This is a genomic window from Arenibacter sp. F20364 (genome assembly GCF_023015905.1).
Taxonomy (GTDB): domain Bacteria; phylum Bacteroidota; class Bacteroidia; order Flavobacteriales; family Flavobacteriaceae; genus Arenibacter.
Window position 1 is genome coordinate 115344 of the sequence record NZ_JALKBD010000001.1, and the last position, 230686, is coordinate 346029.

The 230686-nt window shown below is 39.4% G+C and carries 208 protein-coding genes, 2 tRNA genes, 1 other RNA gene and 1 riboswitch (1 of these 212 running past the window's edge); of the genes, 132 read left to right on the forward strand and 79 right to left on the reverse strand.

Annotation, left to right across the window (positions count from 1 at the left end):
• The first annotated feature begins 54 nt into the window (after positions 1-54).
• The 6 genes from folE (at position 55) to MWU84_RS00485 (ending at position 5085) form a co-directional block, all read left to right on the forward strand.
• Positions 55-753: a GTP cyclohydrolase I FolE gene (folE, locus tag MWU84_RS00460; RefSeq protein ID WP_246896400.1), complete on the forward strand. Its 699-nt coding sequence runs from the start codon at positions 55-57 to the stop codon at positions 751-753.
• Positions 754-757: 4 nt separating this feature from the next.
• Complete coding sequence (locus tag MWU84_RS00465; RefSeq protein ID WP_246896402.1) at positions 758-988, forward strand: hypothetical protein; 231 nt, start codon at positions 758-760, stop codon at positions 986-988.
• Between the two features lie 13 nt (positions 989-1001).
• Positions 1002-1685: an SDR family oxidoreductase gene (locus tag MWU84_RS00470; protein WP_246896404.1), complete on the forward strand. Its 684-nt coding sequence runs from the start codon at positions 1002-1004 to the stop codon at positions 1683-1685.
• Between the two features lie 3 nt (positions 1686-1688).
• The gene (locus MWU84_RS00475; RefSeq protein WP_246896406.1) at positions 1689-2231 is read left to right on the forward strand and encodes a glutathione peroxidase; all 543 of its coding nucleotides are present in this window, start codon (positions 1689-1691) and stop codon (positions 2229-2231) included.
• 2 nt (positions 2232-2233) lie between these two features.
• Complete coding sequence (locus MWU84_RS00480) at positions 2234-2404, forward strand: Lacal_2735 family protein (RefSeq protein ID WP_246896408.1); 171 nt, start codon at positions 2234-2236, stop codon at positions 2402-2404.
• A gap of 494 nt (positions 2405-2898) precedes the next feature.
• Positions 2899-5085, forward strand: coding sequence for a DUF5916 domain-containing protein (locus tag MWU84_RS00485; protein ID WP_246896410.1), 2187 nt, complete (start codon positions 2899-2901; stop codon positions 5083-5085).
• A gap of 22 nt (positions 5086-5107) precedes the next feature.
• On the opposite strand, the gene MWU84_RS00490 is transcribed toward MWU84_RS00485, so the two are convergent.
• The 3 genes from MWU84_RS00490 to MWU84_RS00500 all read right to left on the reverse strand — a co-directional run bounded on the left by MWU84_RS00490 (position 5108) and on the right by MWU84_RS00500 (position 7883).
• The gene (locus MWU84_RS00490; protein ID WP_246896414.1) at positions 5108-6127 is read right to left on the reverse strand and encodes an acyl-CoA dehydrogenase; all 1020 of its coding nucleotides are present in this window, start codon (positions 6125-6127) and stop codon (positions 5108-5110) included.
• Positions 6096-6698 (reverse strand): nicotinamide riboside transporter PnuC, encoded by a 603-nt coding sequence (gene pnuC / locus MWU84_RS00495; RefSeq protein WP_246896416.1) that lies wholly within the window; start codon positions 6696-6698, stop codon positions 6096-6098. The genes MWU84_RS00490 and pnuC overlap by 32 nt, the downstream gene beginning before the upstream one ends.
• 60 nt (positions 6699-6758) lie before the next feature.
• Positions 6759-6870, reverse strand: a riboswitch (TPP riboswitch).
• 143 nt (positions 6871-7013) lie between these two features.
• Positions 7014-7883, reverse strand: coding sequence for a DMT family transporter (locus MWU84_RS00500; RefSeq protein WP_281502482.1), 870 nt, complete (start codon positions 7881-7883; stop codon positions 7014-7016).
• Between the two features lie 483 nt (positions 7884-8366).
• Between MWU84_RS00500 and MWU84_RS00505 the strand changes: the two genes are divergently transcribed.
• From MWU84_RS00505 to MWU84_RS00515, 3 genes are all read left to right on the forward strand, one after another.
• Positions 8367-8978 carry a redoxin domain-containing protein gene (locus MWU84_RS00505; RefSeq protein ID WP_246896424.1) on the forward strand — a complete coding sequence of 204 codons (612 nt, stop codon included), beginning with the start codon at positions 8367-8369 and terminating at the stop codon, positions 8976-8978.
• A gap of 2 nt (positions 8979-8980) precedes the next feature.
• Positions 8981-9631 (forward strand): thioredoxin family protein, encoded by a 651-nt coding sequence (locus MWU84_RS00510; RefSeq protein ID WP_246896426.1) that lies wholly within the window; start codon positions 8981-8983, stop codon positions 9629-9631.
• An 83-nt stretch (positions 9632-9714) separates the two neighbouring features.
• Entirely contained in the window at positions 9715-11076 is a 1362-nt protein-coding gene (locus MWU84_RS00515; RefSeq protein ID WP_246896428.1) for a transglutaminase-like domain-containing protein, read from the forward strand.
• A gap of 39 nt (positions 11077-11115) precedes the next feature.
• Here MWU84_RS00515 and MWU84_RS00520 read toward each other — a convergent pair whose 3' ends face one another.
• The 4 genes from MWU84_RS00520 to MWU84_RS00535 form a co-directional block, all read right to left on the reverse strand.
• A complete protein-coding gene (locus tag MWU84_RS00520; protein WP_246896431.1) occupies positions 11116-11373 on the reverse strand; it encodes a hypothetical protein in 258 nt (85 codons plus the stop codon).
• Positions 11374-11666: 293 nt separating this feature from the next.
• Positions 11667-11744, reverse strand: a tRNA-Pro gene (locus tag MWU84_RS00525).
• A gap of 181 nt (positions 11745-11925) precedes the next feature.
• Positions 11926-12009 (reverse strand) — tRNA-Ser (locus MWU84_RS00530).
• Positions 12010-12167: 158 nt separating this feature from the next.
• Positions 12168-14216, reverse strand: coding sequence for an HDIG domain-containing metalloprotein (locus MWU84_RS00535; protein ID WP_246896436.1), 2049 nt, complete (start codon positions 14214-14216; stop codon positions 12168-12170).
• A gap of 238 nt (positions 14217-14454) precedes the next feature.
• Here MWU84_RS00535 and MWU84_RS00540 point away from each other — a divergent pair, with 238 nt between their 5' ends.
• Positions 14455-15630, forward strand: coding sequence for an acetyl-CoA C-acyltransferase (locus MWU84_RS00540; RefSeq protein ID WP_246896442.1), 1176 nt, complete (start codon positions 14455-14457; stop codon positions 15628-15630).
• Positions 15631-15652: 22 nt separating this feature from the next.
• Complete coding sequence (locus tag MWU84_RS00545) at positions 15653-16405, forward strand: NlpC/P60 family protein (RefSeq protein ID WP_246896444.1); 753 nt, start codon at positions 15653-15655, stop codon at positions 16403-16405.
• 56 nt (positions 16406-16461) lie between these two features.
• Here MWU84_RS00545 and MWU84_RS00550 read toward each other — a convergent pair whose 3' ends face one another.
• Positions 16462-17724 carry a tetratricopeptide repeat protein gene (locus tag MWU84_RS00550; protein ID WP_246896452.1) on the reverse strand — a complete coding sequence of 421 codons (1263 nt, stop codon included), beginning with the start codon at positions 17722-17724 and terminating at the stop codon, positions 16462-16464.
• 34 nt (positions 17725-17758) lie between these two features.
• The gene (gene gyrA / locus MWU84_RS00555; protein WP_246896454.1) at positions 17759-20290 is read right to left on the reverse strand and encodes a DNA gyrase subunit A; all 2532 of its coding nucleotides are present in this window, start codon (positions 20288-20290) and stop codon (positions 17759-17761) included.
• A 258-nt stretch (positions 20291-20548) separates the two neighbouring features.
• Between gyrA and MWU84_RS00560 the strand changes: the two genes are divergently transcribed.
• Positions 20549-23101, forward strand: coding sequence for an ATP-dependent Clp protease ATP-binding subunit (locus tag MWU84_RS00560; protein WP_246896456.1), 2553 nt, complete (start codon positions 20549-20551; stop codon positions 23099-23101).
• A 206-nt stretch (positions 23102-23307) separates the two neighbouring features.
• Positions 23308-23718: an STAS/SEC14 domain-containing protein gene (locus MWU84_RS00565; RefSeq protein ID WP_246896459.1), complete on the forward strand. Its 411-nt coding sequence runs from the start codon at positions 23308-23310 to the stop codon at positions 23716-23718.
• A gap of 37 nt (positions 23719-23755) precedes the next feature.
• On the opposite strand, the gene MWU84_RS00570 is transcribed toward MWU84_RS00565, so the two are convergent.
• On the reverse strand, positions 23756-25297 hold the full coding sequence (locus MWU84_RS00570) for an NAD(P)H-hydrate dehydratase (protein ID WP_246896474.1): 1542 nt from the start codon (positions 25295-25297) through the stop codon (positions 23756-23758).
• A 75-nt stretch (positions 25298-25372) separates the two neighbouring features.
• Entirely contained in the window at positions 25373-25516 is a 144-nt protein-coding gene (locus MWU84_RS00575) for a hypothetical protein (protein ID WP_246896477.1), read from the reverse strand.
• 48 nt (positions 25517-25564) lie between these two features.
• On the opposite strand from MWU84_RS00575, the gene thrA reads away from it, so the two are divergent.
• The 3 genes from thrA to thrC all read left to right on the forward strand — a co-directional run bounded on the left by thrA (position 25565) and on the right by thrC (position 30342).
• Complete coding sequence (gene thrA, locus MWU84_RS00580) at positions 25565-28009, forward strand: bifunctional aspartate kinase/homoserine dehydrogenase I (protein WP_246896500.1); 2445 nt, start codon at positions 25565-25567, stop codon at positions 28007-28009.
• 36 nt (positions 28010-28045) lie between these two features.
• Positions 28046-28978 carry a homoserine kinase gene (locus MWU84_RS00585; protein WP_246896504.1) on the forward strand — a complete coding sequence of 311 codons (933 nt, stop codon included), beginning with the start codon at positions 28046-28048 and terminating at the stop codon, positions 28976-28978.
• Between the two features lie 68 nt (positions 28979-29046).
• Positions 29047-30342: a threonine synthase gene (gene thrC, locus MWU84_RS00590; RefSeq protein WP_246896524.1), complete on the forward strand. Its 1296-nt coding sequence runs from the start codon at positions 29047-29049 to the stop codon at positions 30340-30342.
• An 11-nt stretch (positions 30343-30353) separates the two neighbouring features.
• On the opposite strand, the gene glf is transcribed toward thrC, so the two are convergent.
• Positions 30354-31451, reverse strand: coding sequence for a UDP-galactopyranose mutase (gene glf, locus MWU84_RS00595; RefSeq protein WP_246896571.1), 1098 nt, complete (start codon positions 31449-31451; stop codon positions 30354-30356).
• A 140-nt stretch (positions 31452-31591) separates the two neighbouring features.
• Here glf and MWU84_RS00600 point away from each other — a divergent pair, with 140 nt between their 5' ends.
• Complete coding sequence (locus MWU84_RS00600; RefSeq protein ID WP_246896573.1) at positions 31592-32635, forward strand: beta-1,6-galactofuranosyltransferase; 1044 nt, start codon at positions 31592-31594, stop codon at positions 32633-32635.
• Positions 32636-32650: 15 nt separating this feature from the next.
• On the opposite strand, the gene MWU84_RS00605 is transcribed toward MWU84_RS00600, so the two are convergent.
• Positions 32651-34270 carry an aminopeptidase P family protein gene (locus MWU84_RS00605; protein WP_246897419.1) on the reverse strand — a complete coding sequence of 540 codons (1620 nt, stop codon included), beginning with the start codon at positions 34268-34270 and terminating at the stop codon, positions 32651-32653.
• Positions 34271-34534: 264 nt separating this feature from the next.
• Here MWU84_RS00605 and gcvT point away from each other — a divergent pair, with 264 nt between their 5' ends.
• The 4 genes from gcvT to MWU84_RS00625 all read left to right on the forward strand — a co-directional run bounded on the left by gcvT (position 34535) and on the right by MWU84_RS00625 (position 37768).
• Positions 34535-35620 carry a glycine cleavage system aminomethyltransferase GcvT gene (gene gcvT / locus MWU84_RS00610; protein ID WP_246896581.1) on the forward strand — a complete coding sequence of 362 codons (1086 nt, stop codon included), beginning with the start codon at positions 34535-34537 and terminating at the stop codon, positions 35618-35620.
• Between the two features lie 39 nt (positions 35621-35659).
• Positions 35660-36478, forward strand: a complete 819-nt coding sequence (locus tag MWU84_RS00615) for a sugar nucleotide-binding protein (RefSeq protein ID WP_246896583.1) — start codon at positions 35660-35662, stop codon at positions 36476-36478.
• 224 nt (positions 36479-36702) lie between these two features.
• Positions 36703-36987, forward strand: a complete 285-nt coding sequence (locus MWU84_RS00620; RefSeq protein WP_246896585.1) for a 4a-hydroxytetrahydrobiopterin dehydratase — start codon at positions 36703-36705, stop codon at positions 36985-36987.
• A gap of 70 nt (positions 36988-37057) precedes the next feature.
• A complete protein-coding gene (locus MWU84_RS00625) occupies positions 37058-37768 on the forward strand; it encodes a YebC/PmpR family DNA-binding transcriptional regulator (protein WP_246896587.1) in 711 nt (236 codons plus the stop codon).
• Between the two features lie 97 nt (positions 37769-37865).
• On the opposite strand, the gene MWU84_RS00630 is transcribed toward MWU84_RS00625, so the two are convergent.
• The 7 genes from MWU84_RS00630 to MWU84_RS00660 form a co-directional block, all read right to left on the reverse strand.
• Positions 37866-38960 (reverse strand): hypothetical protein, encoded by a 1095-nt coding sequence (locus MWU84_RS00630; protein WP_246896589.1) that lies wholly within the window; start codon positions 38958-38960, stop codon positions 37866-37868.
• Positions 38961-39347: 387 nt separating this feature from the next.
• On the reverse strand, positions 39348-39887 hold the full coding sequence (locus MWU84_RS00635; RefSeq protein WP_246896631.1) for a 1-acyl-sn-glycerol-3-phosphate acyltransferase: 540 nt from the start codon (positions 39885-39887) through the stop codon (positions 39348-39350).
• 137 nt (positions 39888-40024) lie between these two features.
• Complete coding sequence (locus MWU84_RS00640) at positions 40025-41152, reverse strand: iron-containing alcohol dehydrogenase family protein (RefSeq protein ID WP_246896645.1); 1128 nt, start codon at positions 41150-41152, stop codon at positions 40025-40027.
• A 4-nt stretch (positions 41153-41156) separates the two neighbouring features.
• Complete coding sequence (locus MWU84_RS00645; protein WP_031442984.1) at positions 41157-41858, reverse strand: HAD family hydrolase; 702 nt, start codon at positions 41856-41858, stop codon at positions 41157-41159.
• Positions 41849-42577, reverse strand: a complete 729-nt coding sequence (kdsB, locus tag MWU84_RS00650; protein ID WP_246896655.1) for a 3-deoxy-manno-octulosonate cytidylyltransferase — start codon at positions 42575-42577, stop codon at positions 41849-41851. Before kdsB ends, MWU84_RS00645 begins: the two co-directional genes overlap by 10 nt.
• A 142-nt stretch (positions 42578-42719) precedes the next feature.
• A complete protein-coding gene (locus tag MWU84_RS00655; protein WP_246896663.1) occupies positions 42720-43283 on the reverse strand; it encodes a DUF4126 domain-containing protein in 564 nt (187 codons plus the stop codon).
• A 33-nt stretch (positions 43284-43316) separates the two neighbouring features.
• Positions 43317-44750 (reverse strand): ATP-binding domain-containing protein, encoded by a 1434-nt coding sequence (locus MWU84_RS00660; RefSeq protein ID WP_246896665.1) that lies wholly within the window; start codon positions 44748-44750, stop codon positions 43317-43319.
• A 101-nt stretch (positions 44751-44851) separates the two neighbouring features.
• Between MWU84_RS00660 and MWU84_RS00665 the strand changes: the two genes are divergently transcribed.
• From MWU84_RS00665 to MWU84_RS00675, 3 genes are read left to right on the forward strand one after another with little or no spacing between them, the layout of a single operon-like run.
• Complete coding sequence (locus MWU84_RS00665; protein WP_246896667.1) at positions 44852-45502, forward strand: hypothetical protein; 651 nt, start codon at positions 44852-44854, stop codon at positions 45500-45502.
• Positions 45480-46316, forward strand: coding sequence for a DUF3822 family protein (locus MWU84_RS00670; RefSeq protein WP_246896670.1), 837 nt, complete (start codon positions 45480-45482; stop codon positions 46314-46316). The genes MWU84_RS00665 and MWU84_RS00670 overlap by 23 nt, the downstream gene beginning before the upstream one ends.
• Positions 46316-46864 (forward strand): RsmD family RNA methyltransferase, encoded by a 549-nt coding sequence (locus MWU84_RS00675; RefSeq protein WP_246896672.1) that lies wholly within the window; start codon positions 46316-46318, stop codon positions 46862-46864. Before MWU84_RS00670 ends, MWU84_RS00675 begins: the two co-directional genes overlap by 1 nt.
• A 275-nt stretch (positions 46865-47139) precedes the next feature.
• On the opposite strand, the gene rnpB is transcribed toward MWU84_RS00675, so the two are convergent.
• Positions 47140-47456, reverse strand: an RNA gene (gene rnpB, locus MWU84_RS00680) — RNase P RNA component class A.
• A 133-nt stretch (positions 47457-47589) separates the two neighbouring features.
• Between rnpB and MWU84_RS00685 the strand changes: the two genes are divergently transcribed.
• On the forward strand, positions 47590-49425 hold the full coding sequence (locus MWU84_RS00685) for a DNA polymerase III subunit gamma/tau (RefSeq protein ID WP_246896674.1): 1836 nt from the start codon (positions 47590-47592) through the stop codon (positions 49423-49425).
• Here the strand turns inward: MWU84_RS00685 and MWU84_RS00690 are convergent.
• The 7 genes from MWU84_RS00690 to MWU84_RS00720 form a co-directional block, all read right to left on the reverse strand.
• On the reverse strand, positions 49414-49773 hold the full coding sequence (locus tag MWU84_RS00690) for a transmembrane 220 family protein (protein WP_246896675.1): 360 nt from the start codon (positions 49771-49773) through the stop codon (positions 49414-49416). The two genes, MWU84_RS00685 and MWU84_RS00690, sit on opposite strands and share 12 nt — an antisense overlap.
• A 1-nt stretch (position 49774) precedes the next feature.
• Entirely contained in the window at positions 49775-51151 is a 1377-nt protein-coding gene (locus MWU84_RS00695; protein ID WP_246896684.1) for a nucleotide pyrophosphatase/phosphodiesterase family protein, read from the reverse strand.
• A 3-nt stretch (positions 51152-51154) separates the two neighbouring features.
• The gene (eboE, locus tag MWU84_RS00700; RefSeq protein WP_246896693.1) at positions 51155-52348 is read right to left on the reverse strand and encodes a metabolite traffic protein EboE; all 1194 of its coding nucleotides are present in this window, start codon (positions 52346-52348) and stop codon (positions 51155-51157) included.
• Complete coding sequence (locus MWU84_RS00705; protein WP_246896697.1) at positions 52342-53523, reverse strand: 3-dehydroquinate synthase; 1182 nt, start codon at positions 53521-53523, stop codon at positions 52342-52344. The genes eboE and MWU84_RS00705 overlap by 7 nt, the downstream gene beginning before the upstream one ends.
• A gap of 11 nt (positions 53524-53534) precedes the next feature.
• On the reverse strand, positions 53535-54437 hold the full coding sequence (eboC, locus tag MWU84_RS00710; protein WP_246896707.1) for a UbiA-like protein EboC: 903 nt from the start codon (positions 54435-54437) through the stop codon (positions 53535-53537).
• Positions 54437-55345: a TatD family hydrolase gene (locus MWU84_RS00715; protein WP_246896709.1), complete on the reverse strand. Its 909-nt coding sequence runs from the start codon at positions 55343-55345 to the stop codon at positions 54437-54439. The genes eboC and MWU84_RS00715 overlap by 1 nt, the downstream gene beginning before the upstream one ends.
• A gap of 248 nt (positions 55346-55593) precedes the next feature.
• The gene (locus MWU84_RS00720) at positions 55594-58944 is read right to left on the reverse strand and encodes a ThuA domain-containing protein (RefSeq protein ID WP_246896726.1); all 3351 of its coding nucleotides are present in this window, start codon (positions 58942-58944) and stop codon (positions 55594-55596) included.
• A gap of 424 nt (positions 58945-59368) precedes the next feature.
• On the opposite strand from MWU84_RS00720, the gene MWU84_RS00725 reads away from it, so the two are divergent.
• The gene (locus MWU84_RS00725) at positions 59369-61258 is read left to right on the forward strand and encodes a DUF1080 domain-containing protein (protein ID WP_246896740.1); all 1890 of its coding nucleotides are present in this window, start codon (positions 59369-59371) and stop codon (positions 61256-61258) included.
• A gap of 5 nt (positions 61259-61263) precedes the next feature.
• On the forward strand, positions 61264-63210 hold the full coding sequence (locus MWU84_RS00730; protein WP_246896742.1) for an auracyanin family protein: 1947 nt from the start codon (positions 61264-61266) through the stop codon (positions 63208-63210).
• A 222-nt stretch (positions 63211-63432) separates the two neighbouring features.
• Here the strand turns inward: MWU84_RS00730 and MWU84_RS00735 are convergent, their stop codons facing one another.
• Positions 63433-64290 (reverse strand): EboA domain-containing protein, encoded by an 858-nt coding sequence (locus MWU84_RS00735; protein WP_246896762.1) that lies wholly within the window; start codon positions 64288-64290, stop codon positions 63433-63435.
• 177 nt (positions 64291-64467) lie between these two features.
• Between MWU84_RS00735 and MWU84_RS00740 the strand changes: the two genes are divergently transcribed.
• Positions 64468-65049, forward strand: a complete 582-nt coding sequence (locus MWU84_RS00740) for a tRNA-(ms[2]io[6]A)-hydroxylase (protein ID WP_246896764.1) — start codon at positions 64468-64470, stop codon at positions 65047-65049.
• A 53-nt stretch (positions 65050-65102) separates the two neighbouring features.
• On the opposite strand, the gene MWU84_RS00745 is transcribed toward MWU84_RS00740, so the two are convergent.
• From MWU84_RS00745 to pyrR, 8 genes are all read right to left on the reverse strand, one after another.
• Entirely contained in the window at positions 65103-65990 is an 888-nt protein-coding gene (locus tag MWU84_RS00745) for an exopolyphosphatase (RefSeq protein WP_246896766.1), read from the reverse strand.
• 14 nt (positions 65991-66004) lie between these two features.
• On the reverse strand, positions 66005-68083 hold the full coding sequence (gene ppk1, locus MWU84_RS00750) for a polyphosphate kinase 1 (protein WP_246896775.1): 2079 nt from the start codon (positions 68081-68083) through the stop codon (positions 66005-66007).
• A complete protein-coding gene (locus MWU84_RS00755; protein WP_246896807.1) occupies positions 68080-68568 on the reverse strand; it encodes a histidine phosphatase family protein in 489 nt (162 codons plus the stop codon). The genes ppk1 and MWU84_RS00755 overlap by 4 nt, the downstream gene beginning before the upstream one ends.
• A gap of 63 nt (positions 68569-68631) precedes the next feature.
• Entirely contained in the window at positions 68632-69279 is a 648-nt protein-coding gene (pdxH, locus tag MWU84_RS00760) for a pyridoxamine 5'-phosphate oxidase (protein ID WP_246896816.1), read from the reverse strand.
• 169 nt (positions 69280-69448) lie between these two features.
• A complete protein-coding gene (locus MWU84_RS00765; protein ID WP_246896818.1) occupies positions 69449-70354 on the reverse strand; it encodes a ribonuclease Z in 906 nt (301 codons plus the stop codon).
• Positions 70355-70500: 146 nt separating this feature from the next.
• Entirely contained in the window at positions 70501-70833 is a 333-nt protein-coding gene (locus MWU84_RS00770; protein WP_246896821.1) for a ribonuclease Z, read from the reverse strand.
• A 7-nt stretch (positions 70834-70840) separates the two neighbouring features.
• Positions 70841-71767 (reverse strand): aspartate carbamoyltransferase catalytic subunit, encoded by a 927-nt coding sequence (locus MWU84_RS00775; protein WP_246896823.1) that lies wholly within the window; start codon positions 71765-71767, stop codon positions 70841-70843.
• Between the two features lie 2 nt (positions 71768-71769).
• Positions 71770-72309 carry a bifunctional pyr operon transcriptional regulator/uracil phosphoribosyltransferase PyrR gene (gene pyrR, locus MWU84_RS00780; RefSeq protein ID WP_246896825.1) on the reverse strand — a complete coding sequence of 180 codons (540 nt, stop codon included), beginning with the start codon at positions 72307-72309 and terminating at the stop codon, positions 71770-71772.
• Between the two features lie 546 nt (positions 72310-72855).
• Between pyrR and MWU84_RS00785 the strand changes: the two genes are divergently transcribed.
• Positions 72856-73212, forward strand: a complete 357-nt coding sequence (locus MWU84_RS00785; protein ID WP_246896827.1) for a hypothetical protein — start codon at positions 72856-72858, stop codon at positions 73210-73212.
• Between the two features lie 610 nt (positions 73213-73822).
• Here MWU84_RS00785 and rpsA read toward each other — a convergent pair.
• Positions 73823-75664 (reverse strand): 30S ribosomal protein S1, encoded by a 1842-nt coding sequence (gene rpsA, locus MWU84_RS00790; protein ID WP_246896829.1) that lies wholly within the window; start codon positions 75662-75664, stop codon positions 73823-73825.
• A 265-nt stretch (positions 75665-75929) separates the two neighbouring features.
• Here rpsA and MWU84_RS00795 point away from each other — a divergent pair, with 265 nt between their 5' ends.
• Positions 75930-76307, forward strand: a complete 378-nt coding sequence (locus MWU84_RS00795) for a LysM peptidoglycan-binding domain-containing protein (RefSeq protein WP_110357789.1) — start codon at positions 75930-75932, stop codon at positions 76305-76307.
• A 110-nt stretch (positions 76308-76417) separates the two neighbouring features.
• Here MWU84_RS00795 and cmk read toward each other — a convergent pair whose 3' ends face one another.
• Together cmk and lon are read right to left on the reverse strand one after the other, a co-directional pair.
• Positions 76418-77110: a (d)CMP kinase gene (gene cmk / locus MWU84_RS00800; RefSeq protein WP_246896844.1), complete on the reverse strand. Its 693-nt coding sequence runs from the start codon at positions 77108-77110 to the stop codon at positions 76418-76420.
• Positions 77111-77323: 213 nt separating this feature from the next.
• Complete coding sequence (gene lon / locus MWU84_RS00805; protein WP_246896852.1) at positions 77324-79774, reverse strand: endopeptidase La; 2451 nt, start codon at positions 79772-79774, stop codon at positions 77324-77326.
• Positions 79775-79991: 217 nt separating this feature from the next.
• On the opposite strand from lon, the gene MWU84_RS00810 reads away from it, so the two are divergent.
• From MWU84_RS00810 to MWU84_RS00825, 4 genes are read left to right on the forward strand one after another with little or no spacing between them, the layout of a single operon-like run.
• Positions 79992-80555, forward strand: coding sequence for an RNA polymerase sigma factor (locus tag MWU84_RS00810; RefSeq protein WP_246896854.1), 564 nt, complete (start codon positions 79992-79994; stop codon positions 80553-80555).
• Positions 80545-81105: a hypothetical protein gene (locus MWU84_RS00815; RefSeq protein ID WP_246896856.1), complete on the forward strand. Its 561-nt coding sequence runs from the start codon at positions 80545-80547 to the stop codon at positions 81103-81105. Before MWU84_RS00810 ends, MWU84_RS00815 begins: the two co-directional genes overlap by 11 nt.
• On the forward strand, positions 81086-82177 hold the full coding sequence (locus MWU84_RS00820; RefSeq protein ID WP_246896858.1) for a hypothetical protein: 1092 nt from the start codon (positions 81086-81088) through the stop codon (positions 82175-82177). Before MWU84_RS00815 ends, MWU84_RS00820 begins: the two co-directional genes overlap by 20 nt.
• A 17-nt stretch (positions 82178-82194) precedes the next feature.
• The gene (locus tag MWU84_RS00825; protein ID WP_246896860.1) at positions 82195-82905 is read left to right on the forward strand and encodes a head GIN domain-containing protein; all 711 of its coding nucleotides are present in this window, start codon (positions 82195-82197) and stop codon (positions 82903-82905) included.
• Positions 82906-83020: 115 nt separating this feature from the next.
• Here MWU84_RS00825 and MWU84_RS00830 read toward each other — a convergent pair whose 3' ends face one another.
• From MWU84_RS00830 to glgB, 4 genes are all read right to left on the reverse strand, one after another.
• Positions 83021-84346, reverse strand: a complete 1326-nt coding sequence (locus MWU84_RS00830; RefSeq protein ID WP_246896862.1) for an MFS transporter — start codon at positions 84344-84346, stop codon at positions 83021-83023.
• Positions 84347-84418: 72 nt separating this feature from the next.
• Complete coding sequence (locus tag MWU84_RS00835; RefSeq protein ID WP_246896865.1) at positions 84419-85228, reverse strand: M48 family metallopeptidase; 810 nt, start codon at positions 85226-85228, stop codon at positions 84419-84421.
• Between the two features lie 40 nt (positions 85229-85268).
• Positions 85269-87668: a glycoside hydrolase family 31 protein gene (locus MWU84_RS00840; protein ID WP_246896870.1), complete on the reverse strand. Its 2400-nt coding sequence runs from the start codon at positions 87666-87668 to the stop codon at positions 85269-85271.
• A 98-nt stretch (positions 87669-87766) separates the two neighbouring features.
• On the reverse strand, positions 87767-89662 hold the full coding sequence (gene glgB, locus MWU84_RS00845; protein ID WP_246896873.1) for a 1,4-alpha-glucan branching protein GlgB: 1896 nt from the start codon (positions 89660-89662) through the stop codon (positions 87767-87769).
• Between the two features lie 179 nt (positions 89663-89841).
• Here glgB and MWU84_RS00850 point away from each other — a divergent pair, with 179 nt between their 5' ends.
• From MWU84_RS00850 to MWU84_RS00865, 4 genes are all read left to right on the forward strand, one after another.
• Positions 89842-90417, forward strand: coding sequence for a collagen-like protein (locus MWU84_RS00850; RefSeq protein ID WP_246896876.1), 576 nt, complete (start codon positions 89842-89844; stop codon positions 90415-90417).
• A 152-nt stretch (positions 90418-90569) separates the two neighbouring features.
• Positions 90570-91064, forward strand: a complete 495-nt coding sequence (msrB, locus tag MWU84_RS00855) for a peptide-methionine (R)-S-oxide reductase MsrB (RefSeq protein ID WP_246896878.1) — start codon at positions 90570-90572, stop codon at positions 91062-91064.
• Between the two features lie 163 nt (positions 91065-91227).
• Positions 91228-92619: a dihydrolipoyl dehydrogenase gene (lpdA, locus tag MWU84_RS00860; RefSeq protein ID WP_246896880.1), complete on the forward strand. Its 1392-nt coding sequence runs from the start codon at positions 91228-91230 to the stop codon at positions 92617-92619.
• Positions 92620-92723: 104 nt separating this feature from the next.
• On the forward strand, positions 92724-93008 hold the full coding sequence (locus MWU84_RS00865) for a DUF3817 domain-containing protein (protein ID WP_246896882.1): 285 nt from the start codon (positions 92724-92726) through the stop codon (positions 93006-93008).
• A gap of 231 nt (positions 93009-93239) precedes the next feature.
• Here the strand turns inward: MWU84_RS00865 and aroQ are convergent, their stop codons facing one another.
• Positions 93240-93665, reverse strand: a complete 426-nt coding sequence (aroQ, locus tag MWU84_RS00870) for a type II 3-dehydroquinate dehydratase (RefSeq protein WP_246896890.1) — start codon at positions 93663-93665, stop codon at positions 93240-93242.
• Positions 93666-93877: 212 nt separating this feature from the next.
• Here aroQ and xerD point away from each other — a divergent pair, with 212 nt between their 5' ends.
• Complete coding sequence (gene xerD / locus MWU84_RS00875; RefSeq protein ID WP_246896899.1) at positions 93878-94789, forward strand: site-specific tyrosine recombinase XerD; 912 nt, start codon at positions 93878-93880, stop codon at positions 94787-94789.
• 26 nt (positions 94790-94815) lie between these two features.
• Here the strand turns inward: xerD and MWU84_RS00880 are convergent, their stop codons facing one another.
• The gene (locus MWU84_RS00880) at positions 94816-96108 is read right to left on the reverse strand and encodes an NAD(P)/FAD-dependent oxidoreductase (protein WP_246896901.1); all 1293 of its coding nucleotides are present in this window, start codon (positions 96106-96108) and stop codon (positions 94816-94818) included.
• A gap of 273 nt (positions 96109-96381) precedes the next feature.
• Between MWU84_RS00880 and MWU84_RS00885 the strand changes: the two genes are divergently transcribed.
• On the forward strand, positions 96382-96876 hold the full coding sequence (locus MWU84_RS00885; protein WP_246896911.1) for a sigma-70 family RNA polymerase sigma factor: 495 nt from the start codon (positions 96382-96384) through the stop codon (positions 96874-96876).
• A gap of 4 nt (positions 96877-96880) precedes the next feature.
• Positions 96881-97528: a hypothetical protein gene (locus tag MWU84_RS00890; RefSeq protein ID WP_246896913.1), complete on the forward strand. Its 648-nt coding sequence runs from the start codon at positions 96881-96883 to the stop codon at positions 97526-97528.
• Here the strand turns inward: MWU84_RS00890 and MWU84_RS00895 are convergent.
• Positions 97525-98328: a lysophospholipid acyltransferase family protein gene (locus tag MWU84_RS00895; protein WP_031442935.1), complete on the reverse strand. Its 804-nt coding sequence runs from the start codon at positions 98326-98328 to the stop codon at positions 97525-97527. The genes MWU84_RS00890 and MWU84_RS00895 overlap by 4 nt on opposite strands.
• A gap of 40 nt (positions 98329-98368) precedes the next feature.
• Positions 98369-99010 carry a CoA pyrophosphatase gene (locus MWU84_RS00900; RefSeq protein ID WP_246896915.1) on the reverse strand — a complete coding sequence of 214 codons (642 nt, stop codon included), beginning with the start codon at positions 99008-99010 and terminating at the stop codon, positions 98369-98371.
• A 102-nt stretch (positions 99011-99112) separates the two neighbouring features.
• Here MWU84_RS00900 and MWU84_RS00905 point away from each other — a divergent pair, with 102 nt between their 5' ends.
• Positions 99113-99838 (forward strand): peptidylprolyl isomerase, encoded by a 726-nt coding sequence (locus tag MWU84_RS00905; protein WP_246896917.1) that lies wholly within the window; start codon positions 99113-99115, stop codon positions 99836-99838.
• A gap of 81 nt (positions 99839-99919) precedes the next feature.
• Here the strand turns inward: MWU84_RS00905 and MWU84_RS00910 are convergent, their stop codons facing one another.
• Together MWU84_RS00910 and MWU84_RS00915 are read right to left on the reverse strand one after the other, a co-directional pair.
• Positions 99920-100537 (reverse strand): trimeric intracellular cation channel family protein, encoded by a 618-nt coding sequence (locus tag MWU84_RS00910; protein ID WP_246896924.1) that lies wholly within the window; start codon positions 100535-100537, stop codon positions 99920-99922.
• 3 nt (positions 100538-100540) lie between these two features.
• The gene (locus MWU84_RS00915; RefSeq protein WP_246896926.1) at positions 100541-101266 is read right to left on the reverse strand and encodes an RDD family protein; all 726 of its coding nucleotides are present in this window, start codon (positions 101264-101266) and stop codon (positions 100541-100543) included.
• A gap of 38 nt (positions 101267-101304) precedes the next feature.
• On the opposite strand from MWU84_RS00915, the gene MWU84_RS00920 reads away from it, so the two are divergent.
• From MWU84_RS00920 to MWU84_RS00945, 6 genes are read left to right on the forward strand one after another with little or no spacing between them, the layout of a single operon-like run.
• Positions 101305-102300 (forward strand): stage II sporulation protein M, encoded by a 996-nt coding sequence (locus tag MWU84_RS00920; protein ID WP_246896933.1) that lies wholly within the window; start codon positions 101305-101307, stop codon positions 102298-102300.
• Positions 102254-103204, forward strand: coding sequence for a hypothetical protein (locus tag MWU84_RS00925; protein WP_246896935.1), 951 nt, complete (start codon positions 102254-102256; stop codon positions 103202-103204). Before MWU84_RS00920 ends, MWU84_RS00925 begins: the two co-directional genes overlap by 47 nt.
• A 17-nt stretch (positions 103205-103221) precedes the next feature.
• Entirely contained in the window at positions 103222-103929 is a 708-nt protein-coding gene (locus MWU84_RS00930) for a hypothetical protein (protein WP_246896943.1), read from the forward strand.
• Positions 103922-105133, forward strand: a complete 1212-nt coding sequence (locus MWU84_RS00935) for a DUF4350 domain-containing protein (protein WP_246896946.1) — start codon at positions 103922-103924, stop codon at positions 105131-105133. The genes MWU84_RS00930 and MWU84_RS00935 overlap by 8 nt, the downstream gene beginning before the upstream one ends.
• A 3-nt stretch (positions 105134-105136) precedes the next feature.
• Positions 105137-106141, forward strand: a complete 1005-nt coding sequence (locus tag MWU84_RS00940; RefSeq protein WP_246896955.1) for a MoxR family ATPase — start codon at positions 105137-105139, stop codon at positions 106139-106141.
• A gap of 47 nt (positions 106142-106188) precedes the next feature.
• Complete coding sequence (locus MWU84_RS00945; protein ID WP_246896957.1) at positions 106189-107523, forward strand: DUF58 domain-containing protein; 1335 nt, start codon at positions 106189-106191, stop codon at positions 107521-107523.
• Positions 107524-107537: 14 nt separating this feature from the next.
• On the opposite strand, the gene MWU84_RS00950 is transcribed toward MWU84_RS00945, so the two are convergent.
• Complete coding sequence (locus MWU84_RS00950; protein ID WP_246896961.1) at positions 107538-107942, reverse strand: hypothetical protein; 405 nt, start codon at positions 107940-107942, stop codon at positions 107538-107540.
• A gap of 94 nt (positions 107943-108036) precedes the next feature.
• On the opposite strand from MWU84_RS00950, the gene MWU84_RS00955 reads away from it, so the two are divergent.
• The gene (locus MWU84_RS00955) at positions 108037-108261 is read left to right on the forward strand and encodes a DUF2007 domain-containing protein (RefSeq protein ID WP_246896963.1); all 225 of its coding nucleotides are present in this window, start codon (positions 108037-108039) and stop codon (positions 108259-108261) included.
• A 332-nt stretch (positions 108262-108593) separates the two neighbouring features.
• Positions 108594-110324 carry a hypothetical protein gene (locus MWU84_RS00960; protein WP_246896972.1) on the forward strand — a complete coding sequence of 577 codons (1731 nt, stop codon included), beginning with the start codon at positions 108594-108596 and terminating at the stop codon, positions 110322-110324.
• A 109-nt stretch (positions 110325-110433) separates the two neighbouring features.
• Here MWU84_RS00960 and MWU84_RS00965 read toward each other — a convergent pair whose 3' ends face one another.
• The 6 genes from MWU84_RS00965 to MWU84_RS00990 all read right to left on the reverse strand — a co-directional run bounded on the left by MWU84_RS00965 (position 110434) and on the right by MWU84_RS00990 (position 118640).
• Positions 110434-111375, reverse strand: a complete 942-nt coding sequence (locus tag MWU84_RS00965) for a DUF561 domain-containing protein (protein ID WP_246896974.1) — start codon at positions 111373-111375, stop codon at positions 110434-110436.
• Complete coding sequence (locus tag MWU84_RS00970) at positions 111375-112997, reverse strand: S8 family serine peptidase (protein ID WP_246896976.1); 1623 nt, start codon at positions 112995-112997, stop codon at positions 111375-111377. The genes MWU84_RS00965 and MWU84_RS00970 overlap by 1 nt, the downstream gene beginning before the upstream one ends.
• Before the next feature lies 1 nt (position 112998).
• Entirely contained in the window at positions 112999-114189 is a 1191-nt protein-coding gene (gene mnmA, locus MWU84_RS00975; protein WP_246896984.1) for a tRNA 2-thiouridine(34) synthase MnmA, read from the reverse strand.
• A 548-nt stretch (positions 114190-114737) separates the two neighbouring features.
• Positions 114738-116594: a membrane protein insertase YidC gene (gene yidC, locus MWU84_RS00980; RefSeq protein ID WP_246896990.1), complete on the reverse strand. Its 1857-nt coding sequence runs from the start codon at positions 116592-116594 to the stop codon at positions 114738-114740.
• A gap of 123 nt (positions 116595-116717) precedes the next feature.
• A complete protein-coding gene (locus tag MWU84_RS00985; protein ID WP_246897056.1) occupies positions 116718-118343 on the reverse strand; it encodes a CTP synthase in 1626 nt (541 codons plus the stop codon).
• Positions 118344-118406: 63 nt separating this feature from the next.
• The gene (locus MWU84_RS00990) at positions 118407-118640 is read right to left on the reverse strand and encodes a DUF3820 family protein (protein WP_246897422.1); all 234 of its coding nucleotides are present in this window, start codon (positions 118638-118640) and stop codon (positions 118407-118409) included.
• Positions 118641-118950: 310 nt separating this feature from the next.
• Here MWU84_RS00990 and MWU84_RS00995 point away from each other — a divergent pair, with 310 nt between their 5' ends.
• Positions 118951-119820, forward strand: coding sequence for a TIM barrel protein (locus MWU84_RS00995; protein ID WP_246897071.1), 870 nt, complete (start codon positions 118951-118953; stop codon positions 119818-119820).
• Between the two features lie 233 nt (positions 119821-120053).
• Here the strand turns inward: MWU84_RS00995 and MWU84_RS01000 are convergent, their stop codons facing one another.
• The 4 genes from MWU84_RS01000 to guaA all read right to left on the reverse strand — a co-directional run bounded on the left by MWU84_RS01000 (position 120054) and on the right by guaA (position 124819).
• Positions 120054-120584: a DUF922 domain-containing protein gene (locus tag MWU84_RS01000; RefSeq protein WP_246897074.1), complete on the reverse strand. Its 531-nt coding sequence runs from the start codon at positions 120582-120584 to the stop codon at positions 120054-120056.
• Positions 120572-120976, reverse strand: a complete 405-nt coding sequence (locus tag MWU84_RS01005) for an OsmC family protein (protein WP_246897077.1) — start codon at positions 120974-120976, stop codon at positions 120572-120574. Before MWU84_RS01005 ends, MWU84_RS01000 begins: the two co-directional genes overlap by 13 nt.
• Before the next feature lie 6 nt (positions 120977-120982).
• Entirely contained in the window at positions 120983-123148 is a 2166-nt protein-coding gene (locus tag MWU84_RS01010) for a LysM peptidoglycan-binding domain-containing protein (protein ID WP_246897080.1), read from the reverse strand.
• 138 nt (positions 123149-123286) lie between these two features.
• Complete coding sequence (gene guaA, locus MWU84_RS01015) at positions 123287-124819, reverse strand: glutamine-hydrolyzing GMP synthase (protein WP_246897084.1); 1533 nt, start codon at positions 124817-124819, stop codon at positions 123287-123289.
• 408 nt (positions 124820-125227) lie between these two features.
• On the opposite strand from guaA, the gene MWU84_RS01020 reads away from it, so the two are divergent.
• On the forward strand, positions 125228-125773 hold the full coding sequence (locus MWU84_RS01020; RefSeq protein WP_246897092.1) for a pyridoxamine 5'-phosphate oxidase family protein: 546 nt from the start codon (positions 125228-125230) through the stop codon (positions 125771-125773).
• A gap of 29 nt (positions 125774-125802) precedes the next feature.
• Here MWU84_RS01020 and MWU84_RS01025 read toward each other — a convergent pair whose 3' ends face one another.
• Together MWU84_RS01025 and bshC are read right to left on the reverse strand one after the other, a co-directional pair.
• Positions 125803-127173 carry a pyridoxal-dependent decarboxylase gene (locus tag MWU84_RS01025; RefSeq protein ID WP_246897424.1) on the reverse strand — a complete coding sequence of 457 codons (1371 nt, stop codon included), beginning with the start codon at positions 127171-127173 and terminating at the stop codon, positions 125803-125805.
• Positions 127174-127253: 80 nt separating this feature from the next.
• On the reverse strand, positions 127254-128855 hold the full coding sequence (gene bshC / locus MWU84_RS01030) for a bacillithiol biosynthesis cysteine-adding enzyme BshC (RefSeq protein ID WP_246897109.1): 1602 nt from the start codon (positions 128853-128855) through the stop codon (positions 127254-127256).
• A 200-nt stretch (positions 128856-129055) separates the two neighbouring features.
• On the opposite strand from bshC, the gene MWU84_RS01035 reads away from it, so the two are divergent.
• The 7 genes from MWU84_RS01035 to MWU84_RS01065 all read left to right on the forward strand — a co-directional run bounded on the left by MWU84_RS01035 (position 129056) and on the right by MWU84_RS01065 (position 139895).
• Positions 129056-131512, forward strand: coding sequence for a M14 family zinc carboxypeptidase (locus MWU84_RS01035; RefSeq protein ID WP_246897111.1), 2457 nt, complete (start codon positions 129056-129058; stop codon positions 131510-131512).
• A gap of 107 nt (positions 131513-131619) precedes the next feature.
• Complete coding sequence (locus tag MWU84_RS01040; protein WP_246897117.1) at positions 131620-132072, forward strand: DUF1569 domain-containing protein; 453 nt, start codon at positions 131620-131622, stop codon at positions 132070-132072.
• Between the two features lie 174 nt (positions 132073-132246).
• On the forward strand, positions 132247-134346 hold the full coding sequence (locus tag MWU84_RS01045) for a family 20 glycosylhydrolase (RefSeq protein WP_246897119.1): 2100 nt from the start codon (positions 132247-132249) through the stop codon (positions 134344-134346).
• A gap of 142 nt (positions 134347-134488) precedes the next feature.
• On the forward strand, positions 134489-135223 hold the full coding sequence (gene rluF / locus MWU84_RS01050) for a 23S rRNA pseudouridine(2604) synthase RluF (RefSeq protein ID WP_246897208.1): 735 nt from the start codon (positions 134489-134491) through the stop codon (positions 135221-135223).
• A gap of 43 nt (positions 135224-135266) precedes the next feature.
• The gene (locus MWU84_RS01055; protein WP_246897213.1) at positions 135267-136796 is read left to right on the forward strand and encodes a bifunctional GNAT family N-acetyltransferase/carbon-nitrogen hydrolase family protein; all 1530 of its coding nucleotides are present in this window, start codon (positions 135267-135269) and stop codon (positions 136794-136796) included.
• Positions 136797-137406: 610 nt separating this feature from the next.
• A complete protein-coding gene (locus tag MWU84_RS01060) occupies positions 137407-138744 on the forward strand; it encodes a carboxypeptidase-like regulatory domain-containing protein (protein ID WP_246897216.1) in 1338 nt (445 codons plus the stop codon).
• Positions 138745-138836: 92 nt separating this feature from the next.
• The gene (locus MWU84_RS01065) at positions 138837-139895 is read left to right on the forward strand and encodes an LD-carboxypeptidase (RefSeq protein ID WP_246897218.1); all 1059 of its coding nucleotides are present in this window, start codon (positions 138837-138839) and stop codon (positions 139893-139895) included.
• A gap of 114 nt (positions 139896-140009) precedes the next feature.
• On the opposite strand, the gene recQ is transcribed toward MWU84_RS01065, so the two are convergent.
• Positions 140010-142211: a DNA helicase RecQ gene (gene recQ, locus MWU84_RS01070; RefSeq protein ID WP_246897426.1), complete on the reverse strand. Its 2202-nt coding sequence runs from the start codon at positions 142209-142211 to the stop codon at positions 140010-140012.
• A gap of 210 nt (positions 142212-142421) precedes the next feature.
• On the opposite strand from recQ, the gene MWU84_RS01075 reads away from it, so the two are divergent.
• The 4 genes from MWU84_RS01075 (at position 142422) to lptB (ending at position 145364) form a co-directional block, all read left to right on the forward strand.
• Positions 142422-143387: a KpsF/GutQ family sugar-phosphate isomerase gene (locus tag MWU84_RS01075; protein WP_246897221.1), complete on the forward strand. Its 966-nt coding sequence runs from the start codon at positions 142422-142424 to the stop codon at positions 143385-143387.
• Positions 143387-144226 (forward strand): twin-arginine translocase subunit TatC, encoded by an 840-nt coding sequence (gene tatC, locus MWU84_RS01080; RefSeq protein ID WP_246897224.1) that lies wholly within the window; start codon positions 143387-143389, stop codon positions 144224-144226. Before MWU84_RS01075 ends, tatC begins: the two co-directional genes overlap by 1 nt.
• Positions 144210-144560, forward strand: a complete 351-nt coding sequence (locus MWU84_RS01085) for a carboxymuconolactone decarboxylase family protein (protein WP_246897226.1) — start codon at positions 144210-144212, stop codon at positions 144558-144560. Before tatC ends, MWU84_RS01085 begins: the two co-directional genes overlap by 17 nt.
• 63 nt (positions 144561-144623) lie before the next feature.
• Positions 144624-145364 carry an LPS export ABC transporter ATP-binding protein gene (gene lptB, locus MWU84_RS01090; protein WP_246897228.1) on the forward strand — a complete coding sequence of 247 codons (741 nt, stop codon included), beginning with the start codon at positions 144624-144626 and terminating at the stop codon, positions 145362-145364.
• A 120-nt stretch (positions 145365-145484) separates the two neighbouring features.
• Here lptB and MWU84_RS01095 read toward each other — a convergent pair whose 3' ends face one another.
• Positions 145485-146246, reverse strand: coding sequence for a CDP-alcohol phosphatidyltransferase family protein (locus MWU84_RS01095; protein WP_246897230.1), 762 nt, complete (start codon positions 146244-146246; stop codon positions 145485-145487).
• Positions 146247-146444: 198 nt separating this feature from the next.
• On the opposite strand from MWU84_RS01095, the gene MWU84_RS01100 reads away from it, so the two are divergent.
• From MWU84_RS01100 to MWU84_RS01135, 8 genes are all read left to right on the forward strand, one after another.
• Complete coding sequence (locus MWU84_RS01100; protein WP_246897232.1) at positions 146445-147629, forward strand: DUF4105 domain-containing protein; 1185 nt, start codon at positions 146445-146447, stop codon at positions 147627-147629.
• A gap of 8 nt (positions 147630-147637) precedes the next feature.
• Positions 147638-149518 carry an ABC-F family ATP-binding cassette domain-containing protein gene (locus MWU84_RS01105; RefSeq protein ID WP_246897234.1) on the forward strand — a complete coding sequence of 627 codons (1881 nt, stop codon included), beginning with the start codon at positions 147638-147640 and terminating at the stop codon, positions 149516-149518.
• A gap of 22 nt (positions 149519-149540) precedes the next feature.
• Complete coding sequence (locus tag MWU84_RS01110) at positions 149541-150047, forward strand: hypothetical protein (protein ID WP_246897237.1); 507 nt, start codon at positions 149541-149543, stop codon at positions 150045-150047.
• 45 nt (positions 150048-150092) lie between these two features.
• Complete coding sequence (locus MWU84_RS01115; RefSeq protein WP_157365007.1) at positions 150093-150248, forward strand: hypothetical protein; 156 nt, start codon at positions 150093-150095, stop codon at positions 150246-150248.
• Between the two features lie 105 nt (positions 150249-150353).
• The gene (locus tag MWU84_RS01120; protein WP_246897239.1) at positions 150354-150929 is read left to right on the forward strand and encodes a cob(I)yrinic acid a,c-diamide adenosyltransferase; all 576 of its coding nucleotides are present in this window, start codon (positions 150354-150356) and stop codon (positions 150927-150929) included.
• 137 nt (positions 150930-151066) lie between these two features.
• Positions 151067-151291 carry a DUF2795 domain-containing protein gene (locus MWU84_RS01125; RefSeq protein ID WP_013994285.1) on the forward strand — a complete coding sequence of 75 codons (225 nt, stop codon included), beginning with the start codon at positions 151067-151069 and terminating at the stop codon, positions 151289-151291.
• Positions 151292-151464: 173 nt separating this feature from the next.
• Complete coding sequence (gene secA, locus MWU84_RS01130) at positions 151465-154824, forward strand: preprotein translocase subunit SecA (protein ID WP_246897241.1); 3360 nt, start codon at positions 151465-151467, stop codon at positions 154822-154824.
• A gap of 304 nt (positions 154825-155128) precedes the next feature.
• Positions 155129-156337: a histidine kinase dimerization/phosphoacceptor domain -containing protein gene (locus MWU84_RS01135; RefSeq protein WP_246897244.1), complete on the forward strand. Its 1209-nt coding sequence runs from the start codon at positions 155129-155131 to the stop codon at positions 156335-156337.
• Between the two features lie 286 nt (positions 156338-156623).
• Here MWU84_RS01135 and MWU84_RS01140 read toward each other — a convergent pair whose 3' ends face one another.
• On the reverse strand, positions 156624-156848 hold the full coding sequence (locus MWU84_RS01140) for a hypothetical protein (protein ID WP_246897246.1): 225 nt from the start codon (positions 156846-156848) through the stop codon (positions 156624-156626).
• A 409-nt stretch (positions 156849-157257) separates the two neighbouring features.
• On the opposite strand from MWU84_RS01140, the gene MWU84_RS01145 reads away from it, so the two are divergent.
• The 6 genes from MWU84_RS01145 (at position 157258) to MWU84_RS01170 (ending at position 161583) form a co-directional block, all read left to right on the forward strand.
• Positions 157258-157821, forward strand: a complete 564-nt coding sequence (locus MWU84_RS01145; protein WP_246897248.1) for a TetR/AcrR family transcriptional regulator — start codon at positions 157258-157260, stop codon at positions 157819-157821.
• A gap of 77 nt (positions 157822-157898) precedes the next feature.
• Positions 157899-158633, forward strand: a complete 735-nt coding sequence (locus tag MWU84_RS01150) for an SDR family oxidoreductase (RefSeq protein ID WP_246897250.1) — start codon at positions 157899-157901, stop codon at positions 158631-158633.
• 35 nt (positions 158634-158668) lie between these two features.
• Positions 158669-158977, forward strand: coding sequence for an EthD family reductase (locus MWU84_RS01155; RefSeq protein ID WP_246897252.1), 309 nt, complete (start codon positions 158669-158671; stop codon positions 158975-158977).
• Positions 158978-159064: 87 nt separating this feature from the next.
• Positions 159065-159709 (forward strand): DsbA family oxidoreductase, encoded by a 645-nt coding sequence (locus MWU84_RS01160; RefSeq protein ID WP_246897255.1) that lies wholly within the window; start codon positions 159065-159067, stop codon positions 159707-159709.
• A gap of 49 nt (positions 159710-159758) precedes the next feature.
• Positions 159759-161000 (forward strand): beta-ketoacyl-ACP synthase II, encoded by a 1242-nt coding sequence (gene fabF, locus MWU84_RS01165; RefSeq protein WP_246897258.1) that lies wholly within the window; start codon positions 159759-159761, stop codon positions 160998-161000.
• A 343-nt stretch (positions 161001-161343) separates the two neighbouring features.
• On the forward strand, positions 161344-161583 hold the full coding sequence (locus MWU84_RS01170; RefSeq protein WP_246897261.1) for a DUF1059 domain-containing protein: 240 nt from the start codon (positions 161344-161346) through the stop codon (positions 161581-161583).
• Between the two features lie 205 nt (positions 161584-161788).
• On the opposite strand, the gene MWU84_RS01175 is transcribed toward MWU84_RS01170, so the two are convergent.
• On the reverse strand, positions 161789-162013 hold the full coding sequence (locus MWU84_RS01175) for a hypothetical protein (RefSeq protein ID WP_246897263.1): 225 nt from the start codon (positions 162011-162013) through the stop codon (positions 161789-161791).
• Between the two features lie 488 nt (positions 162014-162501).
• Between MWU84_RS01175 and MWU84_RS01180 the strand changes: the two genes are divergently transcribed.
• The 4 genes from MWU84_RS01180 to MWU84_RS01195 all read left to right on the forward strand — a co-directional run bounded on the left by MWU84_RS01180 (position 162502) and on the right by MWU84_RS01195 (position 164566).
• Positions 162502-162606 carry a hypothetical protein gene (locus tag MWU84_RS01180; protein WP_246897427.1) on the forward strand — a complete coding sequence of 35 codons (105 nt, stop codon included), beginning with the start codon at positions 162502-162504 and terminating at the stop codon, positions 162604-162606.
• A 441-nt stretch (positions 162607-163047) separates the two neighbouring features.
• On the forward strand, positions 163048-163380 hold the full coding sequence (locus MWU84_RS01185) for a metalloregulator ArsR/SmtB family transcription factor (RefSeq protein WP_246897265.1): 333 nt from the start codon (positions 163048-163050) through the stop codon (positions 163378-163380).
• A gap of 48 nt (positions 163381-163428) precedes the next feature.
• Positions 163429-163902 carry a DUF6428 family protein gene (locus tag MWU84_RS01190; protein ID WP_246897267.1) on the forward strand — a complete coding sequence of 158 codons (474 nt, stop codon included), beginning with the start codon at positions 163429-163431 and terminating at the stop codon, positions 163900-163902.
• A 31-nt stretch (positions 163903-163933) separates the two neighbouring features.
• Positions 163934-164566 (forward strand): protein-tyrosine-phosphatase, encoded by a 633-nt coding sequence (locus tag MWU84_RS01195; RefSeq protein ID WP_246897271.1) that lies wholly within the window; start codon positions 163934-163936, stop codon positions 164564-164566.
• A gap of 192 nt (positions 164567-164758) precedes the next feature.
• Here MWU84_RS01195 and MWU84_RS01200 read toward each other — a convergent pair whose 3' ends face one another.
• Positions 164759-164998 (reverse strand): hypothetical protein, encoded by a 240-nt coding sequence (locus MWU84_RS01200; RefSeq protein ID WP_246897273.1) that lies wholly within the window; start codon positions 164996-164998, stop codon positions 164759-164761.
• Positions 164999-165427: 429 nt separating this feature from the next.
• Between MWU84_RS01200 and MWU84_RS01205 the strand changes: the two genes are divergently transcribed.
• Positions 165428-166189 (forward strand): class I SAM-dependent methyltransferase, encoded by a 762-nt coding sequence (locus MWU84_RS01205; RefSeq protein ID WP_246897275.1) that lies wholly within the window; start codon positions 165428-165430, stop codon positions 166187-166189.
• 59 nt (positions 166190-166248) lie between these two features.
• Here the strand turns inward: MWU84_RS01205 and MWU84_RS01210 are convergent, their stop codons facing one another.
• Positions 166249-167457: a multidrug effflux MFS transporter gene (locus MWU84_RS01210; protein ID WP_246897277.1), complete on the reverse strand. Its 1209-nt coding sequence runs from the start codon at positions 167455-167457 to the stop codon at positions 166249-166251.
• A 237-nt stretch (positions 167458-167694) separates the two neighbouring features.
• Here MWU84_RS01210 and MWU84_RS01215 point away from each other — a divergent pair, with 237 nt between their 5' ends.
• Positions 167695-168303 carry a hypothetical protein gene (locus MWU84_RS01215; RefSeq protein ID WP_246897279.1) on the forward strand — a complete coding sequence of 203 codons (609 nt, stop codon included), beginning with the start codon at positions 167695-167697 and terminating at the stop codon, positions 168301-168303.
• 43 nt (positions 168304-168346) lie between these two features.
• Here MWU84_RS01215 and MWU84_RS01220 read toward each other — a convergent pair whose 3' ends face one another.
• Positions 168347-169591: an NAD(P)/FAD-dependent oxidoreductase gene (locus MWU84_RS01220; RefSeq protein ID WP_246897284.1), complete on the reverse strand. Its 1245-nt coding sequence runs from the start codon at positions 169589-169591 to the stop codon at positions 168347-168349.
• A 105-nt stretch (positions 169592-169696) separates the two neighbouring features.
• Here MWU84_RS01220 and MWU84_RS01225 point away from each other — a divergent pair, with 105 nt between their 5' ends.
• From MWU84_RS01225 to MWU84_RS01390, 34 genes are all read left to right on the forward strand, one after another.
• The gene (locus MWU84_RS01225) at positions 169697-171253 is read left to right on the forward strand and encodes an aromatic amino acid ammonia-lyase (protein WP_246897287.1); all 1557 of its coding nucleotides are present in this window, start codon (positions 169697-169699) and stop codon (positions 171251-171253) included.
• A 132-nt stretch (positions 171254-171385) separates the two neighbouring features.
• Positions 171386-172522 carry a WG repeat-containing protein gene (locus MWU84_RS01230; RefSeq protein WP_246897290.1) on the forward strand — a complete coding sequence of 379 codons (1137 nt, stop codon included), beginning with the start codon at positions 171386-171388 and terminating at the stop codon, positions 172520-172522.
• Positions 172523-172540: 18 nt separating this feature from the next.
• Positions 172541-173284, forward strand: a complete 744-nt coding sequence (gene fabG, locus MWU84_RS01235) for a 3-oxoacyl-ACP reductase FabG (protein WP_246897294.1) — start codon at positions 172541-172543, stop codon at positions 173282-173284.
• Between the two features lie 16 nt (positions 173285-173300).
• Positions 173301-174524: a beta-ketoacyl-[acyl-carrier-protein] synthase family protein gene (locus tag MWU84_RS01240; RefSeq protein WP_246897296.1), complete on the forward strand. Its 1224-nt coding sequence runs from the start codon at positions 173301-173303 to the stop codon at positions 174522-174524.
• A 2-nt stretch (positions 174525-174526) separates the two neighbouring features.
• Positions 174527-174769, forward strand: a complete 243-nt coding sequence (locus tag MWU84_RS01245) for a phosphopantetheine-binding protein (RefSeq protein ID WP_246897298.1) — start codon at positions 174527-174529, stop codon at positions 174767-174769.
• Positions 174770-174786: 17 nt separating this feature from the next.
• The gene (locus MWU84_RS01250) at positions 174787-175668 is read left to right on the forward strand and encodes a lipid A biosynthesis acyltransferase (protein ID WP_246897300.1); all 882 of its coding nucleotides are present in this window, start codon (positions 174787-174789) and stop codon (positions 175666-175668) included.
• Positions 175669-175832: 164 nt separating this feature from the next.
• Positions 175833-176759, forward strand: coding sequence for a dialkylrecorsinol condensing enzyme DarA (locus MWU84_RS01255; RefSeq protein WP_246897302.1), 927 nt, complete (start codon positions 175833-175835; stop codon positions 176757-176759).
• Positions 176759-177889, forward strand: coding sequence for a beta-ketoacyl-ACP synthase III (locus MWU84_RS01260; protein ID WP_246897304.1), 1131 nt, complete (start codon positions 176759-176761; stop codon positions 177887-177889). The genes MWU84_RS01255 and MWU84_RS01260 overlap by 1 nt, the downstream gene beginning before the upstream one ends.
• On the forward strand, positions 177890-178327 hold the full coding sequence (locus MWU84_RS01265) for a hypothetical protein (RefSeq protein ID WP_246897306.1): 438 nt from the start codon (positions 177890-177892) through the stop codon (positions 178325-178327). It begins immediately after the preceding gene.
• Positions 178328-178332: 5 nt separating this feature from the next.
• Positions 178333-178788: an ABC transporter permease gene (locus MWU84_RS01270; protein WP_246897308.1), complete on the forward strand. Its 456-nt coding sequence runs from the start codon at positions 178333-178335 to the stop codon at positions 178786-178788.
• Between the two features lie 84 nt (positions 178789-178872).
• On the forward strand, positions 178873-179274 hold the full coding sequence (locus tag MWU84_RS01275) for a hypothetical protein (protein ID WP_246897310.1): 402 nt from the start codon (positions 178873-178875) through the stop codon (positions 179272-179274).
• 3 nt (positions 179275-179277) lie between these two features.
• The gene (locus MWU84_RS01280; RefSeq protein WP_246897313.1) at positions 179278-180279 is read left to right on the forward strand and encodes a BtrH N-terminal domain-containing protein; all 1002 of its coding nucleotides are present in this window, start codon (positions 179278-179280) and stop codon (positions 180277-180279) included.
• Between the two features lie 8 nt (positions 180280-180287).
• A complete protein-coding gene (locus MWU84_RS01285; protein WP_246897316.1) occupies positions 180288-181031 on the forward strand; it encodes an ABC transporter ATP-binding protein in 744 nt (247 codons plus the stop codon).
• On the forward strand, positions 181024-182292 hold the full coding sequence (locus tag MWU84_RS01290; RefSeq protein WP_246897318.1) for an ABC transporter permease: 1269 nt from the start codon (positions 181024-181026) through the stop codon (positions 182290-182292). The genes MWU84_RS01285 and MWU84_RS01290 overlap by 8 nt, the downstream gene beginning before the upstream one ends.
• On the forward strand, positions 182270-182719 hold the full coding sequence (locus MWU84_RS01295; protein ID WP_246897319.1) for a thioesterase family protein: 450 nt from the start codon (positions 182270-182272) through the stop codon (positions 182717-182719). The genes MWU84_RS01290 and MWU84_RS01295 overlap by 23 nt, the downstream gene beginning before the upstream one ends.
• Positions 182712-183860, forward strand: coding sequence for a beta-ketoacyl synthase N-terminal-like domain-containing protein (locus MWU84_RS01300; protein ID WP_246897321.1), 1149 nt, complete (start codon positions 182712-182714; stop codon positions 183858-183860). Before MWU84_RS01295 ends, MWU84_RS01300 begins: the two co-directional genes overlap by 8 nt.
• Complete coding sequence (locus MWU84_RS01305; protein WP_246897324.1) at positions 183857-184480, forward strand: 3-oxoacyl-ACP synthase; 624 nt, start codon at positions 183857-183859, stop codon at positions 184478-184480. The genes MWU84_RS01300 and MWU84_RS01305 overlap by 4 nt, the downstream gene beginning before the upstream one ends.
• Entirely contained in the window at positions 184477-184734 is a 258-nt protein-coding gene (locus MWU84_RS01310; RefSeq protein ID WP_246897327.1) for a phosphopantetheine-binding protein, read from the forward strand. The genes MWU84_RS01305 and MWU84_RS01310 overlap by 4 nt, the downstream gene beginning before the upstream one ends.
• Positions 184735-184831: 97 nt before the next feature.
• A complete protein-coding gene (locus MWU84_RS01315) occupies positions 184832-186028 on the forward strand; it encodes a beta-ketoacyl-[acyl-carrier-protein] synthase family protein (RefSeq protein WP_246897329.1) in 1197 nt (398 codons plus the stop codon).
• 84 nt (positions 186029-186112) lie between these two features.
• On the forward strand, positions 186113-187177 hold the full coding sequence (locus tag MWU84_RS01320) for a beta-ketoacyl synthase N-terminal-like domain-containing protein (protein ID WP_246897332.1): 1065 nt from the start codon (positions 186113-186115) through the stop codon (positions 187175-187177).
• Positions 187171-187947, forward strand: a complete 777-nt coding sequence (locus MWU84_RS01325) for a polysaccharide deacetylase family protein (RefSeq protein WP_246897334.1) — start codon at positions 187171-187173, stop codon at positions 187945-187947. Before MWU84_RS01320 ends, MWU84_RS01325 begins: the two co-directional genes overlap by 7 nt.
• Positions 187940-188569, forward strand: coding sequence for an outer membrane lipoprotein carrier protein LolA (locus tag MWU84_RS01330; protein WP_246897336.1), 630 nt, complete (start codon positions 187940-187942; stop codon positions 188567-188569). The genes MWU84_RS01325 and MWU84_RS01330 overlap by 8 nt, the downstream gene beginning before the upstream one ends.
• Positions 188550-189158, forward strand: coding sequence for a hypothetical protein (locus tag MWU84_RS01335; protein WP_246897337.1), 609 nt, complete (start codon positions 188550-188552; stop codon positions 189156-189158). The genes MWU84_RS01330 and MWU84_RS01335 overlap by 20 nt, the downstream gene beginning before the upstream one ends.
• 1 nt (position 189159) lies before the next feature.
• The gene (locus MWU84_RS01340; protein ID WP_246897339.1) at positions 189160-189753 is read left to right on the forward strand and encodes a porin family protein; all 594 of its coding nucleotides are present in this window, start codon (positions 189160-189162) and stop codon (positions 189751-189753) included.
• Positions 189754-189758: 5 nt separating this feature from the next.
• Complete coding sequence (locus MWU84_RS01345) at positions 189759-190127, forward strand: 3-hydroxyacyl-ACP dehydratase (protein WP_246897341.1); 369 nt, start codon at positions 189759-189761, stop codon at positions 190125-190127.
• On the forward strand, positions 190128-190616 hold the full coding sequence (locus tag MWU84_RS01350; RefSeq protein WP_246897343.1) for a hypothetical protein: 489 nt from the start codon (positions 190128-190130) through the stop codon (positions 190614-190616).
• Between the two features lie 109 nt (positions 190617-190725).
• Positions 190726-191895 (forward strand): DUF2062 domain-containing protein, encoded by a 1170-nt coding sequence (locus tag MWU84_RS01355; RefSeq protein WP_246897346.1) that lies wholly within the window; start codon positions 190726-190728, stop codon positions 191893-191895.
• The gene (locus tag MWU84_RS01360) at positions 191888-195577 is read left to right on the forward strand and encodes an MMPL family transporter (RefSeq protein WP_246897348.1); all 3690 of its coding nucleotides are present in this window, start codon (positions 191888-191890) and stop codon (positions 195575-195577) included. The genes MWU84_RS01355 and MWU84_RS01360 overlap by 8 nt, the downstream gene beginning before the upstream one ends.
• A gap of 136 nt (positions 195578-195713) precedes the next feature.
• Positions 195714-197249, forward strand: a complete 1536-nt coding sequence (locus MWU84_RS01365) for an NAD(P)/FAD-dependent oxidoreductase (protein ID WP_246897350.1) — start codon at positions 195714-195716, stop codon at positions 197247-197249.
• Position 197250: 1 nt separating this feature from the next.
• A complete protein-coding gene (locus tag MWU84_RS01370) occupies positions 197251-198123 on the forward strand; it encodes a cupin-like domain-containing protein (protein WP_246897352.1) in 873 nt (290 codons plus the stop codon).
• 14 nt (positions 198124-198137) lie between these two features.
• Entirely contained in the window at positions 198138-199808 is a 1671-nt protein-coding gene (locus MWU84_RS01375) for a C45 family peptidase (protein WP_246897354.1), read from the forward strand.
• Complete coding sequence (locus MWU84_RS01380) at positions 199808-201097, forward strand: AMP-binding protein (RefSeq protein ID WP_246897356.1); 1290 nt, start codon at positions 199808-199810, stop codon at positions 201095-201097. The genes MWU84_RS01375 and MWU84_RS01380 overlap by 1 nt, the downstream gene beginning before the upstream one ends.
• A 223-nt stretch (positions 201098-201320) precedes the next feature.
• Complete coding sequence (locus MWU84_RS01385) at positions 201321-204227, forward strand: PEP/pyruvate-binding domain-containing protein (protein WP_246897358.1); 2907 nt, start codon at positions 201321-201323, stop codon at positions 204225-204227.
• Between the two features lies 1 nt (position 204228).
• Positions 204229-205488 carry a serine hydrolase gene (locus MWU84_RS01390; protein WP_246897360.1) on the forward strand — a complete coding sequence of 420 codons (1260 nt, stop codon included), beginning with the start codon at positions 204229-204231 and terminating at the stop codon, positions 205486-205488.
• Here MWU84_RS01390 and MWU84_RS01395 read toward each other — a convergent pair.
• Together MWU84_RS01395 and MWU84_RS01400 are read right to left on the reverse strand one after the other, a co-directional pair.
• A complete protein-coding gene (locus MWU84_RS01395; RefSeq protein WP_246897362.1) occupies positions 205485-208334 on the reverse strand; it encodes an Npt1/Npt2 family nucleotide transporter in 2850 nt (949 codons plus the stop codon). The genes MWU84_RS01390 and MWU84_RS01395 overlap by 4 nt on opposite strands.
• Positions 208335-208458: 124 nt before the next feature.
• Positions 208459-209400 (reverse strand): serine hydrolase, encoded by a 942-nt coding sequence (locus MWU84_RS01400; RefSeq protein ID WP_246897364.1) that lies wholly within the window; start codon positions 209398-209400, stop codon positions 208459-208461.
• A 371-nt stretch (positions 209401-209771) separates the two neighbouring features.
• On the opposite strand from MWU84_RS01400, the gene udk reads away from it, so the two are divergent.
• From udk to MWU84_RS01465, 13 genes are all read left to right on the forward strand, one after another.
• Entirely contained in the window at positions 209772-210380 is a 609-nt protein-coding gene (udk, locus tag MWU84_RS01405) for a uridine kinase (RefSeq protein ID WP_246897367.1), read from the forward strand.
• 6 nt (positions 210381-210386) lie between these two features.
• Positions 210387-210719, forward strand: coding sequence for a septum formation initiator family protein (locus MWU84_RS01410; RefSeq protein ID WP_246897369.1), 333 nt, complete (start codon positions 210387-210389; stop codon positions 210717-210719).
• Positions 210709-212094 carry a methylmalonyl-CoA mutase subunit beta gene (locus MWU84_RS01415; protein ID WP_348647824.1) on the forward strand — a complete coding sequence of 462 codons (1386 nt, stop codon included), beginning with the start codon at positions 210709-210711 and terminating at the stop codon, positions 212092-212094. Before MWU84_RS01410 ends, MWU84_RS01415 begins: the two co-directional genes overlap by 11 nt.
• Before the next feature lie 80 nt (positions 212095-212174).
• Positions 212175-214346: a methylmalonyl-CoA mutase gene (gene scpA / locus MWU84_RS01420; protein WP_246897370.1), complete on the forward strand. Its 2172-nt coding sequence runs from the start codon at positions 212175-212177 to the stop codon at positions 214344-214346.
• A 345-nt stretch (positions 214347-214691) separates the two neighbouring features.
• On the forward strand, positions 214692-215465 hold the full coding sequence (locus tag MWU84_RS01425; RefSeq protein ID WP_246897371.1) for an AAA family ATPase: 774 nt from the start codon (positions 214692-214694) through the stop codon (positions 215463-215465).
• Positions 215465-216391, forward strand: a complete 927-nt coding sequence (locus MWU84_RS01430; RefSeq protein WP_246897372.1) for a ParB/RepB/Spo0J family partition protein — start codon at positions 215465-215467, stop codon at positions 216389-216391. The genes MWU84_RS01425 and MWU84_RS01430 overlap by 1 nt, the downstream gene beginning before the upstream one ends.
• The gene (locus tag MWU84_RS01435) at positions 216384-217031 is read left to right on the forward strand and encodes a DUF5683 domain-containing protein (RefSeq protein ID WP_246897375.1); all 648 of its coding nucleotides are present in this window, start codon (positions 216384-216386) and stop codon (positions 217029-217031) included. The genes MWU84_RS01430 and MWU84_RS01435 overlap by 8 nt, the downstream gene beginning before the upstream one ends.
• A gap of 3 nt (positions 217032-217034) precedes the next feature.
• The gene (dapB, locus tag MWU84_RS01440) at positions 217035-217736 is read left to right on the forward strand and encodes a 4-hydroxy-tetrahydrodipicolinate reductase (RefSeq protein WP_246897377.1); all 702 of its coding nucleotides are present in this window, start codon (positions 217035-217037) and stop codon (positions 217734-217736) included.
• A gap of 84 nt (positions 217737-217820) precedes the next feature.
• Complete coding sequence (lepB, locus tag MWU84_RS01445; protein WP_246897379.1) at positions 217821-219554, forward strand: signal peptidase I; 1734 nt, start codon at positions 217821-217823, stop codon at positions 219552-219554.
• A 105-nt stretch (positions 219555-219659) separates the two neighbouring features.
• The gene (locus MWU84_RS01450; RefSeq protein ID WP_246897380.1) at positions 219660-220292 is read left to right on the forward strand and encodes a WbqC family protein; all 633 of its coding nucleotides are present in this window, start codon (positions 219660-219662) and stop codon (positions 220290-220292) included.
• Complete coding sequence (locus tag MWU84_RS01455) at positions 220285-220593, forward strand: DUF6122 family protein (RefSeq protein ID WP_246897383.1); 309 nt, start codon at positions 220285-220287, stop codon at positions 220591-220593. The genes MWU84_RS01450 and MWU84_RS01455 overlap by 8 nt, the downstream gene beginning before the upstream one ends.
• A gap of 255 nt (positions 220594-220848) precedes the next feature.
• Positions 220849-222162, forward strand: coding sequence for a Gfo/Idh/MocA family oxidoreductase (locus tag MWU84_RS01460; protein ID WP_246897385.1), 1314 nt, complete (start codon positions 220849-220851; stop codon positions 222160-222162).
• An 89-nt stretch (positions 222163-222251) separates the two neighbouring features.
• On the forward strand, positions 222252-223001 hold the full coding sequence (locus MWU84_RS01465; protein WP_246897386.1) for a DUF1080 domain-containing protein: 750 nt from the start codon (positions 222252-222254) through the stop codon (positions 222999-223001).
• A gap of 57 nt (positions 223002-223058) precedes the next feature.
• On the opposite strand, the gene MWU84_RS01470 is transcribed toward MWU84_RS01465, so the two are convergent.
• The 7 genes from MWU84_RS01470 to MWU84_RS01500 form a co-directional block, all read right to left on the reverse strand.
• Positions 223059-224093 (reverse strand): endonuclease/exonuclease/phosphatase family protein, encoded by a 1035-nt coding sequence (locus tag MWU84_RS01470; protein WP_246897389.1) that lies wholly within the window; start codon positions 224091-224093, stop codon positions 223059-223061.
• Between the two features lie 3 nt (positions 224094-224096).
• Positions 224097-224969 (reverse strand): rhomboid family intramembrane serine protease, encoded by an 873-nt coding sequence (locus MWU84_RS01475; protein ID WP_246897391.1) that lies wholly within the window; start codon positions 224967-224969, stop codon positions 224097-224099.
• Positions 224969-225715 (reverse strand): rhomboid family intramembrane serine protease, encoded by a 747-nt coding sequence (locus MWU84_RS01480; protein ID WP_246897393.1) that lies wholly within the window; start codon positions 225713-225715, stop codon positions 224969-224971. Before MWU84_RS01480 ends, MWU84_RS01475 begins: the two co-directional genes overlap by 1 nt.
• Positions 225716-227569, reverse strand: coding sequence for a DNA mismatch repair endonuclease MutL (mutL, locus tag MWU84_RS01485; RefSeq protein ID WP_246897395.1), 1854 nt, complete (start codon positions 227567-227569; stop codon positions 225716-225718).
• Positions 227569-227859, reverse strand: coding sequence for a riboflavin synthase subunit beta (locus MWU84_RS01490; RefSeq protein ID WP_246897397.1), 291 nt, complete (start codon positions 227857-227859; stop codon positions 227569-227571). The genes mutL and MWU84_RS01490 overlap by 1 nt, the downstream gene beginning before the upstream one ends.
• Before the next feature lie 135 nt (positions 227860-227994).
• The gene (ribH, locus tag MWU84_RS01495; RefSeq protein ID WP_246897399.1) at positions 227995-228474 is read right to left on the reverse strand and encodes a 6,7-dimethyl-8-ribityllumazine synthase; all 480 of its coding nucleotides are present in this window, start codon (positions 228472-228474) and stop codon (positions 227995-227997) included.
• 1 nt (position 228475) lies between these two features.
• Entirely contained in the window at positions 228476-229240 is a 765-nt protein-coding gene (locus MWU84_RS01500) for a tetratricopeptide repeat protein (RefSeq protein ID WP_246897401.1), read from the reverse strand.
• 125 nt (positions 229241-229365) lie between these two features.
• Here MWU84_RS01500 and MWU84_RS01505 point away from each other — a divergent pair, with 125 nt between their 5' ends.
• A complete protein-coding gene (locus MWU84_RS01505; protein WP_246897403.1) occupies positions 229366-230445 on the forward strand; it encodes a DNA replication/repair protein RecF in 1080 nt (359 codons plus the stop codon).
• A 58-nt stretch (positions 230446-230503) separates the two neighbouring features.
• A protein-coding gene (locus tag MWU84_RS01510) for a lipocalin family protein (protein ID WP_246897406.1) crosses the window boundary here: on the forward strand, positions 230504-230686 show its 5' portion. 180 nt of this gene lie beyond the right edge of the window; 183 of the gene's 363 nt are visible here — the first part of the coding sequence; its start codon is at positions 230504-230506; its stop codon lies beyond the right edge, outside the window.

Sequence of the window (230686 nt, forward strand, 5' to 3'; positions counted from 1 at the left end):
TGTTGCTTTGCCTTATGGAATGAGCACATAAGTACAGCACATAAAAAAGATATTATGAACACAGAGACCTTAGCTTTAAAAAATAAAAATGACCACAAGTTAAATGGTTTTTCCCATACGGATATTGGAGACGACCATTTGTATACGGGATTGGAAACTCCAATGAAACCTGACGCTTTCAAAATTTCAGACACCGAGAAAAAACAACGTATTGCCCTACTTTTTCAAGAAATTATGGATGTCATGGGCTTGGATCTAACCGATGATTCCTTAAAAGGTACTCCGGAACGGGTTGCCAAAATGTATATCGATGAAATTTTCTCTGGATTAAATCCGGCCAACAAACCGAAGATTGCATTATTCGACAACAAATATCGATATAATCAAATGTTGGTGGAGAAGAACATTACCTTCTACTCCAATTGCGAACATCATTTTGTACCGATAATTGGTAAAGCCCATCTAGCATATATCTCTTCGGGCAAAGTTATTGGATTATCCAAGCTGAACAGAATTGTTCAGTACTATGCAAAGCGCCCACAAGTGCAGGAACGCCTTACCAATCAAATCGCCGATGATTTGAAGAGTATTTTGGGGACTGAAAACGTTGCCGTCATCATCGATGCCAAACATTTATGTGTCTCTTCCAGAGGTATTAGAGATGAATCCTCCGCAACGGTAACCTCCTATTATGGAGGAAAATTCAATACTCCATCAAAAATAGCAGAATTACAAAACTATCTTAAAAATTAAAATTATGGACCTCATTAACGAAGCATTAGAATTTGAACAAAGAAAACTAAGATCGCTTTCTACAAGCGATAGAATTGAAATTTCAAGAAAAGCAAAATCCTTGATCTTGGGTTTGAACGAAATTTATAAGCGTAAGAAAGATGATAAAATTATGGACATCATGAAACGCTTGACCGTTATAAAACGAAAAGTAGAAAAAAGATTAAAGGGTAAACACTTGACAACAAACGCATAAGACGGCAAAAAAAATGAAAACAATAGTTGTTATAGGAGGGAGTAAGGGAATAGGGAAGGCTATTGTGAACACTTTTTTGGATACACATAAAGTAATCAATATAAGTAGGTCTTCACCAGAAGAAACCCATACTAATTTAACGCATATGGGTTGTGACATTTTAAAGGATGAACTCCCTGAAATTGCGGCCATAGATTCGTTGGTATACTGTCCTGGAAGTATCAATTTAAAACCCTTTGGACGTTTAAGCCTGGATGACTTTAGGCAAGATTATGAATTAAACGTAATTGGCGCCGTAAAGGCCCTTCAAAAGTATTTGGATGTGCTTAAAAAAGCAGAACGACCTTCGGTCTTACTCTTTAGTACGGTGGCTTCCAAACTAGGTATGCCCTACCATGCCAGTATTGCAGCTGCAAAATGCGGAGTGGAAGGTTTGGTAAAATCCCTTGGTGCAGAATTGGCGCCATCCCTTCGGATTAACGCTATAGCACCCACTGTTACAGATACCCAATTGGCTTCAAAGCTTTTACGAAATGATAAGATGATCGAAAATATTAAAGAGCGTCATCCATTAAAAAAATTCCTAAACCCTAAAGAAGTTGCGGAAATGGCCGAATTTTTATTGTCGGAAAAAGCATCCTCGATCTCAGGGCAAATATTTGAAATGGATTGTGGAATTGTAAGCTTTAAAATTTAATTCATGAACCCCTTAAAAATATTTGCCGCAACCCTATTCTCCAATTCCAAATCCAAAGTCAAGATGGATTTGCAATTGCTCTATGACATTGAAATAAATAGCTTAGGCGGTGTGCCCATAAGTTTGAAAGACTTTGAAGGAAAGCATATTCTATTTGTAAATGTGGCTTCCAAATGTCGCTTTACCCCCCAATACCAAAAGTTACAGGAACTTCATGAAACATATAAGGATAAGCTTGTGGTCATTGGATTGCCATGCAATCAATTTGGGGGGCAAGAACCAGGCAGCGCAGAAGAAATTGAATCTTTTTGTGAAGTGAACTATGGGGTAAAATTCCTAATAACCGAAAAAATCGATATCAAAGGTCAAAATCAGCATCCTTTATACAAATGGCTTACCCACAAAGGCTTTAACGGCCTAAAAAGTTCGTCGGTAAAATGGAATTTTCAAAAATATCTTGTGGACGCCAAGGGAAATTTGGTCGATTACTTCTTTTCCAATACTAGTCCCCTGAGTTCTAAAATAACAAAACACCTAAAAGATTAGTCATGTTCGGAATATTCAAAAAAAAATCCAAAGTAGAAAAGCTTCAAGAAAAATACAATACCCTTATGAAGGAATGGCATACACTTTCCAGCATTAACAGATCGGAAAGCGATAAAAAATATGCTGAGGCGCAGGAAGTCTTGGAGGAGCTGGTGGCCCTGCAAAAGAATTAAGGAAAACCTATATCACCCCTACTTTTTTACCCGATAATCGAGATTTAAATGCTCCGACGCTTGACTGGCTGTTTCTTTCAGGCGGGCGTCGAAATGTTATTAGTAGTTTCCTTCTGATGCCTCAAGGGCTCGCCCTGAGGTAATTGACTTTCTTTTAAATCATGGTTTCCACTACCATTGGATAGATAACAATTCCCCCTCAAACAGACTACTTTTGTTCCTCCCGCCTAGGGCAAAGGGGCATTTACAATTTTTCTATTATTTAACTTCTATCAACCGGAGGTAGATTATGCTATTTCTGGAGCAGTACCGTGAAGACAAATAATGACTTATTCCATAGGATAACGATGGATATAATCGCTATAAAAAGTTTATCTTTAGTTTCATAGACCACAAACCAACCATAAAATCCGGAACAAATGAAGTGTTGCCTACATTTGACCTTGCTTTTTTTATCTTCAATAATTTATGCCCAAAACTTGCCTGGTACAAAATTGAAAATCAAAAAATTCCAAGGTGAAATTGTATTGGATGGGGCGCTGAATGAAAATGCTTGGAAGGAAGCCGACGTAGCCGACGACTGGTACCAAAACTTTCCCGTAGATAGTTTGCCGTCCCCATTTCAAACAGAGGCTCGCATGACTTACAACGACGAGTTTCTTTATGTATCTTTTGTGTGCTATGACGATGACACTCCAGATGTCGTAAGCACCCTTAGAAGAGATTTCAACTACGCTGTCAACGATAATGTTTCCTTTATATTTGGGCCTTACAATGATCGCTTAAACGGCTATTTTTTTAATGTCACCGCCATTGGTGCACAAAGGGAAGGAACAGTATCCAGCGGCGGAAATGGAGAAAATGCCTTTAATATATACTGGGATAATAAGTGGTACTCCAAAGTAGTTAGGTACAAGGACAAGTGGATTGCCGAATTGGCAATCCCGTTTAAAAGTTTTAAGTACAAGAGTGATGTAAAAGAATGGAATGTCACTTTCGATCGGTTGGACAAAAAACGAAATATAAAGTCGGCCTGGGTACGCACGCCCAGACAATTCTATACGGGTACCTTTGCTTATGCAGGGCAGCTGGTATGGGAGGATCCTATTCCGAAGGCCAGTTCCAACATTTCACTTATTCCTTATGTTTCTGGAGGTGCCTTTGAAGATCGGGAGGTAGATCCCAAAGAATCCTCTACAGAACTACAGACCGGATTCGATGCCAAAGTGAGTATAAGCCCTTCCATGAATTTGGATCTCACGGTGAATCCTGATTTCTCCCAAATAGAAGTTGATGAGCAAATCCTTAATCTATCCCGCTTCGAATTTAGGTTCCCGGAACGCCGGCAATTTTTCTTGGAAAACAGCGATCTTTTTGACAATGCCGGTTTTGATTCTGCCCGACCATTTTTCTCCAGACGTATCGGCATTATTCAGGACACGGCCGGGCTTTCCCAAAAAGTACCAATCATGTACGGTGCTAGACTCAGTGGCACCATAAACCAGAAATGGCGCTTAGGGCTTATGAACATGCACACAAAAAAAATGTTGGAATTGGGACTACCCGCCCAAAACTATACCGTGGCCACCGTACAAAGAATGTTTCACGAACAATCCAGTTTTTCCATGACTTTTGTGAACAAAGAAAGTTTGGGGGTTTCGGAAAGTGATTCCTTGAAGTATTACCATCCCAGTATTTTCGGTAGACCTACACTAGATGATCGCCTGAGACCAAACACATACAATAGGGTACTAGATGCTGATTTAGTGCTAAGAAGTAAAGATAACAGATGGTATCATAGCTCCTTCCTGGCCCAATCCTTCGACGATAGAAATATAGCAAAAACTATGTCCGGTTCCGCCTTTTTTCAGTATTCGGACCGTAGTCTTTTAGCCAATTTTGGAACCTTCTTCGTAAATAAAAACTTTAATGCCGAAGTTGGGTATGTCCCGGGGAGCATGGTCTATCCCGGACAAATGGGCTATTATTCGGAAGTGGCCTATAAAATTTACCCCGAGAACAACAGTTTGCTTTATTCCGGGCCCCAAACCAGAATAAACGACACCTATTTACCCAACGGTAATTTGGTTGATCGGGAATTTGCCGTAGGCTACGTCTTCGATTTTAAAAATTCCGCAAACCTGACCTTCGATTTCGCACATATTTTTCAACAATTAACCGTTGATTTTAACCCCGTGAACAATACGGAATCAAGAAAATTTTTAAAGGGTGAGGAATACAGATGGAATACTATTTCCGCTTCCTATCAGAGCAATACTGTTAAGAAAATGAACTTCTTAATTAATTCCACTTATGGCGGCTTTTACAATGGCACTAATCTAAATATATCGGGACAGCTGGATATGCGCTTTCAACCTTATGTAAATATTGCCATGAGCTTTGACTATAACAATCTTAAATTGGATGAAGATTATGGCAGTGCAGAGTTGTTTCTTCTAGGACCAAAGTTGGATGTTACCTTTACGGATAAGTTGTTCTTTACTGGTTATTATCAATACAATAACTTAACCGAAAACATGAATTTGAATGCCAGGTTTCAATGGAGATATAAACCAGCTTCCGATTTCTATATTGTCTATACCGAAAATTATTTCCCTTCCAATTTTACAAGCAAGAATAGGGCTTTGGTATTTAAACTTACCTATTGGATGAATCTTTAAGTTTACTTTTTACCTGGCTCATTTAATCCTTTGTAAAAATATGATGCTGTGTCGCTGTAAAATAATCACAAAAAATTTGGTTCAACTCCTGGCCGTTTGTACTTGCCTTCACGCCCAAATAAGGAAAGATTTCAATAATATTCCTTGATATACTTTTCACGGAATGCATGGCGTCATTGTGTATTTTCCCAATATAATCCGTTTTAAAAACTCCTTTTTCCTCAATCCTTCTCTCAATTTCGATGGCATAAAAGGTAATTTTATCACAGGACTCTATGAGCGTATTTTTCAATTCATCCAATCGCCCAGTAACAATATTGGCTGAAACTTCTTCCAACAAATGTTCAGCCATGCCAATATAATTTACCCATAGCGTTAAATCGGCAAAAAGGGCAAATGGAATTTTAAAAATAGAGTGAGGCAGATGGCACTCATTGTAGACGAAACTGCAATTTTTATGGGCCATAAAACCATTAATTTCAAAAGAATGGGTAGCCGTAGCCTTTAAACCCATGGTATTCCAGTCTTCGATTACCTGTACTGCCTCTTTGGGAATAACAAATGATAGCACTTTGGACGACCCGTCCCCGTTTCGCAATTGGACCCCGTTTTCCAGAATTTCCGCGTTTAAGGTAAAATGTGTGAGGTAGGGAGCTCCGGTGGCATAGCGCCATTTACCCGAAATTCTAAAATGATCATCCACTATTTCGGCCGTTCCCGAAACACCTCCACTTCCTCCCAAACAAGCGGAGGTACCCGTATTCATAAAAATATCCCGAGCCATGCATTGCTGTAGATTGCCAATAAAATAATTGGCTCCGCTACATAGAGTTATTGTCCATCCAAGACTGGCGTCTAGCCTGGCCAACTCCCTAAGCTTGGACAGCCCCTCGCTAAGTGATAATTCAAGACCTCCATAAGTTTTGGGAACCCATATATTCCAAAGGTTCTCTTCTTTGATCCAATCCAGCACTTCCGACGGAAAAACCGTTTCACCAAAACAAAGTTTCCTAAGCTCCTGCTGTTTGTCTACTTGTATCATGCATAACTATTTTTCTCCATTTAAAATATCCCGAGGTACCCACCGTAAACAAGAAAATGGTCAACCCGGCATAAATGTATAATTCTTTGTATATGAGCAGTGGGATGGAAATAATGTTACTAATATTTAAGTAAATCCAATTTTCCATTTTTCTTTTGGCCATAAGCCACATTCCCGCCCAAGCAAAGGCACTAACTGCGGCATCCCATATAGGAACATCCGAATTGGTATGATATCGGAGCCAGTAGACCATAAGTGTAAAACAGGCGATCACAATACCAACTGCCTTTATTTGTTCCGCCTTATTAGCGTAAGTAATAGGAGTTTCTTCTTTTTGTCTACCATACTTCCAATAAAGCCAACCGTAGATACTCATCACCAAATAGTATAGATGGAGTATAATATCCGCATACAGTTTTGTTTGGTATAGTACCCAGACGCCTATAAGAATGGAAGCAATCCCAAATAAATAATTGTGGATGTTATTATTTCTGGCCAATAGTACTTGAACTACTCCAAGGACCGTTCCAATTGCCTGTAAACCTGTAAGATGCGTGAAAAAATTCTCCATCGATTCCCTAACTTAAATTTATGAAATGGGAAGATGAAGTAAGCATCGATCGGCAGTAATGCGAAATCGAACTAAAATCCCTACGCCGGCATTATCCGGATCAGGTTCAGAGTAAAAACTCTTGGGTATCATCTCAGCCTGCAGCCAATGGCAAGCACCCCATTTCAACAACAAAGCTAAAACTAATTTATGATTTGCCGTCTATTTTTAGATACGTAATTCAAAAAAAATAGATATTAGCTAAATAGGCATACTTAAAAGTTAAAGAATAGATTTATATACATGTCCACCGGCAAGGCCATGATACTTGGTCTTTTAATCCTTCTTCACCAAAGTATTTAATACCAAGGCCGAGATGATCATAAAAAGTCCAATAAAACTATAAATAGTGTAAGCCTCATTGAACCATAAAACCCCAATGGAAATTGTAAAGATCACCTCAATGTATTTTAAGGGAGCCACAAGATTTGTTTTTGCTATTTGAAAGGCCTTGGTCATATATAATTGCCCCATAAATCCAAAAACACCTAAAACAAGTAAAAATGCCCACTCGTAACCTATAGGTTGTATCCATACGGTAATTGCCAAAAGTCCACCAATAACAGTACCCACAAACATAAAGTAATTCACAACGACTGCTGGATGGTCTGCCACTCCTATTTTTCTAATAACCACATATACCATTCCACTAAATACGGAAGCAGTCAGGATAAGAGTGAGCCCTGTCGTATTAATATTTCCATCAAATCCTTTTAAAACCAGAACACCGGCAAAGGCAGTTAGGAAGAAAAGCCATTGAATGTTTTTTAATCTTTCCCTCAATACAAAAATGGCAAAAATAGCTGCAAAAATAGGGGCTACATAGCGCAAGGAAACCGCTGTTCCTACATTCAAGTGTTTTAAGGAAAGAAAGAACAAAGTCATGGCCGTTAATCCAAGAACAGCTCTTAGTACCATTAATCTTCGCTTGATACCAAATATAGGAATCCCCTTGACCAAAATATAAGTAGTCGCCAATACAAAGGATCCAAAGCATCTAAAAAATACAATTTGAAATGTGGGAATACGGTCTAAATATTTTACGGAAACATTCATCAAGGCAAATGAAAAAGTGCTGATAATCATAAAAAGCACTGCCTTCTTAAAATCCAATCCGGAATGTTTACTCCATTTAATATTTAACAAAATAGGTCGGTTGTTTCCCCAAAAGAAAAGGGCATTGGCATAAAGTTGCTAAGGTATGAAAACCTGTGCTCTACTAGAGCTCATAGCTCCATGAATTACAGATCTTTAATTATTTCATTGCTAACCAGCACCATAAACTGAATTGCATTATAAGGTAGTAGGTCAAAAACATAATGGTAAAACGGAAAAAACAAGAAACTGGAACATTTCACCTTAACATTCAGCCAGTTGCATACCATATCATCTTATGAATGTAAATACATTATTCTTTTAAACATAAAATATTGATTTGCACAGCAAATATTCATATTCTTAATTGTCGCCGCTATTTAAAATCCCGCAAAGGCATTCTGGACCCTTGTATTTATCCCAGTTAAAAATTTGACGTTCAGGGGGTTTGTTTGGTCGTTAACGTTTTTTTTGCTAAAAATTTCACGGAAATTCACTTACTTGTATAGTGACATAATGATGCCACACATGAACATGCCACATACTAAATCCATTTTCTTACATGTAACACCATTACTTTTGGCCTTTGTTTTCATGACCGCTTGTAAAAACAATGAAAAAAAAGAAAATGCCAAGGAACTACCTGCTTCCTCCGATGGCGCCCCTATAGCAAAAATGGGTTGGCCAAAACCGGATTCCTTAAAAGCTGGAATTCCCATTTACAACACTTTTGATAGACTGGAGCCATTGTTTCATTTTAATAACGACACCACCTATGTCATTAATTTTTGGGCCACCTGGTGTAAACCGTGTATTGCCGAGCTACCTTATTTTGAGGCATTTAACTCGAATCAAAAAAAAGAAAAAGTGAAGGTTGTTTTGGTTAGCCTTGATTTTCCAGACAAAATAGAAAGCAATTTAGTGCCATTCGTCAAAAAATGGCAATTGAAATCAGAAGTGGTAGTTCTGCTGGACGGCAAGTACAATAATTGGATCGACAAAGTTTCCCCAGATTGGTCTGGAGCCATACCAGCAACATATATATACAAAAAAGAACAAAATCAATTAGTAGCCGACCCATTCGAAAATCTTGAAGAATTAACTGAAGTCGTAAAGCCATTTTTATTCATTCCTAAAACACATTAATCATGAAAAGACTAATTTTATTTTCACTTACGTTGGCACTTTTTTCTTTTGTAAAACCAGAGTCGTTGACTCAACTGAAAGATGAATCCAAGGTGCACCTGAAGCTCCAAGGGGTTGGTATAGGCGACAGTGCCCCGTATTTCAATCTTAAGAATATTGATGGAAAACAATATTCATTTGACAACATCATCGATGGAAACGGTAAAAAACCCAAAGGATTTGTTGTGGTCTTTACGTGTAACACCTGCCCCTATGCAAAAGCCAATGAGCAACGCCTAATAGATTTGCACAAGACCTTTGCCCCAAAGGGATATCCCATTGTGGCCATTCAGCCAAACGACCCTTCCTTAAGCCCTGGAGACAGTTTCGATGCAATGAAGGCAAATGCCAAAAAGAAAGGCTTTCCGTTTCTTTATCTCATTGATGACGGCCAAAAAATATTCCCAAAATATGGTGCAACCAAAACGCCAGAAGTTTTTTTGATCGACTCCAAACGAATCGTACGCTACCATGGCGCCATCGATGACAGCCCGCGCGATGGGGAAAGTGTAACCGAAAAGTATGTGGAGATGGCCATTGAGGCTATTGAAGCCGGTAAAGATCCAAACACAAAAACGACCAAGGCGGTCGGATGCGGAATTAAGAGCACCTAAATAGAGTGTACTGCCAATAGAAATTCCCTATTGGGAGATAAAAAGAATTATTGTACATTAAGACAACTCTTAATCCAAAAAAAATGAATGACTTTCGGATTATTTTTGTCTTTATGCTGGCAACAATATTTGCCTGTAATACAAGTTCAAAAAAGAAAGAAAAAGATATAGCGCATACGGACAAGAATATCCCAAAGGTAGTTACTGCGGATATAGAAGCTGGTATTAAAGCCAATATCGCCAAAAAAGTAGAAGAAGGGGGCGGGTATTTTAACATGAGTACAGAGGAAAAAGATCTTCGCCTGCAATTGGTTCGTGTCCATACGGAATACCTTTCCAATTTAGGACCTAGACGGCATTTTGCCTGTGTTGATTTAGCCGATGTTAGCGGTGATGTATACGATGTTGATTTCTTCTTAGAAGGAGATCCTGGCAACATGACCGTTACGGAAACGACGCTTCACAAGCTTAATGGCAAACCTTTTTACACCTGGAAACAAAGGGAGGACAAGACTTGGTATAAGCTACCCCTTGACAATGCTTCCACCGACTTACTAGGCGTCATTGAAGGAGAGGACAGCTTTGAATTCAAGTATGAGGTTACCCTCCCAGAGATAAAAGAACCTGCAAAAATATGGATTCCAGTACCACAGAGCGATCGCTTTCAGACTGTTCAAATACTGGCAATTGAAGCTCCTGAGGAGCACCAAATGCTCAAAGAAGAGAAATATGGCAATACTGTATTGTATATGCAACTTTCACCGGAACATAGCGGAAAAAAAGTGGAACTTATATACGATGTTGAAAGACTTGAGAAAGAACCATATGAAGAAAATTCATCACCTACAATCTACTTGGACCCCAATATACTGATGCCTGTTGGTGATAGATTTCAGATACTTGCCGATTCCATTATTGGATCTAAAGGCAGTGAAAGTACCATTATGAGTGCAAGGGCACTGTATGATTATGTAATTGACAATATGCGCTACATAAAGGCGGGCAAATATGGCACTGGCGATGCGGTCTACGCATGTGACGCACTTACCGGAAATTGTACAGAGTTCCATTCCCTTTTCATTTCCTTAGCTAGATCGGCAGGAATACCTTCCCGCTTTGCTGTAGGGGCCGCAATCCCCTCAGACCGTGATGAAGGTGGTATAGATGGCTATCATTGTTGGGCTGAATTTTATGCCGAGGGAAAATGGTGGCCGGTAGATATTAGCGAGGCCAATAAGTACACGGCTTTGGCTACCTATTACTTTGGACGACATCCAGCAAATCGTATCGAATTCACTCGCGGACGGGACCTTCAACTGGAACCAGGACCACTTTCAGGACCGATCAACTTTTTGGCATACCCCGTTATGGAAATAGGGAATACTCCGGCATTTCCAAAAACGTTTTTTTCTTTTCAAAGGAAATCCGCTAAACAAACCCTATAAAAACGAACAAGGCCACCTTTATAGGGACTCGGTCAAATACTACTCTTCTTCTTTTGTAGGGTGCTCCTCCTCTTTTGCAGGGTGTTCATCCCCGGCTTCCGTTGGGTGTTCATCGCCCGCATTAGTAGGATGCTCTTCCTTGCCCGATTGTTCCCCGCCTTCCGGGTGCTCACCCTGCTGCTCCGTGTTTTCTTTCTTTTTCTGGTCCCTACAAGCGCTTATGGATCCAACAGCAATGAAGGTAAATAAGAGCATTAACAAAGTATAAAATCTAAAAGCCTTTTTACTGCACATCATATAGTTGTTTTATTAGTTAATAATCAATTTGATAAGGGCACTGATATCCGAATCTATTAAAGATAACGAATTTTGCCTCAACCTCATCAACAATGTTACAGTTTCGTACTTGATCCGGATTTCTTACAGGATTACCTCGCTCTGCTCGGTGATCCTGATTGGGGTTCGGTGCTCAAGATAATCCGACACAGGCTGGCGCCTGTCCGTATTTTTTGTTTTCCTCCGCTTAAGTGCCATACTGCACTACGCGTTGGAAAACAAAAAATCCGATCACTTTCGTGATCGGATCTTCTTGGTCGGGGTGGCAGGATTCGAACCTGCGACCTCCGCGTCCCAAACGCGGCGCGATAACCGGGCTACGCTACACCCCGAACTAGTTATCTAATTTCTTTCTTGGGGTGGTCACGCCTCAAGCGTGACGACCTCCGCGTCCCAAACGCGGCTCAATAATAACGCCTTGCGTTACAAACCGGACGAGACCTGCCACGCTATAGGCCTGGTACTCCCCCAAAATGGTTAAAACCATCTCATCAATACTACTCTAAAAAAAAGCGGAGAGACAGGGACTCGAACCCTGGCGACAGTTACCCGTCGACAGATTAGCAATCTGCTCCGTTACCACTCCGGCACCTCTCCAATAATCTTTAAAGATCAAAGCATTTAAAAATGCGGTTGCAAATGTACTTTTTCATTCATAAGAACGCAACAATTTTTTGATATTTTTTCACTTCTTATAACTTATTTAGCATTTATTCATCTTATCTAATTCAACATCAATGGTTTCTTAAAATCAACTACTCTGGATATTCGACCCTTAAATGATAGATATTGATCAATTTTTGCTTCAATATCTTCTTGATTGCTTCTATTTCCTTAAACGTAATATTGGCATTTAAAAATTGATCGGCCTTGATTTGCCCTTCAATAATCCTTTCAACAAAATCATCGATGATCAAGAAAGTTGGATTCTTTAAACTCTTGGATGCAGCTTCCACTGCATCCGACATCATTAAAATGGCGGTTTCCTTTGAAAAAGGAATCGGTCCTGGATATCTAAAATCCTCTTCATTGACCTCTCCTTCCAAAGATTCCTGCTTTTTGTAAAAATAAAACACCAATGAGGTTCCATGATGCGTTCTTATAAAATCTATTACCCGATCCGGAACTTTATTCTTACGTGCAATTTCTATGCCTTCAATAACATGGTTAATAATTATGGCTGCTGCATCCCTTGGTTCCAAATCATCATGAGGGTTAACATTGGTTACCTGGTTTTCCGTAAAATAAGTTGGATTGTTCATTTTACCGATATCATGGTACAATGCCCCTACCCTCACCAGCATGGCATTGGCCCCAATTTCATTCGCAGCGGCTTCGGCTAAATTTGCCACCTGAAGGGAATGATGAAAGGTTCCCGGAGCCTTATTGGATAATTCCTTTAATAACTTTGAATTGGTATCGGACAATTCCAATAAAGAAACATCGGAAACCAAACCAAATATTTTTTCATGAATATAAATTAACGGCTGTACAAACAGGGTAATCATTCCGTTCAAGAAAAAATACCCAAAAGCCATCCATTGTATATCATCCAAGTTACCCTCATGGATCATGTGAAAAGCAAAATAACCAATAATATATATCAAGGTTATTTGACCTACGGATATAAATAAATTAGCCCTTTTATACAGTTCGGATACAGACAAGATGGTAACAATCCCAGCCAAAGTTTGGAGAAATATATATTCAAAACTATTGGGCACAACAAAGCCCAAAATCAATACGGTTAAAACATGTACAAAAAGTCCCAACCTCGCATCAAAAAACGTCTTTAGGACCAAGGGCAGAATGCACAAAGGAACCACAAAAACATACTCTACATTATATTTTACCACCATGGTGGTCATAAACACCATGATGAGAATATTGACTACTATAAAGGTCACCTTTGTATTGTCCCTAAAAATTTCCGGGCGATATTTTTTTAGAAAAAGAAAGAACATCATTAACACCATGGCTACCAATACGGTGTACCCGAACAGTATAAAATATTGATTGTTATCTTCCCATAATTCCGACTCAAACTCACTTTTCAACGAATCCAACACTCTAACGTCTTCCTGCTCCACCACTTCCCCTTTGGCTATAATAAGCTTGCCCTCGTCCACATTCCCCAAAGTATATGAAATCTTTGAGTATTCCGATTCCAGCTCCTTATTGGATAAATCGGCATCAAAACTAACATTAGGCTTTATAAAGTTGAAGAACATTTCCTGAAAGGAGGGCTCATAAGCGGACAACCTATTTTGTGCCAATTTTTTCCTAATAACACCCTCTACCTCCGATAAACTATAAATATCATCAAAATTTAATTTTATAGCCTCATTATTCTTAACCACATAAAGACTGTTCTTATTACTCCTTCGCTCAATTTTGGATAGAATGCCATTGGCATAGAGATCGGCCAAAACATCCTTTGCAACCCCCTTAAACCTATCAAGTTCATTTTCGGTAAAACTCGGGGAATCAAAAAACCTGTTCAACTCCTTCGTAATTGTGCTATCCACTTCGGCCACAATACCGGAATCATAATAATAGTAATCTATATGATTGCTTTCAATTTTCTCCTTTTCCTTAGTAATTTCCTCTTCACCCTTATTCACCGAAAAGTCAAAAGGAGCATAAAAATTATTGTATTGCCAAGGTTTGCCTTTTTGGTATTCATACTTGAACTTTCCACCTCGTGGAAAAAAGAAAACTATAAAGAAAACAGCCGAGAAATATAAAAAATACTTATAAACCAAGGAGTGATTTTTATAAAGGCTGTCCAAAAAAGTGCGCATACGGAAAGTATATATAGTCAAAAATAGAAAAATATAAACTTAAAATGATACTTTACCTAAATATCACCGCTATTGAGGCCCACTTATACAATTTCACAGTGAAGCAGAAGCTCTATTTCTCCTATTCCCATTACTAAATTTACAGTTGTAGATTCACAAAAAAACTTGGAATATTCCACCGTTGCGCATCCCATTGCACATTAATTTATTAAATTCGCAAATAATAAAAATGAACTTGATGAAAGATGTTGTGATCGTTTCCGCTGTTAGAACACCCATAGGAAGTTTTATGGGGGCCTTGTCCACCGTTCCGGCACCTGAACTTGGCGCTATCGCCATTAAAGGTGCACTGGATAAAATAAAATTGGACCCTGCCAAAGTGGAAGAAGTTCTAATGGGCAATGTTGTCCAGGCAGGAACCGGCCAGGCACCAGCCAGACAAGCTGCCATTTATGCGGGCATACCTAATACGGTACCCTGTACCACAATCAACAAAGTATGTGCCTCGGGAATGAAATCGGTTATGATGGCCGCCCAGTCCATAGCATTGGGCGACAACAATATTGTAGTTGCCGGGGGTATGGAAAACATGAGCCTAATACCTCATTATCTTCATCTACGGAATGGCCATAAATTTGGACCCTCTACCATGATCGATGGCATGCAAAAAGATGGCCTGGTCGATGCCTATGATCAGCAAGCCATGGGAACATGTGCAGATGCATGTGCCATTGAATACGAATTTAGTAGGGAAGATCAAGATAATTTTGCCATTCAATCCTACAAAAGATCAACGGACGCCTGGGCAAGTGGAAAGTTCGCCAATGAAATAGTACCTGTGGAAGTCCCACAAAGAAGGGGCGAACCTATATTGGTAAGCGAAGACGAAGAATTTAGAAATGTTATTCTGGACAAAATTCCCAGTTTACGCCCTGCCTTTTCAAAAGAGGGCACGGTAACGGCGGCCAACGCTTCTACCATCAATGATGGTGCGGCAGCCTTGGTATTAATGAGCAGCGAAAAAGCAAAGGAATTGGGCTTAAAGCCCTTGGCAACCATAAAAAGCTATGCGGACGCCGCCCAGGAACCCAAATGGTTCACAACGGCCCCCGCAAAGGCACTTCCAAAAGCCTTGAGCAAAGCGGGTATCAGCATGGCAGATGTAGATTATTTTGAGTTTAACGAGGCCTTTTCTGTGGTTGGCCTAGCCAATATGAAATTACTGGGGCTTACCGATAAAAATGTAAATGTGAATGGCGGAGCCGTTTCTTTAGGTCACCCCTTAGGATGTTCCGGGGCAAGAATCATAATTACATTACTCAACATACTGGATCAAAACAATGCAAAAATAGGAGCAGCGGCCATCTGTAATGGCGGCGGTGGTGCTTCTGCCATAATTATAGAAAAAAATTAATAAGTTCTTGTAAAGCAAGCCCATGCAATACGGTATTTGCCACCTTAGTATTGTTGCAGTACGTTCCATTGCGGACGACACCAGCGAAATGGTCTCCCAACTTTTATATGGAGAACATTTTAAGGTATTGGAGCAAAGAAAAAAATGGAGTAAGATCCGCAATGCTTTCGACAATTTTGAGGGCTGGATCAGCAACCAGCAATTCACCCTTATAGAGGAAGACCTATTTACTAAAATGAACAGTAAGGAACCAACAAAAGTGGCTTCCGAACTTATTTCATTTATAGAAACAGAACACAATGTATTGCTGCCTATTGTCCTAGGTTCGTGCATACCACAAATTTGCCCCTTAAACCATAAGTTCGATGGCTCATTCACAATAGGCAGACAAGATAAAGACCAACTCGTAAACAAAGCCCTTCTCTATTTAAACGCCCCTTATCTTTGGGGAGGAAAGACCACTTTTGGAATTGATGGCCCAGGTTTTACCCAAATGGTCTACAAGACAAATGGCTATCGTTTACTTAGAAGTGCACAACAACAATCCACACAAGGGGAAGCTTTAAGTTTCATTGAAGAAAGTGAGCCGGGAGATCTGGCTTTTTTCGACAATAATGATGGTATTATAGACCACGTAGGGATTATCATGGAGAACAACTATGTTATCCATTCATTTGGCAAGGTACGGATAGACAGAATAGACCATACGGGAATTTTTAACACAGAGACAAATACCTACACCCACAAACTAAGGGTCATCAAAAAAATCATATAAAAAAAGACCATCTAATGCGATGGCCTTTTTATATATATTCTAACTTTTCAATTCAATTACTCCCCGGTAAGCTTTTTAAGACGTAAGAAGTTTTCGTTATCTCCCAAAGCACCATAGATATTCTTTAACTGGGAAAGAATACTTTGATTGTCCGGATTTAATTTTAAGGCATCTTCCAAGATAATGGCCCCGTCACGGAACAAGCTATCCTTTTTTTCTTTTAACTCATCATACCTGGCGATATCTTTTTTGGAGTTTCCAAGTGAATTCATTTCATCTATCAAACCATTACCTTCGTTAACATAAGTGGTAGAAAGGTTCAATTGCGCATTCACATAGCCTGGGTTAATTTCTATTGCCCTTTTATAAGCTTTCCTTGCATCCTCAATTAACCCTTGTTCCATATTGATAACACCTACATTGTAGAACAGATCAGGATTATCTGGAGCCACCTCAGAGGCTTCGGCCATAAGGGATTTAAACTTTTCCTTATCCCCCATTTTATAGTAAAGATTGGCCTCGTTCAGAATTAAGTTCACATCCTTTGGATCTTTAGCCCTTGCTGCCTTGTAAGCATCCAACGCTTTATCATCTTGACCTAATTGGGTATATATTAAAGCAATATTCTTAACTATTTCAGTAGTTTTTGATGGGGTTTTCTCATCTACTGGATCTTTATATGCCCCAGACTTGACCATTAATTCCCTTTGGGTTTTCTCCATTTCCTCAACCTCGCCGGTAGACACGTTTGTAGCCTTGTACACCATGCCACCACCATCATAACCTAAATCCTTTAACTCGTTGTAATACTTAAGAGCTTTCTCATAATGTCCTCCATTTACGGCACTACTGGCCGCGTAATAAAGATAAACCGTATCCTGAGGACTTAACTGGTAACCCATATAAAGTTTACCGGCCGCTTCTTCGTACTTTTTATTATTGTTATCTTCCACTGCTGAATTGATCAGGTCGGCAGTCATACCGGAAAGGCGTTCCTTGGCATCGGATCCGTATTTATTCTTTCCACTTTTCTCTTCCACCTCACTTACCTTTTTAAAGGAAGAAATAGCCTCATCAAAAGCACCTGCAGTACCTTTTTTAGCTAATTCGGCATAAGCACTTCCCCTTAAAAAGTAATATTGGGCCTGCATTTTTTCGTCAGCACTACCGATAATGGAAGCAGCTCCGTCCAATGCTGTTTTAGCAGCCATGGCATCGCCCGACTTCAAAGCTTTATCAGCCCTTTTGATCTCATCTTTTTGAGCTATTCCGACTACCGAAAAAAACATAGTCGCGAGTATTAAAATATTTGTTTTCATTTCAAAATTAAATTTACTTATTAGTGTTTAAATGTTATTCTTTAGTTTCTGCACTATCATTATCAAGAGCCGTGCCATCTTCTTCTTTGGCATCTACCTCCAAGGTTTTAATATCTTCCAATTCATCCTCATCCTTCATCACTTTGGCCACGGCAGCTATGGAATCATTACCTTTAATATTAATGAGTCGAACCCCCTGTGTTGCCCTACCCATTACCCTTAAATCCTCAACACTCATTCTGATTGCGATGCCCGATTTATTGATAATCATTAAATCATCCGAATCCGAAACATTTTTAATGGCTACCAAGCCACCAGTTTTATCGGTTATAGAAATGGTCTTCACACCTTTACCTCCTCTATTGGTAATTCTATAATCCTCAATACTGGAACGCTTTCCGTATCCATTCTCGGATACCACCAATATTTCTTCTTCAAAGTTATGAACTGCTACCATTCCGATTACCTCATCATTGTCATGCGCTAAAGTAATTCCACGAACACCCGAGGCATTTCTACCCATTGGCCTAGTCTTCACCTCCTCGAATCTAATAGCCTTGCCCGACTTTAGTCCAAGGAATATCTGACTGGCTCCCGTGGTAAGTTTAGCTTCCAAGAGTTCATCGTCTTCACGAATACTTATCGCGTTGATACCATTCTGTCGCGGTCTTGAGTATTGCTCCAGAGATGTTTTTTTAACAACACCCTTTTTCGTGGCCATGATTACATAATGACTGTTTACATAATCCTCATCCTTTAAATCCTGAGTACAGATAAAGGCTTTTACCATATCATCGTTCTCAATATTGATCAAGTTTTGGATAGCACGGCCTTTCGAAGTTTTTGTTCCCTCAGGAATTTCATAGACCCGCATCCAGAAACATTTTCCTTTTTGGGTAAAGAACAGCATATATTGATGGTTTGTACCCACAAATAAGTGTTCCAAGAAATCTTCATTACGGGTAGAAGATGCTTTTTGACCAACACCACCCCTGTGTTGTGTCTTGTACTCGGTAAGGGGGGTTCTTTTAATATAACCGGCATGTGAAATAGTAATAACCACTTGCTCGTCCGGGATCATATCCTCCATACTCAGGTCACCACCTGCAAAATTTATTTCCGAACGGCGGTTATCACCATACTTATCTTTGACCTCCAGCAACTCTTCCTTAATAATCTGCATCCTTCGTTCTTTCCTGGCAAGGATATCCTTTAAATTGGCAATGGTCAAGATTATTTCATCGTACTCGGTCCTTAATTTATCCTGCTCCAGCCCTGTCAATTGACGTAAACGCATTTCAACAATGGCCTTGGCTTGAATTTCACTAAGCTTAAAGCGTTCCATTAGCTTTTCCCTTGCCTCATCAGCATTGGAGGAAGCTCTTATGATCGCAATTACCTCGTCTATATTATCCGAGGCTATAATAAGCCCCTCTAAGATATGCGCTCTGTCCTCGGCCTTTTTCAGTTCATATTCCGTACGTCTTACCACTACTTCGTGACGGTGCTCCACAAAATAATGGATCATCTCCTTAACGTTCAATAATTGCGGCCTTCCGTTTACCAAGGCAATATTATTAACGCTAAATGAGGACTGCAACGACGTATACTTATATAAGGTATTAAGAACGATGTTAGGAATAGCGTCCCTTTTAAGAATGTATACGATACGCATACCGTTTCTATCCGATTCGTCCCTGATGGTAGCGATACCTTCTATCTTTTTTTCATTGACCAAATCGGCAGTCTTTTTGATCATGTCCGCCTTGTTGATCTGATAAGGAATTTCCGTCACTACGATACTTTCCCTTCCTTGAACCTCTTCAAAACTAGCCTTCGCCCTCATTACCACACGACCACGTCCGGTATGAAAAGCCTCCTTAACCCCATCATAGCCATAAATAATACCACCTGTCGGAAAATCCGGTGCCTTAATATGGGTAATCAACTCATCGATCTCAATATCGTTATTGTCAATATAGGCCACGGTACCGTCCACCACCTCGGAAAGGTTATGTGGCGGCATATTGGTTGCCATACCTACGGCAATACCGGAAGCACCATTGATCAATAAATTGGGTATTCTGGTAGGAAGTACAGTAGGCTCCTGCAAGGAATCATCAAAATTGAGTTGATGATCCACAGTATCCTTATCTATATCCGCCAACATATCATCTGCAATCTTCCGCATACGGGCCTCCGTATAACGCATTGCCGCAGGACTGTCACCATCAACGGAACCAAAGTTACCCTGACCATCGACCAGCATATACCTTAAACTCCATTCCTGGGCCATACGGACCATGGAATCATATACAGAAGTATCTCCATGAGGATGATACTTACCCAAAACTTCCCCGACAATACGCGCGGACTTCTTATGAGCACTATTAGATCTAACACCTAACTCGTGCATTCCGAACAAAACCCTTCTATGCACTGGCTTTAAACCATCCCTAACATCTGGCAGGGCACGTGACACAATGACCGACATTGAGTAATCAATGTAGGCAGATTTCATTTCATCTTCAATGTTAATCGGAATTAATTTTTCTCCTTCTGCCATTTAAAATCTTCTATTTAATTTTTAGTTAAAAAAGCAGGACAATATACGTAAAATCGATACTATACAAGTACTTAGGACATACTTTTGTGAAGAATTTATCAACACTATAAATATAGGGTTCGGTTAACTATTGGATTGTTAATATTTTTGCAAATAATGGCTTTTTTCGTCAATTCGACCACCTTTAACGAATATTAGGTATAGTATTTGCCATAGATTGGTATAGATTTACTATTTTTAAAGTTGAAAGGATATTTTATGGACGACAATTTTTCCCCTAGAGTAAAAGATGTAATTGCTTACAGTAAAGAAGAGGCCTTAAGATTGGGCCACGACTTTATTGGAACCGAGCATTTGATGCTTGGATTACTGCGGGACGGTAATGGAAAAGCAATTAGCATTTTAGACGCGCTGGACGTGGACTTGGATCACTTGAGAAGAAAAGTGGAGATATTAAGTCCCGCCAATCCGAATGCCGGCACTGCACAAAAGGACAAGAAGAACCTGCATTTGACCAGACAGGCGGAACGTGCGCTGAAAACAACATTTCTTGAAGCTAAATTATTTCAAAGCTCCTCTATCAATACAGCTCATTTATTACTGTGCATTTTGCGCAATGAAAATGACCCTACCACTAAATTATTACATAAATTAAAAGTGGATTACGATGGAGTAAAAGACCAGTTTAAATCAATGATAACAAGTGATGACGACTATATAGACTCTCCTACTTCGGAATCCTTTCCCAGTGATTCCGATGAGCCCAATGAGGAAAAGGAAGGCACATTTGGCTCTTCCGGAACCGGGCAAAAGGGAAGTAAAAAATCGAAGACCCCTGTATTGGACAATTTTGGTCGCGACCTGACCAAAATGGCAGAGGAAAACAAATTGGACCCCGTTGTAGGCCGTGAAAAGGAAATTGAAAGGGTTTCGCAAATTCTTAGCAGAAGAAAAAAGAACAATCCACTGTTAATAGGAGAACCAGGTGTTGGTAAAAGTGCCATTGCCGAAGGACTCGCCTTGAGGATAATCAACAAGAAAGTTTCCAGAATCCTTTACAACAAAAGGGTGGTAACTTTGGATTTGGCTTCTTTGGTTGCCGGCACTAAATACCGCGGTCAGTTTGAAGAGCGAATGAAGGCTGTAATGAACGAACTGGAAAAGAACGACGACGTTATTTTGTTCATAGACGAGATCCATACCATAGTAGGTGCTGGTGGCGCTACCGGTAGTCTGGATGCTTCCAACATGTTTAAACCAGCCCTCGCCAGAGGTGAAATTCAATGTATAGGAGCCACCACTTTGGATGAGTACAGGCAATACATAGAAAAAGACGGTGCCCTGGAAAGGCGCTTTCAAAAAGTAATTGTTGAGCCTACTTCCGTAACCGAGACTATTGAGATCCTAAAAAATATCAAAGGCAAGTACGAGGAACACCACAACGTAATTTATACCGATGAGGCAATAATTGCCTGTGTAAAACTTACGAACAGGTACATGACGGACAGATATTTGCCGGACAAGGCCATTGACGCCCTGGACGAAGCAGGTTCGCGGGTCCATATTGTAAATATGGATGTACCCAAGCAAATCCTGGAACTGGAAAAACAGTTGGAGGACGTTCGCGAACTTAAAAATACTGTAGTTAAAAAGCAGAAATACGAGGAAGCTGCCAAGCTAAGGGACGATGAGAAAAGAATAGAAAAAGACTTGGCCATTGCCCAAGAACGCTGGGAGGAAGACAGCAAACTTCATAAAGAAACCGTTACCGAAGACAATGTTGCGGACGTGGTATCCATGATGAGTGGTATTCCGGTGAACAGGATTGCCCAAACAGAAAGTAATAAGTTGGCCGAATTGCCCAAACTTATCAAGAGCAATGTAATTGGTCAGGATGAAGCTGTTGCCAAGGTAGCCAAAGCAATCCAACGTAATAGGGCCGGTCTAAAAGATCCGAACAAACCTATCGGTTCCTTCATATTTTTAGGGCAAACCGGGGTTGGAAAAACCCAACTTGCCAAGGTGTTGGCCAAGGAGTTATTTGATTCCGAGGACGCCTTGATCAGAGTGGATATGAGTGAGTACATGGAGAAGTTTGCAATATCAAGACTTGTAGGTGCACCTCCAGGATACGTAGGATACGAAGAGGGTGGCCAATTGACTGAAAAAGTACGCCGCAAACCCTATTCGGTTATCCTGTTGGACGAAATTGAAAAAGCACACCCAGATGTATTCAATATGCTTCTGCAAGTGCTGGATGATGGTTATTTGACCGATAGTCTTGGCAGAAAGATCGATTTTAGAAATACCATCATTATAATGACCTCTAACATTGGGGCAAGACAACTTAAAGATTTTGGCCAAGGAGTTGGTTTCGGAACTTCGGCAAAAAAGGCACAAGCAGATACCCATCAAAAAAGTGTTATAGAAAATGCTTTAAAAAAGGCCTTTGCACCGGAATTCTTAAACAGAATAGATGACGTTGTTGTATTCAATGCCTTGGAACGCGAAGATATCCACAGAATAATCGATATTGAGTTGAAGAAATTATACCTTAGGATTAAGGATATTGGGTACGACCTGCAACTTACCGATAAGGCCAAGGATTATATTGCAGAAAAAGGCTTTGATAAACAATACGGCGCCAGGCCGTTGAAGAGAGCCATTCAAAAATATATTGAAGATGCACTGGCAGAGGAAATCGTAAATTCCAAATTGGAGGAAGGTGATACTATTCAAATGGATCTTGATGAAGCCAAAGAAGAGCTTACCATTAAGATCAAAAAAGCAGAAAAATCGTCCAAAACCTAAGTTAGATAGATATAATAAGTACAAAAAAGGAGTAGCTAATTGCTACTCCTTTTTTTTATGTATTCCCAAGGGTTTGTAAGAAATAAAACACAGTAATCCAATTTCCGGTCCACATAAACGATTAAAGTGTCTTTTATCTAATAATTTTTCTAATCGGTACACTTAATTTTACATTCGCTGCAGACACACTATATAAAATACGGAGAATGAAAGTCGGACGACCCAAGAAGACTATTATCGTACGAGAATACCAACTGGATATTGGAAAAGTACAGGTATTTGACGATCACATGGTTTCTATTTTTGATGAAGGAAGCACCATAACCAAGGAACGAGTATTTCAAATTATTGGTATTATGGAAATTCACTTCAGAAATAAAAACTTTGGTTACATAAGTTTAAGGAAGAACTCTTATGCCATTGATCCAATGGTATACAATCAAATCAGGGAAATAGAGAATATTAAAGCATTTGCAGTAGTTTCGATCAAAGAAATAGACATGCACAATTTTAATATCGAAAGACTGTTTTACAAAAAACCTATGAAATTCTTCATAGATCAGGACAATGCCCTAGCTTGGATAAAAAGACGTGTAAGAATTTCCAATACAGATTAAAGGTATGTCATTGCCGTAATTTGGCAATGACATACTATTACTCGCTTTCTCTACTAGCCGTATCGGGTTCCTCCATCCTGAAAAGATCCAAATACGCCTTGCCAATATTATCCAATATACCACTAGCTATCAAGGCCTGGAAACCACATTCCTCTACAGCAATATCAGCGGCTTTTCCATGGATATACACTCCAAAAATAGCAGCATTTAATGGCGAATATCCCTGAGCAACCAAGCCCGTGATCACTCCTGTTAACACATCCCCACTTCCACCGGTGGCCATTCCTGGATTACCAGTGGTGTTAACATAGCCTTTATCCCGATAAATTGTGATGGTGTTCGCCCCTTTAATTACCACAATACAATCGTACTTTTTTGAGAATTCCTTGGTTTTTTTCAACTTATCAAAATCGTCGGTCCATTTCCCTATAAGACGTTCCAGCTCCTTGGGATGAGGGGTCAAAACGGTTTGGGAAGGAATTTTATTGAGCAAGTCAATATTTTTGGACAGGATGTTCAGTCCGTCGGCATCTATGACCAAAGGGTGCTTGTTCCTATGCAAGAATTCGGTAAATGCCTTAACAGTATTCTCAGATTTTCCTATACCAACACCAATTCCGATCACCTTGGGCTCTAACTTGAAATGAATATCGGATACTACCTCTTCATCCTTATCCGTAATTACCATAGCTTCCGGCAGAGCAGATTGCAGAGGCACATACCCACACCTTGGAACGTAGACCGTGACCAATCCACTGCCTGCATATAGACTACCTTTGGAGGCCAAAATAACGGCCCCGATCTTCCCATAACTTCCACCAATGATCAAGGCATGTCCATAACTGCCCTTATGGGAATACTTCTCCCTTGGAATGTACATGGAGAGCACTTCGTTTTTACCTATCAATTCATATTGAGATTCCAATTCGGACAAAAACTTCTGGTCCAACCCTATATCCAAAACCTCCCAATGATCTATATATTTTCCCGTTTCCGGAAGGAAAAAAACAAGTTTGGGCACTTGAAAAGTAAGTACGTAATTTGCCTTAATTACCGCTTCGGCATTGGTGAGACCAGCTTCCATAAATAAGCCGGATGGCATGTCTATAGAGAGAATAAAGGCATTGGATCCATTTAAGTGCCGCATTAGCCTTATCAACCATTCGTCAGGAACTCTGTTGAGGCCTATACCAAAAATGGCATCGACTACAATATCTTCCTTTCCAATGGAAGGCAATTCAGATTCCTCGCTCAAAAAATTTGGCCAGATTTTTATTTCCTTCAATCTGTCAAGGTTAATTAAAAAATCCTTGGACCTATGTTCACTGTAGTTAACAATAAATACCTCTATATTATAACCGTGTTCCTGTAAATGTCTGGCCAGCACCAAACCGTCCCCACCATTATTGCCGATACCACAAAACAAATGAATTTTTGCCTGCGCCCCCTGCATTCTGGAATGAATCCAATTAAAAACCTGAATTGCAGCCCGTTCCATTAGTTGTTCACTGCTAATCTTTTGCTGCTCTATTGTGAATTTGTCAGCTTCGTATATCTGTTTAGCATTAAAAATCTTCATTCGATAAGATTATTTGGCAAAAATTGACGATTTAGTAAAAATTCCTCCAAACATTTGATTGGGTAATCAAAAATACTACATTTGGTTCTTTATTCTCATGATGACATATAACAATACGGACAAAAAACTACTTAATTCACCATTTACAGATGGTTGCATTGCTCTTACCGTTATCAGCACCACTACCCCATTGGGGTAAGCTACTACATATACGTCCATTATACAATTTGTTAAAATTCAATTTTTATTACTTAATACTCTTGAACCATGAAAGTTCTAAAATTCGGTGGTACTTCGGTTGCCAACGCTAAAAATATAAGTTTAGTAAAAAATATTATTGCAGGCCTTGGGCCTAATAAATCCGTTGTTGTGGTTTCAGCACTTGGAGGAATTACAGATCTACTGTTAAAGACTGCAACTTTGGCTTCCAAACAGGATCAAACCTATAAAAACATACTGAAGGAAATAGAGGACAGACATCTTTTGACCATAAAGGAACTAATCCCCATACATTCCCAAAGCAAGGTACTGAGCAAGGTAAAGAGTGAACTTAACACCCTTGAAACTCTTCTGGAAGGAGCTTTTTTAATAGGAGAGATCACTCCAAAACTATCGGACAAGATTGTTAGCTATGGCGAGTTGCTCTCTTCCTATATTATTAGCGAATATTTCATTGTTGAAGGAATAGACACTGTCCATGCGGATAGCAGAGAACTTATAAAAACCAATTCCAATTTTGGAAAGGCGGCCGTTAACTTTGAATTAACAAATCGAAATATTACAGAATACATAGACAATTGCGATAAGAATGTTGTTGTTATGGGTGGCTTTATTGCTTCGGCCGTAAATGGAGATTCCACTACTTTGGGCAGAGGAGGATCCGATTATACTGCTGCCATTGTTGCAAACGCAACAAATGCGGAAGTCCTGGAAATATGGACAGATGTAAGCGGTATGTACACCGCCAACCCAAAAATAGTGAAACAGGCCATGGCCATTCCACATATATCGTATGAAGAAGCTATGGAATTGTCGCACTTTGGAGCAAAGGTCCTTTATCCCCCTACGATCCAACCGGTATTGACCAAAGGAATTTCCATTGTCATCAAAAACACCTTCGACCCAGAGGCTCCTGGTACTCTAATTACCAAGAATAAAAATGGACAAGGCAAAACCGTAAGAGGAATAAGCCATGTGGAAAACATTGCGCTGGTATCCCTTGAGGGCCCAGGTATGGTGGGGATTACAGGGATCTCCAAACGCTTTTTCGAAGTACTTTCAACTGCAGGTATCAGTGTTGTAATGATTACCCAGGCGTCCTCCGAACATTCCATCTGCATAGGTATCGACAATCAGGATGCGGACCATGCTGTTCAAGTTATCAATGATGCTTTTGATATTGAAATTTCCCTTGGCAAAATAAAACCTGTATCTGCAGAAAAAGATCTGGCCATCATTGCCCTGGTTGGCGACAATATGAAAAGTCATCAAGGTCTTAGCGGCAAAATGTTCAGCACCCTAGGTAAGAATAACGTTAATATCCGAGCCATAGCCCAAGGAGCTTCCGAAAGGAACATATCTGCCGTAATCCTAAAAGAAGATGTAAAAAAAGCACTTAACACCCTTCATGAAGAATTTTTTGAGGAAAATATAAAACAGTTGAACCTGTTTGTGATGGGGGTAGGTAATGTAGGCGCCAAGTTCTTGCACCAAATCCAATCGCAAAAGAAGTATTTAAAGGAAAAACTTAAGCTGAATATTAGGGTTATTGGCATGTCCAATTCCAGGACCATGATTTTTGATGAGGACGGCATTGCCCTGAAAAACTGGGAAGAATTGCTAAGCAAGGGAGAAAAGACCAACCGCGAACAATTTTTTGAAAAGGTTAAAAAACTTAATTATCGAAATAGCATTTTTGTGGACAATACTGCTAGTCAAGAGGTATCAGAAACCTATAATTCCTATTTAAGAAATAGTATATCAGTTGTTACCTGTAATAAAATAGCCTGTTCATCGGCATATGAGAATTATCAGGAGTTAAAGGACCTAGCCAGACAATATAATGCGCCATTTCTTTTCGAAACAAATGTTGGCGCCGGTCTACCCATTATTGACACCTTAAAGCACCTTGTAGCTTCGGGCGATAAAATATTAAAAATTCAAGCGGTACTTTCCGGTAGTTTAAATTTTGTCTTTAACAATTTTAACGATACTACCACCTTTCATGATATAGTAAAGCAAGCACAGGTAGAAGGTTATACAGAGCCAGACCCAAAAATAGATTTGAGCGGGGTGGATGTTATGCGAAAAATATTGATTCTGGCCAGGGAAAGTGGAAACGTACTGAACATAGAGGACATCCAAAATAATGCCTTTCTTCCCCAAGAGAGTTTGGAGACAAAGAACAATGAAGATTTTTTCAAGTCATTGACTAAGTATGAAGAATCATTTCAACAGATGTACAAGAAGGCGGTGGAAGAAGACAGCAAGTTGAAATATGTAGCGCAATTCGAAAACGGAAAAGCCAGTGTTGGTCTACAAAGGATACCGAGAGGGCATGATTTTTATAATTTGGAAGGAAGTGATAATATTGTGTTGTTCTATACAGAACGCTACCCCAACCAGCCTATGATTATTAAAGGTGCCGGAGCCGGAGCGGATGTTACGGCCTCTGGAATTTTCGCTGACATCATACGTATCGGCAATTTTTAAGAGAGCTCCTAAAGTGTGAATTTTTATTGATTACAAATGAAAACTAGTGAAATTAAAATTTTCTGTCCGGCTACCATAGCCAATGTTTCCTGTGGCTTTGATGTCTTGGGACTTGCTTTGGATTCTGTAGGCGATGAAATGGTGATAAGGAAAACCAATCAAAAAGGAATAAAGATCACCAAGCTTACAGGACAGGACCTACCCACGGAAACCCTACAAAATGTTGCCGGGGTTGCTGGATTGGCACTGTTGGCGGAAAGTGATCATGTGGGTGGTTTTGAGATCGAGATTTACAAGAAAATTAAAGCAGGTAGCGGTATAGGAAGTAGCGCCGCCAGTTCTACAGGAGCGGTGTGGGCCATGAACCAACTTTTAGATAGTCCCTTCAGCAATTTGGAGTTGGTGAAATTTGCCATGGAGGGAGAACGTTTGGCCAGTGGTGTTGCCCATGCTGACAATGTTGCCCCGGCCCTATTTGGCGGCTTTACCTTGGTGCGCAGTTACCAACCCTTGGACATAGTAAAAATTCCGACTCCACCAGAATTATTTGCAACGGTGATACACCCACAAATAGAAGTAAAGACTTCCGACTCCAGACGAATCCTAAAAACCTCCATTTCCCTAGAAGACGGCATAAAGCAATGGGGGAATGTAGGCGGACTCATAGCCGGGCTATATACCAATGACTACGACCTAATTAGTAGGTCTTTGGTAGACCATATCGTAGAGCCCATTAGATCCATTCTTATTCCCGGATTCGATAAGGTGAAGGAAGACGCTATAGCCGCAGGTGCCCTAGGCTGTGGAATTTCAGGTTCGGGCCCTTCAATCTTTGCCCTAAGCAAGGGCAATGAGAACGCTGTAAGAGTAGCCGAAGCCATGAGAAATGTTTACGAAAAAATTGGGGTCGATTATGACGTACACGTTTCCAAAATAAATACCCAAGGGATTAAAATAATAGAAAATTGATGTATTATTCATCTCTGGGAATTTAAGATTTAACCCAATCATTACAACTCATTCCAATACTGATAAAAATGAACTTTTATAGCCTAAACAAACAAGCTCCAAATGTGTCTTTCAAAGATGCCGTTATAAAAGGAATAGCCCCAGATCGCGGGTTATATTTTCCTGAAACAATCGAGGCGCTACCAAAAGATCTATTTGACAAAATAGAAGATTACTCCAATCATGAAATTGCTTTTTTGGCCATAAAACAATTTGTGGGCGAGGATATCCCCGAAGCCACTTTAAAAGAAATCCTTGCCGATGTTTTGGATTTTGGTTTTCCCCTTGTGGAAATTGGGGACACAGTAGGCGCTTTGGAACTTTTTCATGGTCCTACCCTAGCCTTTAAGGATGTCGGGGCAAGATTCATGGCCAGATGCCTAGGTCATTTTTCGACTGAAAACACTAAGGATGTAACGGTATTGGTAGCCACTTCCGGGGATACGGGAGGTGCAGTGGCGAATGGATTCCTTGGGGTGGACGGGGTTAAGGTTGTAATTCTATATCCTAGCGGAAAGGTTAGCGATATTCAAGAGAAACAGTTGACCACATTGGGCAAAAATATTACTGCATTGGAAGTGGAAGGCACTTTTGATGACTGCCAAAATATGGTAAAAACAGCTTTCCTGGACGAAGAATTGATCCAGAACATGCAATTGACCTCTGCCAATAGTATTAATGTAGCCAGATGGCTCCCCCAAATGTTTTATTTCCTATTCGCCTATAAAGAGATGAAGTCCAAGGGCAAGGAAATTGTATTTTCCGTACCTAGTGGCAATTTTGGGAATATATGTGCAGGGATTATGGCACAAAGACTGGGAATGCCCTGCAATCATTTTATTGCTTCAACAAATGTCAATGACGTAGTCCCCCGTTATATGAAAACCATGGCGTATGAGCCAAAGCCTTCCATTGCTACCATTTCCAATGCCATGGATGTGGGCGACCCAAGTAATTTTATCAGGATAAGGCATTTGTACAAGGATAATTTTGAGGAATTATCCAAAAACCTTTCTTCCTATTCCTTTACGGATAGTGAGACCAAAGAAGCCATGCTGGAATTGTACAACGAATTTACTTATGTGGCAGACCCACATGGTGCTGTTGGTTATTTGGGCTTAAAGAAGTATCAGGAAACCCATCCGGATATCTATGGCATATTCCTGGAAACAGCACACCCTGTAAAGTTTTTGGATGTAGTGGAAGACACTATTCGTGAGAACATCGAATTACCGGATAGCATTGTAAAAGTAATGAACAAAAAGAAAAAGGCGATCAAAATCTCTCAATATGACGAGCTAAAAGGGTATCTATTGGGTAAATAAATAGCTTTAGCTCAGTTGAAGATTTTTTTGCACTTGGCCAATGCCGAGGCTATTACCTGATGCATATCGTAATACTTATATTCGGCCAGCCTTCCTCCAAAAATAATATTGTCCGCCTCGGACAATGCCTTATACTTGGAGTATATTTCATTGTTCCTTAAATCATTGATCGGATAATAAGGCTCTTTATTACCAGACCATTCCGTAGGGTATTCTTTGGTGATGACGGTCTTATTCTGTGTGCCAAATTCAAAATGCTTATGTTCTAATATTCGGGTATACGGAATTTCTGAATCGGTATAATTTACAACTGCGTTGCCCTGATAATTTTCCATATCCAAAGTTTCATGCTGAAAATCCAGACTCCGATATTCCAGTTTACCATAGCGATAATCATAAAATTCATCAATCTTTCCTGTGAACACCACCTGATCTGCCGTTGCCATTAATTCGGATTTCCCCTTAAAGAAATCGACCTCCAAACGAGTTTCAATACCGTCCAATAAGCCATTGACCAACTTATTGTAACCCCCAACAGGAATTCCTTGGTATTTATCATTAAAATAATTATTGTCGAACGTAAATCGCAAAGGCAACCTTTTTATGATAAAAGCCGGTAGTTCGGTGGCCTTCCGGCCCCATTGCTTCTCGGTATATCCTTTGATCAATTTTTCATAGATATCCTTACCAACCAGCGAGAGTGCCTGTTCTTCCAAATTCTTTGGATTTTTGACCCCTACTTCCCTTACTTGTTCTGCAATTACCGACTTGGCTTCCTCTGGCGACTTTACCTTCCACAACTGATGAAAGGTATTCATGTTAAACGGCAAGTTATAAAGCTCGTCCTTGTAGACGGCTACCGGTGAATTGGTGTATCTATTGAATTCTACAAATCCATTGACATAATCCCAAATTGCTTTGTCGTTGGTATGAAAAATATGGGCCCCGTACTTATGTACATTAATGCCTTCCACCTCCTCACAATAAACATTGCCCCCAAGATGTGGACGCTTATCGATTATCAAACACTTTTTCCCCTTCTTTTTGGCTTCATGAGCAAAAACAGCACCAAAAAGTCCGGCTCCCACAATCAGATAATCGTATTTCATTTTAGGTTTATTAGAGCGTGCGCAATTAGTAAAGAAGTAAAACTACTGTATATTCCAACGTTTATGAATTGAAATCAAAAAAAAAAATTCGCTTTGCCATAACATGGTTATATTTGCAGTGCTTAATGAACCGACCCAAAATGGCCAATTTATATTATATCTCCCGAAATTACAAAGCAACCAACAGTGCGGCCTCCAAGCCGAAAACAGATTGTGAGCGGATCTTGTACACCATAGGTTTCCAAAATTTGGGCTTTAAACAAACTACTTTTGCCAGTTCGGCGGTGGGTGCTGTAGTAAGTTTTTTTGGTATTACAAAAGGAGTTATTCGTTTACCAAAAAATTCCACCTTGGCTATACAATACCCTCTTAGCAAATATTACAAATACATTACTACCGTAGCTGGAATAAAAAAATGTAAAATCGTATTGATCATTCATGATGTTAAATACCTCATGGGTAAAAGCAGGGATATTGCAAGGGAAATGAAAAAATTCTCTTGTGCCGATGTAATCATTGTTCATAACGATATCATGAAAAAATGGTTTGAGGAACATGGGGCCACTGCCAAATTGATACCACTGTACATGTTCGATTATTTGGACAACAATAATAACTATACTGCCCCAGAACCATCTAAAAATGGTTTATTCGATGTAGTTTTCGCTGGCGGTTTGGGCATGGAAAAAAGTGCATTTATCTATAAGTTGGACGCCTTAAAGAACAATAGCTTTCATTTAAAACTTTACGGTAGCGGTTTTATTAAAGACGATGTAGATCCCGCCAATTCCATCATAAGTTTTGAAGGCATGTTTTCTCCGGATGAAGTTGCAAAACACATAAGAGGTTCCTTTGGCCTGGTATGGAACGGTAATTCCATTGACGAATGTGGCGGTCATTTTGGACAATACCTCTTATATAACAATCCCCATAAAACATCACTTTATTTGCTCTGCGGTCTCCCTATCATTATATGGGACAGGGCTGCTATTGCCACGGTCATTAAAGAACGCCAGTTGGGTATATGCATCTCTTCCTTGGAGGAGTTGGACGGCAAATTAAAGAACCTGCCCATCGAAGAATACCAAATAATGGTTAAAAATGTAGCGGAAGTCAGGGAACAAATAATTTCAGGTGGATTTTTGAAATCGGCTATGAAAAAGGCACTCCTAGAACTTTCCTAGTTATCCTTATCCCTATTAGTCCAATGATGGCAAATTAAAATTGTCCAGTGGGCTGGATTGCTTCATCACCGCCTCTATGTCTACGGTTGTCCTAGGAGCCATCTCCGATAAATTAACAGGTCCATTTTTGGCGATAAGAATATCGTCTTCGATCCTTACCGCTATCCCCCACCATTTTCTATCGCAATTACTCCCTTCTGGAATATAAATTCCAGGCTCTACAGTAATAACGGTGTTTTCCTTAAAGGCCTCATAAGTACCTTTATCATGAACATCGAGGCCTAAATAATGGGATGTGCCGTGCGGAAAATATTTTCTGGCCTCCATAGGGCTCCCAATGATACCCAGCTTCATCAACCCTTCAGCTACAACCTTACTAGCGGCCTGCCCAGGAGCCTGAAAAGACGCCCCTACCACACTGGCTTTTATTCCCGCCTCTTGGGCATTGTATACAATATCGTAAATCTGTTTTTGTTCCTTTGAAAATTTTCCGGTCGCCGGAATGGTCCGGGTTACATCGGCAGTATAACCATGATATTCAGCTCCTAAATCCATCAAAACCAGATCATTCCCAACCTTAGGTTTATTATTCTCAATATAATGCAGAATACAACCGTTATTGCCTCCACCCACTATTGAAGGATAGCCCTCATATTCGGCACCGTACTTTTTATAAACAAATTCATGTACCCCTTGAATTTCCATTTCGGACATGTTTGGATGCATTGCCTTCATAACCTCTATTTGGCCAACTGCGGAAATCTCCACGGCCTTCTTAAGAAGTACCAATTCTTCCTGGGTCTTAACTTCCCTTAATGTATTCATAATCTCTTCCAGCTTCGCACTGTTAAGGTTATTGGATTTCAATTGAAGGGCTACCTTTTCTTTAATTTCTATTCGGGATCTATCATCTTCGGCTTCCACAAAATCTACCAGTAATTTATCCGATTTTAGTTCCTGATAATAATTTAAATACCTCCCCAGGGTCTGGGCCACGTTGACACTGTTTTCCACTTCGGTTGCCTTGATCATGCTATAAAGCTGTTGTTTAGTGGCATCGTAATCTGACGGATAATTGGACTTCTCCTTAAATGACCTTATCAAATCAAATATATCAGCGGGGTCATTGGTATCCCTAAAATCATTTTTGAAATCGAAAAACAGTACATTTTCAAACTTGGAAAAATCAATATCCGAGCTTAAAAATTCTTCCGCATTAAAGGCTCGTTCAAACCCCAATTGCCCTTTAACACCCTCTACTCCAAACCGTTTTCCGTTCCATTGTTCGGCCTTCTCATCCCTTTTCTGGGCATAGAGCACCTCATCATAATTGTTCCCGGCTTTATCCTTTTGCATTTCAGAAAATATAAGCAAAAGGGCATTGGGCTCTTTATACCCGGTTAAATAATAAAAATCCGGATCTTGATGGTATATATAATCCACGTCGTTTGCCCTATTCCTTACAGCTGCAGCAAAAAATACCGCAACACTATTTGGAGGCATTGCCTTACGCACTTCCTGACGCCTTCCCTTATGAAAATCCGCACTTAAAAAATCGTTGGGAACTTCTTGGGCCTGAAACCAAGACGTTAAAAAAAGAAATAAAGAAATCACAATTAAATTCCTCATGGTCATCATAAATTAATGCTCAAAAATAAGCAATAATAATACCACATCAATTGACCATCTAAGAATTAGCAGGAAAATGGGAAAAACTAAACCCGCCGACCCCTAATGGGACAAAAAAATACGATTAGATTCATTTTTGCGATGAAGGACCCAGCATATTGCGAAATATCAAATTGCAGATCCTAATTAACAATAATTTGTGCAAAACAAAAAGTATATAGATTCTCCCTTCGATTAATTTTCGATATTTTTACGCCTCAAATTATTCAAATGAAAAACACCGCATTGACAAAAACCCATGAGGCATTGGGTGCCAAAATGGTACCTTTTGCAGGATATAATATGCCTGTTTCCTATGAAGGAGTTAATATAGAACATGAAACGGTCCGCAAAGGCGTGGGCGTCTTTGATGTATCCCATATGGGCGAGTTCTTGGTAGGAGGTCCCAATGCATTGGACCTCATACAAAAAGTAACTTCCAATGATGCTTCCAAATTAACCATTGGCAAGGCACAATACAGTTGTTTACCTAACGAAACAGGTGGTATTGTGGACGACCTAATAGTCTATAAAATTAAAGAAGAGCAATATCTTTTGGTTGTAAACGCCTCAAATATTGATAAAGACTGGGAACACCTTAGTAAATACAATAAGGATTTTGGTGCAGATCTGCGCAATATATCCGACGGGTATTCCCTTCTTGCCATTCAGGGCCCCAAAGCCGTGGAAGCCATGCAGCCGTTGACCTCAATAGACTTAAACGCTATAAAGTTCTATTCCTTTGAAGTAGCGGATTTTGGGGGTATAGAACATGTAATAATCTCAGCCACAGGTTATACAGGTTCTGGAGGTTTTGAAATATATTGCAAGAATGAAGAAGTACAACAGATTTGGGACAAGGTTTTTGAAGCCGGTGCCAAATACAACATAAAACCTATTGGACTTGCTGCCAGGGATACCTTGCGTTTGGAAATGGGCTACTGTTTGTACGGTAATGACATCAATGATTCTACTTCGCCACTGGAAGCAGGCTTAGGATGGATTACCAAGTTCAGCAAGGATTTTGTAAATAGCGAAGCCTTAGCCAAACAAAAAGAAGAAGGTGTTACCAAAAAACTGGTAGCCTTTGAGCTGGATGAGAAGGGGATTCCAAGGCACGATTACGATATTGTTGATGCAACAGGAAATAAAATAGGGATTGTAACCTCGGGCACCATGTCGCCTTCCATGGGGAAAGGTATTGGTCTGGGATATGTGCCCACGGCAGCATCCCAAATTGGCGGTAAAATCTATATTCAAATTAGGAAAAATGCAGTTCCTGCTACCATTGTTAAACTCCCTTTTTATAAGGTCTAACAGATGTAGCGATTGAGTTTTGCAAAAGGAGGTGATAGAATGAACAAAATACTCATTTTAGGAGCAAGCGGTTTTATAGGTAATGCCATTTACAAGGAATTACATTCCTATTTTGACACCTATGGTACTTATTACTCCGCAAGAAGGAGCTTTGAGAACAATCAACAGTTCTTCCATTATGATCTGGAGGAGGATGACGTTCATGATATTTTGAATAAAGTAAAACCCGATTTAATAATTTCTGCCCTAAGGGGCAATTTCCAAGCACAGGTAATGGCCCATCAGCATATGGTGGAATACATCCAAAACAGGGATTGCAAATTGTATTTTATATCCTCGGCCAATGTTTTTGATGCCTATAGCAAATACCCTTCCTATGAAAATGACAAGACTTTGTCCGAAAGCATTTATGGCCGACTGAAAATCAAAATAGAAAATATGCTTCTGAGGATACCCGTTTCTAAAATGGCCATTCTTAGAGTACCCATGGTTTTTGGCATCAATTCCCCAAGAATTAAAGAATTGAAGCATGCCCTGACCAATAATGAACCTATTGAAGTTTTCCCCAATTTGATTATAAACGTTACCAATGACGATAAACTGACGCAACAAATACATTACCTAATAAACCATAATAAGACTGGAACTTTTCATTTGGGAAGTGTAGACCTAATACACCATGAAGATTTTATAAAGGAAATCGTAAGCCGTTTGGGCAACTACCAGCCTATTTACAAACGTGTATTTACCACCAATGAAGACCGTTATCTGGCGGTGCTTCCAAAAACCAACCGCCTGCCGAAGAATTTAATATTTAATTATCAGGAGATAATAGACCATCACATATTTACTGAATAAGCCCCTTTCAATTGTAGTGTTTTAACTAACTTTATACGACTACAACTATTGAAGTAGATCTAAACAGAATTTTAGTAGTTCAACGGTAGTGCAAAACTTGTTATGCAATGGTAAAATCATGGATTTACGAGCCTATTGGATAATAAGAACCAGAAATATCAACAATTGCGCCTGCCTTATGGGCAAGGTCGGGGAACAACAGTAAAATTGAAAAAATTGAAATTATGAAAACACTATCAGAGGAAGCAATAGAAAAACGATTGGCGGAACTGGACGGATGGGATTATGTGGATGGTGCCATTGAAACTACATTTGAATTTAAAAATTTCAAGGATGCCTTCTCGGTAATGACCAGAATTGCCTTTGAATGTGAATCCCAAAATCATCACCCGGATTGGAGCAATGTGTACAATTCACTTAATATAAGGCTATCTACCCATGATGCGGAGGGAGTTACCGAAAAGGATTTTAAGTTGGCGCACAGTATTGAGGAAATTATTGTAAGCTAGTAGACTTAACTCTTGCGTCAGCTGTAAAAATTATTAAATTTGTTTCATATTATTCTAATAAAACTAAGAAATGGGAAGAGCTTTTGAGTTTAGAAAAGCACGTAAAATGAAAAGGTGGTCCGCGATGTCAAAGGCCTTTACCAGAATAGGCAAGGACATTGTTATGGCGGTAAAAGAGGGAGGGCCAGACCCTAGCTCCAATGCGCGATTAAGGGCCGTTATCCAAAATGCCAAGGCGGTAAACATGCCCAAAGACAATGTGGAAAGAGCTATTAAAAGAGCCTCGGACAAAAGCTTGGGCGACTTTAAGGAAGTTCTTTTTGAGGGATACGCACCTCATGGAATTGCCATTTTAGTGGAAACAGCTACAGACAATAATACTAGGACCGTGGCCAATGTTAGAAGTTATTTCAACAAATGTAACGGAAGCCTTGGAACTTCCGGTTCTGTTGAGTTTATGTTCGACCATACCTGTAACTTTAGGATTCCTGCCGAAGGCATAGATCCAGAGGAATTGGAATTAGAAATGATCGATTTTGGGGCGGAAGAAGTTTTTGCCGATGAGGATGGTATTTTGATCTATGCTCCCTTTGAAAGTTTTGGGGCCATTCAGAAAGAATTGGAAAACAGGGAGATTGAGATTCTCTCCTCTGGTTTCGAGCGTATTCCTCAGGTTACTAAAGCCCTAACCGAGGAAGAAGCAGCCGATGTGGAAAAACTTCTAGAAAAAATTGAAGAGGATGATGATGTACAGAACGTATATCATACCATGCAGGAATAATAATCACCTTACAATAATTAGAAAGAGGCCTGTAATTGGGCCTCTTTAATTTTTTTGAAATAATAAAATCAGGTGAAAAATTCTGCAGAATCCAGTTTTAGTGCAGCTCGTCTTCAGACCCGATAATGAGTGATTTGTTCAACGTAAGAACAATGGTTCCCTCATCTTCCGTTGGGGTAACCGAGGTTATAAAATTATTCTGTTGGTTTCCTGAGGTTACAATAGGATTACCGTACCAATTATTTCCATTGTTTACAAAGATATTATTGGTAATGGTAGTTTTGGAATCATGTTTAAAACCTCCACCTGTATTAATAATAGTTCCTGTATTTCCCTGAAAAAGATTCCCATCAAAAAGGGTATTGTTGGTCCCAAGTGTATCCTCGCCCCAGGATGGGGTATCGCCAATCTTACTTGAAAACGTAAACAACAACCTACCGGTATTGTTAACGAATTTAGAGTTTAATATCTGGTAGCGGTTTACCCCCTTAAAACTGGCTATTTGATCATAATTCCCGCTAAAGATGCAATTATCTATTTTCACATAATGCTCCGTTGAAAAAATCAAGCCCCTATTGGAAATAAATGACGATCCGGTAATGGTAATTCTATTGGTATAGTCATTTTCATTATCCGAAGTAAAATTGGGAGTAGAACCCCAATAGCTCCTAAACAAGGTGGCAGAATTATTTTCAAAAACGGAATTGGAAATAGTTATGGATGAATTATCTCCTTTGGACCAAAATGCTGTTTGATTGGAAACGCCGGTAACCTTAATTTCTGAAGCCTTTACTGCAGAACCCGTAACGGCAAAAATAGTTCCATCATTATAATTATCTGCAGAATCGGTTAAGGTTAGTCCGGAGATATCCAAGTTAAATCCTTTATTAATCACGAACATACGATAATTCCCTTCCCCAGAGATGGTGATGTGCTTCGCCCCAGGTCCAGCAATGGTCAGATTACTATTAATGTGAGGCAGATCTGCAGACAAGCTAAGAGTGCCCTCCAATCCTTCCACAAAACTTATTTTATTGATTTCCCCATCAGCATTGGCCGCATTTATGGCCCAACGTAAAGTACCCTTAACATTATCGTCACCAAGACTATTGACCATTACCTCAACTTGTGCAATGGAGGTAAAAAAACAGAAGACGGCAATTAAAAAGGCTATTGTTTGATTTCTTTTCATTCTCAATGGAATTAATACTATAAATGCTATTTAAATCAACGTTATTCCTCAATATAACCAGGCCTAAACCTTGTTCCTTCATAACGTATTAAGATCAAAATTAGTATTCCACGCCCAAAAAAGGATTTATTAAAGCACCAAAGATGTATAAGTACCTGAAAATGTTGTGTACAGCTCTTATTGGGCTGTTTGATTACATTTATGAAGGAATCAAATCCATTGCCCATGGTGGCATAACTGTCGATTTAATTATAGCTCTTTAAATATTTAAAAAATTAGAATATACTATAACTAAAAATCCATGTTAAGTATGAACTATTTCCATTGAAAACACAGAATTCCGAGAGAGCGGTAGTTCTGTCCATTGGGGGTGCATAATAGCGAATTTCAAAAACTATTTTCCGGCACCTTGCCCACCACTCCTTTAAAGAATGCCTTATAAGTTGCAAAATCTTCCTCTTTGTCATCCGTAGGATATTGAGGCTTGGAAATTTTGATCTGCTTTTTTCCAAAGTCGAACGCCACCATTACAATGGGAACCTTGGCCGCTTTGGCAATATAGTAGAAACCCGTTTTCCATTCCGAAACCTTTTTTCTTGTTCCTTCCGGGGAAAGCGCCAATCTGAATTTTTTATTTTGATTGAATATTTTGGCCGTAGCACTCACGGTATCCATATTTTTACTTCTATCGATAGGAGCACCGCCCATCCAGCGAAAATACCAACCAAATGGCGGTTTAAAAAGTGCCTTCTTGCCTATAAAATGGATATCCTCGTTTAAAACCCTCCTAATCAAAAGTCCCAAAAAGAAATCGACCCAACTGGTATGTGGTACCACTATAACAACACATTTATCCAGCTTTGGAAAGGATCCCACCAATTTCCAACCTAAAATTTTAAAATATATAAACTTGGCAAGGGTCTGCATAAACCATTAACTATTTAAAATGTTAAGTGCCTTTCGTATTTGATCCAGATATCCCTAATTACCACAATCTGCCTTGTTTGCATTTGCTACAAAACCCAGCATAAGTTGGAACATAAAGAATCATAATCTACGATACATCATATTTTTTGATAGATCGATTTTAATTTTTCAGGGGTTATAATAGTGCGCCATTCCTTTCCCAAAGCATTTTCCCATAAGGGCACAAGGCTAAGGGCCACATTTATCATAATTTCAAAATCATCATTGGTCAGCTCACCACAGATACCTTTTGGCAACCGGATGTTGTGTTTTACCTTCATTTCACTAAATAATTCTACTCCTTCAGGATAAAACTCCTTCAAATGCTGGAACACCAAACAGTTTCCTATTCCATGTCTAACACCCAATAAATAGGACAGACCATAGCTCATGGCATGCGCAACCCCAACCTGGGAGTAGGCTATGCTCATTCCCCCATGCCAGGAAGCCATCATTAATTTATTTCTAGCATCATCCTCTTGCAGATCATCCAAATACACCTCTTTACATAATTCCAGTGCCTTTTCACCATAGCTCTGGCTAAAAGCGTTCAAAAAAGTACCGTTGAGAGATTCTATACAATGTATAAAACAATCCATACCAGTATAGAACCATTGCTCTTTTGAAACCCCTTTGGTTAAATCCGGATCCAAGAGCACTTGGTCAAAAGTGGTAAAATCGGAATTTATTCCCAATTTTTTCTCCGGTCCCAATAATACCGTTGTCCTGGACACTTCCGCACCGGTACCGCTTATGGTGGGTATACCAACATGATAAATGGATGGTTTTTTTACCAAATCCCAACCTTGATATTGAAACGCATTGCCTTTATTGGTCAACATTATGGCCAAGGCTTTAGCCAAATCCAACAAGGTGCCACCTCCAATACCGATAATTCCAGAAGGCAGATTGTCATAATCGTTTTTTATTTTCTGGACCAAGGCATCTACTTGGTCCGTTTTAGGTTCCTCGTCCGCCGAAATGAATATTATTTGATCGTTAAAAATTAACGGTATTCTGGAAATTAGCCCACTACCTTCGAATACATCATCTACCAAAAAAATAAATGGCGCCTCGGAATTAATTCGTTTTGGCAACAGAATCTCCCCCAACTGTCCAAAACAACCCGCTCCAAATATAACGCGAGGCACCATAGGAAAGTTCTTGTAATTCGTCTTCAATTCAGGGCTTGTAATTGTGTTGATATTTTTACTCTTTATGTCCATAAACTTATTTAAGAAACTTTAAAATATCGGAGAGGGTGCCTAAGGTAAGGTGATCGTTGTTGTGCTCCTCCGGCTTTACCTCTTCATGTTGCCAAGTAGTATGAAAGGGAATATGAACAGCTTTTGCTCCAATATTCAATATAGGTAATACGTCCGATTTTAAAGAATTTCCAATCATTAAAAATTCCTCCACAGGAATTTCCAAATGCTCCAATAAATTCTTATAATTTTCTTCCTTTTTATCGCTTAGAACTTCTACATGATGAAAATATTTGGACAGGCCGGATTTATCCAATTTCCGTTCTTGATCCAACAAATCCCCTTTGGTCAATACTATTAAACGATATTTATCTTTTAAGGCTTCCAATACCTGCTCCACACCATCCAACAATTCCACTGGGTGCGACAGCATTTCTTTCCCTAGATTCAAAATCTCCGTAATAGTTGCCTGAGAAATCCTATTATTGGAAAGATCCAGGGCAGATTCTATCATGGACAGCATAAAGCCTTTAATACCATAACCGTATAGTTCAAGGTTCTTGATCTCGGTTTTAAACAGCTCCTGATCTATTTGATTCTTGGTTTCATAACTATCCAAAAGACTGGCAAATTTTTCCTCCGCATTCCTAAAATACGTTTCATTTACCCAAAGGGTATCATCGGCATCAAAACCAACCACTTTGATATTGCCAAAATCTATTTCCATACTTTCTTTGCTTTTTCCAAATCTTCCGGCGTGTCTATTTCTATACCGGTAACACTAGTTTCTACCATCTTTATTTTCTTGCCATATTCCAGATAGCGAATGGCTTCTATCTTTTCCGTAGCTTCCAATATAAGCATGGGCAGTCTCTGAAAATCCATCAAAGCACTTTTCCTAAAGGCATAGATTCCTTTGTGCTTAAAATAAGGTATGTCCAACTCCCTTGATCTGGGATATGGTATTGGGGCCCTGGAAAAATAAAGGGCAAAATTCTGATTATCCACAATTACCTTAACTGTATTGGGGTCATTGATCTCTACCCAATCGGTAATTCTAGTCATTAAGGAAGCTAAATCTATTTCTTTTTTAACGTCATCCTTAAAAACTTCGATTACACTGGCCAGGCTCTCCCGGTCAGTAAATGGTTCATCTCCCTGGACATTTACGATGATATCTACATCCATGGACTCCACTGCCTCGGCAATACGGTCGCTGCCACATTCATGTTCCTTTATACTCATTATAGCTTTTCCACCCACCTTGGTAATGGTATCATATATAGTGGTACTGTCTGTAACTACATATACTTCTTGAAACAGACCGGTGTTTACTGCTGCTTCATAAGTTCTTTGTATTACCGGTTTCCCTTGCAGGTCCTGCATAAGCTTACCTGGAAATCTAGAGGCGGCGTAACGAGCCGGTATCATTGCAATGATTTTCATATGTAGATATTTATTGTTTTTTAATGGTCATAACTGCCCGACTAAGCCATTCAGGCGAGTGTAATACGCATATATTTATTGATTTTGCGACAAGTATTGAACATGCCCATTTCAAATGAAAATTATTTGAGATTAATTTGAATTATGTTTTCGGTTTAATTTTTCTAAAGAACCTAAATAAGACAAGCAATATGATAAGGACTAAAAAAGCAGCCAGCATCGGAGCAAAAATAGATGCCGCAGTTACTACGGCAGCAGTTGCCGTTTCCACAAGACCAATAACAGGATTGGCCACTCCAGCAGTGGTAGCGGTAGAAGCCAATCTACCAGTTGCAGAAGCTCCTTTTATGACAGTGGCAGTTCCCCCTCCTGCGATTATTGCCAAGGTCCATGTGATTACCGGATCTAAGTTGGAAGCCGTTGAAACCATGACCGCAGTTCCCGCCAAAGCAGCCATAGGCACAGCAAAACTATCCAATAAATTGTCCAACCAAGGAATGAAGTAGGCGAAAATTTCCACAATAGTTGCCACTCCAAAAGTTATTAATGCGGCCAAACTCCCAATCCATTCCCATTTCTCATTCAATTCCCATAGGTTTAAATAAGCAGCCAAACTTAAAGCAAACAATGGTAAAAAGATTCTAAAACCTACGGATGCCGCAAGCCCTATGCCTAAAAATATGCTCAAAATGGTCTCAAAAGTCATATCCGCAAACTTTAATGCGAAATTAGACTATTCCTAATCAACAAAAAAATCATCCTTAAAGCCTATGAGGTACAATTTGTGTTTTGCCCTGGTAACAGCTGTATAAAGCCAGCGAAGATATTCCTTATCAATTCCGTTCCGCAAATAAGGTTGTTCTACGAATACGGTATTCCATTGTCCCCCTTGGGATTTATGACAGGTAATAGCGTAAGAGAATTTAACTTGAAGAGCATTAAAAAATTTATTGTTCTTTACTCCCAAAAACTTTTTATATTTGGATTTCTCATCGGCATAGTCCTTCAAAACTTCCTGATAAAGACGGTTACCATCGTCATAGGACAAGGACGGGGTCTCTGCCATAATGGTATCCAAAAGAAGCACAGTTTCGAAAGGCTTTTGGTTGGGGTAATCCACCATTTTTACCTTCACCTCGGCAAATTTAAAGCCGTACAGCTCTTTTATGGCAAATATCTCCAGTACTTCAATAATATCACCATTGGCAATAAAACCAGCTTCTGAAGTAGGCTTTAACCAAAAATAATTGTTTTTCACTACCATCATATAATCCCCTACGGCCAATTCGTTTTCCAGATATAGTATTCTATTTCTAATATTCTCATTGTATAGATTGGCCCTTTTATTGGAACGCACTATAAAAGCCGTTTCCTCCTTGCCATTTTGCGAATACGAATCATCTATAGCTTCCTGAATATCATTGCCGTCCATCAAACGCACTATATCGGTATATCGACTGACCAAAAACTTAAACTCATCAAAGAATTCGCCTTGCAGCTGCTCCCTTAAGTTGGTTGCATTTACCAATATTCCGGAATCTTCGGCTTGCCTCACTACCTCATCCAACTCCAACTTTATTACCTCCTTATTATAATTTAAGGATATTTGATTTTCGTCCAAGGCCGGACTGATATTTAAATGTACGGGAGGAAGCTGGGCAGTATCACCGATGAGTATCAATTTACAATTATGTCCCGAATACACATACATCAACAAATCGTCCAAGAGCGACCCGTTTTCAAACAATTTTGAATCTGCGGGAGTATCCGGAATCATTGAAGCCTCATCAACAATAAAAATGGTATTTCTATGCTTATTGGGCGATAACACAAACTGTACCCCGCCTCCACTCTGCTTTTTGGGAAAATAAATCTTTCTGTGAATCGTAAAAGCCTGAGTTCCCGAGTAATTGGACATTACCTTTGCCGCCCTACCCGTAGGAGCCATTAAAACGGCTTTCATTGTGGTCTTCCATAGATTGGTTACAATAGTACCTACTATGGTGGTTTTTCCGGTACCCGCAAACCCCTTTAACATAAAAACACTATCCTTTTCCTTGGACAAAACAAAGCTAGAGAGTTTCTGCAAAGCCACTGACTGCTTGGCAGTTGGGTCATGTGGAAATTTATCTTTCAGTAGTTTAAAAAAAGTAGCGTCCGTTATAGAAGTCATAGGTCCTCAAAGATAATCAGTATTTTTAAGGTCAAATACTTTTACCATTAAAAAAAAATTGTAGATTTGTGACAACCACTAAATAAAATAAGACTTACAAAATGAAGACCATTTTACAAATTGTCCTTTGGATCGCATCTATCGTGTTGGGGTATATGATATATAATTCTGTGAACGGCCCGATCGAATTCAAAAAAGTTAAGCAAGAACGTTTTGCTAAAGTAATATCCAACTTAAAGGACATCAGAAATTCCCAGGAAGCCTATAAAACTGTAAATGGCAGATATGCAAAGGATTTTAACGCCTTGGTAAGTTTTGTAGATACCGGTAAATACACCATTACCCAACAGAGAGATTCTTCTTATTTGGAATACGATAAGAATTTTGGTATCGATATGTTGAAAGAAGTTAAAATAATAGATACACTTGGTACTGTTTCCGTTAAGGATTCCTTATTCAAAAAAGACGATCGCTATAAGACCATGATGAATGTTCCTTATGCACCTAGTGGCGAAAAATTTGAAATGAAGGCGAGCATCATTGAAAAAAGCGGATATAAAGCTCCAGTTTTTGAAGCAAAGGTGAGTAAGGATGTAGTATTGCATGACCAACCCAAGACTTTGTTGGCTAGGGAAAATGCACAAATTAATGTTGACGAGGTAAATGGAAACATAATTAGAGTTGGATCTTTGACCGAGGTAAGCACCAGTGGAAATTGGCCATCTATATATGACAAACGAAACGACCAATAGCATTTTAGAAAATTCTAAATCGGAATATCATAAATTGTCCATTCAAGTTAGCTTGAATGGACTTTCTTTTTGTGTTCTGGATACACTTTCCAATACAATTCTTGCTTCCGAAAGACTGGTTTTTGAAAATGAACTTACCCCATATGCCGTTCAAAAGGAAATAAAGCAGCTTTTTGAAAAAAATAGAATTAGGGACGTAAAATTTTCAGAAGTCGTTGTAATACACAGGAACAATCTATTCAGCATAGTCCCACTGGCGCTGTTCAACAAAGATGAACTGGCCAATTACCTAAAATTCAATGCCAAGATCCTAGCTAACGACCACTTGGAATATGATGAATTGAAAAGTCTGGACATGGTAAATGTTTATGTTCCCTTTATGAATATAAACAATTACATATACGACCTTTTTGGTGAATTTGAATTTATGCACCATGGCACAATCTTGATCCAGACCTTGACAAACCACCATGGCAACCTAAATGAGCCAATTTGTTATGTCCACCTCATGGAAGGACATATGGATATTACTGTAATTTCCAACAAAAAGTTGATTCTATACAACAACTTCAGCTTTGCCTCCAAGGAGGATTTTATGTACTATCTATTATTTACCTGGGAACAATTAAAATTGGATACAGAAACCACTAAACTCAAACTTTTTGGATCTATTGAAGAAGGTGATGAATTATATAATATCTGCCACCAATTTATAAGGGACATTTCCATTTTTATTCCCTCCAATACTTCATTTTATCATTTTGGGGGGTCGGAAAAGGAAACTATAGATTTTACATTATTAAACACTCTTTAATGCGTATTATATCTGGTAAAAATAAAGGCCTAAGACTAACTGCACCCAAAAAACTTCCAGTTCGGCCCACAACCGATATGGCAAAAGAGGCACTCTTTAACATACTCAACAATCAATACTACTTTAACGAGGTAAGCGTATTGGATCTCTTTGCCGGTACGGGAAACATTAGTTACGAATTTGCGTCTAGGGGCTCTGAAAACATTACGGCCGTTGATGCGGACTTTGGATGTGTTAAATTTATTACGGCTACCTCCACCGACTTGGACTTCCCCATAGTGGCCATCAAGAAAGATGTTTTTCAATACTTGGAAACCAACCCTATAAAAGCCCATATTATATTTGCCGATCCGCCCTATGATCTGTCTCCTGAGGAGTTCGCGGCCATTCCCAAAATTGTATTTGAAAAACAGCTACTACTGGAAAATGGTATTTTAATTATTGAACACTCCAAGCATACCGATCTATCCCATTTGGAACATTTCACCAATCAGCGAAGATATGGGGGCAGTGTTTTTAGTTTTTTCGAATGGACAGAGGACAAATAAGGTTATGTACCAAAAGAGCCCAATAACTTTCTTAAGCTAGATTAAGAGCCAAATAAACCTCAACAAAGAATCATTATAGCGAAAGTAACAAATGGAGCTTAGGCAATATATCCTATAACGGAAATACCAGCTGTGGCGGAGTTAAGTGGACAGTATACCGCCTATGGCGGCATTAACTTCAAATTATTCTCTCGGGACAGCATTAAAATGATATTATACCGCCTACGGCGGCATTAATTCGACTACGCATTTGCTGCGCAAATGCTGTCTCATTAAAAAAAAGCAGGTCATAAGCCGGATTCTGTTAGCCTTGAAATATTTCAGGGCCTCCCTATCATTTATCTAGGCCAATGGTTGCCCAAAGGCTCTAACCGCCTACCCTTCAGCTCGAGCGTGCAGCCCTCAAACACTGATTTACATGACGTTGCACCGTATAGAGTTTACCTGGTTTCACTACAGCATAACCTGTACATACTTTCTGTTGCACTTGTCCTCATCTTTCAATGGACGGGCGTTACCCGCTATACTGCACTATGGTGTCCGGACTTTCCTCCCCCCACGGAACGCGGGGAGCGATAAGGCGACCTGCTATTGCAAAGGTAATTCAATTGTTGATAAATAAAATACTAAAGAAAGTTAAATGGGTCCTTTAATGCAATGCTATTTTTATATTTGTACTTCACCCTTCGGCGTATTAATTTTGCACCGAATTAAAGTTGATAGCCTTGGAACCTTTTATAGTATCCGCCCGAAAATACCGGCCCCAAACATTTAAGGATGTTGTTGGGCAACAGGCTATTACCAATACATTGACCAATGCCATAGAGAACAATCACTTGGCACAAGCCTTATTGTTTACAGGTCCAAGAGGTGTTGGAAAAACCACTTGCGCACGTATTTTGGCCAAAAAAATCAACCAAGACGGCAAGACTAATGAAGATGAGGACTTTGCTTTTAACATTTTTGAGCTGGATGCTGCATCCAACAATTCAGTAGATGATATAAGGGAGCTGACAAGTCAGGTGCGTATACCCCCACAAGTTGGAAAATACAAGGTATACATTATTGATGAGGTGCACATGCTGTCCCAAGCTGCCTTTAATGCTTTTCTAAAGACCTTGGAGGAACCACCGGCACATGCCATATTTATATTGGCCACAACGGAAAAGCATAAAATTATCCCTACTATTCTGTCTCGTTGCCAGATATTTGATTTCAAACGCATTACCGTAAAGGATGCCGCCGAATACCTAAAATACATTGCGGAGAACCAAGAAATAGAAGCCGAGGACGATGCACTTCATATCATTGCTCAAAAAGCTGATGGCGCGATGCGCGATGCGCTGTCCATTTTTGACAGGGTAGTAAGCTATTCGGGCAAAAAATTGACCAGGAAAGCCGTAACGGAGAATTTAAACGTACTGGATTACGACACCTATTTCACTGCTACGGATTTGATTCTTAAGCATGATATTCCAGGCTTGCTCATCCTTTTTAATGAAACTTTGGCCAGGGGGTTTGACGGACACCACTTTATAAGTGGCCTAGCTTCACATTTTAGGGATTTAATGGTATGCCGACATCAGAACACCATTGAGCTCCTAGAAGTTGGGGAGGAGGCAAAAAAAAGCTATGGTGAACAATCCAAAAAAACATCTAGTAGCTTTTTACTATCGGCAATTGACTTGGCCAACGATTGCGACATAAAGTACAAGTCCAGCAAAAATCAGCGTCTTCTTGTTGAATTGACCCTAATGAAATTAGCCTCTATCGATTTTGATGGAGAAAAAAAAAAGTCTGAATCCTTAGGCAAGGGTCGTAACAAACCAGATTTTATAATCCCAGCCTCATTTTATAAGGTTAATCGCCCTACCGCTATAGGTGAAGAAATTAAGCCTAACGTAACAGAGGCGGAAACCATCAATACCACAGCAGCAGTTACTAAAACCGTCAACACCGAGAGACAAATTGCACAGAAGCAACCTTCCCCTGAAGGTTCTTCCCTCCAATCCAATGGGAATAACGGCAATGGTGCCGCAAATGTTGTCCAAGAATCCGAACCTACCCCCAGGAAAAAAATTCATCTCAGATCTACTGAAAGAAGAGTTTCCGGACTTTCACTCTCTAGCTTAAAAGCAAAAAAAGAACATCAACTAAACAAGAAGGAAGATGTTATTGATGAAAGCAACCTACCCAAGGCTCCATTTTCAGAAGAAGAAATGCAAAAACATTGGGCGGACTTTGTAGATATATTGGACAATGATGGGCGAAAAATTTTGGCATCCAACCTCCATTCGGATGTCCCTAAACTTACCGATAATTTTACCATTTGGATAGAACTACCAAATGGCACCATGAAAAAGGAAATTGAGCGGGAAAAGTACGATCTTATGGAGTACTTAAAACAAAAACTCAATAATCATTTTATAAAATTGCAAATAACTGTAAACGAGGCTACTGCCAAAAAATTTGCATTTACCCCAGAAGAAAAGTATCTAAAATTAAGGGAGAAAAATCCAGCCATCGATCTTTTGCGCAAAGAGTTTGATTTAGATATTTAGAGCTTTTTCAGCCCTTACCCTCCAAGCAAAAAACAACATCACCAAGGCATTTATTAGGAGCCCCAAGGATTCCCTGGCATGTTCTATATTATCTATATTTCCCCCGTCTATTGATACTCCTTCGAAATGCTCCGGCCAAAAAATCCAAGCACCTATCAAGTATGCTATGGATAGAACAAAGGCAATCGATACATTAAGTTTGCCAAAGAAAAACAAAAATGAAGCCACTGCCGCTGCTCCATATAGGAAATACCAAAGAACAGCGTCCGGATCGTTGTATTGGAGCAATCCCGCCCAAATGAACAATACTGTGAATACTGCAGAAACGATTTTGTAAAAAAGTCGCATATTAAGCATTTAAAATATGATTTTCTATAACACCATACACGTCGGTCGCCAACATACCGTCCTTTAACCCAGCACTTTTTTTATTGGTAATCAATATAGGATGATCTTTGGAATCCTCCGGCATTCTACCATGTGATCCTTTAACCAAAGTGGCGTCCAAAGGAATAATATCCATTACTGTTCGAAAGCCTAATTTCTTCTTCAACAACTTCCAAATAACTTTTGGCATCAACAATTTATCCTTTGGATTTGTTAGCATCTCCACCGGATCGTATCCCGGTTTTTTGTGAATGTCCACCATTCTGGCATAATCAGGTGCCTTTTCGTCATCCAACCAGAAGTAGTAGGTAAACCAAGAATCCTTATCTGCAACTACCACCAAATCCCCGGTGCGATCATGATCCAATTGCATATCCTCGATTTCGCTTCCCGATAGCACTTGCTCCACGCCCTTCATATTTCTAAGTAAGGACTTGATCTGATCTACCTCCTCTTTATCCTTTACATAAACATGTGCCAGCTGATGGTCCGCCACCGCAAAGGCCTTGCTTGCCCCCGCATCCAGTAGCTCGAGTCCCCTTTCCACGCGAATATTAAGATAACCTTCTTGCCTTAGCTTTCTATTTAAATGTATCGGATTGTTTACATTGGTAATCCCGTACTCCGAAAGCAAAATAATATGGGCAGATTTACTCTCGTAATACTCTACCAATTGCTTAACCACCTTATCTATTTCCCTTAGATCTTTGGATATTATACTTAAATCCGTACCATGACGTTGCATATTGTAATCCAAATGCGGCAGATACACTAAGGTCAATGTGGGATCGTGCAAAATATCCGTTTTTATGGCAGCATCGGCTATCCACTGACTGGATTTAATGGACGTTTTTGGCCCCCAAAATTGGAAAAGGGGAAATGTACCCAGCTCACTTTGCAAGTGGTCACGAAGTTCTGCCGGATAGGAATATACATCTGGGATCTTTCTTCCATCTGCCAAATAATTGGGCCTAGGGGTAACACTGTAATCCACATTGGAATACATATTATACCACCAGAACATATTGGCACAACTAAAATTTTTATCCTGCTTTTTTAATTTGTCCCATATTTTTTCGGATTGGATCAAGTTATTGGATTGTCGCCAAAACTTCACCTCATGTTCTTCCTTAAAATACCAGCCATTACCCACTATTCCGTGTTCAGAAGGCGTTTTACCCGTTAAATAGGTAGCTTGCACGGAACAGGTAACTGCAGGCAATTGTGGTGTAATTGTTGCCGAGGTACCTTTCTCCAAAAAGGAATTGATAAAGGGAGTATGCTCCCCTATTAATCCCCTAGTTAATCCTACCACGTTTAGTACGACGGTTTTCTTCATGCTTTATATTTTACTCTTTAACCATTCAATTTCACGAACAATGGAATTGGACAGTTCTGTTTTAAGATTTTTTGGCAAAACGTCCCAGGTATAGGTCTCTATCTCCAATTGCTCTGAAAATTGGTCTTTCTTTAGATACTCCAACACCTTAATTATTTGGTCTTGGGTAGAGAACAAATGATCGTACTTCTCCAAAAATATGGGTACATGAAAATGGGACCTTAGCTCCAAAGCATTGGAGCGTTGCTCCAAAACCTCAGGTAAATCCCTATATGTAATTACTTTATCACCAACCTTTTCAGTGACCTGATGCAGATAGGTAGGTTCGTTAAACTGACTTAAGGATTGCCATATATCCTCGTTCTCTCCTTCTTTAAAAAGAATTTTAAGGGCCGAGCTCACTTGAATTTTACCCACCTTAATTCCTGCTTTGCTAAATTTTGCCAAGGTATATTCAGGATCCTCATAGGCCAAGGAAAAATGACAAACGTCATAGCAAATGGTTATATGTCTTAAAACTAAATCCCTGGCCATATCTTTGTTACAGCCCAAGGCAGCCATCAATTTCTTAGTGGCTATAGGTATTAAATAGGTGTCATAATAGTGAAGAACCTCATCACTATTCTCTATCATTCCATCTGGTTCCGGCTCAATGTCCATATGCAGATACTTGCCGGAATTCTTTTCAATTTCCACCAACTGCAATAGAATCTTCGCCATATTTTCGGCCCCGGTAACAAATGCGTTTTCCAAGGCATCCGCAGTAGTATGCCAGTGCCTGTAGCTAACGGGCGAGGTTGAAATACCCCCTGACATACCTTCCGGAATCAAAAAAGCCAATTGATCAAAAAGTCGCTGGGTATAATTTAACCTTTCCTCGGTAGTCCAATCTGGTGCATGCACCATATCCTTTACTCTTTCGTTGTGGAAGTTTCCATAAGGAAATCCGTTCATGGTAAAAATATAGAATTGATTTTGGTCCAACCAATCCTTGAAATCCCTTAAATTATTACCCTCATCAAGTCCCTCGCTCGCCACATTGGACAAACGCAATCCAATTCCAAAAGGGGTTTCCGGGGCGACTTCCTTTCTTATTTTAGGAAGATACGTTTTTAAACTATTTATTGTCTGCTCCCAATCTTCACCTGGATGTATATTGCTGCAGTAGCTAAGATGATATTTATTTTTTATTAACATGTAGTATCGGATACTTTAGGTTTATACATTTCATTTAACCAAATAACTGATTTTCCCATTGTGGAAATATCGATTTCATGCACATCGTGTTTTGCTCCAATTTTGGATATCAAGGTAATAGTAAGTTCCCCTCCCAGATGCTCCCGAAATTCCTGAATACCATTCAGCAACTCATCTAGCTGGCTTTCCTCTTCAATTGGGATATGTAAATCGAACCCGATTTTTTCAAGAACCCTCAAAATACGGTCTAGCGTTTCCTTGTTTATCAACCCAATAAAATGGGCATAAACCAAATCCAAGGCCATCCCAATGGCAACGGCCTCACCATGCCTCAGCTTGTAATTGGTCATATATTCCAATTTATGGGCGGCCCAATGGCCAAAATCCAAAGGTCTGGAAGAACCACTTTCAAAAGGATCCCCCCCTTGGGCAATATGCTCCATATGCATTTCCGCACAGCGATAAATCAAGTACTCCATGGACTCCATGTCGCGAGCCTGAAGTCTTGTACTGTTTTCCTCAATAAACCCAAAAAATGTCGCATCCTTGATCAATGCCACTTTTACTGCCTCGGCAATACCGGAAATCCAGTCGCGCTGATCCAAAGTGGTTAAAAAATTATTATCATTTATGATGGCGTAGGCCGGAGCAAAAGTCCCTAAAAAATTCTTTTTACCTAAAATATTAAAACTATTCTTAACCCCTACAGCCGAGTCGTTCTGAGACAACACTGTTGTAGGAATCCTAATCAACTTCACCCCTCTATGGGCTATAGCGGCGGCATATCCCACCATATCTATAACGGCACCTCCCCCAATTGCTATAACAAAAGAATGCCTGCAAATGCGATTGTCGTTCACAGCATTCAATATTCGCTCCACATTTTGGTAATCATTCTTACTCTGCTCCCCTCCCTCAATTCCAATTTGTTCCGTCAGATTTATTACCGAAGCATATTGCTTACAATAGGAAGTTATATTGGCACTTAAATTTGGGTGGCAGGCCTGCACACCACTATCTATTACAAAAAGCACCTTTACATTTCCCTTGTTGTTATACCCTTGGACAATATCTTTGAACAACGGATTATCCACACTAAAAATATCTTCTGTAAAATGTAACTTATACTCATAAGATACTTTAAAGGATTGCTCTATTGGCTTATAATGTGACATACTTTAAAACGTTAGGTAACTGCGAACAGTTTGGATAAAAAAATAGATAAGGGTAATAGCAATAATGTAATTAGCCCCACCCACCAGTGGGAAAATCCCACGGCCAAGGTTGCGTCCAAAACAATGATAGATATTACCCCGGCCATCACCGCTTTTTTAATGTTTTTGGGTGAATTTTCCGCATATGCCTTCAACAAAGGCCTAAAAATTAGAAAAGCGAACAGTAATAAAAATGGGATGGCCTCCAATAAATTAAGACCTGAAGCTGAAAGTAAAACAACAATTCCCACTATCACACTACTATATAAGCCACCAGCAAAAATGATATGACTTTTATTGTCTCCATGTACCTCTCCCCTACTAATAAGGGTTATGGCCGCAATATATACAACCGGAAAAACAAAATACCCCCAATTAGTGAAATCCCCTAAAATGGATATCCCAAGAAGTAAATTCAACCCTCTACAAACTCCCATATTAAGTGGTCCAAAAAAGGGGTGGTGCTTCCCAAAAGCATCATACAAAAGGATAGAAAGTCCTAAAGTAAGAGCAACAATTCCACTTAAAGAGCTCACCAAAAATGAAAAAAGAACACCTAAATTCATTAATACTCCCCCAAATATTGCTGCAGATCGCACAGGAATCAGACCGGAAGGAATAGGTCTTTCCGGGCGTTCAACCTTATCCAGTTTATGGTCAAAGACATCATTGAGCACAACGCCCGCAGCATAAAGGAACACAGAAGAAAATACCAACAATAGTATTTCTCCCATTTTATAAGTATCCCAAGCACTATTAGGTGCTATACCCATAAATAAGCCTGAAATAGCCACGCCTGCCAAAATATCGGCAGCCGCCGTAGGTAAATTTGCAGGTCTTGCAAGCCTTAAATATCCTTTAAATACAGGATTCATTATACTATTTTATCTGCATCAATCTTAGGCTCCTGCCCTCGCAAAACACTATTGTCGTTATATAATTTGGTTTGATTGATACCTTGTGGTTTTAACCAATCGGATTCTTTCATTTTGCCATTTTTTCCAAAAATATCCAATGCATTTTGGTAGCAGGTTTTAACAACATCCGATTTGGCTATCCCTCTTTTCAACATAAGTGAAGCCGTTTTTGGCACTGCTAGGGGATCACTAACACCCCAGTCGGCAGAACTATCCACAATAATACGGTCGCTTCCAAAATTTCTTACTACCTCCACCATTCTTTCATTCCCCATTTTAGTTTTTGGGTAAATTGTAAATGCGGCCCAAAAACCACGATCCAATACATCCTTTACCGTCTCTTCGTTATTGTGATCAATAACAACCATGCCCGGATCCAAGCCATGTTCCAAACAAACCTCCATACTTTTTAAAGTTCCTGCCTTTTTGTCCCTATGTGGGGTATGAATCTGCACGGGAATATTTAATTCCTTGGCCATTTCCAACTGCATTCTGAAATATTTGTCTTCGGCAGGAGTCTGATCGTCATAACCAATTTCACCAATGGCCACTACATTTTCCTTATGTACGTACAATGGCAACAGTTCAATGACCTGTTCTGCCAAGGCCTCATTGTTGGCCTCCTTTGAATTCAACCCTATGGTGCAATAATGTTGTATCCCAAACTGACTAGCCCTAAACGGCTCCCAACCTACAAGGCTACTATAATAATCTTGAAACGAACCTACCTGGGTACGAGGTTGGCCCAACCAAAACGAAGGTTCTATAATAGCCACTACGCCCGCTGCCGCCATTGCCTCATAATCATCGGTTGTTCTGGAGGTCATGTGTACATGCGGGTCAATAATCATCATTTTCTCTTCCATAATAATACTGTATACTTTAATTGATAAACGCGTTTAAAATCATAATGTTTTGTGGGCCAAAAAGGATTTGATCACAAGATTGCGAAAAATTCATTTTTTTAAAATAGACCCCAACCGCTAAAGTTAATTAATTAATGGGTCATAACGATTATATCGACGCTATTTTAAAAGGGTTTTAACAGAAAATGGGCCTGACAAATTCAATATAGCAAGACTAAAATCCAATTATATTTCCTCCCTTTCCTTGTTTAATATTTCAATACCATAGCGTTAAAATTGCCTATGATTTGCTCCTTGTCTCCCGAGCCTTTAAAAACTACATAAAGTGCATCAAAATCCTTGGAAGGCTTTACCGGGACAAGGTAGTTCTTCTTTGCTCCCTTTTCTTTGTCAAAATACTTCAGGCTGCTTTCCCCGATTAGTTGACCGTTAAGATTATTCTCCCTAATTTCAACCTTACCCTCGTACGGATAATCCGCGCCAAAATACATATGCAACTCTATCTCTTTTAAGCCCTCCAAGCCAATGTCGTTGAATTTTAAATAAGAATTGTTCTTAATGGAACCAACCACTTTTTCTCCTTCCACCTCCCAATCGCTCAATCCTCCACTTTTTTCATCTGCATTAACGCCTTCATACTTAGGAAACTTAAAAACAATTTGATCTCTAACCGACAGGGCAGATTCGGGCTGCTCTTTGCTTCCCTTATCCGTATAAGAGGCCATTAAGACATACTTTCCTTGGGTATTCTTGGCCTTATGGGCATTAAAACCAACTTCACCCTGTAGAGCCAAAAGATTTTCATCCTTCCTAATTTCCGAATTCAATGAAAGAATATAATCCACTATTTTATCTACTTCGGCGACTTTAAGCTGAGGGTGTGCAGACATCATACTTTCTCCCCAAACCCCCGAGCCTCCCTTAATAATTTTATCGATCAGGTAATTTTTGTCTGCCGCAGAATAACGCGCCGCAATTTCCTCATATGAAGGTCCGTTGACCTTAATATTTACGGCATGACAGGCCTTACAATCCGTATCGTCAATAAGCAATTTTCCTTCCGGAATCGTATTCTGCTGATGGCCAATCGTAGCCTTGACCATATCCTCACCCTCGGGAATATAGTCGAAAGTGACTTTTACGTCCTTGGGATCAATGGTACCCTCAAGGGTACTGCCATCCTGTTTATCCGTAACAACAACCTTATAACCTACTTTGCGCCCGTCCCAGTATGTTTTGTTCTTGGTATCCAATTCAATTTTTAATTCTGGAATATCATTGCCTACCAATATTTTATGGGTAGCGATATCAGTATTACCGGCTTCGTCGGTTACCTTTAAACGAACCGTATAATTTCCGGGATCATTAAAGGTAAAACTCGGCTCCATCGACCTATCCTGTACTTCCTCCGAATTAAAATACCATTCGTACTGCAACTTGTCCCTATCAAAATCTTCAGAGCTACTTCCAGAAAAACTTACAGTAAAGGGCTCGGCCCCAACCATTTTATCCGAAGTAATTCGCGAAACTGGACTGCGATTTCCACTTACATAACCAATCCTGTTTAAACGGGCATCCATGTTTTGGGAATTCCATTTTTGCCCATATTCAAGGACATATAGGTTGCCATCTGAAGCAAAAAGCATGTCCATTGGATGGGAAAACTCGTCACTAGGCATAAAGGGATCCGCCTTTACATAGTTGTGATCTTTATCTAAGGTTACCACATAGATCCAATCGCGCATCCATTCATACAGTAAAATCTTATTCTCAAAATATTCCGGAAATTTATTGGTGGCATTTGGATGGTTGGCAGCATGATAAATAGGGCCCGCCATTGGGTTAACACCTCCAGAACCCAACCAAGGAAATTCTTCGGAAGCACTATAGGAAAACCATATCATTGATTCCTGGGCCGGAGGAAGCTCCCTTATACCTGTATTGTTTGGAGAATCGTTTATCAATCTGGCAGGGTTAAATTTTTCCCCAGGGGTTTCAGTGGTAAAATTATAATCGTTATAAGCCTGATTATTACCTCGGGTATAGGGCCATCCCCAATTCCCGGATTTTCTTGCCTGATCAAATTCGCCCATACCATGTGGCCCGCGGTTGGGATCGCCCTTACCAGCATCCGGACCAACGTCTCCCCAATACAAATATCCAGTTTCACTATCTATGGAAAACCTAAAAGGGTTACGCGACCCCATTACATAAATTTCCGGTCTAGTGTTAGGAGTGCCCACAGGAAAAAGGTTTCCTTCAGGAATGGAATATGTCCCATCGTCCTCTGGTTTAATTCTCAAAATCTTTCCTCTAAGGTCATTGGCGTTGGCAGCCGATTTTTGAGCGTCCCAAAGTGCCCTGCCTTCCCGTTCGTCAATTGGGGCATAGCCAGAAGATTCAAACGGGTTGGTGTTGTCTCCCAAACCAATAAATAAATTGCCATCGGGACCAAATTCCAGGGCCCCTCCACTATGACAGCACTTGCGTATAGTTGGAATGCTCAAAAGATTTTTCTCAGAGGCCATATCCAAAGAATCGCCTACCAAGGTAAATCTTGAAATGCGTTGTTCATGTATATCGCCAGGGGCGGAATAAAATAAATAGATCCAATTATTTTTCTGATAATTGGGATCTACGGCTATGCCCAACAACCCATCTTCATTCCCATAAAACAAATCAAGCTGGGCTAATTGCTTAGTTTTTTCCTCTTTAAAGTCATAGAGTTTTAGAGCTCCCCTTCTCTCCACGAACAAAATCCCCCTTCCGGGAAGTTCTTCCAGTTCCATGGGCTCGTTCAGGTTAAAATCGAGGACTTTGCGTACATATCTGTTTTCCTCAGGTATCCTTTCGGTCTTTGCCCTACTGTAATCCAAACCATTATTTCCTATGACATAGGAAAGACCTCCTAGCACATGATTTAAAAAAATAGGATCCTCAAAAGTTGCATCTGTATGGCCCATTTCCGTATAAAAGGACCTACCACCATCGTAGTCGTGATACCAGGTTATTGGATGATGCTCCCCATTTTCACCCCCTTCATAACTGGTCTCGTCAATCTCTAACAATACTTTTATATCAGGGTTGATATCCCTAAAATTGTACCATTCATCTGTCTTCATCCATGTATCGGCCATAGATTTGGTAGCTGAGTGGTTTTTATCGATTATGTTCAACCTTGCTTCTTGAATTTTGGGATGACCTTTAAAATAGGCGCCTACCAATTTATTGTACCAGGGCCAACCATATTCCGTATCCGTAGCCGCATGAATTCCGAAAAATCCGCCGCCTGCTTGAATATATCTCTCAAAATCGGCCTGCTGCACTTCATTCAAAATATCCCCCGTAGTATTTAAAAAAACGACGGCCGAGTATTGCTGTAAAATTTCTTCGGTGAAATAGGTAGCATCTTCCGTTGCGTCTACCGAAAATCCATTTTCTGCACCCAACTTTTTGAAAGCCTCAATCCCCGCCTCAATGGACCCATGCCTAAATCCTTCCGTTTTACTAAAAACCAACAATTTATCTTCCTTGGAAGTACAAGAACCAAGAAAACCTATCAAGATCATTATTAATGAAGACCTTAAAAACTTACCCATATTAACTATTTATTTAATCAATGATTTTTAGAGATAAACTCCCAGCTCAATATTCACATTTTAAAACCAAAATCTAGATAGTTCAAAACATTATATGCAAAAACTGATACTTTTTGTGCCTAAAACCTCTTATATTAGACAATAATGCAGCAATTTAAATCATTTAGAAATATTTTTACCATAACCCAGCAAAAAATACTTCCCTGCCCAATAATTTACCTGTCTTGGATTTTCCTCTTTTTTAATCCCAATTACCTAGGAGTCAATATTCTATACTAGTCCTAGCATTTCCAATAATGCCCTTCCTTGGAAGCAAGAGAAAAATACTAACCCGATTTAAATGTTAAATTTCAACCCACCTTGACTTTAGACTCTGATTAATGATACCTTTAAGGCTTATTTTTTTTTAAACAAGCACAATCAAATGAAAATCAAATTATCAATCCTCCTTCTTTTTTCAGGATTCAGCATGTTCTCGCAAGAACAATTATCGCTGGAAAACCTCAACGATTTCAAGGATCCCTCCAGTAACTGGAAGATAGTCGGAGATGTAGTGGCCGATAGGAACATTACCGTACACACCCACCAGGACCCAGAGCCAATTAATTTATCCAAAAAGGAAAAAAGAAAACAAAAAAAGTCCAAAGAAACAATACATCCCATACACGTTGAACCGGGAACAGGTGTATTGTACAACGATTATTCCTTTACCCAAAAAGACCATCTTTTATCCCAATGGGAACATGGGGATATAAAATTGGAAATGGAGATCTTAATTCCCAATGGATCAAATTCGGGTATCTATTTGCAAGGTCGATATGAGCTACAGATAAAAGATAGCTGGGGAGTTCAAAATCCTACTTCCAGTGATTTTGGAGGAATCCATAGAAACTGGGAACAAGAACCTTCAAAGGTTTTTCTGGGAATTACCCCTTTGAGCAATCCGGCCAAAGCCCCTGGTTTATGGCAAAAGATTAAAATTCATTTTGAAGCACCCAAATTCAATGATAAGGGGGAAAAGATTGCCAATGCAAAATTCGTTTCCGTAGAATTGAACGACGTTTTAATTCATAGTAATGTGGAAGTGCCCTTACCTACCGGGGGGCCAATTTCCGCAGAAGAAACCGCTATGGGTCCCCTGATGATACAAGGAGATCATGGCCCAATGGCTTTTAGAAATATAAAGTATCAACTTTTGGGAGAATCCAATGTTACCCTTTCCAATTTATCTTATATTACTTATAAGGGTAATTTTAAAGGCCTAGAAGAATTGGAAACCGCAAATGGTACCCGAGAGAAATCAGCGAAACTTATAGACATCACGGTCATAAATGAAGAAGATCATTATGGTATTGTATATAAAGGAGAAATTAATGTTCCCAAAGCGGACGATTACGTCTTTTCCATAGGATATACAGGAGGTATCCATTTTACTATTGACGGAAAAAACATTGCTACCAATAATTCATCCGAATCCCAAGAGAATTTAGAAAAATTCGTTTCCCTAACTGCGGGAGACCATGAATTTACATTGACCAATATTAAAAGTGCCGGTTGGAGAGCACCTAGATTGGGCCTTTCAATTGGGACCGCACATACCAATCCAAAAGCATTCCATGCTTACGACTCCTATCCCCCGAACATCAGTTCTGTTTCCCCAATTTTGGTCAATGCCGAAGCCAAACCTCGTATGCTAAGAGGTTTTGTTGCATTTAAAGGCAAGGAAAAACGTCTTTCCCATACCATTGGAGTTGGGACTCCTGAAGGAATTAATTTTGTTTATGACATGGGCTCTGAAAATCTTGTTGGGATGTGGCGAGGAACTTTTGTAGATGCCACCCCTATGTGGCATAATCGAGGTGATGGTTCCTTTAAACCCAACGGATCCGTACAATGGACTTTTCTAAATCAACCCTTGGCCGCCCTGAGCGACTTACAAAGTCCTTTTCCCAAAACGGGCAGCTCACCAGAATTTAAATCGGGAGGGTATACCCTGAATCCAGCTAATGGACTACCTATCTTTAAATACACCTACAAAGGAGTTGAAGTGGAGAACAAGGTTTATCCAAATGACAACAATACACATTTGATCAATGAAGTGAATTTTTCCAAAACTGGGGAATCTAATTGGTATTACAAAATCGCTTCCGGGAAGGCCAAGAAATTGGCCGACGGGTCGTTCGATGTTAATGACCACCAATTCTATGTAAACGTACTTTCTGGTCAAGAGCCAATCATTAGAGAGGTAAATGATGAATCGGAAATAATTATTCCCGTGGATGGCAGTACAATTAAATATGAAATAATCTGGTAAAAAATATGAGAACCATTATACAAATTAAAATACAAACCGTAAAGATTTTAAGCCTGGCTACCTTGTTTTTAACAACAACATTGGTATTTGCCCAAAATCCGGCAGATGAGGAGGATTTTTACAGATTAACTACGATACCAACCCCTGAAGGAATCCAATTGGAAGGAGGGGGAGTACTATCCCTTCCCAATGGCAATCTTGCCGTGTGCACGAGACGTGGAGATGTTTGGATCATTGAAAATCCATCCATGGCCAATGGGGTATCGCCCACTTTTAAAAAATTCGCTTCAGGTTTACACGAACCCTTGGGACTGGCGTATCACGATCAGGCCCTATATACGGCACAAAGAGGTGAATTAACCAAATTAATAGATACCAATGGGGACAACATTGCCGATGAATATAAGACCATTTATGCATGGCCTGTTTCCACGCATTATCACGAATATTCCTTTGGTCCCGTACTGGCACCGGACAATACTTTTTTCGTGACCGCTAATGTCGCCTTCGGCAATGAAGAATGGTGGAGAGGGGAAAGCAGGGAACCATGGAGGGCATGGACTATGAAAATTACAGAGGATGGCGAAATGGAACCTTGGGCCACGGGGATGCGATCTCCCGCAGGCTATGGACTGGTAAACGATGAATTATTTTACACGGACAACCAAGGAGACTGGGTAGGTTCCGGCGCCATTTGGCATCTACCAAAAGGTGCATTTACCGGCCATCCAGCAGGCCTCAGATGGACAGGCCACAAGGATTCCCCAATCAAACTTACGGAAGAAGAGTTTTATAGCAAGTTAGACAAAAGACAGGTCAAGGTAAATGGCAGGTACGTAAAACCAGAAAATATTAGGGATGAAGAAAATCCAGCTTTTGTTTATGAAATAAAAAAATCTATTCCCGAATTACAATTACCTGCGGTAATCTTACCGCATGGTATTTTGGGCATATCCAATTCAGAAATCAAAGTTGATAAAACCCAAGGTAAATTTGGTCCGTTTGGAGGTCAATTGCTTGTTGGCGACATGGGGCAAAGCAAGATCATGAGAGTAGTACTTGAGAAAGTCAAAGGAGAATACCAGGGGGTAGCCTTCGACTTTAGAACGGGCTTTCAGTCCGGAGTAATGCGTATGGATTTCGATAATGAAGGAAGGCTTTTTGTCGGAGAGACCAATAGGGGTTGGGGTTCTGCAGGGACCACTAATTCCGGTCTGGAATATTTAACATGGACAGGGCGCACCCCATTTGAAATGAAAACCGTAAGTGCAATGCCGGATGGATTTGAGATTGAATTTACAATGCCCGTGGAGAAAGCTTCGGCCGAGGATCTGGATTCTTATTTTGGCAAAAGCTACATTTACAAATATCATGCAGCCTATGGCAGCCCGCAGACCAATATTGAGGAAATCAAAATCAAAGGTGTAAAAGTAAGTGACGACGGTATGAAGGTTCGGGTAGTCGTAGATAATCTTAGACAATACCATGTTCACGAAATTATGTTACCAGGGGTAAAGGCCAAAGAATCCGGGAACACCATTTTACATCCTACCTTGTACTATACCCTTAACAATATACCGGAGGGCACTACAATTCCCGTATCAGAACTATCGACCAAGCGAAGTAGTTTATTAAAAAAGGCTGTTAGCATTAAGAAAAAGACACCCAAAAAACCAATAGCCATGGACAAGGTTTTGTCGGACGTTGAAGTACAGCCTCTTCTAATGACCAATACTTGTGTAGCATGCCACCATAAGAACAAAAGGGTCATTGGGCCTTCCTTTACCGAAATTTCCAAACGCAGTTACAGCAATGAAAAAATCGTGGAATTAATTTATAATCCACAACCCAAAAACTGGCCAGAATACGCAACACCTATGGCGCCCATGCCCCATGTACCCAAAGATGAAGCTCTTAAAATTGCCGGATGGATAAATTCATTGAAGAAGTAAGACTCAATAAAAGGTATTAAACCTCAGGGCAAGCCCTGAACCCAATAATAGGAATCGACCCAAGGGTCGAGGTACTGAACCTAGATCCCGCCGAAAAAGGCGGGATTAGTTCAACTTTCAATTTTCAGTGCGTCTTACTGACTTCTCAAAATTGAGTTTCAATAATAAAAAGAGGGGCTCAATGATAACATTGAGCCCCTCTTATATTAATAAAATAAAGAACTATTCCTTAATGTTCCTCCATGTAATACTTCCATTTTCAATTCCTTTTACAAGCTCGGGAAAACCATTCAACAGCTCCTTCGCTTCATTTGAATTGGAATGGTAACAACATAGCGCAGCAGCTTTTCCCTCAGCAATATTGTCACTGGAAAAAAGACGTTTCATGTCCTTTAAAATTTCTTCGTTCATAAAATTACTCACTGGCCTCCAAAAACAGGGATCTATTTCCCTTGATGCCGCCCAACGTTCGTGGGCATAATCCGAAATAATTCTCGCCAATTCCTTATTACCCCTTTTTTCTACCTGAACAATGTCGTTTAGATTTTGTTGCATAAACGCAGCCTTAAGGTACATTTGGTTCCATTGCTGTTCATTAAAATACAATGCAGGATAAGGATTGTTTAGCGCTATAGCATCAAAAACTGTTGAGATGTTGGTCCTCAAGGCTTCAACGGCCTGAACTTTATAGTTTTCGGGATGGGGCAACAATACCAAAAATTTAAGGAAGGTTTCAAGCTCACTCTTATCCGCCACTTCAATAATATTGGCCACTTTGGCCTTAAAAAAATCTTCCTTGGCCTCCAATACCTTGTATAGCAAATAAATTCTACCCATCTGCTGTAGGTTGGCGTGTTGCACTTCCAGGTACGCCTTAAATTCCTTATCATCCAATGGAAGTGAAAAGTCCTTGTCAGATTTAATTTTAGAGGGCACCAAACTATAGGTCAGATATAAATCCTTGGTCGACTCTGTTTCCACAATGCCTTCAATTTTTGACAGTAGCCATTGCATGTTTTCATTATCCACATTATCCTCTAAAATCTTCAGAAGCTGGACACCGATGTTCTCAAATAACATATTACAATATATTTATCCCTTGTTAAACTATAAATTTTAATAAAACATGAAGTAAGTCAATTAGCAATTCAAATTATTGCGAAATACTTACAAAGAAGGCTTAAATATAAAACTATATCAGCATAAAATACCGAGGTTTATGGTATTCTTTCTATTTTTGAAATAGAAAATTGCATTATGTTAGGTTTAAAATTGCCCACAGACCCACGATGGGTCAACATTGTAGAAAAAAATATCGATGAAATATTAACGGACCATGCCTATTGTGAACAAAAGGCGGCAAGTACAGCTATTTCCTTGATTGTGAGCTTTCCTGAATATACAGAACTTACCCAAGAAATGATAGCGCTTTCCAGGGAGGAAATGGGACATTTTAAAATGGTACACGACCGTATATTGGCCCGTGGAAAAACACTGGGAAGAGACAGAAAGGACGACTATGTTGTGGCCTTATTAAAATTCTTCCCAAAAGGAGGCAGCAGAACTACCCAATTGGTACACCGTTTGTTATATGCCGCGTTAATAGAAGCTCGTAGCTGTGAACGCTTTAGATTGTTATCCGAGCAATTACAGGACAAAGAGTTGGCAGATTTTTACCATAAACTAATGATCAGTGAGGCTGGGCACTATACCATGTTTCTCAACTTTGCCCGAAAGTATGGAGACCGAAAGGAGGTGGACAAGAAATGGGACGAATTACTGTCCTATGAAGCATCTATCATGAAGGATCTGGGCAATACCGAAACGGTCCATGGCTAAGTAGCCTTCTGGCACATAAGACCTTGAGAAGCCCTATTTTACACTAGAACTCCTTACTCTTGGGTGTAGTATAGGGTTTTTATAATCCCGTCCGACAACCCTATTTTGGGGACATGAATTTTTTTGGCCCCGATCCACTTAGCAGAAGAAACAAAAATTTGCGTTGCAGGAATAATTACATCCGCCCTATCTGGATTTAATCCCAATTCGGAAACCCTTTCCTCAAAAGTTAGACTGGCCAGAAAATTATATTGCGCTCTTAACCAAATGTAGGATAAGGACTCCCCTTCCTTCCTGCCGGACATTTTATGTAATTTATTAATGTTTCCACCAGAGCCAATGATCGATAAATTGGGCAAACCCATAACATTTTTCTTTAGCCATAGCTTCAATTCATTCCACATGGCATCATCGACCAATCCATTTAAGAGCCTTACGGTTCCAATCTTAAAGGATTCCGACAATTTTATTTTCCCTTCGGAAAACAAAGTGAATTCGGTACTCCCTCCTCCTACGTCAATGTAGAGATAAGTCTCGTCTTTCCTTATCAAATTTTTCAGATCTGTAGAGGCTATAATTGAAGCCTCCCTTTCCCCGTCTATCAATTGAATCTTTACACCGGAAGCCTCCAAAATATTATCAATGACCATTTGACCATTATCCGCTTCCCTCATAGCCGAAGTAGCACAGGCCATATACTTTTCAACACCATGTACATCCATTAAGAGCTGAAATGCCTTCATAGCATTCAACAAACGCTCCTCATTGCGCTTGGAGATGATCCCATTTTTAAATACGTCCTCCCCCAATCTGATAGGCAATCTAACCAAGGCACTTTTTCTAAAGAGGGTATCCTTCCCTTCTTCTTCAATTACGTTATGGGTAAGCAAACGTATGGCGTTGGAACCGATATCTATTGCGGCATATTTCCGTACTTTCAAATTGGATATTTATTTTAGGAATTCAATTTGTTTAGATAATAATCATAGGTCTCAAACTGTGATCGCACCTTAGGTTTATTGTTCTTTCTATAGGCATTATCATGCTTTTCAGAAAACACCCTTGCTTTTACATTGTCCCTCCAAGAAATATCAAAAGTATCCAGAAGTTCCTGCTTAACATCCTCATCATAAATAGGCACCCCGACTTCTACCCTATAATCCAAATTTCTTGTCATCCAATCGGCAGAGGACATATATACTTTTGAGTTGCCGTCATTTCCAAAAATGAAGACTCTTGGATGCTCCAAAAATTTATCTACAATACTAATGGCCTCTATGTTTTCACTCATTCCCTTAACCCCGGGAACCAAGCAGCAAATACCCCTGATTATAAGTTGAATTTTTACACCTGCCCTACTAGCTTCATACAGCTTGTCCACCATTTTATATGAGGTAAAACTGTTCATTTTTATCTTAATATACGCCTCTTTGCCCGCCTTTGCGTTTTGAATTTCTTTATCGATCAACTTCTTGAACACATTTTTTGTGTAATGAGGAGAAACAATGAGATGTTTATATTTATTGATCTTATAAGTAGTCTCAAAGAAGTCGAACACTTTATTCAATTCCTTCAATATTCCATCATGTGCCGTAAACAAAGTATAATCGGTATAGATACGGGCCGTAGATTCATTGAAGTTTCCGGTACTGACAAATCCATAGCGTTTAATCTGAGAGCCTTCCTCCCGCTCTATAAGACATATTTTACTATGCACTTTTAGCCCACGAACACCAAAAATAAGCTTTACCCCCTCTGACTGTAACTGTTCGGCGTATTCAATATTGGCCTGTTCATCAAACCTGGCCTGTAATTCTATCTGTACTGTAACGTGTTTTCCATTTTTTACCGCGTTGATCAAGGATGCCGCTACCTGCGAGTTATCTGCTAATCTGTAGACAGTAATCTTAATATTCCTAACCTTGGGATCAAGGGCCGCCTCCCTTAGGAATTTAATGATATAGGAAAAGGTATGGTATGGGGTATACTGCAAGAAATCCTTTTTCGAGATATGTTCAAAAAGGCTTCCTTCCATAGAAATTCCCTGCACTGGTAGCGGGTTGATCTTAGCATACATTAGATCATTTCTACCCAAACTAGGAAAGCCCATATAGTCTCGTCTGTTGTGATATCTTCCTCCTGGGATTACGCTATCCGTATCCTCGATATCCATTTTTCCCTTCAAAAAATTTAGAGTGTCCTTTCCTATTCTCTTATCGTAAACAAAACGAACGGGATCACTTATTTTTCTGTGCTCTACGCTGGACGATATTTTCTCAATGAAGCTTTTACTAAGGTCGTTATCCATATCCAATTCGGCATCACGGGTAATTTTGATCATATGTGCCGATATGGAATCATAATCGAACATATTAAAAATACTACCCAGGCAATATCTGATAAGATCGTCCAGAATGATGATATAATTTTTATCACCTTCCTTGGGCAGCACCACAAAACGGTCTATGCCTTTGGGAATCTCTATAAGTGCGTATCGCTTTTCCCTTAGTTTATATTTGCTACCCGGTTGGTTCTTTAAAGTCAATTTTACCGCAAGATAGGCCGCCGTATCCTTCAACATGGGGAAGCCGACCAAATCGTTTAAAATTATGGTCATCAAAACCGGACTTACCTTTTCGATGAAATAATTTTTGATAAAAGAACTTTGGTGGTCGGTAATTTCCGTTTCGTTTATCAAAAAAATATTCTGGTTTTCCAATTCCTTTTCTATATCGCTAAGTATTTTTAGACTTTTGGTCTGCTGCTTAATTACGATATCGGTAATTTCTTCTAGCAGATCCTTTGCCGTTTCTCCGCCCAAAACACTTTTTCCCGATCTCCCCGCTTCAAATATCCTTTTAACGGTTGCATACCTTACCTTAAAAAATTCATCCAAATTATTGGAAAATATCCCCAAAAATCGGAGGCGCTCTATTAAAGGAACATTCTTATCCGCACTTTCCTGTAAAACTCTCTCATTAAAACTTAACCAACTAATTTCTCTATTTATATATTGATTTTTATTCTTGATCATTCTTTTAATTGTTTTGGAAAAAGTGTCTGTACCGTAGTTCCTTTAGCCACGGCACTCCAATCGTTAGTGTCAAATTTTATTTGTACCAGCCCGCTAGTGGGAACATTGTCAATATACATGTTTCCTAGGGAATTGGCAATATGCGTAAAAGCCTCGTTGTGCCCAAAAATAATAACCGTATCCTTGTCATTCTTCAATCCTTTAATAAACCGATATACATCCTCACCCGAAAAATCATAAAGTTCATTGGACAGTGCAAAATTGGCAATTGGAAAATTAATTGTTCTTAAAAATATCATTGCGGTGTGAAGGGCCCTATTCGCCAGACTTGAATAAGCAGCGTCGATATGGATTAAATTGGATAGAAATTTACCGGCCACTTTATGGACATCTTTTATGCCCCTTTCCAATAGTGGCCTATCCTTGTCCGAAACACTATATTCCCAAGAAGATTTTCCATGCCTGACCAATATTACCGTTTTCATACATTTGCGTTTATTTGTTCATAAATTCCCACTACTATTCCAATACAGTGTATTGGCCAGATGTTAAGGCGCCAACCTTTCAATTTTCCAATCGTAATCGGCTTGCAAACTATAACGTATCCTATCATGCAATCTATTGGGTCTCCCTTGCCAGAATTCTATGGACACAGGCTTTACTATAAATCCACCCCAATATTTGGGTCGTTCTATCTCCCTATTTTCATATTCCTTCTCCAAATCTTTTAATTTCTTTTCCAAATATTCCCTATTTGGAACCACCTCGCTTTGCTTAGATACTATTGCACCCAGTTTGCTACCGTCCGGTCGAGATTCAAAATAGCCGTCAGATAAATTTTCAGCTATTTTCTCCGCCCTTCCCTTTATAATAATCTGCCTTTCCATATTGGGCCAAAAAAAAGAAATGCAAACATTGGGATTTTGAGCTATGGCCCTCCCCTTTTCACTTTCGTAATTGGTATAAAAAATAAAACCTTCAAAGGTGTATTTTTTCAATAATACTACCCTGTTCTTTGGAAACCCGTCCAGACCCATAGTGGAAACGGTCATAGCATTGGGTTCATCTACCCCATCGGAAGCCTCTACCTCATGAAACCATTTTTGAAATAATTCCATAGGGTTAAGCGAAATAACCTCTTCTGTAAGTGAGCTTTTTTCATAGGATTTTCTATAATTCCCTAGGTCTTTTTGCATGTGAACTCTTGAAAATTTATATCGTGAAAAGTTAATACACAAAATTGCACAAAACAAACTGAATCACGAAAAGTAAGCCAAATTATTTTGAACCCTTGATCCCCCAATAATTGGAATGGAAAAACATTTGGCAAGAAGGTCAGCAGACCAATTGTTGGTTGAGTTTAATTTAAAGATCAAACTCCTTCCCGTCGTCCGCAAGCTCAACATTTGGAAATATGCTTTTGGCCTCTTCCTTAAAAAGATCCAATGATTGGTACCTCGTTGAAAAATGCCCTAATATCAACTTCCCAACATTAGCCTCCCTTGCAATAGTAGCGGCCTCTTTGGCAGTGGCATGTTTTGTTTTTGGTGCCAATCTTTTTTCCGACTCCAGGAATGTGGCCTCATGATACAGTACATTCACCTCTTGGATCCAAGGAATAATTTTCTTTGAAAAGGCAGTATCACTACAAAAGGCATAACTCTTGGGAGCAGGCGGATCAAAGGTCAATAAGGCATTGGGTATTACCTTACCGTTGTCCAAAGTAATATCCATTCCGAGCTTAATATTCTGAAAGTAACATTTGTCTATTTCGTATTTGCCAACAGCGGCGATATTTAATTTTCGCTCCCCCAACTTCTCTTTAAATAAAAACCCATTGGTATACACCCTGTGTTCCAATGGAATTGTGGTTATGGATACCTTGTCGTTCTCATAAATCATTTCGGGTTCCAAGGAAGTTAATTCGTGGAAAATAAGAGGATAATTGGTCCATGAATCTCCCAATTTAAGAAATAGGGTAATCGCCTCTTTTATTCCTTTTGGGCCATAAATATGCAATTCACTTGTCCTGCCCAATAATCTAAAAGTTGATATTAATCCCGGTAAACCAAAAAAATGATCTCCATGAAGATGCGATATTAAAATATGATTAATCCTAGAAAACTTAATCTTGCTTTTTCGCAATTGCACCTGTGTACCTTCGCCACAATCTATTAAAAACAAATGATTCTTAATCTCAAGTACTTGTGATGTAGGATTGTTCAATGATCTTGGTGTTGCAGCATAACAACCCAATATGGTTAACTTCATAAAAATGAAATATTGAAAGTAGAAAATGGAAAGTCAAACTCTGATTGTTATATAGACTGCACCTAATTATCCGCCAAAACCAAATGTCTTAGACAGGCACTATCATTACAATCTTACTCCCACTATCACTTATAAATTATAAATTATTATAGCTCCAAATCCCTCTCGATATCCTCCATTTCTATAATATCCTTTGCCTCCTGAAGGGTCGGCACGACACAGATATTATCCGGAACCTCATCATAGGATACTTTTTCAGTGACCAACACAAAAGATTTTTTGGTTTTTCGATGTGCATCGGAGAACTCCAAAAATTCCAAAACATCATTGGAGGTAAGTTTTGAAAAGGAAAAAAGATTTACAATAATATGATCGTTCTTAATTTTAGGGTACACATCCCTAAAATTTGAAAGAAACTTATTTAAGGAGATATTCTCTTGGAGAACCGTGGTTACATTCCCTTCTTTATCCAAAATCATAAGCTTTTTATTTAATTTTTGAAGCCAACAAATAAATCACCGCCATACGTATGGCTACCCCATTTTCTACCTGGTTCAGTATGATGGACTGTTTTGAATCCGCTACATCACTGGTTATTTCTACCCCGCGGTTTATGGGTCCCGGGTGCATAATTACAATTTCCTTGTCCAAACTATTCAACAACGCCTTATTTACCCCAAACTGTTGGGTATACTCCCTTGTTGTAGGGAAATAACTAATATCCAGTCGTTCATTCTGAATACGAAGCATATTGGCTACATCGCACCAATTTAGAGCCTTGCGCAGATTGGTTTCCACCGAAACACCCAAGGATTCTATATGCTTGGGCAGTAAGGTTTTGGGTCCGCAAACCTTAACATTGGCACCTTGTAATTGCAAGGCAAATATATTGGAAAGTGCCACCCTTGAATGAAGAATATCTCCTACGATGACCACATTTTTCCCAGCTACATCCCCTAATTTTTCCCTGATGGAATAGGAATCCAACAGCGCTTGGGTAGGATGCTCATGGGCACCATCACCTGCATTGACTATGGCCGCCTTTACATGCTTGGACAGGAATATTCCCGCCCCTGGATTTGGATGGCGCATTACCACCATATCCACTTTCATGGATAGTATATTATTTACCGTATCAATCAAGGTTTCCCCTTTTTTAACAGAAGATTGAGCTGCCGAAAAATTAACAACGTCTGCGGACAACCTCTTTTCTGCCAATTCAAAGGAAAGTCGTGTTCGGGTACTGTTTTCGAAAAATATATTGGCTATGGTAATATCACGCAGGGAGGGAACTTTTTTGATAGATCGATTGATCACTTCCTTAAAATGATCCGCAGTTTCAAAAATGAGCTGAATATCCGATTCTTTCAGATATTTGATTCCCAACAAGTGTTTTACACTTAATTCGCCCATACCTATGTCTTTACTAAATATATTACGTCCTCCCCATCATTTTCCTCCCACATTACCTTAACCTTTTCCCCATTTATAGCATCTACTTGTCTCCCCCTATAATTGGGCTGTATAGGCAAATGCCTGCTGAAACGCCGGTCGATCAAAGTCAACAACTCAATTTCCAAAGGCCTTCCAAAAGATTGTATAGCCGTTAAAGCCGCCCTTATACTTCTTCCAGTATAAAGTACATCATCTATAAAAACAACTTTCTTATCCTCTACAAGAAAATCGATTTTGGTCTTGTTGGCTTCCAAGGTCTTATCGCCTCTTCTAAAATCATCACGATAAAATGTAATATCCAGGAATCCCAAATCTATTTTTTTTACCCCATAATCCTCCTTTAGGATCTTGGCAAGGCGCGATGCCAAAAATATCCCTCTAGGCTGTATGCCTATTAGAACAGTATTTTTAAAATCGAGATGGTTTTCTAATAATTGGCAAGCCAGGCGATGCAGGATAATATTTATTTCTTTGGAAGAAAGTAATACTTTTTGACTCATAGATGATTTGGCCAATGCTTTTGAACTACAAAAGTAGGGATTTCTATTTAATATTATGGATTGTATCGGGGTTTAAAGTTTGACTTAGTATTCAGTGCATAGTATTGGGTATTGAGATTGAAGAGTCGGCAGTAGGAAGTGGCAGTTGGCAGGGGGTCTGGTTCAAGGTTCAAGGTTTGTCCATTGTCCATGCCTATATAGCATTGACCGGTCGAGCCTGCCTATCGGTATACAGGCCTGCCAGGCCATAAGGCGAGCGCAGTCGAGAACTTTTACAGAAGCAGGCAGTGGCAGTTGGCAAGGGGTCCGGTTCAAAGTTCCTGGCTCAAGGTTCAAAGCATATTCCCCTCTTGAGAGGGGCCAGGGGTGTGTATGGGCGCACATTGAGTATTGCTACATTGATATATTTACAAATTAGCACATTGCCAAATTGCTACATTATTACATTGCTTCATTGACAAAACCCACTGTTGTTATCATTCCAGCCTCTGAGTATCAATTTAATAAGTCCAAATAATTTCTTACATTCAAACAAATTCAATTCCAGTGAAAGCAATTATACTAATTTTGTTTTTTCTGACAGTTTCCTGTTCCAATGATGATGGACCTATACCTGGATGTTATCAGGAAGAAAGTAGAAATAGAAGAATAATACACTTAATAAAAGAGGCTACAGGTACCATGCTTGGTCAACAATGCGGTGATGGTTCTTTCCTCCTTGACCCCGATTCAGAAAATCAAAGTGGTCCCTTAGGGCAGTTTTATCCATGTAACCTATTGGAGGAATTTCAGGTAGACGGTGTTAGGGTGGTGTTTAGCGGCTACCTATATGAATCGTTTGACACTGAGGATATATGCGCCGATCTTTTCGAGATTACCGAGATACGGTTGGCCGACCAATAATCAATTCATTCAATTAGCCTATTTTCACTTGGCTATCTATCTCAAGGTTCAGCTTGGTATTTGGTATAGTGTACATAGTATTGAGATTGAAGAGTCTTCAGTAGGCAGTTGCAGTTGACAGGGGGTCCGGTTCAAAGTTCCAGGCTCAAGGTTCAAGGTTCAAGGTTCAAAAAAACTCAATTGTCCGGTCGAGCCTGCCTATCGGTATACAGGCCTGCCCGGACGTAAGGCGGGCGCAGTCGAGAACTTTTACAGAAGCAGGCAGTGGCAGTTGGCAGGGGGTCCGGTTCAAAGTTCCAGGCTCAAGGTTCAAAGCATATTCCCCTCTTGAGAGGGGCTAGGGGTGTGTATGGGCGCGCATTAAGTATTGTTACATTGATAAATTTACAAATTAGCACATTACCAAATTGCTACATTATTACATTGCTTCATTTCCAAATTAATACATTGATACATTGCTAAATTAATACATTGATAAATTGCTAAATTGATACATTAACACATTGTTAAATTAATAAATCGCCGCATTGTTAAGGTCGAATTTCCAATTCGACCCAATAAAAAAGCCCTGACAAATGCCAGGGCTCCTTTTTATAAATAACCTAAACGCTTACTTCTTTTTCTTGTCGTTAGCTTCCATTTTATCTTTCAACGCTTGCAAAGCTTCGTTTGCGTCACCTAAAGTAGGTTTAGCTTCATCTGCAGATGCTGCAGCTTTTTTAACGGCAGCTTTTACATTACGTTGTTCCTCTTCTCTAAAGATAGCAGTGTGACTAGCTACAACCCTTTTGAATTCTTTATTGAATTCAATGATCTTGAACTCGGCCTCTTCACCTTTTACCAACTTCTTGCCATCTTCTTTTTCCAAGTGACGTGATGGTACGAAGGCAACGATATCCTCGTTAAAATCTATTGTTGCTCCTTTATCCACTATTTCAGCGATAGCTCCTTTGTGAACTGTATCCAATGCAAATTCAGTTTCGTACTTATCCCAAGGATTTTCAGTAGTCTGCTTATGTCCTAAACTTAGTTTACGACCTTCAACATCTAATTCCAACACTTCAACTTCCAAAGTATCACCTACGGTTACAAACTCGGATGGATGCTTAATCTTCTTGGTCCAAGAAAGATCGGAGATGTAGATCAATCCGTCTATTCCTTCTTCCAATTCAACAAACACACCAAAATTGGTGAAATTACGAACTATACCTTTATGCTTGGATCCAACAGGATATTTGCTAGTGATATCAGTCCATGGATCTGGAGTTAATTGCTTAATTCCAAGAGACATTTTACGGTCTTCCCTATCCAAGGTCAATACTACAGCTTCTACCTCGTCCCCAACTTTTACGAAATCCTGAGCGGAACGTAAATGTGTAGACCAAGACATTTCAGAAACGTGGATCAATCCTTCAACACCTTCTGCAACTTCGATAAATGCACCGTAGTCTGCAATAACAACTACCTTGCCTTTAACTTTGTCTCCAATTTTAATATCTTCGCTAAGAGCATCCCAAGGATGTTTCTCCAATTGCTTAAGACCTAACTGGATCCTAGATTTGTTCTCATCGAAGTCAAGGATAACAACATTTAATTTCTGATCCAATTCAACCACTTCATTTGGATGGTTGATCCTGCTCCAGGAAAGGTCGGTAATGTGTACCAATCCATCTACTCCACCAAGATCAATAAAGACACCATAAGAAGTAATGTTTTTAACAACACCTTCAAGTACTTGTCCTTTTTCCAACTGACCGATGATCTCTTTTTTCTGTTCTTCGATATCAGCCTCGATCAACGCCTTGTGCGAAACTACCACGTTTTTGAATTCATGGTTTATCTTAACCACTTTGAATTCCATAGTTTTGTTTACATATTGGTCGTAATCACGGATTGGCTTAACATCAATTTGAGAACCTGGCAAGAATGCCTCAATTCCAAAAACATCGACAATCATACCACCTTTGGTTCTGCATTTTACAAAACCACTAACAATCTCTTCCTTGTCATGGGCCGCATTTACGCGATCCCAAGCCATGATAGTTCTTGCCTTTCTGTGTGAAAGCACCAACTGTCCACTTTTATCCTCACGGATATCGATCAACACCTCTACCTTGTCACCTACTTTTAAGTCGGGATTGTATCGGAATTCGTTCAGTGAAATAACACCTTCAGATTTGGCATTAATATCAATAATGGCCTCACGTTCCGTAAGGTACACTACAGTTCCCTGTACTACTTCTTCGTCTGCAGTATCTACAAAGTTTTCAGCGACCAAATTTTCAAATTCCTTTAACTTGGAATCATCCACGCGCTCTATTCCTTGCTCGTACTTGTCCCAATCAAAATTCTCCAAAAACTCTTTTGGATCCTGAGCTGGGGTTTCTACTTTAGTTTCTTGTGTAGCTGCTGTAGTTTCTTCTACCTCAGCTGTTGTTTTTTCTTCAGCCATTTGCTGATTATAATTTGTATTCCATGGAGTAACAAGAGCTAACAATTACCACGGAAGATGTTATATTGATTTTCTTTTCGTTCCTTTTTCCTCTCGATGCTTTGCTAAAAAAGGAGTGCAAAAATACAACTAAAAAATGGTTTTACAAACCTAAAAATGAGATGAATGGAATTTCCTTGACTAATTTGCATAAATCGTTAAAAACTATGCCAAGAATCCCTATCTTAGAACTACAAATATTAACCGTTAAATAAATACTATTATTATGAGTGTCAAAGCAAAATATCAGGCTGTATTAAACCTTGGTGAGCAATTAAAAATAAAAGATGGGGACGTAAGCGAGGAAGCAGGTATTCTAAAAATTAAAGGGCAGGCGGCTACCCAATACGAAAAAAACCTATTGTGGGATAAAATAAAAGAATTGGGAGGTGAAAACCCTTCTGATATTAAAGCAAATATTACTGTTGCCGATGAAAGCGTTTACCACAGGCACACCGTAAAAAGCGGAGAGTCCCTTAGCAAGATCGCCAAAAAATACTACGGCGATCCAATGAAATACAAGAAAATTTTTGAAGCAAACACCAATATCTTAAAAAACCCGGATGTTATTCATCCAGATCAAGTCTTGGTCATCCCTAACTAGGAGCAGTGCCAAGTAAATTCGTGTAGAGTCGGGATGCTGTTGGCAAGGATACTTGCCTCCTTCCCGACTGCGCGCGAATCGATATTTCCAAGTTTTATAAGAAGAAATATCTATTTCCCTTCAATTTTACGGAGGGCAAAATTATGAATGCGTTCCAATTGCTCCTTTAAACCCATATCACTATTATCAAATTCTATAGCATCGTCAGCTTTACGCAAGGGTGAAAATTCGCGGTGGGAATCGATATAGTCCCGAGTTTGCACATTCTTCAACACTTCGTCATACGAAACCTTCTCTCCTTTATCCAAAAGCTCCTTATATCTTCTAAACGCCCTAGTCTCAGGACTAGCCGTCATAAAAATTTTAAATTCGGCATTGGGAAAGACCACAGTACCAATATCCCTACCATCCATGACAACACCTTTCTTCTTGCCCATTTCCTGCTGCATCCCTACCAATTTCAACCTAACTTTCTCAATGGTAGCAATCTTGCTCACTTGTTGGGAAACCGGCAAGGTCCGGATCTCATTCTCTACATTCTCTCCATTCAAATACATTTCTGAAAACCCAAGGGATTTGTTATAGACGAATTTTAGAGCTACTCCGGGAAGGGCATTTACCAATCCATCCAAATCGTCGGTTTCCCCGCCAATAAAACCTTCGCGCATAGCAAACAGTGTTACCGCCCTGTACATGGCTCCGGTATCTACGTAAACATAGTCCAATGCCTTTGCCAACTGTTTGGCTATAGTACTTTTTCCTGTAGATGAATATCCATCAATTGCAATAGTAATCTTTCCCATGGGTCTAAAAATAGTAAGAATTGCTCAATTCTAGAGTATTGACAAGCCTAAATGTTAACATGATATAAAGTGAAAGCCCCTAAACATGGACCCATCCGAAACAGCACAACCCCTATTCAATTATATTTCACTAGCCGATATCTTGGGTACAAAAACAAAAATACCTACTAATCTCCCAGTAGGTACTTTTGTCATATACATTTAAAAACCCTTTTAAAGTTCCTTTGGATTCTTTACGGACTCATTGGTAACAGCTAAATCTATTACCTCCTGCATATCTGTCACATAATGAAAGGTCAGCCCCTTTAAATAGTCCTCCTTGATCTCCAAAATATCCTTCCTGTTATCCTCACAAAGAATAATTTCTTTAATTTTTGCACGCTTTGCTGCCAGTATCTTCTCCTTTATTCCTCCCACGGGCAGCACTTTCCCCCTAAGGGTAATCTCACCTGTCATGGCCAAACTCTTTTTTATCTTTTTCTGGGTAAACAAGGACACTAAAGAAGTTAGCATTGTAATCCCTGCACTGGGCCCATCTTTTGGCGTAGCCCCTTCCGGAACGTGGATATGCACATTGTACTTATCAAATACCTCAGGATCTATACCGTACCGATCCGAATTGGATTTAATATACTCCATAGCTATCGTAGCAGACTCTTTCATAACGGTACCAAGGTTACCTGTAATAGTCAGATTCCCTTTTCCTCTTGACAAAATGGACTCGATAAAAAGAATATCACCACCAACGCTTGTCCAGGCCAATCCCGTAACTACCCCAGCAACTTCATTATTCTCGTATTTGTCCCTTTCCATACGCGCAGGTCCCAAAACCTTTTCTACATCTTCAAAGGAAACTTTTTGGTTATACTCCTCATCCATAGCAATGGATTTTGCAGCATGGCGCACCATTTTGGCTATTTGTTTCTCCAAAGACCTAACCCCGGACTCCCTGGTATATCCTTCCACAATTTTCTCCAATTGAGGCTTGCCTATCTTTAAATCCTTCACGCTTAGACCATGTTCCTTTAATTGTTTTGGCAACAAATGTCTTTTTGCAATTTCCACCTTTTCCTCAATGGTATACCCCGTTACGTGTATAATTTCCATCCTATCCCTTAGGGCAGGCTGTATTTCCGCCAAACTATTGGCGGTGGCAATGAACATAACCTTGGATAGGTCATAGCCCATTTCCAAAAAGTTATCATGGAATTCATTGTTCTGTTCCGGATCCAATACTTCCAACATAGCTGAGGAAGGATCACCTTGATGACTGTTGGACAATTTATCTATTTCATCCAATATAAATACGGGGTTCGATTTACCTGCCTTTTTAAGACTTTGGATAATTCTACCGGGCATGGCCCCGATATATGTTTTACGGTGACCACGAATTTCAGCTTCGTCCCTAAGACCTCCCAGTGAAATTCGCACATACTCCCTTCCCAAAGCCTCGGCCACGGATTTACCCAAAGAAGTCTTACCAACTCCTGGAGGTCCAAATAAGCAAAGGATAGGGGATTTCATATCATTTCGTAATTTTAGTACGGCCAGATATTCTATAATCCTTCTTTTTACATCTTCCAGTCCATAGTGATCCCTGTCCAATATTTTTTGGGCCCTTTTTAAATCGAACTTATCCTTGGAAAATTCGTCCCAGGGCAGGTCCAAAAACAGATCCAAATAGTTCCGTTGAATGGAATACTCAGCAACCTGGGGATTCATACGCTGCATTTTTGCCAATTCCTTTTCAAAATGCTCTGCAACGGCTTTGCCCCACTTCTTCTTTTTGGCCTTAGTTCGCATCTCATCCACTTCTTCCTCATAAGAAAGCCCACCCAATTCCTCTTGGATAGTTTTCATTTGCTGATGAAGATAGTACTCACGCTGTTGTTGATCCATATCACTTCGCACCTTGGACTGAATATCATTTTTCAGCTCCAACTTCTGCAGCTCTATGTTCATATATTTCAGTGTGGCCAACGCGCGATCCTGCAAACTGGCAATCTCCAACAAATCCTGCTTATCCTTTACACTTAGGTTAAGATTAGAGGAAACGAAATTGATCAAAAAAGAATCGCTTTGTATATTCTTAATGGCAAAAGAAGCCTCACTGGGGATATTGGGATTATCCCTAATAATCTGCAACGACAATTCTTTTATGGTATCTATAATTGCCCTAAATTCCTTGTCTTCACGCGAAGGCCTAACATCGGTCGTTTCCCTTACAGTAGCAGTAATATAAGGCTTTTCAGTAAGCACTTCGGCCACTTCAAATCGCTTTTTACCCTGAATGATTACAGTAGTGTTTCCATCGGGCATTTGTAGCACCCTTAAGATTCTTGCCACAGTTCCCAAGGTATTGATGTCCTTTACCCCTGGATTTTCTGTTTCCTCATCCTTTTGAGCTACCACACCAATAACCTTTGATCCGTTATTGGCATCCTTTATCAATTTAATGGATTTATCCCTTCCGGCTGTTATTGGAATAACAACTCCTGGAAACAAAACGGTATTCCGCAACGGCAATATAGGCAAGGTTTCAGGCAACTTTTCATTGTTAATTTCCTCCTCATCCTCAGGGGTCATCAAGGGTATTAATTCCGCATCCTCATCAATCCCATGTAATGACATGTTGTCAAATTGTATATTTTTTGTTTTAGCCATATTCTAATTTCGGTCATTCTGTCATTAAAAACAGAAAAATAATTTATATTTAATCCTTTGTACACTTCCTTTCCCTATAAAAATCAGGAGGTTGTGGATTCTAACATTTCCTTTTAATACTATTTGGGCAATTCTTATGCCAACAAGGAAAATCTTTTTATAAATAAACTGTAACAATCCCTAAATTACTCCATCTATTAAGCAAACCAATTCCTTTTTGAGCCTAGAAAAGAGACATATTGATGAGTTGATACCGTTGTGCCTGAACGGCAACCGGAACGCGCAACTAGAAATTTACAATCGCTATTACAAGGGAATGTACAATGTTTCCTACAGGATTGTAAAAGACAGTGCCAGTGCCGAGGATGTAATGCAGGAATCGCTTTTAAGTGCACTGACCAAACTCGACCAGTTTAAGGGAGAAGTTTCCTTTGGGGCCTGGCTAAAGCGAATTGTGGTCAACAATAGTATTCATCAATACAGAAAACGATTAAAACGTCAGGAAGTGGATCTTAACAATGTAATGTACAAGGTCGAAGACAATGATGGATATGTCCCAGATAATGGTATGATTGAACTGAAGGCTCAAAAAGTGATTGAAACCATGAAACTGTTAAAAGACAATTACAGAATTTCTTTGACCTTACATTTAATAGAGGGATATGACTACGAAGAAATAGGCGAAATAATGAATTTGAGTTATGCCAATTGCAGAACAATGATTTCAAGGGCCAAGGAAAGCCTAAGACAAAAATTAAATACGGTACACCATGGTAAATGATGACATAGAAAAACTGTTCGGGGAATTAAAGGGCTGCTTTGATATAGAGGAGCCGGTAGATGGGCATAGGCAAAGGTTCTTGGAAAAACTGGAAGCATCGTCGACAGTGGCAAATAAAACCAAAAAGATACGTTGGGGATGGAAACCAATATCCATAGCCGCCGCATTGCTTTTACTGTGCTCAATTGGATTCAATTTCTTTAGCGGATCCCCAAGCGTGCAGCAGCAGGTTTCGGAAATTTCTCCTGAAATCTCCAACACAGAATTTTACTTTGCCAGTGTAATAGAGGAACAGGTGAAAAAAATGCAGGGCAAAAGTACGCCCGAGACACAAAAATTGATCGATGATACCATGACCCAACTCAGGACTTTGGACAGCGATTACAAAAAGATGGTGCAAGACCTATTGGATGGAGGAAATAGCAAAATGATACTTAGTGCCATGATTACCAATTTTCAGACAAGAATAGATCTATTAAATGAAGTACTGGAACAAATTGAAGAAATTAAAAATTTTAAAAACTACAAAAATGAAAATATTACGGCTTAAATACATACTCGCCTTATTATGGCTTATTCCTGCAATATCCTTTTCAAGCAATGAAATGCCCCGAGGGAAGTATACCAAGGAAAAGACCATTAAAAAAGAGTATAGGGTTAATATGGATGCCATATTGAAAATTGATAATAGCTATGGTAATTTAAATATAAGTTCTTGGAACGAAGATAGGGTAACCATAGAGGTCCACATCAAGACCACGGGCGACAATGAAGACAAAGTACAGCGCAAGCTAGATGGAATTATGGTTGATTTTGAGGCCAGCAATAAAATGGTTTCCGCCACCACGGTCTTTAACAAGGAGAAAAATAGCTGGGGATGGAGCTGGGGCAATACCAATAATGTAAATATGCAGGTGAACTATACAGTTAGAGTCCCCATAAAGAACAATGTTAATCTTAGCAACGATTACGGTAGTATTATTTTGGACAGAATAGACGGCCACGCCAAAATTAATTGCGACTATGGCCGATTGGAAATTGGTGAATTGCACGGCAGAAGCAACCAATTAACCTTTGATTATACTTCCAAATCTACCATCGGTTATATAAACAGTGGCAAAATCAACGCGGATTATTCTGGTTTTACCATTGAAAAAGCAGGAAATCTGGATATTAATGCCGACTATACCAATGCCACGATACAGGCCATAGAAGACCTCTCCTATGTTTGCGATTATGGAAATTTGGAAATAGGGGAAGCCAAAAATATTCAAGGCAATGGAGATTATATAAATGTACGTTTAGGGACAATACACGGTAACGTGGATATAAAATCGAGCTACGGATCCGTGAAGATTGATAAAATGGCATCCGACGCCAAAAACCTTCAAATAAACAGCGATTATACCGGCATAAAAATAGGTTATTCACAAGAATATCACTTCAATTTTGAAATTGACACGGAATATGCAGGAGTAAAGGGCAAAGACGATTTCGAAATAAATATAAGCAAGGAAAAATCGAACCAAATATACTATAAAGGCTATCATGGAAGTCAGAGCAATGGCAATCTAATGTCTATAACCAGCAAATACGGTGGAATATCGTTCACTAAAAAATAACTATAAAAAACAGAAAAATGAAACACCTAGCAACCTCTCTTTTTTTACTCCTGTCCCTTAGCTGCATTAGTGCACAGAAAAACAACCGCGGAAACATGACCACCGTGGTAAGGTCCACACCAAGCTATGATCACATCGCTATATCCGGTTCTTTTGATATTGAATTAGTGGATGGCCAAGAAGGTGAAATAACCTTGGAAGGGGAAGAAAATATATTGAACCATATTATTACAGAAGTAAAAGGCAATAAATTGAATATCAGGTTCAAGAAAGGCTTTCCCAATAGAACGTATTGGAAAAAGCAAGTTTCCATAACCATTCCCATAGAGAGTATAAATGGACTGTCATTGTCCGGATCAGGGGATATTGTTGGAAACAAGAGCATAAAAACAGACTATTTTGAAACCTCTATGTCCGGTTCAGGTGATATAGCTCTAATTTTGGAGGCCAATTCCGTAAAAGCCAGCATGTCCGGATCCGGCGACATAACCCTAAGCGGTAATACAAATAATTTAGAAGTATTTATTTCCGGTTCCGGGGATATCAAAGCCTACGACCTAATTGCCGATAATGTTGATGCTACGGTTTCCGGTTCAGCAAATGTGGAGGTAACTGCCAATAAAAGTATCAACGCAAAAGTATCCGGGTCGGGGGATATAGATTATCGCGGGAACCCTGAAAAAATTAGCTCTAAAGTTTCTGGTAGCGGGGACATCACGGAACATTAAAGGGAAGCATTATTCTTCTACCGTTTAAATGACCAAAGGCATAGTTCTTTAGTAGGAACCAACCCAAAATGAAGGGGCGCAAGTGATTTATACACTGTAGTGATCGCAAAACTTACTATTCCCCAACCTTATTTACCCTAGTCAGAAGAAAAGCCCCTACCATAAAGAACAATCCCAGTAAAATAATGGCATATCGCATACTTCCAAAATATTGGGCAGCGAAACCATATAAAAAGGTCCCTATAACAATTCCGATCTTTTCCGCCACATCATAAAAACTGAAAAAAGATGCCGTATCTATAGTTTCAGGGATATATTTGGAATAGGTGGATCGGGAAAGTGCCTGAATCCCCCCCATGACGATTCCGACGCAGCCTGCCGCAATATAAAAATCAATAGGTGTAATCAGAAAATAGGCATAAATACATATCAATACCCACAGCATATTTACCACGATTAGTGTCATAATATTACCAAAGGCCTTGGAAGCCCTAGCTGTAAGTATTGCCCCTGCAATAGCCACAAGCTGAATAAGAAGGATACTAATTATCAATCCCGTTGTTCTTTCGGAATCCGAAGTCCATTGAATCTCTTCCTCCCCGAAATAAGTGGCAATCAGCATCACCGTCTGCACTGCCATACTATAAATAAAAAATGCGGCCAAATATCGCTTCAATTTTATTTGTCCCCCCATCTGCAGCCAAACATTTTTTAACTCCTTAAATCCATTAAGAACTATATGCTGCCTTAGCCCTTCCCTTTTAAACCCCTTGGGAAGAAAATAAAAAGTGTACTGTGAAAAACCTATCCACCAAAGGCCTACGGTTAAAAAAGAATACCTCATAGCCTTAATTTCCGCAATCCCGTAGGTGTCTGTTTCAATCCCAAAGAGATTGGGCTTCATGACCATAGCCAAATTCAACAGCAGTAAAATAACACTGCCTATATATCCCAATGAAAATCCTTTTGCACTAATACGGTCCTGTTGGCGAGGATAAGCAATATCCGGCAAGTAGGAGTTATTAAAGGCAAAACTTACCCAAAACCCCACTAATCCAAAAAAATAACAAACAAGACTGAAATAAATATTCTCTAGGGAAAACCAATATAACCCTAGGCAGGATAATGCCCCCAGGTAACAAAATAATTTCATAAAGAGCTTTTTGTTCCCCAGATAGTCGGCAATACCGGACAAAATTGGGGTTATAACCGCTATAAACAAAAAAGCTGCTGAGGTTACATAGCTTATCAGGGGTGCCCTAGCAATTTCTCCCCCAAAAACAACCACTTTCTCTATTCCTGCCTCACGAAACAAGGCCCCATAAAAAATAGGAAATATTGCCGAAGAAATTACGAGACTATAAACAGAATTCGCCCAATCATAAAATGCCCAAGCGTTTAATAATTTTTTACTGCCCTTAACAGGAAGGATTCTGGTCATAAGCAAAAAAAGCTGCTCCTTTAAGAGCAGCTTCCCAATTGAAATTAATACTTAATATTTTTTTACCTATCACTATTGAAAAGAGGTAACTCCAAATTTAGCAGCTTCTTGTCTTGCCAAAGGCGCCCATTCCGTTAGGTTGGCAATACGGGTTTCATTGGAAGGGTGGGTACTTAAAAACTCCGGTGGTGCACCACCTCCACTATTGGCCTGCATCCTCTTCCAAAGTTCCGCAGCCTCATCTGGGTTATATCCAGCAATGGCCATAATTTGCAAACCTATTCTATCAGCTTCCGTTTCATGACTTCTACTAAAAGGAAGCATTACCCCAACTTGGGAACCAATACCATAAGCTTGGTTGAATATATTTCTTTTCTGCTCGTCCTGTATAACCACATTACCGGCCACAGCACCCAATTGCTGTAAAGTCCCTGCACTCATTCGTTGCGCCCCATGGTCTGCCAAAGCATGGGCTACCTCATGGCCCATGACCACCGCAACCCCGGTTTCTCCATTACATATTGGAAGTATCCCGGTATAAAAAACAATTTTACCCCCCGGCATACACCAGGCATTCACGGTTTCATCATTCACCAAATTATATTCCCACTTGTAATCTTTTAAATAGCCAGGGTACCCGTTGGCAGTTAACCATCGCTCGGCTGCAGCTGCAATGCGTTGACCTGTTTTGGTTATCATTTTTGCATCTTCCGTTCCAGTTATAACCTTATTCTCTCCTAGAAATTCGTCATATTGGGCAAATGCCGTGGGGAAAATTTGACTATTTGGATAAAAATTCAAAACCTTTTGCCCGGTAAAAGGATTGGTCTTACAGGCCGCAACCCCTAAAAAGACCATTATAATTAAAACTATTTTTTTCATCTTAACATTAGATATTTATTCGTAGAAAATTACAAAAAATTTACGCGCCAATAATGTGCAATAAAGTAAAATCCTTACTGATATGAATATTATTGCTTCCGTTTAATTTAACATCCTTTAAATTCACAATCTCATTATCTACCTGTATTTGCTTGATTTTAAAAGGCAATCCATGAAGATTCATCTTTAAAGTTTTATAGGTGGTTACAAAACTGCCGTCCTTAAACTGTTGAATAAGCAGTTCTTTACCTTTTCCTTTTAAATTAAAGTTTCTGAGGCTATACCTACCTTTTTTGTAATCATAACCATCCTGGCCATCCTCATATACAGTTGAAGTTTCCACTCCATTTTTAAAGTACACATCCAAAACCAATTCTTTTATTTCCAGTTCACCAACGTATTGCTGAACCGGGTATTTTGGTATCATGGCCCCTTCCTTAATAAAGATTGGAATTTTGTCCAGACCGGCAACAACCCATTTCTCCATACCGCCAACCACTGCTTCATTTGTCCAATAATTGTACCAAGTTCCTCTGGGCAAATACATTCTTCTACCTTGGGCATTGGGTTCATGAACCGGGCATACCAAGATTTGCTCCCCAAAAATAAATTCATCGGTCCTAAAATGCGTCTGATGATCTTCTTGATCAAAATGCACCAAGGGTTTCAACATGGGCACCCCTTCTTTGGAATACCTGTAGAACATAGTGTACAGGTAAGGTAAAAGTTGATAGCGCAATTCAATAAATTTACGCACAATGTTGGTTACCTCATCATCAAATGACCATGGTTCCTGATCCCCGTGATCTCCACTGGAATGCACCCTACAAAAAGGGTGAAAAACCCCTAATTGGATCCATCTTGCAAACAGCTCTCCATTGGGCTGTTCCGCAAACCCCCCAATATCCGAGCCTACAAACGAATATCCACTCATGCACATACGTTGGGCCTGTACATTCGCTATCCATAAATGTTCCCATGTGGCAACATTATCGCCGGTCCATGTAGAGGAAAACCTTTGGGTCCCTGCAAATGCAGCCCTGGTAATCACAAAAGGTCTCTTTGGATAAACGTACTTTTTAATTCCCTCATAGGTAGCACGGACCATCTGCATTCCATATACATTATGCGCTTTTCTATGGGAGCAAGGATGTCCATCATAATCATGACGGGTATCCAAAGGTGCCGTCTTAGTGGGCACCTCCATAACGGCAGGTTCGTTCATATCGTTCCAAACCGCATGAACGCCTATTTCCGACATCATTTCCTTATAAAGTTCGGCCCACCATTCCCTTACCTTGGGATTGGTAAAATCCGGGAAATTACATTCCCCTGGCCATACCTTGCCTTTCATAAAAGCGCCATCGGCCCGTTTGCAGAAATAATCATTCTCTATGGCCTCCTGATATACCCAATAATCCTTGTCTATCTTTATCCCTGGATCTATCATTACAACCGTCTTGAATCCTTTCTCCTCCAAATCCGAAATCATTTTTTTCGGATTTGGAAAACGTGATTTGTCCCATGTAAAACATCTGAATCCATCCATATAATCGATATCCAGATAAATAGCATCACATGGAATCCTCATTTTCCTAAAATTCTTGGCTATTGACCTAACGTTACTTTCAGGATAGTAGCTCCATTTGGATTGATGGTAACCCATAGCCCACATAGGAGGCAACTCCGGTGTGCCTGTTAAATTCGTATATGCTCTGACCACTTGGCTCATTTGGGGACCGTAAATAAAATAATAATTCATCTCCCCCCCATCTGCCCAAAAGCTGGTTACATTTCGCCGTTCATGCGCAAAATCAAAATTTGTTTTAAAGGTATTGTCAAAGAAAATACCGTAGGATTTATTGTTGTGCAGGCCGATAAAAAAAGGAATTGCCTTGTACAATGGATCTTGGTCCTTTCCATAGGCATATTGATCCGTTACCCAATTACTTACACGTTTCCCTTTAAGGTTGGAATGCGTAGCCTTATCACCCAAACCATAGAAACTCTCGGCATTTTGGGTAATCTTGCTCATTTTTACGGAATTGCCCCCAAACTCATAATTCTCTTCCCAATGAAAACCAAGCTCATCCTCACTAATGATATTGCCCTCTAGATCCGAAATCTGGGTCCTCAGGGTCTTTTTATCTACAAGTACTTTCAGTTTGGCCGAATATACCAAATATTCGGTAGGAGTCTCCTCCACCTTAAGGTGATTAAACCCTACACTTACATCTTCACTGATGGCATATGAAAAATCGGGCTCAAAAATATTTTCGGTAGCGTATCTAAATCTGAATATACTATCCCGCAAAATTGTCATCTCCAAAATGACACCGTTGGCGGTAGTAAAATACAATTTATCCGTGTCCCTATGATAATCAACAATTGTATTGGGATATAAATTGCCTTTGTACTCAAGTTCGGTATTAGTGATCATGGGTGGTTATTTTTGCGAATACAAAAAAAGTACATTCATGCGAATTAAAGAAATGATATGCAGTGCAATTATCCTCAATACTGTTATAATACTTAAAATCACTTAAAAACGACCACTCCAAGAGGTGGAATGCTGATTTCCACGGATTTATCATATCCATGCCAAGCGGTTTTACCAATTTTCAATGTGCCGTTTTTCATTCCGCTACCGCCATATTTTTTGTCATCACTATTGAAAATTTCCTTTAATTGACCAGTTTTAGCAACTCCCATTCTATATTTTTCCCTGGGAACCGGGGTAAAATTACAGGCTACATAGATATTCTTCTTGGGATCTGTTCCTTTTCTAATATAGGTCAAGACGGAATTTTGATGATCTCCATAATCTATCCACTGAAAACCTTCTGGGCTAAATTGTTTCTCATACAGGGCTGGATACTCTTGATATAAGGTGTTCAAGTCCTTCACCAATTTTTGGATTCCACTATGGAAATCATATTGTAAAAGATGCCAGTCCAGACTTTTTTGAAAATTCCATTCGGAAGATTGACCGAATTCCCCGCCCATAAAAATTAAATTGGCACCTGGATGGGTATACATGTATCCAAAAAGCAGCCTCAAGTTGGCAAAACGTTGCCATTCGTCCCCAGGCATCCTATACAATAGGGACTGCTTACCATAAACCACTTCATCATGGGAAAAGGGAAGCATAAAATTCTCCGTAAAGGCATAGGTTGCACTAAAGGTCAAATCGTTTTGATGGTGCTTCCTATAAATGGGTTCCTTTTTAAAATATTCCAAGGTATCATGCATCCATCCCATCATCCATTTCATTCCAAAACCAAGCCCCCCCATGCTTACGGGTTTAGATACCATTGAAAAAGAGGTAGATTCTTCTGCGATCATCTGTATTCCATCAAAATTGGAATAAACAGTTTCATTTAGTTCCCTTATAAAGGAAATAGCCTCTAAATTCTCGTTATTACCGTACATATTGGGCTCCCATTGACCATCATCCCTGGAATAATCCAAATACAACATGGACGCTACCGCATCTACACGTAGGGCATCGGCATGGAATTGATCTAGCCAAAACATGGCATTACTGATCAAAAATGCCCTTACCTCATTTCTACCGTAATTAAATATCAAACTTTTCCAATCGGGATGATACCCCCTTCTTCTATCGGGATGCTCATAAAGGTGTGAGCCATCAAAAAATCCTAAACCATGGGCATCTTCGGGAAAATGCGAAGGCACCCAATCCAATATGACCCCAATTCCATTTTGATGCAATGCATCTACCAATAATTTAAACCCTTCGGGTTTACCAAAACGAGAGGTAGGGGCAAAATAACCGGTTAACTGATATCCCCATGATGGATCATATGGATACTCCATAACGGGCATAAATTCCACATGTGTAAAATTCATCTCCTTCACATAGTTCACCAAATCCTCGGCAAATTCCGCATAGGTCAAATAATCGTTATTGGATTTTCGCTTCCAAGACCCCAAATGCACCTCATAAACAGCATATGGCTTGTCCAGGGCATTTTTTTCCTTTCTGTTCTTCATCCATGTTCCGTCTCCCCATTGGTGCTTATCTTCCCAGACTATAGAGGCGGTCATTGGTGGGTGTTCACAGCTCCTAGCAAATGGATCTGCCTTTTCCGTAACCACCCCGTGATTTGTGGAATGGATAATATATTTATACAAAGTACCCTTCTCCAATTCTGGGACAAATCCCTCCCAGATTCCACTACCATCCCAACGCACATGTAGATGATGATCCGCTTCGTACCAATTATTAAAATCGCCCACCACGGAAACTGACCTTGCGGATGGGGCCCATACAGCAAAATAAGTACCTTTAACTCCATTGACCTCTATAAGATGGGACCCCAACTTTTCGTACAATTTAAAATGTTTACCCGCCTTAAAAAGGTTGATATCAAATTCTGTAAATAAACTATGGGATACTACTTTGGTCATGATTACGTTATTTAGTACACTGTTTGGACTACTTTGGTTCGTAACTTCAATATACGAACAGTAAGATTTAACTAAAACCTAACTTTGCAAGTATAGATATAAAAATTGGAACGCTTTTTGAAACTAGTTAAAAATACAATAACATTTATAGAATTTGATTAAACTCTAAAATAATTATTATGAAAAAAGTTACCTTATTATTCGGCACATTAATAGCTCTATTTATTATCTCTTGTGAAGGTCCTGCAGGACCTCCGGGATTCGATGGTTTTGACGGACAGGACGGACAGGACGGTGAGGATGGCATCCAAGGGCAGGTATTTGAAGTGGACAATGTTGACTTCAACTATGATGCAGGTGGGGACATTTATTCCTACATTATGACATTTTCTGATTTTACCAGTTTCCCAGTTTACGAATCCGATGCAGTTTTGGTATACCGGTATGATGGTTCTGTAGATTATCAAGACAATACAACTGCGGATGCGTGGAGCCTGATACCCCAAAATTTCTTTTTGCCAGAAGGAACCATACAATATACCAATGCACACACGTTCATAGATGTTGAGATTTTTATTGACGGAAATTTCAATCTTGCCAATTTAGATACGGCATTTACTGACAACCAGCTGTTTAGAGTTGTTATACTCCCCAGTGAATTTGCCGCGGCAAAACTGGACAAATCCAATATTAAAGCAGTAATGAGGACTATTGGTGTCGAAGAAAAAGACGTTAAGCGTTTTCAAACGAACTAAAATCACATTATTTTAAATCAAGCCCTTATTTCTTGAAGGAAATAAGGGCTATTTTTATAGTTTAAAACCTCCACTTAAAAATTCTCTTAAGTTATGAAGAAAGGATACCGCCATAATTTCGTCCAATTATAAAAAGTAAAAGAAACTACACTATGAAAAAATTAATATTTGCACTTTGTGTTGTATTTATAGGATGCAAAGGAACTTCTCAGGAAAAAGAGGCATCTAAAATGGATTCCAAGAAAAAAGAGCAGTTCAAAGTCACCAAAACTGAAGCAGCGTGGCGTGAACAGCTTACAGATATGCAGTTCTATGTCCTAAGAAAAGCTGGTACGGAAAACCCAGCGTCCAGTAAATTGCTGAACAACAAACAAAAGGGTGTTTACACCTGTGCTGCCTGTGGAACCGAACTTTTTAAAAGCGACCACAAATTTGATTCCGGCACGGGATGGCCAAGCTTTGATCGAGAAATTAAAGGAAATGTTGCCTATGACGTGGATTACGATCTAGGCTATGCCAGAAAAGAAGAACACTGCGCTACCTGTGGCGGTCATTTAGGCCATGTTTTTAACGATGGCCCAAAAAATACCACGGGCCAGAGGCATTGCATCAACGGTGCAGCACTAAACTTTGTGCCCGAAAAATAGGGACAAGCTTCAATTACATAATTAATTTACTACATTGGGCCGGCCATAACTTTTATAAGGGCCGGCCCTATTTATTCCAATTAATTTAAAAGGGCATCTGTGTGAATTCAGTATGGTTTTGTAACTTTGCCACTTCATAATTTATTTACCAAAAAAAATATAAATGAGCAATTTCGATATTATTGTATTAGGTAGTGGTCCTGGAGGTTATGTAGCCGCAATCAGAGCCTCTCAATTGGGATTTAAGACTGCCATTATAGAAAAAGAAAGTCTTGGTGGCGTATGTTTAAATTGGGGATGTATCCCTACCAAAGCATTATTGAAATCCGCTCAGGTTTTCGAATACTTGCTTCATGCAGCCGATTACGGATTAAAGGCCGAAGGTGTGGACAAGGACTTTAACGCTGTGGTCAAAAGAAGTAGAAACGTAGCGGAAGGAATGAGCAAGGGCGTTCAATTTTTGATGAAAAAAAACAAGATTGAAGTCATTAAAGGTTTTGGAACCCTAAAGCCCGGCAAAAAGGTAAGTGTAAAGTCGGACGATGGCAAAGAGACCGAGTATTCGGCCAATAACATCATTATTGCTACAGGCGCCCGAAGCAGGGAACTACCCAGTTTACCACAGGACGGCAAAAAAATTATAGGCTACCGTGAGGCTATGTCCTTGGACAAACAACCAAAGAAAATGCTCGTAGTGGGCAGTGGTGCCATAGGAATAGAATTTGCCTATTTTTATAACGCCATGGGAACAGAGGTAACCGTTGTAGAATTTTTGCCAAATGTAGTACCGGTAGAGGATGAAGAGGTTTCCAAACAACTGGAGCGCAGTCTTAAAAAGACCGGAATAAAAATTATGACCTCCTCCGAAGTGACCAAGGTAGACACCTCTGGTGATGGAGTTAAGGCAACTGTAAAAACGAGCAAGGGGGAAGAAATCCTTGAGGCCGATATTGTATTGTCTGCAGTGGGCATTAAGACCAATATCGAAAATATTGGTTTGGAAAATGTTGGTATTGCAACGGATAGGGATAAAATTTTGGTAAACGATTATTACCAAACCAATATTCCGGGGTACTTCGCCATTGGCGATGTAACACCGGGTCAAGCCTTGGCCCATGTTGCCTCTGCAGAAGGGATACTTTGCGTAGAGAAAATTGCGGATATGCATGTGGAGCCATTAGATTACGGTAACATTCCCGGATGTACCTATTGCACCCCGGAAATTGCATCTGTTGGACTTACCGAAAAACAGGCCATTGAAAAAGGTTACGAAATTAAAGTGGGCAAATTCCCATTTTCGGCCAGCGGTAAAGCCAGTGCTTCCGGAAACAAGGACGGCTTTGTAAAAGTAATTTTCGATGCCAAATATGGCGAATGGCTAGGATGCCATATGATCGGTGCCGGAGTTACAGATATGATAGCGGAGGCTGTGGTAGCGCGTAAATTGGAAACTACCGGACACGAGATCCTAAAGGCGGTACACCCCCACCCTACCATGAGCGAAGCGGTAATGGAGGCTGTTGCCCATGCCTATGGAGAAGTAATACACATATAAATTAAAGGACTATGTTCCTTTAACAATTTAGACCCGTTAGCTTTAAAACCTGACGGGTCTAATTAAATAATTAGATCACGATCATCACCATCACTGAAAAAGATATGTTAAAAATTTTTAGTCTCACCGCAATTCTCGAAGGTATTTCCTATCTATTACTTTTTGGCATAGGGATGCCTTTAAAATATATGGCCCAAATACCGGAACCCAATATCTATATTGGTTATGCCCATGGATTTCTGTTCATGGCCTATGTAGTCCTGGCAATAGTAGTATGCGTAGAAAAAAAGTGGGATCTAAAAATGTTCGCCATCCTTTTTATTGCTTCCCTTGTCCCTTTTGGCACTTTTTATATAGACAAAAAGTATTTAAAGCCACAACTGACTTAGGCAGTAGTCAGCACACAGTTTTCTGTAAACATATTCAGTAGGCAGTTTTCTGAATATCCCTGATTAGAAGTTGTCCGTTTACTGTTCACTACATACGGTTCATTATAAAAAATGAGGTCTCTACTGCTCGACCGGACAATTGAGGCTTTTTGAATGAACTTCCTTGAACTATTGTTAAAATATTGAATAAGACTTGGATAGCTATTCTTTATATTTATACAATCAGCAACCTTACTCTTTATTTAAAAAGCTTTGTATGGCCAGGTCATAACTTTTAAGCCCAAAGCCCAAAATTACACCTTTGGCTGCAGGGGAAATATAGGAGGTATGCCTAAACTCCTCGCGCCCAAAAGTATTGCTTATATGAACTTCCACAACAGGAGTGGTTATTCCCTTTATGGCATCGCCAATACCAATGGAGGTGTGGGTATAGGCACCGGCATTCAAAATAATGCCCTCATATCCCTCGAAACCACAATCGTGCAGTTTATTAATGATTTCCCCCTCTATATTGGACTGGTAATATTCCAATTGCACCTCCTTAAACTTGAACTGCAGGTTGGCAAAATACTCCTCAAAAGTTGTTTTTCCGTAAACCTCTGGCTCCCGTTTGCCCAAAAGGTTAAGGTTTGGTCCGTTGATAATAATAATCTTCATGGGATAAATGTATGAAAATGTAATTCATAAAAAAAGAGGGGCATGGAGTATTAATCACTCCGCAAAAAAGTATTTCATTTAAGGCGGTTTTTATCACCATCAAACAGTAATCGCCAATACAAGCCTAAGGAAAGATCAAATATTAATCGGTTGAAACAATAGTTCATGTACCTAAACTATTTCAACCCAAAAAAGTCCATTATATTTAACCTATGAAATGGAATCGAGCCCTTCAGGATTTTCAACATTACTTAAATTTGGAACGAGGTCTATCCAAAAATTCCATTAGCAACTACGTCTTGGATGTTGAGAAATTAATTTTGTTCCTTGAATCCCATGAAATAGTGGAAACGCCGATAAATATTGACAAAAACACCATTCAACAATTTATTTATGAACTGGCACAAAAGGTAAACCCAAGGTCACAGGCAAGGGTAATATCCGGCTTAAAAAGTTTTTTCAATTATCTGGTCTTCGAGGATTATCGGCAAGACAATCCTATGGAGTTGATAGAATCCCCTAAAGTTGGTCGCAAACTCCCCGATACCCTTTCGGAGGAAGAAATAAATGCCCTTATTGCCGCAATAGACCTTTCCAAACCGGAAGGCGAACGCAATAGGGCCATTCTGGAAACACTTTATGGCTGCGGACTTAGGGTTTCGGAATTATTGGACTTAAAACTATCTGACCTTTATTTTGAGGAAGATTTTATAAAGGTTACCGGTAAAGGTGACAAGCAACGCTTTGTGCCCATTAGCGAAATCAATAAGAAATATATAAATATCTATAGAAAGGAAATACGTGTACATATGGCAATTAAAAAGGGGTTTGAAGACATCCTATTTTTGAACCGACGGGGGAGACGGTTGACCCGAGCCATGATATTTACCATTATAAAACAACTTGCCTTGGAAATAGGACTGCATAAAAGCATTAGCCCACACACTTTTCGGCACTCCTTTGCCACCCATTTATTGCAGAATGGAGCAGATCTAAGGGCCATTCAACAAATGCTCGGCCATGAGAGCATTACCACAACCGAAGTTTATATGCATGTAGACCGTACACATTTGACAGAAGTAATGAACAAGTACCATCCAAGAAAAAAGGATACGTCCAACTAAATTAATGTATTGCATTAGGAAATTTCCTAATCCTTAAAGGCACTATAATTTCTATTGAAGGGTCTAATGATCAATCGGGCCTCCCTATCAAACCGAACATAATTGTACACCCAGTTCACGAAGACCACCATTCTGTTTCTAAACCCGATAAGAAAGAAAAGATGAACAAACATCCATACAAACCAAGCAAATACTCCTTGAAACCTAATATTCTTCATATCCACTACTGCCTTGTTCCTACCAACGGTGGCCATACTTCCCTTATTCCTGTAAACGAAGGGCTCTAAGGGCCTTCCTTCCAACAATCGCACTAGGTTTTCCCCTAAATTCCTTCCCTGCTGCATGGCCGGCTGAGCCATCATGGGGTGCCCCTTGGGCGTGTCCTTTGTCTGCATACAGGCCACATCTCCCACGGCATAAATATTGTTATGCCCTTTAACCTTATTAAATTCATCTACCGGAATCCTGCTTCCTCCAACCAATAGATCTTTGGCGTTCAAGCCTTTAATCTCAACACCTTTAACACCAGCTGCCCAAACTAGGGTTGCTGTTTCAAAATAAACATCCACATCCGTACTAACTGTTTTACCGTCATAACCGGTTACCCTGGTATTTTTCCAAATTTGTACCCCTAGGCCCTCCAAAAAATCCTCGGCTTTTTGGGAAGCTTTTTCACTCATTTCCTTAAGAATACGATCGCCGGACTGGATAAGGTGAATTTGTACCCGTCTAGTATCAAGATCTGGATAGTCCTTAGGCAAAATCCCCTTTTTTATTTCAGCTAAGGCACCGGCCAATTCTACCCCCGTAGGTCCCGCCCCTACAATAACAAAATTCATAAGGGCATCCCTTTCATGATACTGATCGGTGAGAAGTGCCTGCTCAAAATTTTCAAGTATTAAACTTCTTAGATTTAAGGACTGGGGTATGGTTTTCATGGCCATACTATTAATTTCTATCTCCCTATTGCCGTAATAATTTGTTTCAGATCCAGTGGCAATCACCAAATAGTCATAATCCAAATCACCTATATCGGTCACAATGGTATTTTCCTCGGTTCTTATTTCTTTAACATTGGCAAGCCTAAAGAAAAAATTGCTGTAACCCTTTAAAACTTTCCGTATGGGATATGCAATGGAATCGGGCTCCAGCCCCCCCGTAGATACTTGATAAAGCAATGGTTGAAAAGTATGGTAATTATGCTTATCCAGAAGTACTACCTGAACTTCTTTATTTTTCAATCCTTTGGCAATGGAAATACCTGCAAAACCACCACCTATAATAACAATTCTTGGAAAACTAGTCTTAGGAATATTCATACTTGTAAATATGTGTAAATTTAAACATTCGCAAACTAATCAAGCAGAAGAATCTTAGTTTTGAAAACATTTAAGTTCACCACAAATAAAATAGGTAACAACTTTATTAACTTCAACTATAATATCTTAGTATTTGGATGGATGAAATAGGAGTATTAAAAGAAAAATACCCGATAAAATTTAAATTTTCGATTTAATGAAATTATTTCTGTATTGCCGTTGTAACAAAACAAAATATATTGCTACTAATCATTAACTAACTGCTACAACCGAGTGACCAAAGATTTGGAACATCAATTCGTTACGGAATTAGAGTGCAATCAGAATATTGTACACAAGGTCTGTACATTGTACACCAATGATAGGGACTCGCATAACGATTTATTTCAGGAAATAACGATTCAATTATGGAAGGCCTATCCAAAGTTCAGGGGAGAATCCAAATTTAGTACGTGGATGTACAGGGTTGCCCTGAATACCGCCATAACGCTATATAGAAAATCGAAAAGAAGTATTCCGACCCAAGATTATGAATCGGTGATTTTTAAAATATCAGCGGATGAATACGACCCTACGGAAGAACAACAACTAAAATTGATGTACAATGCGGTAAGGCAATTGGGGGATATAGACAAAGCATTGGTCTTTCTTTATTTGGAAGACAAAGATTATAGGGAAATTGCGGAAACCCTGGGTATAACGGAGGTAAATGCCCGCGTGAAAATGAACAGAATAAAAAACAAGTTAAGAACCATATTAAATCCCTAGGCATATGATGGATGAATTGGAATTATTAAAAAGGGATTGGCAAAAGAATGACAAACAATTGCCTAAACTGTCCTTTGATGAAATCTACAATATGATATGGAAGAAATCCTCTTCCATCGTCAAATGGATATTCTTTATAAGTATTATTGAATTTTTAGTGCCCCACTTGTTGTATTTCATCCCATCCATGTCCAAAAATTTGGCGGTGTGGAAAGATCTGGGCTTAGGAAATTTCTTGTTGTTTTCCAACGTGGTCCAATATTCTGTGGTACTGTTTTTCATCTTCCAATTTTACAAAAGATACAAGGAAATATCCTCCTTGGACAATGCCAAGCAACTGTTATCCAATATCTTAAAAACCAGAAAGACCGTAAAATATTATGTTATTTTTTGTTTGTCCCTGATATTCCTATCCTTTTTGGTGATGGCCACTGGAATATATTTAAACGAAGATCCCATGGCCGCCATGGGCTATAACTATGAACCCGAAAATATTACCCCGGAAAAATTAAAGACCACCTTGATCGCCACTGTGGTTGTAGTGGGGATTGTTGTTACTTTGGTGATGGGATGTATTTATTTTTTACTCTATGGAATACTCCTAAAAAAACTTAACAAAAACTACAAGGAGCTCAGGGAAATGGATATTTAAACCCGGAATTTCCGTTTTTTGTTTTCTTCCTCGTAGGCCATTAACTCACTTTTGGGTATTACCTTCAAGAAAGACGGATGCTGCTCAATGGCATATTCCAATTTTTCAATAATGGAATCGAAAGACTCATTCTCATAATCAATATCCAATGGTTCCTTGATTACCATAGACTGTAGAATACCCTTCTTTTTAATGCGCAGTCCTTTTTTATCAAAAGATCTTCTAAAACCGTCTATAACTACAGGGACCACCACGGGCCTGTATTTTTTTATAATATGGGATGTTCCTTTTCTTAGCGGTTTCCAGGGGGTTGTGGTTCCTTGGGGAAAGGTAATTACCCAACCATCATTGAGAGCAGTACCAATATTAGATATATCACTAAATTTAACCTTCCGATTAACATCCTGACCTTCGGACCGCCAGGTCCGCTCTACACTTATAGAACCTGCGTATGCCAAGATTTTTGTCAACAGACTCTTCTTCATGGTTTCTGCCGCCGCCACGTAATACATATTCAATTTGGGCTGCCATATGTACCCTAAATTTTTAATAGAGTCTTCCCGACCGCTTAAACTGGCATTGAATACGTGGAACATGGCTACCACATCGGCAAAATAGGTCTGATGGTTACTTACAAAAAGAACATTTTGTGGAGGCAGTTTTCTAATAATATCGGACCCCTCAATTTCAATAGTATTAAATCCCCTATATCTTTTGTGTGTTATAACGGCCAGAATACGAATAAGCCACTTCTTTAAAAACAAATTATGTCCAAACGGATTTTTCTTAAACAGGCCCATATATTTTTTTGTTAACATTCAAAATTACAAAATAAGTACCTTATAACACTTGTTTAAACAATTCCTTGATTTCACTTAACATCATTGCCGTTGCCCCCCAAACCGTATAACCATTTAATTTAAAGGCCGGTACCTCTACATTCTGGGCATAGGATGTATTTAAAATTTGATGAAATATTTTCTTATCATCCATAAAATCGTACAAAGGAACCTCAACAATGGCTGCCACTTCATCTGCCTGTCGTAAAAACGGTTTCTCCTTTTTATATAGCCCAAGGTAGGGCGTAACCTCAATATTGCTAGGAGGAATATAAATTTCACTCATGGATCGGATTACCGTAATCTGCTCCCGAACTGCCCCCACCTCTTCCTGTGTTTCACGCAAGGCAGTATCCAACAAATTTAGGTCTATCTTTTCTACCTTACCACCAGGCAATGCTATCTGATTGCTATGTATGCCCTTATAGGTATTTCTTAATATCAGCAGAAGGTTGGTCTGGTAGTCCAAATTAGGGTAAAAAAGCGCCATTACTGCAGCCTGCCTAGGATTTTTCTTTTCGATTTTACCGGACTCCAACTCCTTTATCCTGAACATTGGGGCCATTTTATAATGCGAAGCACTCCCAGGAAGTTCTAGATTTTCTATTTTTGATATTCTGTTGGAAAAATCGTCAAAATGCACGAATTCTATTTTTTGTAATTTTCAGCAAATTAATTAAAAAACATCCAACCCCTTAGGCCATATTGATCATTTAACACTCATTTAAAAAATAATACATATTACATGACACTTAAAGAGATTTCACTTTTTGCAATATTGTTTATTTTCCTTTTTGGGAGCTGCAAAGATCAGCCTACCAACAAAGAAAACAAGCTCCCCCAAAACAATATCAAAAAAGATAGCCTTGTTCCCGAAGTGCCACCAACAGTAGAGGAAGAAGAACAAGAAGAAGAAAAAGCCTTTGAGCTCACGGAGGATAATGCCATTGAGTTTTTCTTCAATTATAGCAAAACCTTAAAAGAGAACAAGGTAAAACTTACCACTAGCCTAGGGGACATTACTATTGAGTTGTTCGATAACGTTCCCTATCACAAAGCCAACTTTATCTACCTTACCAAAATGGGGTATTTTAATAACACCTATTTCCATAGAGTGGTCAAAAACTTTATAATTCAGGGAGGCAATGCCGATAATGTGGAAACTGCGGAAAAAAGGTCAAAAATAGGCCGATATCTTTTACCTCCGGATACAAGAAAAGGACACAAACACCATAGGGGAGTTATTTCCATGCCCAGTAGTGAAATTAACAACCCCCATAAATTGGCCTCTCCCTACGAATTTTTTATAGTGGTTACTAAGCCCGGTTCCTATCATTTAGACGGTGGATACACCCCTTTTGGACAGGTGATAGACGGCATGGATGTGGTAGATGACATAAACAGCCAACCTGTGGACAATGGGGATTGGCCTTCCCAAAACATATATATTTTAAAAGCGGAGGCTTTTTAATTGGGAATAAATAATTTGGAATGGGCAGAAAGCAAGTAGTCCCATTACCAGCACCCACCTAAACCCTAAGCTTAACTACAACTATCCTTCCTTGGGACTGCGGTATATACTTGGAAGGGATATTTTAAATTTAACCGCAACTAACCGGATACTTATTACTATTAAAATGGTTGCCACATAAGCATACGCATCGTCATAAGGTAACTTTCGTAAAAGAAAAAAGCCAACACCTCCCATTATACAGGCCGTAGCATAAATTTCCTTCCTAAATATTACCGGAATTTCATTGCATAATATATCCCGTATTACCCCTCCAAAACAAGCGGTTATAGTACCAAGGGCAATACACATAACAGGAGGCAAGCCCGACTGAAGTCCATGTGAAATTCCAACCATGGTGTACAGACCAATACCAATAGTATCAAAAAGGAACAGTGACCTGCGTACATATTTCAATTGATTCCTAAAAATTATAGCAAAAACAACGGTTCCGGCAATAACATAAACATAGGTGGGTTCCTGCATCCATAGTACCGGAGTATTGCCAATTAACAAATCCCTTAAAGTACCTCCCCCTGTTGCCGTTACAAAGGCTATAATAAAGACTCCGAAAAGATCCAGCTTTTTGTCTATAGCCACCAAAACACCGGAAATAGCAAAGGAAATTATTCCTAAAATATCAATTACAAAATAGAGCATGGGCTATGATTTTTGGGTATAAAAATTATAATCTTTTAAAACTGTATCAATATATTGAACGTCATAGAGTTCGGAATTGGAATTTAAAAGACTTTCCACCTTGTCTCTCAAGGCCTTCAAAGTCCTATAATCTTGACTATTTTTGGCAATTTGATAGGTTTCCTTTATGAGATGAACATCCTTATCCGTCAATAAAGTTACATTGGTAAACTTAGGCGCATAGGTTTCCTCTACCTCTTCCAAAATGGTATGTGAAATTTTAACTGTGTTTTTTGTACTAATGACCACGGTACCGGCAGCAGCATCCCCCAATCGTTGTTTTTTATCCGTAAATAAAATAGTCAATAGTCCCACAGATCCAAAGAAAAGCCAAATATCTACAAAACGGAGCATCCATCTAACCAATAAATTGGACCAATGCACAGGTGAGCCATCCAATCTTACTACCCTGATTTTCATAAGCATTTTCCCCACCGTTTGCCCATTGAACAGACTGTGCATAATTAAGCTATAAAACATGGCCGGAAGAAAAATAAGGCCTACCAATCCAATCTGTGTCCAACTATCATCAAACACATATCCTATAGCCCTTCCTACCAACTGCACCAGTACGGCGTAGAGGTATAGAATAAATCCGTCGATTAAAAAAGCTACTATCCTTTCACCAACACCAACAATTTTATAATCTAGGTTTACATTTTGCGTTGTATTGATTTGAAGTTTGGACATATTAGTACTATTTTTATTTCTTAAAGGATTATCCCGGTATGCGCGAGGCAGCTTTTGTGAGGCAAAATAAAGAAAAATGGATAGCATTTGAAAAGGCTATCAACTATAATGCCCACATTAGCCCGGATGAACTTGCCAATGGTTATATTCAATTGACCAACGACCTTGCCTACGCACAGACTTATTACGCGGAAAGCAAGACATTGTTGTACCTAAATTCCTTGGCATCCCAAGCACACCAAAAAATATATAAAAACAAAAAGGAGAACCGGAATAGAATCTTGGATTTTTGGAAAACGGAATTCCCACTTTTCTTTAGGCAATATCACAAGACCTTGGGAATAGCCTTCCTTATCTTTATAATTGCCAGTGGTATAGGAAGTATTTCTGTGATAAACGATGATACCTTTGTGAGGTTAATTTTAGGTGATGCCTATGTTAATGAGACTCTCAACAATATTGCCCATGGAGACCCTACGGCCATATACAAAGGGGGTAGTGAAATTGGCACCTTTTTAGGGATTACCATTAACAATATTAAAGTAGCCTTTATGGCATTTTCCTTTGGCGTAATCACCAGTATTGGTACGGCCTACATTCTGTTCAGCAATGGCGTAATGCTAGGGGCTTTCATTACTTTTTTTTATACACAGGACGTCTTTTATCAGGCAAACAAGCAGATTTGGCTGCACGGGACCATAGAGATTTCGGTGATCATCATTGCAGGTTGTGCCGGGTTGATCATGGGCAATAGCATTCTTTTTCCCAAAACCTATTCTAGGCGGATCTCTTTTATGAAAGGTGCCAAGGACGGATTGAAAGTAGTGGTCAGCACCATTCCCTTTTTTATAATTGCCGGTTTTATAGAAGGGTTTATTACCCGCTATTCCAATATGCCACCTTGGTTGGCGTTCTCAATTATTGGCTTTTCTTTATTGCTTATACTTTTTTATTATATCATTTATCCCATTTTATTAAACCAATCCTATGCAAATCAAAAACCAGGAAAAATTTATAGAACTAAGGGTAGATAGGGACTTTGGGGATATCATTAATGTGTACTTCGAATTCTTTAAACAAAACCTTAAAAAATTCACCAACGTTTTCCTAAGCTATAATGGTATTTTTCTGATAGGTCTATTGATCGTTAGTTATTTGCTGGTATCCGGGATGATCGGCCTTTTTACCGACAACCAGAACACAGGAATAAATACGTTGGGTTCTGATAGTGAAAGTTATTTAATGTATCTCATATTTGGAGGAATTTTATTCTTCATTATTTTCCTAATGGTGGCTGCTTTAAACTATAGCCTTAGCACATCATATATGATAAAATACGAAGAACGCAAAGGACTGAATTTTGATAAAACCGATGTCTGGGAAGAAGTGAAAAATAATTTGGGAAACATTATTATTTTTATTTCAATACTGATAGTACTCTTTTTGGGCCTAATGATCGCAGCCGTTATACTAACCTTTATACCTCTGGCAGGAATGATAGCGCAATATATAATCCAATACTTCGTAATGGCTTGGATTGGAGTGTCTTTTTTTGTTATGCTGAAAGAAAAAAGAGGTGTTATGGATGCCCTTGGGGAAGGTTGGAATTTGGTGGCCAAGAACTTTTGGAGATCGGTGGGAGTGAATTTTATCCTGGGATTCTTAATTGGTCTTTTGTTTATGGTCGTTATTATGATACCAGGGATCCTTATAGGGCTTTACACTTTTCATGTGGTGCAAAATGATGTTGATCTAGGCGCTTCCATAGTACCTACCATCATTTATACTTTAGGAACATGCCTTTTACTTATTATAGCCGTTTATTCACAATGTTTATCACAATTCGTAAATGGACTATTGTACTTTTCCCTTCATGAAAAAACCTATAATTTAAATTCTAGAAGCAAAATAGACCAAATAGGACTTAAAGACCAGTGATAAGATTAGCGGCTAACATGTATTGTTTTTTTGTCCTATTCTCCGGCTTGGCCCAAGGGGAAAAAGATTCCGTTGCCTTAACCCAAGATACCAACAGTACATTGATATTGCGAACATTGGAAGAAAATTTAGCACAAAAATATCAAGGAAAAGAATTTAACTATGATATCAAGGACGGGGAGTCACAAAATATACTGGCCCGTTTTCTAAATTGGCTAATGAACGGTCTTAGGGATGTTTTTGGTATTGATCTTCCCCCAGGGATTACCAAAATATTGGAATACATCATATATGCCCTTATGGGAGCGTTGGCCATATACCTACTTGTTAGGTTCCTGACCGGAGAAAATGCCTCTGCCATATTTAGAAAAAAGGAGGCTTCAATTATTAATCTAAACTTGGCAGAGGAACATATAGAAAACTTGGATCTGGATGCTTTGATACGTGATGCCATACAGCAAAAAGATTACCGATTGGCCATACGCTATCAATACCTCAAAGTATTAAAAACACTATCCCAACATCAGATCATTGAATGGCATTATAAAAAAACCAATCAGGATTACGAAAAGGAAATAGAGGCCCCTAAAATAAAACTGCTCTTTAAAGATGTTTCCTATTTGTACGATCATATTTGGTACGGGGAACAGGAGATAGACGATCTAAAATATCAGGCTGCCGAGATAAAATTCATCAACATAAACAATATAGGTGCCCATGGATAAACGTTCCAAATTAATCCTAGGGCTATTTCTTGCTGTACTTATTGGTATTATAGTGACTGAAATTGTGCGCCCCAAGCCCTTGAACTGGAGACCATCCTATACGTCTTCGGACAAAATTCCTTTTGGGTGCTATGTATTGTTCAATGAACTTCCCAATCTATTTCCAGGACAAAAAATACATACTACAAACGAAAGTTTGTACAATACCTTGGTGGCAAGGGATACCAGAAGTACCTCCAACTATTTATTGATCAATGATTTTCTGGATCTGGACAAACAGGAGTCCAATCAATTACTTCAATACGTGCATGAAGGCAATGATAGCTTTATTGCTGCCTCCAACTTTGGTTCCTACCTTTCGGACACCCTGAATATTGAAGTAGAAACCCAATACTCGGTAAAGGAGGATACGGTGCTGATCCAGCTGACCAACAATTCATTTTCCGAACAAAACTATTCCTTGACAAGGGGAATTTACAGAACTTATTTCTCTTCTGTAGACACTTTAAACACTACCGTCCTAGGCCATATTTCTTATGATTTCGAAAAAGGGATTATTCCTTCGGGATCCAATAAAAAAACCAAAAGCCCCAATTTTGTGAAGGTAAAATTTGGCAAGGGCAATTTTTATTTGAATACCACCCCACAGACGTTTACCAACTACTATATGTTGAAGGGCAATAAAGACTATGTGGCCAATGCCTTTTCCTATTTAAATGATATGGATCTATACTGGGACAACTACAAAAAATCTGGCCGGATAGTAATAGATTCCCCTATGCGTTTTGTACTTAACCAAGTTTCCTTAAAGTGGGCCTATTATTTGAGTATGTTTGGACTAATTATTTTCATAATATTTAAGGCCAAGCGGGAACAGCGCATTATTCCGGTAATTAAACCTTTGGAGAATTCAACCATTGAATTTGCCAAAGCAGTAGGTGGGCTTTATTACGAGCACAGGGATTATACGGATCTTATCTCTAAAAAAATCAACTTTTTTCTAGAGAATTTAAGAACTAATTACCACCTTAATACCGCAACGATCAACGAGAAAACTGCGACCTTGCTAGCAGCCAGGTCTGGCAAACCACTGTCGGAAGCCCAAGACATTTTAGATACAATAGTACATCTTAAAAATAAAAGGTCCCATAACGAGCAGGATGTTATTCAACTGAACAAAAAATTAAATCAATTTAAAAAATAATACATGGAAGAGAGTCGGCAAGAGGAAGACAACAAGCCTTTCGAATTTAAAAATAGAATAGACCTTGGTCAGCTGCAATCATCGGTGGCACAGATAAAATCGGAATTGGGGAGAGTGATCATAGGGCAACAGGACATGATCGAACTACTGATTATTTCTATCCTTGCCAATGGCCATTCACTAATTGAAGGCGTACCGGGGATAGCTAAAACGGTTACGGCAAAACTCTTGGCCAAAACCATGAATGTCGACTTTAGCAGAATACAATTCACCCCAGATCTAATGCCCAGCGACATTTTGGGCACTTCCATTTTTAATGTAAAGACCTCAGAGTTCGAGTTTAAAAAAGGACCTTTATTTTCCAATATTATTTTGATAGATGAAATAAACCGTGCTCCGGCCAAGACGCAAGCAGCCTTGTTTGAAGCCATGGCCGAACGGCAAATTACCATGGATGGACATACTTATGAAATGGCACCTCCATTTTTGGTATTTGCCACCCAAAATCCTATTGAACAGGAAGGTACCTACCGACTTCCGGAAGCACAATTGGACCGGTTCCTTTTTAAAATTAAAGTGATCTATCCGTCCTTGGAAGAAGAGATAGCGATTTTGGAAAGTAAACATCATCAAAGAAATAAAAACTTGGAAAGCTTGGTAAGCTCGGTACTCAACGCGAATCAAATAGCCCATTATCAGGAGACCATAAAGGAAATCATAATAGAAGATAATCTAATGAAATACATTGCCGGTATAGTCCACAATACGCGTAGCAATGCCAATTTATATCTGGGAGCCTCTCCCAGGGCATCTATAGCCATAATGGACGCTTCCAAAGCACTGGCAGCTATCAACGGACGTGATTTTGTAACCCCTGATGATATTAAAAAAGTGGCACCCCCGATTCTAGGGCACAGGGTCATTCTGACCCCGGAAAGGGAAATGGAAGGCTTTACGCCGGATAAAGTGATAACACAGATTATGGAGACCATTGAAATCCCGAGATAATGGACCAAACCTCTCAGCATAAAAATATAGCATAGCTCGTATAACAAATGAAAAAAATCCTAGGCAACATGTATCTACAAAAGCGATTTTTTATCGTATTGACAAGCTTGGTTGTAGGTTTTCTGCTATCCTATATGGTCCCGGATATACTAGGCGTGATAAAGATGTTTTTCTATGCCTTTGCCTTAATTTTTTTGGTTGATATTATTTTAATCTTCGCCTCCAAGGGCCGAATAAAAGGCTGTCGTTCGGTTCCCGAAAAACTTAGCAATGGGGACGAAAACGAAATAAAAATAAACGTATCCAATTCATATTTGTTCCCGGCCGGATTGAAAATACTGGATGAAATTCCCCATCAATTTCAAAAGCGGGATTTTGGTATTTCCACTACCCTAGGGAAAGGAAAGGAAAAGATGTTCAAATATTACCTGCGACCTACGGAAAGAGGGGTATATTCCTTTGGGAATTTAAACGTCTTTGCCAACTCCCCTATTGGTTTCATCTCCCAAAAGTACACCTTCGGCAATGAACAAGAAGTCCCTGTGTACCCTTCCTTCCTACAATTGCGAAAATATGGCCTTATGGCATTTAGCAATAAACTCTTTGAATATGGTCTTAAAAAAATTCGCCGTATTGGCCACACCATGGAGTTCGAGCAAATCAAGGATTATGTTCTGGGGGATGATATCCGGAACATTAACTGGAAGGCAACGGCAAAAAAAGGAGGACTGATGGTTAACCAGTACCAGGATGAAAAGTCGCAGCCTATTTACTCCGTTATAGACAAGGGCAGGGTCATGAAAATGCCCTTTGACGGACTAAGCTTATTGGATTATGCCATTAACGCTACTTTGGTCATTTCCCATATTGCCCTTAAAAAGCAGGATAAAGCCGGTATGTTCGCCTTTGGCAAGACGATTGAAAACCGTATTGTTGCTGAAAGACGAAGCTCCCAAATGAACCTTATTTTGGAAACACTTTACAATTTGGAAACTAATTTTGTAGAAAGTGATTACAGTCGATTATACGCCGATATAAAACGAAATATCAACCATAGGAGCCTACTTCTGCTCTATACCAATTTTGAAACTCTGGATGCCCTTCAGCGGCAACTTCCCTACCTTCAAGCTATTGCCAAGCAACATTTATTAGTGGTCATATTCTTTGAAAACACCGAATTGACCAAATTTACGGAAGAAAAAGCTGATAATATCCAACAGATATTTGAAAAGACCATAGCTGAAAAGTTCATTTATGAGAAGAAGCTTATCGTTAACGAATTAAGGAAATACGGTATTCAGACTATTCTGACAAAACCTGAGCAGCTGACTTTAAACACTATCAACAAATATTTGGAAATAAAAGCGAGGGGACTAATTTAGAAATTTAAAATAAATTAATGCATCCGGTTGTCCGTTTCCTGGTCGGAAAAAGTCACATTATGTTGGGTCAAGTCAAACATCATCTCCCTTCTCCTTCTTTGCTTCTTCTCAGAAAATATATCAATAGTAATTCCTATGGACACTCCTCCCAATACGGTTGCAGCAAGATCCCTATTGTCCCAACCCCCGTATTTATGTTCATCATAGGCTTCTTTGGCCAGGCCTGCCAACAAACTCGAAGTAACGGCACCCGCAATTCTCCAATAGCGATTTCCTCCAGAAAGACGATCCCCTATATCGGCCCCAATAGCCCCACTTAGAGAACCAGCAACAAAATGTTTGGCCTTATCCTGTTCCAGTTGTGCCTTTAATGGCCATGCGCATAGAAAAATGACAATGCCTGTGATAATAGTTTTCATGAGCCACAAAGATACTAATGCCCATATAAATTCTCTTTATTTTACAGCTTTATAAAATTATGTATCTTGTCTAAATGTTATAAACACCATAAAAATGAAAACCAACTATACCCGTATATTTTCAGGCAATTTTATTTTGGCACAGACCATAGTAAATCAACTTAGGGAAATTGGCGTAGTACCAGTGTTAAAGGACGATTCAGAATCTGGAAGATTGGCGGGTTTTGGGTCTGCCATTCAAGGGAACCAAGAAGTATATGTTCACGCCGATGAGTTGGAAAAAGCACAAAAGATTGTCCAAACTATTATCAATATATAAAAAAGGATTTGGCCATAAGATGGTCCTTAAAAAATTCTTGACCAAATAGTTCCTACATCAGGATGAATACCAGTTTGCAATATAAAGTCCTTGACCCTTTGCAGCACAAACCAAAATTATTCTAGTATAACTCCCTAGAATTCACTACCTTTAATTAAGAAAAATAATAGTTTTTCTCTCTCCCCTATAAGTTAGTGACCATAAGTTTTCCCCACTTATTTTAGCTGTTGCCTCTAAAAATTAAAGCAATTTATTTTCAAACGGAGGTTGGCCTATTGAAGTAGCTTGGAAATCCATCTACGAATTAAACATCAACATATAATTTCAATGTCATGAGAACAAAATTGAGTCTTGCTATATTGACCGTAATTCTTTTGTCCCTAGTCTATTATTTTACACCACAACCCTCCCCTAAGGTGTTGGAGGTAACTCAGGAAGCCAGTTTTTACGCTATGAAATGTACCGTTGCCAAATACCTATTGAGCAATGTAGATACCACCCAACAAATTGCACCCTTATTTGAGAATCTTGGCAATTTACATTTCGGTATTAGCACAAAAGACCAAAAGGCCCAGACTTATTTTAATCAGGGTGTAAAACTTACCTATGCATTCAATCATGCAGAAGCCCACCGCTCGTTTATGGAAGCATCCCGATTAGATCCCACTGCGGCAATGACCTACTGGGGGCAGGCCTACACCTTGGGCCCCAACATAAATGACCCCATGCCGGATGACGAGCGCAGAAAAAAATCTTTTGAAGCAATTATAAAAGCCAATAACTTGTCCCAAAGCGCTTCTCCCAAAGAAAAAGTTTTAATAGAGGCGCTGTCCCATAGATACAGTAGTGATTTAACCAAAGAAATTTCAGAATTAAACATGGACTATATGAACGCCATGGAAAAGGTAGCGGATAAATTTCCGGACGATGCCAATATACAAACCTTATATGCCGCTGCAGTAATGAATACTACGCCATGGAATTATTGGGACAATGAAGGTAACCCAGCTCCAAATACCTTAAAGGGCAAAGCTGCCCTGGAGAAGGCCATGGCGTTAAATCCAGACCATCCCGGTGCGCATCATTACTATATTCATATGGTTGAACTTCCCAAACCAGACCTAGCGGTTTCCAGTGCTGATAAGCTTGGGGCTCTTATGCCGGCTGCCGGCCATATTGTACATATGCCTTCCCATATCTATATAAGGGTTGGCCGGTACGAGGATGCCGTAAAGGTTAACCAGGCCGCTATATTGGCAGATGAGGACTATATTTCCCAATGCTATTCCCAAGGTATGTATCCTTTGGGATACTACCCGCACAATCTGCACTTTCTATGGTCTGCCTCTACCCTCTTGGGCAATAGTGATCTGGCCATTGAAGCCGCTAAAAAAACGGCGGAAAAAGTTCCTTTGGGAGAGATGGCAACTTTGCCATTTTTACAAGATTTTGCCTCCACGCCACTATTGGCCTACACCCGGTTCGGCAAGTGGAATGAAATTCTGACCATTCCTTATCCAGGAGATGAATACCAACACCTTAAGCTTATTTGGCATTACTCTAGGGGCATTGCTTTTATTAGAAAAAATAACATAAAAGAGGCCAAAGAAGAACTGGAAGCTATTGCCGTAATGAAGAACGATCCAGAACTGGAAACTATAGTTGCCAATTACACCAATCCTTCCTCGAGTATAGCCCAAATTGCACACGGGGTTGTATCCGGTGAAATAGCCAATGCCGAAGGTAATATGACAGAGGCATTGGAACACCTAAAGCAAGCGGTATTTTATGAAGACCAGCTAACATACAGCGAGCCTACTGCATGGCATATTCCAGTAAGACAGACTTTAGGGGCTGCATTACTAAAGGCTCAAAAATATGAAGAAGCTGAAAAAGTGTATAAGGAAGACCTGGAAATAGTACGCCAAAACGGCTGGTCCTTAATTGGACTTCATGAAAGCCTTATTGGTCAAGGTAAATTGGAGGAAGCCAAAAAGATAAAACAGGAATTTGACAATGCCTGGGAACATGCAGATATGCCAATAAAAACTTCTGTTTTATAACTAGGTATATTATAAACAATTAGGGGTCGCTTTTTAAAGAAACTCCCAAAATGCTGGAAAATTCTTTTTCCCAATTTGGGTATCATAAAGTTATGGATCAATATGGCTCCTAAAAATGCTTCACCTCTGCCTTGGCATGGGTAAATTCCTCCATCATGTCCAATACAATTTGGGCAGCGGGTTTTATTTCGTGGATTATTGCGGCCACTTGACCTATTTCCAATTCCCCTTCATCCATATCTCCCTCGAACATCCCTTTTTTGGCTCGTGCACGCCCCAAAAGGACTTTTAGTTCCTCCACAGAAGCGCAGTCGGCATAGGCTTGTTGAATATCGTTGTAGAACTTGTTTTTTATCAGTCGCACCGGAGCCAATTCCTTTAAGGTCAACTGTGTTGCGCCCTCACCGGCCTCTACCACTTTTTGCTTAAACAAAGGGTGGGACGAAGCTTCTTTGCTCGCCACAAACCTACTACCCACCTGTACCCCGTTGGCTCCTAAAACCATGGCGGCCAGCATAGCCCTTCCCGTAGCTATTCCACCAGCAGCTATTAAAGGAACACTAATTTTCTCTTTCACAGCCGGGATTAATGTCAAAGTGGTGGTCTCATCCCTACCATTATGCCCACCAGCTTCAAAACCTTCCGCTACAATGGCATCTACCCCAGCTTCCTCAGCCTTTTGTGCAAATTTAACACTGCTCACCACGTGCACCACAGTTATGCCCCTGTCCTTTAAATATGGAGTCCAAGTTTTAGGATTTCCTGCCGAGGTAAATACAATTCTTACCTCCAACTCCACAATAATCTCCATGAGCTTTTCAATATCTGGATATAACATAGGCACGTTTACCCCAAAAGGCCTATTGGTGGCCAACTTACATTTTTCTATGTGTTCTCGCAGCACCTCCGGATACATGGATCCGGCTCCTATAATACCCAATCCACCGGCGTTGGAAACGGCAGATGCCAAACGCCATCCACTGGCCCATACCATACCGGCCTGAATTATTGGATATTCTATTTCAAAAAGATCGGTAATTCTATTTCCCATTAGTTTTTTATCAATTTAAACTCTTTGCGAACCCCATCCATTCTAACGTGCACAATATATATGGCCCTACTTAAATTTTCTACTGATATTTCTTTATTGTTTTCGTTAATCTGCCTTTCCAAGATACGCTTTCCATAAATATCAAATAGCGTTAAATAGGCATTCCCATAGGTCTCGGGGAGCTGTACTTGAAATTCTGTTTCGGAGGGATTGGGAAATAGGTACAATAAATCAGCATTAGAAATGTCAATACCCAATAGCGTCAAGGGTAGGGAAAAATTGGGTATTCCATAACCCATTTGGGAATTTGGATTTTGATAATGGGAAGACGATTCCCGCACTATTGCCATAATCTCAAGATTATTTTTTTCGGGGAATGCCTGCCAAAAGGAAGCTATGGCACCTGCCATTATTGGCGATGCAAAAGAGGTTCCATTATTTCTCACCAATCTGTCATCCGGACCAATGACGGTAGCACCACCCCCTAAGGCCATCCCATCCGGTTTAACTCTTCCATCAGCGCTTGGCCCCCTGGAACTAAATGCCACATAGTTGTCAGATGTATCAACCGCTCCAACACCAAATACATTGGCATCTGCCGGAGCCGTAATAATACCCCAAGAGCTATCACCTGAATTCCCTGTGGAATTTACTACCAATATCCCTTTTTCCGTTGCTATATTGGCTCCTTTGGAAATAAAGGCCGTATTTCCATCCATATCCGATGGGGAATAGTTATATCTTGGATCATCGTAAGTACTGTAGCCCAAGGAACTGTTAATTATATCTACCCCAAGGCTATCTGCACGCTCAGCGGCCTCTACCCAATAGCTTTCCTCCACTGGTGTTTCCGTAGCGGCATCTTCCGTTCTAAAAAGAATGTAACTGGCATCCGGACCTGTCCCTACAAATTGTCCGTCCACAAAACCGGCCATATCGGACAATACCCTTGTACCATGATCACTTCCGTTGGCTGCATAAATGTTTGAGGATCGGAAAACAAAATCATACCCGCCCCATAAATCATTGTTAGATCGTAGACGTTCAAAAGCACTCATTTGATCCACATTGGGGAAGCCACTGTCCAAAACAGCAATCAACAAACCTTCTCCGGTAAAGTTGTTTTTGTGCAATACATTTACCCCCAATTGTTTTATTTGCGCATCGCTTTGCCCGTAGACAAAATCGGCCTCTTGTTCCAGAAACTTATTTGAATGATTGTTGGACTGATTTCTCGATGTCGAAAACAGGTTGGTTTTGGCATTCAAACTCCTGTCCGCATAAAAAATATAGTCTACAAACTGAAGATCCATTAAGGCCGCAATATCTGATATACTACCTAGAACGTGAACACAATTGAACCATTTGGACTTGGCCTTGACCGTAATGCCGTTTTGAAGTTTCAATTGGGCAATATAAGCCTCGTTGACAGGTACATCCCTTTCATCTATGGCAATGTTAAATCTGTTCTTTTTTTGTATTGCACGTTCCGATAAAATACGTGCTGGATTTAATATGGACTCCTCTACCTGGTCCTTATCTTTAAAATATACCCAGGCGTGCTCTTGCCCCCTTCCCCAAACCGAGAATAACATCAACAGAAAAAGGGTACCCCTTGCCATTTTATGAGATTACGCCTGACCCTACCAATTCTTCTCCAATATACCAGGCTACAAATTGCCCTTCCGTAATAGCCGATTGTTTTTCAATAAAATCAACATACAAACCAGCATCTACTCTGTGCAGTGTTGCCTTTTGCAAAGGTTGACGATATCTTATCCTGGCCATAACCTCCATTGTCTGGTCCACCTCCAACGCCAAATCTGTGCGTACCCAATGCACTTCATCATTGTTTACAAATAAGGTCCTACGGTAAAGCCCAGGATGACTCTTACCTTGACCGGTATAAATTACATTTTGGTCAACATCGGTTTCAATTACGAACAAAGGCTCTTTGGTTCCACCAACATCCAATCCCTTACGCTGTCCTTTGGTAAAGTAATGGGCTCCTTGATGCTCCCCTACCACCTTCCCATCGGTTAGGTCATAGTGTGGTTTTTCAGCGTAATAGGCCAACTCCTCCAATTTGGAATTAAACTCTGGAACATTATTGACATACTGCTCCAAAACAGCAGGCACTTCCACAATTACACCTTTTTTGGGCCTTAACTTCTGTTGCAGGAATTCTGGCAAACGTACCTTCCCTATAAAGCAAAGACCTTGGGAATCCTTTTTATCTGCGGTGATCAAATCATTCTCTGCAGCTATTTTCCGCACTTCAGGCTTCTGTAATTCCCCTATTGGAAATAAGGTCTTGGCCAGTTGTTCTTGTGATAGTTGACATAAAAAATAGGATTGGTCCTTATTTCCGTCAGCACCTGCCAGCAACTGATATGTTTCCGTTCCGTCCTCATTGTTAATAACGCCCTTTCTACAGTAGTGTCCTGTCGCCACATAGTCGGCTCCCAGCTGCATGGCAATTTTCATAAATACATCAAACTTTATCTCCCTATTGCAAAGCACATCTGGATTTGGTGTTCTGCCTTTCTCGTATTCCCTAAACATATAATCCACAATGCGCTCTTTGTACTGGGCACTTAAATCTACGGTTTGAAAGGGTATTCCCAATTTCTCAGCCACAATAAGGGCATCATTACTATCCTCCAACCATGGGCATTCTTTGGAAATGGTCACAGAATCGTCATGCCAATTTTTCATAAAAAGGCCAATAACCTCATACCCTTGCTCCTTTAAGAGATATGCCGTAACACTGGAATCCACACCGCCGGAAAGTCCGACTACCACCTTTTTCATCTGTTCTTATTTATTGTTTATCCTTGGTCGTATGCGACCAATATTGACTTACAATTAGACTGCAAAAATACAAAATTGCAATTTGCTTGCCATAAAAATATGTTTCTATGACAATTCAGGGAACAACTTCGTATTTAGTATTGTACAACAATTAACCCTATAATTCTCAGCAAGGGAAATAACCTCGACTCCGATCCTATGTTTTTAAGGGAAGCTCATGGTTAAAACCGGTTTACCAACTACCTCAAAACAGTAGATTTCTAAACTTAAAAATACCCACACAACAAAAGAAGATACTTTAACATACTAAAAAGACCTCTTTACAACTATTAGTTTTTCACAGCTTAAAAAAAGACAATCTTTGGAGACCCAAATCTTACCAAACTAAACCAGATCAATGCTAAAAACCCGGACCTAATGGTCGGGTTTTTTTGTTTAGGGAAATTACCCTCTAATACATTAATCCCCCTCGTCAAAAACATCACTTACAAAAAAAAAGTGCTTGAAAAAATTCAAGCACTTTAATCGTAAAATAAACAATTTAAGACTTATTTCTTGCCTATTTTTTTCTGTTCCTCAGCTTGCTCCATCATCTCACGCATCTTTTTTTGAAACTTATTTTCTTTCTTAGGCTTCTTTTTATTCTCTTGTATCTGGGCATGGATCTTGTCCTCGTCCAAAATAAAATTCTTGATGGCCAGCATTATAAAAATGGTAATCAAGTTAGACACAAAATAATACAAACTTAGTCCACTCGCATAGTTGTTAAAGAAAACCAACATCATCAACGGGGACAAATACATGATAAATTTCATATTGGGCATTCCGGGTTGGGTCTGCATATTCTGCCCAGTGGTCATCATCATATAAAAGAATATGGCAACAGAGGCCAATATCGGAAACAAACTAACGTGATCCCCATAAAATGGTATGGTAAATGGCAACTGTGCTATAGCATCATAGGAAGAAAGGTCATCTGCCCACAAAAATGGCTTCTGTCGCAACGCAAAGGAAGTCGGGAAAAACATGAACAGGGCATAGAAGATCGGCATTTGCAACAAAGCAGGCACACAACCGCTCATAGGGCTTACTCCAGCCTTATTATACAATTTCATGGTTTCCTGTTGCTTCTTCATGGCATTGTCCTTGAACTTCTCGTTAAGCTCGGTAATTTCTGGTTTCAACACCTTCATTTTAGCTTGGGACAAGTAGGACTTATAAGTAGCTGGCGACATTATAAGTCTTACCAAAATCGTCATGACCACAATGGCAATACCGTAAGGTAGGAATGAACTTAGGAAAGTATATACAGGGGTAAAAATATATCTGTTGATCCAGCCAAAAATTCCCCAGCCAAATGGAATGGAATCCTCGAGTCCCAATTCCTTATATTGTGCCAGAACCTTAACATCTGTTGGTCCGTAGTACCAGTTAAAATTATAGGCAAACTCTCCTCCCTGCAGTTCCAATGGTACTACGGAGGCAAACTCTTTTGTAAATTGTTGGGTGTGACTTTCTTCCTCCACCAAATTTACAGAATTCAATTTGGCAGTTTCAAACTTATTGGAATAGGTAAGAATAGAACTAAAAAAATGTTGCCTATAAGATATCCACTTTACATCCTCTTCTGTTTCCTCATCCTCACTACCTTCGGATAATTTACTTATTTTTTCTCCATCATGGTTATAGGTAACCCTGGTATATCTATTCTCATATTGGATACTTTTGGAGTGGCGTATAGCCTTCATCTTCCAATCCAAGTCTATTGGCTTGGAACTATTCACGATTCCATTCAGACCTTGCGAACGCACTGCAAAACCAATGAGATATTCGTCAGGCTTCATTTCATAGCGATATTCCAAGAACTTATCCGATGCCACTTTAGCTTTCATGGAAAGCACCTGATTTTCTCCTGATTTGGAAAGTGCGGGTTCAAAATACAGATCGTTGGTATTTAAAACCCTATTGTCCGAAGTGCTAAAATTAAGTGCGAAATTGGCATTGCCATCTTTTATCAAGTAAACCGGAACGGAATCGTAGGTTACATAACCTTTCATCCTCGCTTCAATAATCTGGCCTCCCTTGTTGCTTATTTCCAAATAAACAAGATCGTTTTCCAACACGGTGGTCCCATCTGACGGAGCAGTATATCCAAAGGCACCTATAGCGCTCTTATAGCTTGCTACAGCTGTTGAATCTTGGAGATCAATTGCCTTGGGCTGTGAAATTTCTTCTTTTGCCGTGTTGGCCTCTTCAGTCTTGGCTGCCTCAAGCTGCTCTTGCTTTGCCTTCTGCGCTTCCAGCTCTTCCGGTGTTGGCTGGTTCTGCCAAAACATAAAAATAAGAATACCAAAAATTAGCACAAAGCCGATGATGGTATTAATATCCAATTTCCTTTCTTCCATCTAAAGTTTAATTTTAAAAAAATGTTCTCGGTAGGGATTCAACCAACATCAAGGTTCCCAACAGTTTAAAACAGCGTGCAAATATATGCCCATTTGCACTATATATGTCAAACTGGCACTAGTTTATTGCTTTAATTCCTTCTGGTGCTTTAGAGCCGCTTTAATAAATCCAACAAATAATGGATGCGGATTGTCTACAGTACTTTTGTATTCAGGATGATATTGAACCCCAACAAACCACGGATGCGAAGGAATCTCAACTATTTCTACCAATCCGGTTTCAGTGTTTACACCAGAGGCTACCAGTCCAGCTTCCTGCAATTGTTTTTTATACAAGTTGTTAAACTCATAACGGTGACGGTGACGTTCAGAAATTTCGGACGCCCCATGATAGATCTTTTGCACTAGACTTCCTTTTTCCAAATGACAGTCCCAGGCTCCCAGTCGCATTGTACCCCCCTTATTGACAATATTTTTCTGTTCCTCCATGATACTGATAACAGGATCAGGGGTATTTTCATCCATCTCCGTAGAATTGGCCTCTTTAAGACCAAGTACATTTCTGGAATATTCAATTACGGCCATCTGCATTCCCAAACAGATACCTAAAAACGGTATTTTATTTTCACGGGCAAATTGCACTGCTTTAATTTTCCCTTCTATTCCTCTTTCCCCAAAGCCTGGAGCTACAAGAATACCGTCCAGATCTTGCATCTTCTTTTCGATATTCTTGGCAGAAAGATGTTCTGAATGAATTGATTTCACCTTTACTTTTACATGGTTTACCGATCCGGCATGTATAAAAGATTCCAATATGGATTTATAGGAATCCTGCAATTCTACATATTTCCCTATTAGACCAACGGTAACCTCATTTTTCGGATTCTTGTGCCATTGCAAAAACTGGTTCCAGTTTGTAAGATCGGGAACTACGTTGTCTGGCAGTGCCAATTTTTTTAAGGTTACGGTATCCAACCCTTCGTGCTGCATTAAAATAGGCACGTCATATATGGTTGATGCATCGATGGACTGTATTACCGCTTCCCTTTTTACATTGCAAAAGAGGGCCAATTTTTCCTTTAGATCATCAGGAATTTGGTGTTCTGTCCTACAGACCAAAATATCGGCCTTTATACCACTTTCCATAAGCGTCTTAACAGAATGCTGGGTAGGCTTTGTTTTTAATTCCCCGGCAGCAGAAAGATAGGGCACCAAGGTCAAATGGATAACAATTCCATTATTATCGCCCAACTCCCATAACAGTTGACGTACCGCTTCTATATAAGGTAAGGATTCTATATCCCCTACCGTACCCCCTATTTCGGTTATTACAATATCATACTCCCCGCTCTTACCCAATAATTGGATACGTTCCTTTATTTCATTGGTAATATGGGGCACTACCTGTACCGTTTTTCCCAAAAATTCACCTCTTCGTTCCTTTTCTATAACACTTTGGTAAATTCTTCCAGTGGTGACGTTATTGGCCTGAGAAGTCCTAACATTTAAAAAACGCTCGTAATGACCCAAGTCCAAATCGGTTTCCGCACCATCATCCGTAACATAGCATTCTCCATGTTCGTAGGGATTTAAAGTTCCTGGATCAACATTAATATAGGGATCTAATTTTTGGATAGTAGTCTTATAACCACGTGCCTGTAATAACTTGGCAAGAGAGGCTGCTATAATCCCTTTTCCAAGGGATGAAGTAACCCCACCGGTTACAAAAATATATTTAGTCTGCGACATGAAGCGTTAGGTTGAATTCGTAACGCGAGCAAAAATACGAATTGCTATCACAATTCAGGGGTATTATTGGGGAAAATCTTTTTGAATTTTTCGAATTAGACCTTCAAGTCCGTTAATTTTAATTTCTAGCATGGCTCTCAATAAATGTCCAAGCTTTCCGTCTGGAAAACCGCTTTGTTGAAACCATACCAGATAGGGTTCGGGAAGCTCCACCAAATATCTTCCCTTAAATTTTCCAAATGGCATTCTATAATGCGCCAGTTCTATTAATTGTCTTTTGTCCGGAACTATATTCATACTAAAGATTCTACCCAAAGATACCACCTTAGTAAATGCTTCCAAAGTATTTTGTCAAAATCTATTTCCCAATTTAAACCAAGGACATTTTAAACATTCTATATCTAAATTTCGTATTTTTAAGACAAATCACCTATCTTTATACACGTACAATTTACATTTAAAACGAAACACCACTTATATTTGGCCTAAATGACATTTTGATGGTAATCCGGCCGATATATTTCGCCTCACGTTGCCCAGGGAAAATCCACAGGAAACATTCAATGGCAAATTCAAGTACCTTCAACAAAAAAATAATGTAGAACAGATGAAAAGAAGAACATTTATAGGAACCTCAGCAGCGGCATCGGTTGGCATGCTGGCTTACAAAACTGGAAATGCAATGGAGCCAAACAACAAAGAAGAATCTAAATTAAAAAACAACATTAATCACAGTGTTTGCTATTGGTGCTATGGGAGCATCCCACTTGAAGATTTTTTAAAGTCGTTAAACGATCTAGGGATACAAAGCGTAGATTTAATAGGTCCTAAAGACTGGCCTTTACTTAAAAAGTACAATATTAATTCCTCCATGTGCAACGGGGCCGAAATTAGCCTCACGGAAGGATGGAACGATCCCAAATACCATGAAACTTTGATAAAAAATTACACGGAGATGATTCCAAAGGTGGCAGCAGCAGGCTACACCAATCTTATCTGCTTTAGTGGCAATCGAAGGGGAATGGATGACGCCGTTGGATTGCAAAACTGTGTGGACGGATTAAAGAAGATTATGCCCCTGGCGGAAAAACACGGAGTGGTTATACAAATGGAGTTATTGAATTCCAAGGTGAACCACGAAGATTATATGTGCGACCATACCGAATGGGGTGTAGAATTGTGCAAAAAATTGGGATCCGACAATTTTAAACTGCTTTATGATATTTACCATATGCAGATCATGGAGGGCGATATCATTCGTAACATCCAAGATTACCATGCGTATTTTGGACATTACCATACTGGAGGTAATCCGGGAAGAAATGAAATAAACGAAACTCAGGAACTATATTATCCGGCAATTATGAAGGCCATTTTGGCTACCGGTTATAAGGGACATGTGGCACAAGAGTTTATTCCTACCTGGGACGATAAAATAGCCGCCCTAAAAGAAGGGGTTACCATTTGTGACATATAAGACCCTACTTCAATGAAATAGTCAATTACCTCAGGGCAAGCCCTTGAGGTATCAGAAGAAAACTACTAATAACATTTCGACGCCCGCCCGAACGAAACGGGTAGGCCAGCGTCGGAGTATTTTAATCTCGCTTATCGTGTAAACTAACTCGGGGCAAGCCTGCCTTTTTCGGCAGGCAGGTTTAAATCTCGATTATCGTGTAAAAAAAAAGGAGACTTTGCAAAGTCTCCTTTTTAATTATTTAAAGCTCTTTTAATCTTATTATTCCAAATTAATTGCTGCACGGTATCCCTGGAAAAGTTCGTTTCCCCATCATATAGATGCTGATAGTCGTTTAGTTCACGAAGTACTTCCCTATATATCTCCTTTACCTCAGCCTTTGCATTACTTGTGAATTCGGTCTCGGCCAGTATTTGTTTCAATTTGCGTGCAAACACTTCTGAAATATCAAAATGCAATTGTTCATGGCTTAAGATCATAGGGTTGGCCAATTTAGGTTTATACCATGATTTACCAGGATAAAAATAGGTATCTACTTTGAAGTCCAGCTCCATTCTATCCTTGGTTCCTTGTGCAGAAAAACTATAGCTTATGCCGCTTGCCGTGATAGCCGCAGCATTGGAAATATTGGACGGCTTTCCTTTAAAATCGGCCCAAGACAATTTTTTTGATGGGGTCCATAACACCATCTCCTCTTCTTGCCCAAAACCCAAATTGAGAAAAAGCCAAATAAAAAGCCATACTATTTTCTTTAAAGCTCCCAATGGAAGGTGATATTCCTTACGATATCTGGATGCAGACTATAATGCACGGGGCAGGTACGTGCGGTATGTTCCAGGATTTTCCTGTGTTTGTCAGAAATAATTTTGGGCATATTGAATTTAACATCGACCCTGGTTATTCGCCTAGGATCGGCCTCCATATGCTTTACAACTTCCGCAGTTGAATTCTCCAAATCCAATTCCAATCCCCTAGCCTTTATTCCCATTACGGAGAACATACAACTGGCCAAGCCAGTGGCAACGGTATCCGTTGGGGAAAATGCCTGACCAAGCCCATGATTGTCCAATGGCGCATCCGTTATAAAGGAATTACCCGATCCAATGTGCTCACAATTCGTTCTAAGTCCACCAGTATATGTTACTTTCGAGGTCATTGGATTTTAATCTTTAAGTTCAATAATATTCATATTCTCATATCCGAGAATATAGGAAGCCCTGTTAAAATACCCTGAGGATATATCTTTGTTAAAATTAAACTTGTTGCCCACATATTCGGTCTCCCCAACAAGTTTGGAAGCATTTACCAAGTCATTTTTATAGGCCAATTTTAAAAGTAGATCATAAGTAAGGTCAAAACCACGTACCGCATAGGCATCGGGATCCGCTCCATATTTCTTTCTATATAATTTTACAAAACTATCCTCTCCGATTTCCCTTGAAGCTGAAGGATACGTAAACCTCAAATTTGAAAGATGGGAATAGGAAACAACTTCACTATCAAAAGCCTTGTTCTTGTCCGTTGTAAAAAGACGTATGCTTACCTCCTTACTTATCAAAGAATTTAGCAACGAACCAACATGATATACTACATTGGCTTGATCAGTTTCCAAAAACACCCAGTTCTCCGTCTCAATGGAAAGTATCTTGGAAATTTTCTCGATATCCACCGTTCTATCTTCCTTTAAGGTTACGATTTTGGCTCCGGGAAATTTCATTAACAATGCAGATTCTGTAGCCTTGTTCTTCTGGTCGGCAATTATGATTACGTTTTCCTTTGTTCTCAATCCTTCTACATATGTCATCATATGATCCTCCAAAACCTTTTCCGAAGGAAGCGCAAAAAATACATTGTTCAAACTTAAATCGCTCTTATCCGTTAAGGGAGCTACCACGGGCACACTATATTCCGAGGCCTGCAGTGCAACCTCTTTAAGGGATTTGGACTCCAGGGGACCAAAAATTGCCGAAACCCCTATTAAATTTTCCTTTTGCAATAACCCCTTCGTCCGATTCATATCCAGTTGGGTATCGTATGTTTTAACATCAACGGAAATTCCCAGTTTGGCTATCGAATCCAGGGCTACCATTGCTCCCGAATAAAGTCCCAAACTATATCTTACATCTTTTCTATTCTCAATAGCACTTTTTGTGGCCTCTTTATCGTTTAAATCCAACCGATCCAATCTGAACGGCAAAAGAAAAACTAATTTAGGACGGTTAAGTATATTGATACTATCCCTTAGGTTGATCTTATCTAAGATGAGGGCATTTTTTACGTCAAAATTTCCAGTTTGGGCCTTGGGCAGTTTTAAGACCATACCAGCCTTTAAACCATCCTTTAATTCTGGGTTAAGATCCAATAATTCCTTATAGGTAACACCAAATTTGCGGGTAAGTGAGAACTCGGTCTGTTTCGGTTTTACCTCATAAAAATTGTAATTTTCTATGTTGACCACACCGGTCTCTATCTTTTTTGCAGGTATCCTTAGGACCATTCCTTCCTTTAACCCTCCCCTTTCCTTTATTTCGGGATTCAATGCTATAATTTCGTTGGCCGTTAAACCAAACTTTTTCTCCAAACTATAAAAAGTCTGCTTTGGCGGAACTGTATATGAATTGTACAATTGGGTTTCTTGATCCTTAATGGAACTCCCCAATATTTTTGGCAAAAGAAGCTCTTGCCCAGAAGAAAGATAATCGGTTATTTTGGACAATTTTGGATTCAGTACCAACAAACTATCGATGGTAATTCCGTACTTATTGGCTATACTCCAACGTGTTTCCTTTGGTTGTACGGTATAAATTTCATAATTGTCCTCAATGTATGCTTTTTCAGATGGATCTACCCTTTTATATTTGGGTATCTTGAGGATCATGCCCTTTTTCAACTGAACAGAATACAATTCTTTATTGTACCGTTTAATATCGTCCTCCGAAATATTATATTGTTTTGAAATCCCAAACAGGGTTTCCTTTCTTTTGGTTTTATGTGCGGTATAGCCAATAGGTTCCTGCTCTTCTAGACCTGCTTCATCACCTTTCAACGCTTGTAACAAGGTGTTTACCTTTGATACACTGTCCTTTTTTACCACCACACCGCTGGACGATGGTATCACCAAAATAGTATTGGCCCTTAAAGCCTGACCTTTTTTTATCTCCTTATTGTAATTTAATATTCCTTTCTCGCTTACACCGTATTGTTTGGCGATACTTTCCAAGGATTCCCCTGCCTTAACAGAATGGGTTGTGAATTTTTGCGCTATTGCATTGATGCTCACCAACATTAATAATAATGTTGTCAATATTACTTTTCTATATAATTTCACAAGTATAGATTTTATTTGTTCTATTTAAAATAAGCCAAGTACAAAATTGAGAACGAACATAAACACAACAATGTTATAATAAAAATTAAAAATTAATGAACAGCTAGAAACTAGATCCCTACCGTACAAGCTCTCAAATTATTCCCATTCGATGGTTGCAGGTGGTTTGGAACTAATATCATACACCACTCTATTAACGCCTCTAACCTTATTTATAATATCGTTGGAGGTTTTTTGCAGGAATTCGTAGGGTAAATTTACCCAATCCGCCGTCATTCCGTCGGTGCTTTCCACCGCTCTTAAAGCTACACATTTTTCATAAGTCCGTTCATCACCCATTACACCTACACTATTAACGGGCAAAAGCATAGCACCCGCTTGCCAAACCTTATCATAAAGACCCCAATCCTTTAACCCATTGATAAAAATGGCATCTACTTCCTGTAAAATAGCCACTTTCTCACGAGTAATATCTCCAAGGATACGAATGGCCAATCCTGGTCCCGGAAAGGGATGTCTGCCCAATAACTCCTTATCTATTCCCAAACTGGCGCCTACACGCCTAACCTCATCCTTAAACAACATTCGCAAGGGCTCAACCACCTTCAACTTCATATAATCCGGCAATCCACCTACATTATGATGACTTTTAATGGTCGCTGATGGACCTCCAGTAGCCGAGACCGACTCAATAACGTCAGGATAAATTGTTCCTTGGGCCAACCATTTTGCATCTTCCACCAAATGTGATTCATCATCAAAGACCTCTATAAAAACCCTACCTATGGCCTTTCTTTTCTTTTCTGGATCACTCTCACCTTCCAAGCTATCCAAAAAACGTGCCGAAGCATCAACACCCTTCACATTTAGACCCATTCCTTCATATTGATCCAATACGGATTGGAACTCATTTTTCCGCAAAAGTCCATTATTTACGAAAATACAGTGCAAATGCTTTCCGATAGCTTTGTGCAATAAAACTGCCGCAACTGTGGAGTCCACTCCACCAGATAGACCAAGTATTACCTTTTCATCTCCAATTTTAGCTTTTAATTCGGCCACGGTAGATTCCACAAAGGAATCCGGGGTCCAAGTCTGAGCCACACCGGCTATGTGCACCAGAAAGTTTTCCAACAATTTTTTCCCATCGGTCGTATGATATACTTCCGGGTGAAACTGTATGGCATAGGTCTCTTCATCTTTTAGCTTGTAGGCCGCATTCTCCACGTCATGGGTACTTGCCAATTTAATGGCTCCTTCAGGCAATTCCTTTATAGTATCACTATGGCTCATCCAAACCTGACTACCTTCCGAAATTCCTTCGAAAAAAGATTCACTGTGGTCTATAAAGGACAATTTGGCCCTACCGTATTCACGAGTATTGGACGGAGCTACTTCGCCACCGTTAAAATGCGCCAAATATTGGGCTCCGTAACAAACTGCCAATAAAGGCTTCTTCCCTTTTATTTGTGACAAATCTGGATGCGGGGCATCATCCCCCCTCACCGAAAACGGCGATCCAGAAAGTATCACTGCCCTGTATTCCGATAAATCGTCAGGCAAATGGTTGTACGGCTTAATTTCGCAGAAAATATTAAGTTCCCTAACTCTCCTTGCGATAAGCTGTGTATACTGGGAACCAAAATCTAATATGAGGACGTTATTTTGCATGGGCAAAAATAACAATTTGAAATTCTTGAAAAAGTATCTTTATGGTATAATAATCACAAAACTTATAAACAGAAAGATATTGGGCAAGCTTTTTATCGATATCACCTTTTAAATAAAGGCTTCCTTTTACCGTTGGAAAACTCCATAAACTGATAAAACATCCAATTTAAAAAGGTAAAATTTGGGGTCAATTGAAAAGATCTTTAAAATTAAGCAAAAAAAAGCCCGGTAACCAACCGGGCTCACTAATCAAAACCAACCTAAACCAATTAACTAATTATAACTACTCACAATTTCGTTAGAAATTACCTTCAATTTCATAGCAATTTATATCTATAACAACTGAGAAAAGAAATACCCTACTCCAACAATTATTTTTATCTTTAATAAACCAAAAAAAAGATTGTCATGGCTACCGTTTACTTAGATGAAATAAGGGAAGAGCTACAAAAGGGGCCCACGGAAAAAGACCATCCATTCCGATTTTTTACATTGGCTACCGTGGGATTGGATCAGGTTGCCCGTTTGCGGACAGTTGTCTTACGGGATGTAACCGATAATTTGAAGCTGACCTTTTACACTGATAAGCGCTCTAAAAAAATTACGCATATAAAAGAAAACAAAAGGGTCAGCCTACTGTTGTACCACCCCACTAGATTGCTTCAATTAAAGATAGAAGGAACAGCAACCTATAAGGATGACAATGCCACCAAGGAAGAATACTGGAATAAATTGGATATTATGGCCAAAAAACAATATACCACCAGCAGATCTCCTGGAAGCAATTTAATTGACCCGCATAATTTGGAATATCTTGACGAAGAAAATCATTTCTGCCTAGTAGAGATCACACCCTATAAAATTGAGTATCTAAAATTAAGTCAACCCCACCACATTAGGGTCCGTTTCTCCAAAGTCGGTACACAGTGGGAAAGTGAATATTTAGTACCCTAGGGCTATTCGGAGTAAGATAGGAAATCCTTTTAGGCCATAGAATCCAATATCATGGATATATCTTTCTCCGTTGTATCGGGGTTTATAAAACAAAATCGCGCCACGGTTTCGTAAACACCCTTTTGTTTGTACTTGGTAGGCGTTACCAAAGCAAAGCCTTCCCGGTGATTTTTATAGGTCCATTGGGTATAATCCTGAGGCGACCATCCTTTTCTTCTAAACAATACACATGAAAGACTGGGCTCCCGGACCAATTCTACCAAGGGATGCTTCCGTATATGTTCCGCTGCCAAATTAGCCAATTCAATACCCTGGTCCACTGCCCAGGAATACTTATCCGTACCGTGCATGGCAAGTGAGAACCAAAGCGGCAATCCCCTTACCCTACGTGTTAACTGAATTTGATAGTCCGAAGGATTAAAACCATGGGCGCCTTCATCCTTAAATATTTCCAAATAGGAACCTTCCTGTGAATGTGCCTCCTTGGCCAATTCCGGATGCTTATAAATAATAGCCCCACAATCATAGGGCGAGAAAAGCCATTTATGAGGATCAATGGTAATACTATCTGCTTTCTCTATACCTTGAAACAACGGCCTGGCCGTTTTGGAGGCTAGTGCACCACCACCATAGGCAGCATCCACATGGAACCAAAGATTTTCCATCGCACAAATATTGGCAATCCCTAACAAATCATCAATTATACCTGCATTCGTTGTACCACCAGTTGCTACAACAGCAAATAACCTATCCCTTTGTTGGGTATCAAGGGATTCAATTTTTTGGGCAAGGGCTTCAGCGGTCATTTGTTCCTCGGTTTCCACCAATAGCACATCACAATCAATAACCTTGGCCATTGATTTTACCGATGAGTGGGCCCCAGAAGATGTTATGATCAATCCTTTTCTATTCGTATTCATTGGGTTTTTGCGCCAACTTTCCCTAGCGGTTACCATGGCCGATAAATTGGCAGCCGTTCCTCCGCAAGTAAATACTCCAAAGGAACCCTTTGGCAAACCAGTTAGGGACACCAACCATTTCATAGCCTCATTCTCACAAAATATTCCACCGGCTCCCTCCATCCAATAGGCTCCGTGAATACTGGATGCCGAAGTTACCAGATCAAACATTACCGCCGCCCGCGTAGGTGAGGCCGGTACAAACGCTAAATGTCTCGGATGATCTATAGGCACGGTAGCCTTTATAAGTACCTCTTTGAATAATTGAAAAGCCTTTTCCCCACCAATTCCGCCGGGAGTTATAGTTTCGCCCACCAAGGTCTTTAACTCAACCTCTTTTTTGGGCTTGCCCAATTCGGGGGCCGGATGGGTAATTCGTCCAATGGCGTACTTCATGACATCCAAGGTCATTTCCACCATTTCAAAATCTACTTTGTGCATGGACATAGTCTGTTTTTGACAAATATAACCTTTTTGCATGGCAACAAACTTGTCGGACAATGCATTAAAAACGGTGTAGATCAATCTATTTTTACAATGGAAAAATCTCCGGAAAGTGGTCTAAGTGCTTTTATTAAATGCGGAATCAACCGCTCTCCATACTCTAGATAAAGTTCCGAGAAATTAAGGTTGCGCTCTTGAAGGGATTTATTGGGAAAAAGTTGATTCTGAATTTCGGTCATACGCAATACATGGTCCTGTAACTTTCTTTTTTGCGCCTTTAGCAATCTTTTTTCCAAATTATCCAAGCCCTTTAATTGCTTTACCTCCTGAGCTTTTACGGCTCCTAAAAAAGAAGCGTCCGTTTGGGCCGCCAGGTCGTACAGTCCTTTAAACTGCTCTTGTAAATGTTTCTTCTGAGGGGCAAAATCAATATCTATATTGGAAATTTCCCTAATCTTTTTATTGATAAAACTACTTTGATCCAAAAATATATCCGTCATGGAAATATTCATTCGATCTAATTTCTCCTTCTGCTTTTCCGTAATGACCAAAGCCGAATTACGAAGCAATAATATAGGAAAGGGTACCTTCATTTCCTCAAACATGGCTCTCAGCTCCATCCAATAAGCAAGCTCCCCACCGCCGCCTATATAGCACAGGTTGGGCAAAATTACTTCCTGATACAATGGTCTTGTGATCACATTGGGCGAAAAACGTTCTGGATAATTGTCCAATTCCGTCAGAATTTCTTCTTGGCTAAATTTAATTTTGGTATCATTTATATAAAATTTACCATCCTTCTCCACAATTCTCTCCCGGACACCATCCAACAAATAAAAATAATTGATTTCCCTGGGGTTAACCTGTATACCATAATTCTCCGGTAGTAGCTGTAGTTCATCTATAGTTTCACTGACCTTATTATAAGAAGCGTTTTCCAACAAATCGCGCTTTACAAAGGGCACCAATAGGCGCTTCAATTCTGTATCATTGGCATCCAAAATAACCAGACCGTGTTCGCCAAAAAGTTCATTGGCCAAAAAACGGGTAGCATCGGTAAGGTTATCATGCTCCAAATACGCCTTGGCAAACCATTCCTTAAGTTTGGTAGCATTGATACTATTACCCATTTCATTGGAAAAAGCCTCTAGAATAGCTTCCAGCCCATCCGTTTCCAGTGGCCCCACGGCACCGGAAACATTCTTATTCCACTGTAATTTTTTACCCCTAAAATTGAAGTAGTTTATTTCATCAAAATCATGATCTTCGGTCGCCATCCAATAAATAGGAACAAAATTATTTTCCGGATTGGTCAGCTTCAGTTCCTTAGTCAGATTAATGGTGGAAATAATCTTGTATAAAAAATATAATGGACCTGTAAATAAATTCAATTGATGCCCTGTTACAACTGTATAAGTTGAGGCCTCCTTAAGTAGCGATATATTTACTTTGGTATCTTCAGAAATATCAACATCCCCATATTGATTTTTAAGAACCGAATACAGCACTTCCCGATGTGTCTCGGGAAAATTTTGCTTGACCTTAATCTGCTCGGCAAATTGACCGATATGAGGTAGCCTATCGTAAAAGGGGGACAGCGTTTCCTTCCCCTCCAGATAGTCACATATTAAATTTGAAAAATAACCAGTTTTTTTAAAGGGTATGCCTTCGACTTCCATAGAAATATTGGTAATAGCCCGTAAAGATAAAATTATCCCTTTTTTCAGTTCCTAAAAATACGTTAAGAAGTTTAATATTCCCTCTTTTAATAGCTATTTGAAGGGTACCGTACCCAAATCCTAATAGCAAGTGTGGATAGAAGGTACCTAATATCGCTAATAATCCTTAGATTTGATTCTTGGCAAATTAACGGATTTAAATGAAAAAACTACTACTAACCTTTTTTCTTCTTGCAACTACCTTGGGCTTTTCCCAAACTTTACTATCCCCCTCAGAATTTTTAGGATACGAATTGGGATCGGAATTTACGCGTCACCATGAAGTGGTGGAATACTATAAATATCTTGCTGAAAATGCTTCGGACCGGGTTAAGTTGGTAGAATATGGAAAAACCAATGAACGTAGGCCCCTGATCATGGCCTATGTTTCCACATCTGAAAACATTGCCGCCTTGGAGTCTATTAGATCAGAGCACTTAAAGAATACTACGGGCGAGGGATCGCCTACCAAAGCCATAGTATGGTTAAGTTATAATGTTCATGGTAATGAAAGTGTAAGTACGGAGGCCTCCATGCAGACCATTTTTGAACTTTTGACGAGCAAGTCCAATTACTTGACAAATACCCTGGTAATCATGGATCCATGTATTAATCCAGATGGTCGGGATAGATATGTCAATTGGTACAATCAATTTAAGAATTCTCCGAACAATATAGACCCCAATAGTAAGGAGCACCATGAAGGATGGCTAAATGGGCGCTCCAACCATTATATGTTCGATCTAAACCGGGATTGGGCATGGCTTACGCAGTTGGAAAGCCGGCAACGCATAAAAGTTTTCAATCAATGGTTGCCCCATGTACATGTTGATTTCCATGAACAGGGAGTAAATACCCCTTATTATTTTGCCCCGGCAGCAGAACCCTTTCATGAGGTGGTTACCGATTTTCAACTCGATTTCCAAATTACCATAGGAAAGAACCACGCCAAGTACTTTGATGCCAACGGCTGGTTTTATTTTACCAAAGAAGTTTTTGATCTTTTATACCCCAGCTATGGAGATACCTACCCCACCTATAACGGTGGTATTGGAATGACATACGAGCAAGGTGGAAGTGGGCGTGCCGGACTGGGCGTAAAAACCTTTATAGGGGACACCCTTACCCTGCACGATCGAATTGCACATCATCTTACCACAGGCCTGTCTACCATAGAAGTGGCCTCCAAAAACATAGAAAAACTAAATAAGGAATTCAAGAAATTCTACACGGAAAAGAATTTCAAATATCAGAGTTATGTAATGAATGGCGATCCAGATAAAATTGAGGCTTTAGCCGAACTTCTTACATCGCATGAGATCAAATACGGTTGGGCCAAGGAAGGTTTGGTTAAAGGCCTTTTGTATAACTCGGGAAAAATAAGCACCCTTAGAACCTCCCCAAAAAGCTTGGTAGTATCTACCAATCAAGCCAAAGGCACCTTGGCCCAAGTCCTACTAGAGCCCAGTACCAAACTTAGTGATTCGCTTACCTATGATATCACGGCCTGGTCCCTTCCCTTTGCTTACGGATTGGAAACAGTTGCATCCCAGACCTTGGTAGATTTCGACCCACCTGCCATTGGGATTGCCCAACCCGTCATGGAAACCAAATACCCCAAGGACACTTATGCCTTTATTAGTGATTGGTCCAGCATGAAGGATGCCCGTTTTCTGGCAGAATTAATGAAAGAAAATATTAGGGTCCGGTATGCCAAAAATCCATTTCGCGTGGACGGTAAGAAATTTGATCGAGGCAGTCTGATCATCACCAAGGGCGACAACAAAAACCATAAAGACTTTGTTGGCACTATAAGTAGGGTAGCCATGAACCATAAAACTTCAATAACCCCTGCCAATACCGGATTTGTAGAAAAAGGAAACGATTTTGGCTCCAGTTATGTCCCTATGATCAAGGATTCCAAAATTGCGATGTTGTCCGGAGAACCTACCAGCACCCTTCAATTTGGTGAAATATGGCACTTTTTTGAGCAACAGCTACATTATCCGATAAGCATTTTGGACACTGAATATTACGACCAAGTGGATCTATCAGAATACGATGTCCTTATTCTACCCAACGGATGGTACTCTAAATTCTTCAATGAAAGTAAACTACGGGAGCTGAAGGAATTTGTTGAAAATGGCGGAAAATTAATCGCTATGGAAGGGGCCATAAAAGGAATAAACGGGGAACATGGTTTTGGTATTAAGGAAAAAATAATTAACAAAGATAGCACGGAAACTCTACTTCCCTATGAGGAAGCGGAGCGGGAAGAAATCAAGAATGCAATAACAGGAGCCATCTTTAGAACCAATGTAGACCCAACACACCCTTTAGCTTACGGCTACGGCGACCAATATTTTAGCCTTAAATTAAGTGACGATGCCTTTGAAAATTTAGAGACTGGAACCGTTGCCTATTTGGAAAATGACACAACTCCCATTTCAGGTTTCGCTGGAAGCGAAGCAAAGAAAAAAATTGCCAATACAATGGTTTTCGGCGTAGAGGAAGTGGGCAAGGGCCAGGTTGTTTACATGGTAGACAACCCATTGTTCCGGGGGTTTTGGGAAAATGGAAAGCTGTTCTTCGTCAATGCCCTGTTTATGGTAGAATAACTCAAATTGCACCTATTAAAACTATGGGAATTATACTCCATATACCTGTTAAACAAAGAAACCCTTTAAGCGAGAACAAAAAAACATACAACATATAACTCTAGAACATGAAAAACATTTTTGATAAAAAGGTAGTAGACGAACTAATTGGCAGAATCAATAAACTAACCTCTAAAAGTACCGGATTATGGGGCAAAATGAATGTTGCCCAAATGATGGCCCACTGTAATGTTTCCTATGAAATGGTCTATACGGAAAAGCATCCCAAACCAAAGGGACTAATGAAACTAATGCTTAAACTTTTTGTAAAACAACCGGTCGTCAATGAAAAACCTTACAAGAAAAACAGCAGAACTGCTCCTGCATTTTTAATCACCGATGAAAGGGACCTTGATAAGGAAAAAAAACGATTGGTAGATTATCTAATAAAAACCCAGGAACTTGGGGAAGCTTATTTTCACAATAAGGAATCCCATTCTTTTGGCCCCTTGACCAAAACGGAATGGAACAATTTGTTCTACAAACATCTCAACCATCATTTGGAGCAATTTGGGGTATAGAATTGGATTAGCGAGAACTTCAAAAACCCTAAGTAATTTATCTCCAGAGTGCTAGTTACAATCCTTAAAAAGGATTCCTTAATTGAATAATATTCAATATTTTTACCAATTAATCAACACCTCAAATACTCGTTCAAATTAAATCCAAAAAAATAAATTCCAACTATTAAACATATGAAAAAAATTAAAGGCATCTATCTATTGGCCATCTCCATTTTAATTTTCTCTTGCACACCAAAAGAGAAAAAATTGGGGGACTTTGCATTACTACCTCAACACCAAGAATTTGAAATTACCGGAGTTAGTTCAATATCCTTTGATCAAGGCTTCAAGGTGGAGGCCAAAAACAATGAAGCATTGCCCATAATTGACCCGGATATTTTAGTACTGGATGAACATCAAGGAAAGGCAACTTTAACGTATGAAATAGATTCCAACATGGATATAGCAGCGGAAGGTTACACCTTGAACATTTTGGACCAACAGATCCATATAAAAGGAAAGGACGAAGCCGGTTTGTTCTATGCGTTCAAAACCTTGGAACAATTAACGGTGGACGCCAAAGACCAAAAGGTAAACCTTCCGTTATGCCAATTAAAGGATTACCCCCTTTTAGCCTACCGCTCCGTTCAATTGGATGTAAAACACCATTTGGAAAAGACAGAATACTATTATGAATTATTGGACAAGTTTGCCAGTTATAAGATCAACGGTATTATTCTCGAAGTTGAGGACAAATTAAAATTTAAACGCCAGCCTGTAGTAGCCTCTGCAGATGCATTGAGTATTGAGGAATGGAAAAAGATCAGTGATTACGCCAAGGAACGGCATATAGAAATCAGTCCCTTGGTACAGGGATTGGGGCATGCCTCATTTATTTTAAAGCATCCTGAATACATGGAACTCAGGGATAACCCCGAAAGCGATTGGGCCTTTAATCCACTAGATCCCAAGACTTACGAAGTGCAATTTGATCTTTATTTGGACGCCATGGAAGCTTTTCCTTACGGAAAATACCTGCATGTTGGCGGGGACGAAGTACACACTACTGGAAGAGGTAGCAAGGAGTCTCCCCTAAAGTTACAATTGATGTGGTTGGACAAAGTGGCTAAATTTGCAGAAGAGCACGGAAGGACCCCTATTTTCTGGGATGATATGCCTCTAAAACAGGCCGATGTGTACGACCCCATGTTTAAAAAGGATATGACACAGGAAGAAGTAGATCAGGTTTGGAAAGATAATGAGCACAAGCTATTGGAGTTTTTGGACATTTTCCCAAAGAATTGTATTTATATGCGATGGAACTACAGTTCACCCCAAGCTTTAGGAAATATAAAGGCCATGCAATGGTTTACGGACCATGGAATGGAGGTAATGGGAGCAACGGCAGGCCAAACCAGATGGGTCCTAATGCCGCAGGAGGAAAGCAATATGGAGAATATCCGATCTTTTGCAGTAAGTTCCATAAACAGTGGTCTTAATGGGTTGCTATTGACTTTGTGGGATGATGATTCTCCGCATTTTGAATTGTATATGAGAGGTATTCTAGCCTTTGCCGAATATTCCTGGATCGGGGACAAACGGGGTAAGGATGAAATAAAGTCGTCATTTAGACAGCGGGAATACGGGTACACCATGGCGGATGAAGGCAACGCCTTTATCACAGAACTAGAAACCCCCGTCGCCTTTTGGAAAAATGCCCTGCTTAAAAAGAATCAACGCAATTTTCTTCATAAGATGGAAGATCCTCTGGAAGAGGCCGTAATCGACTTGCCCAACAAAGAAAACAATGGAGCATGGAGTTTGGCCCATGAAGAAAGATTAAAAGAAGCCTCCCTTAACTTGGCCGCGACCGACAGTATTGCCAAAATAATAGAAAATGCCCGTTCCCTTGCCTTGAGAAACGACCATAACCTACAAGTCTATGAGCAAGTGAACAAATTGGCCCAGTTTAGCCCAAAAATGTTACTGGCACTTAGAGACTATGACAAGGCGGAAAGTAGAGAGGACATCATAGCTACTGCTTCAAAACTTAAGGAATTGGAGTCGGAATTCGGCAGCCTTAGAAAGGAATTGGAAATGGTTTACGGCAAAACACGAATTTTAAACAAACCGGATAATTATATTCTGGATCAGGACCATCATGTGCACTTGGCCAATCAGTCCATAAATTTCGATTGGCAATTCTATGCCGAAATAATGTTCTTTAAGAAATTGAACAATGCAATGAAAAAGGAGATCTACATGGAAAATGCTGATCCCTTAAAGAAATAATTCTTCACGGAAATTACTATTGTTGAATTAGGGCGAAAAATACCTGGTGAAATATCTTGTACCAATGTTAACAAAAATAAGCGTTTAATTAAGTATATTTCGCCCCTAAATCCGATTCGAAAATCGGGCTTAAGGAGAGCATATGGAAGAGAAGGCAGCCACCCGAATAAATAAGTTTTTGAGTGAAATGGGTTATTGTTCGCGTCGCGCGGCGGACAAACTTATTGATCAAGGAAGGGTAACCATTAATGGAAAAGTTCCCGAAATGGGCACCAAAATTACCACGGATGATGAAGTACGTGTTGATGGCAAACTTATTTCCGAACCTCAAGAAAAGCCTGTATATATTGCTTTCAACAAACCCATTGGCATTGTTTGCACTACCGATACCAGGGTGGAAAAGGACAATATTATCGACTTTATAAATTACCCAAGCAGAATATTCCCTATCGGAAGATTGGACAAACCCAGTGAAGGATTAATTCTATTGACCAATGACGGAGATATAGTAAATAAGATTTTACGGGCCAGAAATAAGCACCAGAAAGAATATATTGTTACCGTAGATAGACCTATAACAAAGGTTTTCCTGGAGAAAATGGCCAATGGGGTCCCCATCTTGGATAGGGTAACCCGTAAATGCGAAATTGAGGAAATAAGCAAGTTCCAATTTCGAATTATTCTAACACAGGGGCTGAACCGTCAGATAAGGCGGATGTGCGAGTATCTAGGCTACAATGTAACCGCCTTAAAACGTATTAGGATCATGAATATTCAATTGGACGTTCCCGTAGGCAAATGGCGCTATTTATCCGAAAAGGAATTAAGTGAAATCAATGAAATGATCTCCGATTCCTCAAAGACCCATCACAAGTAAAAACAATAAACTGCCCCTCTAATTTAATTTTAACCGTATAGCCATGAAGATGGAAGAAATAGAAAATATTGAGTTATTGTATTTAAGCGTGGATGACTATCAAGAGCTTAAAACGGCCATGATAGAATCCTACACCACTATGCCGGAATCTTACTGGCGGGAACATCAAATAGATAATTTAATATCCAAATTTCCAGAGGGACAGGTAGTCATAAAAGTGAATGGCCATATTGCAGGCTGCGCACTGTCCATTATTCTGGATTATGATAAATTTGAAAATAAACACACCTACCAACAAATAACGGGAAATTACACTTTTAACACCCATTCTCCGGAAGGCGATGTACTATATGGGATAGATGTCTTTATAAAACCTGAATATAGGGGTATGCGGTTGGGTCGTAGATTATATGATTACAGAAAAGACCTATGCGAGCGCTTAAATTTAAAGGGGGTTGCTTTTGGAGGTAGAATCCCCAACTATCATAAATACAAAGACACCTTATCTCCCAAGGAATATATTGAAAAGGTAAAACGCAAGGAAATAAACGACCCTGTACTTAATTTCCAAATTTCCAACGACTTCCATCCCAGTAAAATTCTAAAAAACTATTTGGAAGGTGATTCTGCTTCCAACGATTACGCTGTACTTTTGAAATGGGACAACATTTACTATGAGAAGAAGAATATAGAGGCTAGCGTTGTAAAAAAGGTTGTAAGGGTTGGACTCATCCAATGGCAAATGAGGCCCTACAAAAATCTGGATGATGTTCTTCAACAAGCAGAGTATTTTGTAGATGCCGTTTCAGGGTATCGGTCGGACTTTGCCCTATTTCCCGAATTCTTTAATGCCCCTTTAATGGCCGAACACAATCATTTATCGGAATCTGCGGCCATCAGGGAATTGGCCAAGCACACCACAACCATTGTTCAGCGATTTTCCGAGTTGGCAATTTCCTATAACATCAATATTATTACAGGGAGTATGCCGGAAGTAGTGGATGAAAAATTGTACAATGTAGGCTATCTCTGTAAACGCGATGGTACCAGGGAGCGCTATGAAAAACTCCACGTAACTCCAGATGAGGAAAGGGTTTGGGGATTGCAGGGAGGCAACGAACTAAAGGTATTTGACACAGATTGCGGAAAAATAGGTGTACTGATCTGCTATGATTCCGAATTTCCGGAATTAAGTAGACTATTGGCAGATGAAGGAATGGATATTCTATTCGTTCCCTACCTAACGGATACCCAAAATGGGTTTTCCCGGGTCAGAAATTGTGCCCAGGCCAGAGCCATTGAAAACGAATGTTATGTGGCCATTGCCGGAAGCGTGGGCAACTTGCCAAAAGTACATAATATGGACATTCAATATGCCCAATCCATGGTATTTACACCCTGTGATTTTGCCTTTCCAGCCAATGGGATAAAGGCCGAAGCCACTCCAAATACAGAAATGATACTGATCGTAGACCTGGATATAGACTTATTAAGGGAACTTAACCAATTTGGTAGTGTTAGAAACTTAAAAGACCGAAGAACCGATATTTTTGAGGTTCGGAGAAAGAACTAAACGATAAAGTCAATTAGCTCAGAGCAAGCCTGTCTGGCCGTCAAAGACAGGCCCTTGAGGCATCGGAAGAAAACTACTACTAACATTTCTAAGCCCGCCTGAATGGAAGGGGCAGGCAAGGGTCGGAGCATTCAAACCTTACTTGGTGAGTAAACTTTTTGCGCCTTACCATATACTATTTTCCGCATACAGCACAAATGTAATGGCTACCTACCCAAACCTATATTTGGTGAATCACCTTAGAAGGGCTCTTAAAAATGTGTTGACCAACTTAATTGTTTTCCTGCTTTACAAGAGTAGCAACACAAGTTCTGCTGTGAACAACTCCCATTGCTGTTTTCGGAATATATTGGCTAAAATACAAGGTACCTTAATTTATTGCCCAGAAAATCAGGCTCGGCAAGAGGGGGGCCACCTTCAAAGGCATCCGAAAATTTAAACAAAATTTTAATAGGGTATTTCATTAAAAATCACTAAATTAGGAAGACAATCGTTCATTGATATAAGCAATAGATGCTTAACCTGAATATACCTTTGCCAACCTTCACCGACTACTATTTAAATTTATTGCAAATACATCAGAGCGATTGAAACAATAAAATTTAAACAGATGAAACTCAAAAAAAATCACATTAAAAAAAACCCCCTAATAACCACAATTTTAATTTTGTTGTTCTTAGCGGTAACGCCCTCCGTTTCGGCGGCCCTCTTGTATCAAGATGTGCAGGAACAGGAAAGTTCTTTTAACCAGTATCAAGGTAAAATTGTTGATGCGGAAACCAATAAACCATTGGTCTTTGCCACTCTTTCCATTGAAAACACAAATATCAGCACCGTCAGTAATACCGAGGGTCACTTTTCATTAAAAGTTCCCAAGGAAATTAGTGAGGGACAGGTTAGTATATCCTTTTTAGGCTATAGGACCAGAACAATCCCTCTACTCCAGTTGAAGGAAAATAAAAATGAAATTGCTCTGGAAGTAAGCTTTACGGAATTATCCGAGGTGAGTCTTGCCGTTCCAAAAGACGCAAAAGCCCTTGTTCAGGAAACCCTACTCAGGAAAGGTGATAATTATTTTGACGACCCCACCTTAATGACAGCCTTTTACAGGGAAACCATTAAAAAAAGAAGGAAAAACGTATCCTTATCAGAAGCAGTGGTCAATATTTACAAATCTCCCTACAATTCGGATCGTAGGGACGCTTTACAGCTTTATAAGGCGAGAAAAAGCACTGATTATGATAAATTGGACACCTTGGCCATTAAACTGCAAGGAGGACCTTTTAATACCCTCTTTGTGGACATGATCAAATACCCCCAATATATCTTTACCGAAGAAACGTTTGATGACTATGACTTTAGCTTTGAAAACTCTACCATGGTTAACGACAAACTTATTTTTGTAATCAATTTTAAACAAAAGGAATTCATATCAGACCCCTTATACCAAGGAAAGTTGTATATAAATGCGGAGAAAAAAATTCTTACCAGCGCCATATATTCCCTGAATATTACGGATAGGGATAAGGCCGCCAAAATGTTCGTTCGCAAAAAACCTGCCCATGCCAATGTTTGGCCTACAGATATTGCCTACCGCGTAGATTACAGGGAAAAAAACGGAAAATGGTACTACGGCTACAGCAATGTCCTATTGGAATTCAAAATAAATTGGGACGATCGACTTTTCAATTCGGTGTACAGCATGACCTGCGAAATGGCCATTACGGACTGGGAAAAGAACACCACAGGCGAATCGCCAAAATTTAGGGACCGAATTAAATCTTCCATAATTTTGGAGGATGAGGCTATCGGATTTTCAGATCCGGATTTTTGGGGCGAGTATAATATTATAGAACCCGAAAAATCCATTGAATCTGCCATCAAGAAAATACAAAGGCAATTGAGAAGAGCCAAATCCAGAGAGGATTCTTCCTCCCTTGGAATGTAAATATTTTTACTAGAACAATGAAGTCCGTCACAAAAGTGACGGACTTTTTTTATGCTATTTTTTATATATTTAGGCGCTACAAAATGTGATTGATGAAAAAAAGGAGACAGTTCTTTAAAACAGCCTTAGGGGCCGGGATGGCCACCCTAATACCAACAACAATATTTGCAAATCCACAGGAGAAAAAATCGCTCCCTACCAACCTAAAACCCAAAGCATTAAAAAAAGGGGATACGATTGGGCTTATTGCGCCTGGTTATGCCGTAAAACCCGAAATTTTGATAGAGGCCAAAGAAACTCTGGAGAAAATGGGATTTAAACCTTACCATACAGATCGCATACACGGGAACCATGGATACTTTAGCCATACGGACGAGGAAAGGGTGGCAGATCTAAACGAAATGTTCGCCAATAAAAAGGTAGATGGCATCCTTTGTGCACGTGGGGGATATGGTTGTACCAGGATTATGCATTTGATCGATTATGATCTCATTAGGAAAAAACCCAAAGCCTTAATAGGTTTTAGCGACATTACGGCCCTATTAAATGGCATACATCAAGAAACTGGCCTTATCACCTTTCACGGGCCTGTAGGAAGCACTTTGAACGACCCTTATAGTATTGAGCATTTGCTAAATGTGGTAATGAAATCCAAGGAATTGCCATCCATTATCAATAATGTGCAAATAACAGATCTAGAAGAATATAGCAAGCCTGAATATGATCGATACAACATTAATCCCGGTGTTGTAACAGGAAAATTGGTAGGCGGTAGTCTAACATTGGTCAACGCCCTGATAGGAACTCCACATGAAATTGATTTTACAAATGCCATAGTCTTTCTTGAAGATATTGAAGAAGCTCCATATCGTATAGACAGGATGCTCACTCAACTAATGCAGGGCAAAACTTTTAAAAAGGCGGCAGGAATTGCTTTAGGGGTTTTTAAAGGTTGCGATAATACTCCCAACCCAAAATCGTTTACGCTCAAGGAGGTTATTATGGACAGGATCAAACCTTTGGGCATACCCGCTGTCTATGGCATGACATTTGGCCACATCGAAAACAACTTTACCCTGCCCGTAGGAATTAATGCCAAATTGGATACCAATAAAATGACACTGCAATTGTTGGAAAAGGCGGTCCGGTAATTATAAAAGTTAGAACTGACAAACCGGTATAAATTAGACAAATCAAATTACCTTAAATCATAATGCAGCCATCATAGTCATGGCTGCTTTTAGTTGAAACCAAGCCTTAATAGGTTAGTTGGCCACCTCACTGATAAATTTCAATCTATATAGCCTAAGTTCCTCATCCTCGTATTCCCCGTCAAATTCCTTTAGTGCCACTTCAAGATCATCTGTATTGGCCTCCAAGAAATAATCATGGATTTCATCTTGCTGATCTTCATCCAAAATCTCATCGATCCAATAGGCAATATTCAACTTGGTGCCACTAAAGACAATTTGCTCCATTTCCTTGATCAGTTCGTTCAATTCCAATCCCTTGGCCGAAGCAATATCATCCAAAGGCAATTTTCTATCTACGTTTTGAATAATATACAGCTTCAAGGAGGAATTGGCCCCTGTGCTTTTTACAATTAGATCATCCGGTCTTAAAATGTTGTTATCTTCTACATATGCAGCTATCTGGTCCACAAAGGGCTTTCCGTACTTTTTCGCCTTACCTTCCCCAACGCCATAAATATTCACCAATTCCTCCAAGGATATGGGATACTTAAGTGCCATGTCATCCAAAGATGGATCTTGAAATACAACAAATGGGGGAACACCCAATTTGTGGGCCTCTTTTTTTCTTAGATCCTTTAGAATCTTCAATAAATTGTCATCGGCCACACCTCCAGAAGATTTAGCCGCGCTTACAATGGCATCATCGGTTTCCTTATTGTATACGTGATCCATGGTCATCATAAATGATGTTGGATTATTAACAAATTCCTTTCCTAGCGGAGTTACATGTAGAATTCCGTATTGCTCTATTTCCTTTCTAAGCAGACCGGCGACCAGCGTCTGACGGATCAAAGCCATCCAATAGCCTTTATCCTTATCTTTTCCTATGCCAAAAAAATCCTTTTCATCGGTCTTGTGGGAAGATATCAAAGCATTTACCTTTCCTACCAAGGCCCTAACAATTTCTTTGGACTTAAATTTTTCACTGGTACCCGAAATAACATTGATCAGCTTTACCACATCACCCTTAGCTTCCTGTTTTTCCTTAGGGTTTCTGGTATTGTCGTCCATTTCGGCACCCTCACCATTAATTTCGTCAAATTCCTCCCCAAAATAATGAAGTATAAATTTTCTGCGGGACATTGAAGTTTCGGCATAACCCACAATTTCCTGCAGTAGGGCATTACCTATTTCTTGTTCGGCCACCGGCTTTCCCGACATAAATTTTTCCAATTTTTCCACATCCTTATAAGAATAGAATGCAAGGCAATGACCCTCGCCCCCATCCCTTCCGGCCCGACCGGTCTCTTGATAGTAGCTTTCTATACTCTTGGGAATATCATGATGGATTACAAAACGAACATCCGGTTTATCGATTCCCATCCCAAATGCAATGGTGGCAACCACAACATCCACATCTTCCATCAGGAACATATCCTGATGCTTGGATCTGGTTTTACCATCCAATCCCGCATGATATGGTACCGCACTAACGCCATTTACCTGTAGTACTTGGGCCAATTCCTCCACCCGTTTTCTACTCAGACAATAAATAATGCCGGACTTACCCAAATTTTGTTTTATAAAACGGATAATATCACCATCAACGTTTTGGGTTTTCGGCCGTACTTCGTAATAGAGATTTGGTCTATTAAAACTAGCCTTGAACACCTTGGCATCGGTTATTCCCAAATTTTTTATAATATCTTCCTGTACTTTTGGCGTTGCAGTGGCCGTTAAGGCAATTAACGGAATATTATCCCCCAACCTACTAACAATAGATTTGAGATTGCGGTACTCGGGCCTAAAATCGTGTCCCCATTCCGATATGCAATGAGCCTCGTCAACAGCAACAAAGGATATGGTTTCCCCCTGTAAAAAATCCACATACTCCTCTTTGGTCAAGGATTCTGGAGCTACATACAAAAGCTTGGTTACCCCACTACTAACATCGCTTTTCACCTGTTTGATCTCTGTCTTTGTCAAAGAAGAGTTTAAAACATGGGCCACTCCTATCTCGTTGGACACCCCCCTAATGGCATCCACCTGATTTTTCATCAGGGCGATCAAGGGCGATACCACTATTGCAGTACCTTCCTGCATGAGTGCCGGCAGCTGATAACAAAGGGACTTCCCACCGCCTGTGGGCATAATTACAAAGGTATTTTTACCTTGTACTATATTCTTAACTACGTTTTCCTGTAAACCTTTGAATTGGGAGAATCCAAAATACTTTTTTAGAGAGGCATGTAAATCAATCTCATTCATACCCATACCGTACTTCACCATTATTAATATTATATATTGGCACCAACGCCAAAAATGAAATTCCTTAAGTTAAGGAATTTTTGTCTTTTAAATTAGTATTTATTTGAAATAAATTTGTTCAAATTTAAAATATTCTATAAACTTAAGTTTATGTAATTTTGTAAAATAAAGATAAGACTTTCTTTTAGGAAAATCATCACCTAATTTTAATTTACTTTGAGCGATACCAAAGCTATATTGGCCATAGCGAAGAAAACCATTGATAATGAGGCCGAGGCAATATCCCATTTAGGGACTCTCTTAAACGAAGACTTTTCAAATGCGGTGGAATGCATTAGACATTCCAAAGGCAGGGTCATAATTTCCGGAATCGGAAAAAGTGCCCTAATCGCTTCCAAAATTGTTGCCACCTTAAATTCTACAGGCACCCCTTCAATATTTATGCATGCTGCAGACGCTATACATGGTGATTTAGGCACAGTGCAGAAAGACGATGTGGTTATATGCATATCCAAAAGTGGAAATACCGCCGAGATTAAAATGTTGGTACCCTTAATAAAACACGGCAAGAACAAATTGATCGGTATGACCGCAAACCCCGATTCCTTTTTAGCGGCACAGGCAGACTATGTTTTAAACACCTATGTGGAAAAGGAAGCCTGCCCCAACAATCTTGCCCCCACTACCAGTACAACTGCCCAATTGGTGCTTGGAGATGCCTTGGCAATCTGCCTTTTGGAACTCAAAGGATTTAGCAGCAAAGACTTTGCAAAATACCACCCTGGAGGTGCGCTTGGCAAAAAATTATATTTAAGGGTAGGTGATATTGCCGGCTACAATCAAGTGCCCAAGGTGCTTGCCAACAGCGACGTAAAATCTGTAATCGTAGAGATCTCTGAAAAAATGTTGGGAGCAGCCGCGGTATTGGAAGACAATAAAATTGTAGGGATCATTACCGATGGGGATATAAGGCGAATGCTTAACAAATACGACAACATTTATGGTCTAACGGCCAAAGATATTATGAGTCTTTCACCTAAAACAGTGGCTTCAGATGTCCTAGCTGTCAAAGCTCTGGAAATTATGCAAACCAATAATATCTCACAATTATTGGTTGTGGAAGAGGAGAATTACAAAGGAATAGTACATTTACATAATTTAATTAAAGAAGGCATACTATAATGACAAAAAAGATTAAGACCCCAAATGAGATGTCATTCCTGGACCATTTGGAAGAACTAAGATGGCATTTAATACGATCAACCTTGGCCATCATTATTATTGGAGGGTTAGCTTTTTTAATGAAAGGCTTTATTTTTGATACGGTCCTTTTCGGCCCGATGATGCCAGATTTTCCAACCTATCACGTTTTTTGCGACTTTTCCAAGTTATTGGGTTTTAGCGAATCCTTTTGCAATACAGAACCGCAATTTACATTGCAAAGCAGAGGAATGTCAGAGCAGTTTTCCGCGCATATTTGGACATCCATTTGGGCAGGTTTTATAATCGGATTCCCCTATGTGCTTTATGAAATGTGGAAATTTATAGCACCTGGTTTACACGACAACGAGCGTCAAAATGCCCGTGGATTTATCTCTATTGCCTCCTTATTATTCTTTACGGGGGTATTGTTCGGGTATTATGTGGTAGCCCCTTTGTCCATTAACTTTTTGGGAGGCTACTCCATAAGTGATACAGTGGTGCGGGAAATAGACCTTCTCTCATACATCTCCACTGTTAAGATTTCAGTAATTTCTTGCGGAATAATTTTCGAATTGCCGATCATCATCTTTTTCTTGACCAAAATTGGTTTGGTTACCCCTGAAATACTCCGTAAATACAGAAAGATTGCCTTGGTAGTAGTGCTTATTATCTCTGCGGTAATTACCCCACCAGATGTAGTTAGTCAGGTTATAGTAGCCATTCCTGTCTTAATTCTATACCAAGTTAGTATTTATATCTCTAAAGTGGTCATAAGAAGAGACGCCAAAAAACAGAAGAAAAATGTCAAATCAAGTTAAGGAATTTAATGACTATCGTTCAAAAATGAACGAAAAGCTCTTGGCGGACAACAACAAGATTATAAAAAGAATCTTTAACTTGGACACTAATGCCTATGCCGCCGGAGCTCTGGATGTAAAGACCAAAGAGCTATTGGGATTGGTAGCCTCGGCAGTACTCCGTTGCGATGACTGCGTAAAATACCATCTGGAAAGCTCCTACAATGAAGGCGCCAGCAAGGAAGAAGTTATGGAAACCTTAAGTATAGCCACCCTTGTTGGCGGCACTATTGTAGTTCCCCATTTAAGAAGGGCCTATGAATATTGGGAGGAATTGGAAAAACAAGAAGGTTAAAAAATCTACAATATCTTTCCCCAAACTAATATAAGGCTTAGTTTTGGGGAATAGAATGGTACTATGAAGCTAAGAGCAGAGAATATTATGAAGTCCTACCGAGGACGTCAAGTGGTAAAGGGAATTTCACTGGAAGTGAACCAAGGTGAGATTGTTGGACTATTGGGTCCCAATGGGGCCGGTAAGACAACATCCTTCTATATGATCGTAGGATTGATCAAACCTAATGGCGGCAATATTTATCTGGATAAAATGGAAATAACGCGCTTTCCCATGTACAAAAGAGCACAAAATGGCATTGGTTATTTAGCTCAGGAAGCCTCTGTTTTTAGAAAACTTAGTATTGAAAAAAATATTCTTAGTGTACTCCAATTGACCAAATTGAGCAAGAAAGAGCAGCTGATGAAAATGGAATCGCTCATTGAGGAATTTGGACTTGGACATATACGCAAAAACCGGGGCGATCTATTGTCGGGTGGTGAACGAAGACGGACGGAAATTGCAAGGGCCTTGGCCACGGACCCTAAATTTATTTTATTGGACGAGCCCTTTGCAGGTGTTGACCCTGTGGCTGTTGAGGACATTCAGAGAATTGTTGCCCAGCTTAAAAACAAGAATATCGGCATATTGATTACCGACCACAATGTGCAGGAAACTTTGGCTATTACCGAGCGCTCCTACCTTATGTTCGAAGGTGGCATCCTTAAATCAGGGATTCCCGAAGATTTGGCAGCCGATGAAATGGTCCGCAAGGTGTATTTGGGACAGAATTTTGAGCTTCGCAAGAAGAAATTGGATTTTTAATTATATCCAACCCACCCTTTCGGTAATTGATCAAATCAATAACCCTTCCCAAAACAACACCTTTTTTAGTCCATGATTTAATGGGGCCTACCTCTACAAGGTTCATTTTTTAATAAGTAATCAATCTGTTTTTGAAACTTTTAGGTTATTTACCAAAGAACTGATAATATAAAAAGCTATGATACCGGGAATAGCCATAAATTTCATGGTGAGGATCAATACAAAACTTACCGTTATAAAAATATAGCGCAGGGCATTATCCCGAAAACTCCAATTTTTAAACTTAAGGGCAAAAAGACTAATACGGGCATTCAATAAATAAGAGCTCAATAAGGTAGTCCCGATCAAGAACCATTTATTCAGAATGATAGTGTTTAAAAAATCATTGTTGTGATAAAGTAATATTAGCGGAAAGGAAAGAATAAGCAGAGCGTTGGCAGGAGTTGGGAGTCCAACAAAAGATGAAACCTGATTTTCGTCAATATTAAACTTTGCCAAGCGATATGCAGATGCAAGTGTAATTAAAAACCCAACAAAAGGAAGCAATGGCAGATCGAATAAGGACCACTGCACGGTCCCTGGCGTATCTAACTGTAATCCTATGTTCCAACCACCGCTGTAGGACATACTTAACAACTGGAACATCACTATACCAGGCACCAATCCACTCGTAATTACATCGGCAAGGGAATCCAATTGTAGGCCCAATTCGCTTTTCACATCCAAGGCACGGGCTGCCAATCCATCAAAAAAATCGAAAAATATACCTAAAAATACAAAAGCCGCAGCTACCTCCAACTTGTTCAGTACGGCAAAAACAGTGGCCACACATCCACAAAAAAGATTCATCAAGGTAATAATATTAGGAATATGGCGCTTCATAGGGCTGATTTTATGAGGTTTGACACCTACAATTGCATAATGCAATCGGGGTGCCGTCATGTAAAAATACCATTTATTAAAAAATGCTGTTAAATTATATCCTGTTTTTTATAATTGCTTGTAGTATCCCGCTCAAATCCTATAAATTATTCGATATTTGCGTTGAAAATTTTAAAAAATAGTGGCTCCCATTAGGATATGCGCATAAGGATTCTTTTTATTTCATTTTTTTTGGGCCTGATGTTCCACAGCAATGCGCAGGTAAGGGAATTGGCTCCCGAAACCCAAATAAGCGTTTTAACCTGTGGTTCCGGAAGCGATCTATACACCACATTTGGCCATAGCGCAATAAGAATCCAAGATCCCACACAGGGAATAGACTGGGTCTATAATTACGGGACCTTTAATTTTGACCCTCCCATGTTCTATGTGGAATTTGCCATGGGAAAATTATTCTATTCCTTGAGCAAACAAAACATGCCCAATTTTTTGTATGCCTACGAATTGGAGAATAGATGGGTAAAGGAACAACTCTTACAGTTTACACACCTACAGAAGCAGCAATTGTTCCATTTTTTGGAAAACAATTATCGCCCAGAAAATAGGGATTATAAATATGATTTCTTTTTCAACAATTGCGCCACTAAAATAGGGGATGTTTTACAGGAGGCCTTAGGTAATAATTTACATTTTAGGGAAGGTCATTTAGAAAAAAATTTCACCTTCAGGCAGCTTATACACCAAAACCTGACCACCAATTCATGGTCCAGCTTTGGAATAGATTTGGCGCTGGGATCGGTTATAGATAGAAAAGCAACGAACAGGGAGCATATGTTTTTACCATTATATGTAATGAAACAATTGAGCCATACCACCTTGTCCGAACAAAATCTTGTAGTTAGGGAAAGAACAATTCTAACCTCTGTAAAAAAAGAGGGGAACGGATACTTTTTGGCCTCTCCCCTATTTTGGATATTGGCCATATTATTGTTCGTTCTGGCCATCACTTATATCGACTATAAGAACCATGTTAGAAGCAGGATCTTGGATTCCGTACTATTTTTTGTTTCAGGATTGGCCGGTGTTCTACTGATTTTCCTTTGGTTTTTTACCGATCATACGGCTACCGCCAACAATTTTAATATCCTATGGGCATTTCCTTTGAATCTAATTGTTGGCTATATCATTGTTAAAAAGAAGAATGCCCCCAGTTGGCTGCCCAAGTACATATTGTTTCTAATGGGATTGTTAGGTTTAACACTAGTTTTGGCCTTATTTAAAGTGCAGGTATTCTCCCCTTTGGCCATGCCCCTATGGATCATGCTAGGCGCAAGATATCTTTTTTTATGGAAGCATTTCCAACAACAAAACAGTTTAAAATAATACCTTAGATGAACCTACTTACAGTTGAAAACATATCCAAATCATTTGGCGAGTTATCACTCTTTTCAAATATTTCCTTTGGTATCAATAAGGACCAAAAGATTGCGTTAATTGCCAAAAATGGTAGCGGCAAGACTTCAATCCTAAACATATTGTCCGGCAAGGATGCTTCGGATACCGGTCAAATAAATAGTCGCAAGGGCATACGAATTTCATTTTTGGAACAAGAACCGGATTTAGATCCCAAATTAACTGTAGAGGAGACCATATTTGCATCGGACAACGAGGTTTTAAAGGTTATCCAAAATTATGAACATGCCCTTTTGGATCCCGAAGATGCAGATGCCTATCAAAAAGCCTTTGAAGCTATGGAACGCTATGACGCTTGGGATTTTGAAACCCAATACAAGCAAATCCTATTCAAATTGAAGTTGAAAGATCTAGATGTAAAGGTGGGGCTACTTTCAGGGGGACAAAAAAAGAGATTGGCGTTGGCCAATGCCTTGATCAACAGGCCTGACTTACTCATATTGGACGAACCTACCAACCATTTGGACCTGGAAATGATCGAGTGGCTGGAACAGTACTTCGCCAAGGAGAACATGACCCTCTTCATGGTTACCCATGATCGTTATTTTCTGGAACGGGTCTGCAATGAAATCATTGAACTGGACAATGGGCAGTTGTATTCCTACAAAGGCAATTATTCCTATTATTTGGAAAAGAAGGAAGCCCGTATAGAGCAAGAGGCAGTGGAACAGCACAAATCCAAAATTCTGTTCAAGAAAGAACTAGCTTGGATGCGCAGGCAACCCAAAGCACGTACCACTAAATCCAAATCCAGAATCGATGATTTTCACACTATTAAAGAAAGGGCCAGTCAACGTAGGAAGGAACACGAGGTTCAGCTGGAAATTAATATGGAACGCATGGGGAGCAAAATTGTAGAGCTCCATAAAATTTCCAAAGCCTTTCCCAACAAGCCCATTCTGGACAAATTTGAATATAATTTTCTCAAGGGAGAACGTATCGGCATCATTGGAAAAAATGGCACCGGAAAATCTACCTTTCTAAATATATTGAGCGGTACCGTACAACCAGACAGTGGTAAGGTAATCATAGGCGAAACCATTAAATTTGGATATTACACCCAAAAGGGCATTACCATAAAGGAAGGTCAAAAAGTAATCGACGTCATTCGAGAATTTGGAGATTATATTCCGCTAATGAAAGGAAAACAAATTTCTGCGCAGCAATTATTGGAACGCTTTCTTTTCGACCGTAAAAAACAGTACGATTTTGTGGAAAAACTAAGCGGGGGGGAACGTAAACGCCTATACCTATGTACCGTTTTGATCCAAAATCCGAACTTTCTTATCTTGGATGAACCTACCAACGACCTGGACATTGTTACCCTTAACGTATTGGAAAGTTTTCTGCTCGATTTTCCAGGCTGTCTTTTGGTAGTTTCCCACGACCGTTATTTTATGGATAAGATAGTGGACCACCTCTTTGTTTTTAGGGGGAATGCCGAAATTGAGGACTTCCCGGGCAACTATTCCGATTTCCGAACTTATGAAGACAGTAACATTCTGGAAAATAAGGTATCCAAAGAAAAAGCCAACGAAGTAAAAAACTCCAAAAACACCTGGAAAGAAGAAGAAACCGGAAAAAAACTTTCCTTCCTGGAGCAAAAGGAATACAAGCAATTGGAAAAGGAAATCCAAAAACTGGAGTCCAAAAAGGTGGAAGTTCAGAATAAATTTACGGACAGCACCCTTTCAGGTGATGATATTTCCCAATTATCCATTGAACTCAAGGAGATTACGGATACTATAGAAGAAAAAACGGAACGCTGGTTCGAACTTTCTATGTCTATGGACGACTAGGTCTCAAAAAATAGAACCTAAAATGTTATATCGTTTTTTCTCATTTATAAAGTTTTGGTTGTCATCCAGCAATCAGCATGGGGTTCACTCCCCTTTTGTTTACCAATATATTACAAAGTGCCTTTATACGTCCCCTAGATTTAATAGCAGTAAATCCCATAATATTCTATTAAAGACAATAGCCTATTTTAAATATAGTCTAGTACAACTGGTCCCTGCCAATACTGCTTTGGAAAAAGAAATATCGAAAAACTTAAAAGGAGTATCCGTCTTCAATCCCTCCAGTGAAATAATTTTTATTGACGAACCAAACAAGGAAACAGTAGATGAATTTATTGTTCAAAATAAGAACCTTACCAACGATACCGTCATTTTGGTTAATGACATATACAAATCGGAAGACACTAACAAATTATGGAGAAGTATAAAAGAATTGCAACAAGTAAGGGTAACTATAGACCTCTTTTATGTTGGACTGGTCTTTTTCAGAAGGGAACAAGTCAAACAGCATTTTAAGATTCGGATTTAAACCCGTATTTTTAAGGGAGATAAGGAAATTAAAAAAATATGACCGATGGACTACATCATTTACATAGTGCTTGCCGTTCTAGGAGTTATTTTCTTTGTTGCCCAAGGGTTTACCAAAAGAAGATCCAGGGACAGAAAATCAAGGAAATTCATGGAAGATTATAAACGGGAGGATAGAAATAAATCCAAAGACCAAACATAAAGCAATAAAAGACTTGTTTCTAAACAACCCTGTTCATAAAAAGTCATGACCTTGACTATTATTGACAAAAATATTGTTTCTTAAAATATACAAATACTGACCGGCATGAAAATATATACCAAGACAGGCGATGACGGCACAACCGGCCTGTTTGGAGGCACCCGCGTTCCCAAGCATCATATCCGAATAGAAAGTTATGGCACCTTGGACGAACTAAATTCCTGGATCGGATTGATCAGGGACCAGCCAATAGACAAATCCTCCGAAAAGGTGTTGATTAAAATTCAGGAGAAATTATTTACTATAGGAGCCTTGTTGGCAATTGATCCCAAGAAGGAAAAACTAAAAAGTGGTAAAGACCGGTTAAATATTCCTAATATTGATAATGAGGATATAAACCTTCTGGAGAAGGAAATAGACCTTATGGAAAAGCAGTTGACGCCTATGACCCATTTTATATTGCCTGGCGGAGATACAACTGTGTCATATTGTCATATTACGCGGACCATTTGCCGCAGGGCAGAGCGTCTAGTATCACAATTGAACGAATTTGAGCCTGTAGATCCCATTTTATTGTCCTATATTAACAGGCTTTCCGATTTTCTCTTTGTATTGGCACGAAAATTGACCAATGATGTACAAGCCGAGGAAATAAAGTGGATTCCAGAGAAACGCGACTAATAAATCCGTTAATTCTTCGTTATCAAATTATTAAAGCGATAAAATTAGAACTGAATTAGATGAATTTTACGCAAAAAAACTTGGCAGTTTCAGTTTAAAAATTATTTTTGCAAAATATTAAAAAATAAATAATTACGATGTATTGGACATTAGAATTAGCATCCTACCTAAGTGATGCGCCCTGGCCCGCAACAAAAGACGAATTGATAGATTACTCAATTAGAACCGGTGCACCATTGGAGGTTGTAGAAAACCTACAGTCCATGGAGGAAGAAGGAGGGGAAATTTATGAATCAATCGAGGAGATTTGGCCAGACTATCCTACTGAAGAGGACTATCTTTGGAACGAGGACGAGTATTAAAATATTAACGGAATTACAACAAAAAAGTCTCATATGAGGCTTTTTTTTTACGTAATTTTGATGTTGGATATCTTACATCCAAAAGATGGCATTGCACGTGCCATCTAAAATATTTTGGGCATATACATTAGAAAAGGCTTTTACGAAGTCTTTCATTAATAACAGAGAACATTATGAGTTTTTTAAATTCAGTATTAAAGGTATTTGTAGGGGACAAATCGAAGAAAGATGTCAAGGACCTGCAACCTTTGGTCAATCAAATAAAATCATTCGAAGCCGCGTTGGAAAAATTAAGCCACGATGAACTTCGGGAAAAGACTACTTTTTTTAAGAATAAAATCAAGGAAGACTGTAAAGAGATCAATGAGCAAATAGCCAAGTTGCTAAAAGAGGTTAAGGAGTCTGCAGATATAGACAAGAACGAAGATATTTATGCGGACATAGACAAACTAAAGGAGGAGATATATACCATTTCCGAAAAGGCTTTAACAGATATGTTGCCCGAAGCTTTTGCCGTAGTAAAGGAAACTGCAAAACGTTTTGCCAATAATGAAACCCTTACCGTAATAGCGTCCGAATATGACAGGCTACTTTCCGGTTCAAAGGATTACGTCACCTTGAATGGTGAGAATGCCATCTGGGAAAATTCATGGGATGCCGCTGGTAAGCAAGTTACTTGGGACATGGTACATTACGATGTACAGTTGATAGGAGGAATTGCCCTGCACCAAGGTAAGATAGCGGAAATGCAAACAGGAGAAGGTAAGACCCTGGTTGCTACACTTCCCCTCTATTTAAATGCCCTAACCGGAAACGGGGCGCATTTGGTTACGGTAAACGACTATCTTGCTAAAAGGGATAGTACCTGGATGGCCCCTATATTTGAATTTCATGGACTTTCTGTGGATTGTATAGACAAACACCAACCCAATTCTGACGGACGTAGGGCCGCCTACAACGCAGACATTACCTATGGCACAAATAATGAATTTGGCTTTGATTATCTTAGGGATAATATGGCACATACCCCCAGTGATCTGGTTCAAAGACCACATAATTACGCCATTGTGGATGAGGTGGATTCGGTTCTTGTGGATGATGCCCGTACTCCACTGATCATTTCTGGTCCGGTACCAGAGGGAGATAGACACGAATTTAATGAACTGAAGCCCAAAGTAGGTGACATTGTAAACAAACAACGGGCCTATTTGACGGGTGTTTTGGCCGAAGCTAAAAAATTGATTGCCGAAGGAGATACCAAAGAAGGCGGTTTCCTACTGCTAAGAGTTCACAGAGGTCTTCCTAAGAATAAGGCCTTGATCAAGTTCTTGAGTGAAGAAGGGGTTAAACAACTGCTTCAAAAGACAGAGAACTTTTATATGCAGGATAACAACCGTGAGATGCCCAAAGTTGATGAAGCGCTTTGGTTTGTTATCGATGAAAAGAACAATCAGATAGAGCTTACCGAAAAAGGCGTTGAATATCTTTCAGGAGATGGTGAAAAAGACTTTTTTGTAATGCCGGATATAGGAAATGAAATTGCAAAAATTGAGAATCAGGAGCTTGAAATTAATAAGGAAGCCGAATTAAAAGAGGAATTGTTCAAAGATTTCGCCATAAAAAGTGAACGTATCCATACCATGAACCAGCTGTTAAAAGCATACACCCTTTTTGAAAAGGATGTGGAGTATGTGGTCATGGAGAACAAGGTAATGATCGTGGACGAACAAACGGGCCGTATCATGGATGGTCGTCGTTATTCTGACGGATTGCACCAAGCCATTGAAGCCAAAGAAAATGTGAAGATCGAGGCTATGACCCAGACCTTTGCTACCGTAACCTTACAGAACTACTTTAGGATGTACGGTAAACTGGCAGGGATGACCGGTACAGCCGTTACGGAAGCCGGGGAGTTTTGGGAAATATACAAGTTGGATGTGATGGAAATCCCTACCAACAGACCTATTGCTCGAGACGATAGACAAGACCTGATCTACAAGACCAAACGTGAAAAGTATAATGCCATAATTGAAGAGGTTACCAAAATATCGCAATCGGGAAGACCGGTGCTTATTGGTACGACCTCTGTAGAAATCTCCGAACTACTTTCCCGTATGTTGACGATCAGAAAAGTTCCCCACAACGTGCTAAATGCCAAATTACACAAAAAAGAAGCTGATATTGTGGCCGAGGCAGGGAATGCCGGTGTGGTAACCATAGCCACCAATATGGCGGGTCGTGGTACCGATATCAAATTAAGTACAGAAGTAAAAAAAGCAGGAGGATTGGCGATCGTTGGTACGGAACGACATGATTCCCGAAGAGTCGACAGACAGCTTAGAGGTCGTTCCGGACGACAAGGAGATCCAGGAAGCTCCCAATTCTATGTTTCTCTGGAAGACAACCTTATGCGATTGTTCGGCTCGGACAGGGTAGCCAAAATGATGGATAAAATGGGATTGGAAGAAGGTGAGGTTATTCAGCATTCCATGATGACAAAATCTATTGAGCGCGCCCAGAAGAAAGTAGAGGAAAACAATTTTGGTGTCCGTAAACGATTGCTGGAATATGACGATGTAATGAATGCCCAAAGGGAAGTAGTCTATAAAAGAAGACGCCATGCCTTACAGGGGGAACGCCTAAAAGTTGATATCGCCAATATGATCTATGACACCTGTGAGGTGATTTCGGAAACCAACAAGGCTGCCAACGACTATAAAAACTTTGAGTTCGAACTTATAAAATATTTCTCCATTACCTCCCCTATTAGCGAAAACGACTTTGCAAAAATGGGAGTACAGGAAATGGCGAATGTTATTTACAAAACAGCCTACACCCATTACAAGAACAAAATGGAACGCAATGCTGCCACAGCCTTCCCGGTAATCAAAAAGGTGTACGAGGACAATTCCAATAAGTTTGAAAGGATAGTAGTACCATTTACAGATGGTATAAAATCCCTGAATGTAGTAACCAATCTTCAAGAGGCCTATGAAAGTAACGGCAACCAATTGGTTACAGATTTTGAAAAGAACATTTCCCTGGCTATCATTGACGATTCCTGGAAAACACATCTACGAAAAATGGACGAGTTAAAACAATCCGTTCAATTGGCCGTGCACGAACAAAAGGATCCGTTGTTGATATACAAATTTGAGGCCTTTGAACTTTTCAAGGGAATGATAGAAAAGGTGAACAAAGAAGTCGTCTCCTTCTTGTTTAAGGGAGAACTTCCTACACAGAGTCCGGAAATCCAAGAGGCCAGAAATATTCGCAGGCCAAAGGAAAATTTAAAGACCTCTAAGGAAGAAATTCCGAACAGTGATGAAATGTCGGCCCAAAGTAGGGCTGTTGGCCAAAATCAAGGTGGTCGGCCACAGGTAACCGAGACTATTGTTAGGGAAAAGGCCAAAATAGGTAGAAACGAGAGGGTCACCATTAAGAATGTGATGTCCGGCGAAAGCAAGACGGTCAAATACAAACAAGCGGAACCGCTTTTGGATAAAGGAGAATGGGTAATCATTGAAGACTAGCCTAGACGCTCTACCGCACTCATCATTAAAGTACACAGAAAAAAGCGACGTCCTCATAGGCCGTCGCTTTTTTATTGTCCAAATTTTAATATATTTATGACAACACTAAGGTTATTTCTTACAGAAAGGTGGAAATAAAAGTCGAATAAAAGAGATGACGAATTTAAACCTTAAATAAATATAAAATCCAATCTGCTTTATTAAGCGGATTTCCATAAAAGTATTGTTTTGACCCTAAAATTCATCGCGCTTTAATTCAAACGATTATCTTTACCTTCATAATACAACCATTAACCAATTTTTAATGCAAATACCCACACTGGATCAGTACCGACTAAAGGACAAAGTCCGTTTAACGTTAAGGGTTAACTATATTTCCTCTGTCCTCTCCATTATTTTCGGTATAGTCTGCATATTTTTCCTTAAGATTACCCAGATAATTCCCACGACTTTTATTGTCTTCGGCACTTTAAATTTGGCCAACACCCTTATGTTTCACAGACACAAACTACTGGGATTAACTTACAATATTACATCAATAATGGCCTTGGCATCCTCGGTCATCATTACCATATACAGTGGCGGAATCAACAGCCCCTTTATTTTTGTGCTGGCTTTGGTGGTTTTTGCCGGATATATTAGCACCAAAGAATACGGGCGTATTTATTTAAACCTCAATTTACTGATTATCATTCTGATCTACTCCCAGAGTATAGCTGAATTTAATTTTACCGAAAATGTGGTCCCGGTAGAAAGCAAAAACATGTTCGCCCTTTTTAGCATTCTTTTCTCGGTATACCTTTTGGGTGGCGTCATTGGAAAAAACCTTCTAAAGGCCCACAACGAATTGCACAAGATTAGAAACGAGAACGAGGCCCGTATTAGGGAAAAAGATACTCTTCTTAAGGAAATTCACCACAGAGTAAAGAATAATCTTCAGACCGTATCCAGTTTACTTAGTCTTCAATCCAGAAGCATTGAAGAGCCTAGGATTAAAACTTTGATAAAAAGCAGCCAAAATAGGGTAATTTCAATGGCCATGGTACACGAGATGTTGTATATGCGACACGATTTGTCCAAAATTGAATATAAGTCCTATGTGGAAGAATTAAGTGATTATCTGATACGATCCTTTAAAGGCACGGAAAACAACATCAACCTTAATATCAATATTCCGGATGTTAAACTCGGAATTGATACGGCCATCCCCTTAGGCCTGTTGATCAACGAGGTAATTACCAACGCCCTTAAATACGGTATAAAGGAAGACGATCAAGGGGAAATATATATTGAACTTGTGAAATTGAACGGTAAGGATTATGTACTTTATATTGGTGACAATGGGGAAGGCTTTCCAGAGGGTACAAGCCACAAGAATACAAAATCGCTGGGCCTAAAGCTTATACATAATCTTTCACGACAGCTAAAAGGATCCATAAACAGGGATTCCTCCAAAAAGGGTACGAACTACATTGTTAAATTTTCCGATATACAGCATCCATTTAAGACCTGATTCTGTAACCAGGTCATGAGAACATAACCATTTCTAGAATAAGTCTTTATTTCAAACTATAGGAAACTAAGACCAATAGATAATTGGCCTATCAAGGGCAAGGTAGGACTACCCTATTCCCTATCCTTATTTACTGGTACCTTTAAAGGACGTAGACTCCCTTTTGTTTTTGGAAAAACAAGGATATAACTGAAAATTAGAACTACCGCAACCAAAAAAGTAAATAATATCATAGTGGTCTATTTTAGCACTACCCTGTTTGGAGTAGCAGGTTAAGTATTGATTATTAAGCCAATTTAGCTTTGTTTAATTTGGTAGTAAAAGACAATTCTTTTGTTACCTTCGAATTTTTGAACATATACAAACGGGCAACACTGTTTTCGTTTTTCACAGTAACTTCTTTAACGATGCTCATGGTAACAGTCTCAACCTTAACTTGGGTAGCATCGTTTTGTGCTTGGGCAGCAACTCCGATAAAAAGAACAAAGATTAAAGTTAAAATAGTTTTCATGACTTGCGTTTTCTTATATATATAACTTGCGCAAGTGCATTTTGCAAGGTTCTGTTTCGTTGAACAACCCTGTTTCTCGTTAAGCGGAAAAATGTCTGATGAAGTGCAAAAAACTACCGATAAACGTTTGGGCATTCAAAATCACTATAGCGATAAAAAATGCATTTTATCGATTACCAAGAACGGCGTGAAGCTCTGTTTAAGGCTTTGATGTAGGCCATGATAGGAAACGTCTTAAATATCAATCTAAAAATATGGCTGATCAATCACCTGTATATCATTGGTTGCCTCTATAAGGAAATAATGGACAACAGCTCAATTGATCCAATATGCATAGCCAATTTAATTAAATGTTAAATATTTTCTCATATCAAAGCGACTGCTTAGTTTTGTGTTGTATTAGATAGTAATGGCAAGAAGTAAACAATATAACGAAGGGGAGGTAATAGAAAAGGCAATGGGCCTTTTCTGGAAAAATGGCTATGAAAATACCTCCGTTCGTATGTTGGAAAAAGAAATGGGCATAAACCAATTTTCCATTTATGCCAGTTTTGGCAACAAACATGGTGTTTTCTTGGAAAGCATTAAATACTACAAGAAAAAAATTAAAATCATCACAGATAAATTGAAAAGATCCAATAATGGAGTAGTTGGTATAAAGCAATACTTCTATGATTTCTTGGATTTTTCTATGGATGATAATTGTAAAAAGGGCTGCTTGGTGGCCAATACGGTAAACGAATTGGGCGAAAATGGAGACCCAGTTATAATGGATGAGTTGCTAAATTTCTTTAATGAGATTAGGGAATTATTTGCATACAACTTGAAACAGGACATTGAAAAAGATGAACCAACCATACAAAAACAAGCTAATTATCTTGGTATTGCCATGTTAGGTTTAACCCCAGCATCGAAAATTTTAAGCAAGAAACAACTGGAAGATTATATAGAAACAACCTTCTTAAACCTTTAATATTTTTTTAACTCTAAACTAAGCAAATGCTTAGATTTAGATTATTATTCACTAAACAATAAATAAAATTAAGAATTATGAGCATTTCAATTGAAAACAAAGTAGCCCTGGTAACAGGAGCCAATAGAGGAATTGGCAAGTCAATCGTAGAATCTTTTATAAACCATGGTGCCAAAAAAGTATATTTGGCGGTTCGTAACATAGCATCTACCAAAGATTTGGAGGAAAAATATGGGAATAAGGTCGTAACGGTCAAGGCAGATGTATCCAACACCAAATCCATCCAGGAATTAGCAAATGAAGTTAAAGATGTGGATATTGTAGTGAATAATGCGGGAGTGGGAATACCCTACCCCACCATTGGAAATGATGTGGAAAAAGATTTTGCCCAACAATTGGAAGTAAATGCTTTCGGTTTGCTCCGTATAGCCAATGCTTTTGCCGAAACCCTTGAAAAAAATAAAGGAGCCCTGGTACAACTAAACTCAATAGCGTCCATTAAAAACTTCCCTCAACTTTCAACCTATTCCGCTTCAAAAGCGGCATCCTATTCCTTAACACAAGGTCTAAGGGCTGAGTTGAAGTCTAAAGGCGTAACAGTATTAAGCGTACATCCAGGTCCTATCGCTACCGACATGGGAGCGGCTGCCGGTTTTGACAATGGAGCCTCAACTTCCATTGTTTCCGAGGGTATTGTAGAAGCCCTGAAGGCGGGGGATTTCCATCTATTTCCCGACGAAATGGCCAAACAGTTTGAAGGTGCTTATCAGGGATTTTCAGATAACGTGGTTATGGCCGATTTTTCGGAATAGCATTGATAAAAGGAATATAAATTAAATGCACGGTTATGATTAAATTAACTGTAATGTACCCGAATACAGACGAGCTGCTATTCGATCAAGAATACTACATAAACGAACACGGTCAATTGCTTATGGATCTATTGGGCGATGCTATTATAACCTCCGACATTAATATTGGCATATCAGGTGGAAGTCAAGGCGAACCCGCACCATATGTGGTAATCACCAACCTCACTTTTGCATCGCCCGAATCTTTTCAACAATCGTTTGGAGCAAATGCCGAAAAAATATTGGCGGATCTCCCTAACTTTACCAATGTAAGTCCGAAAGTGCAGATAAGTGAGGTGTACTAGATTGGAACTATAATTGAATAAGGAAGAAAATTAAGTTTTTTAGGTTTTTCCCTCGCTAACAAAAAGTATAAATAATCGTATATAACAATGACAGATAAAATTAAACTGGATATTATTTCCGATGTGGTCTGCCCTTGGTGCACCATAGGCTACAAACGTCTGGAAAAAGCAATTGCCGAACTGGGTATAGAGGACAAAATTGAGATTGAATGGCAACCTTTTGAACTGAATCCGAATATGCCAAAAGAAGGTCAGAATGTCCAGGAACACATATCAGAGAAATATGGCTCCAGTTCGGAAGACCAAAAACGCTCCCAAGAATACATGATCGAAGCTGGGGCTGAACTTGGTTTTACATTCGATTATTTTGATGGAATGAGAATTGTAAATACCAGGGATGCCCACATTCTGTTGGAATATGCAAAAGAATATGGCAAACAGACCGAACTCAAAATGCGATTGGTGACTGCATTTTTTAGTGAAAGAAAAGATGTTTCGGATAGGGACATACTTCTTCAGGAACTGAAAGCGGTAGGCTTAAGTACCGACGAGGGGATAGCCAGATTGGATAGTGACGATGCGCGTTACCAGGTACGTACACAGGAAACATACTGGCAAAGTCTTGGGGTTTCTTCGGTGCCCACTATGGTATTTAATAAGAAAAGTGCCCTAACCGGGGCGCAGCCTATTGACGTATACAAAGAAGTACTGACGGAATTCCTTAAAGCATAAGAATACTATATGCCCTTATTGATTGGGGATTAATCTAAAAATTCAAAATATGAGACGAGTAGTGATTACAGGATTGGGAGCCTTGACCCCAATAGGAAATTCAGCGAATGAATTTTGGGAAAGTGCTATTGATGGCAAAAATGGATTCTCAAGAATCACCAAGTTCGACCCATCAGCCTTTAAAACAACCTTCGCCGGCGAATTAAAAGATTTTGCTCCCGAAAAATACCTTGATCGCAACGAAATAAAAAGAAGCGACCCATTTACCCATTACGCCATCTATTCCACAACTGAAGCATTCCAAGATAGTGGACTAGACCTGGATACCATTTCCCCTTTTGATATTGGCGTAATATGGGGAACAGGCCAGGGAGGCATGAAAACTTTTGAAGAGGAAGTAAAGAACTACACCCAAGGAGGAATGAATCCCCGTTTTAATCCCTTTTTTATCCCTAAACTCCTGGCAAATATGGCATCGGGAATGATCGCTATGAAATTTGGACTAATGGGAATTAATTATACTGCCGTTTCGGCCTGCGCATCCTCCAGCTCGGCAATCATGGATGCCTTTAATTATATTCGTTTAAACAAGGCAAAAATCATGGTTACAGGAGGATCCGAAGCTCCAATAACCGAAGCCTCTATAGGTGGTTTTAACTCCATGAAGGCCTTGTCAACCCGAAATGAAGATCCTCAACAGGCATCAAGGCCATTTGATGAGGAAAGGGACGGGTTTGTAATGGGCGAAGGGGCCGGTGCCCTGATTCTTGAAGAATATGAACATGCTAAAAAGCGTGGGGCAAAAATCTATGCCGAAATAGTAGGAGCTGCCATGACCGATGACGCCTACCACATTTCGGCCACACACCCTGAAGGTATCGGCGCCATAAAAGCCATGCAATTGGCTATGGAGGAAGCCAAACTAAATCCGGACGAGATCAATTATTTAAACACCCACGCTACCTCTACCCCAGTGGGCGACTTAAGCGAGATAAAAGCCGTTGCAAAAACCTTTAACAACAAATCCAAAAACCTTAAAATAAGCGCCACAAAGTCTATGACAGGGCATCTATTGGGAGCGGCAGGGGCGGTAGAAGCCATTTTATCCATAAAGGCAATTCAAAACAATATAATACCTCCAACCATTAACACCACTAAGGTCGATTCCAATATTCCCGCAGCAATGCCTATTGTAATTAAACAAGCTATTGACCACAGTGTAAATGTGGCCATGAGCAATACTTTTGGCTTTGGAGGGCACAATGCAACCACAATATTTAAAAAAATATAATCCTTTGGACGATAAAATCATAGGAAAGGAAGCATATTCCTATTCTCGCCACCATGGTGATCGCACTCTATGTACATTTTCATTCTGATGTAGCTGCGGAGGTATTGCTTTTTGAAAGTCAACCTCCCAAATTAAGGCTAGTTAACTTGATATTGACTTTTATAAATCTGTACATTTATAGAAATACATTGGCGCACAAAACTTATTGGAACAAAAAGGCTCATATTTTCATGGGGAAATTTGAGCCTTTTTGTTAACTTATAACCAACCCATGTTATCTGCAATCATTTCAGGCACCATGGAATTAAGGGCCACAAAACCGCTAAAAATAAAACTGACAGATATGAAAACTATGACGTGCAAACAATTGGGAGGAGCCTGTGACATGAAGTTTCATGCAAATTCATTTGAGGAAATAGCTGAACAGAGTAAAAAGCATGGTATGGAAATGTTCCAAGCGGGTGACAAAGCACATCTTGCGGCTATGAATAAAATGCAGGAACTTATGAAATCGCAGGATGCCATGACCAAATGGTTTAATGACAAAAGAAAAGAATTCGACAGCCTTCCCGATAGCATATAATAGTGTTTCTACTTTAACGTACTACCAAAAGGAAGTTTCGGAATTTTTCATCAATTTGTACAGGCTCCTTGGATATATGCCCATTTTCCTTTGCTTCGGGAAAAACAACCATATAATTTAGACAGATACATATAGGGACAAGAAGTGCAATTAATATCATGATGCTTTATTTAGCGCTTTATTCTATGGAGCCTAAGTTTAAGTATTAAGCCAATTTAGCTTTGTTCAATTTTGTAGAGAAAGACAATTCTTTGGTAATCTTGGAATTTTTGAACATATACAAACGGGCAACACTGTTTTCGTTTTTCACAGTAACTTCTTTAACGATGCTCATGGTCACAGTCTCAACCTTAACTTCGGTAGCATCATTTTGTGCTTGGGCAGCTACTCCGATAAAAAGAATAAAGATTAAAGTTAAGATGGTTTTCATGACTTGCGTTTTCTTATATATATAACTTGCACAAGTGTATTTTGACAGGTTCTGTTTCGTTGAACAACCCTGTTTCTCGATAAGCGGAAAAATGTCTGATGAAGTGCAAAAAACTACCGATAAACGCCAGGACATTCAAAATCACTTTAGCGATAAAAAAAGTAATTCAGCGATATTTATAGGTATCTCCCGTCACGGTTGATGACTTTTAATTGTAATTTTCTTCTCGGAAATTAAGGAAATGACAAAAAAATTCCATGTGCTCTTGGGGATTATCCCGAACTTTATATCCGTTTTCCAGCATTTATTTAATAACAATCAAAATTGGACCGCTACAAAGAAACATTCGAAACTTGGAACCAAATGGATTGTTTATATCAGGACAAATTCATGGATCTGGACTTGTATAATGATAGTTATGACCTTATTTGTAAATCGTTGACAAAAAAAATGCCTCAATATTAGAGATTGGTTGTGGTCCTGGGAACATAACAAGATATCTATTATCCAAAAGACCAGATTATAACATCTTGGGAATCAACATTGCGCCCAACATGATTTTATTGGCCACAAAAAAACAATCCAACCGCTAATTTCGAGATAATGGATTGTCGGCGGATCGGCGAATCTGATACCTTGTTTGACGGCATCATTGGTGGTTTTTGTCTGCCATATCTCTCCCACGATAATTGTGTTCAATTAATTGCCGAATCGCGAAAATTACCTTCAAACAAAGGACTGCTCTACTTAAGTTTTGTAGAAGGAGACTCAAACAACTCTGGCTTCAAGGTTGGCAGTAATGGAAACAGGGTATATTTCCATTACCATAATTTGAAACAACTAAAGGAACTTCTTGCCCTCCATGCTTTCGAAGACTCTGAGGTGTATCAGATAAATTACCACAGAACCGGGACTCTAACAGAAAGGCATACAGTCCTAATATGCCAAAAAAAAAGTATAACATAAAAAAAGTCCAAAACTGTTGTACAATAATTTTATTAATCGTAATATTGCGATATACAAATGAAGTAAAAATGGGTTTAGCTAAAACAGAAATATTTTCCGACCAACAAAACGAAATTGCCAGCTTTGCCAAAGTCTTTGGACATCCGGCTAGGGTAGCTATACTGCAACATATATTTAAAATAGATACCTGTGTTTGTGGAGATTTGGTTAGCGAAATAGGGTTGGCCCAACCCACCATTTCACAACATCTCAAAGAATTAAAACATTTGGGACTTATTAAGGGCAGTGTTGAAGGGACCAGCGTCTGTTATTGTATTGACCTTGATAAATGGTTGAACATGAAGGAAATATTAAATCAATTTCTTAATCAAGATACCCTCAAGCAGGGGGATTGGTGCTAAAAAAATAAATTCATTTAACGTATACTCTCACAATTAATAAAGAATATTATGAAACTATCAGAGGTAAAAACAATTTTGGGAAATCTGGACACTATAGCATTTCAATTGCCCAATGGCACATTAGTGCCCAATCATTTTCACGTCACGGAAGTAGGAAAAATTACGAAGCATTTCATAGACTGTGGTGGAACGGTACGTAATGAGGAGGTTGTAAACTTTCAGCTATGGGATTCCGACGATTATGACCACCGACTACATCCTGAGAAATTGGTCCATATTATAGAACTATCCGAAAAAATATTGGAAATTGGCGATTTGGAAATAGAAGTCGAATACCAAGGTGAAACCATCCAAAAATTTGGCTTGGACTTTGACGGCGCCAATTTTCTTCTAAGCACCAAACAAACAGATTGCCTGGCCAGGGAAAAATGTGGTATTCAAGAAGAAAAACCCAAAGTAAAGTTATCCCAATTACAAGGAGCCTCAAATAACTGCTGTGCTCCTGACTCCGGATGCTGCTAAACCATTAAACCACAGTATAAATTCATATTCCATGACGACAGTAAAAACGAAGCTTTTTGAGAATATCGAGAAGGTTATCTCTACCCTAAGTACTGCCAATATAAGCAACGAACGCAAAGAAGTTTTACAGCCTCTTGCAGATCATATACAGTTCAAAACAAATTCCCAAGAACCCATAAGAATTAATTTCATATGCACCCATAATTCCAGAAGGAGTCATTTATCCCAAGTCTGGGCACAAACAATGGCATTCTATTTCAATGTAAAGAATGTGCACTGTTATTCAGGGGGAACTGAATCTACCGCCCTATTCCCTATGGTGGCACAAACCCTAGGAACTTCCGGGTTTCAAATAAAGACCCTGTCCAAAGGAGAAAATCCAATTTACAGTATAAAATATGCCGACAATGAACCTGCTGTGATTGGTTTTTCAAAGAAACTGGATGATAACTTTAATCCAAAATCTGAATTTGCCGCCGTTATGACCTGTTCACAGGCCGATGGGGGCTGCCCGTTTATAGCTGGTGCTGAAAAGCGAATTCCGATCACCTTTGAAGACCCTAAGGAATTCGACAATACCCCACAGCAGGCCAAAAAGTACCAAGAGAGAAGCTATCAAATCGCTACGGAATTGTTGTACATATTTGCTCAAATAAAATCCTAATTAATTGCCTCGAGGAAAAAATTAAGCTGTACGGAGAGTTACCATTACCAATGCATCTCAAACCCATGACCATGAGACCGGTCTTAACAGATTTTATTAACTTTCATGAAGCCTTCAAACATCTTAAAGTGGGTCCTAGCCTATTCCATTTGACATTTAGAGAAAAGGTTGATAATTGAGGACCAACCCCAATTAGGCCAATTTGGACTTATTCAATTTTGTAGAGAAAGTCAATTCTTTGGTAATGTGGGAGTTTTTGAACAAAAATAAACGGGCAACACTGTTTTCGTTTATTATGGGCACTTCTTGTTTTGCAGTAGCATTAACGATTGTTGCACTAATAGTCTCAACCTTAACTTCGGCAGTATCGTTTTGAGCCTGGGCAGCTACTCCGATAAAAAGAAAAAAGATTAAAGCTAAGATAGTTTTCATGACTTGCGTTTTGCTATCTATATAACTCACCCAAGTGTATCTCAGCGGGTACTGAATCGATGAAAAGCAATATTTCTCGATAATCGGATAAAAATCGGACGAAGTGTTAAAAAACATCGATTAACGTCAAATCCAAACAAATCATTTTATCGATAAAATTATGCATTTCATCGGTCAATGTAAGTGTTTACCTACATTAAAAACTCTTCAATTTTAAGATCCTGCGATCAAAAAGTCAGAAACCGTAGAATTCCTTCCATTTAATAGTCAATTACCTCAGGGCAAGCCCTTGAGGCATCAGAAGGAAACTACTAATAACATTTCAACGACGGCCTGCCCGTATTCGTTCAGGCGGGCGTCGGAGCAATTTAGTATCGATTATCGAGCAAATGAATTCCAATAATATTCCCTGCTTATTACTTTTGTAATATGAAAAAAGCCTTGGACCGTTTTTCCCAACAATCAAAAATCTATAAAGACTATCGGCCCACCTACCCTGAGGAGCTGTTTAAGTATATATACTCCTTTTGTAATGCCTGGCATACTAGTTGGGACTGTGGTACCGGTAACGGTCAAGTGGCCGCCATACTATCCCATGCCTTCGATCAGGTTTTTGCCACCGACATAAGCCAAGAACAAATTCAATATGCCATTCCCAAACCAAACATAATCTATAGAGTTCAAAGAGCCGAAAAGACCACATTTCCAAATCACTATATTGATTTGATTACAGCGGCCCAAGCCGTACATTGGTTTCATCTTCCCAGCTTTAACAAGGAAGTTAATAGAGTTTTAAAACCCGATGGCATTATTGCTATTTGGGGTTACGGACTTCTAAAAATAAATCCAGAAATAGATGCCATTGTGAATCACTTTTATCAACATATCATAGGGGAATATTGGGATAAGGAAAGGAAACACATAGATCAAAACTACAGTACCATTCTATTTAATTTTAATGAGGTGGAAATCAAGAAGACTTTTAAAATTGAAACCCAATGGACAATCGATCAATTGAAGGGTTATTTTAACTCCTGGTCCAGTGTACAAACTTATAAAGAAAAGAACAAGGGCGACAATCCGGTAGAAAAACTTTTAGCGGCCATAGCCCCCAAATGGAATAAAGAAATACAACATATAACCTTCCCAATTTTTCTACGAATTGGTACCCCAATCAAGTCAACAGATTAAATATTGATTTTATACAATCGCCAATTTCACCAACAATATTCACTTTTCACCATTATATGTTAGGCAGCAGCCAATATGGTACGCCTCCTCATCAACATAAAAATTCCCAAGGAAACCGCACCACAAACAGAAAAACCTATAAAAAGCGGAAGTGTGGTGCCCACCACAAAACTACCTATGTAGGTAGCTATGGGAATAGCGATCATTGTGGAAATAAAGCCTGTAATGGCCGCGCCAATTCCAGCAATATGCCCTATTGGTTCCATGGCAATGGCTCTGAGATTACCGAACAGGAATCCCAACGTAAAAAATTGCATTGCCAAAAAGGTAATCAATACCCACAAACTTGGGTTTTGCGAATTCCAGAATAGAATAACATATACAATTGATATTGTACAAAACAATGTCATGGCAATCCAGGCCAGTCTTCTCATACCCAATTTAACCACCATGGTACCATTTAACAAGGTAGATAACCCTACAGATACGGCCAAACCGGCAAAAACATACGGAAAGTTGCCGGCCAAACCGTACTGACCTTCGAATATTTCCTGTGCAGAACTTAAATACACCATAAAGGCGCCTGTAATTAGTCCCGATACTATCGTAAAAGCCATAGTTTCCCGATGCCGGAGCAATTCCTTAAATCCGTCAACAAACACATTACTGGAAAATTTAATCTTATATTCGGGGTTTAAAGTTTCTGGTTGCCTTCTCCAAAACCAAACACCCACCACTGTTGCAGCTACCAATTGCATATAAAATATAGCCTCCCAACCATAGTGATCCAAGAAAAACTTTCCCATAGCCGGAGCCACAATAGGCACCAAAATAAAGAATGCCGTAACAAAAGACATAATTTTGGCCATATAATCCCCCTTATAGGAATCACGTATCATGGATATGCTTATAGTTCTTGGAGCAGACAGCCCTATTCCTTGAAGGATCCTTCCCAATATCATCCACTCCAATGAGGGGGCAAGTACACATATAACACTGGCCACACAAAACACAATGAAACCTATATACACAATAGGCTTCCTCCCAAAACTATCCGATAAGGGCCCAAAAACCAGTTGTCCCACGCCCAATCCCAAAAAAATCATTGTAATAAACTTTTGATTTTCAGTAGGGTCCAAACTGTTGATATCTATCCCTATTGTAGACATTGCTGGCAACAGGGTGTCAATGGCCAGTGCTACAATGGACATTAGGGAGGCCATAATGGCAACAAATTCGAACTGTGGTCGTTGCTGACTTTTTTGCATCCGCCAAAATTACACATACGGAACAATATTTACCCCATAAATTATGGGAAATAACAAAACGATAACATTTTAAAAATTACACAAAACCCTGACTTCTTGATGATTACAAAATCCACACTTGTAAGTCACATATGCATTTGGCACATATATTTAAGACGAAGGAAAAATTAATTCCAAGAAGGTCACCTTAAATTATATTTCCCATACATTTGAAGCTATAAACACTAATTAAATATTATGAAAATCAATTTTATCATTGCACTATTACTTTTGTGCTCTGCAAGTAGTTATGGTCAAAAACTAAAAGTTAAACAAGGAGATTTTAATTTTATTAAGGGTCAGAAGGAAATAAACGTAGAGTTTGTCTATGACAATATGACGCTTTTAAAAAAGAACCTATCCAATGAAGATTATGTAAAGGAACATTCTGCTGAATTGGAAGAAAAAACTCGTGGAAAAGGTACCTCTTGGGAAAAAAGCTGGTATGCTAGCAGGGAATTGATCTATGCCCCAAAATTTTTGGAATTAATGAATAGATACCTATATGAAGACCATAACGTATTTTTTGCTGAGAATTTAACGGATGCCAAGTACACGCTTATTGTAGAAACGGTATGGGTATATCCAGGCTGGGACGCTGGGGTTATGAAACAGCCCGCAAAGGTAAGCACCCTATTAAAATTTGTAGAGACCAACAATAAGGACAATGTAATGTTGGAAGTGTCAAGCCAAAATGCACCGGGTGACCAGTGGGGAAGCTCGTTTAGCAATGAAGACCGATTAGGGGAAGGGTATGCCAAAACCGGAAAATCCTTTGCCAAATTAATTTTAAAGAAAGGATTTTAGATCATGTCTATTTTTAAGTGACTACAAAAAGTGAATGAGAACATCATTCACTTTTTTGCTTTTCAAGATCAATAATATGCGCTACAGTCCTAATAAGCCTATTATGCTTTGTTACAAAGGGGTTGGTCTTATCCCAAACATAACCCGCCAAAACTGAACATATTTGCCTTTTTACCTCAGGATTTTCTGGTTGGTGGAAAAATAAGGTCTGTAGATTACCGCTATACCATTCATTGACATAAGAGGAAAATACACTTACCCCTTCCTTAATATAATCTGAGTATTCTTTCCCCCAATCCACTGCTAGACCATTTAATTCTTTTACAATGAGCTTTGCGCCCAACAAGGCAGATTCCGTAGCAAAAGTAACCCCTGAAGAAAAAACAGGGTCCAAAAATTCGGCGCTATTGCCCGTCAAAACAAATCCTTTTCCAAATAGTTGTTTTACAGATTTGGAATAATTCTTTATTAAGACCGGTTCAAACAAATACTCAACCCCTTTAAATCGCTCGTAATAATAAGTAGATAATTCCAATAACTGACTTAATTTTTCGCTATTACTCCCCTCAAAGGACTCTAAATATTCAGTGGGCCCTACATAGCCAATGCTTGTTCTTCCATTTGAAAATGGAATTACCCATAACCAAACTTCGGTCTCCACCACATCAAAAGTAATCAAGGTGCCCTCCCTCCCTTCCGGGCGGTTCACGTCCACTACATGTGTAAAAATGGAAGAATGATTGGGCAGAACAGAAGGTTTATCGAGACCCAACAGTCTGGGCAAAACCCTTCCATACCCACTGGAATCTATAATATATTTTGCCTGAATCTGGTAAGGCACCCCATTTTCATCCTTAATGGTGGTCATGGAAGTACCGCTTTCGTCTATAACAACATCTACAACCTCATGTCCAAAGGAAACCTCCACTCCTTTATTAATTAATTCGTCCACCAGGACCTTGTCAAAATCTGCACGTGGTACCTGCCAGGTCCAATCCCATCCTTTGGTATGTTTCTTGCTAAAATCGAACTCACAGATTTTGTCACCCTTTATAAATCTGGCGCCAAATTTTTTTTCAAATCCAAAGGCATCCAAACCGTCCAATAGGCCAACTTCCTCGAAATGATCCATACATCTTGGCAAAAGACTCTCCCCTATGACAAATCTGGGAAAAATACTTTTTTCAACCACATGAACTTTAATTCCCTGACCTTGCAAAAAGGCTGCCGATACGCAACCAGACGGCCCTGCACCTATTACCAAGACTTCGACTAAACGCTGATCCATTATTTTTAAAATATTGATTGGTTAAATATCATACATTTGCAATCCAAAATAACTATTTTTATTAATTGTTATTCAATTTACTTTTTAAATATTGAATTTATATACATGTTGACTCTTAAAGGAAAGTTGGGAATAGAGGATTTCTATCAAATAATTTTTAAAGAAGAATCTATTCTAATAAATAAAGACGTTTTGGCAACCGTCGAAAATAGTTTTAAATTTTTAAGCCAATTCTCCCAAAACAAAATTATTTACGGTGTAAATACAGGTTTTGGCCCAATGGCGCAATACAAAATAAACGATACCGACAGAATTCAATTGCAATATAATCTCATTAGGAGCCACGCTTCGGGATCCGGCAATTTAATACCGGTCCAATATGTTAAGGCGGCCATGTTGGCTAGATTAAACACCTTAAGCCTTGGACATTCCGGGGTTCATATTTCGGTAATCGAATTAATGACTTCTCTTATCAATAAGAACATCACCCCAGTAATTTTTGAGCATGGCGGTGTAGGAGCCAGTGGGGATTTGGTTCAACTGGCACATATTGCACTAGTGCTTATAGGAGAAGGTGAAGTTTTTTACCAGGGTGAAAGAAGACCTACGGAAGAAGTTTTTAAAATTGAGAACCTAGAGCCGATTACCATTGCTTTAAGAGAGGGCTTGGCACTTATTAACGGCACCTCCGTGATGACAGGAATAGGTCTGATCAACACTATAAACACTAGAAAATTATTGGATTGGATGATCTGCTGTTCTTCTGCCATCAATGAAATAGTGGAGGCCTATGATGATCATTTATCCCAAGAACTAAATCAGTCCAAAAAACATAAGGGTCAACAGCAGATTGCCAAGTCGATGAGATATCATTTAAAGGACAGTACGCTTACCCGAAAAAGGGAACACCATTTATACAACGGCAACAACGAAGTTTCAATTTTTGAAGAAAAGGTTCAGGAATACTACTCCTTGCGATGTGTCCCACAAATTTTAGGCCCGGTCCTTGACACTTTGAACAACATAGAAAGAATTCTTATCGAAGAAGTTAATTCCGCCAACGACAATCCTATTGTGGATGTTGAAAAAGAACATGTTTACCATGGCGGAAATTTTCATGGCGATTATGTTTCCCTCGAAATGGACAAGCTCAAATTAATTGTGACCAAAATGAGTATGCTCGCCGAGAGACAATTAAATTACCTCTTAAATCCAAATCTAAATAATATACTTCCCCCATTTGTCAATCTTGGCAAACTTGGTTTAAATTTTGGCATGCAAGGTGTTCAGTTTACTGCCACCTCTACCACTGCTGAGAACCAAATGTTATCCAATCCCATGTACGTACACAGTATTCCTAACAACAACGACAATCAGGATATTGTTAGCATGGGAACCAACGCCGCCAATATTACCAAAAAAGTTATCGAAAATACTTTTGAAGTCATTGCAATAGAAACGATTACCATTGTTCAGGCAATTGAATATCTAAAAGTACAGGATAAAATATCATCAAAAACAAGAAGAATGTATGATGATATTAGAAATTTGGTCCCCCCAATCTCCGACAAAGATGTTCCCATGTATCCATTTGTAAACAAGGTTAAGAACTTTATTCTAAATTTTGAAGAAGAAACTTACGCATGTAAGGAGCTTAATTAAAAAATTGCGTTAGAAAAGTTATTTAAATAAAATAATCCATAATTTAATAGTGGCTTAGTTTAATCTTAAACATACACCGAGTTCCCCCTTTGAAATTACTGAATATGAACGTTTTAATTTAAAAAATCTCAGATGAAAACAAAGATTGGATTTTCAGTGGCACTTTTTTTAGTTTTTGGCAATTTTTATTCTCAGGAATATGCCTTGGTTAGGGAAAATGGCCTTTTTGGGTATATTAATACCTCAGGGGAATATGCGATAAAGCCCCAGTTCAAGAAAGCGGACAATTTTACGAATGAGCGTGCGGCAGCCTCAATGGGCGACAAATGGGGCTACATCAATACTGCCGGAGAATGGGCAATTCAACCGGAATACGAACATGTAAAAGAATTTAATTCCGGGCTGGCCCTGGTAAACAAAGGTGATCAATGGCACTATATCAATGTGTCTGGCGAAACATTGGAAACCCCTGTTTCCGACAAATATTATGATTTCGACAATGGTGTTGCCTTTTTTAAAAAAGGGGATAAAATAGGGCTTTTGGGGACCGATGGAAAATTGATCGTCGAACCGGATTTTGATGAAATAAAGCCCTTTATAGACGGATATGCCAAGGCTAGAAAAGGAGAGCTCTGGGGAATGATCAACAAAAAGGGTGAAATTTACATCCCCATTGAAAACCAAGAAATTGGGGATTATAGCAGTAAAGGTGTTTGGGTAAAAAAACAGGAGGTGTTCGGCATTGTTTCCAATGGCAACTTTAAACCGGTACAAAATGCCGATAAGATTTGGGAATTTACGGACAAATCAGACTTGACCTATGCCCGGAGCAATAAATTAATGGGGTTTATTAATAACCAAGGGGAGTGGGTCATAGCTCCTACCTATGATAAGGCTAGGGATTTTAGTCAAGGCTTGGCTCCTGTATACATGAACAAAAATTGGGGGTATATTAATGAAAAAGGAGAAAAAGTAATAGATTTCCAATTTAAAGATGCTGAAGTATTCTCCGCCAACGGCTTGGCCCCTGTAAAAGAAAAGAAGTGGGGCTTCATAGATAAAACTGGAAAATGGGCCATTCAACCCGAATATGATATCACGGCAGGATTATCGTTTTCTATCTTCAAAAAGAATTTGGAAAAAGGTTTCATTAACGGGCTTGCCAGAGTAAAATACAAAAAAGAATGGGGATTTTTAAATGCTAAGGGAGAAGTCTTAGGCAGTAAATGGTACGAAAATGCGGAGATATTCGATGACGTAAAAAACTAAAACACACCAAATAAATAAATGAGCGAAAAAAAGAAATTTGCACTGGTAACCGGAGGGTCAAGAGGAATCGGAAAAGCCATATGTCTACAGCTCGCGCTGGATACCGAGTATAAGATTCTTATTAATTATCGAGCCAATGAAGCTGCGGCACAGGAAACCCTAAATGAGATAGAAAAAATTGGTGGGAGTGCAGAGCTCATACAATTTAATGTAGGTGACACCAAGGATGTGCAAAATAAATTGGATCACTGGCATGAGACCAACAAGGACGGCATTATAGAAGTAATTGTAAACAATGCAGGGATTACCAAAGACGGTCTTTTTATGTGGATGAAACCTGAAGATTGGAACAATGTAATCAATACCAGTCTAAACGGTTTTTTCAACGTCACCAATCATCTGATCCAAAAATTATTGGTGCACAAGTACGGCAGGATTATTAATATGGTTTCCGTATCCGGCCTTAAAGGAACAGCTGGGCAAGTAAATTATTCGGCTGCAAAAGGTGGGATAATTGCGGGTACTAAGGCCTTGGCCCAAGAAATAGCAAAAAGGAACATCACCGTTAACGCAGTGGCTCCAGGGTTTATAAAAACGGATATGACCGGTGACCTTGACGAGAAAGAGCTTAAGAAAATGATTCCCCTCAACCGTTTTGGGGAAGCAGAGGAAGTAGCCCATTTAGTTTCCTTTTTGGCATCCAAAAAGTCATCGTATATTACCGGAGAGGTCATAAATATTAACGGAGGAATATATTCATAAAATAACAGCAAGAAAGATGAGGAGGGTAGTAATAACAGGTATGGGAATTTATTCTTGTTTGGGAAAAAATCTGGACGATGTAAAAGAATCACTCTACAATGGTGCGTCAGGAATTGTTTATGACGAAAAAAGAAAGGAATTTGGATATCGCTCCTGCCTAACGGGTATGGTAGAAGAACCCGACCTGAAAGACTTACTCACTAGAAGACAAAGGCTAAGTTTGGGAGAGGAAGGGGCCTACGCCTACGTAGCCACTCTGGAGGCATTAAAAAATTCCGGCATCACCCAAGAATATCTGGACAACAATGAAGTAGGTGTACTTTACGGCAATGATAGTACAGCTAAATCCGTAATAGAATCCATAGATAAATTGAGGGAGAAGAAAGATACCACTTTGGTGGGTTCAGGAGCTATTTTCAAGGCTATGAACTCGTCAGTAACCATGAACCTATCCACCATCTTCAAACTAACAGGAATCAATTTTACGGTTAGTGCTGCCTGCGCCAGCGGGTCACATGCCATTGGCATCGCCTATCAATTGATCAAAAGTGGACTTCAAGACTGTATCATATGTGGTGGAACCCAAGAAATTAATGAATTGGCCATGGGAAGTTTTGATGGCCTTGGCGTATTTTCGGTCAACGACGCACAACCAGGGACCGCCTCCCGCCCGTTCGACAAAAGTAGGGACGGACTGGTCCCTAGCGGTGGGGCTGCTTCCCTTATTGTTGAAAGCTATGAATCCGCCAAAAAAAGAAACGCTCCCATTTTAGGAGAAATTATTGGTTACGGATTTTCCTCCAATGGAGATCATATCTCCACCCCTAATGTAGATGGGCCCACATTGGCCATGAAAAAAGCCATAGACCAAGCCCACATTAAACCCAATGAAATTGATTATGTAAACGCCCATGCCACTTCTACTCCTGTGGGAGATTCCAATGAGGCCAAGGCCATATTTACTGTTTTTGGGGAAAACGGACCCTATGTTAGCTCTACTAAATCTATGACCGGTCATGAATGCTGGATGGCGGGCGCAAGTGAGATTGTCTATTCCATGCTGATGATGGAACATTCGTTTATTGCTCCCAATATAAATCTTGAAAATCCTGACGAGGATGCAGCCAAATTAAATCTGGTAAGAAAAACACTGGATAAAAAAATTGATGTATTTTTGTCGAATTCTTTTGGATTTGGAGGTACAAATTCAGCATTGCTAATAAAAAAAGTGAAAGATTAAAAATGAATAAAGAAGTAATTATTGATAAAATAAACAACTTTCTTATAGATGAATTTGAAGTTGATGCGGATGATATTACTCCAGTGGCCAATTTAAAGAAGACCCTTGAATTGGACAGTTTGGATTTTGTTGATTTAGTAGTGGCTATCGAATCTAACTTTAGTGTTAAATTGGTGGGGGAAGATTTCATTAATGTAATTACCTTGCAAGACTTTTATGACCTTATAGAGAAAAAATTAAACTAACATCTTAGTCGCAGAAAATGTCAAATCAATGGAAAGGAAAGTCCAGAGGTTCTGTTTTAGGATATAAGATTTTTGTTTTTTGCATTAAAAGGCTTGGATTGGGATCGGCCTATTTTATTCTGTATTTTGTTGCTTTTTATTTTTGTTTTTTTGCCCCCGCAAGTACTAAGGCCAGCTATTATTACTTCAATAAAAGACTTAAGTACAATACCCTAAAAAGTATTGTATCCATTTATAAAAGCTACTACGTCTTTGGACAGACCATTTTGGACAAAGTAGCCATTTCTTCCGGTCTTAGAAATAGGTTCTCCTATAATTTTGATGGAATAGAACACCTAAACCAAACCTTGGCCAATAAAAAAGGTGGGATTTTGATCAGTGCCCATCTGGGCAACTTCGAAATAGCTGAGTTTTTTCTGGATGAATTGGAAGGAAATGCCACAATTAATTTACTCACAACAGATGCCGAGCATAAAAAAATAAAGGAATACCTTGGTCAATTTATCAAAAAATCCTCGACCAAATTTATTATCCTACGGGAAGATCTTTCCCATATCTTTGAAATGAATGCCGCCTTGGCAAGGAATGAAATAATTTGCATGACAGGAGATAGATATGCAACCACCTCCAAGTTAATGACCGCATCAATTTTAGGGGAAAAAGCACAATTTCCTTCAGGTCCTTTTTTAATGGGGTCTAGATTAAATGTGCCGGTGCTTTTCGTCTACGTAATGAAGGAAACCAATAAGCACTACCATCTTTACGCCAGAAAAGCAGATTTTAAGAAAAGGGATGCCGAAGGATTATTAGCTAATTATATTGAAAGTATGGAATGGATAATAGAACAATATCCATTCCAGTGGTTTAACTATTTTGATTTTTGGGGTTCAAAAAACTGAGTTCGGTTAGTTTAACAATAAGTTTTGGTTACATTGCCCATAAACAGCAACTAACTGAAAATTAGAATTAAATTTGTACCAAATTAAAAGTCATAGAAAAATCCTTTTACTTGTTAGTAAAATGGCGATCTTGGCGGTATTCGATTAAGATTAATAGCCTACCTATGAAAGAAGTTCTTATAATTTATTATTCCCAATCCGGGCAGTTATTGGATATTGTTCAAAATTTGGCAACTTCCATCAATGGGGAGAACGTGAATATCACGTATTATCGGATTTATCCTGAAAACGATTATGATTTTCCCTGGAAACAAGACGATTTCTATGATGCTTTTCCCGAATCCTTCCTGCAAATACCAGGTAAGCTAAAGCCTCCAAAGGAAGATATCCTTGAAAGGAAATATGATCTCGTAATTCTAGGTTATCAGGTTTGGTATTTAACTCCTTCCATACCCATTAATTCCTTCCTAAAATCTGATGCGGCAAAGAAAATTCTTGACCAGACTCCTGTAGTTACGGTAATTGCCTGTAGAAACATGTGGTTAATGGCTCAGGAAAAAATGAAACGCCTTTTAATTTCCTGTAACGCCAAATTAGTGGGCAATATAGCTCTAGTGGACCGACATATAAATCACATAAGTGTAATTACCATAGTACACTGGATGTTAGGAGGAAAGAAAACCAAGTATTTGGGCATTTTTCCAAAACCGGGTGTTTCCGACGAGGATATTAAAGCTTCTGAAAAATTCGGAACACCTATAAAGAAAGCACTATTGGCCAATGATTATGATAACCTGCAGGACGATTTATTAAGATTGGATGCCGTTAAAGTAAAACCCTTGCTGATCCAGACCGATATAAGAGGTAATGTTTTATTTACGAAATGGGCCAACCTTATAATTAAGAAAGGAGCTACCGGAAATCCGAAACGAAAAAAATTGCTGGTTTTGTTCAAATATTATTTGTTATTTGCAATTTGGGCTATAGCTCCTATAGTTTTTATTGTATTTTTGGCGACTTACATACCGCGGTACAGTAAAATTAAAAGGGATAAAGCATACTATTCATCCGTTAGAATAAAGAACAATTAATGAAAGACGTTTATATAACCAGGATAGCCAAGTTCTTACCTAATGAACCTATTGACAATGAACAAATGGAAGAAAAATTGGGCATTATCAATGGTAGGAATTCCAAAGCCAGACGTATAGTCTTACGCAACAATCAAATTAAGACCAGATATTACGCCATAGATGGGAATGGCAACATTACCCATAACAATGCCCAGCTAACCAAAGAGGCCATTGAGCTTTTATGTGACGACTCTTTTACTACCAAGGATATTGAACTTCTTTCTTGTGGCACCAGTAGTCCTGACCAAATATTGCCATCACACGCATCCATGGTGCACGGCTTTTTAAAAAACGGGAATTTAGAGGTTAATTCTCCATCAGGGGCCTGCTGTTCAGGAATGAATGCCTTAAAATATGGTTTTTTGGCAATTAAGGCAGGGCAAGTAAATAATGCGGTATGTACTGGGTCGGAAAGAACCTCGACTTGGATGAAGTCCGATATTTTTGAAAATGAGGTAGAACACCTTAAGGAGTTGGAAGACAATCCTATATTAGCCTTTAACAAAGAATTTTTGCGATGGATGCTTTCCGATGGCTCAGGAGCTGTGTTATTGGAAAGCGAACCAAAAGGTACTGCTTTAAAAATTGAATGGATGGAAGGGTATTCCTATGCCTTCGAAATGGAAACATGCATGTATGCCGGTGCCGATAAATTGGAAAATGGGCACTTAAAACCTTGGAGCGAATACCCTGCCGATGAATGGGCGAACAAATCTCTTTTCGCCATGAAACAAGACGTTAAACTATTGGGTGAAAATATATTGGGTAAAGGAGTAGACAGTCTTAAAATGGCTATGAAAAAGCACAATATCACTACAGCAGATTTTGACTATTACTTGCCACATATCTCTTCCTATTATTTTAAGGAAAATTTATACGAGGAATTGAAACGACAAGGAGTGGAAGTACCTTGGGAGAAATGGTTTATGAATTTGAGCAAAGTGGGCAACGTAGGTGCAGCCTCAATTTTTGTGATGCTTGAAGACTTGGTAAGTTCGGGACAATTAAAAAAGGGCGATAAAATATTATTGCACGTACCGGAAAGCGCCAGGTTTTCCTACTCCTATGCATACCTAACGGTCTGTTAAATGAATTTATTGAAACAAACAATAGACGATAAAGGGCTAATTGAAAATCTCATCCCCCAAAAGGCACCATTTGTAATGGTAGACAAGTTGATCCACTTTTCCGAAGAAAAGGTGATTACAGGTTTTACGCCATCATCTGCCAATTTGTTTGCGTACAACAGTAAATTTATGGCCGCCGGACTAATTGAACATATGGCCCAGTCCGTTGCCCTACATACTGGGTACCAATATTTTCTGAAAAATGAGCCCGCCCCAACGGGTTATATTGGAGCCATTAAATTGGCTGAAATACTGGAGTTGCCAAGGGTAGATCAAGAACTAATTACAACAGTCACGATTCTACATGAAATCATGGGAGTAACCTTGGTACAGATACAGGTAACCTGTAATGGCATAATTATGGCAAACAGTGAAATGAAAACCGTATTGGCAAACTAAACTATTTGAATACAACACGTTCACATATAGATATACATAAGTTTTTGCCCCACAGAGCACCAATGCTCATGGTGACAAAAATTATAAGCATTAATAAGGAAACGGTAACAACCGAATTTAAAATAACCGAAGATTGTATCTTTGTTAAGGACAATATATTTAGTGAATCAGGAATTATGGAAAATGCGGCGCAATCCTGTTCTGCAATTGTTGGTCAAGATTTCTTTGCAGCAGATGACCTTGAAGGCGAAGGCAATAGTGTTATTGGATTTATTAGCGGAATAAAGAGGGCTAACATTTTTTTATTGCCCAGGACAGGAGATACCTTAACAACTAAGGCCAATCTCATATCCAATTACAATTCGGGAAATTTTAGCATATGCACTATGGAATGCGAAATATATACAGAAAAAAAATTAGTGGCAGATTGTGTATTAAATTTTCTGATACAGGAAGTTTAGATATATCTGCGGATCGAATATAAAATTGTATCAATAACTTTATAGGCCATTACCGTTGGCCTATAAATTATAAAGACCTTGGGCATGAAAAAAAATGAAGTACCACAGGACAAAAGCAATCTTGAGTCGGCCAATTTCAAAGAACTGTGTTATGCCGTTGATGAAAACGGGGAATACACTACCGAATTAAGCACGGGATGGAGCCCCAAGACCATTGCCCTTGACAATGCCATCGAGGCCTTAAATGAGCGAATCTCAGCTTCAAAACAACGGGTAATAGATCATAAGGCGAGCCCCTTGGAATACTATATGGAACTGCATAAAATGGACCTTCCCATCCTAGCGAGCTACGTGGGAATGTGGAAGTGGAGGGTTAAAAGACATTTTAGACCTGCAGTATTCAAAAACCTAAATAACAAAACATTACAAAAGTATGCAGATGTCTTCGATATTACTATCGAAGAGCTACAACGTACCGATCTCTGAATCATGGAAATAGATTTTAAACACAAGCAAGCTGCACACTGCGAGAACGGTGTAGTAGCCAACTTAATGACTTATAATGGGTTTACAGTAAGTGAGCCTATGGTTTTTGGAATAGGATCCGGGTTATTGTTCACTTATATCCCATTTTTAAAAGTGAACCATGCACCAGTTGTGTCCTATAGGGCTATGCCAGGAATCATTTTTACCCGATTCGCCACAAGGGTGGGAATTAAAATTAAGCGTGAAAAATTTCGAAATGCCCAAACCGCCAAGGCCAGATTGGATGAAAACTTGCGAAGAAACAATCCGGTCGGACTTCAGGTAGGCGTGTACAACCTGCCCTACTTTCCGGATGAATATCGTTTCCATTTCAACGCCCATAATATGATCGTCTATGGCAAAAAAGACGGTAGTTATTTAATAAGTGACCCAGTAATGGAAACCGTTACCTCACTTACCGAAAAAGAACTGGAAAAAGTAAGGTTTGCCAAGGGCGCCTTTGCCCCTAAAGGGCATATCTATTACCCCACTGAATTCCCTGAAGAATTACAACTGGAAAAAGCCATTGTTAAAGGGATAAAACACACCTGTAGGGATATGTTGGCCCCTGTCCCCGTCGTTGGGGTAAAGGGAATACGAAAAATTGCCAAACTTATTCGTAAATGGCCAAAGGCCAAAGGCATTAAAATTGCCAATCATTATTTGGGACAGATTGTACGTATGCAGGAAGAAATAGGTACCGGAGGCGGTGGATTCCGATATATTTATGCCGCATTTTTACAGGAAGCGGGAAAATTATTGATGAACAATCAACTTTTGGAGCTTTCAAAAGAAATGACCGTTATAGGTGACCAATGGCGCGATTTTGCCGTGGAGGCATCACGTATATACAAAAATAGGAGCAATACTGTTGCCGTTGATCAATACGATCATGTAGCTAGCCTTCTTGAGGACCTGGCCAACAAAGAGGAAGTTTTTTTCAAAAAACTGAAAAAGGCAATATAAAGCAGCCCATGATCCAAATATCCCAACTCTCCAAAAAATATAAAAATAACGAAGAATATTCGGTAGTGGACCTAGATCTAAAAATAGACGAGGGTGAAATTTTTGGGCTTTTAGGACCTAACGGGGCAGGAAAAACAACATTAATCTCAATGTTGAGCTCCTTGATAAAACCTACATCCGGGAGTTTTTCCATAAACGGACTCAACTATCAAAAGAACGGAAACCAACTTAAACAATTAATTGGTATCGTACCACAGGAATATGCCCTTTACCCTACCCTCACCGCATATGAAAATTTGTATTACCTAGGTAGCATGTATGGCCTAAAAGGTCGGGAACTAAAGGAAAAGATCAATTTTCATTTGGAAATTTTGGGGCTGGAAAAATTTTCCAACAAAAAATTGGATACTTTTTCTGGAGGAATGAAACGGCGTGTCAACCTAATTGCCAGCATCCTGCACAACCCCAAAGTTCTGTTCTTGGACGAACCTACCGTTGGTGTGGACGTACATTCCAAAAATGTAATTATTGAAAATTTAAAAAAATTAAACTCCCAGGGCACCACCATTGTATACACCTCCCATCATTTGAACGAAGCAGAAGAATTTTGCACAAAAGTAGCTATAATAGATCACGGTAGAATAATCATTGAAGGGGCTCCGAAAATTCTAATTTCCCAATACCCGGAATCACACAATCTAGAGGACGTCTTCTTAACCTTGACCGGAAAAGCCTTAAGGGATCATGCATAAACTTCTGGCCTCCACATATAAGGAATTGCTATTGCTATCCAGGGATATAGGGGGATTGGCTATCTTATTTGTAATGCCCTTGGTATTGGTAGTCACCATTACCTTAATTCAGGACAGCACCTTTAGGTCTATCAACGATAACAAAATTCCCATCCTTTGGGTGGACTATGACAAGGGCGAAGTTTCCAAAAATATATATGATGGGTTGGCTGAATCCAACTCCTTCAAAATTATTGGAAAGGAATCGGACAGCGAAGCCAAAGAGCTAGTTTTCAAAGGCGAATATCAATTGGCAATTGTTCTTCCACCCAACCTTAGCTCGGAACTGGAAAAAAAAGTAAATCTAAATGTGGAAGGGTTGCTATCCAAATTTGGTTTGGAAGAAGAAACGCCACAATCCCAAAAACCGGATTTGGAAAAAAAAGAGGTCATACTTTATTTTGATCCCGCAACTCAAATGGCATTTAAAAATTCCATAAAGAATGGGATAGACAAGATGATCTTTAAAATAGAGACTCAGACAATTTACAAGGCATTCCAATCCCAAATAACAGATGATGAAACCGAAGCGATATTTGATACGGAAAGTTTTATCACCTTTAAGGAAATAACCCCAAGTATTGGCGAAAATGAAATAATTCCAAATTCAGTGCAACACAATGTACCTGCCTGGACCTTATTCGCCATTTTTTTTATCATTGTCCCCTTGTCCATCAATATGGTCAAGGAAAAAAGCCAGGGAACCTTTGTTCGCTTAAGGACCAATCCCGTTTCCTATCTTACGGTATTGGGAGGGAAAACTTTGGTATACCTATCCGTATGTCTCATACAGTTTGGACTAATGTTGGGGATAGGAGTCTATCTTTTCCCTATTTTAGGTCTCCCCAGCCTTGACGTTTCCGGAAAAATCCCACAGTTGTTCCTTGTGGCTATCTTTGCAGGACTTGCTGCCATTGGCCTAGGGTTGTTATTGGGAACGGTAGCCAAGACGCAGGAACAATCCGCTCCCTTCGGAGCTACTTTTGTGGTTATATTAGCAGCTTTGGGAGGTGTTTGGGTGCCTGTCTTTATAATGCCCAAGTTTATGCAGACACTATCAAATTTATCTCCAATGAATTGGGGTTTAAATGCCTTTTATGATGTTTTTTTAAGAGATGTGGGCATTATTGATCTTGTACCTGAATTAACCTTATTATTTTTGTTTTTTATAATAACCACCGCAATTTCTATTTTGTATAATGAAAGAAAAAATGCCGTCTAAGACCAAACCAGAGATTAGCTTTACCAGTGAAATTAGGGTTCGCTTTGCTGAAACCGACCCTTTGGGCATTGTATGGCATGGTAATTATATCCAATATTTTGAAGACGGCAGGGAAGCCTTTGGCAGACATCATGGAATTGCCTATCTAGACCATAAAGCGGCTGGCTACACCACCCCGATCGTAAAATCTAGCTGCGAACATAAGCTTCCATTGCGCTATGGCGATGTTGCCACTATTAAAACAATTTTTGTAGATTCACCAGCGGCAAAAATGGTATTTAAATACGAAATTTATGATCCGCAAAACAAATTGGTATGTACTGGGGAAACCATACAGGTATTTGTGGAAGACGACGATGGCCTATCCTTGACCATGCCATCATTTTTTTTGGAATGGAAACAAAAAGTTGGTTTATTGAATGAATAAGACCTATCTCTCATATAACAATATTGTTTCAGCCTTAGGCTTTGATAGCCCTAGGGTTGTACAAAATATTCATGAGGGCATATCCGGGATAACATTAATTGAGGATGAAAATCTATTCCCCAACCCTTTTTACGCTTCAATTATCGATTCCAATTCATTAAAAGAGGCTTTTGGACTGTTAGGGCCCAACAGTGATTATACGCGTTTGGAACAAATGATGATTATGTCCTTGGATAAGATCATTAAAGAATCCAGTGTAAAATTAACAGATAGGGTTGGCTTAATAATATCTACTACCAAAGGAAATATAGATACTTTGGACCCCACGAACCCTATGCCAAAAGAGAGGGCCTACTTGGGAACTTTAGGACATATAATCAAAAACTATTTTCGATTTGTCACGGAACCTATTGTACTATCCAATGCCTGTGTCTCTGGAATATTGGCCATTTCAATTGCTAAAAGATTTATTGCCCAGGGGACGTTCGATCAAGTTTTTATAGTTGGTGGCGATATTGTATCCAATTTTATTCTTTCCGGTTTTAATTCTTTCCAAGCAATGAGTCCCCTACCCTGCAAGCCATATTGCAAGGAAAGGTCAGGTATTAATATAGGGGAGGTGGCCGCAAGTGTATTGGTTACCACAGAGCAAAAAAAATTAGTCCCGGAGGCCGTAGAAATAATGGGCGAAGCCTCCTGTAATGACGCCAATCATATTTCCGGCCCGTCGAGAACCGGGGAAGGCCTTTACAGAAGTATTCAATCGGCCTTTAAGGAAGCTAATGCAGGCCCCCAGGACATTGATTATATTTCTGCCCATGGCACTGCTACCAATTTCAATGATGAAATGGAGGCAATAGCCCTTAACAGGTTAGATCTGGGTGGTGTTCCATTGAACAGCCTCAAAGGCTATTTTGGACATACACTTGGGGGGTCGGGCCTTTTAGAAACCATTGTTGGCATGCATTCCCTTTACCACAATACCTTATATCCGTCTATCGGGTTTACCGAGTTGGGCGTATCCCAGCCTCTCAATATAATTAGGGCAACTACAGCCAAGAAATTGGATTGCTTCTTGAAGACTGCCTCCGGTTTTGGAGGTTGCAACACTGCCGCCGTATTTAAAAAGGTACAATCATGACGGCCGAAAATCTTAAAATAAAGGAATATTGTAGCATCTCCAACAACAGGGTTATGTTGAATGGTCAATTGCTCTTTGAAGCCCAGGGAAGCGATTTCATCACTTTCATTAAACTAGCCTATAAAAAGATGGATACCAAATATCCTAAGTTCTTTAAAATGGACGACCTAAGCAAACTTGGATTTTTGGCTTCTGATATTTTACTTAAACCGATAACCCAAGATTCAGAAATGCCCAAAAACATTGCCTTGGCATTTTCAAATAGTGCTTCCAGTTTGGAAACGGATAGAAAGCACCAAGAGTCCATTCGGGACAAAGAATATTATTTTCCGAGCCCCGCTATTTTCGTCTATACCTTACCCAATATTTGTCTTGGAGAGATTAGTATTAAACATAGGCTACATTCCGAAAATAGTTTTTTTATCTTTAACCACTTTAATGCAGAATATTTACATGACTATGCCAACAGTTTAATGAAGTCCGAAAAAGCAGACGAAGTATTGTGCGGGTGGATAAACTGTGACGTTGAGGATTATGAAGCATTTTTATACTTGGTTTCTACCGAAGGAAGCATTGCACATAATAAAGAAGAAATAATAAAATTGTACACAACCAAATGAGCGATTTAAAACAAGAACTGAAGGAAAAAATTATAACTCAATTAAACTTGGAGGATATTGCAATTGAAGAAATTGCAGATAATGATTCCTTGTTCGGCGATGGTTTAGGATTGGACTCCATTGACGCCTTGGAACTCATAGTAATGTTGGATAAGGACTACGGAATTAAACTCACCGATCCCAAAGAGGGTAAAAAAATATTTGAGTCCATTGAAGTAATGTCAAATTATATTACCGAGCATCGCACCAAATAATTCGGATACCTTATCCATATTGAAACCCTAGTATTTACCCCCTTAATGTAGGAATTGGTCATATCCAAGGAAATCCATACCTTAAAATAAAAAATACATGTCCACAGGAGTCGCTATAACGGGAATGGGAATAATATCCGCTATTGGAAACAATGTGGCCGAGAATTACAGCTCACTTGTGGAAGGCAGAACTGGAATTTCCAAAATTTCCAAAATAGATACCTTGCACAAAGACAGTATTATGGTAGGTGAAATTGATTTCACCAATGGGGAATTGGAAGCACAATTGGGATTGAGTCCTAATAACAATTACTCCAGAACCGCCTTATTGGGAGCTATAGCGGCTAAAGAAGCCATAGCAGATGCAAAAATAACGGACATAAAGGCCTACAGGACTGGTCTAATTTCTTCCACAAGCGTTGGAGGTATGGATATGACCGAAAAATTTTATTACCATTACTTGGAAAGTGGTGAAAACAGAAGGTACATAGAAGGACATCACGCCGGGGACTCTACGGAAAAAATAGCGGAACAATTGGGCATTGACCAAAGCTTGGTCACGACCATCAGTACCGCTTGTTCCTCTGCCGCGAATGCGATAATGTTCGGGGCAAAATTAATTAAAACAGGAAAATTGGATAGGGTAATTGTGGGTGGTGCCGACTGTTTGTCCAAATTTACCATTAATGGTTTTAAAACCTTAATGATCCTGTCCGATTCCTACAATACACCTTTTGACGAAAATAGGAAAGGACTTAATTTAGGGGAGGCTGCTGCTTATTTAGTCTTGGAATCAGATTCCTTGGTAAAAAAGGAAAAGAAAAAAGTTTTGGGCTATGTGGTCGGGTATGGCAATGCCAACGATGCGTACCACCAAACGGCCTCCTCCGAAAATGGGGATGGTGCCACCTTAGCCATGGAGAAAGCACTTGCTGTTGCAGGATTGGAACCAAAGGACATTGATTACATCAATGCCCATGGGACCGCCACTGGCAACAACGACTTATCCGAGGGTAGGGCCCTTATCCGTGTTTTTGGTGAAGTAGTACCAGAATTTAGTTCAACAAAAGCCTATACCGGACACACCTTGGCTGCAGCAGGCGCTATAGAAGCGGTGTATGCAATTCTAGCACTTCAAAACAACATTATCTATCCCAATTTGAATTTTAAAACTCCAATGCAAGAGTTTAACCTTATTCCACAAACTTCACTAATAGAAAAAGCCTTGAACACCGTTCTTTCGAATTCCCTTGGATTTGGAGGAAATTGTTCCACACTTATTTTTTCAAAATAGCCTTAAGAAGGAATTGTTATATTTACATGTAGACCATTTGATCTTTTTAGATATTATATTAGAAATCGGCATTCCCAACAACTAATGGAAAAAGTTTATATCAACAGCATCGGTTCCATATCTGCCCAAAAAACATTTGATAACAATGATTTTTTGGAGGAAATTACTACCTATGAAGACAATGTTATTCCTGTAATAGAACCCAATTATAAGGATTTTATTCCTCCAGCTGCTGCCAGAAGGATGGCAAAGGGAATCAAAATGGGTGTAGTTGCCTCTAAAATAGCGATGGAAGAAGCCAACCTAACAGATATAGATGCCATTATTACTGGTACGGGAATGGGATGTGTTAGGGATTCCGAAAAATTTGTAACCGCCATATTGGACAATAATGAACAGTTCCTTACCCCTACCTCCTTTATACAATCTACCCACAATACGGTTGCTGGACAGATAGCGCTGGGGATAGGATGTAAGGGATATAACTTCACCTATGTACATAGTAGCGTTTCTTTTGAGTCCGCCCTTATCGATGCCCTAATGCAGTTGGAATTGAAAGAAGCAGAAAACATACTTGTCGGTGGCGTAGATGAATCTGGGGAACACACCAATGCCATACATAAACTAATACAACATATAAAACCGGAAAAAATAAACTCCAACAAACTCCTACATTCCAAAACTGTGGGAGCTGTATTCGGGGAAGGTGCCAATTTCTTCGTATTGTCCAACAACAAAAAAGAAACCAGCTATGCCCAGGTAATGGGTGTAAAGACCTTTAACACCCTTCCCAAATCCGAGCTAGAATCTAGTCTTGAGGAATTTTTAAAGGAGAACAATCTTTTCGTGACCGACATAGACGTGCTGATAAGTGGAAATAATGGGGACGTTGACTACGACAATTACTACTTGGATCTTGCCAATGGCCCTTTTAAAAACACCCAACAAGTGGTTTACAAACATCTAAGTGGAGAATTTAATACCGCTTCAGCATTTGGATTTTGGCTGGGTGCCAAAATTCTTAAGACCCAGCAGATACCCAGTGCAGTTGCGCTAAACACAATTAAACCCAACGGATTAGAACTTGTTTTACTCTACAATCAATACAGGGGCAAAAACCATAGTTTTATTATCCTTCGCCGATGTTGAAGTTTCCTGTTATAAATGGCCTTTTTAGCTTTGCTTTTCTCGCCCTTCTTATATGGGAATTTTTTGGGGAAATCAGTTGGTGGACCTATACAACACTTGGTCTACTTTGGCTTACATTTACCATTATAGGCTCCTTCCACGTCCGCTGGAATTATCATCTCCCTGCCCTTCATTTCAACAACAAAATTCCCGAAAATTGGGTTGCCATTACCTTTGATGATGGCCCCCATCCCAACTTTACTCCAAAAGTTTTGGATCTACTTCAAAAATATAATGCCAAGGCATCTTTTTTTTGTGTGGGTCAACAAGTAAACCTGTTTGGTGGAATTGCACAGAAAATAGTAGACAACGGGCATACTATTGGGAACCATACCTACAGCCATTCCAACAAATTTGGATTCTTTGGAACACAAAAAGTAATTTTGGAACTCCAAAAAACAAGTACCATTATAAAAGAAGTAACAGGTCTTGACCCCAAATTATACAGACCGGCCTTTGGAGTAACAAATCCCAGTATCAGCAGAGCAGTTAAAAGGCTGAAACTTCAAACTGTTGGCTGGAGTATTCGATCTTTGGACACTACCAAAAGGTCCCAAAAAATTATCTTGGAGCGTATCTCCCATAAAATAAAGAAAGGCGACATTATACTACTCCATGACAGTAGTGAAAAAACAGTTGAAGTATTGGAACAGTTATTGCTATTTTTACAGCAGAACAAAATGCAATCGGTAACGGTAGACCAATTGCTAGATATTGAAGCCTATGCGTAACCTATTATTTTTAGTTGTTCTCATTGCCCATACTTCCCTATTGTTGGCTCAGGAAAGTAAGATGAACAATACCGAAATTGCGGAGTTCAAGGCCAAGATCAACGAGACATCCAAGGCAACGACCACTATCCAAAGTAATTTCACGCAATATAAGCATCTGGACTTTTTATCCAATGATATTACTACTCAGGGCAAAATGGCCTTTAAAGTTCCCAATATGGTAAAATGGGAGTATACAGAACCCTTCAAATACAGTATTATTTTCAAGGAGGACAAATTAACAATAAACGATTCCGGGACAAAAAGCAATATGGATCTGGGAAATAGTGCCTTGTTTAAAAAGCTGAATCAACTAATCGTTAATAGTGTAAAAGGCAACTTGTTCCAAGATTCGGATTTCACCATGAGCTATTTTAAAAGCTCAAAATATTATAAGGTTATCTTTATCCCTAAGGACGAAAAAATAAAAAGTTATATAGCCTCTTTTATATTGTTTTTCGATAAGGAACAGGCTGATGTTATGGAGGTTAAAATGGTGGAACCCACTAATGATTATACAAGAATTGTCTTTTCTGACCGACTGATCAACAAACCATTGGACAATGAAGTATTTACTAATTAGCTTATCCCTCTTGCTGTTTGCCTGTGCTTCCTTTCCAAAAAAGAATAATCTAGAAAGAATAAACAGCGATACACCAGCTGTAATCAATCCTTACTTTTCGGACCTTTCAATGGATTATATCTACAAGGCCAAAATTAATTTCGCCGAGAAATCCTTTGGTGGAATATTTGTTATAAAAAAATTGGGGCCGGAAAACCATAGAGTGGTGTTTACCACTGAAATGGGAAATAAACTATTTGATTTTTCGTTTATCAAAGACGAATTTCGAATTAATTTTATTCTAAGTGAAATAGATAAAAAGATTCTAATAAACCTGCTCAGGAGGGATTTCACTGTTTTGACCAATGAAAATCCTAACATTTTACAGCAATTCCGGACATTGGGGGATAGCATATTCTTTGAGACCAGAATAAAGAATAACACTTACTTTTACCTCACGGTAGATGAACGACTACATAAAATTTTGGAGACAAAAGGAAGCAAAGAAAAATCGGACTATATTTTTACAGAAATAGAAAACGATCATGCAGGGGAAATTAAAATACGGCACAAAAACATTAAGTTAACCATTGATTTAAAAGCCATTTAACATGAAAAAAATACTGTTTACCAGCCTTTTTATCACCATTTCCTATGTCTTGGTTGCCCAAAGCAAGTCGCAACTAGGGATAAGACTGGGTGTAAACAATGCCAAGATCCTGAATTCCGAACTGGACAACAAAACTGGATTGTATACGGGATTATTTTTAGCAGTGCGTTTTTCGGATAGCTATACTATGCAACCAGAAATTGTATATTCCAATCAAGGAGGCAATGCCAGCTTTAGAAATGGTGAAAACCTAAATATAAATTATGTATCCATTGCCCTTGCAAATAAATTTTTTGTAAGCAAAAATCAGGGCTTCCACTTTATTTTGGGCCCCAGCCTAGATGTTAATTTCGATGATAATTTTATCAACTTGATTAACGATAACGGTGACAATCTAGAAATTACCCCAATTGATCTCGCTGTATTTGGAGGAATTGGATATGAGTTTGATTTTGGTTTGGCATTGGAATTGAGATTTAAACAAGGATTGATCGATCTAGATTTCAATGACTCCGGAGAATACGGCGGCAATTCTGAGGAGAATCAATTGAACAGGGTATTCCAAATAGGACTAGCCTATAAATTTAATATGTGACCATAATGTTAATAGAAGGATTATATACTACAGAGACTTTTGATAAGAACGAAGAAGGCATATCGGCCCAAATCAAGTTGAATCCTAAGCATGAAATTTTTAAGGGCCATTTCCCAGGAAAGCCTATTATGCCCGGGGTATGTATGATTCAAATCATAAAGGAATTGACCGAAAGGAGTCTTGGCCAGGATTTGTTTTTATCCGTTGCCAGTAATGTAAAATTTATGGCCATAATAAATCCCGAATCCGACCCGATACTTTTAATAGACATCAATCTTTCTGAAATGGACGGTCTGATCAAGGTAAAAAGCACCACCATCTTTAGGGAAACAGTGGCTCTAAAACTAAGTGCAACCTTCAAAAGCATGACTTAAATGAAACTTATCTGCTTTCTCCTTTTAGTGTTTTCCCCTTCGCATTTCACTCCTGATTTAGCCCAGGTCCGAAAAGACTTTAAATTGGCCACCAACAACCGAGAATCAGCCTTGGCCTTAAGGGATAAACTTGAAACTGTTTCCAAGGAAGACAACACCTTGTTGGTAGCTTACAAAGGTGCGGTAAATGCCTTATCGGCAAAATACACAAAGGATAATGCGGAAAGAAAAGAGCTTTTTAAAAACGGGGTTTTATTATTGGAATTTGCGGTATCCCAAAAACCGGAAAACATAGAGATTAGGTGCCTCAGATTAAGCATACAGGAAAATTCCCCCAAGTTTTTGAAATACAGATCCAATATTGAGGAGGACAAAATTTTTATTTTAAACCACTACGACAAGACCAATTCTAAAGCGGCAAAGGATTTTGTAAAATCGTATATATTGCAATCCACAGGATTTAATACTGAAGAAAAGCAACGGTTTTAACTTTTGTAATTCCTATTTTTGCGAACCATGTCTTGTCTTTTTGAACAAGATGGGACAACCAAATTGCAATAAAACCGTGTCACAACATACCACATCCACAACTAAAGCTATGGATCAGCTTAAATGCTGTGTGATCATACCTACCTACAACAATCATAAAACCTTAAAAAAAGTTATTGAAGGGGTACTACGGTATACCCAAAATATTATAGTCGTAAATGATGGGTCGACCGATACCACTTCCCATATTTTGACCCAATTCCCCAATATCCAGACAATTTCCCTTCCACAAAACATAGGTAAGGGTTATGCCCTGAGGAAAGGTTTTGAATTGGCCCTGGAACAAGGTTTCCACTTTGCCATTACCATTGATTCTGATGGACAGCACTTTCCGGATGACATACCTGTACTTATAGAAAGCCTAAATAAAGAAACTTCCAAAAATGTACTTTATATCGGGGCAAGAAATATGGGACAAAAAGGTGTACCCAAGAAAAGTAGTTTTGGCAACAAATTTTCCAATTTTTGGTTTTGGGTTGAGACAGGAATAAGGTTACAGGACACCCAATCCGGATATAGGTTATACCCCATAATGGCCTTAAAGGATATCGCGTTTTTTACAAAAAAATTTGAATTTGAAATTGAAGCCATCGTAAAGGCGGCATGGAACGGAATAGATGTTAAGAATATTCCAGTAAAAGTAACCTATGATGTCACTGAAAGGGTATCCCATTTTAGACCCTTTACCGATTTTTCGAGAATTAGCCTGTTAAACACCTATTTGGTAGTACTTACGATTCTTTATATTTTTCCACGTGACTTAATTCGGAAAATAAAAAAAAAAGGAATTAAAAGGTTTATCCATGAAGACTTTCTAGGCAGTAATGATTCCCATGAAAAAAAAGCGCTGTCCATAGCTTTGGGTGTGCTTATCGGTTTATCTCCCCTATGGGGGTTTCAAACCTTGATAGTTATTTTCTTGGCAGTTCTATTTAAACTGAACAAAACCATTGCCTTTGCTTTTTCCAACGTTAGCTTCCCTCCCTTTATACCTTTTGTGCTATTTATGAGCCTTAAAATAGGGCACTGGGTTTTGGGCACAGAGTTTAATTTTACATTTGCTGAAGCAGGGGCCAATTTTGAAGTTATAAAACATTTAAAATCATACATAATCGGTAGCATTACCCTTTCCTTTGTTGCATCTTTTATCGCGGGAATATGTGGGTATATTATTTTGAATATTTTTGACAGAAAGAATATTGCACTTAAAAATGGGTAGTTTTTTATATAGGATTTATCAATATGTGGCCAAAAAAAGACTGCTTAGTGGCATTGGTCTTTCAGGCCTATTTTTGATCCTTATATTTTTTGCCTTCAAAATTGAATTCGAAGAAGATATAACCAAGCTTATACCCAGTAACAGTAAGACTAAAGAGGTTCAAAAAGTATTAAAATCGGTAAATTTTTCAGATAAGATTATCGTCAATATTGTGCGAGAGCCAGGGGCACCTATTGAAGAACTAACAAGCTACGCAACTGACTTTTTGGATAGTCTAACCCAAAAATCTTCTTCACATATAAAAAAAATCCAAGGCAAAATAGATGACGGAGATTTAGGAAATACCTTGGATTTTGTCTATGACAATGCCCCTCTGCTACTGGATAAGGAGGATTATGATGCGATTTCAAAAAAACTCGATAAGGACAGCATTTCGGAAATCACAAAAAAAAACTACCGAACATTAATTTCCCCCTCCGGAATTGTAGCCAAAGAAATGATTCTAAAAGACCCGCTCGGTATTTCTTTTATTGCCCTAAAAAAACTAAGGGGCTTGGGTATCGGAGAGCAGTTTACTATCAAGGATGGCTATCTCCTTAGCAAGGATCTTCAAAACATATTACTGTTTATTACCCCTGTTCACCCTTCCAGCGAAACCGTGGAAAACACCAAATTTGTCACGGAGCTTTATGAGACCCAGGATCAATTGGACCAACTGTATAAGGATAAGGTAAAAAGTGAATATTTTGGGGCCACAATGATAGCCGTTGCCAACGCACAACAGATCAAAACGGATATCCGCCTTACGGTCAGTATAGCACTATCCATATTGATGGCGATCCTTATCCTATTTTATAGAAAATTAACCATTCCCCTTATTCTCTTCACCCCAACCCTTTTTGGCGCAACATTATCTGTTGCCGTACTTTATTTTACTAGAGGCAAGATTTCTGCTATTTCTTTGGGGATAGGTTCTGTTCTACTGGGCGTCACCTTGGATTATTCGTTGCATATACTAACGCAAATAAGAAATAACCCATCTGTAAGGACGCTATACTCCGATGTGGCCCAGCCCGTTACAATGAGCAGTATTACCACTGCCCTAGCCTTTTTATGTCTACTATTCTTGGACTCCCAAGCCCTACAGGACCTTGGGATTTTTGCTGCCGTTAGCGTAATTGGCTCCTGTATTTTTGCCCTTTTATTTATCCCCCATGTTTATAGGAATACCGATAATCTGAAAGTGAAATATACCCTCTTGGATAAAATAGCCTCCTATAATCTTCATAAGAACAAATGGAGTATAGCCATCCTTGTAGGCCTGCTTATTGCCAGCATTTTTTTTCACGATAAAGTGATTTTCAATAAGGATATTGCCAAACTCAACTATGAGCCTACAGCTCTGGTACAAGCAAGGGAAAGACTGGACGCCCTTACCAATATGTCCTCAAAATCCATTTATTTAGCTGTCTATGGGGAAGACAGCGAAGTAGCCCTTCAAACCAACGATACCGTATACCAAGAATTGGAAAGCTTAAAGAATAAAGGAGAAATTCTTAGTTTCAGTTCCATAGGCCCCCTAGTCCTGTCCCAAGAAAAACAGCAAGAAAAAATTGACCTTTGGAAGGAATTTTGGAACGAGGAAAACATGGAAAAGACTAAGGAAAATCTTGTGGAAAGTGGTACTGAGTTAGGGTTTAAACCCAACTCCTTTAATGAATTCTATGGACTTCTCAACAAAGATTTTAGACTCTTGAATATTCAGGATTACAGCAGTGCAGCTGCCATGCCCATTGATGACCACATTGTTACCGATAATGATTTCACCACTGTTACTTCACTGATTAAATTAAAGGAGGGACATGAGGAAAAAGTAAAAGATATTTTTAGAGCTTACCCCCAAACATTGGTAATAGATAGACAGGAAATGAACGAAATGTTTTTAGGCAATCTCAAAAATGATTTCAATAAGCTAATTGGTTACTCCCTTGGTATAGTGGTCCTGATCCTGTTCTTTTTCTTTAGAAGTTTTTCTCTGGTATTGGTCACAAGTATTCCCATCCTGTTAACCTGGTGGCTCACTATTGGTATTATGGGTATGTTCCATATAGAATTCAATATTTTTAACATCATTATCTCCACCTTTATCTTTGGATTGGGAATAGATTACAGCATATTCATAACAACGGGACTGCTCAAGGAATACGGTAAGGGGGAAGAAGTACTGAGAACACACCGAACCTCTATCCTACTTTCGGCCATTACTACAGTTTTGGGAATCGGCGTACTAATTTTTGCAAAACACCCCGCCTTGCATTCCATAAGCCTTGTATCTCTTATAGGGATATTATCAGCAGTTTTTGTAGCTTTCACCCTTCAACCTTTATTATTTTTACTGTTTATCGGAAGTAAGGAAAAACGCCCCATTAGCCTTCGATTACTAATTCATTCCGTTCTTTCATTTGGATATTATGGATCCGGTGGACTACTGCTGTCCATATGGAGTGTTAGCTTTATGAAAATACTGCCTTTTAGCAAAAAGATTAAGATGAAATGGTTCCATAAGACCATTTCAAAATTCATGAAATCGGTTTTGTATACCAATCCCTTTGTAAGTAAAAAAATTATCAATTTATCAGGGGAGGATTTTAGCAAACCTGCCATTATCATTGCAAACCACACCTCATTTTTGGATATTTTGGCTGTCGGCATGTTACACCCAAAAATTATTTATTTGGTAAACGATTGGGTATATAAATCCCCAATTTTTGGAAAGGCCGTGCAACTAGCCGGATTTTATCCGGTGTCCGAAGGAATAGATAATGGCCTTGAACATTTAAAAAACAAGGTAGCCCAAGGATATTCCTTGATGGCTTTCCCTGAAGGGACAAGGTCCAGAACCAACAAAATAAGACGATTCCATAAAGGGGCCTTTTATTTGGCTGAAAAGTTTAACATGGATATTGTTCCTGTTTTGATACATGGAAATTCGGAAGTGCTCCCCAAAGGAAGTTTTGTTATAAAAGATGGCAGTATAACGGTAAAGATCTTAGATAGAATTTCCCCAGATGACCTAGGCTACGGAAAAAATTACAGAGAGCGCAACAAGGGTATCGCAGCCTATTTCAGGTCCGAGTTTCAGGTATTGAGGAATGAAGTGGAAGGGGACCTCTATTTCATTGGCACTATTCTGGAAGATTATCGATACAAGGGAGATTCCATCTACCGTGCGGTAAACAAAGATTTAAAAAACAACTCAAAAATTTACGCTGAGATCTCCAAACATATTGGGACCTCAAATTCCATAATTCATCTTTCAAAAGAATACGGGCAACTGGATTTTCTATTATCTTTAAATGCCGTTGATCGCAAAATTTATATCTTTTTAACGGATGAAGAGATAAGGCCAATTGTAAAGAACAGTTTTATAGCCCAGCAAATAGCCAAGTTAAGCTTGGTAGAATCAATTGATGAAGCTGTGGAAAAGCCCGCGGATATAATGATCATTGATTTGGAAATACAAGACCTGGATAGCCTAGTGCCTAAAATCATAAATAATATTAGGCTAGTGATATTGGTAAAGGACGGAGTAAAATTATTGGAAAAAATTATATTGTCTACTGGTTTTAAAAATGTCTTTGAATATGATAATCTTATTATCTTAGAAAAAGCAAAGGCCTAAAACAAGCTGTATTCGCAGGAATCAAAAAAAATCCTCGGATTGAATTAGGGAGATACATTAATTATTATAAGGGTACAAGACTTACCAAAATCCAATATTAAATATTGGATTTTGAAATTGTAAAAGAATACCATTTATGAAAGAACATTACGACATTGTAATTGTTGGAAGCGGATTAGGGGGATTGGTTTCTGCCTTGATAATGGCCAAAGAAGGTTATAGTGTCTGTGTCTTGGAAAAAAACAATCAATTTGGAGGTAATCTACAAACCTTTGTCCGGGACAAAACCATCTTTGATACCGGGGTACATTATATTGGCGGACTTTCGGAAGGCCAAAACCTGAACCAATATTTTAATTATCTGGGTATCATGGACCAATTGAAGCTTAAGAAATTGGATGAAGACGGTTTTGATGTGATCACGTTTGAAGGGGACCCAAAAGAGTACAAACACGCCCAGGGTTATGATCGCTTTGAGAAAAGTTTATTATCCCAATTTCCAGACGAGGAGAAGGCCATAAAAATGTACAGTAAAAAATTAAGGGAAACCTGTTCCAAATTTCCCTTGTACAATTTAAATAAAGGCAATCCCTCCTATGGGCAGGATGAAGTATTTAAGCTAAATGCCAAAACCTATATTAATTCCCTTACAAACAACAAAAAATTACAGGCCGTGTTTGCTGGCACCAATTTTCTTTATGCAGGGGACGGGGAACGCTCCCCTTTTTACGTACATGCGCTCTCCGTCAATTCCTATATAGAAAGTGCCTATAGATGTGTTAACGGGGGGAGTCAGATTACAAAAGTCCTTATTAGACAAATAAAGAAATTTGGAGGTGACACCTTCAAACATCATGAAGTCACCAAATTCAATGTTAAAAATGGGGAAATTACTTCGGTAGATATAAATAATGGAAAGGTTATAAACGGCGATAAATTCATCTCCAATATAGAACCCAAGCTTACCTTAAAAATGGTCGGCGAAGAAAACTTTAGAAAATCCTATACCAACAGAATAAATAACATTGAAAGTGTTATTTCTGCCTTTAGTCTATACATTGTCCTAAAACCTAAATCCTTTAAATATCACAATAAGAATTTTTATCATTTTAAATATGGGGATAGTGTTTGGGATGCTCAAAATTACACTCAGGAAAGTTGGCCGGAGGGATATATGGTCTCCATGGGCATCAATAAAAAGGATGATGGTTGGGGAGATAGTTTAATAGCCATGACCTATATGAATTTTAAAGAGGTGGAGTACTGGCAAAATACCTTTAACACAGTTGCTTCTAAAAATGATAGAGGACAGACTTATGAGCAATTCAAGGCAGATAAATCAGAGATTTTGATTTCTGAATTGGAGAAAAAATTCCCCAACCTAAGAGATTGCATTCAAACGGTTTATGCCTCCACACCATTATCCTACAGGGATTATATAGGGTCACATAACGGATCTATGTACGGCTATGTTAAAGACGTAAACAATCCTTTACACTCTTTCGTTTCTCCCAGAACAAAAATCAAAAATCTTTTATTTACGGGCCAAAGTTTAAATATGCACGGGATCTTGGGCGTTACCATTGGGGCAATTATTACCTGTTCCGAGTTAGTTGGAAAGGATTATCTATTGGAAAAAATTTTGGAAGTCAATAAAACTCAAGAAGTTTAATATGGGACAGATTAAAACGATTCCTATTCCACGGGTCAATTCTATTAGCAAAGAGGATTTCATTAATCAATATTACAAAACCCAACGCCCCGTTTTAATTGAAAACCTCACCTCGGATTGGCCGGCCCGCAAGAATTGGAATATAGATTATATCCAGAAAAAAGCAGGAGACCAAATAGTTCCCCTATACAATAATGAACCTACCAAAGGGAAACAAAACTCCGCTGCGCCGGTAACGGAAATGAAATTGTACGACTACCTCGAAATCCTAAAAACCAAACCCACGGACCTTCGCATTTTTTTCTACAATATTCTGGATAAAATGCCAGACCTCATCAAGGATATCGATTACCCTGATATTGGATTAAAATTTTTCAAACGCCTACCAGTCATGTTTTTCGGCGGTAAGGGCTCCGTAGTGCTGCCCCATTATGATATGGATTTGTCAGACCTACTTCACTTTCATTTTCACGGTCACAAGAGTGTGCTTTTGTTTCCTCCCGAACAGACCAAATACTTATATAAGGTTCCTTTTTCTGTGCATAATTTGGAAACCATAAACATGGATGATCCAGATTTTGACAACTATCCTGCATTAAAAAAGGCAGAAGGATTATATATTGAGATGAAGCACGGTGATGCCCTCTATATGCCAAGTGGATACTGGCACTATATTAAATATCTGGATGGCGGATTTTCTATTACATTGAGAGCCTTGCCAAAACATCCTATCTTGTTGTCCAAAATGTTTGGAAATCTATTCTTTATGAGACCGTTTGAAAATGCAATGAGGAAAATTTGGGGTCAAAAATGGGTAGATTACAAAGAAAAAAGGATGCTGGCAAACACCAATAAAAGGTTTGCAAAACAATAAAATAAGTAATTAGAATGCACCGGATAAAATGGATTATATGTGTATCTGTCTTGCTTGGCCTTTTAGGATCTTGTGGAATTTCAAAATCCCTTAAAGACAGGCCCGATTTAAGCAATTACAACCCAAATATTCCAGAAATAACCAAAACCTCCGATACCTCCTATATTTATTCCAATAACTCCCTGGCCAAGAACAAACAAGGGTTGTGGGAACTTTATGTATCCGGAGACCCACTTCAAAGGGGATTGGTTACCGGAGCCCTAACAGAGGAGCTATTTCAACAACAGGAAGCAATATTTTTGTCCAAAGTAGAAGAAATGGTACCCTCCAAAACAAAAAGATACTTTCTAAGAAAATTTTTGGCCTGGTATAACAGGAAAATTTACAAGAATATTCCTGAGGAAATAAAAGCGGAAATTTGGGGACTTTCCAGATACGCTTCGCAAGACTATGACGATATCGCAGCTCCGTATTCAAGGGTACTTTATCTTCATGGCGCCCATGATATAGGGCATGCCCTTCAAGATTTGGCCCTTGTTGGCTGTTCTTCCTTTGCTGCCTGGGGTGACAAAACCGAAGATGGAAGTTTGATCCTTGGTAGAAATTTCGACTTTTACGCAGGGGATGATTTTGCCAAGAACAAAATAATTTCATTCCTAGACCCCACAGAAGGCCATAAGTTTATGTCCGTGACATGGGGCGGCATGTTGGGAGTGGTTTCCGGAATGAACGAACATGGTCTAACCGTTACCATCAATGCGGGAAAATCTAAAATTCCCTTAGTCGCCAAAACACCAATCAGCATTCTTACTAGGGAAATTTTACAATATGCTGCTACGCTGGAAGAGGCCATAGCTATAGCAAAAAAACGACAGGTATTTGTATCCGAATCTATTTTAGTTGGGAGCGCAAGGGATAAAAAAGCGATTCTAATCGAAGTCTCTCCCCATAATTTTGGGGTATATACAGTTCCCAATTCCAATCAATTGATCTGCTCCAACCACTTTCAAAGCAATGCCTATGCCGAGGACAAAATCAATCAAAAACACATTTTCGAAAGTCATTCCAAATATAGGTATGATCGCTTGGAAGAACTTTTGGACAACCATAAAAAAATAACCCCGACCATTGCCGTGGACATACTTAGAAACAAACAAGGTCTCATGGATGATGAAATTGGTTATGGTAATGAAAAGGCGTTAAACCAATTATTGGCACATCACGGAGTTGTATTTAAGCCAGAGCAACGCTTGGTATGGGTTTCTTCCAACCCATACCAATTGGGCGAATTTGTAGCCTATGACCTAAACAAAATATTTAAGGACAGTTTAAATCATAGGACCGGTGCTGAACTTTCCATCCCCAGTAAAAATATAAAAAAGGATAGTTTTCTTTATACACAGGCCTATCAAAACTATGAAAGGTATCGCATAGAAATTGCTCAAATTAAACAAGCCGTTGCCGACAATCAACACTTGGCTCCGGAATACTTGGAGAAATTTAAGAATTTAAATCCTGAATTTTGGGAAACGCACTACTGGGTAGGCCGTTATAATTACAATAGAAAATATTATAGAGCAGCCTTAAACGACTTTATGGAAGCAAGCACAAAAGAAATTACCACAGTTCCAGAGAAAGCCTTGGTACATTCGTATATTCGAAGATTAAAACGCAAATTAAAATAATGATCCCTGAAATCGAAAAAGCATCGGAAGAGGCAATACAACAATTACAAGAAGAGCGTTTAAGGGAGCTTATTAAATTTATTAGCCAAAACTCGAACTATTATAAAAGAATTTTTAAGGAAAATAATTTACAGGCCAGCGATATAAATACCTTGGCAGACCTGACCAAACTTCCCACAACCTCCAAAGAAGACCTACAAAAATATAATGATGATTTCTTGTGCGTAGATAGGCACAAGATTATAGACTACGTAACTACTTCCGGTACTTTAGGGGAGCCTGTAACCTTTGCCCTTACTGACAATGACCTTAATCGTTTGGCGTATAATGAAGCCATTTCTTTTGACTGCGCAGGTGTTACGAATGACGATATTTTGCAATTGACAACGACTATAGATAGACGGTTTATGGCCGGGTTGGCCTATTTTTTGGGCGCTAGGGAGCTAGGTGCCGGAATAATTAGGGTAGGTGCCGGAATTCCTGAACTTCAATGGGATTCCATCCTTAAGTTTAAGCCAACCTACCTCATTGTGGTCCCTTCTTTTTTATTGAAACTTATAGAATACGCCCATCAGCACGGAATTGACCCCAACGAAGCAGGGATAAAAGGGGCTATTTGTATAGGGGAATCACTGCGTAATGAAGATTTTTCATTGAATACCCTTGCAGCCAAAATTAAAAAAGATTGGGACATTCCCCTTTATTCCACCTATGCCTCTACAGAAATGAGTACGGCCTTTACCGAATGTAACGCACAGCAAGGCGGCCACCATCATCCAGAATTGATCATCATCGAAATTTTGGACGAAGAAGAAAAACAGGTTCCGGAAGGAATGTCGGGAGAGCTTACCATTACTACCCTAGGTGTAGAAGGAATGCCTTTGTTAAGATTTAAAACCGGTGATATTGTCCAAGCCCATACCTCCAAATGTTCCTGTGGCAGAAATACACTTCGCTTAGGTCCTGTGATTGGAAGGAAGAAACAGATGATAAAATATAAGGGCACTACCCTATATCCTCCGGCCATGTACAACGTGCTTAACTATTTTAATGAAATAGACGCTTTTGTGATCGAGATAGACCATAATGACATAGGAACCGATGAAATTTGCATTAAAATAGCCACCTCCAGCCCTACAAATGATTTATTACAAACCATCAAGGACCACTTTAGGGCAAAACTGCGGGTACTCCCCAAAATTGAATTCCACGATTTTAAAACCCTACAGGAGTTGCGATTTCCCAAAATGAGCAGAAAACCCGTTATTGTTATAGACCACCGACTCTAAACTGATACTTAGTCTTGGTAACGCCATAAAAAATCAATTTGTAAATCTTCCTTCATTTGCTTACATTCTAAGAACATACAGGCCATATTCCATTCCAATTACTATTTCCCACCTTTTAGTCACGGTTTATTTGGTCGGGCCATCGAAACTAGACTTAAAAAATTTATTTGCATTAAAATTGGTATTACATTTGATTACACTTTGCAACTGCCATTACAACACTATGAAAAAACATATATTTATATATATCCTACTATTCTGTTTTCCCCTAATAACCCCAGCACAAAAATTAGGAAACCAAGAAATAAAGGATTTGATCAACTCCTACAAAAAAGATATCCGCGGACCATACAAAGAAATTCGCTGGTTCTGTACAGATGGAAGCATACGCCAGCCCAAAGATCCTTGTCCCGATGACATAGGTCCTGGAGTACAGCACGCCACCTATAAAAGCTCTATAATCGATTTAGGAAAGAGCAACCACCTCTATTTGGGTCAAATTTTATCCTATACCTCCAAGGAGGAATTTTGGGACGCAGAAAATAACCATTCCCGTCTTAAGCAGTATCAATTGGACAAGTATTTAAGAACTGTTGACAATGGCTGGATCCTGGAAAAGGGGCAGTTCTATAGGGGGGCAATACAGGCAGAGGACGAAGAGGCATGGGGCGTGGACTTTTATAAATGGCTTTTATCCGACACTCAAAATTTGGCTGAAAATTTTTACCTCATTCGGCAGTCTTTAAAGGACATACCCCATAATGGCGACGATAATCTAGCACAAAAAATAAGGAGCGATTCAAAGGTAATTTCGGACATGGTCCCAGAATTTATGGACTTAAGGGTTAAAATCCATAGTCAGCCAGATGCTGGGGATATAAATAAAGTAAAGAACTTTAAGTCCAAAAACAGCAACCAGCTGACCAATGAGGTAAAAGCCAAAATGGATGCCTTGGTGTCTACTATGGCCAATTTCTACAAACCAGTTGATATTGCACAAATACAAAAAAATACACCACTTGTAGAGGATAGCCCTATAGGGGTTGCCATAAAAAACTTTACTACCAGTTATAATGGAGAAGCAAATGCGGCAGTACTTATTCCCGCCACGGCCGAATTGATATTGGATATAAGACAGGCCGTCCTAAAAGAAAAAAATGCGGTGGCACGTCTTCAATTATTGGATGCCTCCCTAAAGTTGGAAGAAGTAATATTTAAAAATTCCCCCCAGTGGCAGCCGGAGGACCTCAATGGCCTGTTGGATAAAGTTTGCTATTTGGGCATGGCCAATGCCGGTGCCGGAAATATAGAACTGGCAGAATGGGAACAACTCAATCTATCCCCAAAGGGATCCAATGGCAGTGCCATGTCCCTAGGGCAGCTTACCACAGTATTGGAAAATGCGCGCAGGGAAGTGGAATGGAGTTCTTCCATGGTAAAGGCCAATTATCAGGAGATAGTAGACATTTATTCCGGTTTTGAACCTAAGGCCTATGGTTTTATAGACGATAAGATTAGAGGTTCCATTGCCCTCTATTTAGGCCAAACCGTGGGAGAATTGGGCGATATCATTGCCCAGGAATCCGCCTTGACCAATAGGGTGATGGACATAGATAATCAAAGTGGCCTACGAGGCCTTAATCCTGGATATGCCTTGGGCGAATTGGTAGTGATAAGTGGTTCTCCAGATGAAATTGAGGTTACATCCGATAAAATCTATATTTTTCAACGCCCTCCTTCAGATCTTAAGCCAGTGGCCGGAATTGCTACGGTATCGGAAGGAAATATGGTGTCTCACGTGCAATTGTTGGCCCGAAATATGGGTATCCCCAATGCCGCCCTAAGCGATGAAAATCTTAAAGGTCTTCAGAAATATAACGGAGAAAAGGTATTTTATGCGGTATCCAATAAGGGCAACGTTATTATGAAGTTGGAAAAGGATATGTCCGAGGAGGAACGCAATTTATTTATTAAGATAGAGCGTAAAGAGGAAAGAATTGAAGTCCCCATAGAGAACATACGTTTGGATGAAAACACTATATTAAACCTAAGGTTAGTGGACACCGAGGATTCAGGTAAACTTTGCGGTCCAAAGGCGGCCAATTTGGGACAGTTAAAAAAAATGTTCCCTGATATGGTGGTAGAAGGTCTGGTGATTCCCTTCGGAATCTTTAGGGACCATATGGACCAACATATGCCCGATCAACAAGGTAGTTATTGGCAATTTTTGAACACTACGTTTGAACAAGCCGAGAATATGCGGACCGATGGTATTTCTGAAGCTGAAGTTGAAAGCTACCAATTAAACCAATTGGAAATCCTAAGGGAGGCCATAAAGAAAATGTCAATGAAGGCCCAATTCCTTACACAATTGGAAGAGGGATTCAAAGAAGTATTGGGAAAACCAATTGGTGAAATCCCGGTCTTTCTTAGAAGTGACACCAACATGGAAGATCTGAAGAATTTTACCGGTGCCGGATTAAACCTCACTGTATTCAATGTAGCCGCCAAGGAAAAAATTATATCAGGCATTAAGGATGTTTGGGCTTCCCCCTATTCCGAGCGCAGTTTTAAATGGCGTCAAAAATATCTCCTTAATCCTGAAAATGTATTCCCTTCCATTTTGATAATACCGAGTGTAGATGTGGACTATTCAGGGGTATTGATTACCAAGGGCATCAGTTCCGGAAATCCGGATGACCTTACCATTGCCTTTAGCAGGGGTGCTGGGGGTGCTGTAGATGGCCAATCGGCAGAAACATATTTAATAAAGGATATTGGTGGCACCCAACTCTTGGCACCCGCTAGGGAAATGTACCACAATCGACTTCCAGCTGCAGGGGGAACGGAAAAAAGAATGTCCTCCTTTGAGAACTTCATCCTAAACCGAAAAAATATTGAGGAAATAAGGGAATTTGCCAAAACGATCCGTGCTACCATGCCCGGCGAAACCAAATCGGATTACGAAGGGGCCTATGATGTGGAGTTGGGATTCCAAAACAATAAACTCTGGTTATTTCAAATACGACCTTTTGTAGAGAATAAGAAAGCGTTAAGTTCCAATTATTTGGAATCAATTACCCCTAAAATCGATCTGGACAAAAGCATTGCCCTTTCTAGAAAAATATAAGATGCAAAAGAATATTAAATATATTGTTCTATTACTGATATGCTCGGCCTTTACCACCATGAGCTATTACCCCATTGATGGCTATTTGCATACGGGAATCAAAAGGCTGAAGTATCTGGAACTCGTTAAAAGTGGAGAACTAAAGTCGACCACCGTTATACCTCCAGGGGCCCAAAAGTCTTATATGGATATTGAACTGAACCTAATATCGAAAAAAGAGGACAGCACTGCCGCTTTCCTAAGTGTAGATGAGCAATTCCAAAAAGACATCAACGCACTATTTAGAGGTTTGGACAAGAGTTATTCCATTGCCGTATTGGATATTTCGGATATAGACAGTGTTCGATATGCCGAGCGAAACGAAACTGCCGGATATCAGCCTGGCAGTGTTGGCAAACTGGCCGTAATGGTAGCTCTGTTTACCCAATTGAAAAAAATATATCCGGATTCCTTTGAAAAGCGATTGGAGCTTTTACGTTCCAAATCGGTAAAGTCGGGCTATTGGGGCTTGACGGATACACATACCATACCCATTTTTAATCTGGAAACGAATAAATTGCTAAAAAGACAGGTAATAGCCAGTGATGTTTTTACCTTGTTTGAATGGACAGACCACATGCTTTCCGTTAGTAACAACGGGGCAGCCAGTATTGTATGGCGCGAAGCCTTATTGATGGCGGCCTTCGGAGAATCATACCCCACCCTGAGCCAGGAGGAGGCGGATACGTACTTTACCTCTACCCCAAAAAAGGAATTGACAGATTTGGCCAATGACGTGGTAAACCTACCCTTACGGGAATTGGGAATTACTACTGATGAATGGCGCTTGGGAAGCTTTTTTACTTCGGGAGCCAACCGCTATGTAGGCGATAAGGGGGGCAGTATTGGGTCTCCATTAGGGTTGATGAAATTCTTGATACAGTTGGAACAGGGCAAGGTGGTGGACCAAGAATCTAGCCTGGAAATGAAACGCCTTATGTATATGACAGACAGAAGGATCAGATACGCACAATCCCCGGCCCTGAAGCCCGCTGCCGTATATTTTAAATCGGGAAGTTTATACAAATGCGATAGAAGTACAGGTGAAGCCTGTGGAAAATATATGGGCAATGTTACCAACTATATGAATTCTGTAGCCATTGTAGAACATCCGGACAATTGCAAATATATAGTGGTACTTATGACCAACGTATTGCGAAAGAATTCAGCAACAGACCATTTGACCCTGGCCAGTAGCATCGACAAAATTATTAAACGCTAATTCTTTTTAAATTCACTAAGGATTTCGGCCGCCTTTTTTCTTGCCTTTTCATTGGAATCCCTCAGAACCATTTCCAAAAGGGGATTAAACTTGGTATCCCTGGTTTTTTCAATTAAGTAAAGTACTGCCAATTTTAACTTTATATCTTTTCGCTTTAAGAGGGCTAAATAACTTTCGGATTCACTAAGAACCTTTACATTCAGATTTTTTAGATTTTCTTCTGATATAACACCTACCTGCATAATGGACTCCGCTACAGGAATCAACTCCTTTTTGAGTTGAATGTCCAAGATATTGTCCAAAAATTCAATGGCATGTATACGTTGCTCCTCCTGACCTTTTAGTATGGCATTTAAAATTGGATCTACATCCTGGGGCGGGTATTTGACCCCCAAGAATTGAAAAATTCGTTTTAATTGCCTATCCAGGCGCAATTCCAACAAATGGATAAGGCCATTTCTGGCTTCATTTTCTTCCTTGGTCTCCAGCTTTTCCGGGTTCTTTTTATACTGCAATACTATTTGGGTATGGATTACGGATAGGGTACTTTGGTACAGGTGACACTCGTCCAAGATTTTATCCACAATAAACTGATCCCTAATTCTAAGGTGGGGATATTTCCACTTGAGGTGTTTCAAGGCTTCAATAGCTTCAATTTTTACCGTATGTTCCATATCCTTGGTTAGTTTCATCAAGGTATTGATGGCCTTTTGTGAATCGAACTTTCCAATAACCATGACCACGTATGCGCTATCGTCCGGGTCAATGCTTTCATTTCTTAATCCCTCAAACAAAATATCAATAATGGGCTCCCCATAGAAGTAGAGGGCCTCCATTGCAGATTTTCTGGTGTCCTTACCCGATAATCTGGAAACAATTAAATCAATAAACTGCTTGTCCAAAGTTTTTGATGCCGCCAAAATAGCGGTATTTGCAATTGGAACATTATTGGAATATATATACGTCTTTACAACCGGGTAGAAATTTTCAACCTTGGCATTACCAATGGTTTCAAGAATGGCCAGGATCTTATTGGTCCTTTCCAGCTCTATATTGGTTTGCGATAATTGGTCAAGGGCATTTTCAATTCTTTGTTCCATACCAAATCGGTCCTGCATTACCCTATTATTTCGCAATTCCATGGACAAGCCTATTAGGGCAGCATTGGCAATGGTAGCGTCCTCTACGGATAGATATTTATCCAACAGCTCAACAGGGTTCTGCCGATAGCGCTTCAACAAGTATCTAAAGACCGAGGTGGTCACTTGCTGGTCCTTATCAAGGATCATGGATTCTATGGAGGAACATAAATTTTCCGTATTCAAAAAATAAAGATTTTCAATGGCCAAAGCTCTTACCTTTGCAGACGGATTGTTCAACAGGCTCTTAATGGCAAAAAAGAAACGTTCATCCTTTACTTCCAATGTTTTATGCAACATATGTAATATCTGATTCTCGTTCCCTGTTTCAAATACCCTGATTACCGTTTCTATAATAGAGGTAACCTTTATTTCCGATTTGGCAGCCTTCTCTTTTTTTATAGGATTATATTCCAACAAGCTCTTAAAGGAAATAATATATTCATTCCTTAAATGATATATAAAGTACAACCAAATCAAAATAAGCCCAATAATAATTATACTGATATAGGTTGATGATATGTCCAGTCCATTAATAAAAAAGATTAGAATAAAGCCCGCCATCCCTGTAGCTATACTATCCACTACTACATCCGTAAATGTCTTGGTCTTTTTTTTAATTTCTATTGGGATGGGTATGGAAAGTAATTCTGTTGCCGCTTTATTTACCGACTGCTTTAGACTTCCATCCACAATTTTGATAAATACCACCACCCAAAGTTGCGGCACTACCAATAACAGAAAAGATCCCAACAATATGCCCGAAGGTAACCATAAGAGAGATTTACCAACGCCAAAAGTACCTACAATACGTTTGGTGAGGAACAACTGTATCAATAGGGAAATAACGCTCAAGGTAGAAAACCAGAATCCAAAAAAGGAGGTTAATTCATCCTGATCTTTAATGAACCTGGAAGCGTAATCGCTATATTGGTAATCTACCAATTTGGCCACCAGAACGCTTATTCCGATGACTACCGCAATCAAACTTAAAAGTTTGGATTGCTTGATAAGCCTAAAAGGAGATTCGGCCTTGGGGTTGGAGCGACTGGAAACCTGAAAAGGGTTGAGTTTCAATACTTCATTTTTCCAGATATATCGAGTTATTGGCAAACAGCACATTAGGAGGGTTGCAGCAACAAACAATAAATCCTCTGTGTTAAGAATATTGGTCAACAAGGAGGTTAAATACCCCCCAAATATTCCCCCGCCAATAGCACCGGCACCAATAAATCCAAATACACGCTTTGCTTCACGTACATTATAGACCAGATTTGCCATTACCCAAAACTGGGAAGCGGTCAACAAACCAAAAATTGCCACCCAGATATATGGTATATACAGTGCCGATCCATAACCGAGATTAAAATTCAAAGCTACCCCAAATATTATCAAAGAAACAACGGAGCCGATCAAGGTACGATCCACAATAATATTCAAAGGATACTTTTCTAAGGCCCTATCGTAAAAAAAAGAACCCAAGACGGCCATGATTGCCGTTAAAACATAGCCCAATGGCAGTGCATCCGAAGAAAGTTCTGATAGAAAAAGGGAATTTATAGTAGGTTTTACTATCAATAAAACCGTAATAATGAGGAATATATTTAATTGAAGTAGAAGTGTTTTGGTCAGTTCCTCCTCCTTTAAATCAAATGCCTTTAAAATGTAGGTATTAAACGTTTTAATAAATGAAATTAGGTAGTTCAAATTTTATGCGTTTTGTTAATATCCAACAGCACTCCTATCTTAAACCAGTCCATAGAATTAGTACCAAAATTACTTCATTGGCAGACATTCTACGAATAAACAAAAGGAAATATAATAAGTGGAATTAGTTAACGGCAAAATGTACCCGCTCTGCCTTCAATACCTTTTCTACGGGCCTAACCAAGTCCCTAATGATTTGTTCACCTCCCGCGTCGTCTATCAATGCTACCAATATATAACGGCGATTGGGATTATTTCCCCAAACCAAAATAGAATCGGAATGAAATGTCTTCCATGAGCCCGACTTTCTATATAGTCTGGCATCGGGAGCAATATTGTCCAAGGTATTTACAAATTTATGATGTAGTTCGGGATCTCCCATAATATCCAACATTTGTTTGGATCTTCCCTTATTTACCAATTTGCCATTGGCCAATAGATAATAATATCTACATACTTGGTTTACAGTAGCAGCATGGGACAAATTCTTTAAGGGCTCCCTATTGGTATCGCCACCGCTTCCGTATCTTTTACCTACCCATAATCCGCCGCCTTGACTTTCATCATAGAACATATATTTGGGATCGGTCATTACGGACTGTATTTTATCATATCCCAAACGATCTATCATGCGGGTCGTTGCTTCATTGTTGGATTTACTGATCATAGATCGCATATCCTTTTTTATTTCCAGAGTTTCTTTTAACTCCCCCTTTTCTATGGCATCCATAGAGGATAACAACACCGCTATTTTAGGTAAGCTGGCCGCATACATCATATAATTACCATTGATACTGGCATATTTTACCTTTTCCGGATTGGATAAGTCCACAATACCAACAGCCATCTTGTTGTTATTCATTAAGGATTTCCAATTGGGATTCGACATGAGCTCCTTTTCCAAACTTTGCTGCAAAGCACTATTGACCAAACTGGGCAAGGGCTTTATTTTAGAATCGTCTATATTAATGGGCAGGTCCTTTTGCGCATAAGCGTAACCAGAACAAAAAACAACACATAATATTCCAATAATACGTGCCTGCAATTGAAAAAAAGTTTTACCCATTATATAAAATGATATAATACTATTAGTTAAGAATTAAATATGAATCACAATAAAAAAGAACTACTCTAAAAAACGATCAAAGATATTCCATATTCGTTTTAGATATCTGTTAATTTTTCAGACTTCAATAAAAAAATAACTTAAAGAATATAACGCGAATTTTATGATTATCTGATATATAACTGTTAAATTATTACAAGGTTTAAGGAGAAAAAAATCCATCCGTCGAGAAAAGAATACCTATCTTCCAACATACTTCCTATACTTACGATTAAAGCAGATAAAAAGTTTACCTACATATGGGCAAGGCACCAATTTTAATCCTTACGGTTTGATTGCAAATTGTTATTTTTGGAACAAATTAGATATACATGTTGATTATTGGTATTGCGGGTGGAACGGGCTGTGGAAAAACTACCGTTGTAAATCAAATAATAAACGAATTGCCTTTTGAGGAAGTAGGAGTCATTTCACAAGATTCCTATTATTGCGATCTGTCCCATTTGGCATATGATGAACGCACCCAAGTAAATTTTGACCATCCCCGTGCCATAGATTTTGAATTGTTGGGAAATCATTTACAGGATTTAAAAAAAGGAATTCCAATTCACCAACCTGTTTACTCTTTTGTTAAGCACAATCGTACCAATGATACCATACTAACACACCCTAGAAAGGTAATGATCGTGGAAGGTATCCTTATAATGACCAATCCCCAGATAAGGGAGATGTTCGATATTAAGATATTTGTACACGCCGATTCGGACGAGCGACTGATAAGGCGTTTAAAAAGGGATATCACCGAGCGTGGCAGGGATCTGGATGAAGTTTTAACGCGATATCAAAATACGCTAAAGCCCATGCACAATCAGTTTATTGAGCCCACCAAGGAATATGCGGATATTATAATTCCTAACAACAAGTACAATACCGTGGCTGTAGACATCGTTAGGACCATAATCAATGAAAAGTTAAGTTAATCACCAATGGGAATAAAAGGGCTGAGAAAGAAGAAATGGTTTGGCGTGGTCACCAATATGTATGTATTGGTACTGACGGTTTTTGTGGTTTGGATGGTTTTTTTCGATACCAACTCCCTTCTCATTCATTGGGAGCTTAAAAAACAAATAAATAATCTGGAAAAGCAGAAAGAATTTCTCCACGAAGAGATAGCCAAGGATAAAAAAATTATAGAAAAGCTATCGGATCCCGAGGAATTGGAAAAATTTGCAAGGGAGCAATATTATCTAAAAAAGAAAAATGAGGAAATTTATCTGATTGAATATGAGGATAGTGTAAAAACCAAAGATGATGAGTAAATTCGAACTCTTTAGCGATTTTCCCGAGATCTCTTCCAAGGCATGGAAGCAAAAGATCCAGTTTGAGTTGCTAGGTGAGGATTACAATGAAAAGTTGGTTTGGGAATCTCCAGAAGGCATTAAAGTAAAACCGTTCTACCACTCAGAAGACCTTAAGGCTATAGAGATGGCCGGAACACCAAAAGATAGTGACTGGCGTATAGTACAGGGCATATTTGCCGGCAATACCAAAATGGCGAATAAAAAAGCCTTGGACGCCATAGCAAGGGGAGCTGAGAGTATCTACTTTACCATTCCTTCCGAAGAAATAAACATTCATGAACTTCTCAATGGTCTTGACCTTGGCCAAACCCCTATTTATTTTAACCTTCAATTTCTATCTGAAGCTTATGTAAAATCCCTTTTGGCAGCCACGGAAAACCATTACAAAAAAGTCTTTACCAATATCGATATTATTGGTCATTTGGCAAGAAATGGCAATTGGCATTACAACCTTCTTCAGGATCATAAAATATTAGGGGAAATTCTAAATTTAAATCACGGCCAAACCTTGGGTGTGGATGTGGCGCTATACGGAAATGCCGGGGCCAATCTAGTACAACAACTGGCCTACGCCCTTTCGCATGCCAATGAATATATGAACCATTTATACGACCACCATAAAGACACCCTAAAGGCAACAGTAATAACCTTTAAGGTTTCGGTCGGAAGCAACTATTTCTTTGAAATAGCCAAGTTGAGGGCACTACGGATTTTGTTCGGGACCGTAGCAAGGGAGTATGAAGCTTCGGAGCATTGCCATATTATAGCAACCCCCTCTTATAGAAACAAAACCCTGTACGCCTATAATAGCAACATGCTCCGAACCGCAACGGAAGGGATGTCCGCTATTTTAGGGGAAGCAGACGCGGTATTGAATATGCCTTATGACGCCATCTACCATAAAGACAATGAATTTGGTGAGCGTATGGCCAGAAATCAACTGTTGATTTTAAAAAATGAAAGTTATTTTGACAAGGTGAACAATGCGGCCGAAGGGGCCTATTATATAGAGTCCATAACAAGTCAACTTACTTCCAAAGCTCTGGAATTATTCAAACAAATTGAAGCGGGCGGAGGATTTCTGTTGCAATTGAAGGAGCATCTCATTCAGAAGAAAATAAAGGAAAGTGCCACCAAGGAACAAGAAAGCTTTAACAGCGGCGATAAAATCCTTGTAGGTACCAATAAATATGCATCCAGGGAAGATAAAATGAAGGATAGTATGGAATTGTACCCCTTTGTAAAGACCAATACCCGTAAAACTTTGATAGAACCGATCATTGAAAAAAGATTGTCCGAAGAATGGGAACAGGAACGCTTGAAAACTGAATAAGTGTCCCTTTAAACAGGTGTCAAAAAAAGTGGTATCACTTCCAATCAGTATAGACAGATTAGATAAGACGAATAAAAACAATGGCAAGAAAAAACCTCCAACATATTCAACCGATTACTGTTAAGGATAGCAACAATGCTCATGATCAAGTATTGCCCTTTGAGACCGCGGAAGGAATCTTTCTTAAAAAAAACTATTCTAGGGAAGATGTTGAGGATTTGGAACATCTTAATTTTGCCGCTGGTATCGCCCCCTTCCTTAGGGGACCCTATTCCACAATGTACGTCAGTAGACCTTGGACTATAAGGCAGTACGCAGGATTCTCAACCGCTGAGGAAAGCAATGCTTTTTACAAGCGAAATCTGAAAGCCGGACAAAAAGGTCTTTCCGTAGCCTTCGACCTACCTACGCACCGAGGGTATGATAGCGACCATCCACGTGTGGTAGGCGATGTTGGGAAAGCCGGTGTGGCGATCGACTCGGTAGAGGATATGAAAATTTTGTTCAAAGACATTCCGTTGGATAAAATGTCGGTTTCCATGACTATGAACGGAGCAGTATTACCCATAATGGCCTTTTATATAGTAGCAGCGGAAGAACAGGGCGTATTACCAAAAGAGCTCTCGGGAACCATTCAGAACGATATTCTTAAGGAATTTATGGTCAGGAACACCTACATCTACCCTCCTGCCCCTTCTATGCAGATCGTTGCCGACATTTTTGAATTTTCCAGTAGGTTTATGCCGCAATTTAATAGCATAAGCATATCTGGATATCATATGCACGAGGCCGGGGCCACCGCCGATATTGAACTGGCCTATACCTTGGCCGATGGCCTGGAGTATATTAGAACCGGGCTAAATGCCGGATTAAGTATTGATGATTTTGCTCCAAGATTATCTTTCTTTTGGGGAATCGGGATGAATCATTTCATGGAAATTGCAAAAATGAGGGCCGGCCGAATGCTTTGGGCCAAATTGGTAAAACAATTTAATCCCAAAAATGAAAAGTCGCTCACCTTAAGGACCCATTGCCAAACCAGTGGATGGAGCCTTACCGAACAAGACCCGTTCAACAATATTACCAGAACGACCATAGAGGCCGCCGCCGCAGTTTTTGGTGGTACACAAAGCTTACACACCAACGCCTTGGACGAGGCCATAGCCCTTCCTACGGATTTCTCTGCTCGTATTGCCCGTAACACCCAATTATATCTACAAAAAGAGACCGAAATTACTAAAACAGTAGACCCCTGGGCCGGTAGTTATTATGTAGAAAAATTAACTGACGAAATTGTACACAAGGCATGGGCACTTATACAAGAAGTGGAAGAATTGGGGGGAATGACCAAGGCCATCGACGCTGGAATCCCAAAATTAAGGATAGAGGAGGCTGCCGCAAAGAAACAAGCCCGTATAGACAGTGGTAGGGATATCATCGTTGGCGTTAACAAATACCAGTCCAATGTAGACGATGACCTTCAAATATTGGAAGTGGATAATGCCGAGGTCAGAAGACAGCAATTGGCACGTCTGCAAATGGTCAAGGCAAATAGAAACGAACAGGAAGTGCAGCAATCACTTTTAGAACTTACCAAAGTGGCAAAGCAAAGAATGAAGGCCGAGTTTTCCAAAACTGACAAGAAAAATACAGATGAAGGGGAAAATTTATTAGCTTTAGCTATTAAGGCCGCCAGGGCAAGAGCTACACTAGGTGAAATCAGTACCGCTTTGGAAAATGCCTTTGGGCGGCATAAGGCTATTATAAATTCGGTTACCGGAGTGTATTCAAAAGAAATAAAAGGGGATGAAAGCTTTGGCAAGGCTAGGCAGATGGCCGACAGCTTTGCCGAACAGGAAGGTCGTAGACCTAGAATAATGATTGCCAAAATGGGACAGGACGGACACGATCGCGGTGCCAAAGTAGTGGCAACAGGATATGCAGACCTTGGTTTCGATGTCGATATTGGCCCACTGTTCCAAACTCCGGCAGAAGTGGCTAAACAGGCCGTGGAAAACGATGTCCATGTTCTTGGGATTTCTTCCTTGGCAGGCGGTCATAAGACCTTGGTACCACAAGTATTGCAGGAATTAAAATCCTATGGGCGCGAAGATATTATGGTTATCGTGGGCGGCGTAATCCCAAAACAGGACTATGACTTTTTGCATAATGCCGGAGCGGCAGCTATTTTTGGTCCAGGCACAAAAATAAGCGATACCGCCATCCAAATTTTAGAGATCCTAAGCGTATAGCATCAGTAGTTTCATTTGATTAATCACTATGAGGCACTATGACCCTCCTATTGGAAATAAACTCTAGGATAGGGGTTATTTAACCAGAAATCCCTCCCTTAGGAAGGGGGTAATTCTACAATTTTTGTGCAATATGATGAAGGCTCATGGAAATTGGGTATCATTAATAAGTTGTGTATAAGTGAGCTATTAAAAAACAATAAACCTCTAATAGCCTGATAGTAAATACCCTACAACTTTAACGCTATTTAACGATAAAGATTACAGTTATTCACCCAGTGTTAACAAAATACATTTTATAACAACTTAAATAATCGTATTTTTACCCCCTAACTTACTATGATAATGGGCAAAATAATTGCTATTGCTAATCAAAAGGGTGGTGTAGGAAAAACTACTACTTCGGTAAATTTAGCCGCCTCTTTGGGTGTATTGGAAAAAAAAGTATTACTAATAGACGCTGACCCCCAAGCTAATGCAACCTCTGGACTAGGTCTGGATGTGGAAAGTATCGAGCTGGGAACATACCAACTATTGGAACATACCAAAACGGCCGAAGAAACCATCATTAAGACCTCCTCTCCCAATGTAGATCTTATCCCGGCGCATATTGACCTTGTTGCCATCGAAATTGAATTGGTAGACAAGGATGATAGGGAGTATATGATGAAAAAAGCCATCCGTGGACTCAAGGATAAATACGATTATATCCTTATAGATTGCGCCCCTTCACTAGGTCTTTTAACATTAAATGCCCTTACTGCGGCAGATTCCGTGATGATACCTATACAATGCGAATATTTTGCATTGGAAGGATTGGGCAAATTATTGAATACCATAAAAAGTGTTCAAAAAATACACAATCCTGAATTGGATATAGAAGGAATGGTACTTACCATGTACGATTCCAGATTAAGGTTATCCAACCAAGTGGTGGAAGAAGTAAAAAAACACTTCTCCGAAATGGTATTCGATACCATTATTCAAAGAAATGTAAGGCTAAGCGAAGCCCCAAGTTATGGTGAAAGCATTATTAAATACGATGCCAGTAGTAAAGGAGCCGCCAATTATTTAAATTTGGCAAATGAAGTAGTTGTGAAAAACAAGGAGACAGCATAATGGCGAAAGCGATAAAAAAACAAGCGTTGGGCCGCGGATTATCAGCCCTATTAAAAGACCCTGAGAACGATATTCAGTCGGCCACAGACAAGAATGCCGATAAGGTTGTAGGCAATATTGTGGAATTGGACATGGACTCTATTGATGTGAATCCATTTCAGCCCCGTTCCAATTTCAATGATGAAGCATTACAGGAATTAGCCTCTTCCATCAAGGAATTGGGGGTTATACAGCCAATAACCGTAAGAAAACTGGATTTCAATAAATATCAATTAGTTTCCGGTGAACGCAGATATAGAGCATCCAAATTAATTGGACTGGAGACCATTCCCGCCTATATCCGTATTGCAAACGACCAGGAATCCCTTGAAATGGCCTTGGTTGAAAATATTCAACGACAGGATTTAGATCCGATTGAAATTGCACTATCCTACCAAAGGTTGATTGATGAAATTCAATTGACCCAAGAAAAAATGAGTGAAAGGGTAGGTAAAAAGCGCTCTACCATAACCAACTATTTGCGATTACTTCGATTAGATCCCATTATACAAACGGGTATACGTGACGGCTTTGTAAGCATGGGCCACGGAAGGGCTTTGGTAAATGTGGATAAAAAACAAGACCAAATTGCGCTATACGAAAAAATTGTAGGGGAAAATCTATCGGTAAGGGATACGGAAAAAGCAGTAAAAGAATATCAGGAAGGCTATACCAACGTTGCTCCAGTGGCTCCCACATCTGGAAAAGAACCAAAGAAAACAGTTATAAGCCCGGATTTTATTACCAATAACCTTGGTTCGTTCTCAGAATATTTATCGGTTAAAGTTGACATTAAAGCCTCCGAAAAAGGAAAAGGCAAAATCACCATCCCCTTTCACTCCAAGGAAGAATTCAATCGGTTAAAAAAATTGATTACGGGTGAGTAAATATCTTGTATCACTGGCTATATATTTTCTTGTTATCACCTTTGGACTTGCGCAGGAGAAAGAAAATACGACCCAGGCATCAGATTCTATCAAAACCTCTCTTAAGGAAGAGGGAATTACGGTGGTAGACACCCTTAAGGTCAGAAAGAAGGCCATCAATCCCTTGGCACCGAGCAAGGCAGCCTTCTACTCCGCCGTATTCCCCGGACTTGGTCAGATTTACAACAGGCGCTATTGGAAAGCACCCATAGTTTACGCCATAATAGGTGCAGGAGTATATGGCTACGTATACAATGACGACCTTTATGACCGATTTAGAACAGCATTTAAACGGCGCCAAGCCGGTTTTACGGACGATGAATTTTATGATTTGGGAACGCCAAATGCTCCTGGCGCAGATCCAGACTTTTCTGAGGCCGCTTTGGAAAGTGCACAGGAAAGATATCAAGAAGATAGGGATTTATGGCTCCTTGTCACCATTGCAATGTACGCCCTAAATATTGTTGATGCCAATGTTGATGCACACCTAAAGCAATTTAACGTGGATGATGACCTAAGTATGGATTTCAAACCATATTTGGACATGGACGCCATTACCGCCAAACCAGTTTATGGTATGGCATTAACCATTAAGTTTTAATTTATGAATATTGCCTTATTCGGATATGGTAAAATGGGTAAAATGATCGAACAGATCGCCCTGAAAAGAAACCATACCATTGTTGCAAAAATTGATTTGGATGCAACAGATATAGATTTTTCGAAAATTGATGTTGCCATTGATTTTAGTATGCCCAATGCTGCTTTTGGAAACATTAAAAACTGCCTGGAACACAATGTACCCATAATTTGCGGAACCACGGGATGGCTTGAGGATTACCCAAAAGCTGTAGAGCTTTGCCAGGAAAATAATGGAGCATTCATTTATGCCTCCAACTTTAGTTTAGGGGTCAATCTTTTTTTTGAGTTGAACTCCCATTTGGCAAAATTGATGGCTTCCCAAGATCAATATAAGGTAGCCATGGAAGAAATACACCATACCCAAAAATTGGACGCCCCTAGCGGAACGGCCATTACTTTGGCCGAGGGTATTATTAAGCAAACCAATTACACCAATTGGAAGTTGGACAGCGCAGGGGACAAGGAAATTCCTATCACGGCCAAGCGTATTGCCGATACTCCTGGAACCCATACCGTTACTTACGAAAGCGAAGTAGATAGCATTGAAATTAAACATACCGCACATAACAGGGAAGGTTTTGCCCTTGGAGCAGTGATAGCCGCCGAATGGATAGTAGGCAAAACGGGGGTTTTCACCATGAAAGACGTGTTAAACCTACGTTAAAGAACGTAACAAAGAACAACTTAAACTGACTTAACGATTGACAAGTTTTTTTAAGCCATCAATCATTAAATAATAATTACCAATATGAACGGCACACAGTGGATTATCTTCATTTTAATTATTCAGGTGATACATTTTCTAGGCACCTGGAAATTATATGTAAAAGCAGGAAGAAAAGCTTGGGAGGCTGCAATCCCTGTCTATAATGCCATTGTGCTGATGCAAATTATCAATAGGCCCAAATGGTGGGTGATTTTGCTTTTTATCCCGATCATTAATTTATTGATGTTTCCGGTAGTCTGGGTAGAAACCCTTAGAAGTTTTGGAAAAAATAATCTACTGGATACCTGGTTGGCCATATTGACCTTAGGGCTGTTTATCTATTACGTAAACTATTTTGAAGACGTAAAATATATAGAAAACAGGGACATTCATCCCAAAAGTGCGCTTGGTGAGTGGGTTAGTTCTATTGTATTTGCCATTGTGGCCGCTACTTTGGTGCATACCTATTTGATACAACCCTTTGTTATTCCTACTAGTTCCTTGGAAAAAACCCTATTGGTCGGCGATTTTCTTTTCGTAAGTAAATTTCATTACGGAGCAAGGATACCAATGACCACCGTAGCCGCTCCCATGGTTCACGACACCTTGCCCATATTAAAAACCAGATCCTACGTTGCCGATGTTGATCCCGCTACCTATAAGACTTCAATTTGGAATAAATTACAGTTGCCATATTTAAGACTTCCTGGATTTAAGAAAGTAAAACGAAACGACATAGTGGTTTTTAGCTGGCCGGCAGATACGGTTTATCAATTCTTCAAAAAACAACAAGGGGTACGCAAACCAATCGATAAAAAATCCAATTATGTAAAACGTTGTGTTGGGGTTCCGGGAGATTCCTTGACCATTAAGGACGGATATGTTTACATCAATGGCGAAAAAACCGTTTTACCCTATAGGGCAAAACCTCAATTCCTGCATACGGTTACCGTAGACGGACAGTTTTCCAATGCTGCAATAGAACTCCTTGGAAGAGAAAACCTATCCGGAAATGTCATTCGGGTACCCAACAGCTCCTTGCAACAGGAACGTGCTTCCGAGGTGATAAATGCCATGAGTTTGGAACAGACAAAATCCGATTCAACCTATACCTATTACGCCGGTAATGTAGGCAACCAAAAGGTAAGGGACTATTTAAAGTCCGAAGATATGAAGAATATGGCCCTCTTTAATTTGACCGAAGAGGAAGCCAAAAACTTTACGGGCAAGGATGGAATTACCTCAATCAATAAATTCTCGTATAAAAATCCGGACACTTCCATTTTCCCGCAAAATGCAGCACATCCCGGCACTGTGGACAACATGGATCCAATTTACCTGCCAGAAAAAGGAAAAACCGTTCCACTCAACATAGAGGTACTCCCCATTTACGAAAAGATAATTAAGGAATATGAAGGAAATGACGTTAAAGTGAACGGAAATCAAATCCTCATTAATGATGAAGTTGCCAATTCCTACACTTTTAAACAAAATTACTATTGGATGATGGGCGATAACAGACATAGATCCGAAGACAGTAGGTTCTGGGGTTATGTCCCTGAAGACCACATAGTAGGAACCCCCATTTTTATATGGATGAGTATTGATGGCATTAACGATGGTATGGCCAATTGGAAGGTTAGATGGAATCGAGTATTTACTACTGTAAACGGCGATGGTGAGCCTACTTCCTATTTTAAGTATTTCTTGATTTTATTGGCTGCCTGGTTTGTATTTGATTTCTTTAGAAAAAAGAAAAAAACGGAGGATAAATAATTAATGTAGTATTGTTTATATGTACCGATCTGACCATTCCGGTTTTCAAGACATTCCATTGCTACATGATATAGTTTTTACATTGATACATTTTCAAATTAAACCATGAAACTTCTGCTTCATCCGGCTTACTTTCCCAATATCGCCAATTTTGCGGCAATTGTACAGAATGATATTTGTTGGGAGGTAATGGACAATTATCAAAAGCAGACCTATCGCAATAGGTGTTATATATGCACGGACCTAGGATTGCACATGCTTAATATTCCCATTAAACATATTGGCAATAAAAAGGGAAAACAAAAGTATGGCAACGTACAAATCGATAACGACTATCACTGGCAGCGACAACACTGGCGAACATTGGAAACGGCCTATAGGACCTCTCCCTTCTTCGAATTCTATGAAGACGATATTGCTCCATTGTACCATAATACATTCCATTCCTTAATGGATTTTAACCTAAAAACTATTGAGACCATATGCCAATGTATGCAAATAAATATGCCTCTGCACAGGACAGCAACCTATGAGGTTGACGTAACCGATAAAATTGATGGAAGGTTTTTAATAGATTCCAAAACAAAGCCTCAATTTGAGCAGCCCGTATACGTACAAGTATTTGAGGATAGAAACGACTTTGTTCCCAACTTAAGTATTTTGGATCTCTTGTTCAATGAAGGCACCAATGCATTGACCTATCTAAAAGGCCTGAACTTAAACCTTCAGAATGCTTAGGTTTTGTTTACATTACGGTATTCATTTTATACTTCCAGTAATTATTGGATTAGTCTTTTTTAAGGAACACCGACTAAAAATAATCTTGATTCTATTGGCAGGAATTCTTTTGGATTTGGATCATTTATGGGCAAATCCAATTTTTGACCCAAACCGATGCAGCATTGACTTTCACCCCTTACACACCTATTGGGCGATTGCAGGTTATTCCCTCTTGCTGTTTCTCAAAAACACCAGAGTTTTTGGCATCGCTTTTTTAATACATATTTTGGCAGACACTGTTGACTGCTATTTAATGTAAGGTCAATTAGGGGCCCCATGTTGTTCTTCATTATTTACTGGATCAATTCATCCTCAGCCAAACAGCACTTTCATACATATATCACTCCTTGGCCATAAGAAACGGCCAAGACACTTTTCCCGTACTAAAGCCATAACAAAACGGAACTACCCGAAATTCAAAAAAGCCGAGGCAAAGCATTTTAGGGACTTAAAAAAATTATTGCTATTTTGTATATCCTTTTTAAGAAGGATAAATCCAATCAACTACAAAAAAATGAAAGACCATAAATCTAAAAATTCAGCTACCCCCGGAAGAAGGGACTTTATAAAAAAATCCGGGATAGCTCTTATAGGGGGTTCGTTGGCGTATCCCGCTGTATCCTTTGGCGCCACAAAAGCATATAAAGACTCCCCACTCAAGGTAGGCCTTATAGGTTGTGGTGGTCGGGGTACCGGAGCTGCTGCCCAAGCCTTGGAAGCCGACCCTAATGTGATTCTCTATGCCATGGGAGATGTTTTTGAAGATCGATTGGAAGAAGCACATTCAGCTCTTTTAAAAATTGCCGGAGACAAAATAAAAGTAGACGGCAAAAACAAGTTTATTGGTTTCGATGCCTATCTAAAAGTAATCGAATCTGGCGTAGATGTGGTATTACTTACTACGCCGCCCGCTTTTAGACCAGATCACCTTACCGCCGCGGTAAATGCCGGAAAACATGTTTTCTGCGAAAAACCTGTAGCAGTGGACGCCCCCGGGGTGCATAAAGTGTTGGCTGCAGCAAAAAAAGCAAAAGAGAAAAATCTATCCTTGGTATCCGGTTTTTGTTTTAGGTACGACTATCCCAATAGGGCCATATACGGGCGCGTTTTGGATGGAGAGATTGGGGATATAAGAACCGTAACTACTTTCCGTCATGGAGGGGAGGCTTGGTATAAAGACCGTCAGCCAGATTGGACCGATATGACCTACAATATGCGCAACTGGTACTACTACAATTGGTTGTCCGGAGATTTTATCGTAGAGCAGGCCGTTCATAGTTTGGATATGATGTCTTGGGTGATGGGCGATAAAATGCCGGTTAGTGCCACCGGAACTGGTGGAAGACAAGTGAGGGTCGACAAAAAATACGGTAATATATTTGATCATTTTGCCGTGGAGTTCGAATACGCCAATGGCGCAAAAGGGTATCATTTTACTAGGCAACAGAGCGATACCTCGCACAAAAACAGTGTAGAGGTTTTTGGCAGTGATGGTAGTGCCATAGTACATATTGGCCGTAGATATGAAATAACGGGAAAGAACAAATGGACCTACGATGGCGAAAGAAACAATATGTTCCAGACAGAACATGACGAGCTTTTTGCATCCATCAGAAATGGAAATCCGATCAACAATGGAGAATGGATGGCTACCAGCACCATGCTGGCCATTTGGGCTAGAATGGTAGGATATACCGGACAGACCATCAGCTGGGAACAAGCCTTTAATTCCCAAGAATCCCTTGGTCCTAAGGTGGATGAATATAATTGGGATTTAAAATGGCCCACACAACCAGTAGCCGTTCCCGGTAAAACCAAATTTATATAATATCAAACTAAATAAGGACACCCCAAGTAGTCTGAAAGGCATTTTGGGCCGCGACAATCCATCCAACAGTAAATAGGACCAACAAGCAAATGAAAATATCTTTAAACCTTTGCCTGTTATTTTTCATAGCGACCAGCCTAAATGCCTTGGCCCAGAACAAGCCAATAACCTTCGGTACCGAGACCACTTTGCAAGAACTGGCCTCCAAGGGAAAAGCTAAAGCGAACCCAATTCAGTGGATAAATGTGAATACAGAGCCGGAAACTTGGCGCAAAGAAAAGGATATGCTTATTTGTTCAGGTCTTCCCATAGGGGTCATGCGCTCCGAAAAACAGTATGAGAATTTTATAATGCTGGTGGAATGGCGGCATATGGAAGCTGGTGGAAATTCTGGGGTATTTGTTTGGAGCGATGCCATACCGGGCGAAAAAAATCGTTTGCCGGGAGGTGTGGAAGTGCAAATGCTGGAGCTGGATTGGGTGAACCAGAATATTCGAGATGGGGTAAAGCCTCCAATAGCCTATGTACACGGGGAACTTTTTGGCGTTGGTGGAGTAAATACCTTACCGGACAACCCAAGGGGCACTAGAAGCAAATCCATAGAAAACAGAGCTCTTGGCAAGGAGCAGTGGAACAGCTACAAGGTTGTCTGTGTTGATGGAACCATAAAACTCTCGGTCAACGGGAAGTTTGTAAATGGCATAAGTAAATCATCCATCAAAAAAGGCTATTTGTGCCTTGAGTCCGAAGGTGCTGAAATTCAATTTAAAAACTTTAAAATAATAGAATTACCCCCTGGGGTTACCTCAGAAGAACAAACTGCCAAAATAGTATTTTAAGCATACTGCACGGCCCCAATTACACTGACCTACAACACTTTTAAAAGGAAAGACATACTAATTGGAACCAATTTTGATGGATGCCATAACCGGAAAGTGATCAGATAATTTTAGGTCGAAATTTTTATGTGCCATAATTTTGAAAGCTTCATCCGCCAAAATAAAATCTATTCTAACCGGATAATATCTAAAATTAAAGGTCCGGCCATAACCCGTTCCCTTCTCGGAAAAGGAATCGTTCATATCTCCTTTGATCACCCTGTAAACATTGGAAAATTGAGTGTTGTTAAAATCCCCACAAACGACTTTCTTGTATGGTGTGGCTTCTATGTGCTGGTCCACCAATTCCGCCTGTTTCCCTTGTTTGGCAAAGGATTTTCCCAACCTCTTAAGTAGTCTTCCCGTAGGTTCATTGGAGATTCGACTAACACTGGGTATAATCTTGTGCGACTCCAAATGCAGATTATAAACCCTTATGGTATCCTTATTCACCACTATATCGGCAAATAGCGCATTATTGGCACTGTCAGGAAAATCCAAGGAACCCTTATTGATAATCGGAAATTTGGAGTAAATGGCTTGGATTGATTTCTTTTCGCTCAATGCATAGGCTGTCGTAAATTTATAGGCATAGACTTTTTTAAGTTGTCTATCCCTTATCCGGCTGAACTCCTGAATACACAATATATCGGGATCTTCAGCAGTAATTAAATCAACTATTTGATCACCTACCGAGACATCGTGAATCCAGTCAAACTTATTAAAAGCCCTTACATTATAACTCATTATACTGAGGTCCTCTTCCTTGACCTCCTCTTCGGACAATTTAAACCTAAAAAAGTTTCCTAAAATAAAATAGCCAAAGGCCAAAACAAAAGCGGGTAACAACAATTGTCTTTTTCTTTTAAACAGCCAATACACCAAAAAAATCAAATTGAAAAGAACCAATAGCGGTACCGTAAGGCTCAGAATGGAAAAATAAGCAAAATTGGCCACCGGGATTAGCGGTACAAAACAAGAAATGAACAACAGAAGTGCAAAAATGGCATTAATGAAGAACAAGAATTTATCAATAAAATTAAGGTTCTTCACGTGTTATTCCTTTCCTGCCTTAAATAAAAAATCCTTTTCAGCCTTGGAAAGACTTTCGTACCCAGACTTGCTTATTTTATCCAAAATAGCATCTATCTTTCGCTGGCGACTTTCCTTATCGTAATTGTCCTTACTGGTACCTCCCCTAGTTTGCTTACGATAAACCGTTTTTAAGGGGGCCTTTTTTTCACTACGTTTAAATAAATTGGCAATGGCATCCAAAATCTTCGCAAAACCACTACCAATATCCTGGCCGTTTATAAGTTGGCGTGCATAAAAATATCCCAATGCAGCTCCTCCCAAATGTGCCAAGCGGCCACCTACATTGCCCCCTGTTGAAATCTGAACTAGATCTAACAAGACTACAAAGACCCCAATGTGCCAAAGTTTTACATTGAAAAAAATAACACGCACCTCCTGATTGGGCAAATAGGAACATACAAAAATAAGCACAGCCGTAACTCCGGCCGAGGCACCTATCAAGGATGTGTTTATACCCAATAAGGCAGGAAAGATATTATAACTCAGTAAAAATATCATTCCGCCAAGAATTACCCCTAAAAAATATACGTTGAGGAACCTTTTATTATCGAAAAGGTTTAAAAAAATTCTACCTGCAAAATACAGCATCAGCATATTCCAAAAGATATGGCCCAATCCCGAATGGAAAAAAGAATAAGTAAAAATAGACCAAGGTTGGGTAAGAAAATGAAAAAAATCCTTAGGAAGTTCAAACCATCGAATAATACTATCCCCAGATAATCCGAACAAAATCTTCAGAAGTCCACTAAGGATAAATACTGCTACATTAATGACTATAAGCCTTTCCGCAATATTTAACCTATTGTAATAATATCTTATGTTCTGATTGCCCATTACCTGTCCCAGCGATTATTGTTAAACTGATTTTTTTTCCAATACCACATCATTATGAATCCAAATAACGCGCCACCCACATGGGCAAAATGTGCTATTCCATTCCCAAAAATTGAATACCCTGTTACCCCGGAAAATAAATCCAGTCCAATTAATACCGGAATAAAATACTTGGCTTTTACTGGTACGGGAATAAACATCAAGAAAAGTTCACTGTTTGGATAAGACATTCCAAAGGCCACCAAAACACCGTAAATAGCACCAGAGGCCCCTACTGCAGGAGTATTAAAGGCACTCAAAAAACTATCGATGGTATCTTGGGAAGCGATATCGTACCAACTGGGACTGTATTTCCCTCCAGTAATAATTTCCATTATCTGTTCTTTGGGAATTCCAGCGCTTATTAAAGCATCCATCCCCTGATTAAAGTTATAGTAATTCACCCCTGTATGGATCAAGGCTGCACCAATACCGGCCGAGAAATAAAAAAAGAAGAATTTATTTCTGCCCCACATGCGTTCCAGTGGCGAACCAAAGGCCCATAGCGCATACATATTGAACAGAATATGCATAAATCCTCCATGCATAAACATATGGGATATAACCTGCCAAAACCCAAAATTTTCATTTTTCGGAAACCAAAGGGAAAACCATTGGTACATTTGATCGCCATATAATTGTGTTGCTACAAAAAACAACACATTAATAATTATCAAATGTTTTACTGCGTCCGTAATCCTACCCATTTATATAAATTTTTTATCAATATCGTCCTCGGTAATGGTGACGTATATTGGCTTATTAAAAGGACTTACCCCAGATTCCTTACAAGCAAACAAATCGTTTACCAGGGCCAATTGGGAGTCGCCGTCCAACATCTCTCCTGTTTTTACAGATAAAGATTTGGCCAAAGTTTTTGCCAGTATATCGGTCTGAGAAAAACCATCGACCACAAAATCTTGTTGGTAGTCCGATATCAACTGATCTAAAATAATACCTACCTCACTCTCCGGAACGGACAAGGGCACCCCCGTAACCGTAACCTCTTCACCACTAATACTATCAAACACAAACCCCACTGTGGTTAAGCTATCCTGAATTTCCTCTATGATTGCGCAATCAGATTTGGAAAATGTCAAAGATAAGGGAAATAACAATTGTTGGCTAACCGCCTCCTTTATGGTAATGTTCTTCAAGAATTTTTCGTAGAGAACACGTTGATGAGCCCTACTTTGATCTATCACCACCATGCCCGATTTTATAGTGGTCACTATATATTTTCTCCTTAACTGAAAAGTGGTTGTACCCGTATCTATGGTCTCCTTTTTACTATCAAAAATAGACCCAGTAATGGTATCGGATTCGAAGCTCACACTACTGAACCCTGAATTCTTCCCTATATTGGATTCCATTCCAACATATAGACTTTCCCAACCTTTTGTATTTGGTTTCTGGAAATTAGACCTCTGTGCAGTTCCGGCATCGGAGTCTTCCTTAAAGGGATTAAAACCGGAATCTACGCTAATCCTTGGAAATTCCGCCGATTTATCCTTGTAGCCATATGGGGTCTCCAGGTTTTGATCTTGTTCAAAATCCAGAGAGGGGATAACATTGAACTGACCCAAACTATGCTTCACAGTAGATCTTAAAATAGCATATAGGGTATGCTCGTCATCAAATTTAATTTCCGTTTTGGTAGGATGTATATTGATATCTATAGAACCTGGATCCACGGATAAATACAAGAAATAACCCGGATGGTTCTCCTTTTTTATCAGTCCATCAAAAGCTCCCAAAATAGCGTGATGCAGGTATGGGCTTTTTATAAACCTATTGTTTACAAAAAAAAACTGCTCTCCCCTACTCTTTTTTGCGTATTCCGGTTTGCTGATATAACCACTAATTTGGACCACTTGCGTCTCTTCCTTTACCGGAACCAACTTTTCATTGGTCTTGCCTCCAAAAATATTCACTATACGCTGTCTACTGTTGGAAGTAGGCAGGTTGAACAATTCACTACCATTATTATAAAAATGAAAATTGATAGATGAATGGGCCAAGGCCACCCTATGGAATTCGTCTAGGATATGACGTAGTTCTACATTGTTGGATTTAAGGAAATTTCGTCTGGCAGGAATATTAAAAAACAGATTCTTCACCATCATGGAAGTCCCTTTCGGGGCCACAGTTACTTCCTGTGAGATAATCTTGCTGCCCTCAATCTTGATATGTGTTGCCACCTCCTCTTCCTCGGTCCTTGTCTGCATTTCCACGTGGGCAATGGCAGCTATGGAGGCGAGGGCCTCTCCCCTAAAGCCTTTGGTATTCAATTGAAAAAGGTCTTCTGCCTTTTGGATCTTGGATGTGGCATGACGCTCAAAACTTAGTCGCGCGTCGGTAACACTCATTCCTACTCCATCGTCAATTACTTGAATAAGTGTTTTACCACCATCCTTTACCACTAATTTTATAGTAGAAGCTCCGGCATCAATGGCATTTTCCAAAAGCTCCTTAACTACCGAGGCAGGCCGTTGAACTACTTCCCCTGCGGCAATTTGATTGGCAACATGGTCTGGCAAAAGCTTAATAATATCTGCCATTATCGAGTTATAAAGATAGATAGATCGAAATCTATGATGTAAAGAAAAATAAGGATCAGGATGGCAATAATTATAAGGGTTCTAATTTTTTGGTTTCGACTTCCGGATTGTTTTAAATCGTCCATAGCCCTGCCAAACTTACCTTTAAGCCCTCTACGACCATCCATGGTAGGCCTGAATTTATCCAGTTTATGTTCTATTTTGTACGGACTTCCCTCACCTTTATCATTGTAGTAACGAGGTGTATAATTGAACTTTTTGTTTTTACGTAATTTCGAAAACTTTCCCATAATCCTTATTGTTTCAAAGTTACTTAAAAACAAAAAAAATGCCTTAAATCCCTTGCCAAAAAATGTTAACAATTACAGGAAATACGCCCATTTTTCCTTCAAACCAACAAGATCTATAAAGAAATTTAAAGAGAATTAGCCCAGGCTTGCCATTTTTATGGCCGCAATAGCCGCTTCAGCGCCTTTATTGCCATGTTTACCGCCACTGCGATCAATAGCCTGCTGCATATTGTTGTCCGTTAAAACGCAAAAAATAACAGGCACTTGGGTCCTTACGTTTAGATCCATTATTCCTTGAGCGGTAGCGCCACAAACAAAATCGAAGTGTTTGGTTTCCCCTTGAATTACACTGCCAATGGCAATAACAGCGTCCACTTTCTTGGATTCGATCATTTTCTTGGCACCAAAAGTAAGCTCAAAACTCCCTGGAACGTTCCATCGAATAACATTTTCCTTCTGGGCCCCACAATCCAAAAGCGCCTCGATGGCCCCGTTGTAAAGTCCTTCTGTAATTGACTCATTCCACTCTGAAACAACAATCCCAAACCGAAGATCCTTCGCGCTTAGGATTGTTGCTTTATCGTAAGCCGATAAATTTTTATTAGCCGTGGCCATACTAGTTGTTTTTTGCCTTACCTATAAATGCATCTATAGTCCTAGCCTCATCCGAACTTGGGTATTCATCCTTTATTCTTTGGAAATACTTTAGGGCCTTATCACCTTCTTTTAATTCCAATGCGGTAACACCTGCTTTGTACAAGAATTTAGGCGTGGTAAAATCGTTGGCACTATGTGCAACGGCCTGTTCGTAGTATCCTAAAGCATCTTCGGGTTGGTTCAATTGCAAGAAAGCATCTCCCAATCCACCTTTGGCCAAGGCACCCAATATTAAATCATCAGAGGAAAATCCTTCCAAATACTTAATGGCCTCATCATACTTCTGCATATTCAACAATGCCATCCCAGCAGAATATTTCGCCAGATTAGCGGCAGGAGTGCCGTTGTACTCCTCAATGATATCCAAAAATCCATACTTACCTTCTGCACCGTTCAAGGCAAGGGTAAATAATGAATCCTTTTGGGCCGTAGCCACCAATGCTTGATCAAAATATTGTTGGGGATACAACATTTCATTTGCAGCACTTGCCTCTTTTGGCTTCTCCACAAATTGAAAATAGGCCATATAACCCAATACGGCCACTGCAATCACCCCAATTACTCCAAGAATATAATTTTGATTTTTGGAAACCCATTCCTCCGATCTGGATGCTCCTTCATCCAATGAACTAAACACCTCAGCAGTTGTACTTTCCTGCTCATCCAACAAAATCTCCTCCTCTTTATTTTTTGGTTTAAAACCTCTTTTCTTGTATGTTGCCATTTTTGAATTTTATTAATCGCGCAAAAATAAAGTTTTTATCCAAAACCGAACGGGTATTTATTCGTTATTTTTGGATATTTTATAGATTCCGGGAGGAATAAAAAATAAATTTTTTACAAGCCAGAATGTTTCTAAAGAAATTATCACTTATTAATTATAAAAACTTTGCTTCCGAAAATTTCGAATTCGATGCCAAAATCAATTGTTTCGTGGGCGATAACGGGGTAGGAAAAACGAATGTTTTAGATGCCATTTACCACCTTGCCTTTGGGAAAAGTTACTTTAATCCAGTGGCTACCCAGAATATAAGGCACAATGAGGATTTTTTCGTGATTGACGGGGAATTCAATAAAAATGACAGGGAGGAAAAGATTCTATGTAGCCTAAAAAAGGGGATGAAAAAAATCATTAAACGCAATGGCAAGGCTTACGATAAATTTTCTGACCATATAGGCTTCTTACCCTTGGTCATTATTTCTCCCGCTGACCGCGATCTAATCATTGAAGGCAGTGAAACACGAAGAAAATTCATGGACGGGGTCATTTCCCAATCAGACAAGGAATACCTACAAAATCTCATCAAGTACAACAAGACCCTTAGTCAGAGAAATTCCCTTCTTAAGTATTTTGCCGTTAACCAGACCTTTGACAAGACAACTTTGACCATCTACAATGAGCAACTTCAGGAATACGGAAGCAAAATATTCTCAAAAAGGGCCAAATTTTTGGAGGAGTTCATACCCATATTCAAAGAACAGTATCTTGCCATTTCGGGAGGAAAAGAGCCTGTAGATTTAACATATGACAGTAAGTTATTGGACAGCGATCTCTTAACTTTATTGGAGAAGAATATAGAAAAGGACAAAGCACTCCAATACACCAGTGTTGGCACGCATAAGGACGACCTCAATTTTGAGATAGACGGGCATCCCATTAAGAAATTTGGTAGTCAAGGACAGCAGAAATCATTTTTGATCGCCCTAAAATTGGCACAATTTTACTTTATAAAGAAACAGGCCGGCACCACGCCATTGTTACTTTTAGATGATATTTTTGACAAATTGGACGAAAACAGAGTGGCCCATATTATCAATTTGGTAGACGAAGAAAATTTTGGACAGATATTCCTTAGCGACACCCACGCCGATAGAACCGAGGAAGTAGTAAAAAAAATACATCAGTCCTATAAAATATTTAAATTGTAGTATGCGATATGTTTATATTATTATCACCTTGATTGGTCTAGTTGGTTGCCAAAGTAAAGTGAACAAATTAGATTTATCCTATTTGAACGGATACTGGGAGATAGAAAAAGTTACTTTTCCAGATGGCTCCGAGAAGGAATATACAGTCAATACCAGTATAGACTATATTGAAGTGAAGGACCAAAAGGGGTTTCGAAAAAAGGTACAGCCAAACTTTAATGGCAACTACCATACTTCGAAT

What these genes read in the sequence shown, in the direction of transcription:
- MWU84_RS00520 (WP_246896431.1), bottom strand. Translation starts at nt 11,373, where the DNA reads ATGATGTGCAGTAAAAAGGCTTTTAGATTTTATACTTTGTTAATGCTC.
- MWU84_RS01450 (WP_246897380.1), top strand. Translation starts at nt 219,660, where the DNA reads ATGAAACTTCTGCTTCATCCGGCTTACTTTCCCAATATCGCCAATTTT.
- MWU84_RS01185 (WP_246897265.1), top strand. Translation starts at nt 163,048, where the DNA reads ATGGGTTTAGCTAAAACAGAAATATTTTCCGACCAACAAAACGAAATT.
- MWU84_RS00960 (WP_246896972.1), top strand. Translation starts at nt 108,594, where the DNA reads ATGAGAACAAAATTGAGTCTTGCTATATTGACCGTAATTCTTTTGTCC.
- MWU84_RS00945 (WP_246896957.1), top strand. Translation starts at nt 106,189, where the DNA reads ATGAAAAAAATCCTAGGCAACATGTATCTACAAAAGCGATTTTTTATC.
- MWU84_RS01190 (WP_246897267.1), top strand. Translation starts at nt 163,429, where the DNA reads ATGAAACTATCAGAGGTAAAAACAATTTTGGGAAATCTGGACACTATA.
- tatC (WP_246897224.1), top strand. Translation starts at nt 143,387, where the DNA reads ATGACAAAAAAGATTAAGACCCCAAATGAGATGTCATTCCTGGACCAT.
- MWU84_RS01330 (WP_246897336.1), top strand. Translation starts at nt 187,940, where the DNA reads ATGCGTAACCTATTATTTTTAGTTGTTCTCATTGCCCATACTTCCCTA.
- dapB (WP_246897377.1), top strand. Translation starts at nt 217,035, where the DNA reads ATGAATATTGCCTTATTCGGATATGGTAAAATGGGTAAAATGATCGAA.
- MWU84_RS00470 (WP_246896404.1), top strand. Translation starts at nt 1,002, where the DNA reads ATGAAAACAATAGTTGTTATAGGAGGGAGTAAGGGAATAGGGAAGGCT.
- MWU84_RS01095 (WP_246897230.1), bottom strand. Translation starts at nt 146,246, where the DNA reads ATGAAGCGCCATATTCCTAATATTATTACCTTGATGAATCTTTTTTGT.
- MWU84_RS01035 (WP_246897111.1), top strand. Translation starts at nt 129,056, where the DNA reads ATGAAAAAACTACTACTAACCTTTTTTCTTCTTGCAACTACCTTGGGC.
- MWU84_RS00550 (WP_246896452.1), bottom strand. Translation starts at nt 17,724, where the DNA reads ATGAAAACAAATATTTTAATACTCGCGACTATGTTTTTTTCGGTAGTC.
- MWU84_RS00505 (WP_246896424.1), top strand. Translation starts at nt 8,367, where the DNA reads ATGCCACATACTAAATCCATTTTCTTACATGTAACACCATTACTTTTG.
- MWU84_RS01350 (WP_246897343.1), top strand. Translation starts at nt 190,128, where the DNA reads ATGAAACTTATCTGCTTTCTCCTTTTAGTGTTTTCCCCTTCGCATTTC.
- mutL (WP_246897395.1), bottom strand. Translation starts at nt 227,569, where the DNA reads ATGGCAGATATTATTAAGCTTTTGCCAGACCATGTTGCCAATCAAATT.
- MWU84_RS00905 (WP_246896917.1), top strand. Translation starts at nt 99,113, where the DNA reads ATGACACTTAAAGAGATTTCACTTTTTGCAATATTGTTTATTTTCCTT.
- yidC (WP_246896990.1), bottom strand. Translation starts at nt 116,594, where the DNA reads ATGGAAGAAAGGAAATTGGATATTAATACCATCATCGGCTTTGTGCTA.
- MWU84_RS01170 (WP_246897261.1), top strand. Translation starts at nt 161,344, where the DNA reads ATGAAAACTATGACGTGCAAACAATTGGGAGGAGCCTGTGACATGAAG.
- MWU84_RS00725 (WP_246896740.1), top strand. Translation starts at nt 59,369, where the DNA reads ATGAAAATCAAATTATCAATCCTCCTTCTTTTTTCAGGATTCAGCATG.
- MWU84_RS01120 (WP_246897239.1), top strand. Translation starts at nt 150,354, where the DNA reads ATGAAAATATATACCAAGACAGGCGATGACGGCACAACCGGCCTGTTT.
- MWU84_RS01140 (WP_246897246.1), bottom strand. Translation starts at nt 156,848, where the DNA reads ATGAAAACTATTTTAACTTTAATCTTTGTTCTTTTTATCGGAGTTGCT.
- ppk1 (WP_246896775.1), bottom strand. Translation starts at nt 68,083, where the DNA reads ATGATCAAGAATAAAAATCAATATATAAATAGAGAAATTAGTTGGTTA.
- MWU84_RS00705 (WP_246896697.1), bottom strand. Translation starts at nt 53,523, where the DNA reads ATGTCACATTATAAGCCAATAGAGCAATCCTTTAAAGTATCTTATGAG.
- pyrR (WP_246896825.1), bottom strand. Translation starts at nt 72,309, where the DNA reads ATGAGTCAAAAAGTATTACTTTCTTCCAAAGAAATAAATATTATCCTG.
- MWU84_RS01215 (WP_246897279.1), top strand. Translation starts at nt 167,695, where the DNA reads ATGAAAATCAATTTTATCATTGCACTATTACTTTTGTGCTCTGCAAGT.
- MWU84_RS00915 (WP_246896926.1), bottom strand. Translation starts at nt 101,266, where the DNA reads ATGTCCAAACTTCAAATCAATACAACGCAAAATGTAAACCTAGATTAT.
- MWU84_RS00890 (WP_246896913.1), top strand. Translation starts at nt 96,881, where the DNA reads ATGATGGATGAATTGGAATTATTAAAAAGGGATTGGCAAAAGAATGAC.
- MWU84_RS01285 (WP_246897316.1), top strand. Translation starts at nt 180,288, where the DNA reads ATGATCCAAATATCCCAACTCTCCAAAAAATATAAAAATAACGAAGAA.
- MWU84_RS00585 (WP_246896504.1), top strand. Translation starts at nt 28,046, where the DNA reads ATGAAAACTAGTGAAATTAAAATTTTCTGTCCGGCTACCATAGCCAAT.
- MWU84_RS01280 (WP_246897313.1), top strand. Translation starts at nt 179,278, where the DNA reads ATGGAAATAGATTTTAAACACAAGCAAGCTGCACACTGCGAGAACGGT.
- glgB (WP_246896873.1), bottom strand. Translation starts at nt 89,662, where the DNA reads ATGACCAAAGTAGTATCCCATAGTTTATTTACAGAATTTGATATCAAC.
- thrA (WP_246896500.1), top strand. Translation starts at nt 25,565, where the DNA reads ATGAAAGTTCTAAAATTCGGTGGTACTTCGGTTGCCAACGCTAAAAAT.
- MWU84_RS00735 (WP_246896762.1), bottom strand. Translation starts at nt 64,290, where the DNA reads ATGTTATTTGAGAACATCGGTGTCCAGCTTCTGAAGATTTTAGAGGAT.
- MWU84_RS01340 (WP_246897339.1), top strand. Translation starts at nt 189,160, where the DNA reads ATGAAAAAAATACTGTTTACCAGCCTTTTTATCACCATTTCCTATGTC.
- MWU84_RS00715 (WP_246896709.1), bottom strand. Translation starts at nt 55,345, where the DNA reads ATGGAAGAGAAAATGATGATTATTGACCCGCATGTACACATGACCTCC.
- MWU84_RS00540 (WP_246896442.1), top strand. Translation starts at nt 14,455, where the DNA reads ATGAAAGATGTTGTGATCGTTTCCGCTGTTAGAACACCCATAGGAAGT.
- MWU84_RS01425 (WP_246897371.1), top strand. Translation starts at nt 214,692, where the DNA reads ATGGGCAAAATAATTGCTATTGCTAATCAAAAGGGTGGTGTAGGAAAA.
- recQ (WP_246897426.1), bottom strand. Translation starts at nt 142,211, where the DNA reads ATGGGTATGAATGAGATTGATTTACATGCCTCTCTAAAAAAGTATTTT.
- MWU84_RS01300 (WP_246897321.1), top strand. Translation starts at nt 182,712, where the DNA reads ATGAATAAGACCTATCTCTCATATAACAATATTGTTTCAGCCTTAGGC.
- MWU84_RS01025 (WP_246897424.1), bottom strand. Translation starts at nt 127,173, where the DNA reads ATGCACAAAGTAGATTTTGAAATGGTGGAAATGACCTTGGATGTCATG.
- MWU84_RS01415 (WP_348647824.1), top strand. Translation starts at nt 210,709, where the DNA reads ATGATGAGTAAATTCGAACTCTTTAGCGATTTTCCCGAGATCTCTTCC.
- MWU84_RS00880 (WP_246896901.1), bottom strand. Translation starts at nt 96,108, where the DNA reads ATGAATATTCCTAAGACTAGTTTTCCAAGAATTGTTATTATAGGTGGT.
- mnmA (WP_246896984.1), bottom strand. Translation starts at nt 114,189, where the DNA reads ATGAAAAAGGTGGTAGTCGGACTTTCCGGCGGTGTGGATTCCAGTGTT.
- MWU84_RS00690 (WP_246896675.1), bottom strand. Translation starts at nt 49,773, where the DNA reads ATGCGACTTTTTTACAAAATCGTTTCTGCAGTATTCACAGTATTGTTC.
- eboC (WP_246896707.1), bottom strand. Translation starts at nt 54,437, where the DNA reads ATGAATCCTGTATTTAAAGGATATTTAAGGCTTGCAAGACCTGCAAAT.
- MWU84_RS00830 (WP_246896862.1), bottom strand. Translation starts at nt 84,346, where the DNA reads ATGACCAGAATCCTTCCTGTTAAGGGCAGTAAAAAATTATTAAACGCT.
- MWU84_RS00535 (WP_246896436.1), bottom strand. Translation starts at nt 14,216, where the DNA reads ATGCGCACTTTTTTGGACAGCCTTTATAAAAATCACTCCTTGGTTTAT.
- msrB (WP_246896878.1), top strand. Translation starts at nt 90,570, where the DNA reads ATGAAAAAATTAATATTTGCACTTTGTGTTGTATTTATAGGATGCAAA.
- MWU84_RS00730 (WP_246896742.1), top strand. Translation starts at nt 61,264, where the DNA reads ATGAGAACCATTATACAAATTAAAATACAAACCGTAAAGATTTTAAGC.
- fabF (WP_246897258.1), top strand. Translation starts at nt 159,759, where the DNA reads ATGAGACGAGTAGTGATTACAGGATTGGGAGCCTTGACCCCAATAGGA.
- kdsB (WP_246896655.1), bottom strand. Translation starts at nt 42,577, where the DNA reads ATGAAAATCATTGCAATGATACCGGCTCGTTACGCCGCCTCTAGATTT.
- MWU84_RS01230 (WP_246897290.1), top strand. Translation starts at nt 171,386, where the DNA reads ATGAAAACAAAGATTGGATTTTCAGTGGCACTTTTTTTAGTTTTTGGC.
- MWU84_RS01375 (WP_246897354.1), top strand. Translation starts at nt 198,138, where the DNA reads ATGCACCGGATAAAATGGATTATATGTGTATCTGTCTTGCTTGGCCTT.
- MWU84_RS00920 (WP_246896933.1), top strand. Translation starts at nt 101,305, where the DNA reads ATGCGCGAGGCAGCTTTTGTGAGGCAAAATAAAGAAAAATGGATAGCA.
- MWU84_RS01410 (WP_246897369.1), top strand. Translation starts at nt 210,387, where the DNA reads ATGGGAATAAAAGGGCTGAGAAAGAAGAAATGGTTTGGCGTGGTCACC.
- MWU84_RS00655 (WP_246896663.1), bottom strand. Translation starts at nt 43,283, where the DNA reads ATGACTTTTGAGACCATTTTGAGCATATTTTTAGGCATAGGGCTTGCG.
- guaA (WP_246897084.1), bottom strand. Translation starts at nt 124,819, where the DNA reads ATGCAAAATAACGTCCTCATATTAGATTTTGGTTCCCAGTATACACAG.
- MWU84_RS01150 (WP_246897250.1), top strand. Translation starts at nt 157,899, where the DNA reads ATGAGCATTTCAATTGAAAACAAAGTAGCCCTGGTAACAGGAGCCAAT.
- MWU84_RS01245 (WP_246897298.1), top strand. Translation starts at nt 174,527, where the DNA reads ATGAATAAAGAAGTAATTATTGATAAAATAAACAACTTTCTTATAGAT.
- secA (WP_246897241.1), top strand. Translation starts at nt 151,465, where the DNA reads ATGAGTTTTTTAAATTCAGTATTAAAGGTATTTGTAGGGGACAAATCG.
- gcvT (WP_246896581.1), top strand. Translation starts at nt 34,535, where the DNA reads ATGAAAAACACCGCATTGACAAAAACCCATGAGGCATTGGGTGCCAAA.
- MWU84_RS00670 (WP_246896670.1), top strand. Translation starts at nt 45,480, where the DNA reads ATGACAAACGAAACGACCAATAGCATTTTAGAAAATTCTAAATCGGAA.
- MWU84_RS01055 (WP_246897213.1), top strand. Translation starts at nt 135,267, where the DNA reads ATGAAGATGGAAGAAATAGAAAATATTGAGTTATTGTATTTAAGCGTG.
- MWU84_RS00490 (WP_246896414.1), bottom strand. Translation starts at nt 6,127, where the DNA reads ATGATACAAGTAGACAAACAGCAGGAGCTTAGGAAACTTTGTTTTGGT.
- MWU84_RS00510 (WP_246896426.1), top strand. Translation starts at nt 8,981, where the DNA reads ATGAAAAGACTAATTTTATTTTCACTTACGTTGGCACTTTTTTCTTTT.
- lon (WP_246896852.1), bottom strand. Translation starts at nt 79,774, where the DNA reads ATGGCTAAAACAAAAAATATACAATTTGACAACATGTCATTACATGGG.
- MWU84_RS00570 (WP_246896474.1), bottom strand. Translation starts at nt 25,297, where the DNA reads ATGAAGATTTTTAATGCTAAACAGATATACGAAGCTGACAAATTCACA.
- lpdA (WP_246896880.1), top strand. Translation starts at nt 91,228, where the DNA reads ATGAGCAATTTCGATATTATTGTATTAGGTAGTGGTCCTGGAGGTTAT.
- MWU84_RS01305 (WP_246897324.1), top strand. Translation starts at nt 183,857, where the DNA reads ATGACGGCCGAAAATCTTAAAATAAAGGAATATTGTAGCATCTCCAAC.
- MWU84_RS01460 (WP_246897385.1), top strand. Translation starts at nt 220,849, where the DNA reads ATGAAAGACCATAAATCTAAAAATTCAGCTACCCCCGGAAGAAGGGAC.
- MWU84_RS01360 (WP_246897348.1), top strand. Translation starts at nt 191,888, where the DNA reads ATGGGTAGTTTTTTATATAGGATTTATCAATATGTGGCCAAAAAAAGA.
- MWU84_RS00840 (WP_246896870.1), bottom strand. Translation starts at nt 87,668, where the DNA reads ATGATCACTAATACCGAACTTGAGTACAAAGGCAATTTATATCCCAAT.
- MWU84_RS01240 (WP_246897296.1), top strand. Translation starts at nt 173,301, where the DNA reads ATGAGGAGGGTAGTAATAACAGGTATGGGAATTTATTCTTGTTTGGGA.
- MWU84_RS00965 (WP_246896974.1), bottom strand. Translation starts at nt 111,375, where the DNA reads ATGGGAAATAGAATTACCGATCTTTTTGAAATAGAATATCCAATAATT.
- MWU84_RS00545 (WP_246896444.1), top strand. Translation starts at nt 15,653, where the DNA reads ATGCAATACGGTATTTGCCACCTTAGTATTGTTGCAGTACGTTCCATT.
- MWU84_RS01005 (WP_246897077.1), bottom strand. Translation starts at nt 120,976, where the DNA reads ATGACCTCGAAAGTAACATATACTGGTGGACTTAGAACGAATTGTGAG.
- scpA (WP_246897370.1), top strand. Translation starts at nt 212,175, where the DNA reads ATGGCAAGAAAAAACCTCCAACATATTCAACCGATTACTGTTAAGGAT.
- MWU84_RS01320 (WP_246897332.1), top strand. Translation starts at nt 186,113, where the DNA reads ATGGAAAAAGTTTATATCAACAGCATCGGTTCCATATCTGCCCAAAAA.
- MWU84_RS01475 (WP_246897391.1), bottom strand. Translation starts at nt 224,969, where the DNA reads ATGGGCAATCAGAACATAAGATATTATTACAATAGGTTAAATATTGCG.
- MWU84_RS01385 (WP_246897358.1), top strand. Translation starts at nt 201,321, where the DNA reads ATGAAAAAACATATATTTATATATATCCTACTATTCTGTTTTCCCCTA.
- MWU84_RS00645 (WP_031442984.1), bottom strand. Translation starts at nt 41,858, where the DNA reads ATGGAAATAGATTTTGGCAATATCAAAGTGGTTGGTTTTGATGCCGAT.
- MWU84_RS00695 (WP_246896684.1), bottom strand. Translation starts at nt 51,151, where the DNA reads ATGAAGAAAACCGTCGTACTAAACGTGGTAGGATTAACTAGGGGATTA.
- MWU84_RS01490 (WP_246897397.1), bottom strand. Translation starts at nt 227,859, where the DNA reads ATGGGAAAGTTTTCGAAATTACGTAAAAACAAAAAGTTCAATTATACA.
- MWU84_RS00720 (WP_246896726.1), bottom strand. Translation starts at nt 58,944, where the DNA reads ATGGGTAAGTTTTTAAGGTCTTCATTAATAATGATCTTGATAGGTTTT.
- MWU84_RS00865 (WP_246896882.1), top strand. Translation starts at nt 92,724, where the DNA reads ATGTTAAAAATTTTTAGTCTCACCGCAATTCTCGAAGGTATTTCCTAT.
- MWU84_RS01200 (WP_246897273.1), bottom strand. Translation starts at nt 164,998, where the DNA reads ATGAAAACTATCTTAGCTTTAATCTTTTTTCTTTTTATCGGAGTAGCT.
- MWU84_RS00625 (WP_246896587.1), top strand. Translation starts at nt 37,058, where the DNA reads ATGGGAAGAGCTTTTGAGTTTAGAAAAGCACGTAAAATGAAAAGGTGG.
- MWU84_RS00850 (WP_246896876.1), top strand. Translation starts at nt 89,842, where the DNA reads ATGAAAAAAGTTACCTTATTATTCGGCACATTAATAGCTCTATTTATT.
- MWU84_RS01065 (WP_246897218.1), top strand. Translation starts at nt 138,837, where the DNA reads ATGAAAAAAAGGAGACAGTTCTTTAAAACAGCCTTAGGGGCCGGGATG.
- MWU84_RS01155 (WP_246897252.1), top strand. Translation starts at nt 158,669, where the DNA reads ATGATTAAATTAACTGTAATGTACCCGAATACAGACGAGCTGCTATTC.
- MWU84_RS01295 (WP_246897319.1), top strand. Translation starts at nt 182,270, where the DNA reads ATGAAAGAAAAAATGCCGTCTAAGACCAAACCAGAGATTAGCTTTACC.
- MWU84_RS01505 (WP_246897403.1), top strand. Translation starts at nt 229,366, where the DNA reads ATGTTTCTAAAGAAATTATCACTTATTAATTATAAAAACTTTGCTTCC.
- MWU84_RS00765 (WP_246896818.1), bottom strand. Translation starts at nt 70,354, where the DNA reads ATGAAGTTAACCATATTGGGTTGTTATGCTGCAACACCAAGATCATTG.
- MWU84_RS00740 (WP_246896764.1), top strand. Translation starts at nt 64,468, where the DNA reads ATGTTAGGTTTAAAATTGCCCACAGACCCACGATGGGTCAACATTGTA.
- MWU84_RS00660 (WP_246896665.1), bottom strand. Translation starts at nt 44,750, where the DNA reads ATGACTTCTATAACGGACGCTACTTTTTTTAAACTACTGAAAGATAAA.
- pdxH (WP_246896816.1), bottom strand. Translation starts at nt 69,279, where the DNA reads ATGCAAAAAGACCTAGGGAATTATAGAAAATCCTATGAAAAAAGCTCA.
- glf (WP_246896571.1), bottom strand. Translation starts at nt 31,451, where the DNA reads ATGAAATACGATTATCTGATTGTGGGAGCCGGACTTTTTGGTGCTGTT.
- MWU84_RS00515 (WP_246896428.1), top strand. Translation starts at nt 9,715, where the DNA reads ATGAATGACTTTCGGATTATTTTTGTCTTTATGCTGGCAACAATATTT.
- MWU84_RS00480 (WP_246896408.1), top strand. Translation starts at nt 2,234, where the DNA reads ATGTTCGGAATATTCAAAAAAAAATCCAAAGTAGAAAAGCTTCAAGAA.
- MWU84_RS00560 (WP_246896456.1), top strand. Translation starts at nt 20,549, where the DNA reads ATGGACGACAATTTTTCCCCTAGAGTAAAAGATGTAATTGCTTACAGT.
- MWU84_RS01260 (WP_246897304.1), top strand. Translation starts at nt 176,759, where the DNA reads ATGAAAGACGTTTATATAACCAGGATAGCCAAGTTCTTACCTAATGAA.
- bshC (WP_246897109.1), bottom strand. Translation starts at nt 128,855, where the DNA reads ATGGAAGTCGAAGGCATACCCTTTAAAAAAACTGGTTATTTTTCAAAT.
- MWU84_RS00970 (WP_246896976.1), bottom strand. Translation starts at nt 112,997, where the DNA reads ATGGCAAGGGGTACCCTTTTTCTGTTGATGTTATTCTCGGTTTGGGGA.
- MWU84_RS00675 (WP_246896672.1), top strand. Translation starts at nt 46,316, where the DNA reads ATGCGTATTATATCTGGTAAAAATAAAGGCCTAAGACTAACTGCACCC.
- cmk (WP_246896844.1), bottom strand. Translation starts at nt 77,110, where the DNA reads ATGGGAAAGATTACTATTGCAATTGATGGATATTCATCTACAGGAAAA.
- MWU84_RS01160 (WP_246897255.1), top strand. Translation starts at nt 159,065, where the DNA reads ATGACAGATAAAATTAAACTGGATATTATTTCCGATGTGGTCTGCCCT.
- MWU84_RS00605 (WP_246897419.1), bottom strand. Translation starts at nt 34,270, where the DNA reads ATGACCATGAGGAATTTAATTGTGATTTCTTTATTTCTTTTTTTAACG.
- MWU84_RS01275 (WP_246897310.1), top strand. Translation starts at nt 178,873, where the DNA reads ATGAAAAAAAATGAAGTACCACAGGACAAAAGCAATCTTGAGTCGGCC.
- MWU84_RS01400 (WP_246897364.1), bottom strand. Translation starts at nt 209,400, where the DNA reads ATGGGTAAAACTTTTTTTCAATTGCAGGCACGTATTATTGGAATATTA.
- MWU84_RS01105 (WP_246897234.1), top strand. Translation starts at nt 147,638, where the DNA reads ATGAACCTACTTACAGTTGAAAACATATCCAAATCATTTGGCGAGTTA.
- MWU84_RS01345 (WP_246897341.1), top strand. Translation starts at nt 189,759, where the DNA reads ATGTTAATAGAAGGATTATATACTACAGAGACTTTTGATAAGAACGAA.
- MWU84_RS01110 (WP_246897237.1), top strand. Translation starts at nt 149,541, where the DNA reads ATGTTATATCGTTTTTTCTCATTTATAAAGTTTTGGTTGTCATCCAGC.
- MWU84_RS01315 (WP_246897329.1), top strand. Translation starts at nt 184,832, where the DNA reads ATGTCCACAGGAGTCGCTATAACGGGAATGGGAATAATATCCGCTATT.
- MWU84_RS00835 (WP_246896865.1), bottom strand. Translation starts at nt 85,228, where the DNA reads ATGAAAAAAATAGTTTTAATTATAATGGTCTTTTTAGGGGTTGCGGCC.
- MWU84_RS00935 (WP_246896946.1), top strand. Translation starts at nt 103,922, where the DNA reads ATGGATAAACGTTCCAAATTAATCCTAGGGCTATTTCTTGCTGTACTT.
- MWU84_RS00615 (WP_246896583.1), top strand. Translation starts at nt 35,660, where the DNA reads ATGAACAAAATACTCATTTTAGGAGCAAGCGGTTTTATAGGTAATGCC.
- MWU84_RS00775 (WP_246896823.1), bottom strand. Translation starts at nt 71,767, where the DNA reads ATGGGCGAATTAAGTGTAAAACACTTGTTGGGAATCAAATATCTGAAA.
- MWU84_RS01430 (WP_246897372.1), top strand. Translation starts at nt 215,465, where the DNA reads ATGGCGAAAGCGATAAAAAAACAAGCGTTGGGCCGCGGATTATCAGCC.
- aroQ (WP_246896890.1), bottom strand. Translation starts at nt 93,665, where the DNA reads ATGAAGATTATTATTATCAACGGACCAAACCTTAACCTTTTGGGCAAA.
- MWU84_RS00630 (WP_246896589.1), bottom strand. Translation starts at nt 38,960, where the DNA reads ATGAAAAGAAATCAAACAATAGCCTTTTTAATTGCCGTCTTCTGTTTT.
- MWU84_RS00930 (WP_246896943.1), top strand. Translation starts at nt 103,222, where the DNA reads ATGTATTGTTTTTTTGTCCTATTCTCCGGCTTGGCCCAAGGGGAAAAA.
- MWU84_RS01465 (WP_246897386.1), top strand. Translation starts at nt 222,252, where the DNA reads ATGAAAATATCTTTAAACCTTTGCCTGTTATTTTTCATAGCGACCAGC.
- MWU84_RS00600 (WP_246896573.1), top strand. Translation starts at nt 31,592, where the DNA reads ATGGCCAATTTATATTATATCTCCCGAAATTACAAAGCAACCAACAGT.
- MWU84_RS00620 (WP_246896585.1), top strand. Translation starts at nt 36,703, where the DNA reads ATGAAAACACTATCAGAGGAAGCAATAGAAAAACGATTGGCGGAACTG.
- MWU84_RS01390 (WP_246897360.1), top strand. Translation starts at nt 204,229, where the DNA reads ATGCAAAAGAATATTAAATATATTGTTCTATTACTGATATGCTCGGCC.
- lptB (WP_246897228.1), top strand. Translation starts at nt 144,624, where the DNA reads ATGAAGCTAAGAGCAGAGAATATTATGAAGTCCTACCGAGGACGTCAA.
- MWU84_RS00825 (WP_246896860.1), top strand. Translation starts at nt 82,195, where the DNA reads ATGAAACACCTAGCAACCTCTCTTTTTTTACTCCTGTCCCTTAGCTGC.
- MWU84_RS00995 (WP_246897071.1), top strand. Translation starts at nt 118,951, where the DNA reads ATGAAAAGAAGAACATTTATAGGAACCTCAGCAGCGGCATCGGTTGGC.
- MWU84_RS01040 (WP_246897117.1), top strand. Translation starts at nt 131,620, where the DNA reads ATGAAAAACATTTTTGATAAAAAGGTAGTAGACGAACTAATTGGCAGA.
- MWU84_RS00820 (WP_246896858.1), top strand. Translation starts at nt 81,086, where the DNA reads ATGAAAATATTACGGCTTAAATACATACTCGCCTTATTATGGCTTATT.
- ribH (WP_246897399.1), bottom strand. Translation starts at nt 228,474, where the DNA reads ATGGCCACGGCTAATAAAAATTTATCGGCTTACGATAAAGCAACAATC.
- MWU84_RS00815 (WP_246896856.1), top strand. Translation starts at nt 80,545, where the DNA reads ATGGTAAATGATGACATAGAAAAACTGTTCGGGGAATTAAAGGGCTGC.
- MWU84_RS00565 (WP_246896459.1), top strand. Translation starts at nt 23,308, where the DNA reads ATGAAAGTCGGACGACCCAAGAAGACTATTATCGTACGAGAATACCAA.
- MWU84_RS01175 (WP_246897263.1), bottom strand. Translation starts at nt 162,013, where the DNA reads ATGAAAACCATCTTAACTTTAATCTTTATTCTTTTTATCGGAGTAGCT.
- gyrA (WP_246896454.1), bottom strand. Translation starts at nt 20,290, where the DNA reads ATGGCAGAAGGAGAAAAATTAATTCCGATTAACATTGAAGATGAAATG.
- MWU84_RS00910 (WP_246896924.1), bottom strand. Translation starts at nt 100,537, where the DNA reads ATGCTCTATTTTGTAATTGATATTTTAGGAATAATTTCCTTTGCTATT.
- MWU84_RS01195 (WP_246897271.1), top strand. Translation starts at nt 163,934, where the DNA reads ATGACGACAGTAAAAACGAAGCTTTTTGAGAATATCGAGAAGGTTATC.
- MWU84_RS01060 (WP_246897216.1), top strand. Translation starts at nt 137,407, where the DNA reads ATGAAACTCAAAAAAAATCACATTAAAAAAAACCCCCTAATAACCACA.
- MWU84_RS01370 (WP_246897352.1), top strand. Translation starts at nt 197,251, where the DNA reads ATGGGACAGATTAAAACGATTCCTATTCCACGGGTCAATTCTATTAGC.
- MWU84_RS01325 (WP_246897334.1), top strand. Translation starts at nt 187,171, where the DNA reads ATGTTGAAGTTTCCTGTTATAAATGGCCTTTTTAGCTTTGCTTTTCTC.
- fabG (WP_246897294.1), top strand. Translation starts at nt 172,541, where the DNA reads ATGAGCGAAAAAAAGAAATTTGCACTGGTAACCGGAGGGTCAAGAGGA.
- MWU84_RS01100 (WP_246897232.1), top strand. Translation starts at nt 146,445, where the DNA reads ATGCGCATAAGGATTCTTTTTATTTCATTTTTTTTGGGCCTGATGTTC.
- MWU84_RS00985 (WP_246897056.1), bottom strand. Translation starts at nt 118,343, where the DNA reads ATGTCGCAGACTAAATATATTTTTGTAACCGGTGGGGTTACTTCATCC.
- MWU84_RS01380 (WP_246897356.1), top strand. Translation starts at nt 199,808, where the DNA reads ATGATCCCTGAAATCGAAAAAGCATCGGAAGAGGCAATACAACAATTA.
- MWU84_RS01480 (WP_246897393.1), bottom strand. Translation starts at nt 225,715, where the DNA reads ATGGGTAGGATTACGGACGCAGTAAAACATTTGATAATTATTAATGTG.
- MWU84_RS01355 (WP_246897346.1), top strand. Translation starts at nt 190,726, where the DNA reads ATGGATCAGCTTAAATGCTGTGTGATCATACCTACCTACAACAATCAT.
- MWU84_RS01220 (WP_246897284.1), bottom strand. Translation starts at nt 169,591, where the DNA reads ATGGATCAGCGTTTAGTCGAAGTCTTGGTAATAGGTGCAGGGCCGTCT.
- MWU84_RS01250 (WP_246897300.1), top strand. Translation starts at nt 174,787, where the DNA reads ATGTCAAATCAATGGAAAGGAAAGTCCAGAGGTTCTGTTTTAGGATAT.
- MWU84_RS00925 (WP_246896935.1), top strand. Translation starts at nt 102,254, where the DNA reads ATGCAAATCAAAAACCAGGAAAAATTTATAGAACTAAGGGTAGATAGG.
- MWU84_RS01125 (WP_013994285.1), top strand. Translation starts at nt 151,067, where the DNA reads ATGTATTGGACATTAGAATTAGCATCCTACCTAAGTGATGCGCCCTGG.
- MWU84_RS01115 (WP_157365007.1), top strand. Translation starts at nt 150,093, where the DNA reads ATGGACTACATCATTTACATAGTGCTTGCCGTTCTAGGAGTTATTTTC.
- MWU84_RS01365 (WP_246897350.1), top strand. Translation starts at nt 195,714, where the DNA reads ATGAAAGAACATTACGACATTGTAATTGTTGGAAGCGGATTAGGGGGA.
- MWU84_RS01265 (WP_246897306.1), top strand. Translation starts at nt 177,890, where the DNA reads ATGAATTTATTGAAACAAACAATAGACGATAAAGGGCTAATTGAAAAT.
- MWU84_RS00640 (WP_246896645.1), bottom strand. Translation starts at nt 41,152, where the DNA reads ATGGACATAAAGAGTAAAAATATCAACACAATTACAAGCCCTGAATTG.
- MWU84_RS01335 (WP_246897337.1), top strand. Translation starts at nt 188,550, where the DNA reads ATGAAGTATTTACTAATTAGCTTATCCCTCTTGCTGTTTGCCTGTGCT.
- eboE (WP_246896693.1), bottom strand. Translation starts at nt 52,348, where the DNA reads ATGTTAATAAAAAATAAATATCATCTTAGCTACTGCAGCAATATACAT.
- MWU84_RS01135 (WP_246897244.1), top strand. Translation starts at nt 155,129, where the DNA reads ATGCAAATACCCACACTGGATCAGTACCGACTAAAGGACAAAGTCCGT.
- rpsA (WP_246896829.1), bottom strand. Translation starts at nt 75,664, where the DNA reads ATGGCTGAAGAAAAAACAACAGCTGAGGTAGAAGAAACTACAGCAGCT.
- xerD (WP_246896899.1), top strand. Translation starts at nt 93,878, where the DNA reads ATGAAATGGAATCGAGCCCTTCAGGATTTTCAACATTACTTAAATTTG.
- MWU84_RS00895 (WP_031442935.1), bottom strand. Translation starts at nt 98,328, where the DNA reads ATGGGCCTGTTTAAGAAAAATCCGTTTGGACATAATTTGTTTTTAAAG.
- MWU84_RS00940 (WP_246896955.1), top strand. Translation starts at nt 105,137, where the DNA reads ATGGAAGAGAGTCGGCAAGAGGAAGACAACAAGCCTTTCGAATTTAAA.
- MWU84_RS00475 (WP_246896406.1), top strand. Translation starts at nt 1,689, where the DNA reads ATGAACCCCTTAAAAATATTTGCCGCAACCCTATTCTCCAATTCCAAA.
- MWU84_RS00635 (WP_246896631.1), bottom strand. Translation starts at nt 39,887, where the DNA reads ATGCAGACCCTTGCCAAGTTTATATATTTTAAAATTTTAGGTTGGAAA.
- folE (WP_246896400.1), top strand. Translation starts at nt 55, where the DNA reads ATGAACACAGAGACCTTAGCTTTAAAAAATAAAAATGACCACAAGTTA.
- MWU84_RS01210 (WP_246897277.1), bottom strand. Translation starts at nt 167,457, where the DNA reads ATGCAAAAAAGTCAGCAACGACCACAGTTCGAATTTGTTGCCATTATG.
- MWU84_RS01255 (WP_246897302.1), top strand. Translation starts at nt 175,833, where the DNA reads ATGAAAGAAGTTCTTATAATTTATTATTCCCAATCCGGGCAGTTATTG.
- MWU84_RS01205 (WP_246897275.1), top strand. Translation starts at nt 165,428, where the DNA reads ATGAAAAAAGCCTTGGACCGTTTTTCCCAACAATCAAAAATCTATAAA.
- MWU84_RS01225 (WP_246897287.1), top strand. Translation starts at nt 169,697, where the DNA reads ATGTTGACTCTTAAAGGAAAGTTGGGAATAGAGGATTTCTATCAAATA.
- MWU84_RS01290 (WP_246897318.1), top strand. Translation starts at nt 181,024, where the DNA reads ATGCATAAACTTCTGGCCTCCACATATAAGGAATTGCTATTGCTATCC.
- MWU84_RS00575 (WP_246896477.1), bottom strand. Translation starts at nt 25,516, where the DNA reads ATGGACGTATATGTAGTAGCTTACCCCAATGGGGTAGTGGTGCTGATA.
- MWU84_RS00955 (WP_246896963.1), top strand. Translation starts at nt 108,037, where the DNA reads ATGAAAACCAACTATACCCGTATATTTTCAGGCAATTTTATTTTGGCA.
- pnuC (WP_246896416.1), bottom strand. Translation starts at nt 6,698, where the DNA reads ATGGAGAATTTTTTCACGCATCTTACAGGTTTACAGGCAATTGGAACG.
- rluF (WP_246897208.1), top strand. Translation starts at nt 134,489, where the DNA reads ATGGAAGAGAAGGCAGCCACCCGAATAAATAAGTTTTTGAGTGAAATG.
- MWU84_RS00770 (WP_246896821.1), bottom strand. Translation starts at nt 70,833, where the DNA reads ATGATTTTGGATAAAGAAGGGAATGTAACCACGGTTCTCCAAGAGAAT.
- MWU84_RS01455 (WP_246897383.1), top strand. Translation starts at nt 220,285, where the DNA reads ATGCTTAGGTTTTGTTTACATTACGGTATTCATTTTATACTTCCAGTA.
- MWU84_RS01310 (WP_246897327.1), top strand. Translation starts at nt 184,477, where the DNA reads ATGAGCGATTTAAAACAAGAACTGAAGGAAAAAATTATAACTCAATTA.
- MWU84_RS01045 (WP_246897119.1), top strand. Translation starts at nt 132,247, where the DNA reads ATGAAAAAAATTAAAGGCATCTATCTATTGGCCATCTCCATTTTAATT.
- thrC (WP_246896524.1), top strand. Translation starts at nt 29,047, where the DNA reads ATGAACTTTTATAGCCTAAACAAACAAGCTCCAAATGTGTCTTTCAAA.
- udk (WP_246897367.1), top strand. Translation starts at nt 209,772, where the DNA reads ATGTTGATTATTGGTATTGCGGGTGGAACGGGCTGTGGAAAAACTACC.
- MWU84_RS00465 (WP_246896402.1), top strand. Translation starts at nt 758, where the DNA reads ATGGACCTCATTAACGAAGCATTAGAATTTGAACAAAGAAAACTAAGA.
- MWU84_RS00950 (WP_246896961.1), bottom strand. Translation starts at nt 107,942, where the DNA reads ATGAAAACTATTATCACAGGCATTGTCATTTTTCTATGCGCATGGCCA.
- MWU84_RS01020 (WP_246897092.1), top strand. Translation starts at nt 125,228, where the DNA reads ATGGCTACCGTTTACTTAGATGAAATAAGGGAAGAGCTACAAAAGGGG.
- MWU84_RS01085 (WP_246897226.1), top strand. Translation starts at nt 144,210, where the DNA reads ATGTCAAATCAAGTTAAGGAATTTAATGACTATCGTTCAAAAATGAAC.
- MWU84_RS00665 (WP_246896667.1), top strand. Translation starts at nt 44,852, where the DNA reads ATGAAGACCATTTTACAAATTGTCCTTTGGATCGCATCTATCGTGTTG.
- lepB (WP_246897379.1), top strand. Translation starts at nt 217,821, where the DNA reads ATGAACGGCACACAGTGGATTATCTTCATTTTAATTATTCAGGTGATA.
- MWU84_RS00990 (WP_246897422.1), bottom strand. Translation starts at nt 118,640, where the DNA reads ATGAATATAGTTCCGGACAAAAGACAATTAATAGAACTGGCGCATTAT.
- MWU84_RS00755 (WP_246896807.1), bottom strand. Translation starts at nt 68,568, where the DNA reads ATGAAAACGGTAATATTGGTCAGGCATGGAAAATCTTCTTGGGAATAT.
- MWU84_RS01500 (WP_246897401.1), bottom strand. Translation starts at nt 229,240, where the DNA reads ATGGCAACATACAAGAAAAGAGGTTTTAAACCAAAAAATAAAGAGGAG.
- MWU84_RS00795 (WP_110357789.1), top strand. Translation starts at nt 75,930, where the DNA reads ATGAGTGTCAAAGCAAAATATCAGGCTGTATTAAACCTTGGTGAGCAA.
- MWU84_RS01145 (WP_246897248.1), top strand. Translation starts at nt 157,258, where the DNA reads ATGGCAAGAAGTAAACAATATAACGAAGGGGAGGTAATAGAAAAGGCA.